General features: G+C 70.1%; 166 protein-coding genes, 2 tRNA genes and 1 pseudogene (1 of these 169 only partly in view). 87 read left to right on the top strand and 82 right to left on the bottom strand.

The window, feature by feature from the left end:
* The 5 genes from ACFQV6_RS03640 to ACFQV6_RS03660 all read right to left on the bottom strand — a co-directional run.
* Positions 1-332 carry the 5' end (the start) of a trypsin-like peptidase domain-containing protein gene (locus ACFQV6_RS03640; protein WP_378025868.1) on the bottom strand. It extends 1,369 nt beyond the left edge of the window, so only the first 332 of its 1,701 coding nucleotides appear in the window; its start codon is at positions 330-332; the stop codon falls past the left edge of the window.
* Positions 333-371: 39 nt separating this feature from the next.
* The gene (locus tag ACFQV6_RS03645; RefSeq protein WP_378025869.1) at positions 372-1,955 is read right to left on the bottom strand and encodes an ATP-binding protein; all 1,584 of its coding nucleotides are present in this window, start codon (positions 1,953-1,955) and stop codon (positions 372-374) included.
* A gap of 7 nt (positions 1,956-1,962) precedes the next feature.
* Complete coding sequence (locus ACFQV6_RS03650; protein ID WP_378025870.1) at positions 1,963-2,676, bottom strand: response regulator transcription factor; 714 nt, start codon at positions 2,674-2,676, stop codon at positions 1,963-1,965.
* A 64-nt stretch (positions 2,677-2,740) separates the two neighbouring features.
* Positions 2,741-3,412, bottom strand: a complete 672-nt coding sequence (locus ACFQV6_RS03655; protein ID WP_378025871.1) for a lysophospholipid acyltransferase family protein — start codon at positions 3,410-3,412, stop codon at positions 2,741-2,743.
* 86 nt (positions 3,413-3,498) lie between these two features.
* Positions 3,499-4,260 carry a GNAT family N-acetyltransferase gene (locus ACFQV6_RS03660; protein WP_378025872.1) on the bottom strand — a complete coding sequence of 254 codons (762 nt, stop codon included), beginning with the start codon at positions 4,258-4,260 and terminating at the stop codon, positions 3,499-3,501.
* Between the two features lie 93 nt (positions 4,261-4,353).
* Here ACFQV6_RS03660 and ACFQV6_RS03665 point away from each other — a divergent pair, with 93 nt between their 5' ends.
* From ACFQV6_RS03665 to ACFQV6_RS03685, 5 genes are all read left to right on the top strand, one after another.
* On the top strand, positions 4,354-5,025 hold the full coding sequence (locus tag ACFQV6_RS03665; RefSeq protein ID WP_378025873.1) for a hypothetical protein: 672 nt from the start codon (positions 4,354-4,356) through the stop codon (positions 5,023-5,025).
* 40 nt (positions 5,026-5,065) lie between these two features.
* Positions 5,066-5,962, top strand: a complete 897-nt coding sequence (locus ACFQV6_RS03670; protein ID WP_378025874.1) for an ABC transporter ATP-binding protein — start codon at positions 5,066-5,068, stop codon at positions 5,960-5,962.
* Complete coding sequence (locus ACFQV6_RS03675) at positions 5,959-6,729, top strand: ABC transporter permease (protein ID WP_378025875.1); 771 nt, start codon at positions 5,959-5,961, stop codon at positions 6,727-6,729. The genes ACFQV6_RS03670 and ACFQV6_RS03675 overlap by 4 nt, the downstream gene beginning before the upstream one ends.
* Before the next feature lie 176 nt (positions 6,730-6,905).
* Complete coding sequence (locus tag ACFQV6_RS03680; RefSeq protein WP_378026252.1) at positions 6,906-10,622, top strand: multifunctional oxoglutarate decarboxylase/oxoglutarate dehydrogenase thiamine pyrophosphate-binding subunit/dihydrolipoyllysine-residue succinyltransferase subunit; 3,717 nt, start codon at positions 6,906-6,908, stop codon at positions 10,620-10,622.
* A gap of 61 nt (positions 10,623-10,683) precedes the next feature.
* A complete protein-coding gene (locus ACFQV6_RS03685) occupies positions 10,684-10,863 on the top strand; it encodes a DUF6104 family protein (RefSeq protein WP_378025876.1) in 180 nt (59 codons plus the stop codon).
* A gap of 3 nt (positions 10,864-10,866) precedes the next feature.
* Here the strand turns inward: ACFQV6_RS03685 and ACFQV6_RS03690 are convergent, their stop codons facing one another.
* Complete coding sequence (locus ACFQV6_RS03690) at positions 10,867-11,274, bottom strand: hypothetical protein (RefSeq protein WP_378025877.1); 408 nt, start codon at positions 11,272-11,274, stop codon at positions 10,867-10,869.
* A 131-nt stretch (positions 11,275-11,405) separates the two neighbouring features.
* Between ACFQV6_RS03690 and pta the strand changes: the two genes are divergently transcribed.
* Positions 11,406-13,478 (top strand): phosphate acetyltransferase, encoded by a 2,073-nt coding sequence (gene pta / locus ACFQV6_RS03695; protein WP_378025878.1) that lies wholly within the window; start codon positions 11,406-11,408, stop codon positions 13,476-13,478.
* Positions 13,475-14,590 carry an acetate/propionate family kinase gene (locus ACFQV6_RS03700; protein WP_378025879.1) on the top strand — a complete coding sequence of 372 codons (1,116 nt, stop codon included), beginning with the start codon at positions 13,475-13,477 and terminating at the stop codon, positions 14,588-14,590. The genes pta and ACFQV6_RS03700 overlap by 4 nt, the downstream gene beginning before the upstream one ends.
* Here ACFQV6_RS03700 and ACFQV6_RS03705 read toward each other — a convergent pair.
* Positions 14,579-14,740 (bottom strand): hypothetical protein, encoded by a 162-nt coding sequence (locus ACFQV6_RS03705; RefSeq protein WP_378025880.1) that lies wholly within the window; start codon positions 14,738-14,740, stop codon positions 14,579-14,581. The genes ACFQV6_RS03700 and ACFQV6_RS03705 overlap by 12 nt on opposite strands.
* Positions 14,741-14,883: 143 nt before the next feature.
* Here ACFQV6_RS03705 and ACFQV6_RS03710 point away from each other — a divergent pair, with 143 nt between their 5' ends.
* Positions 14,884-15,738, top strand: a complete 855-nt coding sequence (locus ACFQV6_RS03710) for an alpha/beta hydrolase family protein (RefSeq protein WP_378025881.1) — start codon at positions 14,884-14,886, stop codon at positions 15,736-15,738.
* 18 nt (positions 15,739-15,756) lie between these two features.
* Here ACFQV6_RS03710 and ACFQV6_RS03715 read toward each other — a convergent pair whose 3' ends face one another.
* The 3 genes from ACFQV6_RS03715 to ACFQV6_RS03725 all read right to left on the bottom strand — a co-directional run bounded on the left by ACFQV6_RS03715 (position 15,757) and on the right by ACFQV6_RS03725 (position 18,472).
* A complete protein-coding gene (locus tag ACFQV6_RS03715) occupies positions 15,757-16,698 on the bottom strand; it encodes a zinc-binding dehydrogenase (protein ID WP_378025882.1) in 942 nt (313 codons plus the stop codon).
* Between the two features lie 111 nt (positions 16,699-16,809).
* Positions 16,810-17,991, bottom strand: a complete 1,182-nt coding sequence (locus ACFQV6_RS03720) for an NADP-dependent malic enzyme (protein WP_378026253.1) — start codon at positions 17,989-17,991, stop codon at positions 16,810-16,812.
* A gap of 217 nt (positions 17,992-18,208) precedes the next feature.
* On the bottom strand, positions 18,209-18,472 hold the full coding sequence (locus tag ACFQV6_RS03725; RefSeq protein ID WP_378025883.1) for a S26 family signal peptidase: 264 nt from the start codon (positions 18,470-18,472) through the stop codon (positions 18,209-18,211).
* A gap of 133 nt (positions 18,473-18,605) precedes the next feature.
* On the opposite strand from ACFQV6_RS03725, the gene sodN reads away from it, so the two are divergent.
* Both sodN and ACFQV6_RS03735 read left to right on the top strand, forming a co-directional pair.
* Positions 18,606-19,010: a superoxide dismutase, Ni gene (gene sodN / locus ACFQV6_RS03730; RefSeq protein WP_196413603.1), complete on the top strand. Its 405-nt coding sequence runs from the start codon at positions 18,606-18,608 to the stop codon at positions 19,008-19,010.
* Between the two features lie 137 nt (positions 19,011-19,147).
* Positions 19,148-19,543, top strand: a complete 396-nt coding sequence (locus ACFQV6_RS03735; protein WP_364222508.1) for an ATP-binding protein — start codon at positions 19,148-19,150, stop codon at positions 19,541-19,543.
* 295 nt (positions 19,544-19,838) lie between these two features.
* Here the strand turns inward: ACFQV6_RS03735 and ACFQV6_RS03740 are convergent, their stop codons facing one another.
* The gene (locus tag ACFQV6_RS03740) at positions 19,839-20,531 is read right to left on the bottom strand and encodes a FadR/GntR family transcriptional regulator (RefSeq protein ID WP_378025884.1); all 693 of its coding nucleotides are present in this window, start codon (positions 20,529-20,531) and stop codon (positions 19,839-19,841) included.
* Between the two features lie 38 nt (positions 20,532-20,569).
* Positions 20,570-20,965 (bottom strand): hypothetical protein, encoded by a 396-nt coding sequence (locus tag ACFQV6_RS03745; protein WP_378025885.1) that lies wholly within the window; start codon positions 20,963-20,965, stop codon positions 20,570-20,572.
* A gap of 52 nt (positions 20,966-21,017) precedes the next feature.
* On the opposite strand from ACFQV6_RS03745, the gene ACFQV6_RS03750 reads away from it, so the two are divergent.
* Both ACFQV6_RS03750 and ACFQV6_RS03755 read left to right on the top strand, forming a co-directional pair.
* Positions 21,018-21,968, top strand: a complete 951-nt coding sequence (locus tag ACFQV6_RS03750; protein WP_378025886.1) for a diacylglycerol/lipid kinase family protein — start codon at positions 21,018-21,020, stop codon at positions 21,966-21,968.
* Positions 21,969-22,380: 412 nt separating this feature from the next.
* Complete coding sequence (locus tag ACFQV6_RS03755) at positions 22,381-22,635, top strand: WhiB family transcriptional regulator (protein WP_364220501.1); 255 nt, start codon at positions 22,381-22,383, stop codon at positions 22,633-22,635.
* A gap of 567 nt (positions 22,636-23,202) precedes the next feature.
* On the opposite strand, the gene ACFQV6_RS03760 is transcribed toward ACFQV6_RS03755, so the two are convergent.
* The 3 genes from ACFQV6_RS03760 to ACFQV6_RS03770 form a co-directional block, all read right to left on the bottom strand.
* A complete protein-coding gene (locus ACFQV6_RS03760) occupies positions 23,203-23,997 on the bottom strand; it encodes a sirohydrochlorin chelatase (RefSeq protein WP_378025887.1) in 795 nt (264 codons plus the stop codon).
* Positions 23,979-24,749: a phosphoadenylyl-sulfate reductase gene (locus ACFQV6_RS03765; protein ID WP_378025888.1), complete on the bottom strand. Its 771-nt coding sequence runs from the start codon at positions 24,747-24,749 to the stop codon at positions 23,979-23,981. Before ACFQV6_RS03765 ends, ACFQV6_RS03760 begins: the two co-directional genes overlap by 19 nt.
* A gap of 151 nt (positions 24,750-24,900) precedes the next feature.
* Positions 24,901-26,595 carry a nitrite/sulfite reductase gene (locus ACFQV6_RS03770; RefSeq protein ID WP_378025889.1) on the bottom strand — a complete coding sequence of 565 codons (1,695 nt, stop codon included), beginning with the start codon at positions 26,593-26,595 and terminating at the stop codon, positions 24,901-24,903.
* A gap of 441 nt (positions 26,596-27,036) precedes the next feature.
* Between ACFQV6_RS03770 and ACFQV6_RS03775 the strand changes: the two genes are divergently transcribed.
* Positions 27,037-28,176 carry a glycosyltransferase family 39 protein gene (locus tag ACFQV6_RS03775; protein ID WP_378025890.1) on the top strand — a complete coding sequence of 380 codons (1,140 nt, stop codon included), beginning with the start codon at positions 27,037-27,039 and terminating at the stop codon, positions 28,174-28,176.
* Here ACFQV6_RS03775 and ACFQV6_RS03780 read toward each other — a convergent pair.
* Together ACFQV6_RS03780 and ACFQV6_RS03785 are read right to left on the bottom strand one after the other, a co-directional pair.
* The gene (locus ACFQV6_RS03780) at positions 28,173-29,720 is read right to left on the bottom strand and encodes a sensor histidine kinase (RefSeq protein ID WP_378025891.1); all 1,548 of its coding nucleotides are present in this window, start codon (positions 29,718-29,720) and stop codon (positions 28,173-28,175) included. The genes ACFQV6_RS03775 and ACFQV6_RS03780 overlap by 4 nt on opposite strands.
* Positions 29,721-29,735: 15 nt before the next feature.
* Positions 29,736-30,770 carry an SIS domain-containing protein gene (locus ACFQV6_RS03785; protein WP_378026254.1) on the bottom strand — a complete coding sequence of 345 codons (1,035 nt, stop codon included), beginning with the start codon at positions 30,768-30,770 and terminating at the stop codon, positions 29,736-29,738.
* Positions 30,771-30,900: 130 nt separating this feature from the next.
* Here ACFQV6_RS03785 and ACFQV6_RS03790 point away from each other — a divergent pair, with 130 nt between their 5' ends.
* A complete protein-coding gene (locus ACFQV6_RS03790) occupies positions 30,901-32,469 on the top strand; it encodes a tetratricopeptide repeat protein (RefSeq protein WP_378025892.1) in 1,569 nt (522 codons plus the stop codon).
* Between the two features lie 14 nt (positions 32,470-32,483).
* Here ACFQV6_RS03790 and ACFQV6_RS03795 read toward each other — a convergent pair whose 3' ends face one another.
* Positions 32,484-32,702 (bottom strand): biotin/lipoyl-binding carrier protein, encoded by a 219-nt coding sequence (locus tag ACFQV6_RS03795; RefSeq protein ID WP_378025893.1) that lies wholly within the window; start codon positions 32,700-32,702, stop codon positions 32,484-32,486.
* A gap of 134 nt (positions 32,703-32,836) precedes the next feature.
* Between ACFQV6_RS03795 and ACFQV6_RS03800 the strand changes: the two genes are divergently transcribed.
* Positions 32,837-32,911 (top strand): 50S ribosomal protein bL37, encoded by a 75-nt coding sequence (locus ACFQV6_RS03800; protein WP_369700219.1) that lies wholly within the window; start codon positions 32,837-32,839, stop codon positions 32,909-32,911.
* A 65-nt stretch (positions 32,912-32,976) separates the two neighbouring features.
* On the opposite strand, the gene rsrA is transcribed toward ACFQV6_RS03800, so the two are convergent.
* The 5 genes from rsrA to ACFQV6_RS03825 form a co-directional block, all read right to left on the bottom strand.
* A complete protein-coding gene (rsrA, locus tag ACFQV6_RS03805) occupies positions 32,977-33,255 on the bottom strand; it encodes a mycothiol system anti-sigma-R factor (RefSeq protein WP_378025894.1) in 279 nt (92 codons plus the stop codon).
* 5 nt (positions 33,256-33,260) lie between these two features.
* Positions 33,261-34,064, bottom strand: a complete 804-nt coding sequence (locus ACFQV6_RS03810; protein WP_378025895.1) for a sigma-70 family RNA polymerase sigma factor — start codon at positions 34,062-34,064, stop codon at positions 33,261-33,263.
* Between the two features lie 225 nt (positions 34,065-34,289).
* Positions 34,290-34,898 carry an alpha/beta family hydrolase gene (locus ACFQV6_RS03815; RefSeq protein WP_378025896.1) on the bottom strand — a complete coding sequence of 203 codons (609 nt, stop codon included), beginning with the start codon at positions 34,896-34,898 and terminating at the stop codon, positions 34,290-34,292.
* Positions 34,899-34,910: 12 nt separating this feature from the next.
* Complete coding sequence (locus tag ACFQV6_RS03820; RefSeq protein ID WP_378025897.1) at positions 34,911-35,306, bottom strand: WhiB family transcriptional regulator; 396 nt, start codon at positions 35,304-35,306, stop codon at positions 34,911-34,913.
* A 191-nt stretch (positions 35,307-35,497) separates the two neighbouring features.
* Positions 35,498-36,175 carry an SOS response-associated peptidase gene (locus ACFQV6_RS03825; protein WP_378026255.1) on the bottom strand — a complete coding sequence of 226 codons (678 nt, stop codon included), beginning with the start codon at positions 36,173-36,175 and terminating at the stop codon, positions 35,498-35,500.
* A 244-nt stretch (positions 36,176-36,419) separates the two neighbouring features.
* Here ACFQV6_RS03825 and aroA point away from each other — a divergent pair, with 244 nt between their 5' ends.
* The 7 genes from aroA (at position 36,420) to ACFQV6_RS03860 (ending at position 43,571) form a co-directional block, all read left to right on the top strand.
* Positions 36,420-37,745 carry a 3-phosphoshikimate 1-carboxyvinyltransferase gene (gene aroA, locus ACFQV6_RS03830; RefSeq protein ID WP_378025898.1) on the top strand — a complete coding sequence of 442 codons (1,326 nt, stop codon included), beginning with the start codon at positions 36,420-36,422 and terminating at the stop codon, positions 37,743-37,745.
* A 2-nt stretch (positions 37,746-37,747) separates the two neighbouring features.
* Positions 37,748-38,815 carry a ribosome small subunit-dependent GTPase A gene (rsgA, locus tag ACFQV6_RS03835; protein ID WP_378026256.1) on the top strand — a complete coding sequence of 356 codons (1,068 nt, stop codon included), beginning with the start codon at positions 37,748-37,750 and terminating at the stop codon, positions 38,813-38,815.
* A 144-nt stretch (positions 38,816-38,959) separates the two neighbouring features.
* Positions 38,960-39,760, top strand: coding sequence for a histidinol-phosphatase (gene hisN, locus ACFQV6_RS03840; RefSeq protein ID WP_378025899.1), 801 nt, complete (start codon positions 38,960-38,962; stop codon positions 39,758-39,760).
* 276 nt (positions 39,761-40,036) lie between these two features.
* Positions 40,037-40,819 (top strand): anti-anti-sigma factor, encoded by a 783-nt coding sequence (locus ACFQV6_RS03845; protein WP_378025900.1) that lies wholly within the window; start codon positions 40,037-40,039, stop codon positions 40,817-40,819.
* 9 nt (positions 40,820-40,828) lie between these two features.
* Positions 40,829-41,386, top strand: a complete 558-nt coding sequence (locus ACFQV6_RS03850; protein WP_378025901.1) for a DUF5709 domain-containing protein — start codon at positions 40,829-40,831, stop codon at positions 41,384-41,386.
* Between the two features lie 80 nt (positions 41,387-41,466).
* Positions 41,467-42,213, top strand: a complete 747-nt coding sequence (locus ACFQV6_RS03855; protein WP_378025902.1) for a carbohydrate-binding protein — start codon at positions 41,467-41,469, stop codon at positions 42,211-42,213.
* Positions 42,214-42,320: 107 nt separating this feature from the next.
* Positions 42,321-43,571, top strand: coding sequence for a family 16 glycosylhydrolase (locus ACFQV6_RS03860; protein WP_378025903.1), 1,251 nt, complete (start codon positions 42,321-42,323; stop codon positions 43,569-43,571).
* Positions 43,572-43,639: 68 nt separating this feature from the next.
* On the opposite strand, the gene ACFQV6_RS03865 is transcribed toward ACFQV6_RS03860, so the two are convergent.
* Entirely contained in the window at positions 43,640-44,872 is a 1,233-nt protein-coding gene (locus ACFQV6_RS03865; protein WP_378025904.1) for a chitosanase, read from the bottom strand.
* Between the two features lie 24 nt (positions 44,873-44,896).
* Positions 44,897-45,142 carry a hypothetical protein gene (locus ACFQV6_RS03870; RefSeq protein WP_378025905.1) on the bottom strand — a complete coding sequence of 82 codons (246 nt, stop codon included), beginning with the start codon at positions 45,140-45,142 and terminating at the stop codon, positions 44,897-44,899.
* Positions 45,143-45,206: 64 nt separating this feature from the next.
* Between ACFQV6_RS03870 and malQ the strand changes: the two genes are divergently transcribed.
* On the top strand, positions 45,207-47,339 hold the full coding sequence (gene malQ / locus ACFQV6_RS03875; RefSeq protein WP_378025906.1) for a 4-alpha-glucanotransferase: 2,133 nt from the start codon (positions 45,207-45,209) through the stop codon (positions 47,337-47,339).
* A gap of 3 nt (positions 47,340-47,342) precedes the next feature.
* On the opposite strand, the gene ACFQV6_RS03880 is transcribed toward malQ, so the two are convergent.
* The 3 genes from ACFQV6_RS03880 to ACFQV6_RS03890 all read right to left on the bottom strand — a co-directional run bounded on the left by ACFQV6_RS03880 (position 47,343) and on the right by ACFQV6_RS03890 (position 50,638).
* Positions 47,343-47,717 carry a hypothetical protein gene (locus tag ACFQV6_RS03880; protein WP_378025907.1) on the bottom strand — a complete coding sequence of 125 codons (375 nt, stop codon included), beginning with the start codon at positions 47,715-47,717 and terminating at the stop codon, positions 47,343-47,345.
* Between the two features lie 84 nt (positions 47,718-47,801).
* The gene (locus ACFQV6_RS03885; protein WP_378025908.1) at positions 47,802-49,070 is read right to left on the bottom strand and encodes a DUF1501 domain-containing protein; all 1,269 of its coding nucleotides are present in this window, start codon (positions 49,068-49,070) and stop codon (positions 47,802-47,804) included.
* 5 nt (positions 49,071-49,075) lie between these two features.
* A complete protein-coding gene (locus ACFQV6_RS03890) occupies positions 49,076-50,638 on the bottom strand; it encodes a DUF1800 domain-containing protein (RefSeq protein WP_378025909.1) in 1,563 nt (520 codons plus the stop codon).
* A gap of 82 nt (positions 50,639-50,720) precedes the next feature.
* On the opposite strand from ACFQV6_RS03890, the gene ACFQV6_RS03895 reads away from it, so the two are divergent.
* Positions 50,721-51,572 (top strand): spermidine synthase, encoded by an 852-nt coding sequence (locus ACFQV6_RS03895; RefSeq protein ID WP_378025910.1) that lies wholly within the window; start codon positions 50,721-50,723, stop codon positions 51,570-51,572.
* A gap of 159 nt (positions 51,573-51,731) precedes the next feature.
* Entirely contained in the window at positions 51,732-52,835 is a 1,104-nt protein-coding gene (locus ACFQV6_RS03900) for a translation initiation factor 2 (protein ID WP_378025911.1), read from the top strand.
* Between the two features lie 355 nt (positions 52,836-53,190).
* Here the strand turns inward: ACFQV6_RS03900 and ACFQV6_RS03905 are convergent.
* A pseudogene (locus ACFQV6_RS03905) lies at positions 53,191-54,177 on the bottom strand (TerC family protein); the annotation flags it as partial.
* Positions 54,178-54,186: 9 nt separating this feature from the next.
* Complete coding sequence (locus ACFQV6_RS03910) at positions 54,187-54,948, bottom strand: pentapeptide repeat-containing protein (protein ID WP_378025912.1); 762 nt, start codon at positions 54,946-54,948, stop codon at positions 54,187-54,189.
* 298 nt (positions 54,949-55,246) lie between these two features.
* On the opposite strand from ACFQV6_RS03910, the gene ACFQV6_RS03915 reads away from it, so the two are divergent.
* Positions 55,247-56,515, top strand: a complete 1,269-nt coding sequence (locus ACFQV6_RS03915) for a lamin tail domain-containing protein (protein ID WP_378025913.1) — start codon at positions 55,247-55,249, stop codon at positions 56,513-56,515.
* On the opposite strand, the gene ACFQV6_RS03920 is transcribed toward ACFQV6_RS03915, so the two are convergent.
* From ACFQV6_RS03920 to ACFQV6_RS03940, 5 genes are all read right to left on the bottom strand, one after another.
* Positions 56,500-57,897 carry an FxsB family cyclophane-forming radical SAM/SPASM peptide maturase gene (locus ACFQV6_RS03920; RefSeq protein WP_378026257.1) on the bottom strand — a complete coding sequence of 466 codons (1,398 nt, stop codon included), beginning with the start codon at positions 57,895-57,897 and terminating at the stop codon, positions 56,500-56,502. The two genes, ACFQV6_RS03915 and ACFQV6_RS03920, sit on opposite strands and share 16 nt — an antisense overlap.
* 191 nt (positions 57,898-58,088) lie before the next feature.
* A tRNA-Met gene (locus ACFQV6_RS03925) sits at positions 58,089-58,162 on the bottom strand.
* Positions 58,163-58,515: 353 nt separating this feature from the next.
* Positions 58,516-58,589, bottom strand: a tRNA-Met gene (locus ACFQV6_RS03930).
* A gap of 65 nt (positions 58,590-58,654) precedes the next feature.
* Entirely contained in the window at positions 58,655-61,627 is a 2,973-nt protein-coding gene (locus tag ACFQV6_RS03935) for a UPF0182 family protein (RefSeq protein ID WP_378025914.1), read from the bottom strand.
* Between the two features lie 126 nt (positions 61,628-61,753).
* The gene (locus ACFQV6_RS03940; RefSeq protein WP_378025915.1) at positions 61,754-62,782 is read right to left on the bottom strand and encodes a PDZ domain-containing protein; all 1,029 of its coding nucleotides are present in this window, start codon (positions 62,780-62,782) and stop codon (positions 61,754-61,756) included.
* Positions 62,783-62,872: 90 nt separating this feature from the next.
* On the opposite strand from ACFQV6_RS03940, the gene ACFQV6_RS03945 reads away from it, so the two are divergent.
* Entirely contained in the window at positions 62,873-64,108 is a 1,236-nt protein-coding gene (locus ACFQV6_RS03945) for a zinc-dependent metalloprotease (protein WP_378025916.1), read from the top strand.
* 54 nt (positions 64,109-64,162) lie between these two features.
* Here ACFQV6_RS03945 and ACFQV6_RS03950 read toward each other — a convergent pair whose 3' ends face one another.
* Together ACFQV6_RS03950 and ACFQV6_RS03955 are read right to left on the bottom strand one after the other, a co-directional pair.
* The gene (locus tag ACFQV6_RS03950) at positions 64,163-64,759 is read right to left on the bottom strand and encodes a hypothetical protein (RefSeq protein ID WP_378025917.1); all 597 of its coding nucleotides are present in this window, start codon (positions 64,757-64,759) and stop codon (positions 64,163-64,165) included.
* Between the two features lie 196 nt (positions 64,760-64,955).
* Positions 64,956-65,489, bottom strand: a complete 534-nt coding sequence (locus tag ACFQV6_RS03955; protein WP_378025918.1) for a M48 family metallopeptidase — start codon at positions 65,487-65,489, stop codon at positions 64,956-64,958.
* 472 nt (positions 65,490-65,961) lie between these two features.
* On the opposite strand from ACFQV6_RS03955, the gene ACFQV6_RS03960 reads away from it, so the two are divergent.
* The 4 genes from ACFQV6_RS03960 (at position 65,962) to ACFQV6_RS03975 (ending at position 69,180) form a co-directional block, all read left to right on the top strand.
* Positions 65,962-66,123, top strand: coding sequence for a DUF5679 domain-containing protein (locus tag ACFQV6_RS03960; protein WP_378025919.1), 162 nt, complete (start codon positions 65,962-65,964; stop codon positions 66,121-66,123).
* A gap of 209 nt (positions 66,124-66,332) precedes the next feature.
* On the top strand, positions 66,333-67,457 hold the full coding sequence (locus ACFQV6_RS03965) for a hypothetical protein (RefSeq protein ID WP_378025920.1): 1,125 nt from the start codon (positions 66,333-66,335) through the stop codon (positions 67,455-67,457).
* A gap of 39 nt (positions 67,458-67,496) precedes the next feature.
* On the top strand, positions 67,497-68,843 hold the full coding sequence (locus tag ACFQV6_RS03970) for an ABC1 kinase family protein (RefSeq protein WP_378025921.1): 1,347 nt from the start codon (positions 67,497-67,499) through the stop codon (positions 68,841-68,843).
* A 28-nt stretch (positions 68,844-68,871) separates the two neighbouring features.
* Positions 68,872-69,180 (top strand): alpha/beta fold hydrolase, encoded by a 309-nt coding sequence (locus ACFQV6_RS03975; protein ID WP_378025922.1) that lies wholly within the window; start codon positions 68,872-68,874, stop codon positions 69,178-69,180.
* 360 nt (positions 69,181-69,540) lie between these two features.
* Here the strand turns inward: ACFQV6_RS03975 and ACFQV6_RS03980 are convergent, their stop codons facing one another.
* The 3 genes from ACFQV6_RS03980 to ACFQV6_RS03990 all read right to left on the bottom strand — a co-directional run bounded on the left by ACFQV6_RS03980 (position 69,541) and on the right by ACFQV6_RS03990 (position 72,603).
* Positions 69,541-69,903, bottom strand: a complete 363-nt coding sequence (locus ACFQV6_RS03980) for a WhiB family transcriptional regulator (RefSeq protein WP_378025923.1) — start codon at positions 69,901-69,903, stop codon at positions 69,541-69,543.
* A 142-nt stretch (positions 69,904-70,045) separates the two neighbouring features.
* Positions 70,046-70,339, bottom strand: a complete 294-nt coding sequence (locus tag ACFQV6_RS03985; RefSeq protein WP_378026258.1) for a hypothetical protein — start codon at positions 70,337-70,339, stop codon at positions 70,046-70,048.
* 122 nt (positions 70,340-70,461) lie between these two features.
* Positions 70,462-72,603 (bottom strand): ATP-dependent DNA helicase UvrD2, encoded by a 2,142-nt coding sequence (locus ACFQV6_RS03990; RefSeq protein ID WP_378025924.1) that lies wholly within the window; start codon positions 72,601-72,603, stop codon positions 70,462-70,464.
* Positions 72,604-72,686: 83 nt separating this feature from the next.
* Between ACFQV6_RS03990 and ACFQV6_RS03995 the strand changes: the two genes are divergently transcribed.
* Positions 72,687-72,929: a mycoredoxin gene (locus ACFQV6_RS03995; RefSeq protein ID WP_378025925.1), complete on the top strand. Its 243-nt coding sequence runs from the start codon at positions 72,687-72,689 to the stop codon at positions 72,927-72,929.
* Positions 72,930-72,985: 56 nt separating this feature from the next.
* Here ACFQV6_RS03995 and ACFQV6_RS04000 read toward each other — a convergent pair whose 3' ends face one another.
* Genes ACFQV6_RS04000 through ACFQV6_RS04015 form a run of 4 tightly spaced genes read right to left on the bottom strand, consistent with a single transcriptional unit; the run spans position 72,986 to position 77,556 of the window.
* The gene (locus tag ACFQV6_RS04000) at positions 72,986-73,867 is read right to left on the bottom strand and encodes a phytanoyl-CoA dioxygenase family protein (RefSeq protein ID WP_378025926.1); all 882 of its coding nucleotides are present in this window, start codon (positions 73,865-73,867) and stop codon (positions 72,986-72,988) included.
* 58 nt (positions 73,868-73,925) lie between these two features.
* Positions 73,926-74,933 (bottom strand): NAD(+) diphosphatase, encoded by a 1,008-nt coding sequence (nudC, locus tag ACFQV6_RS04005; protein ID WP_378025927.1) that lies wholly within the window; start codon positions 74,931-74,933, stop codon positions 73,926-73,928.
* Positions 74,930-76,249: a M16 family metallopeptidase gene (locus ACFQV6_RS04010; RefSeq protein WP_378025928.1), complete on the bottom strand. Its 1,320-nt coding sequence runs from the start codon at positions 76,247-76,249 to the stop codon at positions 74,930-74,932. The genes nudC and ACFQV6_RS04010 overlap by 4 nt, the downstream gene beginning before the upstream one ends.
* On the bottom strand, positions 76,246-77,556 hold the full coding sequence (locus ACFQV6_RS04015; protein ID WP_378025929.1) for a M16 family metallopeptidase: 1,311 nt from the start codon (positions 77,554-77,556) through the stop codon (positions 76,246-76,248). Before ACFQV6_RS04015 ends, ACFQV6_RS04010 begins: the two co-directional genes overlap by 4 nt.
* Positions 77,557-77,810: 254 nt before the next feature.
* Between ACFQV6_RS04015 and ACFQV6_RS04020 the strand changes: the two genes are divergently transcribed.
* Genes ACFQV6_RS04020 through ACFQV6_RS04035 form a run of 4 tightly spaced genes read left to right on the top strand, consistent with a single transcriptional unit; the run spans position 77,811 to position 80,974 of the window.
* Positions 77,811-78,224 carry an RrF2 family transcriptional regulator gene (locus ACFQV6_RS04020; protein WP_378025930.1) on the top strand — a complete coding sequence of 138 codons (414 nt, stop codon included), beginning with the start codon at positions 77,811-77,813 and terminating at the stop codon, positions 78,222-78,224.
* A gap of 8 nt (positions 78,225-78,232) precedes the next feature.
* Positions 78,233-79,300 carry an ABC transporter substrate-binding protein gene (locus ACFQV6_RS04025; protein WP_378025931.1) on the top strand — a complete coding sequence of 356 codons (1,068 nt, stop codon included), beginning with the start codon at positions 78,233-78,235 and terminating at the stop codon, positions 79,298-79,300.
* Between the two features lie 5 nt (positions 79,301-79,305).
* A complete protein-coding gene (locus tag ACFQV6_RS04030) occupies positions 79,306-80,067 on the top strand; it encodes an ABC transporter ATP-binding protein (protein ID WP_378025932.1) in 762 nt (253 codons plus the stop codon).
* Positions 80,057-80,974, top strand: a complete 918-nt coding sequence (locus ACFQV6_RS04035) for an ABC transporter permease (RefSeq protein ID WP_378025933.1) — start codon at positions 80,057-80,059, stop codon at positions 80,972-80,974. Before ACFQV6_RS04030 ends, ACFQV6_RS04035 begins: the two co-directional genes overlap by 11 nt.
* Positions 80,975-80,995: 21 nt before the next feature.
* Here ACFQV6_RS04035 and ACFQV6_RS04040 read toward each other — a convergent pair whose 3' ends face one another.
* A complete protein-coding gene (locus ACFQV6_RS04040; protein ID WP_378025934.1) occupies positions 80,996-81,886 on the bottom strand; it encodes a hypothetical protein in 891 nt (296 codons plus the stop codon).
* 103 nt (positions 81,887-81,989) lie between these two features.
* Here ACFQV6_RS04040 and ACFQV6_RS04045 point away from each other — a divergent pair, with 103 nt between their 5' ends.
* Positions 81,990-82,706, top strand: coding sequence for a lysophospholipid acyltransferase family protein (locus ACFQV6_RS04045; RefSeq protein ID WP_378025935.1), 717 nt, complete (start codon positions 81,990-81,992; stop codon positions 82,704-82,706).
* A gap of 576 nt (positions 82,707-83,282) precedes the next feature.
* Here the strand turns inward: ACFQV6_RS04045 and ACFQV6_RS04050 are convergent.
* Positions 83,283-83,486 (bottom strand): cold-shock protein, encoded by a 204-nt coding sequence (locus tag ACFQV6_RS04050; protein WP_014447450.1) that lies wholly within the window; start codon positions 83,484-83,486, stop codon positions 83,283-83,285.
* 223 nt (positions 83,487-83,709) lie between these two features.
* Here ACFQV6_RS04050 and ACFQV6_RS04055 point away from each other — a divergent pair, with 223 nt between their 5' ends.
* On the top strand, positions 83,710-84,126 hold the full coding sequence (locus ACFQV6_RS04055; protein ID WP_378025936.1) for a pilus assembly protein CpaE: 417 nt from the start codon (positions 83,710-83,712) through the stop codon (positions 84,124-84,126).
* A gap of 115 nt (positions 84,127-84,241) precedes the next feature.
* Here ACFQV6_RS04055 and ACFQV6_RS04060 read toward each other — a convergent pair whose 3' ends face one another.
* From ACFQV6_RS04060 to ACFQV6_RS04075, 4 genes are all read right to left on the bottom strand, one after another.
* Positions 84,242-87,895 (bottom strand): ATP-dependent helicase, encoded by a 3,654-nt coding sequence (locus ACFQV6_RS04060; RefSeq protein ID WP_378025937.1) that lies wholly within the window; start codon positions 87,893-87,895, stop codon positions 84,242-84,244.
* 101 nt (positions 87,896-87,996) lie between these two features.
* Positions 87,997-91,908 (bottom strand): ATP-dependent helicase, encoded by a 3,912-nt coding sequence (locus ACFQV6_RS04065; protein ID WP_378025938.1) that lies wholly within the window; start codon positions 91,906-91,908, stop codon positions 87,997-87,999.
* Between the two features lie 29 nt (positions 91,909-91,937).
* The gene (locus ACFQV6_RS04070; RefSeq protein WP_378025939.1) at positions 91,938-92,489 is read right to left on the bottom strand and encodes a TIGR00730 family Rossman fold protein; all 552 of its coding nucleotides are present in this window, start codon (positions 92,487-92,489) and stop codon (positions 91,938-91,940) included.
* A gap of 1 nt (position 92,490) precedes the next feature.
* Positions 92,491-93,270, bottom strand: coding sequence for a TIGR00730 family Rossman fold protein (locus ACFQV6_RS04075; protein ID WP_378025940.1), 780 nt, complete (start codon positions 93,268-93,270; stop codon positions 92,491-92,493).
* Between the two features lie 174 nt (positions 93,271-93,444).
* Between ACFQV6_RS04075 and ACFQV6_RS04080 the strand changes: the two genes are divergently transcribed.
* Complete coding sequence (locus ACFQV6_RS04080; protein ID WP_378025941.1) at positions 93,445-93,672, top strand: hypothetical protein; 228 nt, start codon at positions 93,445-93,447, stop codon at positions 93,670-93,672.
* Between the two features lie 13 nt (positions 93,673-93,685).
* Here the strand turns inward: ACFQV6_RS04080 and dapE are convergent, their stop codons facing one another.
* Positions 93,686-94,759: a succinyl-diaminopimelate desuccinylase gene (gene dapE, locus ACFQV6_RS04085; RefSeq protein ID WP_378025942.1), complete on the bottom strand. Its 1,074-nt coding sequence runs from the start codon at positions 94,757-94,759 to the stop codon at positions 93,686-93,688.
* Between the two features lie 66 nt (positions 94,760-94,825).
* Here dapE and dapD point away from each other — a divergent pair, with 66 nt between their 5' ends.
* The gene (dapD, locus tag ACFQV6_RS04090) at positions 94,826-95,773 is read left to right on the top strand and encodes a 2,3,4,5-tetrahydropyridine-2,6-dicarboxylate N-succinyltransferase (protein ID WP_378025943.1); all 948 of its coding nucleotides are present in this window, start codon (positions 94,826-94,828) and stop codon (positions 95,771-95,773) included.
* Between the two features lie 360 nt (positions 95,774-96,133).
* Here the strand turns inward: dapD and ACFQV6_RS04095 are convergent, their stop codons facing one another.
* Positions 96,134-96,955: a LysR family transcriptional regulator ArgP gene (locus ACFQV6_RS04095; protein ID WP_378025944.1), complete on the bottom strand. Its 822-nt coding sequence runs from the start codon at positions 96,953-96,955 to the stop codon at positions 96,134-96,136.
* A gap of 71 nt (positions 96,956-97,026) precedes the next feature.
* On the opposite strand from ACFQV6_RS04095, the gene ACFQV6_RS04100 reads away from it, so the two are divergent.
* The 9 genes from ACFQV6_RS04100 (at position 97,027) to ACFQV6_RS04140 (ending at position 104,380) form a co-directional block, all read left to right on the top strand.
* On the top strand, positions 97,027-97,626 hold the full coding sequence (locus ACFQV6_RS04100; protein WP_378025945.1) for a LysE/ArgO family amino acid transporter: 600 nt from the start codon (positions 97,027-97,029) through the stop codon (positions 97,624-97,626).
* Positions 97,627-97,707: 81 nt separating this feature from the next.
* On the top strand, positions 97,708-98,751 hold the full coding sequence (locus tag ACFQV6_RS04105) for a MerR family transcriptional regulator (RefSeq protein ID WP_378026259.1): 1,044 nt from the start codon (positions 97,708-97,710) through the stop codon (positions 98,749-98,751).
* Between the two features lie 131 nt (positions 98,752-98,882).
* Positions 98,883-99,632, top strand: a complete 750-nt coding sequence (locus ACFQV6_RS04110) for a methyltransferase (RefSeq protein WP_378025946.1) — start codon at positions 98,883-98,885, stop codon at positions 99,630-99,632.
* Between the two features lie 491 nt (positions 99,633-100,123).
* Positions 100,124-100,615, top strand: coding sequence for a hypothetical protein (locus tag ACFQV6_RS04115; protein ID WP_378025947.1), 492 nt, complete (start codon positions 100,124-100,126; stop codon positions 100,613-100,615).
* 277 nt (positions 100,616-100,892) lie between these two features.
* Complete coding sequence (locus ACFQV6_RS04120; protein ID WP_378025948.1) at positions 100,893-101,177, top strand: hypothetical protein; 285 nt, start codon at positions 100,893-100,895, stop codon at positions 101,175-101,177.
* Positions 101,178-101,187: 10 nt separating this feature from the next.
* Entirely contained in the window at positions 101,188-101,628 is a 441-nt protein-coding gene (locus ACFQV6_RS04125) for a hypothetical protein (protein WP_378025949.1), read from the top strand.
* Positions 101,625-102,332, top strand: coding sequence for a hypothetical protein (locus tag ACFQV6_RS04130; protein WP_378025950.1), 708 nt, complete (start codon positions 101,625-101,627; stop codon positions 102,330-102,332). Before ACFQV6_RS04125 ends, ACFQV6_RS04130 begins: the two co-directional genes overlap by 4 nt.
* Positions 102,333-102,733: 401 nt before the next feature.
* Positions 102,734-103,339 (top strand): hypothetical protein, encoded by a 606-nt coding sequence (locus ACFQV6_RS04135; RefSeq protein ID WP_378025951.1) that lies wholly within the window; start codon positions 102,734-102,736, stop codon positions 103,337-103,339.
* Between the two features lie 36 nt (positions 103,340-103,375).
* A complete protein-coding gene (locus tag ACFQV6_RS04140; RefSeq protein WP_378025952.1) occupies positions 103,376-104,380 on the top strand; it encodes an SDR family oxidoreductase in 1,005 nt (334 codons plus the stop codon).
* Positions 104,381-104,540: 160 nt separating this feature from the next.
* Here the strand turns inward: ACFQV6_RS04140 and ACFQV6_RS04145 are convergent, their stop codons facing one another.
* From ACFQV6_RS04145 to fdxA, 4 genes are read right to left on the bottom strand one after another with little or no spacing between them, the layout of a single operon-like run.
* A complete protein-coding gene (locus tag ACFQV6_RS04145) occupies positions 104,541-105,788 on the bottom strand; it encodes a DUF4407 domain-containing protein (protein WP_378025953.1) in 1,248 nt (415 codons plus the stop codon).
* Positions 105,789-105,837: 49 nt separating this feature from the next.
* Entirely contained in the window at positions 105,838-106,506 is a 669-nt protein-coding gene (locus tag ACFQV6_RS04150) for an SIMPL domain-containing protein (protein WP_378025954.1), read from the bottom strand.
* A gap of 4 nt (positions 106,507-106,510) precedes the next feature.
* Complete coding sequence (dapC, locus tag ACFQV6_RS04155; RefSeq protein WP_378026260.1) at positions 106,511-107,617, bottom strand: succinyldiaminopimelate transaminase; 1,107 nt, start codon at positions 107,615-107,617, stop codon at positions 106,511-106,513.
* Positions 107,614-107,940, bottom strand: coding sequence for a ferredoxin (gene fdxA, locus ACFQV6_RS04160; RefSeq protein WP_378025955.1), 327 nt, complete (start codon positions 107,938-107,940; stop codon positions 107,614-107,616). Before fdxA ends, dapC begins: the two co-directional genes overlap by 4 nt.
* Positions 107,941-108,024: 84 nt before the next feature.
* Between fdxA and ACFQV6_RS04165 the strand changes: the two genes are divergently transcribed.
* Positions 108,025-108,987, top strand: coding sequence for a GNAT family N-acetyltransferase (locus tag ACFQV6_RS04165; protein WP_378025956.1), 963 nt, complete (start codon positions 108,025-108,027; stop codon positions 108,985-108,987).
* On the opposite strand, the gene ACFQV6_RS04170 is transcribed toward ACFQV6_RS04165, so the two are convergent.
* From ACFQV6_RS04170 to mshB, 3 genes are all read right to left on the bottom strand, one after another.
* The gene (locus ACFQV6_RS04170; protein WP_378025957.1) at positions 108,984-109,451 is read right to left on the bottom strand and encodes a hypothetical protein; all 468 of its coding nucleotides are present in this window, start codon (positions 109,449-109,451) and stop codon (positions 108,984-108,986) included. The two genes, ACFQV6_RS04165 and ACFQV6_RS04170, sit on opposite strands and share 4 nt — an antisense overlap.
* A 112-nt stretch (positions 109,452-109,563) precedes the next feature.
* Positions 109,564-110,154, bottom strand: a complete 591-nt coding sequence (locus ACFQV6_RS04175) for a hypothetical protein (RefSeq protein ID WP_378025958.1) — start codon at positions 110,152-110,154, stop codon at positions 109,564-109,566.
* The gene (mshB, locus tag ACFQV6_RS04180) at positions 110,151-111,059 is read right to left on the bottom strand and encodes an N-acetyl-1-D-myo-inositol-2-amino-2-deoxy-alpha-D-glucopyranoside deacetylase (RefSeq protein ID WP_378025959.1); all 909 of its coding nucleotides are present in this window, start codon (positions 111,057-111,059) and stop codon (positions 110,151-110,153) included. Before mshB ends, ACFQV6_RS04175 begins: the two co-directional genes overlap by 4 nt.
* An 82-nt stretch (positions 111,060-111,141) precedes the next feature.
* Between mshB and ACFQV6_RS04185 the strand changes: the two genes are divergently transcribed.
* From ACFQV6_RS04185 to ACFQV6_RS04215, 7 genes are all read left to right on the top strand, one after another.
* The gene (locus ACFQV6_RS04185; protein WP_378025960.1) at positions 111,142-112,962 is read left to right on the top strand and encodes a prolyl oligopeptidase family serine peptidase; all 1,821 of its coding nucleotides are present in this window, start codon (positions 111,142-111,144) and stop codon (positions 112,960-112,962) included.
* Between the two features lie 72 nt (positions 112,963-113,034).
* The gene (locus ACFQV6_RS04190; protein WP_378025961.1) at positions 113,035-113,589 is read left to right on the top strand and encodes a Uma2 family endonuclease; all 555 of its coding nucleotides are present in this window, start codon (positions 113,035-113,037) and stop codon (positions 113,587-113,589) included.
* A gap of 32 nt (positions 113,590-113,621) precedes the next feature.
* Positions 113,622-115,058, top strand: coding sequence for a TldD/PmbA family protein (locus ACFQV6_RS04195; RefSeq protein ID WP_378025962.1), 1,437 nt, complete (start codon positions 113,622-113,624; stop codon positions 115,056-115,058).
* A gap of 5 nt (positions 115,059-115,063) precedes the next feature.
* On the top strand, positions 115,064-116,764 hold the full coding sequence (locus tag ACFQV6_RS04200; RefSeq protein WP_378026261.1) for a TldD/PmbA family protein: 1,701 nt from the start codon (positions 115,064-115,066) through the stop codon (positions 116,762-116,764).
* A 325-nt stretch (positions 116,765-117,089) separates the two neighbouring features.
* Positions 117,090-117,890, top strand: a complete 801-nt coding sequence (locus ACFQV6_RS04205; RefSeq protein WP_378025963.1) for a hypothetical protein — start codon at positions 117,090-117,092, stop codon at positions 117,888-117,890.
* 10 nt (positions 117,891-117,900) lie between these two features.
* Positions 117,901-119,796, top strand: a complete 1,896-nt coding sequence (locus ACFQV6_RS04210; protein ID WP_378025964.1) for a fumarate reductase/succinate dehydrogenase flavoprotein subunit — start codon at positions 117,901-117,903, stop codon at positions 119,794-119,796.
* Positions 119,796-120,800, top strand: a complete 1,005-nt coding sequence (locus ACFQV6_RS04215) for a succinate dehydrogenase/fumarate reductase iron-sulfur subunit (protein ID WP_378025965.1) — start codon at positions 119,796-119,798, stop codon at positions 120,798-120,800. Before ACFQV6_RS04210 ends, ACFQV6_RS04215 begins: the two co-directional genes overlap by 1 nt.
* Before the next feature lie 118 nt (positions 120,801-120,918).
* Here the strand turns inward: ACFQV6_RS04215 and ACFQV6_RS04220 are convergent, their stop codons facing one another.
* On the bottom strand, positions 120,919-121,443 hold the full coding sequence (locus ACFQV6_RS04220) for a GNAT family N-acetyltransferase (protein ID WP_378025966.1): 525 nt from the start codon (positions 121,441-121,443) through the stop codon (positions 120,919-120,921).
* Between the two features lie 39 nt (positions 121,444-121,482).
* Here ACFQV6_RS04220 and ACFQV6_RS04225 point away from each other — a divergent pair, with 39 nt between their 5' ends.
* On the top strand, positions 121,483-122,046 hold the full coding sequence (locus ACFQV6_RS04225) for a helix-turn-helix domain-containing protein (protein WP_378025967.1): 564 nt from the start codon (positions 121,483-121,485) through the stop codon (positions 122,044-122,046).
* On the opposite strand, the gene ACFQV6_RS04230 is transcribed toward ACFQV6_RS04225, so the two are convergent.
* Together ACFQV6_RS04230 and ACFQV6_RS04235 are read right to left on the bottom strand one after the other, a co-directional pair.
* Positions 122,010-122,924, bottom strand: coding sequence for a MerR family transcriptional regulator (locus ACFQV6_RS04230; protein WP_378025968.1), 915 nt, complete (start codon positions 122,922-122,924; stop codon positions 122,010-122,012). The genes ACFQV6_RS04225 and ACFQV6_RS04230 overlap by 37 nt on opposite strands.
* Before the next feature lies 1 nt (position 122,925).
* Complete coding sequence (locus ACFQV6_RS04235) at positions 122,926-123,654, bottom strand: TetR/AcrR family transcriptional regulator C-terminal domain-containing protein (protein ID WP_378025969.1); 729 nt, start codon at positions 123,652-123,654, stop codon at positions 122,926-122,928.
* 101 nt (positions 123,655-123,755) lie between these two features.
* Between ACFQV6_RS04235 and ACFQV6_RS04240 the strand changes: the two genes are divergently transcribed.
* The 12 genes from ACFQV6_RS04240 to ACFQV6_RS04295 all read left to right on the top strand — a co-directional run bounded on the left by ACFQV6_RS04240 (position 123,756) and on the right by ACFQV6_RS04295 (position 135,225).
* Positions 123,756-125,261 carry an MFS transporter gene (locus ACFQV6_RS04240; protein ID WP_378025970.1) on the top strand — a complete coding sequence of 502 codons (1,506 nt, stop codon included), beginning with the start codon at positions 123,756-123,758 and terminating at the stop codon, positions 125,259-125,261.
* Positions 125,258-125,890, top strand: a complete 633-nt coding sequence (locus ACFQV6_RS04245) for an alpha-ketoglutarate-dependent dioxygenase AlkB (RefSeq protein ID WP_378025971.1) — start codon at positions 125,258-125,260, stop codon at positions 125,888-125,890. The genes ACFQV6_RS04240 and ACFQV6_RS04245 overlap by 4 nt, the downstream gene beginning before the upstream one ends.
* Positions 125,891-126,173: 283 nt before the next feature.
* On the top strand, positions 126,174-126,881 hold the full coding sequence (locus ACFQV6_RS04250; protein WP_378025972.1) for an ABC transporter ATP-binding protein: 708 nt from the start codon (positions 126,174-126,176) through the stop codon (positions 126,879-126,881).
* 128 nt (positions 126,882-127,009) lie between these two features.
* Positions 127,010-127,729 (top strand): ABC transporter ATP-binding protein, encoded by a 720-nt coding sequence (locus ACFQV6_RS04255; RefSeq protein ID WP_378025973.1) that lies wholly within the window; start codon positions 127,010-127,012, stop codon positions 127,727-127,729.
* A gap of 13 nt (positions 127,730-127,742) precedes the next feature.
* On the top strand, positions 127,743-128,621 hold the full coding sequence (locus ACFQV6_RS04260; RefSeq protein WP_378025974.1) for a branched-chain amino acid ABC transporter permease: 879 nt from the start codon (positions 127,743-127,745) through the stop codon (positions 128,619-128,621).
* A 50-nt stretch (positions 128,622-128,671) separates the two neighbouring features.
* Positions 128,672-129,646, top strand: coding sequence for a branched-chain amino acid ABC transporter permease (locus tag ACFQV6_RS04265; protein WP_378026262.1), 975 nt, complete (start codon positions 128,672-128,674; stop codon positions 129,644-129,646).
* The gene (locus tag ACFQV6_RS04270; RefSeq protein ID WP_378025975.1) at positions 129,643-130,908 is read left to right on the top strand and encodes an ABC transporter substrate-binding protein; all 1,266 of its coding nucleotides are present in this window, start codon (positions 129,643-129,645) and stop codon (positions 130,906-130,908) included. The genes ACFQV6_RS04265 and ACFQV6_RS04270 overlap by 4 nt, the downstream gene beginning before the upstream one ends.
* A 46-nt stretch (positions 130,909-130,954) precedes the next feature.
* A complete protein-coding gene (locus ACFQV6_RS04275) occupies positions 130,955-131,695 on the top strand; it encodes an SDR family oxidoreductase (RefSeq protein ID WP_378025976.1) in 741 nt (246 codons plus the stop codon).
* Positions 131,692-132,471, top strand: a complete 780-nt coding sequence (locus ACFQV6_RS04280; protein ID WP_378025977.1) for an SDR family oxidoreductase — start codon at positions 131,692-131,694, stop codon at positions 132,469-132,471. The genes ACFQV6_RS04275 and ACFQV6_RS04280 overlap by 4 nt, the downstream gene beginning before the upstream one ends.
* On the top strand, positions 132,468-133,448 hold the full coding sequence (locus ACFQV6_RS04285) for a phosphotransferase family protein (RefSeq protein WP_378025978.1): 981 nt from the start codon (positions 132,468-132,470) through the stop codon (positions 133,446-133,448). Before ACFQV6_RS04280 ends, ACFQV6_RS04285 begins: the two co-directional genes overlap by 4 nt.
* Positions 133,448-134,647, top strand: coding sequence for an acyl-CoA dehydrogenase family protein (locus tag ACFQV6_RS04290; protein ID WP_378025979.1), 1,200 nt, complete (start codon positions 133,448-133,450; stop codon positions 134,645-134,647). The genes ACFQV6_RS04285 and ACFQV6_RS04290 overlap by 1 nt, the downstream gene beginning before the upstream one ends.
* Entirely contained in the window at positions 134,644-135,225 is a 582-nt protein-coding gene (locus ACFQV6_RS04295) for a TetR/AcrR family transcriptional regulator (RefSeq protein ID WP_378025980.1), read from the top strand. The genes ACFQV6_RS04290 and ACFQV6_RS04295 overlap by 4 nt, the downstream gene beginning before the upstream one ends.
* Positions 135,226-135,262: 37 nt before the next feature.
* Here the strand turns inward: ACFQV6_RS04295 and ACFQV6_RS04300 are convergent, their stop codons facing one another.
* The 4 genes from ACFQV6_RS04300 to ACFQV6_RS04315 form a co-directional block, all read right to left on the bottom strand.
* Entirely contained in the window at positions 135,263-135,805 is a 543-nt protein-coding gene (locus ACFQV6_RS04300; protein WP_378025981.1) for a DUF6886 family protein, read from the bottom strand.
* A gap of 414 nt (positions 135,806-136,219) precedes the next feature.
* The gene (locus tag ACFQV6_RS04305) at positions 136,220-137,308 is read right to left on the bottom strand and encodes an alcohol dehydrogenase catalytic domain-containing protein (RefSeq protein WP_378025982.1); all 1,089 of its coding nucleotides are present in this window, start codon (positions 137,306-137,308) and stop codon (positions 136,220-136,222) included.
* Positions 137,305-138,714 carry an aldehyde dehydrogenase family protein gene (locus tag ACFQV6_RS04310; RefSeq protein WP_378025983.1) on the bottom strand — a complete coding sequence of 470 codons (1,410 nt, stop codon included), beginning with the start codon at positions 138,712-138,714 and terminating at the stop codon, positions 137,305-137,307. The genes ACFQV6_RS04305 and ACFQV6_RS04310 overlap by 4 nt, the downstream gene beginning before the upstream one ends.
* A complete protein-coding gene (locus ACFQV6_RS04315; protein ID WP_378025984.1) occupies positions 138,711-139,343 on the bottom strand; it encodes a TetR/AcrR family transcriptional regulator C-terminal domain-containing protein in 633 nt (210 codons plus the stop codon). The genes ACFQV6_RS04310 and ACFQV6_RS04315 overlap by 4 nt, the downstream gene beginning before the upstream one ends.
* 112 nt (positions 139,344-139,455) lie before the next feature.
* Here ACFQV6_RS04315 and ACFQV6_RS04320 point away from each other — a divergent pair, with 112 nt between their 5' ends.
* Positions 139,456-140,997: a long-chain fatty acid--CoA ligase gene (locus tag ACFQV6_RS04320; protein ID WP_378025985.1), complete on the top strand. Its 1,542-nt coding sequence runs from the start codon at positions 139,456-139,458 to the stop codon at positions 140,995-140,997.
* A 4-nt stretch (positions 140,998-141,001) separates the two neighbouring features.
* Here the strand turns inward: ACFQV6_RS04320 and ACFQV6_RS04325 are convergent, their stop codons facing one another.
* Positions 141,002-141,424 carry a (deoxy)nucleoside triphosphate pyrophosphohydrolase gene (locus ACFQV6_RS04325; RefSeq protein ID WP_378025986.1) on the bottom strand — a complete coding sequence of 141 codons (423 nt, stop codon included), beginning with the start codon at positions 141,422-141,424 and terminating at the stop codon, positions 141,002-141,004.
* 185 nt (positions 141,425-141,609) lie between these two features.
* Here ACFQV6_RS04325 and ACFQV6_RS04330 point away from each other — a divergent pair, with 185 nt between their 5' ends.
* Entirely contained in the window at positions 141,610-141,921 is a 312-nt protein-coding gene (locus ACFQV6_RS04330; protein WP_378026263.1) for a pterin dehydratase, read from the top strand.
* Between the two features lie 24 nt (positions 141,922-141,945).
* Complete coding sequence (locus tag ACFQV6_RS04335; protein WP_378025987.1) at positions 141,946-142,308, top strand: PH domain-containing protein; 363 nt, start codon at positions 141,946-141,948, stop codon at positions 142,306-142,308.
* A gap of 4 nt (positions 142,309-142,312) precedes the next feature.
* Here ACFQV6_RS04335 and ACFQV6_RS04340 read toward each other — a convergent pair whose 3' ends face one another.
* Positions 142,313-143,149 carry a hypothetical protein gene (locus ACFQV6_RS04340; RefSeq protein ID WP_378025988.1) on the bottom strand — a complete coding sequence of 279 codons (837 nt, stop codon included), beginning with the start codon at positions 143,147-143,149 and terminating at the stop codon, positions 142,313-142,315.
* 322 nt (positions 143,150-143,471) lie between these two features.
* Between ACFQV6_RS04340 and ACFQV6_RS04345 the strand changes: the two genes are divergently transcribed.
* Positions 143,472-143,654, top strand: a complete 183-nt coding sequence (locus ACFQV6_RS04345) for a hypothetical protein (RefSeq protein WP_378025989.1) — start codon at positions 143,472-143,474, stop codon at positions 143,652-143,654.
* 189 nt (positions 143,655-143,843) lie between these two features.
* Here ACFQV6_RS04345 and ACFQV6_RS04350 read toward each other — a convergent pair whose 3' ends face one another.
* Genes ACFQV6_RS04350 through ACFQV6_RS04360 form a run of 3 tightly spaced genes read right to left on the bottom strand, consistent with a single transcriptional unit; the run spans position 143,844 to position 146,411 of the window.
* The gene (locus tag ACFQV6_RS04350; protein ID WP_378025990.1) at positions 143,844-144,590 is read right to left on the bottom strand and encodes a Type 1 glutamine amidotransferase-like domain-containing protein; all 747 of its coding nucleotides are present in this window, start codon (positions 144,588-144,590) and stop codon (positions 143,844-143,846) included.
* Positions 144,587-145,420 (bottom strand): nucleotidyltransferase domain-containing protein, encoded by an 834-nt coding sequence (locus ACFQV6_RS04355; RefSeq protein WP_378025991.1) that lies wholly within the window; start codon positions 145,418-145,420, stop codon positions 144,587-144,589. The genes ACFQV6_RS04350 and ACFQV6_RS04355 overlap by 4 nt, the downstream gene beginning before the upstream one ends.
* Positions 145,421-145,469: 49 nt before the next feature.
* Positions 145,470-146,411: a G5 domain-containing protein gene (locus ACFQV6_RS04360; RefSeq protein WP_378025992.1), complete on the bottom strand. Its 942-nt coding sequence runs from the start codon at positions 146,409-146,411 to the stop codon at positions 145,470-145,472.
* Between the two features lie 199 nt (positions 146,412-146,610).
* Here ACFQV6_RS04360 and ACFQV6_RS04365 point away from each other — a divergent pair, with 199 nt between their 5' ends.
* Both ACFQV6_RS04365 and ACFQV6_RS04370 read left to right on the top strand, forming a co-directional pair.
* Positions 146,611-147,105, top strand: a complete 495-nt coding sequence (locus tag ACFQV6_RS04365) for a MarR family winged helix-turn-helix transcriptional regulator (RefSeq protein ID WP_378025993.1) — start codon at positions 146,611-146,613, stop codon at positions 147,103-147,105.
* A gap of 55 nt (positions 147,106-147,160) precedes the next feature.
* Positions 147,161-147,754, top strand: coding sequence for a phosphoesterase PA-phosphatase (locus tag ACFQV6_RS04370; protein WP_378025994.1), 594 nt, complete (start codon positions 147,161-147,163; stop codon positions 147,752-147,754).
* A 105-nt stretch (positions 147,755-147,859) separates the two neighbouring features.
* Here the strand turns inward: ACFQV6_RS04370 and ACFQV6_RS04375 are convergent, their stop codons facing one another.
* The 4 genes from ACFQV6_RS04375 to ACFQV6_RS04390 all read right to left on the bottom strand — a co-directional run bounded on the left by ACFQV6_RS04375 (position 147,860) and on the right by ACFQV6_RS04390 (position 150,961).
* Positions 147,860-148,303 carry a nucleoside 2-deoxyribosyltransferase domain-containing protein gene (locus ACFQV6_RS04375; protein ID WP_378025995.1) on the bottom strand — a complete coding sequence of 148 codons (444 nt, stop codon included), beginning with the start codon at positions 148,301-148,303 and terminating at the stop codon, positions 147,860-147,862.
* Positions 148,304-148,526: 223 nt separating this feature from the next.
* Entirely contained in the window at positions 148,527-149,030 is a 504-nt protein-coding gene (locus ACFQV6_RS04380) for a GNAT family N-acetyltransferase (RefSeq protein WP_378025996.1), read from the bottom strand.
* A gap of 17 nt (positions 149,031-149,047) precedes the next feature.
* Positions 149,048-150,133: a redox-regulated ATPase YchF gene (gene ychF / locus ACFQV6_RS04385; protein WP_378025997.1), complete on the bottom strand. Its 1,086-nt coding sequence runs from the start codon at positions 150,131-150,133 to the stop codon at positions 149,048-149,050.
* Between the two features lie 24 nt (positions 150,134-150,157).
* Positions 150,158-150,961: an alpha/beta fold hydrolase gene (locus tag ACFQV6_RS04390; protein ID WP_378025998.1), complete on the bottom strand. Its 804-nt coding sequence runs from the start codon at positions 150,959-150,961 to the stop codon at positions 150,158-150,160.
* Between the two features lie 117 nt (positions 150,962-151,078).
* Here ACFQV6_RS04390 and ACFQV6_RS04395 point away from each other — a divergent pair, with 117 nt between their 5' ends.
* The 5 genes from ACFQV6_RS04395 to ACFQV6_RS04415 all read left to right on the top strand — a co-directional run bounded on the left by ACFQV6_RS04395 (position 151,079) and on the right by ACFQV6_RS04415 (position 157,011).
* Positions 151,079-152,545 carry a DNA-3-methyladenine glycosylase 2 family protein gene (locus ACFQV6_RS04395; RefSeq protein ID WP_378025999.1) on the top strand — a complete coding sequence of 489 codons (1,467 nt, stop codon included), beginning with the start codon at positions 151,079-151,081 and terminating at the stop codon, positions 152,543-152,545.
* Positions 152,546-152,679: 134 nt separating this feature from the next.
* A complete protein-coding gene (locus tag ACFQV6_RS04400; protein WP_378026000.1) occupies positions 152,680-153,177 on the top strand; it encodes a methylated-DNA--[protein]-cysteine S-methyltransferase in 498 nt (165 codons plus the stop codon).
* Positions 153,178-153,478: 301 nt separating this feature from the next.
* Positions 153,479-153,652 (top strand): hypothetical protein, encoded by a 174-nt coding sequence (locus tag ACFQV6_RS04405; RefSeq protein WP_378026001.1) that lies wholly within the window; start codon positions 153,479-153,481, stop codon positions 153,650-153,652.
* Complete coding sequence (valS, locus tag ACFQV6_RS04410; protein WP_378026002.1) at positions 153,645-156,185, top strand: valine--tRNA ligase; 2,541 nt, start codon at positions 153,645-153,647, stop codon at positions 156,183-156,185. Before ACFQV6_RS04405 ends, valS begins: the two co-directional genes overlap by 8 nt.
* Before the next feature lie 265 nt (positions 156,186-156,450).
* Positions 156,451-157,011: a hypothetical protein gene (locus ACFQV6_RS04415; protein ID WP_378026003.1), complete on the top strand. Its 561-nt coding sequence runs from the start codon at positions 156,451-156,453 to the stop codon at positions 157,009-157,011.
* A gap of 170 nt (positions 157,012-157,181) precedes the next feature.
* Here ACFQV6_RS04415 and ACFQV6_RS04420 read toward each other — a convergent pair whose 3' ends face one another.
* Positions 157,182-157,919: a hypothetical protein gene (locus ACFQV6_RS04420; RefSeq protein WP_378026004.1), complete on the bottom strand. Its 738-nt coding sequence runs from the start codon at positions 157,917-157,919 to the stop codon at positions 157,182-157,184.
* Between the two features lie 53 nt (positions 157,920-157,972).
* Here ACFQV6_RS04420 and ACFQV6_RS04425 point away from each other — a divergent pair, with 53 nt between their 5' ends.
* On the top strand, positions 157,973-159,106 hold the full coding sequence (locus ACFQV6_RS04425; RefSeq protein ID WP_378026005.1) for a DNA recombination protein RmuC: 1,134 nt from the start codon (positions 157,973-157,975) through the stop codon (positions 159,104-159,106).
* On the opposite strand, the gene ACFQV6_RS04430 is transcribed toward ACFQV6_RS04425, so the two are convergent.
* A complete protein-coding gene (locus ACFQV6_RS04430) occupies positions 159,099-160,076 on the bottom strand; it encodes a 4-hydroxy-3-methylbut-2-enyl diphosphate reductase (RefSeq protein WP_378026006.1) in 978 nt (325 codons plus the stop codon). The genes ACFQV6_RS04425 and ACFQV6_RS04430 overlap by 8 nt on opposite strands.
* Positions 160,077-160,296: 220 nt before the next feature.
* Between ACFQV6_RS04430 and ACFQV6_RS04435 the strand changes: the two genes are divergently transcribed.
* The 3 genes from ACFQV6_RS04435 to ACFQV6_RS04445 are packed head-to-tail and all read left to right on the top strand — an operon-like array spanning position 160,297 to position 162,203.
* Entirely contained in the window at positions 160,297-160,779 is a 483-nt protein-coding gene (locus ACFQV6_RS04435; RefSeq protein WP_378026007.1) for a hypothetical protein, read from the top strand.
* 9 nt (positions 160,780-160,788) lie between these two features.
* Complete coding sequence (gene xseA / locus ACFQV6_RS04440; RefSeq protein WP_378026008.1) at positions 160,789-162,006, top strand: exodeoxyribonuclease VII large subunit; 1,218 nt, start codon at positions 160,789-160,791, stop codon at positions 162,004-162,006.
* On the top strand, positions 162,006-162,203 hold the full coding sequence (locus tag ACFQV6_RS04445; RefSeq protein ID WP_378026009.1) for an exodeoxyribonuclease VII small subunit: 198 nt from the start codon (positions 162,006-162,008) through the stop codon (positions 162,201-162,203). Before xseA ends, ACFQV6_RS04445 begins: the two co-directional genes overlap by 1 nt.
* 93 nt (positions 162,204-162,296) lie before the next feature.
* Here the strand turns inward: ACFQV6_RS04445 and ACFQV6_RS04450 are convergent, their stop codons facing one another.
* Positions 162,297-163,007: a DUF4245 family protein gene (locus ACFQV6_RS04450; RefSeq protein WP_378026010.1), complete on the bottom strand. Its 711-nt coding sequence runs from the start codon at positions 163,005-163,007 to the stop codon at positions 162,297-162,299.
* Positions 163,008-163,056: 49 nt separating this feature from the next.
* Between ACFQV6_RS04450 and glpX the strand changes: the two genes are divergently transcribed.
* On the top strand, positions 163,057-164,145 hold the full coding sequence (glpX, locus tag ACFQV6_RS04455; RefSeq protein ID WP_378026011.1) for a class II fructose-bisphosphatase: 1,089 nt from the start codon (positions 163,057-163,059) through the stop codon (positions 164,143-164,145).
* Between the two features lie 136 nt (positions 164,146-164,281).
* On the opposite strand, the gene ACFQV6_RS04460 is transcribed toward glpX, so the two are convergent.
* From ACFQV6_RS04460 to ACFQV6_RS04475, 4 genes are all read right to left on the bottom strand, one after another.
* Positions 164,282-164,914 carry a rhomboid family intramembrane serine protease gene (locus ACFQV6_RS04460; protein ID WP_378026012.1) on the bottom strand — a complete coding sequence of 211 codons (633 nt, stop codon included), beginning with the start codon at positions 164,912-164,914 and terminating at the stop codon, positions 164,282-164,284.
* A gap of 50 nt (positions 164,915-164,964) precedes the next feature.
* Positions 164,965-165,918, bottom strand: coding sequence for a S1 family serine peptidase (locus ACFQV6_RS04465; protein WP_378026013.1), 954 nt, complete (start codon positions 165,916-165,918; stop codon positions 164,965-164,967).
* Positions 165,919-166,051: 133 nt separating this feature from the next.
* Entirely contained in the window at positions 166,052-166,753 is a 702-nt protein-coding gene (locus tag ACFQV6_RS04470; RefSeq protein WP_378026014.1) for a transglycosylase SLT domain-containing protein, read from the bottom strand.
* Between the two features lie 269 nt (positions 166,754-167,022).
* Positions 167,023-168,435 carry a PhoH family protein gene (locus ACFQV6_RS04475; RefSeq protein WP_378026015.1) on the bottom strand — a complete coding sequence of 471 codons (1,413 nt, stop codon included), beginning with the start codon at positions 168,433-168,435 and terminating at the stop codon, positions 167,023-167,025.
* A gap of 283 nt (positions 168,436-168,718) precedes the next feature.
* Here ACFQV6_RS04475 and otsB point away from each other — a divergent pair, with 283 nt between their 5' ends.
* Positions 168,719-169,516: a trehalose-phosphatase gene (gene otsB, locus ACFQV6_RS04480; protein ID WP_378026016.1), complete on the top strand. Its 798-nt coding sequence runs from the start codon at positions 168,719-168,721 to the stop codon at positions 169,514-169,516.
* The last annotated feature ends 131 nt before the right edge of the window (positions 169,517-169,647 follow it).

The raw sequence follows: 169,647 nt of genomic DNA on the forward strand, positions 1-169,647 counted from the left end.
GAGACGGGGTATCCGGCGGCGGGCTGGCCGGATGCCGGATAGCCGGCGGGCTGACCGGCGCCCGGATGCCCGGCAGCGGGCGGGGCCGGCTGCTGCCAGGCCTGCTGGGACCAGGGGCTGTGCGGAGGCTGCGGCACCGGTGCCGGTGCGCCGGAAGCGGGATCGGCCGGGGAGCCGGCAGCGGGGGAATGCGGTGCCGCGGACTGGGGAGCATCTGACTGCGGGGCAACCGGCGGCTGCGCAAGCGTCGGCTGCTCAGACTCCACCCGCTCCGCGCTGGCGTTGTCAGCGGCGGCGTCCGCGGGCCGCGGGTTGGTCTCGTTCTCGTTCATGGTGGTAACTCTGCCCCGTTGTTCTCGTACCGAACTGTGTTACTGCTGGACGTTCTCTGTGAAGCCTTTTTCCGGACCAATGGTCGGCAGAGAGACGCGGAAGATCGCTCCCTGTCCCGGCTCGGAAACCACCTCGACCGAGCCCTCGTGTGCTCGCACGATAGCGGCCACGATGGCGAGACCCAGCCCGGTGCCGGTGGCCTCCCGGTCCGTGTTGCGGGTGCGCGCGCCGTCCGCCCGGTAGAACCGCTCGAAGACCCGGTCCGCCTGGTCGGGACTCAGTCCCGGCCCGGTGTCCGAGACCTCCACGACGGCCCGGTCGCCGCCCTCCGCATAAAGCCGGAGGCTGACCGACGCTCCCGGCGGGGTGTGCACCACCGCGTTCGTCATCAGGTTGCCGATCACCTGGCGCAGCCGGGCGTCGTCCCCGTTCGCCACCAGCTTCTCCGGCCCGTCCTCCACCTTCAGAGTGATCTCCCGGTCCGGTGCCGTGGCCTGCGCGGCCTGCACCGCGTCCATGGCGAGCACCGGCAGCTCCACCGGCGCCAGGGTCAGCGGCCGCTCCCGGTCGAGCCGGGCCAGCAGCAGCAGGTCCTCGACGAGCAGGCCCATCCGGGCGGCCTCGTCCTCGATCCGCCGGACCAGCCGGGCCACCGCCTCCGGGTCGGAGACGGCACCCTGGCGGTACAGCTCGGCGAACCCCCGGATGGTGGTCAGCGGGGTGCGCAGCTCGTGCGAGGCGTCCGCGACGAACTGCCGCATCTTCTCCTCGGATTTCAGCGCCCTCGACTCGGAGCTCTGCGCCGCGTCGGCCGCCTCCCGGGCCACGTGTTCCGCCGCCCGCGCCGCCTGCTCGGACTGGGCGCGCGCGATGAAGGCCGACTCGATCTGGGAGAGCATCGAGTTCAGGGCGATGGAGAGCCGGCCCAGCTCGGTCGACGGCTCGCCGCCGTCCTCCTCCGGGTCGGGCACGCGCTGGGTGAGATCACCGGCCGCGATGCGGGCAGCGGTGCGCTCGATCTGCATCAGCGGGACAAGGCTCTGCCGCACCAGGGCGGCGCCGACCGTGGCCAGGGCCACCAGGACGCCCGCACCGACCAGGAAGTCCACCCAGATCAGGCGGGCGATGACAGCGTCCACACCGGTCATCATCTGGGCGGCGTGCATCACCTCGCCGTTCTCCAGCCGGACGACCACCATCCGCCACACGTAGTGGCCGTCGGCGGAGCGGACCGTATACGGATCGCCGACGTGCGCCTCGATCTCGGCGACGCCGGTGAACAGCGGCGGGAGCTCCTCGGGCTTGAGCCGGTCGGCGTCATACCACCGGTCGCCGACCCCGGTCACCGAGGTCTGTGTCACGTAGTAGTCCGGCGGCAGGAAGACGTGGATGGGAGCGCCGAAGTTGAACACCTTCGCCATGTTCTTGGCGTAGGACTTCAGCTGGCTGTCCATCCGGTCCAGCATGAATTGGTTCAGCGCGTAGGTGCTTGTCGCACTGATCATGGCGAGCGCCGCGAAGACCAGCGCCAGCACCGACGCGACCAGCTTGGTCCGCAGCGAGATCTTGCGCAGGCTGGGCTGTCGCGGGAGCGATCCTCGAACCCGCTCGGTGAGGCTCATGACCGGCCTACACGGCGGGCTTGCGCAGCACGTAACCCACGCCGCGGAGGGTGTGGATCAGCCGGGGCTGCACGTTGTCCACCTTCCGGCGCAGGTAGGAGATGTACGACTCGACGATGTTGTCGTCACCGCGGAAGTCGTATTTCCACACGTGGTCGAGGATCTGTGCCTTGGAGAGCACCCGGTTGGCGTTGAGCATCAGATAGCGCAGGAGCTTGAACTCGGTCGGCGAGAGCTGCACCCGGTTGCCCGCCCGATAGACCTCGTGGGTCTCCTCGTCCAGCTCGAGGTCGGCGAAGACCAGGCGGGACGGTTGCTCGTCACCCGCGTTGGTGCGGCGCAGCACCGCCCGGATCCGGGCGGTGAGCTCCTCGAGGCTGAACGGCTTGGTCACGTAGTCGTCGCCGCCCAGGGTGAGGCCGCGGATCTTGTCGTCGGTGCCGTCCCGGGCGGTCAGGAAGACCACCGGGGTGCGCTGCCCGCCCTCGCGCATCAGGCGGATGACCTCGAAGCCGTCGAGGTCGGGCAGCATCACGTCGAGAACGACGAGGTCGGGGGTCGAACTGCGGGCCGCGCTGACGGCCGCACTGCCGCTGGTGGCTGTGGTGACGTCGAACCCGGCGAAGCGGAGGCTGGCGGAAAGCAGCTCCAAGATGTTCGCGTCGTCCTCGACGACGAGGAGCTTCGCCTCGCTCTGCTTGGTCTGGGTCTGGGCGGCCATGGCGCTATTGTGGTCCGCTCCGCTGCGCCGAGGCTGCACACTTGCTGAAAATTTTCTGTGAGCTTCACGCAGCCAGGTGATACCCGCCACCGCCGAGGCTGACCTGCGCCGCCCGGGCCAGTGCCCGGCGGTCGGCACCCGGCGCCGGCCGCAGCGCCGGAGCGGTCACCACCGTGACGGTCAGCCTACGGATCCGGGCCACCCGCAGGACAGAGCCCCAGAGGGTGTCGTCACCGATGAAGGCGGCCTCGGTCGAGTCGTACCCGATCGAGATCGGCACCACCGGCGCACCGGCGTCGACGGCCGCCTGGAACAGGGCCGGGCGGAACTGTCCGTACTCGGTCCCGCAGAACGTCGTACCCTCAGGAAAGACCGTGACCGAACGCCCCGCCCGCAGCGCCGCCGCGACCTCGCCCACGGTCTCCGGCAGGCTTCGCGGCCGGCTGCGATCGATGAAGATCGACCCGGCGCGGCCCGCCGTGGCACCGATGCCCGGCCAGGTCCGCACCTCGCTCTTGGCCACCAGCCGCATCGGCAGCACCGACGTGAGAGCGACGATGTCCAGCCAGGAGACGTGGTTGGCGACCAGCAGGCTGCCGGGCCGCGGCGCGGGACCGCGCCAGACCAGGCGGACACCCAGGGCCGCGAGAATCGCCCGGGACAGGCTCCGGAACGCGGTGCCACCCAGCAGGGACGCCGGCAGAAGACCACCCAGCAGTACGGTCCACAGCGCCACGACCCGCAGAAGTGCCTTTCCGGGAGCCGCCGTGGCATGGCTCGCGCCACGACAGCGATCACCGCAGCCGGAGGCCGGCTGCCACATCATCGGGTCGCGCCCAGGAAGTGCCGGCGGTACCGCGGGTCCAGCCGGTCCATCGAGAAGAGCACGTAGAAGTCGGCGCAGTCGAAGTCCGCGTCGTACGCCGGCTCACCGCAGACCCAGCTGCCCAGCCGCAGGTAGCCACGCAGCAGCGGCGGCACCGCGACCCTGGGGTCGGCGACCAGGTCGTCGGCGGGCACCCACGGGCGCCGCGGCCGCACCCGCAGGGCAGGCGGGGAGAGGTGCTTGGTGTTCAGGCGGGCGCGTACCCCGGCGGCGACGTGCCCGCCGTCGGCGAGCGGCACCGAGGCGCAGCCGCCGAGCCAGCGCAGGTTGTTGAGGTGCATGTAGCGGGCGATGCCGGCCCACATCAGGTTGACCACGGCACCGGAGCGATGGTCCGGGTGCACGCAGGAGCGGCCGATCTCGACCAGATGGTCACGCAGCGGGCGGAGTGCGCTCAGGTCGAACTCGGTGTCGGCATAGCGGCGGCCGGCCAGGTCGGCGGCGCGCGGCGGCAGCATCCGGTAGGTGCCCACGACGTCGCCGGTCGCGTCGTCGCGGACGATCAGGTGGTCGCAGTAGGTATCGAACTCGTCGGCGTCACGCCCGTCCACCGCACCGGGGAGACTGGCGCCGAGCTCGCCGGCGAAGACGTCGTGCCGCAGGCGCTGCGCGGCCTCGACGTGGCTCGCGTCGTCCGCGAGCAGAAGGCTGTAGCCGCTGGTCCCGGTGGGTGCGGCGGCGGTCATCAGAACTGCCATGAGATCTGTGTAAGGGCGACGTCTGCCGATGGCGTGTCATGTCAGGTGGCGATGTGTGGCCGGTGAGTGAACTACGTGTGCGAAGGTCGGGGAATGCTGATCCCGGAACGCTTCAACGGACCTCCCGGCACCGGCAACGGCGGCTGGTGCGCGGGCGTCTTCGCGGTGGCCGCCGGCGCCCGGGCGGGTGGGCCGCCGTACCAGGTCACGCTGCGGACGCCGCCCCCGCTGGAGACGGCGCTGGAGCTGCGCGACGGATCGGTGCTGGCCGGCGACACCCTGGTCGCGGAGGTCGGCGAGGCGACCGGCGCGGGTGCGGGCGCGGGAGTCCCCTCGGTCTCCTACGAGACGGCCGTGGAGGCATCCCGGAGCTATCCGGGCTTCACCACGCACCCGTTCCCGACCTGCTTCGTCTGCGGCCCGGAGCGGCCCGGCAAGGACGGTCTCGGCATCTTCCCCGGAGTGCTGCCGGACGGAGGCACCGCGGCGCCGTGGACCGTGCCGGACGAGGTCTCCGTGCCGTCGATGTGGGCCGCCCTGGACTGTCCCGGTGGCTGGGCGGCGATCGCCGCCGGGCAGGCGTACGTCCTGGGCCGGATCACCGCCTCGGTCGGCGCCCTGCCCGCTCCCGGAACCGACTGCGTGGTGACCGGTGCGGCGGTCGAGATCGCCGGGCGCAAGGCAATCGTGGAATCCACCGTGTACGGACCCGGCGGCGACCGGCTCGCCACGGCGCGGGCCACCTGGATTGCCGTGATCAAGTAGGTTGATCGCTTCCAGCCGCCGGGGAAGGGAAAACGCGACGATGATCGTCGTCGAGCACCTCACCAAGGTGTACAAGAATCTTCGCGCCGTCGACGATCTCTCGTTCACCGTGCGCGCCGGGCGGGTGACCGGATTCCTCGGCCCGAACGGCGCCGGCAAGACCACCACGCTGCGGATGCTGCTCGGCCTGGTGACACCGACCGCGGGTGAGGCCACCATCGGCGGCCGGCGCTACGTGGACCTGGCCGACCCGATCCGGCACGTCGGCGCGATCCTGGAGGCCTCCAGCGCGCACCGGGGCCGGACCGGGCGCGACCACCTCCGGGTGATCTGCCGGGCAGCCGGGCTGCCGGAGAGCCGTGCCGACGAGGTGCTCCAGATGGTCGGGCTCGAGCCCGCCGCCAAGCGCAAGTTCAAGGGCTACTCGCTGGGCATGCGCCAGCGACTCGGCATCGCCTCCGCGATGGTCGGTGACCCCGGGGTGCTGATCCTGGACGAGCCGGCCAACGGACTCGACCCGGAGGGCATCCGGTGGATGCGTGACCTCCTCAAGGGACTCGCCGCCGAGGGCCGGACGATCCTCGTCTCCAGCCACCTGCTGGCCGAGATGCAGCACCTCGCCGACGACGTGGTGATCCTGGCGGCCGGCCGCCTGGTCCAGCAGGGTCCGGTCACCGACGTGCTGGCCGGCGGCCAGTCCGCCCAGGTCCGGGTCCGCACGCCGGAGCCGGACCGGTTCGCCGCCGCGATCGCCGGGCTGAACCTGTCGGTACGTGCCGAGGCCGACGGATCGCTGCTCGTGGTCGGCGCGGAACCGGCGCGGATCGGCAACGCCGCGTTCCTGGCCGGCGTCGAGTTGCACGAGCTCGCCGGCGAGCGGGTGGACCTGGAGCAGGTGTTCCTCGACCTGACGGCCGGAAAGGCGGCGATCCGATGAACCTCGTACGCGCTGAGCTGCTGAAGGTCACGACGACCTCGCTCTGGTGGGGTTTCGGGCTCCTGCTCCTGCCGCTGTGGGTGGCGAGCCTGCTGTTCAACTGGGCCAACGCGACGAGCGAGCCGCCCGGCAACGAGGTCCAGGTGACCGGCGAGCTCGCCACCTCCGGCCAGTTCTTCGGGATCATGGTGGTGCTGCTGCTCGGCGCGATCATGGTGACCAACGAGTTCCATCACCTCACCGCGACGACGACCTTCCTCGTCACACCGCGCCGGGAGCGGGTGATCGCGGCGAAGTTCGCGGCGGCGATCGTGATCGGCCTGGTCGTCTGGGCGATCGTCACCGGCCTGAACCTGGTGGCCACCCCGATCGTGATGGCCGACCTGAACATGCCCCTGAAGCTCGGTGACACTGAGGTGTGGAAGGGCATCGCGCTCAACGCCGTGGCCTTCGCGCTCTGGGCGATCCTCGGCGTCGGCTGCGGCGTGCTGATCCGCAGTCAGCTCGGCGCGACGCTGATCCTCTCCACCCTCTACGTGCTCGGCACCACCGTGGTCACCACCCTCTTCTTCCTGCTCGGTGACTACGTCCCGGGCTTCGAGAAGCTGGACTTCCTGGTACCGACGGTGGCCTCGGATTTGATGATCTCCGGGCAGGACCTTCCGGACGGGCCCGGGCGTGCGACCGGCGCCGCGGTATTGGTCGCGTATGCGCTGGTCACCGGCGCTCTGGGCACCCTGATCGTGAAGCGGCGGGACATCACCTGACAACCGGCCGTGGGAGCGACGCCCGCGGGCCGCGTAGGTCACAGAGCGGACGTCTCAGCGGACAGCGCTCGCGCACGGCGTAGCCTGGACACCGATTCCTACCCGTCCCGCGTGACGGCAGTCACGTACGGGCCAGTCACGTGATGACAAACACGGTGAAAGAGGCGAACGCGGCAGTGTCGACGCAGCAGACTTCGCAAGACAATCCACTCGCGGACTTCGGTCCCAACGAGTGGATCGTCGATGAGATGTACCAGCGATACCTGTCCGACCCGACAAGTGTCGACCCTGCCTGGCACGATTTCTTCGCCGACTACAAGCCGGCGATGGCCACGGGCTCGATCGTGACGCCGGACGAGGCGAAGGCGGCGAACGCGACCGCCACCGCCGCGAAGGCCGGCACCGACGCGCCCGCGGCGGCCACCGTCGCACCGGCCAAGCAGGTGACCCCGTCCGCGCCCGCGAAGCAGCCGGAAGCGGCACCGCCCGCGGCGAAGCCCGCTGCCAAGCCCGCCCCGAACGGCGCGGCCGCACCGGCCGGCGCGAAGACGACCACCCTGCGCGGCGTCGCGGCCAAGATCGTGCAGAACATGGAGACCTCGCTCGAGGTGCCCACCGCCACGTCGGTGCGCGCGGTCCCGGCGAAGCTCATGGTCGACAACCGCATCGTCATCAACAACCATCTCTCCCGCGGGCGAGGCGGCAAGGTCAGCTTCACGCACCTGATCGGCTGGGCGCTCATCCGGGCGGTCGTCGACCACCCGGAGATGAACAACTCCTTCGCCGAGATCGACGGCAAGCCCGCGCTGGTCCAGCCGGAGCACATCAACCTCGGCATCGCCATCGACCTGGCCAAGAAGGACGGCTCCCGCACGCTCGTCGTGCCGTCCATCAAGCACTGCGAGAAGATGGACTTCCGGCAGTTCTGGCAGGCGTACGAGGACGTGGTCCGCCGCGCCCGGCGCAACGAGCTGACCATGGAGGACTACTCCGGCACCACGATCTCGCTGACCAACCCGGGCGGCATCGGCACGGTGCACTCCATCCCGCGCCTGATGAACGGCCAGAGCGCGATCATCGGTGTCGGCGCGATGGAGTACCCCGCCCCGTACTCCGGCATGAGCGACGAGACCCTCGCCGAGCACGGCGTGAGCAAGGTCACGACGCTGACGAGCACCTACGACCACCGGGTCATCCAGGGCGCCCAGTCCGGCGAGTTCCTCAAGGTGATGCACGAGCTGCTGCTCGGCGGGCACGGGTTCTACGACGACATCTTCACGTCACTGCGGATTCCGTACGAGCCGGTGCGCTGGGTGCGCGACGTGGCCCGGACCTCCGAGGGCCAGATCGACAAGGCCGCCCGGGTGGTGGAGCTGATCCACGCGTACCGGGTGCGCGGTCACCTGATGGCCGACACCGACCCGCTCGAGTTCACCATCCGCAAGCACCCCGACCTGGACGTGCTCCAGCACGGCCTGACCCTGTGGGACCTGGACCGCAGCTTCCCGGTCGGCGGCTTCGCCGGCAAGCAGAAGATGAAGCTGCGTGACGTCCTCGGCGTGCTGCGCGACAGCTACTGCCGCCGGGTCGGCATCGAGTACATGCACATCCAGGACCCGGAGGAGCGCCGCTGGATCCAGGAGCGCGTCGAGGTCAAGTACACGAAGCCGGACGCCGACGAGCAGAAGCACGTCCTGCACCGGCTCAACGCCGCCGAGGCGTTCGAGACCTTCCTCCAGACGAAGTACGTGGGTCAGAAGCGGTTCTCGCTGGAGGGCGGCGAGTCGCTGATCCCGCTGCTCGACGCGGTCCTGCAGTCGTCGGCCGAGGCCGGCCTCGACGAGATGGTGATCGGCATGGCCCACCGCGGCCGGCTGAACGTGCTCACCAACATCGTCGGCAAGCCGTACGAGAAGATCTTCAACGAATTCGAAGGGTGGATGGACCCGAAGTCGGCGCACGGCTCCGGTGACGTCAAGTACCACCTCGGCCAGACCGGCAAATACACGACGCCGGACGGCGAACACGCCACCACCGTCAGCGTGGTCGCCAACCCGTCGCACCTGGAGGCCGTGGACCCGGTGCTGGAAGGCATCGTCCGGGCCAAGCAGGACCGCCTCGACCTCGGCCTCCACGGTTACACGGTGCTGCCCCTGCTGGTGCACGGCGACGCCGCGTTCGCCGGTCAGGGCGTGGTCGCCGAGACGCTGAACCTGTCCCAGTTGCGCGGTTACCGCACCGGCGGCACGGTCCACGTCATCGTGAACAACCAGGTCGGCTTCACCACCGCCCCGGAGTACAGCCGCTCGTCGATGTACTCCACCGACGTGGCCCGGATGGTCGAGGCGCCGATCTTCCACGTCAACGGCGACGACCCGGAGACCGTCGTCCGGGTGGCGAAGCTGGCCTTCGAGTACCGGCAGGCGTTCAACAAGGACGTCGTGATCGACATGGTCTGCTACCGCCGCCGCGGTCACAACGAGGGCGACGACCCGTCGATGACCAACCCGCGGATGTACCAGATCATCGACACCAAGCGCAGCGTCCGGAAGCTCTACACCGAGGAGCTCATCGGCCGCGGTGACATCACCGTGCAGGAGGCCGAGGAGCAGCTGCGCGACTTCCAGGGCCGGCTCGAAGAGGTCTTCAAGGCCACCCGGAACTCGGCCGGCAGCCCGCCGCGTCCGCGCATCATCTCCGAGGAGAGCGAGCCGGAGGCGGAGACGGCGGTCTCGGCCGACGTGGTGCGGTCCGTCGGCCAGGCGCACATCGAGCTTCCCGAGGGCTTCACCCCGCACAAGCGGGTGCAGCAGCTCCTCGACCGGCGCGCCAAGATGTCCACCGACGGTGGCATCGACTGGGGCTTCGGTGAGCTGATCGCCTTCGGGTCGCTGCTCCACCAGGGCGTCACCGTCCGGCTCGCCGGGCAGGACTCGCGCCGCGGCACGTTCACCTCGCGGCACGCCGCGATCGTGGACTCGAAGACCGGCAAGGACTTCCTGCCGATCGGATCGCTCGCCACCGGCAGCGCCCGCTTCTTCGTCCACGACTCGCTGCTCTCCGAGTACGCGGCGATGGGCTTCGAGTACGGCTACTCGGTGGAGAACCCGGACGCCCTGGTGCTGTGGGAGGCCCAGTTCGGTGACTTCGTCAACGGCGCGCAGTCGATCGTGGACGAGTTCCTCTCCTCCGGCGAGGTCAAGTGGGGCCAGCAGTCGTCGCTGGTGCTGCTGCTCCCGCACGGCATGGAGGGCCAGGGACCGGACCACTCGTCCGGCCGCCCGGAGCGGTTCCTGCAGCTCTGCGCGCAGGACAACATGCGGGTGGCGAACCCGACCACCCCGGCGAACTACTTCCACCTGCTGCGCCGCCAGGGCCTGAGCAGCAAGCGCAAGCCGCTCGTGGTGTTCTCGCCGAAATCGCTGCTGCGCCACAAGCTGGCGGTGTCGGCGGTGAACGAGTTCACCGAGGGCACCTTCCGGCCGATCATCGGCGACGCCGGGGTCAAGGGCCAGCCGCTCGACGGCGCCTCGGTGAAGCGGGTGCTGCTCTGCTCCGGCAAGGTCTACTACGACCTGTTCCAGGCGCGGGCGGAACGCGGCATCACCGACACCGCGATCATCCGGATGGAGCAGATCTACCCGCTGCCCGTCGAGGAGCTGAAGGCCGAGCTGTCGAAGTACCCGAACGCCGAGGACTTCGCCTGGGTTCAGGAGGAGCCGGCCAACCAGGGTGCCTGGTCGTTCGTGGCGCTCAACCTCCTCGAGCACCTCGAGGGTGTGCGCCTGCGCCGGATCTCCCGCCCGGCGGCGGCGGCTCCGGCGGTCGGCTCGGCCAAGACCCACGAGGCCGAGCAGGCCGCGCTGGTGGAGGCGTCGCTGCCCCGCCCGTGATCTGGTGAACGTTTGAGGGGGCGCTCCGCTTCGGCGGGGCGCCCCCGCTTACTATCCGCACATGTACTTCACCGATCGTGGCATCGAGGAGCTGGTCGAGCGGCGCGGCGAGGAGTCCGTGACCCTGGAGTGGCTGGGCGAACAGCTGCGCACCTTCGTCGACCTGAACCCGGAGTTCGAAACCCCGATCGAGCGCTTCGCGACGTGGCTCGCCCGCGCCGACGAGGACGACGAGGAATAGCCCTCAGTTCGCTTCGGCCGCCGGCCGCAGGATGTCGAAGATCGCATCCAGCTTGCCGTTCACGGACTCCAGATTGAGTTCCATCCCATCCAATCTGGAGTCCGTGCGGTTCAACTTGACGTCCATGCTGGTCAGCCTGTTATCCATGCTGGTCAGCCTGGTGTCCATAGCGAGCAGCTTGCCGTCCATGGCGAGCAGCTTGCCGTCCATGGCGAGCAGCTTGCCGTCCATGGCGAGCAGCTTGCCGTCCATGTTGTTCAGCCTGGTGTCCACGGCATCCAGCCGGCGTCCTTGAGACTCGAAGTGCCGGTTCATCGCCTTCAACTCAGTGGTGATCGCTTCTTGCAGTCCTTCCTGCAACGTGACCCACTCCTCGATCGTCGCGACGCGTTCCTCAATCGACGTGCTCAACGTACTCCTCCCCAAGAGCATTTCGTACTTGCGTCAACCTGACGCGTGACTAGTTTGCACGTGACGGATGCTATTGGCAAGACGGGACTTTCGGCCCGGTGCGGGCACCCGCCTGCCGGTAGGTTGAAGTCGTGGCACGCAGCGTCTACGTAGCGGGCTTGGGCCCGTCCGTCGGTAAGGGGACAGTGGCTCTCGGCATCGTCGAGTTGCTGTCCCGGCAGGTCGCCCGAGTGGGGGTGTTCCGCCCGCTGGTCCGCGGCAACGGCCGGGACCCGCTGCTCACGCTGCTGCGCGAGCGCTACCCCGGCCCGGTTCCCTACGAGGAGTCCTTCGGCGTCACCATGGCCGAGGCGACGGCCCTGGTCGCCGACGGGCGCCGGGAGGAGCTGATCGGCCGGATCGTCGAGCGTTACCGGGCGGTCGAGCGGCAGAGCAGCTCCGTCGTCATCATCGGCAGCGACTTCACCGACAAGCCCGCCGAGGGCCGCGAGGAGCTGCCCCGCGAGCTGGCCTTCAACGCGCGGCTGGCAACCGAGTTCGGCAGCGTCGTGGTTCCGGTGGTCAGCGGCGAGGGGCGGTCCGCCGACTCTCTCGCGGCGGCCGCGCGTAGTGCGTACCACTCTCTTGCCGATCTGGGCGCGACGGTTGCCGCGGTGATCGCCAACCGGGTGCCCGGCACCCAGCCGGCGCCCGCGCCCGAAGGCCTCCCCGTCCCGTTCTGGGCGATTCCGGAGGTGCCGGCGATCGCCGCGCCGACAGTCGGCGAGGTGGCGGCATCGCTCGGCGCCACGGTCTTCGCCGGTTCGCCCGGCGCGCTGGAGCGCGACGTCCTCGACTACGTGGTGGGCGCCGCCCAGGTGCCGACCGTGCTGGAGCACCTGACCGAGGGCGCACTGCTGATCACTCCGGGCGACCGGGCCGACCTGCTGGTGGCGGCGAGCGCGGCGCACGCGGCGGGCACTGTCACGCTGGCCGGCCTGGTGCTCACGCTCGGCGAGCCGCCGGACCCGCGGGCCGTGGAGGTCATCGAGCGTCTCAACACCGGGCTGGCCATCCTGATCGCCAAGTCGGACAGCTACCACACCATCTCCGCGGCCGGCCGGATCGAGGCGCAGCTCGGTACGCCTCGCAAGGTCGACGCGGCTCTCGGGGTCTTCGAGGAGAACGTCGACACCGCGGCACTGTCCTCGCTGCTCGACGTGGCCCGGTCCAGCCGGGTCACCCCGCTGATGTTCGAGAACGACCTGATCGACCGGGCCCGCGCCAACCGGCGGCACCTCGTCCTGCCGGAGGGCACCGAGGAGCGCATCCTGCGGGCCACCGAGACCCTGCTCCGGCGTGGCGTCGCCGACCTCACCCTGCTCGGAGATCCGGCCGAGATCGCCCGGCGGGCCCGCGAGATCGGCGTGGAGATCGGCGGTGCGCGGCTCGTCGACCCGGGCTCCAGCGAGTGGCGGGACGACTTCGCCGCGCGGTACGCGGAGGTCCGCAAGCACCGGGGCGTGACCCTGGACCTGGCGTTCGACGTGGTCCGCGACGTCAACTACTTCGGCACCATGATGGTCGCGGCCGGACTCGCCGACGGCATGGTCTCCGGCGCCACCCACACCACCGCGGCCACCATCCGGCCGGCCTTCGAGATCATCAAAACGGTGCCCGGGGTGTCGGTGGCGTCGAGCGTGTTCTTCATGCTGCTCGCCGACCGGGTGCTGGTCTACGGCGACTGCGCGGTCAACCCGGACCCGGACGCCGCCCAGCTCGCCGACATCGCGCTGTCCTCGGCACAGACCGCCGCCGCATTCGGGATCGAACCGCGGGTCGCGATGCTCTCCTACTCGACCGGCAGCTCCGGCTCGGGCGCGGACGTGGACAAGGTCGCCGCGGCCACCGCGCTGGTCCGCGAGCGGCAGCCCGGCCTGCCGGTCGAGGGCCCGATCCAGTACGACGCGGCGATCGACCCGGCGGTGGCCGCCGCCAAGCTGCCCGGCAGCGACGTGGCCGGAAAGGCGACGGTCTTCGTGTTCCCCGACCTGAACACGGGCAACAACACCTACAAGGCGGTCCAGCGCTCGGCGAACGCGGTAGCCGTCGGCCCGGTCATGCAGGGCCTGCGGCAGCCGGTGAACGACCTGTCCCGCGGCGCGACGGTCAAGGACATCGTCAACACGGTCGCCATCACGGCGATCCAGGCGGGAGCGAGATGACTCGGGTACTGGTGCTCAACTGCGGCTCCTCCTCCCTGCGGTACCGACTCTTCGACGGCTCGGACGTGCTGACCAAGGGCCTGATCCAGCGGATCGGCGAGGCGGGTGGTGACGCCGCCGACCACCGGGAGGCGCTCCAGCGGCTGATGGACACCGTCGACCTGACCGGGCTCGCCGCGGTCGGGCACCGGGTGGTGCACGGCGGTGACCGGTTCACCAGCTCCACCGTCGTGACCGACGACGTGGTGGCCACCATCGAGGAACTGGTTCCGCTCGCGCCGCTGCACAACCCGGCCGCGCTGACCGGGCTGGAGGTGGCCCGCAAGCTGCTGCCGGAGGTGCCGCAGGTGGCGGTCTTCGACACCGCGTTCCATGCGACGATCCCGCCGGAGGGCGTGCGCTGGGCGATCGACCGGGAGGTGGCCGAGCGCTGGGGCATTCGGAGGTACGGGTTCCACGGGACCTCGCACGCGTACGTGTCGCGGGAGACCGGCCGGATGCTGGGCAAGCCGGTCGCCGAGACCAACGTCATCACGCTGCACCTGGGCAACGGTTCCAGCGCCACCGCGGTGCGGGGCGGTCGCAGCGTGGCGACGTCGATGGGCATGTCGCCGCTCAGCGGACTGGTGATGGGCACCCGATCGGGTGACATCGACCCGAGCGTGGTCTTCCACCTGCACCGGGAGGCGGGCCTGCCGATCGACGAGATCGAGGAACTGCTGACACGACGGTCCGGACTGCAAGGTCTTACAGGCGACAACGACATGCGTACGGTGCTGGAGCGCCGCGATCAGGGAGACTCGGAAGCCGCACTCGCGTTCGAGATCTACTGCCGGAGGCTTCGCGAGTACGTCGGGGCGTACCTGGCCGTCCTCGGCCGGGTGGACGCGATCACCTTCACCGCGGGAGTCGGCGAGAACTCGCCGGTCGTGCGGGAGGGTGCGCTCGGCGGGCTGGAGGCACTGGGCATCACTGTCGACCCGGACCGCAACGGGCGCAATGAGCTGATCATCTCGCCGGACGGTTCGCCGATCACGGTCTGCGTGGTGCCGACCGAGGAGGAGCTGGAGATCGCCGAGGAGGCCCGGCGAGCAATCGGCTCAGAGAGCTAACCAGGCCACCAGGGCGATCAGAACGACGGCGGCGACCACACCACCGATCACGATGGGTGTCTTGGACGGCGCCTTCGCCTCCGGCGTCGTACGGGTGAAGGCCCGGAACGCCTCGGTGTTGCCGCTCGGGTCGACGTGGTTGTCAGGCATGCGCCGACCCTAGCGAAAGCGGTCAACAATGGCGAAGCACAGCACCTGTTCGGCGGAACCCGGTGTGACGTCCGCGACGGTTCACAGCGTTCACACCGCTTCGTCACAGGTCAGATGATCAAGGCGCGGGCACAATGGGCCGGGTGCTTCGTCGTTCCGTGATCGCCCTCGCCCTGTCCTCCGTCGCAGCTCTGACCGGCTGTTCCTCCGGCTCGCCGGAGCCGTCTCCGCCCTCCACCCCCGCCGCCGGCGGCACTGCGCGGCAGCCGGGTGGACAGGCACAGACGCAGGAGCTCGAGTTCAACCGCGGCGGTGACCGCCCGTTGCCGACGAAGGTCTGGCTGCCCGCCGGAGAAGGTCCCCACCCGCTGATCTATTTCAGTCACGGGCTGACCTCGCAGCCGGACGACTACGCCGATCTGCTCAACGCCTGGGCCGAGGCCGGCTTCGCGGTCGCCGCCCCGAAATACCCGCGCACCTGGAACCAGGCGGCCGACTACGACGCCGACGACGTGGTCAACCAGCCCGCCGACGCGCAGTATGTGATCACCGAGGTGCTCAAGGCCCTCCCCGGCCGGATCGACCCGGAGCGGATCGCCGCGGCCGGGCACTCGGCCGGCGGCATCACCACCATCGGACTCTTCAGCGGCAGCCGCGACCCGCGCCTCAAGGCCGGGCTGATCATTGCGGGGCGGCAGATGCCGCAGCCCAAGCCGTTCTCCGGCACCGCGGCTCCGCTGCTGTTCGTACAGGGCAAGCTCGACGAGACGGTCACCTACGAGCAGGCGTACGGCGCGTACAACGAGGTGACCTGGCCGAAAGCGTTCATGGAGCTGCCGCGGGGCACCCACCTGCCGTACCAGGACGAGCCCGCCGTGGTGGCCACGACCACCACGGACTTCTGGCGATGGGCGCTGAGCGGCGACGAGGCGGCCAAGGCACGGCTGCCGCAGGACGCCTCGTCGACCGGAGCGGCGGGCTTCACCGGCACGCTCTGAGGCCCGCTCCGGGCCTGTCTAGAACTCGAGGACGACCTTGCCGAAGACCTCGCCCGACTCGAGCCTGGCGAACGCCTCCTCCGCCGAGCCGAACGGATAGGTCGAGTCGATCACCGGCTTCACCTTCCCCGACGCCACCAGCTCGAGGAGGGCGGCCAGCTCCGCCGGGGTGCCCATGCTGCTGCCGAGAATCTCCAGCTGCATGGCGAACACCCGGCGCAGGTCGACTTGCGCCTGGTGACCCGCGGTGGCGCCGCAGACCACGATCCGGGCGCCGGGAGCCGAGCATTTCATCGAGTGCTCGAAGGTGGGCGCGCCGACCGACTCGATCACCACGTCGACCCGCTCGGGGAGCCGCGCCCCGGGTTCCACCGCGATGGCCCCCAGCTCGGTGATCCGGTCCCGCTTCCAGGATTCACGGCTTGTCGCGTACACCCTCTTGCCGAGCGCGACGCCCAGCGCGACCGCCGCGGTGGCCACGCCCCCACCAGCGCCCTGGACCAGCACCGCCCCGGCCTCCGCGGCACGGCCGCGGGTCACCAGCATGTGGTACGCGGTGAGCCAAGCAGTCGGAAGGCAGGCCGCCTCCGCGAAGGACACCCCGGCCGGCTTGGGGATCAGGTTCTCCCGCGGCGCGGCCAGGCGCTCGGCCAGCGTGCCCGGGTGGCGCTCGGAGAAGATCGAGAAGCCCCGCGGGTCGGCCTTGTCCTCCACCACCGGGAACACCACGACCTCGTTGCCGTCCGGGTCGACACCGGCGGCGTCGCAGCCCAGGATCATCGGCAGCCGGTCGGCCGACAGACCCACCCCGCGCAGCGACCAGATGTCGTGGTGGTTGAGAGAGGCGGCCCGCACCTCGACCGGCACCCAGCCGTCCGGGGCGGAGAAGGGCAGTTCACCGACGGTCAGCCCGCGCAGCGGCGCGTCGGGCTGGAGCGAGGAGGCGTAAGCGGCGCGCATGATCCGACCTTAGTCCCCGTTAAAGCACCGCGCCTCCCCACCGGAGCGGGGAGGCGAGGCATCGCAATAGTCGGCGCGGCGCTGGCAAACCGCCGCAGTGACCGGATGTGATCAGGCAGGCAGCGGCGTCGGCGCCACGGTCGGAGCCGGTGTCGGATCCTGCTCCGGCAGCGTCGCACGCCGCGCGACCCCGTCCTCGATCGCCGCCGCGGCCACCGCCGCCGCCACCGCCGGCGCGACCCGCGGGTCCAGGGGTGACGGAACGATCGCTTCCGGACGCAGATCCTCCGCAACGATCGCGGCGATCGCGTCTGCCGCGGCCACCTTCATCCGGTCGGTGATCGTCCCGGCCCGGACGTCGAGCGCACCGCGGAAGATCCCCGGGAACGCGAGCACGTTGTTGATCTGGTTCGGAAAGTCGCTGCGGCCGGTGGCGACGATCGCCGCGTACCGGTGCGCCACCGCCGGCGCGACCTCCGGGGTGGGGTTGGCCAGCGCGAAGATGATCGCACCCGGCGCCATCCCGGCCAGCGCCTCCTCGGCGATGTTGCCGCCGGAGACGCCGACGAGCACGTCCGCCCCGATCAGCGCCTCCCCGATCCCCCCGGTACGCCCCGAGAAGTTCGTCATCGCCGCCAGCTCCGCCTTGACCGCGTTCAAACCGTCGCGATCGCCGTGGATGATCCCGCGCGAGTCGACCACGATCGTGTTGGCGCCCTGGACGCCCGCCGCGATCAGGGTCTTCGTGATCGCGACCCCGGCCGCGCCGGCACCACTGATCACCACCCGCAGGTCGGCGAACCGGCGGCCGAGCAGCTTCGCCGCGTTGCGCAGCGCGGCGAGCGTGACCACTGCCGTGCCGTGCTGGTCGTCGTGGAAGACCGGGATGTCGAGTTCGGCGTCGAGCCGGCGCTCGATCTCGAAGCAGCGCGGCGCGCTGATGTCCTCCAGGTTGATCCCGCCGAACGACGGCGCCATCGCCTTGACCGTCGCGATGATGCCCTCGACGTCCTGGGTGTCGAGCACGATCGGGATCGAGTCGACGCCCCCGAACTGTTTGAACAGGACCGACTTGCCCTCCATGACGGGCATCGCGGCCTTGGGGCCGATGTTGCCGAGGCCCAGGACGGCGGAACCGTCGGTGATCACGGCGACCGTGTTCGACGTCCAGGTGTAGTCGGGGTAGAGCGACTCGTCCTCGGCTATGGCCTCGCAGACCCGGGCCACACCCGGCGTGTAGGCGAGGGAGAGGTCGTCGCGGCTGGCCAGCGGGACCGTCGCGCTCATCGTCATCTTGCCTCGGCGGTGCAGGTCGAAGACGGGGTCGGCGGCCAGGGCTGGATCGAGTTCGAAACTGAAGAAAGACACGGTGAAACTCCACACTGCATCGACATTGATACGTGGCACCTGCGCGTCCTGGTCGCGAGTATGCGCCAGAAGGGGCGGTGCGATGCGGGGATCACCCGGTAACTCGACCACAGCGCGGGTGTGCGCTGGGGATCAGAGGACACTAACGTAACCGGAACGGTCTCGGGTAGTACCGAAATATCACACGCCCGATGACGTCGGCAACGCCGTGAGCACGGGAATCATCCTCCACGAACTCGTTGTCACCGACCAGCCACCACCCGCCGTCACGCTCTTCGACGGCCCTTTTGACAACGAGCAGACCGCGCCGTGATCGGAATTCCGCGACGACGATGTCACCAGCCCTTACCCGGCGCGCTCCCCGCCGCACCACAACGGCGTCGCCGGCGCGCAGCGTCGGCACCATCGAGGGCCCGCGGACGAGCGCGGCGAACAGTGGTAATTGCCACCTCAAGGCATCAAGCCTCCGTCGCGTTACGGCAAGGATGTAAGGGGTAGGGTCAATCTCGGATCATCGCAAACTCTATGGAGGAGTCCTGATGCGACTTCCGCGTTTCCTCACGCCGCGCACTGTGGTCAGCGCACACTGCGACCTGCCCTGCGGGGTCTACGACCCGGCCCAGGCCCGGATCGAAGCCGAGTCGATCAAGGCCATCGCCGAGAAGTACCAGGGGAACACCGACCCCGAGTTCCGCACCCGGGCGATCCTCATCAAGGAGCAGCGCGCGGAGCTGGTCAAGCACCACCTCTGGGTGCTCTGGACGGACTACTTCAAGGCGCCGCACTTCGAGAAGTACCCGAACCTGCACCAGCTCTTCAACGAGGCCACCAAGCTCGCGGGTGCCTCCGGCGCCAAGGGCTCGGTCGACCCCGCTGTCGCTGAGCAGCTGCTCGGCAAGATCGAGGAGATCTCGAAGATCTTCTGGGAGACCAAGCAGGCCTGATCTTCCGCGTCACGGTGGCCCCGGCTGGATGTCCGGCCGGGGCCGCGCTCGTTCCTATGGAGGCCCGCACTCCCCCGTTCGCATAACGACCGGCTAAAGTCTCCTCCATCGGGAGGAGGGCTCGGGTGACTCAGCTGATGGAGACGGAGCCTGACGTCGGAGACGACGTCGTTCTGCTGACTGTCCCTGCCGACGGGGGTTATCTGGGTGTCCTCCGGACAGCCACCGCCGGCCTTGCGGCGCGGCTGCACTTCGCCCTCGACGAGATCGAGGACCTGCGCATCGCCGTCGACGAGGCCTGCGCGATGCTGCTGGCGATCGCCACCCGCGGCGCCGAGCTGGAGTGCCGGTTCGCCGTCACCGACGACGCGCTCACGGTCGAGGTCACCGTTTCGACGGTGCGCGGCGCGCGGCTGCCGTCGGAGTCGTCCTTCGCGTGGAAGGTGCTCACCGCATTGACCACGTCCGCGTCGGCCGAGGCCAACGGGCGTTACGCGACGATTCGCCTGCTCACCCGCCGCACCGAGTTCTGACCCACGCCGCCCGAAAGCCGAGGCGACCGCGCGCCGTCCAGCTTTGAGCGCGCCGTCCAGCCTTGAGCGCGCCGCCCGAGAGTCGAGCCCGCCGCCCAGCCTTGAGCGCGCCGCCCAGCCTTGAGCGCGCCGCCCGAGAGCCGAGCCCGCCGGGCGCAGCAGGGCGTGCGCACCGCGGGCGGGCACGAAGTCATTCGCCGCACCGACTTTGAGCGCGCCGCCCGAAGCCCACCGCACCGCCGGCTCCGAGCGCACAATGACACCCGACCAGCGACACCCGACCAGCAACGCCCGATCAGCGCACCGTCTCCGCGATGAAATCGATGTGCTGCGCCGCAGACCGCGTCGCCCCTTCAGCATCCTGCTGAGCCAGACAGCTCAACAGCGTCCGGTGATCAGCGTCGATCCGATTCCAGTACCCCTCGGGCAGCCCACCGATCACCTCCTCACCGTAGGAAGCGTGATAAAGCGGCGTCCCCACCAGCTCGAACAGCGGATTCCCGGTAGCCTTCGCCACGGCCCGGTGGAAAACCGTGTGCGCCGCGAGCATCGTGTCGATGTCGTCGATCGCCGGATCGAAGAGCGCACCGCGCAACTCGATCAGGTGTGCGTCTGTCCGCCGCAGTGCGGCCAGCCCGGCCGCCGGCACCTCCAGGGCGCGCCGCAACTCCAGCAGGTCGGCGAGACCGACGTGCGCGGAGTGCGTGAGCAGCGCGAATCCGGTGGAGAGCCCGTCGGCCAGCTGCGTGGCATCCGGATGCGACACGAAGCTCCCGCCGGTGACACCGCGGGTCGTGACGATCAGATGCTGGCTGGCCAGCAGACGTAACGCCTCGCGCACCGTACTGCGACTGACGCCGATCTTGACACACAGCTCAGGCTCCGGTGGCAGACGCTCACCGGGCTGAAGCCGCCCTGACGTTATATCCGCCCGTAACTCGTCTGCGAGCTGCTGATATGCGGGCGGCCGCACCACTGAGCCGGTCACTCGTCCAGGTTATGCCCTGATCCGCTGTGAGGGACCTGTTAATCGACGCCCAACGCTCGACTGCTCGGCGGAACGAGGATCAGAACGGCGGTCACGATGGCCAGCACGAGCATCGACACGCCCACCGCTACGGAGCCGATCTGCAGCAGGAAGCCACCTGTCGCGAGCAGGAACAGCTGCACCACGACGGCCGGGCCCCGCGCGCGAACCCTGCGGCGCCCGAGGGCGCGGGCCACCGCGAAGACAGCGAACGCGGCCAGCGCGGCCATCACCGTGAGCGAGGCGGCCACCGCGACGTTCACCTCACCGCTGGTCAGATCAAGGACGATGAGGTACGCCGTGAGCACAGCGAGTCCCGCGCTCTGCAGGTAGAGCAGCCGCACGCCCCAATCGAGGGTCGAAGCGCCACTCGCCACGGATTTCTCACCTGTCACTGCTGCACCATACCGACAGCTGAACGGCCCTCAGCCGGGTACAGTGCCGCCCATGCGAGCGTTGCTGGTGGTCAACCCCCGGGCGACGACGACCAGTGAGCGCAGCCGCGATGTCCTGGTCCGGGCGTTGCGCAGCGCGGTGGACCTGGAAATGCGATATACGGAGCGCCGCGGTCACGCCACGAAGCTGGCCCGGGACGCCGCGGAAAACGGCGTCGACCTCGTCGTCACGCTGGGCGGCGACGGCACGGTGAACGAGGCCGTGAACGGCTTGATGACCGCTTCGACAGCACTGACCGAGTTGTCCGGCCCTTCGGCGTACCGCCTGCCGGCCCTCGCCGTGGTGCCCGGCGGCTCCACGAACGTCTTCGCCCGAGCGCTCGGCATGCCCCGGGACTGGGTCGACGGGACGAGTGTGATCCTCGACGGCATCCGTGACGGCCGCCACCGGGTGATCGGTCTCGGACGCGCCGACGATCGGTACTTCACCTTCACCGCCGGGCTCGGCTGGGACGCCGCGACGATCCGGCGGGTGGAGCAGTCGAGGCTGCGTGGGCGTACGTCGACTCCCGCCCTCTATGCACGATCGATGACCGGGCAGTTCTTCACCGCTATGGACCGGAAGAATCCGCCGCTCGTTCTGGAGCGCCCCGGTGAGGACGCGGAGGCCGGCCTCAGCACGGTCATCGTCCAGAACACCGCACCATGGACCTACTCCGGCGACCGGGCGGTCAACCCCAATCCCGACGCGTCGTTCGATCTTGGACTCGACGTGTTCGCCCTGCGCAAGCTGGACGTCCTTCGCACCGCGCGGACTATGACACAGCTCGCGTGGCGGTCCGATGATCTACGCGGTAAACAGGTGTTACGGCTTCATGACATCGCCGAGTTCACCGTGGTGGCCTCCCGGCCCCAGGCTTTCCAGCTGGACGGCGACTATCTGGGTGAGCGTCAGAAGATGCACTTCGTGTCCGTTCCATCAGCGCTGCGTGTGATCTGCTGACATCGGGGTACCTCTTCCGGAACGTTGCTCACGATCCGTTACAGAAACACGGTCAAAAGGTCGGCGAAACGGCCGGGACCGTACTACATTGATGGGAGCGTTCGTCAACCGGCTCTCGCGAGAGCGTCAGAACCGGACATAAGGGTACGTGAGCCAGCTCACCCGGCGGGAGAAACTTCCAGCGCTACCCTTGACATCGCGAGAGTTCGTGAAAGCATTCACAAGCGATAAGAAGTAACCGGTTGCTGCTTGTACGCGTTCCTAATCCAGAAGCGCGTAACAGCAACCAAACACCAAAAGCTTGCTGACGCTCCGGTGAGCGTACGGGTACAACCCGTCGGCACCACAGCGCATGCATATAGGTAAACAGCACTGTTTTCATTACCCCATCCGAAACAAGGAGTTTGCCGCCATGGACTGGCGTCACGATGCGATCTGCCGCGACGAGGACCCTGAGCTGTTCTTCCCGATCGGGACGTCCGGCCCGGCGCTCCTGCAGGTCGAGCAGGCCAAGGCCGTGTGCCGGCGGTGCCCGGTGACCGAGGAATGCCTCTCGTGGGCACTCGAGTCTGGACAGGACGCCGGCGTATGGGGCGGGATGAGCGAGGACGAGCGGCGCGCAGTCAAGCGTCGTGGCGGTCTCCGCATCAGTCCCGTCACCGCTTGAATCAATCCCCCACACAGCATTTGCGCCCCGGGCCTCACGGCACCGGGGCGTCTTGCTGTTTCGGGCCGCTCACACACCGTTTCTCATTCCACAGTGCGCTAATGCGATCACAGTACGTTTACCCGTACCCCCGAAATGATCTAGAAATGAAGATCGAGACGCATTGAGTCGCCACTCCGCCACACTCCGCAATGGACGATCAACATTGCCCCATCCCCCCACTTCCGTCGCCTAGCGCAGAGTAACCGTCGCCCTGAGTAACAACTCCCCTCTCCCACCCCACCTCTCAGAAAACTCACAGCCACCCCGCACCCGCCCCGCCCGCCAGCTGGCTCCCAGTGCCGTTCGAAAAGCGCTGAGACACCACTCACAACCAGCCGCGCTCAACCAGCTGGCTCCCAGAGCGGTTTCCGAGGCGCCCAGACGCCACTCACGGCCAGCCGCGTCCAACCAGCTGGCTCCCAGAGGGGTTTCCGAGGCGCCGAGACGCCACTCAGGACCAGCTGGGTTCAGGGAGTGGGGTTGAGAGGGCGCTGAGGGCCGGCAGAGCGCCCTACGGTCACTCGATCAGGCGACAGCGGCGAGCGAACCGTTCAGGACGCTCTCAGCCCGTGCGGCGACCAGCCGGACCAACTCTGGTGCATCACCGAGCGGCTCGGCGACGGCTACGGCACCTTCCTCAAGCGCCGAACGCACCGCCACGTCGTAGAGCAGTCCGGGCGCGAGGAAGTATGCGGCCATCCCCACCCGGCGGGCACCGGCCGCACGCAGAGCGGCGACTGCCTCACCCGCGGTCGGCCCGCTGCCGGAGGCGTAAGCGACCGCCGACGGCACCCCGAGCCGCCGGCCGAGTGCGGCTGCGGCGTCCGCCACAGTGGCACGCGCCACGGCATTCCGGGTTCCCGCGGACGCCAGCACCACCCCGTCGAGACAAGCACCATCCGACGACCCGGAGGGCGACCCCGCAAGCCGGGGGGAAAGACCAGGCAACCGCCGGCACAGCGCCGCAAGCAACAACGGCGATATCGGACCAAGCACCTCAGACGCCGTAACCCGGATCGGCAGGACCTCGGCGGCTTCACGAACGACAGCCGGCAGATCCACCCGCCCGTGATAGGCCGCCGTCAGCAGAAGCGGCACCAGCACCGCCCGCGAACCCGCCAGCGACCCCAGCACATCCAGCGGCCGAGGACCCGCGTGGTCGAGGTAGGACGCCCGCACCACCCACTCCGGCCGGGCCCGGCGGACTGCCCGAGCCAGAGCCTCGGTGGCCACAGCCGCCCGAGGATCGCGGCTGCCGTGAGCCACAAGAACCACGCCAGGCCGCGCCAACGGAGCCGGGTTCAGACGTGCAGGCCGCATTCGGTCTTCTCGAACATGGCCCACCGGCCGGCTCGCGGGTCCTCGCCGGCCTTGGTACGCCGGGTGCAGGGCCAGCAGCCGATCGAGCCGTACCCCTTCTTGAACAGCTCGTTGACCGGCACGTTCCACCGGCTGATGTACCGGTCCACATCAGCCTGCGTCCAGGCCGCGATCGGGTTCACCTTCACCTTGCCCTTGCGCGCGTCGAACGCCACGACCGGCGTGTTGGCGCGGGTCGGCGACTCGTCGCGGCGCAGGCCGGTGGCCCAGGCGTCGTAGTCGGAGAGGGCCCGCTCCAGCGGCTCCACCTTGCGCAGGAAGCAGCACTCGTCGGGGCTGCGGGCGAAGAGCCGGGGACCGTACTCGCCGTCCTGCTGGCCGACCGTCATCCGCGGGCGGATCGAGCGGACGTTGACGTTGAGCGTGCGGGCGACCGTGTCACGGACCTTGAGGGTCTCCGGGAAGTGCAGTCCGGTGTCGAGGAACACCACGTCCACGCCGGGCGAGACGCGGGAGAAGATGCTGGCCACCACGGCGTCGGCCATCGAGGAGGTGACGCAGAAGCGCGCGCCGAACGTGTCGGTCGCCCACTTGGCGATCTCCTCGGCAGAGCTGCCCTCCAGGTCGCGGGCTGCCTGCGTGGCAAGCTCCCGCAGCTCCTCGGGGGAGCGGCGGCCGGAGGTGGGTGAGGACGGGACGCTGGGCGCGCTGAGATCTATGAGGCCCAGACCGGAGGCGTTCAGGAGACTCATTCGGTAACTCCCTTGGAAAGAATGCCGACGAACTTGACCGTGAAAACCCGGGCGCAGGAGTGGCACTCCCAGGCACCGTGCGACGCTTCGTTGGGCCGGAGGTCCTCTTCACCGCAGTAGGGGCAGTAGAGCGGGGCGGATCGGGCGTCGCTCATTTGAGGAGCTCCTCTTCGGCCCGCATCACCCAGGTGGCGAACGTCTCACCCTCGGAGCGTCCGTCCAGGTAGTGCCGGGCAACGCGTTCCACGTACTCCGGAAGCTCTTCCGCCGTTGCCTTGAGCCCGCGCAGCTTGCGACCGAACCCGGCGGTCTCGCCCCGGGCCATGCCGAGGGCGCCGCCGAGGTGGATCTGGAAGCCTTCGACCTGCTCGCCGTGCTTGTTCAGAACGAGCTGGCCCTTGAGCCCGATGTCGGCGACCTGGGTGCGCGCGCAGGCGTTCGGGCAGCCGTTGATGTGCACCGAGATGTCCGCGTCGAAGTCCTTGAGCCGGTCCTCGAGGCGGGCCACCAGTTCCTCGCCGCGCGCCTTGGTCTCGACGATGGCGAGCTTGCAGTATTCGATGCCGGTGCAGGCCATCGTGCCTCGGCGCCAGGCCGAGGGACGGGCTTCCAGCCCGATCGCGCGCAGGCCCGCGATGATCGGTTCCACCTTGTCGTCGGAGATGTCGAGGACGAGGAGCTTCTGGTACGCCGTGAGCCGCACCCGCTCGGATCCGTGCTCCTCGACCAGGTCAGCGAGCCGGCTGAGCTGGGTTCCGGAGGTGCGGCCGACGACCGGCGCGGCACCGACGTAGTTGCGGCCGTCCTGCTGCTTGTGCACACCGATGTGGTCGATCGGCTTCTCCGGCAGCTCCGGCGCCGGTCCGTCGATCAGCGCCCGGCCGAGGTATTCCTTCTCGAGGACCTCGCGGAACTTCTCCACGCCCCAGTCGGCGAGCAGGAACTTCAGGCGGGCGCGGTGACGCAGGCGCCGGTACCCGTAGTCCCGGAAGATCCCGACGACGCCCTCCCAGACGTCCGGGATCTCGGCGAGCGGCACCCACACGCCGAGCCGCTCGGCCAGGCGCGGGTTGGTGGAGAGGCCGCCGCCGACCCAGAGGTCGAAGCCGGGGCCGTGGTCGGGGTGCTCGACGCCGACGAACGAGACGTCGTTGGCCTGGTAGGGGCCGTCCGCGAGCCAGGAGATCTGAGTCTTGAACTTGCGGGGCAGGTTCGAGTAGCGGGGATCGCCGACGTACCGCTTGACGATCTCGTCGATGGCGGGGGTGCCGTCGAGCACCTCGTCGACCGAGATGCCGGCGACCGGGCTGCCCAGCACGACGCGGGGGCAGTCGCCGCACGCCTCGGTGGTCTGCAGGCCGACCGCCTCGAGCCGCCGCCAGATCTCCGGCACGTCCTCGACCCGGATCCAGTGGAGCTGGATGTTCTGCCGGTCGGTGATGTCCGCGCTGTCGCGGCCGAACTCGGTGGAGATCTGCGCGATGGTGCGCAGCTGGGCCAGGTTCAGCGAGCCGCCGTCGCAGCGGACGCGCAGCATGAAGTACTCATCTTCGAGCTCTTCGGGCTCGAGGACGGCGGTGCGGCCGCCGTCGATTCCGGCCTTGCGCTGGGTGTAGAGGCCCCACCAGCGGAAACGGCCGCGCAGGTCGGCGGGGTCGATCGAGGAGAAGCCGCCGTGGGCGTAGATGTTCTCGATGCGGGCCCGCACGTTCAGCGGGTTGTCGTCCTTCTTGCTGCGTTCGTTCGGGTTGAGCGGCTCGCGGTGTCCGAGCGCCCACTGACCCTCGCCGCGCGCCTTGCGGGGGCGGGCGGTCGGCCGTGCAGCGGGAGTGTTGCTGGGCGCCATCTCGGCGTTCCTCCGGGTTTCGTGGGCGCACACTGCCGCTCACGGCCCTGAGGGCTCGTGACATCTGTGTCAGGAGTGGGCCCGGCGGTCGCGTGCCCGAAAAGAAAAAACGGGCGTCGTCAGGAACCCGGACACAACGCGCTGCGGACGCGGCCGTAATCCACGTGGCGGCGAGCCACGAAACGGCGGTCAACTGCAGCGGTCATGTGCGCAAGCCTCTCACGCCCGGCGAATCTGAGCCAGCACGGTCCAGATTTCGGGAGTGTGTCAGGTAACACAACGCCAACATCTTGTAACAGTTACGTCGTAGGGTGCGCCGCCGCGGCCACCAGGGAAGATCGACGTGGGAAACCGTGGCGGACATCGACGGGTGGCTGGGAGACTCGGCCCGGAGGCGCTCACGCCCGTCGATCAAGGCGGGTCCGTCCCGGGGAGCCGCGCATGCCCGCTCACATCGCCGACGACGACTCCCCGACCCGACCACTCTCCGGCTCGCGCCGCAGGAGCCCGCGGCGCGCGGCCGTCCTGTTCTGGGCCTGGTGTCCGTCCCTGGTGCCCGCCGGGCTCGCCACGGCCGTCGGCCTGATCGGTCTGGGCACCCCTGAGCCGGGCACGCGAGAAGTGGTCACCCGCGCGTCCGCCGCGCTCGGCCCGGCCGGGATCCTCGAGTTGGCCCGCCAGTCGGACGCCATGAACGCGCCCTATTACCTGCTCATGCACTACTGGACGGCGGCGGCCGGCGACTCGATCACCACCCTGCGGATCCCCTCGCTCGTCGCTGTCGTGCTCGCCACCGCCCTCACCGGGGAGCTGGGCCGGCGGATCCTCGGTCCCGGCATCGGGCTCTGCGCCGGCCTGATGCTGGCCGTGCTGCCGATCACCAGCAGGTACGCCCAGGACGCCACCCCGTACGCGCTCGCCCTCCTCTTCGCCACCGCCGCCACCCTGCTGCTCTACCGGACGCTGGACCGGCCGCGCTGGTGGGCCTGGACCGGGTACGGGCTCTTCGTCGCGCTCACCGGCCTGATGCACGTGCCGGCGCTGCTGATGCTGGCCGGGCACGCGTACACAGTGTCCTCCCGGTGGCGGTTGAGCAGGCAGCCGTCGCTCTTCTGGTGGTTGCCGGTGACCGTGCTGTCACTCGTACCCCCGGCGCCCTTGATCTCTCTGGGTGTGCGACAGCGGACCGCGAGCCTGACCTGGCGCCCGGCCACCGACTGGGATGCGGCGCTGTTGGCGCCCGGTGCACTCACCGGTTCCGCGGCGGCCGGCCTGCTCGTGATCGGCCTCGCGTTCGCCGCGCGGTGGCCGGACCGGGCCCTGATCCGCGAGCTGGGCGTGCTGGCCGCCGCGCCACCACTATTGCTGATCGGCGCCTCGTTCCTGACCGGACCGCTGTGGGCGCCGTTCCACGTCCTGTTCGTTCTACCGCCGATCACGCTCTGCGCGGCGGTCGCGCTCCGCGGCCTGCGCCTGCGCGCGGTGCTGGCGATCGCGCTGGTCGCCGCGCTCGGTGTGCCGCAGCAACGCGCGATCCGGCAGCCGGAGGGCCATCGCACCCCCGCGGCCACCGCGCCCTAACGCTTGCCGAGCGGCACCACCAGGACCGCCTCGGTGCCGGCGCCGGCCCGGTTGCGCAGCTCGATGCTGCCGCGCAGCTCACCTGTCGCCAGTGCCCGGACGATCTGCAGGCCGAGCCGGTTGCTGCCCTCGAACTTGAAGTCGCCGGGCAGCCCGCGGCCGTTGTCGGCGACCGTGACGTGCAGCTGCTTGCGGAATCGGTGCGCGGAGACCACCACCTCGCCGGCCGGCTCCGGGGGCGCCTGCTGCGGATCGTCGTCCTCGGACGCCGGGAAACCGTGCTCGACCGCGTTGATCAGCAGCTCGTTGAGCACCATGACCAGCGAGGTCGCGATCTCGGCCGGCAGAACGCCGAACGTGCCCTCGCGCCGCATCCGCACCGGGAAGCTGGTGGCGGCGACCTCGCTGGCGGCGGTGGACACCCGGTCCACGATGCCGTCGAAGTCGACCGCCTCGTCGCTGGACATCGACAGCGTCTCGTGGACCAGCGCGATCGAGGCGACCCGGCGTACCGATTCCTCCAGCGCCATCCGGGCCTCGGGCGCGTCCACCCGCCTCGCCTGCAGGCGCAGCAGCGCCGCCACGGTCTGCAGGTTGTTCTTCACCCGGTGGTGGATCTCCCGGATGGTGGCGTCCTTGGTCATCAGGGCCCGCTCCCGGCGGCGCACCTCGGTGACGTCGCGGACCAGCACCAGCGCGCCGATCGGCACCCCGGCCGGCAGCAGCGGCAGCGCGCGGGTGAGCACGGTGGCGCCGCGTGCCTCCACCTCCATCCGGGGCGGGAACTCGCCGCGCAGCGACGCCAGGATCCGCTCGGCCGCGTCGTTGCCCTCCAGCGGGTCGGCGGAGAGCCGGCTGGCCAGTTTCGCCAGTTCCTCGCCGACCAGGTGCGCGTTGAAGCCGAGCCGCCGGTACGCGGACTGCGCGTTCGGGCTCGCGTAGGTGACCTTGCCGGACGCGTCGAGCCGGATCAGCCCGTCACCGACCCGCGGTGCCGAGGTGGTCTCCCCCGGGTGCCGGCGCGGCGGGAAGGTGCCGTCGGCGACCATCTGGGCCAGGTCGTCGGCGGTGGTCAGGTAGTTGAGCTCCAGCTGGCTCGGTGTGCGCGCGGTGCTCAGGTTGGTGTCGCGGCCGATCACCGCGATCACCTCGCTGAACGCCTCCTCGAGGTCGGTCTCGTCACGCCGCCGGACCGGGATGGCCTCGTGGCGGGCGGGCGTGTCGCCGTACCAGACCGGGTCGCCCTCCCGCCAGATCCGCTCCTGGGTCAGCGCCACCTCCAGGTGCGCCACCTCCGGCCCGCCGACGATCTTGCCGACCTGGTCGTCCTGGTAGGCCGTGGGCGCGGTGACGGGTCGCACCTGCGCGACGCAGAGGAACTCCCGCGGCCGGAGCGGATCCCCCTTTATCGGCACCCACAGCAGCAGGTCGGCGAAGGAGAGGTCGGACAGCAACAACCAGTCACCGGCGAGCCGGTGCAGGTGGTCGATGTCGCCGGGACCGAGGGTGGTGTGTTCCTCGACGAGATCACGCAGGGTGGACACGGCCCCAGCTTATTTCTAAAGAGTGCTGGTGACCTTCTTGAGTCCCCGGGGCGCATCGGGATCTTCGCCACGTGCCAGCGCGAGCGACAGGGCGAGCTTCTGCAGCGGCAGGATGTCGAGCAGCGGGCTGTACCGCTCGTCGACAGCGGGCACGGCCAGGCGGGCGGAGGCTCCCGGCACGTCGGCGGCACCGATCGTCACCACGTCGGCGCGGCGCTCGCCGAGCCGCTCGACGACGTCCCGCATCGCCTGGCCGCCGGGGCCCTCGCCGACCACCGCGAGCACCGGAACGTCCGGGTCGGCCATCGCGAGCGGGCCGTGCAGCAGGTCGGCACCGGAGAACGCCAGCGCCGGCAGGTAGGAGGTCTCCATGAGCTTGAGGGCGGTCTCCCGCGCGGTCGGGTACGCGTATCCCCGCCCGGTGGTGACCAGGCTGGACGCGAACCGGTAGCGCTTGGCCAGCTCGTCGGCGGTCGTGTCGGCGAGCGTCTGCTCGGCGAGCCGCGGCAGCACGGAGAGCGCCTCCCGCTCCTCGGCCGGCAGCCGCCCGTCACCCGCGCGCACACCCTCCACCAGCAGCAACAGCGCGAAGAGCTCGGCCGTGTACGTCTTCGTGGCCGCGACCGCCCGCTCGTGGCCGGCCGCCACGTCGATCGAGAGCTCGGCGGCGCGGGCGAGCGTGGACTCCGGATTGTTGGTGACGGCCAGGGTCAGCGCGCCGTTCTCCCGGGCGACGCTGAGCACCCCGGTGAGGTCGGGCGAGCCGCCGCTCTGGCTGACGCCGATGACGAGGCTGCCGGTGAAGTCGGGACGGGCACCGTAGAGCGTGATCGCACTCGGCGAGGCGCTGGCCACCGGAAGCCCCAGCCGGATCTCCGAGAGGTACGCACCGTAGAGCGCCGCGTGGTCGGACGTCCCCCGGCCGACGAAGACCACGTTGCGCGGCCGGCGGCGGGCTACCTCGGCGGCGACGGCGGCGATGGCCTCGGCGTGCTCGTCCTCCAGGAGCCGGGCGAAACCCGCCGGTTGTTCCGCGATGTCCGCCGCCATACCCAGGCCTCGTTGTGTCACGTCTTCCTCCCCAAAGTTCGATTCCCGCTCATTTGCTGCGCAGTCTTGCAAGAAACAGCTTACTTGGTCAAGGTTTCGCGCACGAGTGCGCAAACATGAGGACTGACATATGGCGGCGGTTCCCCTAGGGTCTTTCCTCGTGGATTCCCCCTCCGCCCGTCGTGACCTCGCGCGTGCCCGGGCTGCCCTAGATGCCGGCGAACTGACCGACGCCGCCGGCCATCTGGCCACCGCGCTGGCCCACGCACCCACCCTGCCGGAGACCCACGAGCTGCTCAGCCGATTGGCGGCACGTGCCGGCGGCGCGCTCGACCTCTTCCCCCTCGAGCCGCACCCACCTGTCGGCCGCATCGTCGCGCGCGCCCACCTGCTCGCCGCGGCGGGCCGCCCGGAGGACGGGCTCCCCCTGCTCGTCGCCGCCAGCGGTCAGACCCCGGCGGCCGACTGGGCCGGGGTGCCGTGGGTGCAGGAGCCCGCCCTCGGCGCGCGGATCGAGCCGGGTCTGCTCGCCCGCACCGTGATGCGCCTGTGCACCACGGTCGGCGATCCGGCACCGGCGGAGTCGGTCAATGCGCTCCGGCCGTACCTCGCGGTGGTCCGGCACGCGGTCGCCGCGCACGGTGAGCACGCGATGCTGCTCGGTGCCGGCTCGGCGCTGGCGCGCCGGCTCGGCGAGGTTCGCCTGGCGGTGGACTGGGCCGCACGAGGCTCACGGTCGCAGCCGTCCAAGCTGGGTGAGATCTGGCTCGGGTACGCCTACCGCAGTGCCGGCCGGATGCCCGAGGCGCTCGCGGCACTGCGCCGGGCAGTCGCCTACGACCCCGACGACCTCTCGGTGTACGCGGACGTCGCCGCCACCCTCGCCGACCTCGGCCGCCTCGACGAGGCCCTGCGCTGGACCGAGCTGGCCCTGGAGCGCGACCCCGCCTTCGACTGTGTGGTGCACACCGCCCACCGCCTGCGGTACCGCGCCGACGGCGACGTGGCACACCTGGTCGCCCTCGCCGACTTCATCCGGGACCACCCCGACGACGCGCACGAGCACACCGACCTCGAGGAGTGCTGCCGCAACACGCCCTGGCTCGGTGGACTGCCCGCCGGCCCCTCGCCCGCCGCGGGCCGCGCACCCGTCAACGCGGAACCCTCCGCCGACGCGGTCCGGCGCCTGCTGCGGATCGCGAGCACCAGCTGGCCGCACCCGCCCGCCGCGTACGACCGGGCGCTCGGCCTGGTCCTCGTCGAACCGTGGGAACTGCTCGCCATGCTCGCCCACCCCGCGGTCGCCGAGACCGGTGAACCGGCCGGCATCGAGGTCTGGGCCTGCCTGGGCCTGCTCCACCACGGCACCGACGAACCCTGGCTGGACTCCAGCCGGCGGCGGCTCCTGCTCGGCCTGATCGAGGGCGACGTCGATCGGGTGACGCAGGCCGCGCTCTTCGCGCTGGTCACCTACGCCTGGGTGGACCCGGACGCTCGCGACGACGTGGCAGCGGTGGTCGCCGGCCGGCTCTCCGAGGTGGCCTCCGGCCCGCAGGCGAGAGCCGTCGCCGAACTCGCCCTCGCCGCACCCGGTCTGGACCGGCCCACCCGGGAGCTGGCCGCGGCCACCATCCGGGTCCCTGCCGTACCGCGCCAGCGCGGCCGCGGACGATCGCTGCTGCGCTGGCGCCGGGAGTAACCCGTTCTCCGGGGTCAGCCGTTGATGACGGCGATGAGGTCGCCCTCCTGGACCACGTCGCCCTCGTTGACGGCCAGCTGGGAGACCTGCCCGTCGGACTCGGCCAGCACCGGGATCTCCATCTTCATGGACTCGAGGATCACCAGCGTGTCGCCGTCAGCGACCGTGTCGCCGACCGAAGCCACGACCTTCCACACGTTGGCCACCATCTCGGCCCGGATCTCGTCCGCCATAAGCCGAATGCCTCCTCGTCGACGCGTTCGATGACCGTCATCAAATCACGGATCAGGTCCGGGCGAGTCCCGGGCGGCAGGACGCGCCCACTACCATCGGCAGCGAATCAAGCATCAGGAACAGGAGGCCGGCCATGGCCAAGAAGGCTCGTAAGAAGAAGGCTCGTAAGAAGAGCGGCGCCAACCACGGCAAGCGCCCCAACAGCTGAGTGGTGGGACAAGAAGGGCCCGGCAGCGTCGCTGCCGGGCCCTTGGCGTCTTCTCGTCTCTTCCCTCAGGGAAGGTATTCCCTGGTCTCGGTCTGCACCTCTAGCTGGTCGAGCTTGTTGCGCAGGCGGTCACGCAGCTCCATCGGGGCGCGCTCGTCGCCGCAGCAGCGGCCGACCAGGGCCTTCACGTCGTGCTCGATGCCGAACTCGCGCATGCACGTGGAGCACTCGTCCAGGTGCTTCTGGATCAGCCGCCGGCGGTCCTCGGAACACTCCAGGTCCAGGTAGAGGTAGACCTCGCTGAGGACAACGCTGCAATCCGTTTCGTGCTCGTCGCTCGTCATCCCGGTCACGCCCCCTGCGGCTCGGAAGTGGGCGTGCGGGTGATGCCGCGGTCGACCGCGTACTGCTCGAGCAGGTTGCGCAGGTTGCGCCGGCCGCGGTGCAGCCGGGACATGACGGTACCGATGGGCGTACCCATGATGTCGGCGATCTCCTTGTACGAGAAACCCTCGACATCAGCGAGGTAGACGGCGAGCCGGAAGTCCTCCGGCAGGGACTGCAACGCTTCCTTGATGTCACTGTCCGGAAGGCGGTCCAGCGCCTCGGTCTCCGCCGACCGCAGACCCTGCGACGTGTGCGACTCGCTCGACGCGAGCTGCCAGTCGCTGATCTCCTCGGTCGGCGCCTGCACCGGCTGCCGCTGCTTACGCCGGTACGAGTTGATGTAGGTGTTCGTGAGGATCCGGTACAGCCAGGCCTTGAGGTTCGTACCCTCTTGGAACTGGTGGAACGCGGAGAACGCCTTGAGGAACGTCTCCTGCACCAGGTCTTCGGCATCTGCCGGGTTACGGGTCATCCGCAGTCCGGCGGCATACAACTGATCCACGAACGGCAGCGCGTCGCGCTCGAACCGCTTGCGTCGCTCGTCGGTCCGTTCCTTTTGGGCCACCCTGGACTCTCCCCTCGACCGCCCCGCCGAGGATACGGGTAGTGCCCCTGATACGCCTTCGAAAACCGCCGGTGTGCTCACGCTCACCGAAGGTGGCATCGGCGGTGTCTGCGCCGCGGGCCACTCGGGAGAGCCCAGCAGGCTCAGCACCCGGGTCGCCTCCCGGCCGCCACGCTGGACGTACTCGGTTCCGGCACCCACTACAAACCCCTTCCGCTGACATGCTTCCGGGTGATGTAACGCCGAGAACCGCAACTTGCATTCCAGCCATCTGCCGGATCACACCGCCGTCCCGCGCACTCCCCCTCGCTCCCATCCAACTCCCCGCCCCCGGCTCAGACCACCCGCCCGCCAGCACTCCTCCACGCCACGCCGCCACCAGCTCGAACGTGTGCGGTGACGGGCAGAAGTCGGTGAGATGTGGGGTCAGAGAGCCCAGTAGTGGCTTCGGAGCCAGGAGACCGCCAGCTCCGCGGTCGTGGCGACGTCCTTGCGCAGGTCATGAACGGCACCCGGGCGGACGATCACCTCGACCGGCCCGGCGGGCTCCGGGACGCCGAAGGGATCACGGTCGCCGTTGAGCACCAGGGTGGGCACGGCAGCGGGCAGCTCCCCGGCCCGGCTCTTCTCCGGCTTACCGGGCGGGTGCAGCGGAAACGCCAGCGCGAGCACCCCCGCGGCGCCGAGCGCGGGCGCGGTGCGGCAGGCGACGCGCGCCCCGCTGGAGCGGCCACCGAGGATCAAGGGCGTTTCCGGTACGCGTAAAGCCTCCACGACCACGGCCCACGCCTCGTCGAGGTGCCCGGCCGGTGCAGGCGCACGCCGCCCGGCGACCCGGTACGGCTGGGTCACCAGGGCGACGCGCACACCGGCACCCACCGCCAGATCGTGCACCGCCACGAGGTCGGGTGCGTCGACGCCGCCGCCGGCACCGTGGCCGAGGACGAGCAGACTCAGCACCGGACCCACGGGGTCGGTGACACGAACGGCGGCGGGGCCGCGCGGAGTTTCAATTGTGCGGTCGGAGCTGGACACAGCTCCGTTTTATCAGCGACTGACTGGGATCAAGGTCAGCAACCGGCGATCGTCGTCGCCCGGCCCGTCCTCGACCAGCTCACCATCCGCCTGAACCCGTTCCCGCCAGGCCACCAGCATGGCTCGCCGCTCCCGTGGTGTGGTGCCGCCCCAGACGCCGTGACAGTCACCGACCTGAAGCGCCCACGCCAGGCAGGGCCCCTGCACGTCGCAGGTGCCGCAGAGCGCGACGGCTCCGCCGGACGGTTCGTTGGGTGCGGGAAAAAATGTTTCCGGATCGATACTCCGGCAGGCGCCCCTCGTACGCCAGGCCTCGTCGGTGCCTCGTTGCGCGATCGCCTCGAGCAGCCGCGGGTCGCGTCGCGCGATGGCTACCTCGTGCGGACGCGGCATGCGTGCTCGTGTCATCAGCCCACCTCCCCCGTGGGACCGGAAGTGCTGTGGCGGCCGAGACGCACCTTACGAACCGGCACCACTCCGGCGCTGGTTTCTACCGCACCGTACAAGATCAGAACAAGGGGTTGATCTATCTTGAAACGAAGTTGTCAATTTCAAATACGCGCATAAACCGACAAAGACCGTCGTTGATCTTCTTCTGTTCAGAAAAGCGTCACCTCTACGGCAGGTTCTAGTAGGGCAGGTCCGTTGTTCCGGACATTGCCGACATCGGGGCCCACCGCGCGCATCTCGACACCCGCCAGCTCACGCTCGGAGAGTGGCCGCAGGAGGCTCTCCGGATCGCCCCCGCCGGCCAGCCAATCGGGCCAGCGATCGGCCGGCAGGATCAGCGGCATCCGGTCGTGCACGCGGGCCAGGCCGCCGACCGCTGCCGTGGTCACCACGCTGCACGTGAGCACCGACTCGGGGCCCCACGCCGACCACAGCCCGGCGAACGCGAGCGGCGACCCGTCGCCCGGCGTCATGTAGTAGGCCTGCTTGCGCTTGCCGTCCCGCACCCACTCGAACCAGCCGTCGGCGGGCACCAGGCAGCGCCGCTTCTGGAACGACGACGCGAACGACCGCAGCGTGGCCACCGTTTCGGCACGAGCGTTGATCATGCGGGCACCGGCGCGCAGGTCAGGCGCCCAGGGCGGGACCAGCCCCCAGCGCGCGGTGTCGATCACCCGGGCGCCGTGGCTCTGCGACATCCGGACGAGGGGCACCGGATCGGTGGGAGCGACGTTCCAGCTCGGGCGCAACGGCTCGGCGACGTCGACCGCCTCGAAGAAGGTGCTGAGGTCGGCGTTGCTCCGGGTGGTCGCGTATCGGCCGCACATGCGAGGGACGGTACGCCCAGGGTCCGACACTCCGCTGCCGCCGCAGGCGAAGCCACCGGCGCAGGCGAAGCCACCGCCGCAGGCGAAGCCACCGCCGCAGGCGAAGCCACCGCCGCAGGCGAAGCCACCGCCGCAGGCGAAGCCACCGGCGCAGGAGGCACCGCCGCGGGGAACACCCGCCGCAAGTGAGCGAGCCACCGCGCCGACCGGGGGAATGCGTGACCGATCGTCCCGGGAGCCGGGAATGGCGCCGGGAATTGTCGGTGCCCGGCGGCAGAATGGCGTCGTGACTGCTGAACCTCGCCCCTGGCTCGCCCCCTCCGCCTCCGGCCCGGCGACCGCGACCGTGCGGCTGCCCGGCTCGAAGTCGATGACCGCCCGCGCACTGGTCCTCGCCGCACTCGCCGACGGCCCCTCGGTCATCGAGGCTCCGCTGCGGGCGCGTGACACCACGCTGATGTCCGCCGGCCTGCGCGCGCTCGGCGTCGGCGTCGACACCAGCGCTGACGATCGCTGGGTGGTGGAGCCGGGTCCGCTGCGCGGTCCCGCCCGGGTCGACGTGGGCCTGGCGGGCACGATCATGCGCTTCCTGCCGCCGGCCGCGGCGCTGGCCGAGGGCACTGTCGAGTTCGACGGCGACCCGCATGCCCGCAACCGGCCGCTGCGCCCGATCGTCGAGGCGCTGCGCTCGCTGGGCGTGGGCATCGAGGCGTCGCCGTCCGGCGGGCTGCCGCTCACCGTGCGCGGCGCCGGGCTGGTCGAGGGTGGTGAGGCGGTCATCGACGCGTCCGGGTCCAGCCAGTTCGTCTCGGGTCTGCTGCTCTCCGCCCCCCGCTTCACCAAGGGCCTGGTGCTGCGGCACGAGGGCCCGCCGGTGCCGTCCGCGCCGCACCTGCGGATGACCACGCACATGCTGCGGGCCGCCGGTGCCGTCGTGGACGAGAGCGTGCCCGACGTGTGGACGGTCGAGCCCGGGTCGCTGCACGGCCGCACCTGGACGATCGAGCCGGACCTCTCCGGAGCGGTCCCGTTCTTCGCGGCCGCCATGGTCACCGGCGGTTCGGTCACCCTGGCGGGCTGGCCGGCCGCGAGCTGGCAGCCGGTGGAGCGCCTCAGTGAGCTGCTCACCGAGCTGGGCGCCGAGGTCACCCGCACGGCGGACGGGCTCACCGTGCGGGGCACCGGCTCGCTGCACGGCATCACGGCAGACCTCTCCGAGGTCAGTGAGCTGACGCCGGTGCTGTCGGCGCTGGCGGCCCTCGCCGACGGGCCGTCCGAGCTGCGCGGCGTCGAGCACATCCGGGGCCACGAGACCGACCGGATCCGTGCGCTCGCCACCGAGCTGAGCAAGGCGGGCGCAGAGGTCACCGAGTTCCCCGACGGCCTGCGCATCGAGCCGCGGCCGCTGCACGGCACCACCTTCGAGACCTACGCGGATCATCGAATGGCACACGCCGCGGCGGTTATCGGCCTCACCGTGACGGGCATTCAGCTCTCCGACGTAAGTTGTACGTCGAAGACGTTGCCCGAGTTCCCCGAACTCTGGGCGGGACTCGTGGCGAGGAGCTGAACCTGCCAGGCCGTAAGCGGGAGTATGACGAGGACGACGTCCGGATCCGGCCGGGCCGATCGTCGCGCCCGCGTACCCGGTTGCGGCCCAGCCACAACGACGCCATCGACGCGCTGGTGATCACGGTGGACCGCGGGCGGTATGGGTGCGTGCGCGAGGACAGCGGCGGCATCGACGTGATCACCGCGATGCGCGCCCGGGAGCTGGGCCGCAAGTCGGTGGTGGTCGGTGACCGGGTGTCGCTCGTCGGCGACGTCACGGGAGCGCCCGGTGCGCTGGCCCGGATCGTCCGGATCAGCGAGCGCAGCTCCGTGCTGCGCCGCACCGCGGACGACGACGACACCACCCCCGAGGGCCGCCTGGAGCGGGTCGTGGTCGCCAACGCCGACCAGTTGGTGATCGTGAGCGCCCTCTCCGACCCGCCGCCGCGGACCGGTTTCATCGACAGGTGCCTGGTCGCGGCGTATGACGCGGACGTCGAACCGCTGCTCTGCCTGACGAAGGCCGACCTGGCGGGCCCGGAACAGGTCCTCGGCTACTACGCCGAGCTGGATCTGCCCTATGTGCTGGTGCGCCCGGGCAGCGACCTCGCCGAGGTGCGCGACCGGCTGGCCGGCCGGATCTCGGTGCTGGTCGGGCACTCCGGCGTCGGTAAGTCGACGCTGGTGAACCGGCTGGTCCCGGACGCGCTGCGTGCGGTCGGCGTGGTGAGCGCGGTCGGCAAGGGGCGGCACACCTCGACCAGCGCGGTGGCGTTGCGCCTGCCCGCGGTCGGCAAGTCCCGCAAGGACCCCGGGTGGATCGTCGACACGCCCGGCATCCGCAGTTTCGGGCTGGCCCACGTGAGTGCCGAGAGCCTGCTGCACGGCTTCCCCGACCTGGTCGAGGGCACTCTGGAGGACCAGCCGAACTGCGGGCACACCGCCGCCGACAGCGAGTGCCGCCTGGACGCCTGGGTGGCGGCGGGACACGCTGACGCACGCCGGCTCGCCTCGTACCGTCGCCTTTTGAGCTCGCGCGCCGGCGAGGGCGACTGGCACGACCAGCCCGCGGACGACGGCCCGGTCTGAGCGAGACCACGACAGCGACGCCTGGCATGAGCGAGACCACGACAGCGACGCCCGGCATGAGTGAGGCCGCGACAGCGGCCACCGATCGCCGGGACGCGCGGAACCCGCACGACCGCGGGGTGTCTCATGCATTAGCTTTTTGGCATGGCTGGTTACTCGGACGATCTCGCGCTTGCCCACCTGCTCGCCGACACGGCCGACGCCATCTCGACAGCACGGTTCCGGGCGCTCGATCTGGCGGTCGAGGCCAAGCCGGACCTGACGCCGGTCTCCGACGCGGACACCGCTGTGGAGAAGGCGATCCGCGCGACGCTGGCCAGGGCACGGCCGCGCGACGGGATGCTGGGTGAGGAGTTCGGCCGGACGGTTGCGGCCGCCGGGCCGGGCAGCCGGTACTGGGTGATCGACCCGATCGACGGCACCAAGAACTTCGTCCGCGGTGTGCCGATCTGGGCGACGCTCATCGCGCTGATGGAGGGTGACACCCCGGTGGTGGGGCTGGTATCCGCACCGGCTCTGGGCCGGCGCTGGTGGGCGGCGCGCGGGCAGGGTGCGTTCGCGGGCAAGCACCAGCACGCGGCGACCCGGATCAGCGTCTCGTCGGTGCGCAGGCTGACCGACGCGAGCTTCTGTTACGCCAGCCTGAACGGCTGGGCCGACAACGGCCGCCTCGACCAGATGGTCGACATCCTGCTGGGTGTGTGGCGGAGCCGGGCGTACGGCGACTTCTACGGCTACATGCTGCTGGCCGAGGGTGCTCTGGACGCGATGGTGGAGCCGGAGCTGTCGCTCTGGGACATGGCGGCGCTGATCCCGATCATCACCGAGGCGGGCGGCCGGATCACCGACCTGGACGGGCGGCCGACTGCCGACAAGAGCTCGGTGATCGGCACGAACGGGCTGCTGCACGAGGACGTACTGGCGGCGCTGGCCCGCCGGAACTGATCGGCCGGCGCCGCTCTGACCCGCCAGAACGGATCAGCCGGCGCGGCTCTGACCCGGCGGAACTGATCGGCCGGCGCGGCTCTGGCCCTCAGGGGCTGATCAGCCGGCGCGCGTACATCTGGCATGAGAACACTCGGGCGGGGTACTCCCTGACCATGCCCGGTGGCGGCGTATGACCCTTTCGACGGATTTATGCCTAGATCGCGGTGACCGCGGCACCGATCCTCAGCACTCCGAAATGCGAGGAGGGGACGCGTTATGCACAATGGAGCGATCATGCCGAGCGAGGTTCGTCACCTGGTGGACAGCGACCAGACCTATCCTCTGGTCCGGCTGATCGGTGTGCTGGACACCGACACCATCACGCCGATCCGTTCGGCCATCCTCGACATCCTGTCGACCCAGCCGGAGGCGGTCGTGGTCGACGTGACCGGCCTCCGGGTGGCCGAGTCGGACGCGCTCACGATGCTGCGCGAGGTCCTCGACGAGACGCGGGACTGGCCCGGCACCCATCTGACGCTGTGCGGCTCGATCGACAATGTGGCCTGGCAGCCCAGCGGATGGCCGTTGTGGCCGGACGCTGCGGGTGCCTTCGCCGCCCTGGGCGAACCGGAGACCGGCCGGCGGATCAGCCTCGACCTGGAGCCGGTGGTCGGCGCGGCCCGCCGCTCGCGTGAGCTCATCACCGAGGCGTGTGTCCGGTGGGAGCAGCCCGAGCTGGCCGGGAACGCCTGCATCGTGGCGACCGAGATGGTCAACAACGTGGTCGCGCACGCCGGTACACCGATGAACGTCCTGCTCTCGATGCACGGCAGCACGATGAGCGTGGCGGTCCGGGACTGGTCGGCCACGGTGCCGCGGTTCACCGGTCCCGTCGCACCCACGTCGTACGGCGGACGCGGCCTCCTCCTGATCGACACGGTCTCCTCCCGCTGGGGTCACCTGATCCTCGCCGACGGGAAGGTCGTGTGGGCGACGCTGGAGGCGGACTCCGCAATCACCCCCGCCGGGGCTCGTCAACGTGATGACGCGGGTATGACCGACCCCACCCGTGGGTAGATTGCGGTCATGCGAGACAACGACTACCCGACCGAGGTCAGTGACCCGGAGGCGTCGGGGCTGCCGGACACCGCCGACGACGATTCCACGGCGTACGACGAGGTGAACAGCCCGCGCTGGAGCGACGGACCCGACCCGGCCGCCCTGTCCGGGGTGGGACCCGGCGGTTCCAACCGGTTCGGCGACACCGCCGAGGAGCAGCGCCAGGGCGAGTCTTTCGAACGGCGCCTGCGCCAGGAGGAGCCGGATTTCGGCGCGCAGGACGCGTCGCCACCGCGGCGTGACGCGGTCGACGAGACCCTCGACGACTCGGAGCAGCGCAACTTCGACCGGGATGTGTGGGAGCAGAGCCCCACCTCCGACCCGAAATCGCAGATCTCGCTCTACGACGACGGCTCGCTGGACGAGGAGTCACCGCGCCCGGTCGGCCGCCTTGTCGCACCCGACAAGGGCTCCGGCTGGGACGAGGAGCCGGACAGCGTGGCGTATGACGCCGGCGCGGCCGGTGGCGGTGCGAGCGCCGAGGAATTGGCCATGCACGAGACCCGCGGACCGGATTACCGCTGAATTTTTCGCTTCACCTCTTGCCCTGACCCCCCTTCCTTGAGCACAGTGCATCGGCTGGGTTGATCGAGGTGGGGGTCAGGGTGAAGAGCACGGTCCTGCTGCGGTCGCTGCTCGCGATCGCGGTGCTGGTCTCCGGCATCGCGCCGGTGGCCCTGGCCGCCGGACGGGGCACTCCCGCCAGCGCGGCCGACACGATCAGCCGATCCGTGTTCGCCGACGAGTTCGACGGTGCCCGGGGCGGCCCGCCGGACGCCACGAAGTGGGTGGCCGGCGATTCCCGCGCGGGGCTCACCGGCGACGGCCAGCTGGTGCTGGCCACCCAACTGCACGTTCTCCAGCCCTTCACCCAGGCGAACGGGCGGGCCGAGGCCCGGATCCGGATGAGCCGCGCGGGCGGTGCCTGGCGTGCTCTGGGCGTGCTGGACGAGAGCGGCAACCTTCCCGCCGGACAGGTCGAGGTGCTCGGCGACGACCAGGTGAGCGGCGACGACTTCCACACGTACGTCATCGACTGGACGCCGGCCTCGCTCGTCTGGTCGATGGACGGGCGCAAGGTCCTGAAGTTCACGCCGGAGGTGCCGGGCCGTCCGCTGGTGCTGACCCTGAACCCCGGGGCCGGTGGTCGCCGCTCCGACTCGATGGTCGTGGATCACGTCCGTGTCTCGGTGCGGGTCACTGTCGAGGCGACGACGTGGAAGACCTACACCACCTACAAGCCGGGCAAATACGTGCGCTTCAAGGGCAACATCTATCGCGTACGGGAGCTGCACACCTCGCTGCCCGGATGGCAGCCCACCCTGGTACCCGGGCTCTTCCAGAAAATTTAACAATCCTTGTTATCCGGCGGTTCCGGAACCCGTCTCCATTGACCGATGACAGTCAACTTTAAAGACTGTTACGAGAAACGGCTTCCCTCTCCCCCGGAGGATCCCCCATGCGCAAACTCAGAGTCCTGTTCGGCGCGGCAGCGGTCGCGCTGACCCTCGCCGGATCCCTGGCGGTCGCCTCCCGCAGCGACACAGCTGATGCCGCGGTCGGGCCGGTGACCTGGTCCGACGAGTTCAACGGCGGCTCCGGCGCGGCGGTCGACGGCTCGAAGTGGAACTTCGACATCGGCGGCGGCGGCTACGGCAACAGCGAGCTGCAGTACTACACGAACTCCACGAACAACGTGCGGCAGGACGGTCAGGGCCACCTGGCGATCACCGCGCGCAAGGAGAACCCGTCCAACTTCCAGTGCTGGTACGGCACCTGCCAGTACACCTCCGGCCGGATCCTCACCTCGGGCAAGTTCACCCAGCGCTACGGCCGGTTCGAGGCCAGCATCAAGGTCCCCAAGGGCCAGGGCATCTGGCCGGCGTTCTGGATGCTCGGTGACAACCTGGGCAGCGTCGGCTGGCCGCAGTCCGGCGAGATCGACATCATGGAGAACGTCGGCAAGGAGCCGAACAAGCTCTACGGCACCGTCCACGGCCCCGGTTACTCCGGCGGCAGCGCGATCGGCGGCAACCGTACGCTCGGCGCCCCGCTCGGCGACGCCTTCCACCAGTACGCGGTGGAGTGGTCGCCCAACCTGATCATCTGGTACCTGGACGGCTCCGAGTACTTCCGCGTCACCCCGGCCTCGCTCGGCGGCCGGCAGTGGGTCTTCGACCACCCGTTCTACATGATCCTGAACGTCGCGGTCGGCGGTAACTGGCCGGGCAGCCCGGACGCGTCCACCTCGTTCCCGCAGACCATGCTGGTCGACTACGTCCGCGTCTCGGCCTGGAACGACTCGACCACCCCGCCGCCGTCGACCACCGGCAACGCGCTGAAGAGCAACTGGAACGGCCGCTGCATCGACATCCCGAACGCCAACAGCGCCGACGGGACCCGCCTGCAGATGTGGGACTGCAACGGCTCGGCCGCCCAGAAGTGGACGCTTCAGAGCGACGGCACCGTGCGCGCCCTGGGCAAGTGCATGGACCCGGCCGGTGGCGCGCTGACCAACGGCACCCCGATCCAGCTGGTCACCTGCAACGGCAACCCGGTGCAGCGATTCACCCTGTCGGCAGCCGGTGACCTGGTGAACGTCTCCGCCAACCGGTGCGTCGACATCGCCGAGTGGAACAACTCCAACGGCGCCCGGCTGCACCTCTGGGACTGCGTCGGTGGCGCCAACCAGAAGTGGACCAAGGCCTGATCCGATCATGGCCTGATCCTGATCGAGGTTTGATCAGGTACTGATCTGTACCGAACACGGGGATCGGTTCACCGGCTGACGGTGTACCGGTCCCCGTAGACGTGCCAGGTGAGTGGCGTGGCCAGATCCAGGTTGCTGCTCCGCAGGAAGGCGCGCTGCGCGGTGTCCACCCGGGTGGTGTCACTGTGCGCCTCCTCGGTACGCATCTCGGCCGCCCGGGCGTCGAGGAACGCCGTCAGGTAGCCGATCTCGTCACCGCCCCGCGCCGGCGTACGCCGCCCGGCCGCCGCCCGCCCGCGGATCTCCCGCAAACCGTCGACGCCGTGCATCACCGCCGCGTCGTAGTACGCGAACTGGCCCAGCGCCCGCAGCCCGTCGGCCTCGGCCAGCCGGACCGCCGGGGTGAAGTACATCCGGTCGCGGGCGTCGTCCTGCACCCTGCGGAAGACCGGGTCACCGGCGGCCGCACGCCACGCACCCGGGAAGCCCGGATCGAGCCCCCGGTGCGAGTCGGAGCCGTTCACCGAGCGCAGTGCCGGCAGATGGCGGGCCAGCCCGTTGCCCGGTTTGCGGCGGGCGTACTCGGTCACCACGGCCAGCATGTCGGAGGTGCCGGAGCAGAACCCGATGATGCCGCCGGTGTAACCCCTGCCGTCGCCGATGTCCTCGAGGTAGCCGTACTCACCGCGCCAGTCGAGCGTCGAGTTCTCCGCGCTGGAGACCAGCTTGAACGCGGTCTCCCGTTTCGCCGCGGCAATCAGGCCGGCGGCGATCGCGGGGACCTCGGCCGAGGGCGCGGGCGCCGACTCGGTCACCGGCGCGGCCGGCCCCGGACCGTACGCCCGGACCTCGCGCAGCGAGTAACCGCCCGCGGCACCCCGCCGGGTGGCCAGGATCCGCAGATAGCGCCCGGTGCCCAGGAGGTTCTTCACGTCGTCGACGCCCCCGTTGCCGGAGGCCGTGCGGTAGACGTCGGTCCACGCCGAACCGCTGTCGGAGAGTTGGATGCGGTACGCCTCGGCATACGACTCCGCCCACGTGAGCCGCACGCGGTGGACCTCCTGCGCCGTGCCCAGGTCGATCCGGACCCACTGGGTACCGGGGCCCGCCGCACTGGCCCACCGGCTGCCCGAGTCGCTGTCGTTGACCCCGGCCGCCGCCCACGCGACGCTCTCGGTGGACGAGGCCAGGACCGGGCGCCGCAGCGAGATCAGCCTGTCCGGGGTGGCGTTGGCGGCCACCGAGACGGCCAACGGCACCGCGGCCATCACCGCTATACCGGCACCGAGCGCGATCCGCATCCTCCTACGCTAGGAGCAGGATCGTCAGCGACGCTTACGGTTCCGGGAAATCAACACTATCGCCAATACGACGATGGCGATGACGCCCACACAGCAGAGCAGGCCGAACACCCCGAAGCCCATGCCCCGGGAGCGGCGGCGCGCTGCCTCCACCGCGATCTCACCGACACCGTTGCCGGCCGCCCACGCATGGGCCGGGATCACCAGGGTAAGCACCGCGCCGGTCAGCGCCGCGGTGAGCCGCGGCCACCACTTCATCACATCAGCCATGGGTTCCATGCTGACCCATGCGCGCAACGGGTAATAGTGGCGTTACCGAACGGAAGGGGCACGGATGGACCGCGAACTGGCGGAACTGGCCGAAGCACACGGAGTCGCCACGTGGTACGAGAACTGGCGCCGCAAACGCACCGAGATCTCGGCGGAGTCGGTGATCGGTGTGCTCGGTGTGCTCGGCGTGGACGCGAGCACACCGCAGGCGGTGAGCACAGCGCTGGCCGCGGTACGGGACCGTGATCGGGATCAGCGACTTCCCGGCACGGTGGTCGTCGTCGCCGGAAGCACCCGGCCGCTGCCCGCTCGCGGCGAGATCACGCTCGAGGACGGCGGCACCCGGCTGGTCGACGAGGTACCGGCGGACCTGCCGCTCGGATGGCACCGGCTCCGGATCCAGGACACCGGGCAGGACGTCACGCTCGTGGTGGTTCCGGCCCGCCTTCCGGAGGCTCCGGAGACCTGGGGCTGGATGCTTCAGCTCTACACGCTGCACTCGGCGGACTCGTGGGGCATGGGCGATCTCGGCGATCTGCGGACGTTCGTGACGGACTCCGGCGGCGCGGGCCTGATCCTGCTGAACCCGTTGCACGCGATCACGCCGACCCGGCCGCCGCCGGCCTCGCCGTACTCGCCGTCGAGCCGGCGGTTCGCCAATCCGCTCTACCTGAGGGTGGCGGACGTGCCGGCGTACCGGAAGGCCGATCCGGATCTGCGGGCCCGGGTGGACGCGCTGCGACCGGAGCCACCGGCCGACGGCCTGATCGACTACGACGCGGTCCTGGGCGCCAAGCTGGCCGCCCTGGAGCTGCTCTGGCCGCTGGCCGGCGAGGTGGACCTGGACAGCGACCCGGGGCTGACGGACTTCGCCCGGTTCTGCGCGCTCGCCGAGGAGCACGGCCCGAACTGGCAGGAGTGGCCGGCCGAGCTGCGCCGGCCGGACGCCCCCGAGGTGCTCGCCTGGCACAGCGACCGGATCGCCTTCCACGCCTGGATCCAGCACCTGCTGGAGGAGCAGCTGGCGGCCACCAACGCAGCCGCCGGCGACATGCCCGTCGGCGTCGTGCACGACCTCGCTGTCGGTATCGACCCGGGCGGCGCGGACGGGTGGCTGTTGCAGGACGTACTGGCCCCCGGCGTACGGGCCGGCGCGCCACCGGACGCCTTCAACCAGCTGGGCCAGGACTGGGGACTGGCGGCATGGCGGCCGGACCGGCTGATCGAGACCGGGTACGCGGCGTACCGCGACATGCTGCGCCGGATCTTCCGGCACGCCGGTGGACTGCGCGTCGACCACGTCGCCGGGCTCTGGCGGCTGTGGTGGGTGCCGCCGGGCATGGACGGCGCCCAGGGCACCTACGTGCACTACGACCCGGAGGCGATGCTCGGCATCCTGGCGCTGGAGGCGTACCGGGCCGGAGCCGTGGTGATCGGCGAGGATCTGGGCACGGTCCTGCCCGAGATGACCGAGGGCCTTGCCCGCCGGAACATGCTCGGGTCGGCAGTGCTCTGGTTCACCCGCGACTACGACGGCGACGGCGACTACCGGCCCGCCGCCGACTATCCCCGCAACGCGCTCGCCAGCATCTCCACCCACGACCTGCCGACCGCGTCCGGTTTTCTCGCCGGTGAGCAGGTCGAGGTCCGGGCCGAGCTGGGCCAGCTGGCCGCCCCGGTGGAAGAGGAGCGAGCCACCTGGGCCAAGGACCGGGACCAGCTGCTCGAGCGACTGCGGGCCGAGGGCCTGCTCGAGCCGGACGCGACGGCCGAGGAGTCGATCGTCGCCATGCACCGGTTCCTGGCCCGGACGCCCTGCCGCCTGGTCACCGCGTCCCTGCACGACGTGCTGCTGGAACGCCGGCAGCCGAACCTGCCGGGCACCTTCGACGAGTACCCGAACTGGCGTATCCCGCTGGGTCCGGACCTCGCCGCGATCACGTCCGACCAGCTGTTCCGCAAGGTGGCCGGAATTCTGGGTAATCGTGAGGCGCAGCGACCGCAGCTAGCCGAGAAGGGGACGGCGATGGGCTTCCTGGACAAGGCCAAGGAACTGATCGACAAGCACGAGGACAAGGTCGACACGGCCGTGGAGAAGATCGGCGACGAGGTGGACCGGCGGACCGGGCACAAGCACACGAGCCAGATCGACCGTGGCGTGGACGAGATCCGCAAGCGCACCGGCGGCAAGCCCTAGGGCCTAGGTCGTGAGCGGTTCGGGCGGCGGGTCGTCGTCCACCGCGTACAGCATGGGGTGCAGTGGCATGTAGGTCTCGGGCTGACGGCAGCGAGCCGGCCGCAACAGCGACGACGGGTGCTCGGGGTGTTCCCGGCAGTGCCGCAGGGCACGGCCGACGGCGTCCTCGTGGTGCCGGCCGCCGCCGTACTCACCGCAGCCTTCGCAGTCCCAGCGCCAGAACGGTGCGCCCTCGTCGGAGGTGTGCCGCCGGATCCGCAACGGCGGTCCGGCGGCCCTCCACGCCGCCGCGAGTATGGCGGGCATCTCCAAGGCGGGTGGCGGCCCCAGCGGCCGCCGCTGTCCGCCGATGATCTCCGCAAGCACGTTGCTCGACACCGGTCACCTCCGCGCTCCTGTGGTGGGATCAGTGTGGAACGCGCTTCATGAACCGGATGGCTGTTTTGCCCAAAATAGCCACGTTTAGCGAGCGTTGACGATTCCCAGCCCCGATGCCGTGATCCCGGGGAAGACGCCGGCCAGGTCGGCGACGCCGCACCGCGCGCGGAGGATCTCCCCGATCACCGCCCGGTAGTCGGTGGTCACCGCCAGGTCGCCGTCCCGCAGCTGAGCAGTGGTCAGGCCGGGCCACCGGCCGTACACCTTGCCGCCCCGGACGTTGCCGCCCAGCACGAACATGACGTTGCCGTAGCCGTGGTCCAGGCCGCCCGAACCGTTCTGCACCACCCGGCGCCCGAACTCGCTGATCGTGAGCAGCGTGACCCGGCGCATGCCCTCGGTCCCGAGGTCCGCCGCGAACGCCGCAAGCGCGGCAGAAAGCGCCTTGAGCTGGTCGAACATCCGTCGGCCGGCCACCGCCGGACCGAGGTTCTCGTGCATGTCCCAGTCGCCGGAGTCGACGGTCGCGCTTCTCAGCCCGACCCCGGACTTGATCAGCCGGGCCACGTCCCGCAGTGCCGCGCCGAGATCGGTCTGCGGGTAGGCCGCGCCGTTGGCGGGGGTGTAACCCGCCGCGCGCAGCTGAGCCCCGCGGGTCAGTGCCTCGGCCAGCCGGCCGGCGGTCCGCGCGAGCGCCGGCGGAGCGCCGTCGTAGAGGGCGGACATCGTGGCGGCGATCGGCCGGTCGGCCTGGGCGCCGGTGAGCTGGAGGGCGTCGACAGTGGTCACGCTCAGGTTCGGCGCCGGGCCACCGAGCACCCGGGCCGGCCTCGCAGTGCCCATCGCCACCGCGTTGAACGCGTCGTCCGAGCCGACCGTGCCGATCATCCGGTTCAGCCAGCCGGTCCGCTCCGACGTGCCCGGCGCGGCCCGCTCCAGCTCCTCCATGGCGGAGAAGTGCGACCGGTTCGGCGCCGGCTGCCCGACCGCCTGCACCGCGGCCAGCTTCCCCGAGGTCCAGTACGGCAGCAGCGGCGCCATCGCCGGGTTCAGCCCGAAAAACGCGTCACCGCCGATGAGCTGCGACTTCTGCACACCGATCGTCGGCCGGGCGGTGTAGTAGGCCGGGTCGCCGGCGGGCACCACCGCGGAGAGGCCGTCGAAGCCGCCACGCAGCGAGAGCAGCACCAGCACGTCACCGGCGTACGCCGGGTCGGCGGCGAACGCCAGGCTGGTGTCCAGCTGCGCCCCGGCCAGGCCGGCGAAGGCACCGGCGGCACCGGTGGCGAGCAGGCGGCGCCGGGAGAGCGTCGCCCGGCGGGAGTCGTCGCATTCGCAGGTACTGGTGGTCATGGCGGTCACCTCAGCGCGAAGGACGGGGAGTTCAGCAGCATCCCCATCAGGTACGGGAACATCCAGCCCACGGCCGGATCGGTGGACTTCAGTGCCGACGCCGGTGTCTTGCCGTAGAACCCGGCGAGCGCCGCGATCTGCTTGGCCGACGGCGGGATCCCCAGCAGGCGGATGCTCACCGCCTCGATCAGCGCGCCGTAGGTGGCCGGCAGCGTCCCGACCATCCCGGTCGCCAGGGCGGCCGGCTTGACGAGCGTGTCCGGCCACCAGCCGGCCGCGATCGAGATGTGAAAGTTCCAGCGGACCAGCAGCCCGGACGGCGAGTCCCAGGCCGCGGCCACGTCCGGGTAGCCGTTCGGCGGCCCCCAGAACAGCGGTGCCTGACCCGCGTCGCGGGCCATCCAGTACAGGCTCTCCAGGAACTTGGTGCCGCTGGTCGCGGGACCGTAGCCGAGCGTGCGCACGGTGGCCGCCAGGTCCTCGAGCGGCGTCCGGGTCTTGGCACCCCTTGAGGCCGCGAACTCCGCTGACGTGAACAGGGCCCGCAGCACCGGAGCGATCGCTGTCTTGTTGTCCAGGTAGACCTTGACCAGTGCGGTGATCAGGGCGGGTGGCGGCTCGTCGGCGACGAACCGGACGCAGAGCTTGGTGACGATCCGGCGAGCCGTTACCGGGTGCAGCGCCAGGTAGTCGAGCAGCGCCAGGGACGCGGCCTCGCCCCCGGTGGTGCTGGCGTTGGCGTGCTGGAAGGAGAGCACGCGTACGGCGCCGACGGCGTGGAGGTTTCCGTCGTACCGATATCCGCCTGTGGTGTTGTCCACGGTCAGTCCGGTGAGCAGCCGGGCGGCGTTGGTCACGTCCGCCTCGGTGTAAGCCAGCCCGACAGTGTGCAGCTCGAGCAGCTCACGCCCGTAGTTCTCGTTCGGCGCGGCCTTGGAGGAGAAGCGGTTGTCCAGGTAGGTGAGCATCGCCGGGTGCCGCGCCGACGCCTTGAGCAGGTCGGAGAACTTGCCGAGGGCGTACTTGCGAATCACTGTGGTGTCGTAGTCGATGCGGCTGTCCCAGACGTCGCCCGACGGGCAGGTGACGTTGAGGTGGTTGCCCCAGAAGTCGGCCATCACCTCGAACAGCTGCCGCTCGCTCCAGACGGCGCGGGCCACCGCGGCGAAGCCGAGCTGCCACATCGGGTCCCAGCTGTACTGCTTCAGCTTGCCGGTGGACACCTGCGAACGGATCTGGGCGGTGGTGAGCCGGCACAGCGGCAGCCGGTCGAGCAGGCCGTCGACGACCTTGTCCGCAACGGCGGACGGGTTCAGCTGGCGGTCGAGCCAGGCCGAGGCGCCCAGCTTGCGGATCTCGGCGATCGACGCCGGGCTCGGGCCGAAGGTGGCCCGGCGCAGCAGGTGCAGCAGCGGGTCCGCGGGCAGGAACGAGGCCGGGTTCGCCGAGACGGGGGTGGAGGGGGCCGCGGCGGCGGGCGAGCCGGTGGTCATGACGGCCGCCGCACCGGCGGCCGCCACCCCACCGGCGACGGCACGCCGCGTCAACGTCTGGTCGAGTGCACTCACGGCGGGATCGGTCGGAGGTTTTCCCGGTGATCTCTGGGTTCCCTGCGGCGCGCTACCCAACTGCTCCCTGGATACTGGCCCGATGGCACAGCGCAGGACGGCACGGCGGCGGGTGGAGACGGTCGCCTCGGGCACTGCCGAGCTGGTTCCCGACCCCGATCGGGACACCGCCTGGACGCTGATGCTCGACGGGGCGCCGCAGTCGCACGTCGACCTCGCCGATCCGGGCTACCTCCAGTTCGAGTACGTGCGCCGGATGGCGGCGACGCTCGACCTGGCAGCGCCGGCCGGGCGGCCGCTGCGCGCCCTCCACCTGGGCGGCGGTGCGCTGACGCTGCCGCGCTATCTCGCGACCACCCGGCCGGGCTCACCGCAGCGGGTGGTCGAGATCGACGGGCCGCTCGTCGAGCTGGTGCGGGAGGCACTCCCGCTGCCGGCGAACGCCAACATCCGGGTACGCGTGGCCGACGCCCGTGCCGCCGTCGAGGGAATGCGGGACTCCGGGTACGACGTGGTGATCCTGGACGTCTTCGCCGGCGCCCGCACCCCGGCTCACCTGGCCTCGGCCGAATTCATGCATGAGGTGGCCCGGGTCCTGGACCCCGGCGGATGGCTGATCGCCAACGTGGCCGACGGGCCGCCCCTGAAGTACGCGCGCAGCCAGGTCGCCACCATCCGCGCCGCGCTGCCGGAGGCCTGCCTGATCGCCGACGCCGGGGTGCTGCGAGGGCGCCGCTTCGGAAACCTCGTCGTGGTCGCCGGTCGCACCCCGCCGCCCGTCACGGAACTGACCCGCCGGGCGGCCGGCGACTGGTTCCCGGGCCGGGTGGAGACCGACCTGGACCGCTTCACCGGTGGGACCCCGCCGATGCCGGACGCCACAGCGGTCGCCTCCCCGCCGCCACCCGAAGGTCTCTTCAGTAACCGTAAGTAACGACGGGATCGGCCGATGGTGCAGCCAGGGTTACCGCCGAATGTCGATTTCCAAAGTTAGAGTGTGATTCGCGACAGGTGACTGGCGACGCCGTCCGCGCCGGGCTGTAATCGTTGCGGCCGCGTTGACGAATCGTGGCGACCACGGGGGAAGGCAACCATGTTCCACCAGCACTTCCTATCCGCATCGAGCACCGATCTCGGACCGCTCGACGACGGCGAGCGAGTGCTCTGGCAAGGCCACTGCGCCGTCGCCGAGTACGGGTTCGACGAAGCGTCCTCGCTGCCGCGCTGGACGCTGCCGGAGGCGACCGGCGTTCTCGTCACGGACCGCAGGATTCGCTATACGTATGCCGACGCAACAACCCAGAGTAGTGGCGAGATGTTCTGGCTCTGGCCGCAGCACCTGCGCGTGCAGCCGGGCAACCGCGAAACCGGGCGCAACGCGACGGTCACCCAGATCCAGTTGGTCTGCAACGGCCCGGACGGCAGCTTCCCGGCACTGGTCTTCGCCGGTGGCGACCTGGGCACGGTGGCCGACGCGGATCGCCTCGCCAACGTGATGCGGCAGGCCATCGCCCGGTTCCGGGTGGAGTATGCCGACGAGATCGGGGTGCCGGCTCCGCAGGCGCGCATGCTGTCCCGGCTGGCGATCGGGCCGGAGTTCAACAACTACCAGGGCGGCCAGGGTCAGACGGTGACGATGCTCGGTGCCGTGCCGGTGCCGGCTCCCGAGGTCCCGGAGCCGCAGCCGGCGTATGCCGAGGTGGCCACCAGCGAGCAGCCGGCCTACCAGCAGCCGACGTACGAGCAACCGGCTTACCAGCAGCCCGTCCATGAACAGCCGGCCTACGAGCAGCCCGCCTACGAGCAGCCCGCCTACGAACAACCGGCATATCGGCAGCCCGCGTACGAACAGCCCGCCTACGACCAACCCGCGTATCAGCAGCCCGCGTATCAGCAGCCGATGTACGCGGAGCCGGTCTACGCCGAGCCGGTGTCGGCCATGCCCACGTCGGGAAGCCAGGATTACGCGCTCCGCCCCGGGCTGGACGACGACGCCATCCGCGCCGAACAGGCCGTCCGCGCCGAACAGGACTCCCGGTACGCGCAACCCGACCTGGCCTCCCGCGCGGCCAGCCTGGCGGCCCGGGTGGCGAGCCTCGTCTCGGGCAACCCGGACGAGAACGACCAGGGCCGGACCACCAACCTCTCCGCCTACCTGTCACCGCGACCGGACGCCGACCCCGGCCGCCAGCACTGACCGGCAGCGCGGCTGATCAGTGAGCCTTTTTCAACGCGGCGAGGGCCTCGGTCGCTGGTGCCGGACAACGGTCCGGCAGCCTCAGGCCCGATGCCAGGTTGAAAATTGCTCAGTGGGTCGCCGGCCCGGTCGCCGACGGCGAGAAACAACGCCCGTCGGCGACCCGTTCGTCGTGCACCCGGTGCGCCCGCCGCAGCAGCTCCAGCAGTTCGGACTCCTGACGGCGGATCCGGGCCCGGTACCGCTCCGGCAGGTTCTTGAGGTTCTCCTCCTCGATCAGCAGCCGGTGGTAGATCTCGTCGCAGTACGCCGGGTCGGTCTCGACGTCGAGGAACTCGTTCGCGTGCCGCCGCGCGGCGGAGACCGCCGTCCGCGAGCGGCCCTTCGGGCTGAGCAGCGACGCCGCCACCGTGACCACCAGCACCCCGATGATGATGGCCAGCGAGAGCACGGTCGGGATCTCGGTCACGTGGATCGACTCGCCGTCGTTGATGAACGGCACGTTGTTCTCGTGCAGAGCGTGCAGGATCAGCTTCACGCCGATCAGCGCGAGGATCGCGGCCAGCCCGTAGGACAGGTAGACCAGGCGGTCCAGCAGGCCGTCGATCAGGAAGTAGAGCTGCCGGAGCCCGAGCAGCGAGAACGCCGTCGCAGTGAAGACCAGGTACACGTTCTGGGTCAGCCCGAAGATCGCCGGGATCGAGTCCAGCGCGAACAGGATGTCGGTGCCGCCGATCGCCACCATCACCAGGAGCATCGGGGTCAGGACCCGGCGACCGTCCTGATAGGTGAACAGCTTGTCCCCGTCGTAGGTGTCCGAGGTGCGCAGGAACCGCCGGGCCAGCTTGATGATGAAGTTGTCCGGCGCCGCGCTCTCGTCCTCACCCTTGTCCTTCAGCAGGTTGCCCGCGGTGATCAGCAGGATCAGCCCGAAGATGTAGAAGATCCAGGCGAACGAGTTGATCAGAGCGGCGCCGACCACGATGAACCCGGTCCGTGCCAGCAGCGACACCACGATGCCGAAGAGCAGCACCTTCTGCTGGTCCGCGCGCGGCACCTTGAAGCTGCCCAGCAGCAGCAGGAAGACGAAGAGGTTGTCGACCGAGAGCGCCTCCTCGGTCACATACCCGGCGAAATACTCGGCGCCCATGGTGGAGCCGCCGAACACCCAGACGCCCACTCCGAACAGGATCGCGATCGAGACGTAGATCGACGTCCAGAGAGCCGCCTCGCGCAGGGTCGGTATGTGTGCCCGCCGCACGTGGAAGAAGAAGTCGAAAAGCAGGAGTCCGACGATGAACGTGATGGTCAGGACCCACACCAAGCCGGAAACCTGCTGCATGCGTACATCTTAGGGGTGATCGGCGTCCGTCACTGCGGAGCGCAACTGTGACGCTGTGAGGAACAGCGCACCCGCCAGGTTCGCACCCCGCAGATCGGCGCCGCGGAGGTCCGCCCCGGTGAAATCGGCCCGCCGCAGGTCCGCGCCGCGCAGGTCGGCACCGATCAGCACCGCGCCCCGGAAGCTGGCACCGCGCAGGTCTGCCCCGCGCAGGCGGCCGCCGATCAGCTGGGCCCCGCTGTGGTCCGGCCGGCGGCCACCGGCACCGGAGCGGGCCATCTCGCTCGCGCGCCGCAGGAGCGGGTTCACCTTCCCGCGGTACGCGTTCACGTCGAGCTTCCGCAGCTCCTCCGGGCTACCGCCGGCCAGCGCGTCGGTCTCGTCCAGGGCCGCGCTCAGCTTCGGGTGCAGCCGCCGCGCCTCGTCGAGCCGGAGCGCCTCGGTCAGGAACCACATCAGCTCGTGCAGCTGCCGCATCACCGGCAGGGCGGCGAACATGTCACCGGCCAGTTCGGGGGCCGACCGCCAGTCCCGCCCGCCGAAGGTCTCCTGGGTGATCCGCTGGCCGGCGCCGAAGCAGTCGAAGACCACGCATCCGGGGAACCCGCGCTGCGGCAGCACGTCATGGATGTCACACCGGAAATCGTCGTTCAAATTCCGGCAGGGACGCCCGGCGGGCTTGTTCACGGCGAAATCGGAGGACTTGGCGAAAGCCGGGGCGACACAACAGAGCGCGGCACAGCGGGTGCAATCGGCGGCCAGGCGGGTCATTTCTTCCTTTTTCTATTCTCCCGATGCCCACGTCGCGTGGGTATGGTCAATTACGGGACGGCTGACCGAAATCATAGATATCGTCGGGCGGCGGCCTGTCAGTCACCTTACCCACTCGTCCGGGCGGCCAGTTTGACCTGCGGTTTCGACCACTTCTCCGCTGGCCGGGCCACGGAACCGCACCGGCGGGTAAGGTGCCGATCTTGTGAGCGACGACCGCGATAGCAATTTCCGGCAGCGTCTTCGTTCAATTCTGGAGCGGGCACCGTCAGGGTCGCCCCATGACGGAGGACCACTAATGCAGAGACGACCGAAAACCATTTTCGGCGTAAGTACCGCCTTCGGTGTGCTGGTTGCCGGCACGAGCCTTTTCGCGGCGGCGCCCGCGTTCGCGGCGGGCGAGCCGACGCTGAACACCCCGGAGGTCCGGGTCGGCTGGGGCAACATCACGCTCAGCGGCACCGCCACTCCGGGTTCCACGGTTTATCTGCGTGAGCGGGCGTACATCTTCGGTAAGGACGTGACCGAGGCGTCCGGCCTCGAACGGGCCGTGTCGTGGGACTACCCGGCCAGCGACGTGGCGGCGCAGGGCACCGGCCGCTGGGAGATCGTCCGCACGATGGACTCGGGCTTCGTCTTCGCCGTCGAGGCCGACGGCAAGTTCTCGCCGATCGTGGACGCGCCCCTGCGGGTGGGCGCCACGCTGTCGGCGACCTCGGGCAGCGCCGGCACCGTCAACTTCACGGTGCGCGCCTCGCCCGACCAGCCCGGCATTCCGGTGAGCATCCAGCGGTACACCAGCGGTGGCTGGGTCGAGGTCGCGAACGGCGTCACCGACGAGACCTCCGGTGGCGACGAGGCGTCCGAGGTCGTCACCTCGGCCTCCGGCCAGCCGGCGGGCCAGCACAGCTACCGCGCCTACCTGTCGGAGGCCGCGAACCCCGCCTACGCCTCGGCGGCCAACCTGCTGCTCAGCAACTACACGGCACAGAGCCGCATTGCTGTGGCCGGGTCCGGCGGTACCGACGGACCGGTTCCGGGAGCGAACCCGACGAACCCGACACCGACGCCGACCACCACCCGGACGAGCTCGCCGACACCGGCTCCCACGAGCACCCGGCCGACCACGCCGACGACCAAGCCGACAACGCCGAAGCCCACCACGCCGGCCCCGACGAACCCGCCGGCACCGTCGGCCGGCTCGGTCCAGTTCACCCGGATCCAGTACAACGCTCCGGGCTCGGACACCAACCGCAACAGCAGCATCGTGGGCGAGTACTTCAAGCTCACCAACAAGACCAAGAAGACGATCAACGTCAAGGGCTGGACGGTACGGGACAGGGCCGGCAACCTCTACCGGTTCACCAGCAACCACTACCTGGGCGCGGGCAAGAGCGTGATCGTCCGTACGGGTAAGGGCAACAACACGGCCGCCACCCGCTACTGGGGCAAGACGAAGCACGTGTGGAACAACGGTGGCGACGCCGCGACCCTGCGCACCGGCGCCAACAAGACGATCGACAGCTGCAAGTGGAGCAAGGCGGGTAAGGGTTACACCACCTGCTGATCGTCCTCGTACAGCTCTCCGGGAGTCGCTCCCGGAGAGCTGTCGCGTATGCGGCGCACGTCGGCGGTGACCCGCTCGTGCACGTGCTGGACGAAGATCCGCAGGTCCGCGCAGTACACCGAGGGCGCCCGGAAGCCGACACCACGCCGGTACCGGTGGGCGTAGTGGCCGCCTCCGCAGAACGCGACAGCCGGACAGCTCAGGCATTCGGCGGAGAGCGCCGCGCGCCCGATCTGCCGGGCCACCACACCCGGGTCGTCGAGGGCCGCGTCCAGGTCGTCGCCGAAGACGTCGAGTCCGGTCGCGCAGGCGCCCGGATAGGTGCTCTTCAGCGCGTCCACCTGCTCGATCGCGCCGTCCGACTCGACGACCACCACACCTGACGGGCTGAGCCCCAGCTGCTCACCACGGCTGGCCCCGCCCAGCACGAGGCTGATCGCGTCGTCGAACAGGCGGATCCGAGGTGGCGCGGTCTCGGCGTACCACTCGTCGAAGACCGCGATGAGCCACGCCGCGTAGGCGTTGGCGTGGGCATTGGCGTTGGCATTGAGGTCGGCGTTTGCGTTTGCGTTACCCAGGCCACCGGGCCGCCAGGGCGGCACCTCCCAGTTCGCGTGCGGCAGCAGCAGGTCGATCATCGGCGGCTCGAACCGGGCCAACTGCCGGTAACAGCTGATCGGATCGGTGCCGGCCGAAATCGTGCAGAGCAACCCGGCGTACGACCGGACGTTCTCCCTCTTCCGCAGGATCGCCAGCCCGCGCTCCACCGCCGCGAAGCTGCCCCGCCCATCAGGCAACCGCCGGTGCCGATCGTGCTCCACCGCCACACCGTCGACGCTGACACCCACCTTGATGTCACATTCGACGAGCATCGACACGGTCGCTTCATCAAGCAGCACCCCGTTGGTCTGCATGCCGATCTCCACGGCGCACCCCGCCGGAAACGCCGCTCTGGCCCGGCCGGCAAGCTCCGCCAGCCGCTCCCGCCCATAAAGCAGCGGCTCCCCACCGTGCAGTACCACACGGACCCGCTTCAGCCCGTGCCGCCGCGCATGCTCCGCGAACCGCCCCAGCGCCGCATCCCGTACCGCGTCGGACATGACCCGCGGCCGGTCCCGCCAACTCTGATCAGCGTGCTCGTAGACATAGCAGTAGTCACAGGCCAGATTGCACCGCTGATGCACCTTCAACACCATTTCGCGGAACGGCACCCCGAGCCGCCCAGCCCGGCGCAACCCGGCAACGTCCAGCTCCCCATAGGGCCATGGAGCCGCCCGAACCTGCGCCCTCCTGACCCGGGCAACCTCCGCCGGGCTCACGCCCCGCCCCCGCCCTCCACCATGCCCCGCACGCCCTCTCCGCCGCGCCGGGCCTGGCCACATCGCCACCCGAGCCGCATCCCCGCTCAAGCTAGTTTCCCCACGCTCACCCGCAACCCACCCCCTCTGTGTCCTCCTACACACCCCACCCCCACCCCAGCCCCCACAGACCGGGCAAACCGGCACCCCAAGCGCACAAAAAAGAGGCCCCCCGCTCGCATTTCTGCGAACAGAGGACCTCTCCAACTCACTCGTAGCGGGGACAGGATTTGAACCTGCGACCTCTGGGTTATGAGCCCAGCGAGCTACCGAGCTGCTCCACCCCGCGTCGGTAGTTAAAGCTTAGCCCCTCCCCAACCCACACACCAACCCGCCCCCCACCCCACCCCCCGCAACCGTCTGACCAGCACCGAAGCACAACAATCAAGAGAATCACCGCCGACAGACAGCCCACGGCCGGTAACTACGGACCGAGCATCACCCGTACCCAAAAACGCCTTTGACCGGCTCGAAGCGCAACCAAAGCGCCGAACGCCACCACCGCACCGCGGCTAGAAGCGCAACCAAAGCGCCGAGCGCAACCACCGCACCGCGGGGTGTCCGGGGGCTCGGCCCCCGGAGCAGACATGCGAAGAGGCCCCCGGTCCGCGCGTTCCGCGAACAGAGGGCCCCTAGGACTCGTAGCGGGGACAGGATTTGAACCTGCGACCTCTGGGTTATGAGCCCAGCGAGCTACCGAGCTGCTCCACCCCGCGTCGGCTTGTTAAGACTAGCGCACGGGTTCCGGGACCCGCAAAACGGGTCCCGGAACCGTCGCGTCTCAGCCTCCCGGGCTGGCTGCCGGGCTCACCGATGCTGCTGGAGCGCTCGGCTGGGTGGTGCCGGGTGCGTTCTGGGCGTTCTGGAAGCGCGTCATGGCTTCGTCGAGCGCTTTGAGCGCCTCGCCCTGCTTGGCGAAGTCACCGGCCTGCTGAGCGGCCCTGAGGTCTTCGATGGCCTTGTCGACGTCGGCGGCCGCCTGTGCCAGGGTGCCGGGCAGGGTGCTCGGCGGTGCGGTCGCCGGCGGCGTGGCGCCGGTGTTCCCCGGGGTTGTCGGTGTGGTGCCCGGGGTTCCGGTGTTGCCCGGGTTGGGCGTGCCGCCTGTCTTGCCGAGCTCGGCGAGTGCTTTGAGGCCTTCGGTGAGGTTTTCCTCGAGCACCACGTAGGTGCCGCCGTCGCCGTAGGACATCAGCACCTGTTGCAGCAGTGGTGCGGCGCCGGCCTGGCTGCTCTTCACGTAGACGGGTTCCACGTAGAGGATGTCGTCCTTGAGCGGCAGCGAGATGAGGTTGCCGTAGAGGACGGAGGCTTGGCCGCCTCGGGTGAGCAGTGCCAGCTGCTGCGAGATGTTGTAGTTGTTGACCATCCGTTGATGGACCTGGACGGGGCCGGGTACCACCGTGTCGTCGGGTAGTTCCAGCACTTCGAGCTTGGGCTGGCTGTCCACGTACGAGGCGGAGATCAGCGCGGACATGTTCTCGCGGTTGGCCGGTGTCACGCCCGAGGTGAGCTGGAAGCGGTTCTCCTGCTGTTCGGGCAGCTTGACGTTCAGGTAGAACGGCGGCTGCTTGACACCGTTCTGCGGTGCGTCCGGAGCGTTGGGCACCTGCCAGAAGTCGTCGCCGGAGAAGAACGTCCGCGGGTCGGTGACGTGGAACTTGGTCAGCAGGTTGCGCTGGACCTTGAACAGGTCGGCCGGGTAGCGGAAGTGCGCCGCGAGCTCGGCGGGAATCTCGTCCTTGGGCACCACGAGGTCGCCGCCGAACGCCTTGTTCCACGCCTTGAGGACCGGGTCCTTCTCGTCGAACTCGTAGAGCTTGACCGTGCCGTCGTAGGCGTCGACGGTCGCCTTCACCGAGTTGCGCATGTAGTTGACGTCGTCGCGGGCCAGCGCGAACGAGCCCTGCCCGGTCAGTTCGTCCCTGGTCTCGGTGGCCAGGTTGATCTTCTGGGAGTACGGGTACGTCTGCGCGGTCGTGTAACCGTCGAGGATCCAGGTGATCCGCCCGTTGACGACGGCCGGGTACGGGTCGCCGTCGATGGTGAGGAACGGCGCCACCGTCTCCACCCGCTCGCGCGGGGTGCGGTTGTACATCAGCCGCGACTCGTCGTTGACGGCGTCGGAGAGCAGGAAGTTGCTCTCGGTGTTGTGGATCGCGAAGACCAGCCGGCGGAAGAACGAGCCGATCGGTACGCCACCCTCGCCCTCGTACGTGTACAGCACGGAGGCATCGGTGTTCTGCTCCTGCGGCCGGTCGAACTCGACGTTCTTCTCCGGGTCGCTCTGGCCGACGATCGCGTACTCCGAGGACTGCTCGCCGAAGTAGATCCGCGGCTGCTCGGCCTTGATCATGTCGTTGGACGCGGTGCAGTTGTTGCCCGCCCGTGCCTCGGCGCCGAGGAAGCCGGAGACGAAGTACGGCAGGCCGGTGCCGCACACCTGGTTGGCCGGCGCCGCCACCAGGCCGTAGCCGTGGGTGTAGACGGTGTGCCGGTTGAGCCAGTTGCGCTGCTGGGCGGTGAGTTTCTCGTCGGCGATCTCACGGGCGCCGACCACGTAGTCCTGGGTCTTGCCGTCGATCGTGTACCTGTCGACGTCGAGCTTCTCACCGAAGTCGTAGAAGCCACGGGACTGCTGGGACTGCGTGAACGCCTGGGAGACCAGTTGCGGGTCGATCAGCCGTACGTTCTGCGCGCTGGTGTCGCCGGCCAGGCCCGCCGGTGGTCTGCCACTGCTCGCCTGATATTGGCTGACCTCGGTATTGGCCAGCCCGAACGCGTCCCGGGTGGCCTCGATGGACCGCGCGATGTAGTCCTGTTCCTTGTCGAACAGGCTCGGCTTGACCTGGAAGTTCTGGACGGCCAGCGGGTAGATGCCGCCGATCGCCACCGCGGAGACGGCCAGCAGCGCCACCGAGATCCCCGGCCAGACCAGGTTGCGGATGACCGCGTTGGAGAAGACCACGATCGCGATCGCCACCACCACGGAGATGTAGGCGAGGATCTCCTTGGCCGGCAGCAGAGCGTTCACGTCGGTGTAGCCGGCGCCGTACAGGCCCGGGGAGACGTGCTGCTCGAGCAGCAGGGCACGGCGATCCAGCACGTACGCCACGGCCTTGAGCAGCACGAAGACCGCGACCAGCGAGGTCAGGTGCGCCCGGGCGGCGGTGGTCATCCGGTCGCCGACGCCCTGCAGGCGCACACCGCCGAAGATGTAGTGCACGGCGAGCGAGCCGAGCACCGACAGCACCACAGCGGTGAAGCCGACGCCGAGCAGGTAGCGCCAGAGCGGGAACTCGAAGATGTAGAACGAGACATCCACGTTGAACTCTGGGTCCGGGACGCCGAAGCTTCCGCCGTTGCGGAAGAGCATCCAGTCGCTCCAGCGGTTCTGCGCGGAGAGCCCGGCGAAGAATCCGATGATGAGGCTGACCACGGCGATCCACGTCCCCAGGCGGGGGGCGAGGATCATCCGGTAGCGCTCCAGGGTGGCCTGTTCCGCCGAGTGCGGGCGCAGCAGCGGCCGCATCCGGTAGGCCAGGTAAAGGTTGCCCGCCACGACGAGCGTCATCAGCGCACCGATGACCAGGAACAGCGTCAGCTTGGTGAGCAGAACTCCGGTGAAGACATTGGTGAATTCGACCTCGGAGAACCACAGATAGTCGGTGTAGGCGTCGATGCCCCAACCGAGCAGGGTGAAAAGAAGGAATACCCCGACCAGGACGCCGACCGTGACGCGACCGCGCCGGCTCATCCTCGGTAGAGGAGTGTTACGCATAACCAACGTTGGCTCCACACTTCGTCTGGCCGGTGAGTCACCTTACGATGTCGCATCCGACTTCTGTACGCGGCCGAACTGTCTCGTTACGACCGGCACGGATCACGCCGCCGTGCAGGGTTTCGGGTCCCTGTCGGCGGTGAATGTGGCGAGCGCGGTGAGTGCGTCGTCCACGGTGGCCACCTCGGCCATCGTGAGTCCGGGCACCGCGTTTCGCAGCGCTTCCGCGCAGTTGTCCTTGGGAACCAGGAACAGCTCGGCACCGGCTTCCTTGGCACCCACCAGTTTCTGCGGGATGCCGCCGATCGCGCCCACGTTACCGTCGTCGTCGATGGTGCCGGTGCCTGCGATCACCTTGCCGCCGGTCAAATCCTCCGGCTTGAGTTTGTCGATGATGCCGAGCGTGAACATCAAACCGGCGCTGGGTCCGCCGATCTTGTCGAGGTCGATCTCGATGTCGAACGGGTTGGGCTGTTTGGTAGCGATCTCGATACCGATCCGGGGCGTCTCGTCGTCCCCGGAGGCTTTGCTGGCGACCTGCACCGATCCGGGCTTGCCGCCGCGGTCGTAGCCGACGATCAGCGTGCTTCCGGCGGGCCGCGCGCGGATCAGGTCGGTGACCTGGGCCGGCCGGGTGATCTGAGTGCCGTCGATGCTGGTGATCACGTCGTCGGCCTGGAGCTGCCCGTCGGCCGCGCCGTCCTTGGTGACCTTGCGCACGTAGGTGAGGACCGGGTAGCCCAGCTCCCGCAGGGCGACGGTCTCGGCGCTGGTCTGCGACTGCTTCCACTCCTGCGCGTTCTGCTCCTGGACCTGTTTCTCGCTCTGGTCCGGCGGGTAGATCAGCTCGCGCGGGACGACCGCGTCCTCCCCGCTCAGCCAGCCGCGGATGGCCCACACCAGCTCGACCTGCGACTGCACGTTGACCGTGGTGAGACGGAGCTGGCCCTGAGACGTCGAGGTGGTGCCCTTCTTGACCTGGATAACCTCGGTGCCGTTGTCCGAACCGAGGGTGTTGACCGTCGGCCCGGGCTTGAGCACCACGTAGGGCAGGGGTGCGACCATGACACCCGCTGCCAGCAGAGCGGTGATCAGGGCGCCGAGGATGACCGTGACACCGCGACGTCTCATGCGCGTGAGCGTACCCACCCAGTCTGAGTTCTCTCTGAGCTGATACCTCCCTCAGTCCGCGACGAGCATTTCGCGCGTACGGTTGGGGACGTGCCTGATATCCCGTTCGGCTTCTCCCTGCCGGGCGCTCAGCCGCCCGATCCCTCCGACCCGCAGCAGATGCAGCAGTTCATGGCGCAGCTGCAGCAGATGTTCGCCGCACCCGGCAGTGGCCCGGTCAACTGGGACCTGGCCCGGCAGGTTGCTGCCAGCCAGCTCTCCGCGACCGGCGACCCGGCGGTGAACATGCTGGAACGCCACCAGGTCGAGGAGGCTCTGCGGCTCGCCGACCTCTGGCTCGACCCGGTGACCGCTCTCCCGAGCGGCATAAACAAGGCCGTGGCGTGGAACCGCAACGAGTGGATCTACAACACGCTCGACGTCTGGAAGAAGCTGTGCGAGCCGATCGCCGGCCGCATGGTGGGCGCCATGGGCGACCTGGTGCCCGAGGAGGCCCGCGCCCAGCTCGGCCCGATGCAGTCGATGGTCGCCACGCTCGGTGGCGCGCTCTTCGGCGGTCAGCTCGGCCAGGCCTTCGGGCAGCTCGCCGCCGAGGTGCTCTCCGCGGGCGACATCGGGCTTCCGCTGGGACCGGCGGGCACGGCTGCGCTCGTCCCGGCCAACATCAAGGCGTACGGGTCGGGGCTCGAACTTCCCGAGGACCAGGTCCGCCTCTACGTGGCGCTGCGCGAAGCCGCACACCAGCGGCTGTTCGGGCACGTCCCGTGGCTGCGGGCACACGTGCTGAGCGCCGTCGAGACCTATGCGAACGGCATCACGGTCAACCGTGAGGCGATCGAGGAGGCGATGAGCCGGGTCGACCCGAGCGATCCCGAGTCGATGCAGGCGATGGCGCTCGAGGGCATCTTCACGCCCGAGGACACCCCACAGCAGAAAGCCAGCCTGGCCCGCCTCGAGACTGCGCTCGCCCTCATCGAGGGCTGGGTCGGTCACGTCGTGGACGAGGCGGCCGGCGACCGGTTGCCGTCGGTGTCCGCACTCGGTGAGGCGTTCCGGCGCCGCCGGGCCGCGGGCGGGCCCGCGGAGCAGACGTTCGCCGCCCTGGTCGGCCTGGAACTGCGGCCGCGCCGGTTGCGTGAGGCCGGAGCGCTGTGGGTGGCCGTCACCGAGCAGCGCGGCATCGCCGGGCGCGACGGTCTCTGGGACCACCCGGACCTGCTGCCCACCGACGACGACTTCGCCGAGCCGGAGGCGTTCGCCCGGAACCGTTCGGACTGGGACATCAGCGAGCTCGACGGGCTCGAGGAGGGCCCGAAAGAGGACTGACGGCTTTTGCTCCTGGGGCGCGTTTCACTCTTGAGACGCGCCCTCAGCCGGTCCTCAGCCGCCCAGCAGGGCTCGGGTGTTCTCCCAGCCCTCCAGGGCGACGTCCAGCGTCGCCAGGTCGGCCGGCCCGCGCAGACGGCGCCACTGCGGTGTCGAGGTGACGTCGCCCGGCGCGGGTGCCGTCCGGCGCAGCAGCTGGGCGGATCCGCTGTCCAGGTCGTGGTCGGCGAGCCAGCCGGGTGCGGGCAGGCTGGTGGCAACGCCGAAAAGGCCGCCACCGGGCCCGCTGGGCGCCACCGCGACCGCTTTGCTCTCCAGGGGCCGGAGAAGCTTGCCCAGGGTCATACCGGGCACATCAGGCGCGTCCGCGGCGATCACCGCGGCCTGGTCGAACCCGTCCGCCGCGGCGGCCGTCAGCACCGGCAGCACGGTCGGCTCGGGAATCTCGTAGATCCGGGTCCCCGGCCAGGCGATCTCCTCGGCCAGATCGCGGTCGGCCGGCACGGCGGCGATCGCCGCTTCGGCCTGTGCCAGGCGGGCGAGCAGATCCACCACGTCCTCGGCCATGGCGGCCCGCCAGGCCCGCGGGTCCACGCCGGGGGGACTCCACGGAACCGGCACCAGCAACACCACAACGACCCGCCGAGTCACGGTGCCGAGCCTACTGGGCTTACTGGCCGGCGCTTACCGGGTCCGCGCTTGCTCGTCCGCGCTCACCGCGGTCCGCGCTCAACGGTCCGCGCTCACCGCGGTCCGCGCTCAACGGTCCGCGCTCAACGGTCCGCGCTCACCGCGGTCCGCGCTCAACGATCCGCGCTCACCGCGGTCCGCGCTCAACGGTCCGCGCTTACTGGTCCGCCATCATCGGGCTTCCGGCGGCGGAGACGCCCTCCAGGTAGCCCCGGGCGCGCTCGGCCTTGGGGAACCGGTTCACCAGGTCCCAGAAGCGGGCGTTGTGACTCGGCACGATCAGATGGGCCAGCTCGTGCAGCAGCACGTAGTCGATGACCCAGTCGGGCATCTCCTGGATCCGGTGCGAGATCCGGATGGTGCCGTCGTCGGGTGTGCAGGAGCCCCAGCGGCCGTTCTGGTTGGTCACCCAGCGGACGCTCGCCGGAGCCACCCGCTCGGCGTGATCGGCCAGGTAGCGCGCTGTCAGACGTCTGGCGCGGGTGAGCAACTCGGCGTCGGTGCATCGGAGCCGCTCCTCGCGGGCGGCGAGCCGGGCGAGCATCCGCTCGACCCACTCGGTCTCCTCGGCGCGCGAGAACCGGTCGGGGATGAGCACGACCACGCGCTCCCCGTCGCGATACGCGGACACCGTCCGTCGCCGGCGCTGGCTGCGCCGCACTTCCACGACAGGCTTGCGCACGCGGGCCATTACCGGCTCGCGCGGCCCAGATTCGGGTTCACGTTGAGACGCTAATCCGCCGGACCCTGGTCCCCGCAAGAGTACGGCCAATGAGAGTCACCGAAAATGTGCACTTCGGCCGCATATACCCGAAAAAAATTTCCTCAGCGGCAACATCGGAGACATCCGTCAACCTAGACCATCGTCGACTCAGGCGACCACCGGCCTCCGTGTCTGTTTTATGCCTTTCTGAAGGTATTCGTCGGCGTGTCCCGGCAAAATGGATGAAAAGGGTAGTTCGTACCGGCACACTCACGACGTCGGCGACACCGCCGGCGCTGCTTTGACATGGAACCGGGCTGACCTGGGTAAGTGACCGCCCCGGACGGGTGGCCACATCCGCGTGGCCGCGAGCGGTCCAACGCCGCGGACAGGTATTCGCGCCCGCCGCCGCCGAAAGGCAACGGGCCCGAGCGGCCGATTGACACGACGAGGAGGAACCGTGGCCGACACCACATACAACGGCTACTGCGTCAAGTGCAAGGAGAAGCGTGACTTCCAGGGCGACGTGGCAGTCTCGAAGACCGGCATGAACATGGCCAAGGGCAAGTGCCCGGTCTGCGGGACGACGATGAACCGAATCCTGGGCAAGGCCAAGGCGTGAGTGCGCCTCCGGGGAGGCCGGTTCGCCGGTCTCCCCGGAACTTTTCCACCACCGCCGTAACCGTGTTCACCCAGACACGTTGAGTTAGTTGAGCCTCCGCCTCAGCCTGTGGATAACTCGCCTCAAGCTGTGGACAACACGGAGCCAGGGCCCCGAGGCCCTGTGGATAACCACACCGCTCCGCAGCGCCTCGGTGACACCCTGTCGATATGAACCGGACACCCTTACCCAGGCCCACCCTGATCCCCGGGTTGCCCCGCGTCTGGCGGGGCCCCGGCGAGCTGCAGATCGGCCTCGATCCGGCGCACGCCGTGCTCCTTCATCTCCCCGATCCCCGGACCGCCCAGGTGCTGGACCTGCTGGACGGCAACCGCCCGGAGCGGATCGTCCTGCTCCGCGCCGCGGAGCTCGGCATCCCGCCGGAGGAGGCACGCGCTCTTCTGGACCTCCTGCACTCCGCCGGCCTCGTGGTTCCCTCGACCGCGCTTCTTCCGTCCACGCTGCCCGCCGCCACCCGGCACCGGCTGGCGGGCGAGGCAGCCGCGCTGGCGCTGGACTCCGCCGCACGCCGGCAGCTCTCGGCCGACCGGCGGCCAGTCCCGTCACCGGCCCGCATCCTGCGCCGGCGTCGCGCCGCACGCGTGGTGGTCAGCGGCCGCGGCCGGCTCGGCGCCACCATCGCGGTGGCGCTGGCCGAGGCGGGTGTCGGTCACGTGCACCCCGACCTGGCTGGCATGGTCGGGCCGGACGAGCTCACCGGCGCGCCACTCGGGCCCGCGGATGTGGGGAGCCCGCGGCGGTCCGCGGTCACCAGCGCGATCCTGCGCATCGCACCCGGCACCGACGTCACGGGCGTGCGCCGCATGCCCGCCTCCCTGGTCGTCCAGCTGGCCCACGACGAGCCGACCGCCCTGATCGCCGCCGGGCACGCCGGCCGACGCCAGCCGCACCTCGTGGTGGCCATCCGGGACGGCGTCGCGGTGATCGGCCCGCTGGTGCCGGCCGACGGCGCACCGTGTCTGAGCTGCGTCGACCTGCACCGGCGCGAGAGGGACGCCGGCTGGCCGGGTGCGCTCACGCCGCCCAGCCCGGACGCGACCGAGCCCTGCGCCGTGGCCACCCTGCTCGCCGCCACCGCCTACGCGACGGCCGAGGCGCTCGCCTTCCTGGACGGCCGCACCCCGGAGACTCTCGGCGCCGCGGTGGAGATCTCCGCCCCCGGCCGGTTCCGGCGCAGAACGTGGCCGCCGCACGCGCATTGCGACTGCCATCGGGGCCGACGGGGCCGAACCTTCACAGGACCTTCACCGCATAAGCACCAAACCACCAGCTGACGGGCAGAGTAAGCACCCATCGTCGGTCACAATGATCTGGTGACGGACATACCGCGCCGAGCGGCTTCCCGGACCGCCAAGCTGGCCGCCCTGCCCCTCGGCTTCGCCGGGCGGACCGCCCTGGGCCTGGGCAAGCGTGCCGTCGGGATCGCCTCCGACGTCATTTCCGCGGACATCCAACAGCGCACCGCCGAGCAGTTGTTCAGCGTTCTGGGGCAGCTCAAGGGCGGTGCGATGAAATTCGGCCAGGCCCTGTCGGTCTTCGAGGCGGCGATGCCCGACGAGATGGCCGGGCCGTATAGGCAGGCGCTGACGAAGCTTCAGGAAGCGGCGCCACCGATGCCGGTGGCCAACGTGCACAAGGCACTCGCCGAGCAGCTCGGGCCGGACTGGCGGGACATGTTCGCCGAGTTCGACGACAGCCCGGCGGCCGCGGCGAGCATCGGCCAGGTGCACCGGGCGGTGTGGAAACTGCCCCCGGCCCGCCGCAACGCGAAACCGAAGACGCTGCGGGTCGCCGTGAAGGTGCAGTACCCGGGAGCCGGCGAAGCCCTGCTGGCCGACCTCAAACAGCTCTCCCGGCTGGCCGGCATGTTCAAGATCATTCAGCCCGGGATGGACGTTAAGCCGCTCCTCGCCGAGCTGCGGGAGCGGATCACCGAGGAACTCGACTACGAGATGGAGGCCGAGACCCAGCGAGCCTTCGCCGCGGCGTATCACGACGATCCGGAGATCTTCGTTCCCCGCGTCGTCGCCTCGGCGCCCCGGGTCCTGGTCACCGAGTGGGTCGACGGCGACCCGCTGGCCCGCGTGATCGCCGACGGCACGCCGGAGGAGCGCAACGAGGCCGGCCGGCTCATGGCGGTCCTGCACTTCTCCGCTCCCGGCCGGGCCGGGCTGCTGCACGCCGACCCGCACCCGGGCAACTTCCGGATCCTCCCCGACGGCCGCCTCGGAGTGATCGATTTCGGCGCGGTGGCCCGTCTTCCCGACGGTCACCCCGAGCCGATCGGCCGGCTGGTCCGCCTCGCCCTCGCCGGTGAGGCCGAGGCCGTGGTCGACGGACTGCGCGAGGAGAAGTTCATAAAGCCGGACGACGAGATCGACGCGGAGGCGGTTCTCGCGTTCCTGCTCCCGATGATCGAGCCGGTCGCGGTGGAGCGGTTCCGCTTCAGCCGGGCCTGGCTGAGGTCCGAGGCGACCCGGCTGGCGAGCCCGAAATCCCCCGCGTACCAGCTCAGCCGCAAGCTCAACCTGCCCCCGTCGTACCTGTTGATTCACCGGGTGACGCTGGGGTCGATCGGGGTGTTGTGCCAGCTGGAAGCCGAGGCGGCCTACCGGGAGATCCTCGAGAGGTGGCTGCCCGGTTTCGCACCGGTCCCGTGACCTCCCACGTTCCGGTGCCGGGGATCGGGTGATCCTTATCGGTCATTCCTCCGGCGGCATCGTCGCCTGGCGAACCGCCCTCGCCCACCCCGGCAGGGTCGCCGCGCTCATCCTCGAAGAGACGCCGCCGGTGCCGCACCGGATGGCGAATTCGTCACGGTGGGCGGCGGGCACGGCATCCACGCCGCGCATCCGGAGGCGTTCACGGCTGAGATCCGGGCTTTCCTGGAGCGAGTCCCGGCCGCCTGAAGAGCGAGTCCCGGCCGGACGAAGAGCGATATCCGGCCGGATCAAGAGCGATATCCGGCCGGGTGAGGAGCGATATCCGGCCGGGTGAGGAGCGATTACAGGCCCGTGAGGCCAAGGCTTTCCTGGCGCGCACAGCCCGGCTCACCAGCGCGTTGAGCTGCGAAAAGGGCCCATCCGCATCGGCGGATGGGCCCTTCTTCATTTCCCAGGTAGCGGGTTCAGGAATGCGTTTGATCAGACGCCGAGTTCGCGGGCGGCCCGGTGCCGGGCTTCCATGGCGATCTGACGGGCGGAACGGTAAGCCTCAGGTGCACGATCACTCTGAGGCCGACGCATTCGGGCCCTGGACAACGCCTCTTGGATGAGTCTCACCTTGTTCGCTCCATTCGTGGTCATTTCGGTACTCGGCTTTCGGGTCTCGGTTACGTGCGTGGGGAGGGTTGTCATCTCAGGCCGCCAGGCGGACGGAGTTGCGCGAGTCGAGACCGTTCGCGGCGAGCCGCTCCTCGACCTCGACGGCCAGCTCGGCGTCGCGGGCGACGTCGGCCTTACGCGGACGTCCACGGGGCCGCTTGCGCGGAACCACGGCGCCACGCTCGAAGATCTCTCCACCCCAGACACCCCAGGGCTCGCTCCGCTCGACCGCACCGGCGAGGCACTCGACGCGCAGCGGGCAGTCCCCGCAGAGCGACTTGGCCAGCTCCAGCTGGGCCGGGGAGTCGGAGAACCACAGGTCCGGGTCGAACTTCCGACAGGGCAGGTTTGCCTCGACCTCGACGCTCACGTCGATCGGGGCCAGCGCCAGACTCATAAAGCCCGGTCACCTCTCTCTTCTTCTCGATCTTCTGGATCGCAGTACGGGCTGTGCACCGACCTGTAAGTCGGCAAAAAGTTAGGCCGCGGATCCCGGTTATCGGGTTCCGCGGCCTCGAGGTGAGCCGGAGGTCTGTTTGTCAGACCGGCCTTCCTCGAGGCGGGACACCGCTGCCACCATCCGTGTAGCGCTTGGCGTTGCCCTTGAACCCAGTGGTCCCCTTGTTTCCATCGACGAGGTTGCCGTCGACGAGCACCAGAACCGATTTGCCCAGCTCGGACTGGACCTGGATCAGAACCTGGTGCACCCGCGGGGCCCACGGCCGCTCAACAGCCAGCGGTGCCACCGGAGCGGCGGTCGCGGGCAGCGAAACGGGCAGAGTGCACACAGCAGTCGGCAGCATCGACGGACGCATCAGTGTGTTCAGCTTCATCGTTGCCACCTCCTCCAATAAACGTGCACTCGTGGTGTTGATCTAAGCGAGTCCAACCCGCTCGCTAAGACGTGTTCTGAGGCTATGCCTGCCCTACAGGAGAGGGCAAACGAATTAACGGACTAACTTTCAAAGTTTTTCGGGGCAAGATCATCAGGGCTCGCGCCGGCCACCAGAGCGAAGACCGCCTCGCCGTACTGACCGAGTTTGCGGGGCCCGATCCCGGCGATCGCGACCAGCTGCGCGGGACCGGTCGGGCGGCGTTCCGCGACGGCCACCAGGGTGGCATCGGTGAACACCACGTATGCAGGAACTTTCAGCTCCGCGGCGGTGCTGGCACGCCAGGCCAGCAAACGCTCGTACAGGTCCTCGTCGAGGTCCGAGGGACAGGTGGGACAGCGCCCCAGTTTGCGGTCGGCACCGGCGAGCAGGGTGGCGCCGCAGATCCGGCAGGAGGACACCTGCGGGCGGCGCCGGTCGGGTTTCCGACTCCGATCAGCGGGGCCTCGCTCCGGGGAGCCGCCCGAGCGATCCAGCTGCGGCAGGAAACGGCAGGGGCGGCGGGGGCGGCCACCGGGGGCGCGCGATTGACCCAGCGACAGCCAGAGCACCTGCCGGGCGCGGGTCACACCGACGTAGAGGAGGCGGCGCTCCTCCTCGATCTGGTCGGGGGATTTCGCGTACGTCGTCGGCAGTGTCCCGTCGGCGAGCCCCACCAGGAAGACCGCGTCCCACTCGAGGCCCTTGGCCGAGTGCAACGAGGCAAGGGTGACGCCCGCGACCGTCGGCGCGTGCTGCTGCTCGGCGCGCCGGGCCAGCTCGTTGTTGAAGGCGGCGAGCGACACGTCCCGCTGGACCCGCCCGGCCTCCCCGATCGGCAGGATCTCAGGCGCGGCCGCAAATTCCTCGGCGAGGGTGACGAGCGCCGCGAGCGCCTCCCACTGCTCGCGTGCCGCACCGCCCGGCGGAGGCTGGTGCCGGTTCCAGCCGGTGGCGGAGAGCGCCTCGACGACGGCCTCGACCAGCGGGGTCTCGCCCGGGATCGACCGCACGGCGGCTCGCAGCGCGACCATCGCCTTGCGCACCTCGGCGCGCTCGAAGAACCGCTCGGCGCCCCGGACCAGGTAGGGCACCTCGGCCTCGGCGAGCGCCTCCTCGTACGCCTCGGACTGCGCGTTGGTGCGGAAGAGCACCGCGATCTCGCTCGCCGGCGTGCCGGTGGCGATCAGCTCCCGGCACCGCCGGGCGACCGCCGCCGCCTCGCCCGGCTCGTCCGGGAAGATCTTGAGTTCGGGCTCCGGACCGGAGTCACGCTGGCCGACCAGTTCCAGGCGCAGTTTCGCCTCGGTGCCGCGGGCCTGCCGGATGACCGCGTTGGCGAGCCCGACCACCTGCGGTGTCGACCGGTAGTCGCGGACCAGGCGGACCACCACCGCGTTGCGCCGCTGCCGCGGAAAATCGATCAGGTACGCCGACGTGGCCCCGGTGAACGAGTAAATCGTCTGGCTGGCGTCGCCGACCACGGTGAGGTCGTCGCGGCCGCCCAGCCAAGCCTCGAGGAGCCGCTGCTGCAGCGGGTTGACGTCCTGGTACTCGTCGACGACGAAGTGCCTGTACTGCGCGCGGATCTGCTCGGCGACGTCCGCGTGCTCCTCGATGCCCCAGACCGCCGCCCGCAGCAGGTCCTCGAAGTCGATCACGCCCTGGCGCCGTTTCAGCGACTCGTACGCCGCGAACACCTCGGCCACCCGGGCCGGCTCGAACGGCGGCTCCCGAAGCGCCTTGGCGGCGGCAACCGGGTACTCCCCCGGCTCGACGAGCGAGGACTTGGCCCACTCGATCTCGCCGGCCAGATCACGGGCGGCGGCACGGTCGGCACGGACGTTCGCCCGGGCGGCCGCCAGGCCGACCATCCTCGCCTTGCTCTCCATCAGCTCGGGCATCGCCCGGCCCTCCAGCAGCCGGGGTGCGAAGTAGCGCACCTGCCGCAGGGCCGCCGCGTGGAAGGTGCGGGCCTGAACACCGCCGGCACCCAGCGCGGTCAGGCGGGCCCGCATCTCGGCGGCCGCCCGGGCGGTGAAGGTGACAGCGAGCACATGCCGCGGGCTGATCTCACCGTTCGAGGTCCGCCACGCGATCCGGTGCGTGATGGCACGGGTCTTGCCGGTCCCGGCGCCGGCCAGGATGCAGACCGGGCCCGCGGGAGCCGTCACCGCCGTCCGCTGGTCCGGGTCGAGCCCGGCCAGCACCCCATCAGTCCGCACGGTAGGGAATCATGACACCCCCGCCGGACGTTGTGCGGGATGGTGTAGTGCCGTGTGACTCATTTCTGAAGGAGCCCTGACCGATGCTGACCATGTACTCGACGTCCTGGTGTGGGTACTGCCACCGCCTGAAGTCGCAGCTCGACCGGGAGGGCATCGCTTACGACGTCGTGGACATCGAGCAGGACGAGGCCTCCGCCTCGTTCGTGCGCAGCGTGAACGGTGGCAACCAGACCGTGCCGACGCTGAAGTTCGCCGACGGGTCGGCGCTGACCAATCCCTCGATCGTGCAGGTCAAGCAGCACCTGGCGACGATCGCGGCCTAGGTTTCCCGCTGTGACGAAGAGGGCCGCCCCCGCGGGGCGGCCCTCTTTCGCATGTCTTACGGGATCAGCGCCGGGATGCTCGAGTCGAGCAGGCCACGCTCCTTGAGCGCACCGTAGAGCGGCGTGCTCTCCGGGTAGTGACCCCACTGGTGGTCACCGTCACCCTTGCCGAAGCCACCGAGCAGCTGCTTCTGAACCTCGTTGAGGTTGTCCCAAGCCGGAGAGTTCGGCAGGTCGGCGACCTCGTCGCGGATGGCGATCCAGCGCGGGGTGTAGCCGAAGAACGCGCCGACGCGCGTGATGTCGGAGTAGTTGTCCGACCGGGCGTGCCAGATGCGCCGGTCGAAGACGACCAGGTCACCGGGGTTCGCGGTGATCTGGGTCGCGCCCTCCGGCTGCGGCCACGGCACGCCGCGGCTCGGCGGGCCGGGCAGCCAGTTGGTCTTGTGGCTGCCGGGGAGGACGGTGAAGTTGCCGCGCCCGGTCTCGCTCACGTCGGAGAACCAGTAGGCCAGCTTCACCGACAGCATCGGGCGGGGATCGGTCTCGATCTCCCGGTTCTGCCGGCCGCCGTCCTGGTGCCAGTGCCACCAGTCCTTCTGCTTCTCGTGGATCTGCGGGTGCACGTCGATGTGTGAGTGGTAGACGTGGATGTTCCAGCCCAGCAGCGACCAGATGTATTTGAACGCCTTCGGGTGGTCGAGCAGGAACGCCAGCTCCGGAACCCCGGTGATCGGGGAGAGTTGGTGCAGAGCCCCCGTCGGCCCGAGCTTCCCGTCGCGCTTGCCCTTCTCATACGCCCCGAGAATCGCGGCCCGGCCGGCCTCGACCTCGCTCTCACTCAGCACCGACGGCACGACGATGTAGCCGTCGCGGTCGAACGCCTCCCGCTCCTCAGCGGACATCGGCGTCCACGCCGGGGCTTCCACCTGGGTCATCGGTTCCCCTCTCGGTCTTTGTAACCAAGACGCGATGAACCCTCGGATTGGTTGCCAGCTAACCGGAGATTTTTTCTTTTTCTTGATCACGGCCGGGCGAGCCGGTGAGCAGCCACTTCTCGACGAGATAGAAGGCGATCGAGGAAGCCATCGGCAGGCTCATCGGCACTCCTGAATCCGGGTCGACGTAGCCACCGGCGATCATCTTGGCGATCGCCTCCCTGGTGAACCAGTGCGCCTCGTCGATCTCCTCAGGGTCGAGGACCAGCGGCTGGGCGGGGTCCGCGACGGCCTGGAAGCCGAGCATGAGCGAACCCGGATAGGGCCAGGACTGGCTGCCCTCGTAGCGCAGGGAGGCGATCCGGATGCCGACCTCCTCGCCGACCTCACGCACGACAGCGGCCTCGGCCGACTCCCCCGGCTCGACGTAACCGGCGAGGCAGGAGAACCGCCGCATCCCGTCCGGTCCGCTCGGCCAAGCCGAGTTGTGACCGAGCAGGCAGCGCCCGCCCGGACCGGCCACCCCGTCGTGCACCAGGACGATCATCGCCGGGTCGGTGCGCGGCCACATGAGTTTGCCGTCCTCGTCGGCGCGCGCCCAGCCGGCCTCGACGGCCTCGGTGGGCTTACCGGTGCGCGGCGAGAACCGGTGACTCGCGTGCCAGTTCGCGAGCGCCGCGGCGGCGGTGAACAGCCCGGCGTCCCGGTCGTCGAGCAGGTGACCGATCTCGCGCAGGGTCACCGCGCGCGTGTCGCCGGAAGCGGTGATCGGTGCGTCCATGGTCCAGACCGGGGTGCCGTCGAGGTCGACGCCGAGGAACCAGCGCTCGGCCCGCGGTGCGTCGGCTGACGGCACGAGGACGAGTGCGGCGCTGCCGTCAGCACGGTCGCCGACCAGCGCCCGGCCGCCCGTGGAGAGGTCGACCACGAGCACCTGGCCGCGGTCCCACGCCGCGGCCAGCCACTCGTCGTCCTTGCGCCGGACCGCGGCCCGGTCGAGCGTGGTCCGGGCCAGCGGCGGGGTGCCGGGCTGCTCACCCAGATCAGGTTGTTCTGGTTCGGTCACTCTGTGCTTCGCTCCACGACAGTCAGGGCGGACAACTGCGATTCGATCTTGTCAGCGTCGCCCAGGACCACGGTCACCGCACGGGACGGGGCCAGGTACTTGGCCGCGGCGGCGGCGACCTCGTCGCGGGTGGCGGCGGAGAGGGCGGCCGAGTGCTCGCGCAGGTGGCCCAGGCGCAGGCCGAAGCCCGCGTACATGCTGGCCAGCCCGGCGAGCCCGGCCTGGGTGGACATGCCGAGGCGGAGGGTGCCGAGCGCGTACCGGCGGGCCTGCTCGAGCTCCTCCTCGCCGGGCGGGAGGCTGGCGATGCGACCGAGCTCGTAGACCGTCTCGAGCAGCGAGGGGCCGGTCACCTCGGTGGCCACCTCCGCGGCGGCGAGCAGGGTGGAGCCGGCGACGAAGTGCTCGATCACCGAGTGCGACCCGTACGTGTAGCCCTTGTCCTCCCGGATGTTCTCCACCCAGCGTGAGGAGAAGTATCCGCCGAAGACGAAGTTCGCCAGGCTCAGCGCCGCGTAGTCGGGGTGGGTGCGGGTGATGCCGGGCAGCGCCATCCGCAGCGAGGACTGCACCGATCCGGGCCGGTCGACAAGCAGCAGAGGCCCGGTCTCGATGGCCGGGGGCGGCGCGATCGAGCCGTCCGGCGCCGAGCCGGTCCAGCCGCCGAGGATCTTCTCCGTCGTGTCGATGGCCAGGTCCGGGTCGATGTCGCCGACCAGCACCAGGACCGCGCCCTGTGGCCGCAGCCGCGCGGCGTGCAGGTCGCGCAGCGCGGCGTTGCCGACGGCGCGGACGTCTTCCGGTCCCGGGGTCTGCACCGCGTACGGATGGGTGTCGTAGATCCGCTTGAGCAGGGCGACCCGGGCGAGGTGGGCCGGCTGGCTCAGGGCGACCTGGATGTGGTCGCTCAGACGCTCCCGCTCGGTCGCCACCTCGTCGGTCGGGTAGGTGGCGTCGGTGAGCACCGAGGCGAGCAGCTCCAGCGTCCGGTCGAGACCGTCGGCGAGGGCGTTGCCGCTGATCAGCAACCGGTCCGGATCGAGGCCGGCGGCGAGGCTGCCACCCACCGCCTGCAACTCGGCGGCCAGGTCGATGCTCGACATCGTGCTCGTACCGGTGAACAGCGCCTGGGAGAGGAGCGTCGCCGGTGCCAGCGGGGCCCGGCCGAACGGGATGCGCAGCCGCACCTCGACCAGGGGCACCGCCGAGCGCCGGATGGCGATCACGGTCAGCCCGTTGGGCAGGGTGCGCTCGGCCTCGCGTGGCAGGTTGAGCTCGGCGTCCGGAACCAGATCCGGCAGGGTCTTGGTCGTCATGCTCCAGCTCCTCCGGGGATCACTTCGACGGAGGCACGGCGCTCCGGCCGCAGCGTGGCCGCCGCGGCGACGATCTGCTCGTCGTTGATCTCGCTGATCAGTTTCGGCAGCTCGTTGAGCAACTCGGGCCGGCCGCGCTGCAGTTCCAGCACCGCCATCGGCAGGGCCCGGCCGAGCACCGCGTCGGTCTCGTGCAGCAGGCGGGTGGCCATCCGGGCCTGGGTCCGGGCCAGCTCGCCCTCCTTGAGGCCGTCGGCGGTCAGCCGGTCGAGCTCCTCGTCGATGGTTCGCAGCGCCTTGTCGGCGTCGCCGCCGGGCGGCAGGTGTGCCTGGAGCAGTAGGGCGGTCGGGTTGCGCACCTGGTACTCGTCGCCCATGAAGCCGAGGTAGCCGCCGATCGTGGTGGCCGCGCGGTCGCGCTGGACCAGGCGCTCGACGAGCCGGGAGGCGTCGCCGTCGGTGAGCACCTCGGCGAGCACGGAGAACGGCAGGTACTGCTCGAAGGCGCCGATCGGGTCCGGCACCCGCCAGCCGGCCGCGACGGCGGGCAGCGGGGCGATCCGGTCGGTGTACGACTCGCGCCTCTCCTCGGCCACGTCGGGCTCGGCGAAGTCGGGCAGCGACGGCGCCGGACGGGCCGGCACGTCGCTGAAGTGGCGCTCGATCATCGCGGTCGCCTCAGCCACGTCGAAGTCACCGGAGACCGAGAGCACCGCGTTGCCGCAGGCGTAGTAACGGTCGAAGAAGCCCTGTGCGTCCTCGACCGTCGCGCTCTCCAGGTCTTCGAACGACCCGTATCCGTCGTGGGCGTTGGGGAACGTCTCGAACATCACCGGTGGCAGTTTCAGCCAGGGAAAGCCGCCGTACGGCCGGTTCAGCACGTTGACCCGGATCTCCTCCTTCACCACGTCGACCTGGTTGCGCAGGTTCTCCTCGGTGAGCCGGGGGCCGCGCATGCGGTCGGCCTCGAGGAAGAGCGCACGCTCGAGACCGCCGGATGGCAGCACCTCGAAGTAGTCGGTGTAGTCGAGGTGGGTGGATCCGTTGAAGCTGCCGCCGGCACCCTGGACGTGCCGGAAGTGGGCGAGCTTCTCCAGGTTCGCCGAGCCCTGGAACATCAGATGCTCGAAGAGATGGGCGAATCCGGTACGGCCTTCCGGTTCACTGCGGATGCCGACGTCGTAGACGACGGCCACTCCGACGACCGGGGCGCTGCGATCCGGTGACAGGACCACGCGCAGACCATTGCCGAGGGTGAACCGCTCGACCGGATATTTCGTCGCGGGGATCTTGATTCTGGGCGCCACGGTACGAATCTAGCGTGTCGGCGTCGATCCGCGCCGTAGTCGCCCCGCTCACGCATCAGTGACCACGCGATGACGTGGCGTAAATACGTCGATATCCCGATCAGCCGGTCGATGCGTGGCCCCGAGGTGACCGCCGTCACCTCACCCTTGCGTGTTACGGGAGTGGCTGCCCTTGACGCAGTAAACCTACCTAGTCCATTATTCCCATCCAACAGATAGGTAAAGCGAGGTATCCACGGGAAGGGGAGCGCGTCGTGTACGTCTCGGCCCGCACGGACTACGCCGTACGCGCGATGCTGGCGGTCACCGCCGAACACCCCCGCCTGGTCAAGGCCGCCGGGCTGGCTGCCGTTCAGGACATTCCGCTGAGCTTCCTGCAAGGAATCCTGCTGGACCTGCGCCGCGCCGGGCTGCTGCACAGCCACCGCGGCGTGGACGGCGGGTACGCCCTGGCCCGCCCGGCCGAGGAGATCACCGTCGGCGACGTGGTACGCGCCGTCGGGGGTGCCCTCACCACAGTCCGCGGGCTCCCCACGTCCACGGCGGTCTACCACGGTGCGGCGACGGCGCTGCACGACGTGTGGATCGCCGTCGAGGCGGCCATCGAGGGTGTGGTCGACCACAAGACCCTGGCCGAACTCTCCACCATCTCCGTGAAACGAAATTAGGAGTGAGCATGAGCTCCCGCACCGCACGTGCGCTCGCCCTTGCCACGGCCGCCCTGGTCGCCTCGACCGCACTGGCCGCCTGCGGTTCCGACTCCGGTGAGGCGACGGCCTCCGCCGACGCCGAGGCGCAGACCCTGCGCCTCGGATACTTCCCGAACATCACCCATGCCCCGGCCCTGGTCGGCGTCAACAAGAAGTTCTTCGAAGAGGCTCTGGGCACCGGCACCAAGCTCGACCCGAAGACCTTCAACGCCGGTCCGGCAGCCATCGAGGCGCTGTTCTCCGGCGCGATCGACGCCACCTACATCGGCCCCAACCCGGCGATCAACGGCTGGGCCCAGTCCAAGGGCTCCGCACTGAAGATCATCGCGGGCAGCACCTCCGGCGGCGCCGGCCTGGTGGTCAAGGAGGGCATCAACACCCCCGCCGACCTCAAGGGCAAGAAGATCGCCACCCCGCAGCTGGGCAACACCCAGGACGTCGCGCTGCGCGCCTGGCTGAAGCAGAACGGCCTGAACGCCGATCAGCAGGGCGGCGGCGACGTCTCGATCCAGCCGCAGGACAACGCGACGGCACTCCAGGCCTTCGCCCAGGGCGCGATCGACGGCGCGTGGGTGCCCGAGCCCAACCTGAGCCGCCTGCAGCTCGAGTCCAAGGGCAAGCTGCTCGTCGACGAGAAGACGCTCTGGCCGAACGGCGAGTTCGTCACCACCCACCTGATCGTGAGCCAGGAGTTCCTGAAGAAGTACCCGGGCACGGTCAAGAAGCTGATCCAGGGCCACGTCAAGTCGGTCAAGTACATCGAGACCGACAACGCCGGGGCGCAGAAGGCCGCCAACGACCAGATCGCCGCGCTCTCCGGCAAGCCGCTGAAGGACGAGATCCTCCAGGCCGCCTTCAAGAACCTGAAGTTCACCCACGACCCGATCGCCTCGTCGCTCTACACCAGCGCCAAGAACGCCGAGGACGTCGGCCTGCTCAAGCCGGTCGATCTGAAGGGCATCTACGACCTGACCCTGCTCAACGAGGTCCTCAAGGCTGACGGCCAGCCTGAGGTCAGCGACGCAGCGGCCTGACGACGATGAGCCTCGCGACCGAAACCGCTGTGGTACGCCTCGACGGCGTCTCCAAGCAGTACGGATCCGGCAGCCACGCGCTGCTGGCACTCGACCACGTCTCGCTGACCGTCGGCAAGGGCGAGTTCGTCTGCCTGCTCGGCGCATCCGGCTGCGGCAAGAGCACGCTGCTCTCGCTGGTGGCGGGGCTCGACAAGATCAGCGGCGGCACCCTGGACATCGCCGGCGAGCGCGTCTCGCTGATGTTCCAGGAGGCCGCCCTCTTCCCCTGGCTCTCGGTGTCCGGCAACGTCGAGCTGGCACTGCGCCTGCAGGGCGTGGGCCGGGCCGAGCGCCGGGAACGCGCCCAGGAACTGCTGGAGATCGTCCGGCTGGGCGGCTTCGGCGCCAAGCGCCCGCACGAGCTCTCCGGCGGCATGCGCCAGCGGGTGGCCCTGGCCCGCGCGCTCGCCCAGAACGCCGACATCCTGCTGATGGACGAACCGTTCGGCGCCCTCGACGCGATGACCCGCGACATCCTCCACGACGAGCTGGAACGGATCTGGCGCGAGCAGGAGCTGACCGTTCTCTTCGTGACGCACAACGTCCGCGAGGCGGTGCGGCTCGGCGACCGGGTCGTCCTGCTGAGCAGCCGCCCCGGCCGGGTGATCGAGGACTTCGCGATCGACCACCCGCGCCCGCGGCGCATCGACTCGACCGAGGTGGCCGGCCGGGCCGCTGAGATCACCGACCGGCTCCGCGAGGAGGTCGCCCGACATGCCAACTGACCTGACACCCGCCGAGGCCGACCTGGAAGCCCCGCGGCCGGATGAGGCGCCCGCCGGCAACTCGGCCGCCGACCGGGTCAGCGGGCTGGACGCCCTCGAACTCGGGCCCAAGAAGGAGAAGGGCAACCTCGGCCCGCGCATCTGGCGCAACACCTGGCCCAAGCTGCTCGCCGTCGTGATCGTCATCGCGGCCTGGCAGGCGGTGGTGCTGTCCGAGTGGAAGCCGGCCTACGTGCTGCCCGGCCCGGAGACGGTCTTCACCGACCTCGCCGGCCTGATCACCACGGCCTCGTTCTGGGACGGCATCCAGCTGACTTTGACCCGGGCACTCACCGGCTTCCTGTTCGCGGTGATCCTCGGCACCGTGATCGGTGCGGCGGTCGCCCGGTTCGCGCCGCTGCGGGCCGCGATCGGCTCGCTGATCACCGGCCTGCAGACCATGCCGTCGATCATGTGGTTCCCGCTCGCCATCCTGCTCTTCCAGATCAGCGAGAGCGCCATCATGTTCGTGGTGATCATCGGTGCGACGCCCTCGGTGGCGAACGGGCTGATCAGCGGCATCGACTACGTGCCGCGGACCTGGCTGCGGGTGGGCCAGGTGCTGGGCATGAAGGGCCTGGCGAAATACCGGCACCTGATCCTGCCGGCGTCGCTGCCGTCGTTCATCTCCGGGCTGAAGCAGGGCTGGGCGTTCTCCTGGCGCAGCCTGATGGCCGGTGAACTGCTGGTCATCGTGCCGGGCGCGCTCTCCATCGGCGTACGCATGCAACAGGCCCGTGAACTCAACGAAGCCTCGCTGGTCATCTGCTACATCATCGTCGTCCTGGTCATCGGCATCCTGATCGACGTGCTCTTCAACGCCGCCGACAACGCGCTGCGCAAGCGCTGGGGCCTGACCGGCGATTAGGGGCACTTCGAAAGCAAGGGGCTAGAGCGGGCGTACCGAACTCAGCACGTCCTCGACGACGTAGTCGAACTGCTGGTGCGTACCGGGGACCGACACGTACAGAATGGCCGCCGTCGGCTTGCCGACGTCGATGACCGCCACCGCGGACAATTCCTCGGTGGCGGTCAGGCCCGGCGCCTGGAACCGCAACCGGAACTCGCTCACCCAGGCCGGCAACCCGCCCAGCGTCGTCACCTCGTCGCGGAGCGGCTCCATCGTGTTCGGCTGCGGGTAGTACTCGGCGCGGACGTCCGCCGCGACCTGCCGCCCGACACACTCCAGATCCAGCGACACCGCGTCGTTGTCCGCCGCCGGCACCGCCGCGGAGAGAATCGACGCGTGGTACTCCCCGCCGCTGTACACCTCGGTCACGAAGTGCTGGCCCACCCGGTAGGGCACGTTGAGCGTCCCGGCGCGCCACACATCGGTCCACGCCACCCACGGCGCGCCATACCGGCGGTAGGAGATGCCGGCCTCGTCGTCCTCGGTCCGCTCCCCGGTGGCCGGCGGCACCGTGCCGGGCTTGCGGGTCGGCGCCGCGCTCGGTGACCCGGTCGGCGCCGGGCAGGCCTGAGCGAGCGGCGGCCGCACATCAACCGGACCCGACGCACGGTCGCCGAACGGATCACCGTCACCACTGAGCAGCACCACCAGCAGGACCGCGAGACCCACCGCGAGGATCGCACCGGCCACCCCACCGAAGATCATCAACTGCCGCCGGCGTCGCTGTGGTCCATCCGGCACGAGCGCTTCCGGCGCCGCGGATGGTCGCTCAGAACCATCAGGGGGTACGCCCAAAGCTGTCACCGCACCCGAAGACCACATCCCGCTCGGGCGGCCCGCGCCGGTGGTGTACGGGTTCGGTTCGGACATGCTCTCCAGTGAACACCACCACGGGTCCCACAAGCCGGTACGCGTGCCGGTATTGTCCCGCCCGGCTCGGGCAGTTCCCAGAAACTTCTAGTACCGTGCTGCCATGGAACTGGTGTATCCCCCGGTCGTCGCCCTGGCCAAGACGATGTTCCGCGTTCTCGACAACAAGATCCAGGTCGACGGCGCCGAGCACATCCCGGCAACCGGTGGCGCGGTGCTCGCCAGCAACCACTCCAGCTACCTCGACTTCATCTACTGCGGCCTCGGCGCTCAGCCGGCCAAGCGGCTGGTGCGGTTCATGGCGAAGAAGCAGGTCTTCGACCACAAGGTCAGCGGCCCGCTGATGCGCGGCATGCGGCACATCCCGGTCGACCGCAAGGCCGGCCTCGGCGCCTTCCGCGAGGCCACCGACGCCCTGCGCCGAGGCGAGATCGTCGGCGTCTTCCCGGAAGCCACGATCAGCGAGTCCTTCACCATCAAGGGCCTGAAATCCGGCGCCGCCCGGATGGCGCAGGACGCCGGCGTCCCGTTGATCCCGATGGCCGTCTGGGGCCCGCACCGGCTCTGGACCAAGGGCCGCAAGAAAGAGCTCACCAAACGCCACGTGCCGGTCCTCATCAAGATCGGCGAAGCGGTGCCGATGCCGGAGGGCGCCACCCCGGAGGCCGTCACGGCCCTGCTCAAGGAGCGACTCACCGTCCTGCTGGACAGCGTGCAGCGCGCCTACCCGGACCAGCCCGCCGGCCCGGACGACCGCTGGTGGCTTCCCGCCCATCTGGGAGGCACCGCTCCTCTGCCGCCGGCGGCGGCCGCGGTCTGACCCTCTGACGTCCAGCTCCCCAAGCCCTCAAGCCCGCAAGCCGCGGCGCCTCGCGTGAGGCGACCGGGTCGGCGGCCCACGCGAGGCGGCGGCGCGTGCGAAGCGGCGCGAGACGGCCCTGTGCGAGACGGCGCTGTGCGAGACGGCGCGAAGTGGCCCTGTGCGAGGCGGCGCGGGGCGGGGCGGCCCGGCGCGCATGGAGCGGAACGCGGCAGGGCGGCGCCCGAGGCGGAACGGGGTGGGGCGCAGGCGGGGTAAGCGCACACGTTGAGGTTGTGTGCGTGTTTACCCACGTCATAAGCCTCGCCAGCACACGAAACCCCAATGTGTGCAGCTACAACGCCTGGCACGGGTGTTCAGGCGCGGCGCACACGGCGCAAGGCGCCCGGGGCACGACTCGCAATGCGTCGGCGCGCGGGACGAACGCGGACAGCGCCAACACGCGGCGCACGGGACGAACGCAGGCGACGCCGACATACGGGGCGCGATGCGGACGGCGCCGTACCCGGAGCAGGATACGGCGCCGCGGTCTTGCGCTGGCAGCCGCAGATGGCGGCTACTCGTCAGATGTGGGTATCAGACGGAGCGGATGTTCGCGGCCTGCGGGCCCTTCTGGCCCTGCGTCACCTCGAACTCGACCCGCTGGTTCTCCTCCAGGCTGCGGTAGCCCGACATCTGAATAGCGGAGAAGTGGGCGAAGACGTCGGCACCGCCGTCGTCGGGGGTGATGAACCCGAAGCCCTTGTCCGCGTTGAACCACTTCACAACGCCGGTAACCATGTCGTCTCCTCGACGGTCGATCGTTCCCGACCATTATGGACGGGAACGAGGTGGTAAGGCCCGCATTCTGCGGGGCTCGTGTCGCCGTACTGATCGCCCGTACCGGAGAAACCCGGGTTACGACAAAGAGCGCCTAGGGCAGACTTCACCACAGGCGCTCCTGAGTACTTGGGAACCAAACTGACAACGCTGGCGAGCCTAGCATGGCGAAGGAGGCCCGGAAGTGCTCGGCGTACAACTTGCGGCGCAGCTCAAAGCGGCCGGATTGACCTGGAAACCGCAGCTCGGAGACCGGTTCGCGATCCCCGATCGGGACCTCGACGACGAGGTGTTCGTGCTGAGCAACATGACGATCCAGGTGCACGACCGTCCGGAAGGGCGGATCATCGGTTTCAACGGGACCACCGAGTGGGCCCTCGACGACGTCGAGGTGGAGGAGACCATCTGGTTGCCGCGCGAGGACCAGCTGCGGGAGCTGCTGGGCGCGACCTTTCGCGAGCTGCGCCAGGAGAACAACACCTTTTCCGTACGGGTAGAGCTCCTCGGCGACAACCACGTCTTCACGGCCCCGAGCGCCGAATCCGGTTACGCCGCCGCCCTGCTCCACCTCCTCGCCGCCGCCGACGCGGGCGCCCGCTGACCCAGACAGCCGCAGACCCAGACAGCCGCTGACGCGGGCCACCGGCGACCCGGAAAATGTCGCACCACAGTGCTCCCGAACCTCGGCGCAGACGGCCGTCGAACAGCACCTCCGGTCAGGGGGACTCGGCCGGAATCTCCTCGATCAGCGCCGCCAGCGAGGCGGCGTCCATCAGGTCGAGCGGCCGGACAGTGACCTGCTCACGAACGTAGTGAAACCCCGCCCGGACCCGGCTCACCGGCACACCGGCGAGCGACGCCCAGGCGATCCGGTAGGCGGAGAGCTGCACCGCCGCCGCCTCAGCCTCCGCACCCGACGGCCGACGCCCGGTCTTCCAGTCGATGACGTCGAACCGGTTGTCCGCATCGGCGTACACCGCGTCCATCCGCCCGCGGACCACCACACCGGCGACGGTCGTCGCGAACGGCACCTCCACTTCGATCGGGTTCCGATCGGCCCACTCGCCGGTCAGGAACGCCTCCTGGAGCGCGGCGAGCTCCTCGTCACCGGCCGCACCGTCGTCCGCCGCACCGGGCAGCTCGTCGATGTCGATCAGCCGTGCCGAACCGAACCTCTGCTCCAGCCAGGCGTGGAAAGCGGTGCCTCGCCGGGCCTGCGGTGCGGGCCGGTACGGAAGTGGGCGGCGCAGCGACCGGGCCAGGGCCTGCGGATCGCGGCGCAGCACCACGAGCTGGGAGACGGACAGATGCGGTGGAAGGGCCACCTCGATCGGACCGTCGTGACGGGTCCGCTCCTCCCGCTCGGCCAGCAGCAGCTGAGCCTCCTGCCGCCACCGGACGATGTCCGGATCCGCAGCCTCCGCGACCCGGTCCGCCTCCTCCACCGCCGCCACCAGCCCCTCGCGATCCGGCGCCACCAGCCCCTCGCGATCCGGCGCCACCAGCCCCTCGCGATCCGGCGCCACCAGCCCCTCGCGATCCGGCGCCCCGCCACCCTCGGAGTCCTCCGAAGACGTGCCGGGGTCGTGGGGGATGTCGTCCGGGCGTACCCCTGCATGGGTTTGATCTTGATTTTGAGGAGTGGGCAACTGATCGGCCGGTGACCGTTTTCGGTCGACCTGGTGCGGGATCATGCCTGGACCGGCGAGACCGGCCAGGTCGGCGGCGAGGCCCGCGCGGGCCGCCACCTCGGGATCGGTGGCGGCCAGATCGGCGAAGGCCTCGGCGGCGGACGCGTCCGGGTTCTCGATCATGCGGCGGATCAGGTCGGCTGCGGCGGCCATCGCCGGGCGGCGCAGACCGAGCGGGTCGGCGGGCCACTCGGCGTTGGTGACCACGCGCTCGCTGGGGTTGGACTCGTCGGGGGCCGGCTCCGGGGTCCAGACGTCGACGATTCCGGCACCGTCGGCGCAGGTCGCGCGGATCTCGTCGAGGAAGACCGACGGGCCGCGGGGGCGCTTCACGCTCTCGCCCCACCAGTAGCCGGAGCAGAGCAGGAGCCGGCGGGGGCGGGTGACAGCGACGTACGCCAGACGCCGCTCCTCCCGCTCGTCGTGCTCCCGCCACGTCCGGCCGAAAGCGGTCACCGCCGCCGCGACGTCCTTCTGCTCGACCGCGTCGGAGAGGTCCAGCTCGGGAAGGCCGGACGAGTCACCCCGCAGCGGGAAGGGCAGCACGCCGATGCCACCGAGATAGTGGTCGGAGCTGCGGGAAAGCCCCGGCCAGACGCCTCGGCAGAGGCCCGCCACGGAGACCACGTCCCACTCGAGGCCCTTCGCGGCGTGTGCGGTGAGGATCTGCACCGCGCCCTCGACGACGTCGACCTGGCCGGGCTCGAGACCTCGTTCCTCCTCCTCGGCGGCGGCCAGGAAAGCCAGGAACCCGGCGAGGGTGCCGCTCTCGTTCTCGCTGCCGTAGCGGGTCGCCGCCTCGCCGAGCGCGTCCAGATGACCACGGGCCAGGCCGGCGTCACCGGCGGCCCAGCCCCGGACCGCGACCTCGACGTCCAGGCCCATGGTGCGCTCGATGTCGGCGAGCAGATCGGGCAGTGGCTGGTCCAGGCGCTGCCGCAGGGCGCTCAACTCCCTGCTGTACGCCCGGAGCCGCGCATATCCCTCGTCCGAATACTGCCGGGGCAGCCCGAGGTCGGCCATCGCCTCGACCAGGGTGGCGTCGTCGAGACGGTCCGACATGACACCCTCCGGCTCCTCACCGGCCTCGCCCGGTGCCTGCCGGGCGGCGGCGACGGCGCGCGCCCGCCGGTGCAGGGCGACCAGGTCACGCGGCCCGATCCGCCAGCGGGCGCCGGTGAGCAGGCGCAGCAGCGAGGCGCCGTCGGTCGGGTCGGCGAGCACGCGCAGGGTGCACACCACGTCCCGGACCTCGGGCGTGTCCAGCAGGCCGCCCAGTCCGACCACCTCGACCGGCAGGCCCCGGGCCCGCAGCGCCTCCTCGATCACCGGGATCTGGCTGCGGACGCGGACCAGCACGGCACTGGTCGGGCGCTGCTCCAGCGGGATCTCCTCGGGCAGCGCGGCCGGCGTCCCGGCGACAAGGCGCCAGGCGGTCAGCATCGAGTCGGCGATCCAGTTGGCCTCGTCCGCGTACGACGGGAGCAGCGCACACGTCACCGTGCGCCCGCCGACCGCCTCGGCCACCCGGTCGGCCGCCTTCAGCACACCGACCCGGGCGTTCAGCGGGGCGGCGAGGGTGTTCGCCACCCGCAGGATCTCGGGCCGGTTGCGCCAGCTCCGGGTCAGGCTCCGCACCCAGGCGGGATGGCCGCCGCGGTCGGTGAACTCGTTCGGGAACCGCTCCAGCGTCCCGGCGGAGGCACCCCGCCAGCCGTAGATCGACTGACACGGGTCGCCGACAGCGGTGACCGGGTGCCCGCCGCCGAACAGGTTGTTCAGCATGGTGACCTGGGCGTGGCTGGTGTCCTGGTACTCGTCGAGCAGCACGATCCGGAAGCGCCCGCGCTCGATCTCGCCGACCTCGGGATGATCCCGCGCCACCAGGGCGGCCCGGGCCATCTGATCGCCGAAGTCCATCGCCTCCACGTCGAGCTTGCGCTGCTCGTAGAGGCGGACCAGGGGCAGCAGGGTGAGCCGGTGCTGCTGGCGGCGCAGCACCTCGGAGACGTCCTTGTAGACCCGGCCCGGATATTCCTGCAGCTCGGCGAAGAACCGGCCGGTCCAGGCGGCCAGGTCACCGGGGGTGACGAGGTGCTCGGCCAGCTCGCCGGAGAGCGCGAGCACGTCGTCGGTCACCGTGCCCGGCGCGCGGTTCAGGCCGGTCATCTCACCGGTGTACGACCGGACGAGCGAGTCGACGATCTGCCAGCGGGCGGCCTCGGTGAGCAGCCGGGCGGACGGCTCGTAACCGGCGCGCAGGCCGTGCTCGGTGACGACGCGGGCGGCGTACGCGTGATAGGTCGAGATGGTCGCCTCACCGGCGAACGCGTCGTCCCGGCCGAGACGGCGGATCAGCTGGCCCAGGCGGGTACGGACGCGGTGCGCCAGCTCGCCGGCGGCCTTGCGGGTGAAGGTCAGGCCGAGGATCTCGCCGGGGTGGGCGTACCCGTTCGCGACCAGCCAGACCACCCGCGACGCCATCGTCTCGGTCTTGCCGGAACCGGCACCGGCGACCACCAGCAGCGGCTCGATCGGGGCCGCGATGATGGCTTCCTGCTCCGGGGTGGGCGGAGGCAGGCGCAGCATCCGGGCGAGCTCCCGCGGCGTGTAGCGGGGACCCGCGTCGGCCCGGCGGCGCGGCCGGGGCTGGTCGGAGAAGAGGGTCGGCTGGGTCATCGGCGTCCGCCCGGTCGCGGCTTCGGCTCGTTCATGGGTTCTCGTCCGGTCGCGGCTTCGGCTTGTTCATGGGCCCTCGTCCGGTCGCGGCTTCGGCTTGTTCATGGGCCCTCGTCCGGTCGCGGTGGGCCCGGCTCGACGACCTGGCGGCCCTTGCCGGAGATCGGGCAGCTGGTGCGGACCGGGCAGACCCGGCATCGGCTGTTCGCCACCGCCGAGAACGTCGACGCGGCCATGGTGTCGGCGGTGCGGCGGACCATCGCGTACGCCCATTGCGGGTCGGTCGCGTCGGCCAGCGGCACCTGCATCTGCTCGCGGGCCTCCTTCCCCGGTCCGAGTTGCACCAGGGCGGCACCGCCGCTGTCCTGCCCGTAGTCGCCGAAAGCACCCGCGTCGACGGCCGCCTGATAACCCGCGAGCTGCGGATTCTCGGCCACGTCAGCCGATGAGACGGCGGTCGTCTTGCCGGTCTTCAAATCGATGACCACCAGCCGGCCCTCGTCGTCGATCTCGAGCCGGTCCACCCGGCCGGTCAGCTGGATCGGGCGCTGCTCGTTCTCCAGCCGCACGGTGAACTCGTGCTCGATCGCCAGCAGCCGCCGCGGATTCACCGCCAGCCAGCGCAACAACTTGTCGACCATGCCCTGGGCCCGCTCGTGCTCCGGACCGGCCAGCCAGCGCGCCGCCAGCTCGATCGAGTCGAAGCGGGCGGACACATACTCCACCAGCTTCTCCCGGTCCACGTTCGCGTCCTCGGCCAGCATCGCCGCGGCGTGCACCAGGTTGCCGATGCCCTGCGCCGGTCCGGCCGGTGCCGCGCCGCCGTGCCGTTCCAGCAGCCAGCGCAGGCTGCAGCGCAGCGCACTCTCCATCGACGAGGGCGTGACCTTGACCGGTTCACCCTCGTCGACCAGGGGGCGGTCGTCGGAGAGCGGGCGCAGTCCCCACCACTCATCCGGGTGCGCGCCGGGAACGCCCGCGGCGGCCAGGCGGGCGAGCTCGGCCGCGGCGGCGCGCCGCCGGCTGGGCGTTTCGTCAGAAGCCACCACGACTGTACGCAGCTCAGCCACCAGCGACGCGAGAGTGAGTGCCCGGGGCGCCCGCCCGACGGGAAGATCCTCCTCGTCGCCGGAGGTGTCGCCCTCGAACTCGTCGTCTGCCAGGCCGTCGTCCTCCGGCTCGCCGTCCTGAGGCTCGCCGTCCTCTGCCAGGCGGTCGTCATCGGCCGCCGGGCCGTCGTCGTCCGCCGGGCCGTCGTCGTCCGCCGGGCCGTCGTCGTCCGCCGGGCCGTCGTCGTCCGCCGGGCCGTCGTCCTCTGCTGGGCCACGGTCGTCGTCTGCGTCGTCCGGCATGGCGGGATCGGTCGCGGAACCGCCGGGCGAGCCGGCCGCGGGACCGGGCCCAGGGCCGTCGGGCGCGGGACCGCCGGGCGGGCCGGTGTCCCACGGGTCCGGATCCGGTGGTTCGTCAGGCGGGGGCGCGTCCGGCCCCGGTCCGGCATCGGGGCGGATGACGGGCGTCGCCAGTTCGGTGAGGAACCGGCTGGGCTGCTCCTCGCCCACGGAGCCACCGGCGCTCGCCGAAGCGACTGCGGTCGCCACCAGCCGCTTGCGGGCGCGGGTGATCGCCACGTAGAAGAGGCGCCGCTCCTCGTCGAGCAGCGCCGACGTCTCGGCGACGATGGCCGCGGCGCCCGACGCGGGGCGGCCGGCGAGCACGTCGACAAGGCGTTCCGAGCCGAGCAGGCTGCCGCGCAACCGCAGGTCCGGCCAGATGCCCTCCTGGACGCCGGCCAGGACCACGACGTCCCACTCCAGGCCCTTGGCCGCGTGCACGGTGAGCAGCCGGACCGCCTCGCCCCGGTCGGCACTCGGCGCGATCGAGTCGGCGGGCAGGTCCTGGCCGAGCACGTGGTCGAGGAACACCTCGGTGCGGGCGCCGGGCAGCCGGTCGACGAACCGGGCGGCCGCGTCGAAGAGGACCACCATCGCGTCGAGGTCGCGGTCGGCGGCCTCGGCACGCCACTGCCGGGCCCGGCCCACCTCTCTCTGGTCGGGCATGGGGGCGTTGCGGGTGCTCATCGCGTACCACCGGTCGGCGAGATTGCTGGCCCGCCACACGGCCCAGAGCACGTCCTCGGCGGTGGCGCCCGGCTCGGCGGCCGCCTCCCGGACGACGGTGAGCAGCCGGGCGATGGTCTGCGCCGGGCGGGCCCAGCGCCGCTCGACCATGTCCAGCCCGGCCGGATCGCGGACCGCGTCGACAAGCAGCTCACCCGAGGGGCGCCGGTCACCGGCGGCGAGAGCGAGCGCCCTGAGCCCCTGGCGCAGCCGCCGCTCGGCGAGCGGGTCGGCGCCGCCGAGCGGAGAGTGCAACAACGCGACCGCTGCCTCCTCGTCGAGCACCTGAGGCTCGAGCCCGCAGCGCAGGAGCAGCAGGAACGGCGCGACCGCCGGCTGCAGGTGCAGCGGCAGATCCTCCGCGTGGGTGACGGTGGGCACGCCGGCGGCGGCGAGCGCCCGCTGCACGGACGGCTGCTGAAGGGCGGTCGAGCGCATCAGCACCGCCATCCGCGACCAGGGAACGCCGTGCAGCAGGTGCGCCTCGCGCAGGGCGTGCGCGATGAAGGCGGTCTCAGCGGCCGGCGACCGAAATGTCCGCACCACCGCCTCCGGCCGCACCCCGAACAGATCCGTTCCGCCCGAATCAGCAGCCCCAGCCGCCCCGGAAGAGGCCGCCCCCGAAGAGACAGCCCCGGGAGCGGCCGATCCGGAAGCCGCCGGGTCAGACGAAGCCGGCGACGCGGGCTGGGCCTCAGGCAACGCGGGCTGGGCCTCAGGCAACACGGGCTGGGCCTCAGGCGACGCGGGCTGGGCCTCAGGCAACGCGGGCTGAGATGCGGGCAGCGCGGGCTGGGGCGGAAACATCGGCCGATGCCCCATGGCACCGCGCATCCGCCGGGCCACCCGCCCGGTGGCCGAGAGCAGCTGGGGAGCCGTCCGATAGTTCGTGTGCAGGACCACCGTCTCGGCCGGGGCGCCCGCCGCCGACCGGAACAGTTCCGGGAAGGTCGCGACCACCGCGGGATCGGCGCCGCGGAATCCGTAGACCGAGGAGTCCGGATCGGCGAACGCCACGAGTGGCTTTCCGCCGCCGGCCACCTGGGACAGCAGCTCGATCTGGGCGGGGTCGGTCTCGGCCAGCTCGTCGACGAAGACGAACTCGAGGCGGCGGCGCTCGGCGGCCAGCAGGTCGGGCTCGTCGTCGAGCAGGCCGGAGGCGGCGCGGACCAGCTCGGCCGGGTCGTATGCGGTGGAGCCGCGGGTGGTGACGTCGCGCAGGGCGAGGACCGCGACATATTCCCGGAGGAAGCGTGCCGCGGCGGGCCAGTCGTCGCGGCCCAGCCGCTCGCCCAGGCGGGCCAGCTCGACCGGGCCGACGCCCCGCTCGGCGGCGCGCTGCATGAGGTCGCGCAGCTGCTGGGCGAAGGCCCGGGTGGGCAGGGCCGACCGCAGTGCCTCGGGCCAGCCGATCTCGTCGTGCATTTCCGGGTCGCCGATGACGGAGAGCAGCTCCCGGATGATCAGGTCTTGCTCGGGGCCGGTGAGCAGCCGTGGTGACGGCTCGCCCCGCTCGGCCGCGGCGCGGCGGAGGAGGCCGAACGCATAGGCGTGGAAGGTCCTGACCAGCGGCTCGTGGACGATGCGCCCGGGGGTGTCGGCGATCCGCGCCTCGATGCGGTCGCGCAGCGCGGCGGCACCGCGGCGGCCGAAGGTGAGCACCAGGAGCCGCTCCGGGTCGACGCCCTCGGCGATGCGCGCCGCGACGGCCTCGACCAGGACTGTCGTCTTGCCGGTGCCGGGGCCGCCGATGACCAGCAGGGGGCCGCCGGTGTGCCCGGTCACCCGGCGTTGTGTCTCGTCCGCCGGGAGCTCGGGCACCACCGTGCGGGAGCGCCGAACCAGGCGATAGGCCGGCCGGCGCACCGGAGTCGGGGGGGCCGGCGTGCTCACGGCATCTATGAGAGCACGCCGGTACGACGTTATTCCGCGCCGAGGGTGTCCTCGATGAGGTCGAGCGCCTCCGGAACCGTGCGGGCGATCTGGATCATCTCCATCGCCGAGGGCCTGACGAACTTCTGATCGACGAGCCCGCCGAGCCAGCGCAGCAGGCCGTCGTAGAAGCCGTCCGGGTCGAGCAGGACGAGCGGCTTGCGGTGGACGTCGAGCGTGGCGGTGGTCCACACCTCGAAGAGCTCGTCCAGGGTGCCGAGGCCGCCGGGCAGGGTGAGGAAGGCGTCCGAGCGGTCGATCATCACGTTCTTCCGCTCACCCATGTCGGTGGTGATCAGGAGCTCGTCCGAGGCGACGTCGGCGACCTCGAGGTCGACCAGGCACTGCGGGATGATCCCGAGGGTGTGCCCGCCGGCCGTGCGGGCACCGTCGGCGACGCTGCCCATCATGCCGACGCAGCCGCCGCCGGAGACCAGGACGTGGCCACGCTCGGCGAGGACCCGGCCGGTTTCCGTGGCGAGGTCGAGCCAGCGTTGTTCGAGGGTGGTCGAGGAGGCGCAGAAGACGCAGACGGCAGCCACGTCACCGCGTCCCGTTCGACCCGGCGAGGGCCGCGTCGGCGTCCACGATGATGCGAACCGCCTCGTCGACGTCGTCGGTGATCTGGATGAGGTCGAGGTCCGCGGAACTGATCTTGCCTTCGTCGAGCATCCGGCCCTTCATCCAGTCGACGAGCCCGCTCCAGTAATCGGCGCCCATCAGGATCACCGGGAACCGGGTCACCTTCTTCGTCTGGACCAGCGTGATCGCCTCGAACAGCTCGTCGAGCGTGCCGAAGCCGCCCGGCAGCACCACGAAGGCCTGGGCATATTTCACGAACATGGTCTTGCGTACGAAGAAGTAGCGGAAATCGATCCCGATATCGACCCAGTCGTTGAGTCCCTGTTCGAAGGGAAGCTCGATGCCTAGCCCGACCGACATCCCGCCCGCGTCGGTGGCGCCCCGGTTCGCCGCCTCCATCACCCCCGGACCGCCGCCGGTGATCACCGCGTATCCCGCCTCGGCGAGGGCCGCACCGAGGCTCTCGGCGAGCCGGCACTCGTAGCTGTCCGGGCTGCTGCGGGCGGACCCGAAGACGCTCACCGCGGGAGGCAGGTCGGCCAGGGTGTCGAAGCCCTCCACGAACTCGGAGAGGATCCGCAGCGCCCGCCAGGCGTCCTTGGTCTTCCACTCACCGCGGTTGTGGGAGTCGAGCAGTTTCTGGTCGGCTGTACTCGGTGGGATGGAGTCACGCCGCAACGTGACCGCACCGCGATGACGTTCCGGCCCGGGTTGTGGTCGCCCGTTGGTGCTCTCCGTCATGCCACCAAGGTAGTGCGGACGGTCAGTACCTGGTGAATAACCGGCTGCGTTTCGGTAAGAGGATTGCGACGCGCAGACCTTTTTGCCAGATTGAAGCAACCGACAGTAGCTCCGGCACGTCTGTACTGTTACCGACCTTGGCATCACCTGGCTCCCGGCGAAGGAGCAGCGACTGTGACGAACCGATACGAGCGCATCAAGATGCAGCGCCGCATGCAACGCCGGATCCGCCTGGTGGTGGAGGAACGGCGGGTTGCCTTCGCGGCGGGTGACGTCGCGCCGGCCGTCGATCCGGAGGCGACGATGGAGATACCGCCGCAGGATCTGCCCCACGATCTGCCCGCCGCGATGGCGGTGGTGCCGCAGCGGGCGATCGGGCGTGTCACCGTACCCCTGATTTGAAGATCTTGAAGGTCTAGTCCGTTGCCAGCCAGCGGTAGAGCGTGGCGGAACCGTCGCGGATCTTGCCGATTTCGACGTGCTCGTCCGGCGCGTGCGCCAGCGCCGGGTCACCGGGGCCGTAATTGAGGGCCGGGATGCCGAGCGCGGCGAAGCGCGAGACGTCGGTCCAGCCGAGCTTGCCGGCCGGCTCGATGCCGACCGCCGCGAGGAACTCCCTGGCCGGCGCCGCGCTCAGGCCGGGCATCGCACCCGGCGCCGAGTCGGTGACCTCCAGCTCATAACCCTCGAAGACCTCGTGCAGGTGCGCGAGGGCCTGTTTCTCCGAACGGTCCGGGGCGAAGCGCAGGTTGACGTCGATCGAGCACTCGTCCGGCACGACGTTGCCCGCGATGCCACCGGCGATGCCGACCGCGCTCAAACCCTCCCGATAGGTGCAGCCGTCGATCGTCACGGCCCGTGGGTGATAGTCGGCGAGGCGCCGCAGCACCTCGCCCGCCGCATGGATCGCATTCTCCCCGCGCCAGGCCCGGGCGGTGTGCGCCCGCCGCCCACGGGTGTGCACCCGCGCCTGCATCGTCCCCTGACAACCCGCCTCGACCAGCCCGAACGTCGGCTCGAGGAGCACGGCGAAGTCGGCCCTCAGCCATTTCGGATGTGCCTCGGCCACCAGGTTGAGCCCGTTGAACTCCGACTCGATCTCCTCCGCCTCGTAGAAGAGGTAGGTGAGGTCGTAACGCGGGTCGGGCAGGGTGACCGCCAGGTGCAGGGCGAGCGCGACACCGGATTTCATGTCCGCCGTGCCGCAGCCGTAGATCAGGTCGTCGACGACGGTGGACGGCCAGTTGCCGTTGATCGGCACCGTGTCGAGGTGGCCGGCCAGGATGACCCGCTGCGCGTGGCCCAGTTTGGTCTTGGCCATCACCGTGTTGCCCAGCCGGCGAACGGTCAGGTGAGCGACCTGGCGGAGAACCTCCTCGACGCAGTCGGCGATCGCCTTCTCGTCGCGGGAGACGGACTCGATGTCAACCAGCGCGCGGGTCAGCACGACCGGGTCGAGCAGCACATCCGGGGTGAGCGGGTTGGCCATGTGCGCACCATACCGGGGGCATGTGACACCCCCGAGGCCTCATCCGAGGTCTAGTAGGGTGCGTGCGTGGAAACCGCGCTCTCGACTTCGCCCGCGTGGGGCATCGGCCTCGCCACCGTCACCGCCGAGGGGCAGGTTCTGGACACCTGGTTCCCCGCCGGGTTCCTGGGCCTGGGTGAGGAGCCCGCCGGCGCGCCCTCGCTCCCGGCCGGGCAGACCGGCCCCAAGCTGCTCCCCGGCCTCAGCACCGTCGAGGTCCGCGTCACGATCAAGTCGCTGGTCGACCCGATCGCCGACGCCTCCGACGCCTACCTCCGGCTGCACCTGCTCTCCCACCGCCTGGTCCAGCCGAACGCGCTGAACCTGGACGGCGTCTTCGGCAAACTGGCGAACGTGGCCTGGACCTCGGCCGGCCCGTGCCCGCCGGAGCGGGTCGACGAGCTGCGCTTCCTGGAGCGCGCCGCCGGCCGTCAGCTCGCCGTCTACGGCGTCGACAAGTTCCCGCGGATGAGCGATTACGTGGTCCCGTCCGGCGTCCGGATCGCCGACGCCGACCGGGTCCGCCTCGGCGCCCACCTGGCCTCCGGCACCACTGTCATGCACGAGGGCTTCGTCAACTTCAACGCTGGCACGCTGGGCACCTCGATGGTCGAGGGCCGCATCGTGCAGGGCGTGGTGGTCGGCGACGGCTCCGACATCGGCGGCGGATCGTCGATCATGGGCACGCTCTCCGGCGGCGGCAAGACGAAGATCCGCATCGGTGAGCGCAGCCTGCTCGGCGCGAACGCCGGTGTCGGCATCTCACTCGGTGACGACTGCGTCGTCGAGGCGGGCGTCTACATCACCGCCGCGTCGAAGATCTCCCTGCCGGACGGGCGTGTGGTGAAGGCCATCGAGCTGTCCGGAGTGAACAACCTTCTCTTCTGGCGCAACTCGATCTCGGGTGCGCTGGAGGCCCGCCCGCGTAAGGGCACCGGCATCGAGCTGAATACCGCGCTCCACACGAACGACTAGACGCCTTCCGGGGTCGAGGTCCGCCCGCGCCACCACTCGGTGACGCGGGCTCTCCCTTTCCCCGGCTGTCCCGGCTGGCGCTCAGTGGCACCTTTCCAGCCGAAACACCCCGCTGACACCCAGCTGGCCGTCCCGGCTGGCGCTCAGTGGCCCCTTTCCAGCCGGAACACCCCGCTGACAGCCAGCTGGCTGTCCCGGCTGGCGCGCAGTGGCCCTTTTCGGGCCGGAACACCCCGCTGACAGCCAGCTGGCCGACCCGGCTGGCGCACAGTGGCCCTTTTCGAGCCGAAACACCCCGCTGACAGCCAGCTGGCCGTCCCGGCTGGCGCTCGGTGGGGCCGACCCTCCGCTGTGAAAGGGCTAAACGCGCAGGGATGAGACGGCCGCCGCCCGTACGGCGGCCGTCAGCGTGTTCAAGGTCTCCGACTCGATGCGCCAGTACTGCCAGTAGAGCGGGACGTCGAGGTGCTCCCCGGGGCGGATGTTGACGTAGCGCCCGCTCTCCAGGTCCGGGCGGGCGTTCTGCTCCGGGACCATGCCCCAGCCGAGGCCGAGCCGAACGGCCTCGTTGAAGCCCGCCGCGCTCGGGACGTAGTGGATCCGCGGTTCCGGCCGGTCACCCAGGAACCGGTGCTGCAGGCGGTCCTTGCGGTTGTAGAGGAGCATCGGCGCCCGGCTCAGGTCGCTCGCGTCGAAGCCGGGAGCCGCGACCGGCAGGTACCGCATGGCACCGAGCAGCTCCACCCGGCATCCCTGGACGGCCACGTGGTCGGAGGTCACCGCGGCCATCACGGTGCCGGCTCTCAGCAGCTCGGCGGTGTGGTCCTGGTCGTCGGTGTGAACCTCGAAGGTCACTTCCGGCACCCTGGTGAGCACCGGCAGGAACCAGCTGTTCAATGAGTCCGCGTTCACCACGATCGAGAGCCGGGTGTCACCCCGGGCCTGGACGAGTGCTTCCCGTTCGAGGAGGGCCACCTGCCCGGCGAACCGGACCAGTGCCTGCCCGGCGGTGGTCGCCACGCACGGTTTGGCACGGCGCACCAGCACCTGCCCGACGGACTGCTCCAGCGCCTTGATCCGCTGGCTGACCGCTGAGGGTGTGACGTGCAGCGCACGCGCCGCCGCCTCGAAGCTGCCCAACTCGACCACGGCCTGGAACGTCTCCAGTTGAACCTGGTCCATGTTTAGCAATACTAATCCATCGTCAGAATGATTAGCTGGAGTGTGGGGAAGTCCGCCCGTAGCGTCGAGCCATGTTCGCCTCCGCTTTAGCCGGTTTTGCCGCGTCCGCCGTGCTGATCATCGCCATCGGGGCACAGAACGCCTTCGTCCTGCGCCAAGGATTGCGCCGGGAGCACGTACTCCCCGTGGTCTTGACCTGTGCTCTTTCCGATCTGGCCCTGATCTCCGCCGGCATCGCCGGCCTCGGCGCCGTCCTGACCGCTCAGCCCGGGCTGGTCGCCGCGATCCGGTGGGTGGGTGCCGTGTTCCTGTTCGGCTATGCCGCGCTCGCCGCGCGGAGGGCGCTGCGACCGCGGGCGCTCGACCCGGTCGGCAAGGCGCCGGCCACGCTGCGCGCCACGCTGTTGACCTGCCTCGCCCTCACCTACCTCAATCCGCACGTCTATCTCGACACCGTGTTGCTTCTCGGCTCGGTCGCGCAGCAGCACGCGCACCGCTGGATGTTCGGCGTGGGCGCTGCCGCCGCGAGCCTGATCTGGTTCACCGCGCTGGGCACCGGCGCACATCGCCTGGCCCCGCTGCTTGCCCGGCCCTCCGCCTGGCGCGTGCTGGATGCCCTGATCGCCGTGGTCATGTTCGGAATCGGCGTCACACTTGTCGTCCAGGCTTGACCGCCGGACCGGGTCGGCTCACCGGCGGGGCTTGACTCTCACCTTGGGGCAGAGTTCAGAGTGGGGCGAGTGATGAGCGAGATGCGAGGCATCGGCGAGGTTGCCCGAGCCAGTGGCCTGAGCGTCAGCGCGCTGCGGTTCTACGACGGTGCGGGCGTCCTGGTCCCGGCCGTCGTGGACCGGGCCACCGGCTATCGCCGATACACCGCGGATCAGATCAGAGCGGCGCGGCTCATCGCCGGGCTGCGGCGGGTGGGCATGCCGGTCGCCGAGATCGCCCAGGCGGTTCAAGACCTGCACAACCCCCCTTCTGTACGGGTGAAGCTCGACCGCCATCTGGATCGTCTCGAGTCCGGTCTGGCCGATGCCCGGCGTGAGCTCGTCCGCCTCCACTCACTGCTCGACCTTGAGGAGAAGCTGATGACCCGCGTCACCCTGACCGCTGCCGACCTGTCCGCCGCCCTCGACGCCGTTCGTTTCGCCGCGGCCGTCGCCGACAGCGAGATCCCGGCCGGTGTGCTGTTCGAGATCGTCGACGACGAGGTGACGCTCGTCGCCACCGACCGCTTCCGCCTTGCCGTCGCCACCGCTCCGGCCCAGGTCGAGGGTCCACCGGCCCGCCAGTTCCTCCCGCTGTCGTTCACCGACGAGCTGCGTTCGCTGCCGTCCGGCCCGGTCGTCCTGGACCTCGCCGCCGACCGGGTGTGCGCCCGGGCCGGCGACCGGACCGTCGACGACAAGCCGATCGACATGGACTTCCCCGACTACCGCCGCCTGCTGACCCCCGCCGGGCCGGCCACCCGTCAGGTGCCGGTGAGCGCCGCCGGCCTGCGCGAGCAGCTTGCCGCGGCGCCGGTGGTGGCCCGTGAGCACGAGGGCATGGCATATCCGGTGTCGATCCTCGGCCTCGATCCCGCGGGCGGCCTGCGCCTGGTCGCCGAGGGTGACTGGCAGGCGGACGGTGACGCCCACGTGGCCGTCAACCGCGAGTTTCTGCTCCAGGCGCTGGACGCCGGCGGCTCGGGGCAGCTGGTGCTGGAGCTCGACGGACCGGTCCGGCCGCTGGCGGTGCGCGTCCCCGGTGACGAGTCCCGATTCTCGATCCTCATGCCGGTCCGGCAATGATGCGGTTCGGACCGTTTTCGGGTGACACCGGAGGGCCGCTGGTAACCGTTCAGCCACAGTCCGGCACCGGTCCCGCATGGGACCTGGGATGGAGTCGCAGCTCGGGCCGAGGCCCGGCTACTTTTCCCCGTGTGCGCAGCAACCGGCAGGGGGACGAACTCAACGCCGCGGCTACCGGCGCCTCCATGACCGGGTGGGAATTCGCCTGGCTGGACGGCCTGGCCGTGGCGTCCGAGCCGTCCTGGTCGTACCCGGAGATGGCCCGCCCCCTGCTGCGCCGGGCGTTCAGCCTCCTCGACCTCGACACCGGCGGCGGTGAGCTGCTCGCCGAGCTGAGCCCGCTCCCACCGCACACGGTGGCGGTGGAGAGCTGGTCGCGCAACACTCCCGCCGCCCGCGAGCGGCTCACCCCGTTCGGCGTCTCCGTGCTGACCGAGCTGCCCGCCGGCGAGAACGAGTTCGACCTCGTCCTCAGCCGGCACGGCCGACTGCCTGCGCCGGACATCGCCCGGCTTCTGAAGCCCGGCGGCACCCTGCTCACCCAGCAGGTCGGCAGCGACGACCTCGCCGACCTGAACTCCGCACTCGGCGCACCACCCCCGCACCCGCGCCGCTGGGACGCCGAGGTCGCCGTCAGGGCACTGGAAGCGGCCGGCCTCCGGGTGACCGACGTGCGCGAGGAGCACCCGGCCGCCGTCTTCCGCGACATCTCCTCCGTGGTCCATCAACTGCGCACAGTGCCCTGGCAGGTCCGGGACTTCACCCCGCAGCGGTACGAACGGGCCCTCGCCCGCCTCTCGGCCACCATCCGGGCCCGCGGCGAGTTCACCGCGCGAGCACACCGGTTCCTCGTCCAGGCCCAGCGACCGACAGAGGCGTAAGGCGCAAGCCTCTTTCAGGGGATCCGCCGTTAATCCTTTGGTGTTTGCTACCCGGAAAATGTTACCCGGTCATTTGTTCCGGACCTTTGGTTTCACATTAAAGCTTCACGTTTCAAGTGTCTTCAGCGGCATTTCCGCCGACCTGAGACGGGCTCGGGCTTGCACCCTTCCGGTCGATCTGCCTGGCTTCCATTCACGCAGGTGGAAGCGTGTTCGGATGATCCGCTTCGGAGGGTGCTGAGCGCGGGTGGGCGGAGCCCGTCACGCCTGCGGGGTAACCGGAACGTCCCGGTGTCGCCACCGTCTCGCCTGCAACAGGTCGGCGATAAGAACGATCGCGGGGAATGCGCGATTCAGCCATCTTTGTCGCAGCGCCGGGACGCCTTGTGAGGCTCCCGGGACAACCGATTAACGACGCGCACCCCGTTCCGGTCGCTCTTGACCGAGCGGGAGTGAGCGCAAAGCTGACCCGTTCCAGGAGGAACATTCCCATGCGTAAGTTCACCAAGCGTTCCGCTGCCCTCATCACCGCCGGCGTCGTGGCTGTCGGCGGCGCCGGTGCGGCCTACGCTGCCTGGCTGCTGTCCGGGACCGGCACGGCATCGGCATCGGCAAGCGAGGTGCAGCAGCTGCAGGTCAGCGCCATCTCGGTGACCCCGGCGTTCTTCCCCGGCAGCACGAACAACCTGGTCTTCACGGTTACGAACCCCAACCCGTTCCCCGTCGAAGTCACCAGCATCACCGTGCCCGGCATTGCGAGCACCGTCGAGGACTCGGAGTGCGCCGATAACAACGTCACCTACGACCCGGCCCCGGCGGCAGCCGTCGATGTTCCGAATCTCGGGCCGGCGGGATCGGGGACGGCCGCGCAGACGGTCACGCTCACGGGTGCACTCGGCATGATCGACGACGCCCAGGACGGGTGCCAGGGCGTCGCGTTCGACTACAGCGTCACCGTCAGTGGGCAGAGCGCCGCTTCCTGATCATCAACTGCGGAGGGCGCCTCTACGGCGCCCTCCGTTCGCTCTTCACACAGACAGGAACGGCGACGTGCGCAGAACAACGCTGCGGGCTCGGCCCGTGTTCGCAGTAGTGGTTGCCACGGTGCTGGCCGCCACCGGCGGGGCCGCCTGGGCCATCTGGCGGACTGTCGGGTCAGAGGCCTCGACCACATTGGTGGACTCCACGATCGAGCTGCGACTCACCGCCCTCCCCCGCCCCAACGCTCCGTTGTATCCGGGTGCCAGGTCCGACCTTCGCGTGACCGTTCGGAACGACAATCCTTTCCCGGTCCGAATCGGTAGCGTCCGGCCCGGCAACGGCACGACCATGGTGGACGAGACCCATCGCAATGCCGGCTGCATCGTTACCGGCGTCTCCCTCACGGCGACCGGGTTCTCGGTCATCTGGAGGATTCCCGCCAAGGCGAGCAAGGAATTTCTGCTGGTGAACGCCATCCGGATGACCAACAACTCGGATTCCGCATGTCAGGGCGCTACTTTCAGCGTTCCCCTCATCGCGAGCGGGAGAAGCGATGCAAGCTGACCTTCGCCGGATGCGCGGATTACGGCGGCTGGTGGCCGGCGGAACGGCCGTGGCCTGCGTGTGGGTCGCGGCCGGTACGCGTACCACTGAAGTGGGTTTCGCCAACCGCTCGGCCTATACGTTCGGCGTCACCTCGACGCCGATGAAAGAACTTCATCCCGGCGCCGTCAGGCGCTCGAAGCTGACCGTCTCGAACCCCTACCCGTTCGCGATCGAAATTCGATCGATCACCGTCCGGCTCGCCTCGACGTCGAAGCGCAAGTGCAAGCCGACGTCGGCGAATCTCCGAGTCGGATCGCACCGGGGACGTCTGCCCATCACCGTGCCCGTGCGTGGCCGGAAGGCTGCTGGAGAGTTCGAGGTCACCATGCCGAACACGGCGGCCGACGCGTGCCAAAAGACCACATTTCGGATGGCGATCACCGCTACCGCTACACGGGCCAAGCGATGAAGCGGCGGACGGCGGCGACGATCGTCGTGGTCGGTGCGGCGGGGGCGCTTGCGGTGGGTGGTGGGCTCGCCGCCTGGGCTACCTGGTCGGTCGGCACCACCAACGGGCAGGCGGTGCTTGGAGCGGACACCCTGCCGACCGTGAAGAAACCGGACGCCGAGCTGAAGAACGAGGTCCCGCACATCTCCTGGGCCACGGCGAAGTTTCCCTCCGGGACGGCGGTCGGTGGCTACCTGGTGATCCGTCATGAAGGTGACCTCCGTACGGAAGCCTGCCGCACCAATGCCACGACGCTGACCTGCGCGGACCCGGCAGCCCAGCCGGAGCGCCCGCTGACCTACACCGTGCATGCGATCGCCGGGGACCTGTGGACCGGACCGGCGAGCCCGCCCAGCAACAAGATCACCCGACCGCCCGGCGCGGAGGTGCTTGTCGCCACGACGCCCGGACAGGCCGCGCTGTCCGCGTCGGCTCCGAGCGTCACCGCGCCGACGGCGTCCGCTTCGCCGTCTCCCACCTCGGTCTCACCCCAGGATCCGATGCCTCCGACGTCGACGGTCTCGAAGACGTCACCGGCCACCAAGACATCGCCGGCCACCGAGGACTCGAAGACTTCCGAGAGTTCGCCGACCGCGCAGACCGAGAGCACCCCCGCACCGGCGGACCCCAGCAGCGCCTACCCGGCAGCCGATCCCGCCGAATAGGCCCCGCGCGGCGCCCGAGAAAGCGCGGCGGACGTGTGGCCTGCTGGCGTCGGCCGGCCGATGCACGCCCTCACCTCGACTGTCACGGATTTGGGTGATGGGGGTGGTGGGCGCTAGGCGGGCGTCACGGCAGGGCTAACCGGTTACAGGTGTTCACCATGGTGGACGGGAGGTAGCGGCTATGTCCGATTCCGTCACTCGGCAGAGGTCGGCCGGATGGGCATACCTGTCCGATTTATGCGCTGGAAGGGCGGACGGAAAACCGATCACATCGGACATCTCTATCGGGGAACGTTGTATGAGCGCCGAACAGGCATCATTTTCGCCGGCCTTCGAGGAGGAGCGAGCCGCATGACCGACCTGAGCTTTCCAGCCGCGGCCGCCGCTGTGGAGACCATCTCGTGAATCGGCGTGACGTGCTGACCAGTCAGCGTGACAAGGTTCCCGACCTGCACATCGAGCTCGAGACCGCGGATCACGAGGAGCCGACCTGGGAGGTCTACCGGCCGGGGACGCCTCGGCGCCGGTTCGACCGCCGGGCTCGGATGATTCTTACCGTGGCGGCGGTCGCGGCGCTGCTGGCGAACGCGGGGGCCGCCTGGGCGTACTGGCGGTTCAACGGGCCGGGCGAGCCGGCGCAGGCTGCCGGTGCCGTCTTCGAGCTGGCGATGCACGGCAGCTCGGGCGCCGAGCACCGGCTGCGGGCCGGCGAGACCGGTGATCTCACGCTGACCGTTACGAATCAGCATGCGGTACCGATCCGGGTCACCTCGATCAGGCGGGGGGCGGGGCCGGTGGTCGTGGACGAGGCGCACCGGGACGCGGGTTGTGTGAGGCCCGCGGTGGAGATCACCCGGTCGAGTTTCCCGGTCTCGTGGGAGGTCCCGAAGAACACGATCGGGGCGTTCGTCCTGCCTGGCGCGCTGACGATGCGGGCTGCTGGACCGGCTGCGTGCCGCGGGGCGACCTTCACCGTGCCGATTCAGGCCAGGGCGGAGCGTTCCTGAGGTTTCCGGGCCGCGGGACCGGTCAATCACATCGGCATGAGCAGGATCTCGGTGGTGACCGGCGCGAGCGCCGGAATCGGGCGGGCGGTCGCCCGCCGGCTGGCGGCCAGGGGCGACGCGGTGGCGTTGCTCGCCCGCGGCGAGGAGGGTCTCGAGAAGGCGGCAGAGGATGTACGCCGAGCCGGTGGCACCGCTCTCCCCATCTCGGTGGATGTCGCCGACTACGCCGCGGTGGACGACGCCGCGGCCCGGGTCGAGAAGGAACTCGGCCCGATCGACCTCTGGGTCAACGACGCGTTCTCCAGCGTCTTCGCCCCGTTCGAGCAGATCACGATGGACGAGTTCGCCCGCACCACCGAGGTGAGTTACCTCGGTTACGTGTACGGCACCCGCGCGGCCCTGACCCGGATGCGCCCTCGCGACCGCGGCGCGATCGTCCAGGTCGGATCCGCCCTGGCGTACCGCGGTATCCCGCTGCAAAGTGCCTACTGCGGTGCGAAGCACGCGGTGCAGGGCTTCACGGAGTCGCTTCGTGTGGAGCTGCTCCACGAGAAGAGCAACGTGCACGTCACGATGGTGCAGATGCCGGCGGTGAACACACCGCAGTTCCGGTGGGTGCTGTCCCGCCTGCCCCGCGAGGCACAGCCGGTACCGCCGATCTACCAGCCGGAGATCGCCGCGAAGGCTGTCCTGTACGCGGCCGACCACCCGAAACGCCGTGAGTACTGGGTCGGCGGCTCGACCGCCCTGACCCTCGCGGCCAACGCTGTCGCCCCGGGGCTGCTGGACCGTTATCTGGCTCGGCAGGGCTACGACAGCCAGCAGACCGGCGACTCCCGGGATCCTCGGGAGCCGGCGAACCTCTGGTCGCCCGCCGACGGCAAGGACGGTTCGGACGCGGGGGCGCACGGCGAGTTCGACGACCAGGCCAAGAGCCGCAGTGCCCAGCTGTGGGCCTCGCAGCACCACGGTCTGCTGGCCTCCGTCGCCGGCGGCCTCCTCGTCACCGCCGGCGCCGCCTGGGCCGCCACCCGCCGCTGACCCGAGTCCCCACTGGGCGGTCAGCCCAGCTGGGCCTCAGCGGGGCCTCCTGCCCGATTTGTGACCGCTGAGCGCCAGCCGGTCAGCCAGCCGGCCCAGCTGGCGCCCAGCGGGGCCCCGCGCCCGAAATGTGACCTCTCAGAGCCAGCCGGTTTAGCTGTCAGGCGTTGATGCGGTGGCGGGGGATCGGGCGTTCGATGGTGGCAGGGTCGACCACGACCGCGTTGGTCAGCACCGTGCGGGCGCGCTCGGTCGCCGTACGGGTCAGCCGCCCGTCATGACTGGCCGCCTCGATCCCGTCCGCGATCACCTTCGCCGTGGCATCGCCGTAGGTACGGGCATCGTGGATCTCCCGCTCGTGCATGAGGTACGCCTCGTGCTCCCGCAACCGGGCACCCCGCGCCTCCGCCCGCTCGTACGCGTTGCCCCGGGACACGAACTTCAGCCCGATGGCCGCGCAGTCCAGAGCCACCAGCAGCAGGGCGATGCCGAGGTAGAACAGCCCGATGCCCCAGAAGTCCGCGGTGACCAGGTGCCACATGGCCGCTGTACGGGCACCGAATCCGGCGTCCGCCCGTACCACAGCGGCGTTTTCCTCCCGCGCCGAGCTGATCTGCTCACCCAGCCTGGCCTGCTCCTGTGCCCGGGCTGCGCGAAGCGCGCCCTGCTCCTGCCGCAGCACGGCGGCCTGTTCGTCCAGTGACGCGGCCTCGCCGTCCAGCGTCCGGGACCGGCGCACCAGGTTGTCGCAGTAGCCGCCACGAGGACACCCCGGGCTGTGCGTGACACCGGAGCCCCGCGAGTCGGCGAGGGCCTGCCGGTAGAGCAACCGGGCGTCGTCCCGCTTCTCGGACGCGCGGTCGCTCAGCGAGCGCACCGCGGCGTCGTCACCCGAGGTCTCCTTGCGCAGCTCGGCGAGGCGAGCCGTGTAGGCCGCCACCGCGCCGGCGGAGTCCAGCCGGTCGAGCTGGGCGCTCTGCACCGTGGCGAGCCGCGCGTCGATCTCGCCGCGGTACCGGGCCAGCATCAGCGGTTCGGTGATCACCACGGCGAAGAGCAGGGCCAGGCCGAGCCGGCCGAGATAGAGCCCGAGCGTAGGAGGGCGCAGCAGGTGCCGCGGGTCCGCCGAGTCGAGTTGTTCGTAGCTGATCGCCACCCGGCCGACCACCGCCCGGTCGTAGGCGACGACACCGATCGCCACCAGCGGCCCGACGAGCCACTGGTACCAGGGATGTGCGTAGCCGGTGCTGGCGTCGATGAACGCCGCACCGCCCACCGTCGCGTAGACGAAGTAGAGGAGGACGAAAACGCCTATTGATCGATATAGAACGCGATCGGAGTGCGTGGTCACACTTGCCGGATTCACGTTCGCCACCCGCAGCAGCAGGTGCCCCAGGCCCTTGCGCATGCTGCGAGTCTTGCCGACCAGCCACCCGCCCGTTCACAAAATGGGCGGATCAGGCAGGTGCGCCACGTCCCAGGACGGTCGGCTCGGTGATGGTGACCCGCAGCAGGACCCGCGCCTCCACGGTCTGCTGCTGCGGGAACAGATCAAAACCGGTCGCGGCGTCGGCAGCCTCGGCCGCACCGAACGCACCGAACGCACCGCGCATCATCGGGTGCGCGCCACCCGCCTCGGCGTCGGCGATCTCCACGATCCGGTCGATCTCGCTGCCGACGGCGGCCGCGTACTCCCGGGCACGGTCGAGGGCGTCGGCGACCGCCTCGCGGCGCACATCGGCGCCCGCACGGCTGCCCCGGCGCAGCTGCCACCAGGGCCCGGAGACCGAGGCCGACTCGCGGGCGGCGATGTCGGCCAGGAGCATCCCGAGCGCGGCGAAATCGGTCGCCGTCACCGTCGTGGCGACACTTCCGGCGTACGACGTGACGCGCTCTCCCCCTCGTTTGAACTCGGGGTAGACCTGAACGCCGGCGGTCTCGCGGCGTTCGATGGCGGGACCGTACCGATCCAGGATCGTGCCGATCTCGGCGGCCCGCTGCGAGAGCCGGGACAGCACCACCGCCCGATCGCGGTCGGCGGCGGACACCACGACCGAGAAGACCGCCTGCTCGGGCGGCACCTCCCGGTGCGCTTCACCGTGGACGACCACGATCGGACCGGTCACGGCGTCAGTCCGCGAACGGCTCGGCGAGCCGGTCGGCGGCCGCGGCCACCCGCTCGTCGGTCGCGGTCAGGGCGATCCGCACGTGGCGTTGCGCCGCCGGGCCGTAGAACGCGCCCGGAGCGGCCAGGATGCCGCGCTTGGCGAGCCGGTCCACGGTGGCCCAGCAGTCCTCGTTCCGGGTGGCCCACAGGTAGAGGCCCGCCTCCGAGTGGCTGATGTCGAAACCGGACTTGACCAGGGCTGACCGCAGGGTGTCGCGGCGTGCCGCATACCGCGCGCGCTGCTCGGCCACATGGGTCTCGTCGCCGAGCGCCGCAACCATGGCCGCCTGCACCGGTGCCGGGACGATCATCCCGGCGTGTTTGCGTACGGCGAGCACCTCACGAACCAGGGCCGGATCGCCGCCCAGGAACCCGGCGCGGTAACCGGCCAGGTTGGACCGTTTGGAGAGCGAGTGGACAGCCAGTACACCGGTGTAGTCGCCGCCGGTCACCTGGTCGTCGAGCACCGAGACCGGCGTGGACTCCCAGCCGAGTGAGACGTAGCACTCGTCGCTGACCACGATCACGCCGCGCTCCCGCGCCCAGGAAACCACCTTGCGCAGGTGCTCGACGGGAAGGACCCGGCCGGTCGGATTGGACGGTGAGTTGATCCAGATCAGCTTCACCCGGCGGTCGGGGCCGAGCGCGGTGAGCGAATCGGACCGGATCACCTCGGCGCCGGCGAGACGGGCACCCACCTCGTACGTCGGGTAGCAGACGGCCGGAATGACCACCACGTCGCCGGGACCGACCCCGAGCAGCGTCGGCAGCCAGGCGACCAGCTCCTTCGAGCCGATCGTGGGCAGCACGCCGAGCTCACCGGAGGCGCGGCACTCCCGTGCCAGCCAGCCGGCGATGGCGGCGCGCAGCTGCGGCGTGCCGGCCGTCAGCGGGTAACCGGGTGCGTCCGAGGCATCAGCGAGGGCCTGCCGGATCACCTGCGGAACCGAGTCGACGGGTGTGCCGACCGAGAGGTCGACGATGCCGTCCGCGTGTGCGGCGGCGATCGCTTTCGCCGGCTCCAGCAGGTCCCAGGGGAAGTCCGGCAGGGCCGACGACCGAGCGTTCAGTGCCCTTCCCCACGCGGAGGCTGACCGACGATGAACGGGGTGTCCTTGTCGATCTTGCCAACCTTGGACGCTCCACCGGGCGAACCGAGATCCTCGAAGAACTCGTAGTTCGCGTTGGTGTAGTCCTTCCACTGGTCCGGGACGTCGTCCTCGTAGAAGATCGCCTCGACGGGGCAGACCGGCTCGCAGGCCCCGCAGTCGACGCACTCATCGGGGTGGATGTAGAGCATCCGGTTGCCCTCATAGATGCAGTCGACAGGGCATTCCTCGATGCACGCCTTGTCGAGAACATCGACGCAGGGCTCAGCGATGATGTAAGTCACGGGTCTTTCCCTTCAAAGCCACGCCGCGGGGACCGCGCACGACAAATTGCAGAGCCTAGTATTCCCCGCCTAAGGAGGTAATGCGTGCTCCGACAGCAGGATGTGGGACACCGGGTGGTGGTACGGCGAATTGTAGGCGTAACCGGGGAGCGCACGCTCTTCGCGGATGCGCTCGGCGAGCTTGTCGACCTCACCGAGACCGATCTCACACTCGCCACCGCCAAGGGGACCCTGCGCGTACCGCTCACAGAGGTGCACCGGGCCAAGCGGGTTCCGCCCGCCCGTCGCGCCCGGGCCGCCGAAGTGACGGCGCTCGAACTCGCGGCCGACGAGGCCTGGCCCGCACCGGTCCGCTCCCGGCTCGGTGGCTGGATTCTGCGGGCGGCGGACAACTGGACCGGCCGGGCCAACTCCGCGCTCGCCGTGGGCGATCCGGACCGTCCGCTGGAGGCCGCCATCGACGCGGTCGTCCGCTGGTACGGCGAGCGCGGTCAGCAACCCCTGATCAACGCGCCGATGCCGCTCGCCGCACCGGTAAACGCCGCTCTCGACGAGCGGGGCTGGACCGCCCGGCCGCTGACCCTCGTGCAGACCTCGATGCTGGCACCGCTGCTGGCCGCTCCGGCACGCACCGACCTCCCGCCGGTCGACCTGGCCGACTCACCCACCGACGCGTGGTACGCCATGGTCGCCGAGCACAAGGGCACCCTGCCCGGAACCGCACTGCGCATCCTCAACGGCGTACCGGAGAAGGTCTTCGCGGCCGTGCGCGACGCGGACGGTGACCTGCTCGCGGTGGCTCGCGGTGCGGTGACCGGGCCGGACCGCTGGCTGGGCCTGTCGCTGGTGCAGACCGCGCCGGCCGCGCGGCGCCGCGGCCTGGCGCAACACGTCGCCCGGGCGGTTGCCGGCTGGGCGGCGCAACGTGGCGCCACCCGCGCCTATCTACAGGTGGAGGAGCGCAACACGGCCGCTGTCACGCTGTACGGCCGGATGGGCTTCACCACCCACCACACCTATCTGACCCGGGAAGCGCCCGGCTCTTAACGCCGGACCACGCGGCGCGGGCGGGTGACCCTGGCCTGCGTGTACGCCTTGAGGGACTTCGAGCGGTAGTCGCGGCCCAGCATCACGGCGGTCCAGAAGCCGAGGAGCGTACCGAGGAGCGCGCAGCCGGTGTAGAGCCAGATCTGCGCGAAGAAGTCGCCGGCACCGTTCGTGAACGGGCCGTTGCCGCTGACGAACGGACCGACCAGAACGGTCAGCAGCATGCCGGCGAGCGCGCCGAAGCCGACGTCGGGCAGCCAGTCACCCGGTTTCTGCTGCTGGCACCGAAGGAACGTGAGGACGCCGAGCACGAGCGCCACCAGCGCGAACATGATGATGGTCGCCCAGTTCTGCGCGGAGTCGGCATCGTCGAAACCGATCCGGACCACCAGCCGGGCCACCGCGTTGATCGCGAAAAGTGCGATCGCCAGCACCGTGATCCGGAACCAGCGCTGTTGCCTCATCCAGTCCTCCCGCTGTTGTCATCCCCGTGCGAATGTGGCCGGGATCGTAACGCCTCACGCACGCGTGGTGCTCGATCTCCCGGCCATCTTCGCGGATGGCGCGCGGCGATTCCTAGATGCTGCCTGAGAGTCGGCTGTCAGTCCGTCTCGGCGGCGCGGATTTCAGGATCATCCGGTACGAGTAGACGGCGAACGTCAGGCTCCCCACCAGGATCATCACGACGGCCACCCAGTTCTTCCCGCCGATCAGGTAGTCCCCCTCGGCGGTCCGGGTGCCGGCGGCGGCGAGCATCAGCAGCGTCCAGAGTGCCCACGGCGGGCCGAGCGCCCATCGCCGGCCCGTGGTGGTGACCGCGAACCAGGAGATCAGGAGGTTCGCTCCGACCGCCACCAGGATCGCCAGCGGCACCGCGGCGCCGCTGCCGGTCCACGGCGAGCGCCCGGCGAACAGCTCGGCGAACCCGCCGACACGCAGGGCGCTGAGCTCGATCTCGATGAGAGCGGTGACCACGGTGGCCACGATCGCGACCGTGACACCGGCGACGCGCACGACGACGTCCCAGCCGGCCCACGGCTCGCGCCGCACGACCTCCTCGGTCGCGGGCTCGGGTGTCGCGGGCTCGGGTGTCGCGGGCTCGGGTGTCGCGGGCTCGGGTGTCGCGGGCTCGGCCATCGGCTTGGTCTCGGTCTGCTGCTCGGTCATCGGCTCGCGGCGTCCGCGGTCACTGACTCACCTATCTCCAGGCCGCTGAAGAGGTCGTCCTCCCAGCGGTACGGTCCCGAGCCGGGACCGCGCTCACCCTTGACCAACGTGTAGTACTCCACGCCCATGAACTCGCCGCCGAAGTCGCCGGCGATCCCGTAGAGCCAGGAGTTGTCCGGGATCTGGGAGGCGTGGGCGCGCATGGCAGCCGTCTTCTTCGCAGAGTGGTCGGTGCCGTCGATGCGCGCGGCGATCTGGTCGTCCGGCGTGCCGAACGGCAGGTCCTCCGGGGTCTGCACCTCGGCGAACGGGTTGCCCTCGGACTCCCGGAAGGCCTCCATGCCGTCGTGCAGCACGCTCAGCGGCGTCGCCGTCCAGTAGATCTTGGCGGGACCGTCCGGGCCGGCCAGCTCGGCGGCGCGCATCGCGACCCGGTGGGCCTGGATGTGGTCCGGGTGGCCGTAGAAGCCGTTCTCGTCATACGTGATCATGACCTGCGGCCGCACCTCGCGGATGATCTCCAGCAGGTGGGCGGCGGCCTCGTCCAGGTCGGCCCGCCAGAACGCCCGCGGGTGCTCGTTGGTCGGCAGGCCCATCATGCCGGAGTCGCGATAGCGGCCGGGGCCGCCGAGCATCCGGTGATCAGTCACGCCGAGCGCGGCACAGGCCCGCTCCCACTCGACCAGCCGGTAGCCACCGAGCTGGTCGGCCTGCCCGGCGGCGAGCTGCGCGAGCTCCGGCACGTGGATCTCGCCCTCCTCACCCAGGGTGCAGGTCACCAGCGTCACGTGGGCGCCGGACGAGACGTAGTGCGCCATGGTGGCGCCGGTCCCGATCACCTCGTCGTCGGGGTGGGCGTGCACCAACAGCAGTCGGCGGGAAGGCAGCTCTTCGCTAGCGGTCACGGCCGATACTGTACGCGCGACCACCGACGAGTTCGCTCGACGAGCCCACGGTTTGCCCCGCGCGAGGCGGTCTTGATCAGCGATGCTGAGAGGCGTGGAGTACCCCGGACCCGGGCACGGCGGCCCGCACACCGTGACGATCGGCGCCGACGGCGCGCGGATCCTGTTCCTGCGTTCCAGCGGACCCGCCGACCCGGACGACTCGCTGTGGCACCTCGACCCGGCCGCCGGGACGGAACACCTGGTCGCGGCGGGGCCGATCCGGTCGTACGCGGCCGATCGTGAGGCGCGGACGGTGGCGTTCGCCCGCGACGGCCGGCTGTTCCGGGCCGATCTGATCGAGGGCACGGTCACCGAGGTACCGACCGCCGGGCCGGTGCACGACCCGCGCCCGGACCCGGACGGCCACGCCATCGGCTACGTCATCGACCAGGGCGGCTCGGCGGCGCTGCGGGTGGCCGGGCCGGACGGCGACCGGCTGCTCGCCGGCGAACCGGGCAACGCCTGGCGGGAGCACTGCGGCACGATCTCCTGGGGCGTGGCCGGGGCGGGATCGGCCGAGTTCGGGCGTACGCGCGGCTGGTGGTGGGCGCCGGTCGGGCGGCAGATCCTCGCCGTGCGTACGGCCAAGGCGTCCAGCCTGCACCTGCTCGACCTGGACGACGGCTGGGTCGACGTGCACTGGGACCGGGAGACGTACCCGTACCTGGCCCAGGTGCACTGGCAGGGCGGCGGGCCACTGATCACCGTGTTGCGCCGCATGCAGCAGCACGGCCTGGTGCTCTCGGTCGACCCGCGCACCGGCGAGACCCAGGTGCACGCCGAACTGGCCGACGCCCGATGGGTGGAGCCGGTACCGGGAACTCCGCTGCACCTTCCGGACGGCCGGGTGCTCGTCGGCGGCGAACTCGCCCACGACGGCTTCGACGCCCGCTGCCTCTTCGCCGACGGCAGCCTGCTCACGCCGCCCGGCCTCTACGTGCGCAGGGTGGCGGGGACACTGCCCCGCGAGGGCGGACCGGCCGGCGCGCCCGATCTGATCGTCGAGGGCAGCCTGGGCGACCCGGCGACCCGCGAGGTCTTCCGGGTGCGCACCTCGCTGGGCGGCGGCGGGCCCGAGATCACCCGTCTCCCGATCCGATGCGCGCCGGAGGGCGTCACCGTCGGCGCCGACCTGATGGTGGCCGGGGAACAGGTCTGGCGCGGGGAGAACCGGGTGGCGACTCTGCGGACGTTCGCGGCGGCGTTGCCGTACCGCCCGGAACCGATCCTGCAGCGAGTCACCGATCGCCGGCTGCCCGCCGCCGTGCTCTATCCCTCCGGCTACGTCGCCGGCACCCGCCTCCCGGTCCTGGTCACCCTCGGTGAGGGACCAGGCAACCAGCAGGTGTGGACTCAGGCTTCAGCCTGGCAGGAACGCCAGTGGTGGGCCGACGCCGGCTTCGCCGTCGTGAGCATCGATTCTCGGGGTACGCCTGGCGTGGCGCCCAGTTTCGAGAAAGCGGTGCACCGGCGCCTCGCCGACCTGGTCCTCGCCGACCAGGCCGAGGCACTGACCGCGCTGGTCGGCAAACACCTGGACCTGGACCTGACCCGCGTCGCGGTCCGCGGGCACGGTTTGGGCGGCTGGCTGGCGGCGCTCGCGGTGCTGCGGATGCCGGAGGTCTTCCACCGCGCTGTCGCCCGCGAACCGGTGATCGACTGGACCGCCCTGCCCGCGCCGCTGGCCGAGCGCTACCTCGGCGACCGGACCGACTCGCCCGAGGTCTACGACCACCACAGCCTCGCCGAGGCGGGCTCGTCCCCGGACGTCCTGCTGGTCGGCGCGGAACTCCCCGGCTTCCCGTCGGTCCCCTCGGCCTCCCCCACCGACGAGCTGTCCTTCCTCCGAGGCAACGCTTGATACCTAGTCGCTGGGAAGCTTGCTCAGCGCCCAGTCGGCATGCGACAGTCGGGCGAACCGACGGGAGCTGCCATGACGATCGTCCTCGTCCTCGACAACAGGCCCCTCACCGAGGCGGAGTTCCTGGCCATCTGCGAAACGCCCGAACGCATCGAGCTTTTCGACGGGAGCCTCTACATAACCGCCGATCCAGCACCACTCCACCAGCATTTCTCCGCGATGCTGGCGATGGCGCTACGGCCCGCCGCCGAGAGGGCCGGGCTGCACGTCCTCCGGGGAGCCAACGTCCGTCTCCGCCCGAACCGCGTCCCGATCCCCGACCTGGTTCTGACCGCGGCCATCGACTTCGGCGAGCCCGTCGTCGACGGATCGGCAGTGCGTCTGGTGTGCGAGGTTCTGTCGCCGCACAATGCAGCCATCGACAGGGTGCTCAAGATGCACTACTACGCGGCCGCCGGAATCCCTTGGTACCTGCTTGTGGACCCGAACACCGGGACACTGCAGCTGTTCGAGCTCGTCGGCGAGATCTACAAGGAGCACTCGGCCGGCACCCCCGGCGTGCCGCTGCGGCTCAGTGATCCCGTGGTTGTCTCGATCGATCCGGCGGAGTTGCTTCCGCCTTCCTGAAGTTGTCGCACCCGGCGCTTAGGGTCGTGGGCATGAGCCACTTCGATGAGGCGGGGGCGGCGGTGCAGGCCGCGCTCGAGGCCGGTGCGCGCTATGCGGACGCGCGTGTCATGGTGCGGCGCACCGAGGCGATGTCGGCACGTGACGGTGACGTCGAGGACCTGGGGTTCGACGAGAGTGCCGGCCTGGGTGTGCGGGCGCTGGTCGGTTCGAGTTGGGGCTTCTACGCCGTACCCGATCTCTCTGAACCGTCCGCACGCGCGGCCGGGCGCCGGGCCGCTCAGATCGCCGCCGCCAGTGCCACCGTGCCCGGCCGCCCGATCGACCTGGTCCCGGCGCAGGCCGGGGTCGCGAGCTGGGCGAGCGACTGCGTGATCGACCCGCTCGGTGTCCCGCTCTCCGCCAAGGGTGACCTGCTGGTCCGGGCCACCGTCGCGGCCAAGGAGGCGGGCGCCGACCAGGCCGAGGCCAACTACGCGATCTGGGACACCCGCAAGTGGTTCGTCTCCAGCGAGGGACACCGCGTCGACCAGCACATCCGCGAGTGCGGCGCGGGCGTCACCGCGATCGCGGTCGGCGACGGGGAGATCCAGCGGCGGTCCTGGCCGTCGCACCGGGGGCAGTTCGGCACCCGCGGGTGGGAGCTCGTCGAGGAGCTGGACCTGGTGGGCAACGCACCGCGGATGGCCGAGGAGGCGCGTGCACTGCTAACCGCACCGCTCTGCCCCTCCGGGGAGACCGACCTGGTGCTCGGCGGCGAGCAGCTGGCCCTGCAGATCCACGAGTCGGTCGGCCACGCCATCGAGCTCGACCGGATCCTCGGTTGGGAGGCCGCGTTCGCCGGTACCAGCTGGCTCGACCTGAGCCGGCTCGGTTCCCTGCGCTACGGATCCGAGCTGATGAACATCACCATCGACCCGACGTTTCCCGGCGGGCTGGGCAGCTTCGGCTTCGACGACGAGGGCACGCCGGCGGCCAAACGGCACGCGGTCCGGGACGGGATCTGGGTGGGCGTGCTGGCCGGGCGTGACTCGGCGGCGATGGCCGGCCTGGACTACGCGGGCAGCGTCCGGTCCGACGGGTGGTCCCGGCTGCCGATGGTCCGGATGACGAACGTCGGCCTGGAGCCCGGGCCGCACACCCTCGACGAGATCATCGCGGCCACCGACGACGGTGTCTTCATGGACGTCAACCGCTCCTGGTCGATCGACGACCGGCGGCTCAACTTCCAGTTCGGCTGCGAGATCGGCTACGAGATCAAGAAGGGGAAGCTGGGCCGGATGCTGCGGAACCCGACCTACACCGGGATCGGGCCGAAATTCTGGCAGTCGATGGACATGCTCTCCAGCGAGACCATCGCGTGGGGCACACCGAACTGCGGCAAGGGCCAGCCCGGCCAGATCGGGCACACCGGGCACCCGGCAGCGCCGGCCCGGTTCACCGGGGTGCGAGTGGGGGTGCGCGGATGAGCGGCATGTCGAGCGGCCGGGCCGGGACCGAGTTGGAGCTCGCGGCGCGGGTCGTGCAGCTGGTCCGGGAGGTGGCCGGGCCGTCGGCCGAGGCGGAGGTCGTGGTGCGGCACGACGCCGAGGCGCTGACCCGGTTCGCCAACTCGATGATCCACCAGAACGTGGCAGCGGCGACCACCGGCGTGCGGCTGCGGCTCCACCTGGACGGGCGGACGGCGGGCGGGTCCACCACGGTGACCGGCGCCGACGGGTTGCGCGCCCTGGTGGAGCGGACCGTCGCGGCGGCCCGGCTCAGCCCGGCCGACCCCGCCTGGGCGGGCCTGACGCGCCCGGCGGCGCTGCACGTCTCGGCCGGCCATCCCGGGTCCGGTGACCGGTCCGGCCTGGCGTTCGGCTTCGACGAGGCCACCGCGCGGGCCAACCCGGCCGACCGGGCCGAGCGTGTGCGCGACTTCGTGCAGGCGGCCGAGGGCCTGGAGACAGCCGGTTACTGCCGGACCGTCTACGTCTCGGCGGCCTTCGCGAACACCGCTGGGCAGGCCGTGGAGGGGCGCACCGCCGAGGCGGCGATGGACGGCATCGCACGGGCCGGTGGAGCCGACGGCGGCCCAGGGGCTGGGGGCGGTGGCCTGCGGGCTGGGGGCGGTGGCCTGCGGGCCGGGAGCGGCGGCAGCGGCGCTGACGGTTTCGACGGTGGTCTGCGGGCAGACGGTGTTGCGCGGCTGGCCGCGGCACGTCTGAGCGGGCTGGACGGCGCGGTGCTGGGGGCTCGGGCCGCGGCCAAGGCGCGGGCGGCACGGCAGCCGATCGAGTTGCCGCCGGGTGAGTACGAGGTGGTCCTCGAGCCGGACGCGGTCAAGGACCTGATGGAGAACTTCGCGACCTTCGGCTTCAACGGCAAGTCCTGGGTGCAGCGGCAGTCGTTCGCCAAGATCGGTGCGCAGCAGTTCGACCCGTCGATCACCATCGTGGACGATCCGCTCGGCAGCCGCGGTGAGCCGGCGCCGGGCCTGCCGTTCGACGACGAGGGCACGCCTCGGCGGTCGCTGGTGCTGGTCCGGGAGGGTGTGACCAGCGCAGTCGCCCACGATCGGACCTCCGCCGCGCAGGCCGGGACGGAGTCGACCGGGCACGCATCCGCCTACTCCCGGTCGTGGGGTCCGCAAACCGGTCACCTGCGCCTGGAGGCGGCCGAGGTGCCGGCCACCGGGGTCATCGGCGTCAGGGACGGCGGCGCCGGAAGCGGCGGGGCCAGCGGCGGTGGGGGCCTTGGTGGCGGCGGCCTTGGCGGCAGCGTTGGTGGCGGCGGCACTGGCGGCAGCGTTGGTGGCGGCGGCAGCGGTGTTGGGGGCGGAGCTGGGGATGGCGGCGGGGCAATTGCGGAGTCGGCGCGGCCGCTGGTGGGGCGGATGCGGCGGGGGTTGCTGGTTACCGACCTCTGGTACACGCGGGTGCTCGACCCGAAGAGCCTCGTGGTGACCGGTCTGACCCGCAACGGTGTGTGGCTCGTGGAGGACGGCGAGATTGTCGCGGCGGTGGGGAACCTGCGGTTCACCCAGTCCTATCCGCAGGCGCTCGGGCCGGGGCGGGTGCTCGGTGTCGGGTCCGAATCGGTGTTGCTTCCGGAGTCCTGGGGGCGGGCGCGGTATGCGGCCCCGGCACTACACCTGGCCTCGTGGAACATTACCGGGAACGCGTCCGGTTAGGGTCCGCCTGACCTATACATGAAGATCCACTAGCCCATCGGTGGTGATCTACGTAGGCCGGGATGATGATTTTGTGACGCGCTGGGCATCCCGGCCCGCAAAGCGTCGGACATTCGGCGTAACGTGTGCCCCACATCACTGTCGCTCGACGACTATGACCCGGGGCACCACTGTGTCCTGAGCCAGGCGGCGGCGCGTCGGTGATAGCACTGCGACTGTGACGACACTGCGGCTGTGACGACGGCACGCGTCGGTGACGACATGCGGCCGTGACAGCCACGCGGCTGTGACGGCACGGCCAGGACGGCACGATCAGGGAGATGGAATGACGACGGCAATGAGGCCGGGCGCCGGCCGAGCGCGTGCGGCCATCGCGGCGAAAACGCTGCGGACCGACCGGTGGTGGCTTGCTCCCCTGGTCACCTTCGTCGGGCTGGCGGCCTGGGTCACCTACGCCACCGTCCGCGTGTTCATGCACGACTATTTCTTCGTCGAGCAGTACCACTACTTGACGCCGTTCTACTCGCCCTGCCTCACCGACCTGTGCGGTCCGGCGGCGATGTTCGGGACTCCGCTCCCCAGCTTCTTCCTGCTCCCCGAAGCGGCGCTCACGCTGCCGTTCCTGCTGCTCTTCCGGCTGACCTGCTATTACTACCGCAAGGCGTACTACCGCGCGTTCTGGCTGTCACCGCCGGCCTGCGCGGTGCCGGACGGGCACGAGAAGTACTCGGGTGAGACCCGCTTCCCGCTGATCTTCCAGAACGCTCACCGGTATGCGTTCTACGCGGCGGGGATCATCTCGATCATCAACACCTGGGACGCGATCATCGCCTTCCGCAGCGGTGACGAGTTCGGATTCGGCCTCGGCAACGTGATCCTGGTGGTCAACGTGGTGATGCTCTGGGCGTACACGTTGTCCTGCCACTCCTGCCGGCACATCGCCGGTGGCCGGTTGAAGCACTTCTCCCGCCACCCCGTGCGATACCGCTTCTGGACGTTCGTCTCCAAGCTCAACACCCGGCACATGCAGCTCGCCTGGATCACGCTCGGCACGCTGGCCCTGACCGACTTCTACATCATGGGCCTTGAAATCGGCTGGTTCTCCGACCTGCGCTTCATCAACTGAGGGGCCCACGATGACCACCACGATCGAACGACACCAGTACGACGTCGTCGTGATCGGGGCCGGCGGCGCCGGCCTGCGTGCGGCGATCGAGGCCCGGATGGCCGGCAAGCGTACGGCGATCATCTCGAAGTCACTGTTCGGCAAGGCGCACACGGTGATGGCCGAGGGTGGCGCCGCCGCGGCGATGGGGAACGTGAACAGCCGCGACAACTGGATGGTGCACTTCCGGGACACCATGCGGGGCGGCAAGTTCCTGAACAACTTCCGGATGGCGGAGCTGCATGCCAAGGAGGCGCCGGAGCGGATCTGGGAGCTGGAGACGTACGGCGCTCTCTTCGACCGGACCAAGGACGGCAAGATCTCGCAGCGCAACTTCGGCGGCCACGAGTACCCGCGCCTCGCCCACGTCGGCGACCGCACCGGCCTGGAGCTGATCCGAACCCTGCAGCAGAAGATCGTCTCGTTGCAGCAGGACGACCTGCGGGAGTTCGGCAGCTACGACTCCCGGATCAAGGTGTTCCAGGAGACCACCGTCACCGAGCTGCTGCTCGACGGTGACCGGGTGGCCGGCGCGTTCGGCTACTACCGCGAGACCGGCGAGTTCCTGCTCTTCGAGGCACCGGCCGTGGTGCTGGCCACCGGCGGGGTCGGCCGCAGCTACAAGGTCACCTCGAACTCCTGGGAGTACACCGGTGACGGCCACGCGCTCGCCCTGCGCGCCGGGGCCACCCTGATCAACATGGAGTTCCTCCAGTTCCACCCGACCGGCATGGTCTGGCCGCCCAGCGTGAAGGGCATCCTGGTCACCGAGTCGGTCCGGGGCGACGGCGGCGTGCTGCGCAACTCCGACGGCAAGCGGTTCATGTTCGACTACGTCCCCGACGTCTTCCGCAAGCAGTACGCGGAGACCGAGGAGGAGGCCGACCGGTGGTACACGGACGCCGACAACAACCGCCGCCCTCCCGAGCTCCTGCCCCGTGACGAGGTGGCCCGGGCCATCAACAGCGAGGTCAAGGCGGGTCGCGGCAGCCCGGCGGGCGGCGTGTTCCTGGACGTGTCCACCCGGATGCCGGCCGAGACCATCATCCGGCGGCTGCCGTCGATGCATCACCAGTTCAAGGAGCTGGCCGACGTCGACATCACCAAGGAGCCGATGGAGGTCGGCCCGACCTGCCACTACGTGATGGGTGGCGTCGAGGTGGAGCCGGACACCGGCGCGGCGATGGGCAGCGTGCAGGGGCTGTTCGCCGCGGGTGAGGTGTCCGGCGGCATGCACGGGTCGAACCGGCTCGGCGGCAACTCCCTCTCCGACCTGCTCGTCTTCGGCAAGCGGGCCGGTGAGCACGCCGCGGCGTACGTGGAGGCGCTCGGCGGCCGGCCGAAGGTCTCCAAGGTGGATGTCGCCGCGGCGGCCGAGGTCGCTTTGGCACCGCTCGTGCGGGAGGGCGGGGAGAACCCGTACACGTTGCAACAAGATCTTCAGGCGGTGATGGGTGACCTTGTCGGCATCATCCGCCGGGAGGGCGAACTGACCGACGCGCTCAAGCGCCTGAGCGAGCTCCGGGTGCGGGTGGCGAACGTGTCCGCCGAGGGTGGCCGCCGCTACAACCCGGGCTGGCACCTCGCGATCGACCTGCGCAACATGCTCGTCGTCTCGGAGTGCACGGCCAAGGCGGCGCTGGAGCGGGAGGAGTCGCGTGGCGGGCACACCCGGGAGGACTTCCCGAAGATGAGCCCGCAGTGGCGCCAGGTCAACCTGGTCTGCTCCGTCGACGAGAGCGGCGACGTGCACCTGGAACGCAAGCCGGTGCCGAAGATGCGCGACGAGCTGATCAACCTGTTCGAGCACAGCGAACTTTCGAAATACATGACAGACGAGGAACTGGCCCAGGTGGAGGCGGACTGATGGGCACCAAACGGCGTTTCCGGGTCTGGCGAGGCGATGCCGACGGCGGCGATCTGCGTGACTTCGACGTCGAGGTGAACGAGGGCGAGGTCGTCCTCGACATCATCCACCGCCTCCAGGCGACCGAGGCACCCGATCTGGCCTGCCGGTGGAACTGCAAGGCGGGCAAATGCGGCTCCTGCTCCATGGAGATCAACGGCAAGCCGCGGCTGGGCTGCATGACGCGGATGTCGACCTTCACCGAGGACGAGACCGTCACGATCACCCCGCTGCGGACCTTCCCGGTGATCCGGGACCTGGTCACCGACGTCTCGTTCAACTACGAGAAGGCGCGGGAGACCCCGGCGTTCGCCCCGCCGCCCGGCGTGGCGCCCGGGCAGTACCGGATGCAGCAGATCGATGTGGAGCGCAGCCAGGAGTTCCGCAAGTGCATCGAGTGCTTCCTCTGCCAGAACACCTGCCACGTGGTCCGCGACCACGAGGAGAACAAGGAGGCGTTCGCCGGCCCGCGCTACTTCATCCGCGCCGCCGAGCTGGACATGCACCCGCTCGACGACCGGCACGACCGCAAGGAGTACGCGCAGGCGGAGCAGGGCCTCGGCTTCTGCAACATCACCAAGTGCTGCACCGAGGTCTGCCCGGAACACATCAAGATCACCGACAACGCGATCATTCCGATGAAGGAACGCGTGGTGGACCGCCGTTACGACCCGGTGGTCTGGCTCGGCCGCAAGATCTTCCGTCGTGACGAGCTGGGCGCCGACGGCAACCCGTCGAACCGCGCCCGCCGCCCCGCGCCCGGCAGCCCGAACGTCACCCCGGCACCCCCTGGCTCCCGCCTCCCGGAGAACGCACCGGTCGGGCCGGACGGGCATCTGGACGTCGCCGAGCTTCTGGCACCCAATCAGGGCGGCCCGTCTCCGTTCGGTGACGACACGCCGTTCCCGCTGCCGCCGGAGCAGGTCACCTACCACCACCCCGACCCGAACAGGGATATTCACTGACGGTCGGCATCACTCAGGCAGTACAGCGGGCGGAACTCCATGCGGGAGTTCCGCCCGCTTTCGCATGCACTGCCGGGGAAGTGCGCGGGATCGCGCGGAACCGGGTGGCGGGGCAGGGTCAGTGAGGTTCGGCCGGGGGTGTGGGGGCGGCGGTGAGCTGGAGCTGCGTGATGGCCACGTCGTGCCAGGTGCCGTGCTTGTAGCCGATGCGGGGGTGTACGCCGACGGGCTGGAACCCGAGAGCGGCGTGCAACCCCATGCTCGCCACGTTCGGCTGGGTGGTCTTGGCCACGGCGACCAGGAAGCCGCGCTCCACGAGGCGGGGCAGCAACGCCTGGTAGAGCGCCCGCCCCGCCCCGGTACGGCGGCGACCCGTCTCCAGATAGACGCTGACCTCGCACGACCAGCGATAGGCGGGGCGGGCGGCGAAGGGGCCCGCGTAGGCGTACCCGATGATCTGGTCCTGAAGAACGGCCACCAGCCAGGCGTGGGTCCGGCTCGCAGCGATGATCCGCGACGACATCTCGGCAGCGGTTGGCGGGTCGGTCTCGAAGGTGATCGCGGTGTCCAGCACGTAGGGCCGGTAGATCGCGGCACACGCGGCGGCGTCCTCGGGTGTTGCGTCCCTGATGCTCAGCGGCATGTCACGATAGTAAACAGATGCCGCACTATAGTGACAGGCATGGCGGACCAACTCACACGAGACCTGGCAGCGACGTTGCGCTCCGCGCGCATCGAGACGGGGCTGAGCGTCAACGCCCTGGCCGACCACTCCGGAGTCTCGCGGGCGATGATCGCCAAGATCGAGCGGGGCGAGGCGCAGCCGACCGCTGCCCTGCTCGGGCGACTTGCCGGCGCGCTGGGGCTGACCCTGTCGGAGCTGTTCGCGCGCACCGAGGGTGAGTCGCCGCGGCTGGCGCGCCTGGCCGACCAGACCGTCTGGGTGGATCCGGAGACCGGATATCGGCGGCGGTCGGTCTCGCCCGCCGGTGGGCCGGTGCAGCTGGTGGAGGTGGAGTTGCCCGCCGGAGCGAAGGTGTCCTATCCGGCGGATTCCTACGCGGTGGCGCATCACCAGATCTATGTGCTGGACGGCAGGCTGCGCTTCCACGAGGGCGACCTGCGGCACGATCTCGGCGCCGGCGACTGTCTCGAACTGGGGGCGCCGGTGCCGTGCGCGTATGAGAATCCGGCCGGCCGGGCCTGCCGCTACCTGGTGGTGCTGAGCCCGCGCCGGGCGCGCTGAGAGAGCCAGCGCATGACCTCCTGCGCGTGCATCGCCGGCGCCGCGATCGGGTGGAACACGTGCTCCACCAGGCCGTCGCTGATGATCAGCGTGAGTCGCCGATAAAGAACCATGCCGCCGGCACCGAACGTGGGCAGGCCGAGTGCCGCGGCCAGGCTCATCCGGGGGTCGGGCAGGAGGGGGTACGGCAGACGAAGGCGATGTACGAGCTCCCGCTGATAACCGGTGGACTGTGCGGAGAGCCCGAAGACCCGTTCGGCGCCCGCCGTCAGCAGCTCGGCGTGATGGTCGCGGAACCACGACGCCTGCTCGGTGGAACCGCGGGCGCCGGGAATGTTGAGCAGGCTGTCGGGCAGGTCGACGCCGGGACGGCCGGTGAGCGGATAGACGAAAACGACACTGCGCCCGGGGCCGAGCGCGCCGAGATCCACCGGACGGCCGTCGGTGGCGTAGAACTCGCAGGCCGGTACGCGTACGCCGACCAGCTCCGCCGGATCCGCACTGGCCCGCCCGGAAAGCGGCGGTCGCACCCGGCCGGCTGCCGAGTCGAGGCGCTCGTGCAGGCCCTCGCGCTGGGCGGTGAGCCTGCCGATCCGCTCCTGGAGGGCGTCGATCGCGCTGCGATAGGTGGCGACCGCGGCGGCGCACACGTCGGCGTCACGCCCGTCGGCCAGGCTCTCCACGAACGGCCTGGTCTCCTCGACGCTGAGCCCCAGAGCGGTCAGCTCCCGGATCTGCTGGACGAGGCGTACGGCGAGCGGGTCGTACTCCCGGTAACCGTTGCCGAGCCGGCGTGGCACGACGAGTCCCGCCGCCTCGTAGTACCGCAGCGCCCGCACGGTCGTACCGGTACGCCGCGCGAGCTCACCCACCCACATCTCAAGCCTTCCGGGTGCCGAGCCACAGCTCGAGGCCGTCGAGGATCCGCTCCAGGCCGAACGCGAAACCCTCCTGGAAGACCACATAGGGGTTCTGATTGGCCTGGTCGACCTCCCGCCGCCACCTGTCGTAGTCGGGGTTGTCGGCCGCTGTCCGGTCCAGGTAGGGCTCGAGACGCCGAGCCACGTCGACGGGGTCAACACCGGTGCGCTGGAGCGACGCGGCGATCGCGGCCTCCGTCGTCGCCGCTCCGATGGCGTGCGACTGCAGCAGCGCGCAGGCGTGCGAGAGCTCCAGCCCGGTGAACCCGGCGGCGGTGAACAGGGCGACCATGCGGTTGCCCATCCGCATCGCGTTCGGCCCGATGGTGGGACGCGTGCCCAGCAGGCCGATCACCCACGCATGCCGCAGCAGCGCACTCCTCATCCCGTTGGCCAGCACCGAGGCGCCGATCCGCCAGCTGGTGTCGCCCGGCTCGGGCACGTAGATCTCACCGAGCACCTCGTCGACGGCCAGCTCCAGCAGCTCGTCCTTGTGCGCGACGTGCCAGTAGAGAGAGGTCGCGCCGGAACCGAGCCGGGTGCCCAGCCGGCGCATGCTCAGGCCCACCGCCCCTTCCGCGTCGAGCAGCTCGATCGCCGTCCGGACGATCTGCTCGCGGGTGAGGGACGGCTGGTCACCCCGGGTGCGTGGCGGGCGGGTCCACACCGAGTCGGTGAAGTCGGGCATGGTGTCATCCTATCGACACTCGAACAGTGTACGAGTTAGGTGTACGGTGTGCGAGTCAATCGAACACCGTACGATTCCTTCGCTACCAGAGAGGGCCATCGATGGCCGAACGGAACCCTCGTCGCTGGTTGATCCTGGGCGTGCTGTGCCTGAGCCTGCTCGTGGTCGTCGTCGACAACATGGTGCTCAACATCGCCATCCCGTCGCTGATCCTCGATCTCGGCGCGAGCAGCGCGGACATTCAATGGATCATCGACGCGTACATCCTGGTCTTCGCGGGCCTGCTGCTGACCGCCGGCAGCCTCTCCGACCGGCACGGACGCCGGCTCGGCCTGGTCTTCGGCCTGATCGTGTTCGGCGGCGCCTCGGTGCTGGCGACGATGTGCGAGACGCCGGGTCAGCTGATCGCCGTGCGCGGCCTGATGGGCGCCGGAGCCGCCTTCCTGATGCCCGGCACCCTCTCGATCCTCACCACGGTCTTCGACGAGGACGAGCGCAAGAAGGCCATCGCGATCTGGAGCTCGGTGCTGATGCTCGGCGCCCTCGGCGCACCGACGCTCGGCGGGCTGCTGCTCGAACACTTCTGGTGGGGCTCGGTCTTCCTGCTGAACATCCCGATCGCGATCCTCGGCATCGTCGCCGCGCTGCTGATCATCCCGGAGTCCAAGGGCCCGGCGAGCCGGCCCGACCTGGTCGGGGCGGTCACCTCGATGCTCGGCATGACCGCCCTGATCTGGGGCATCATCAACGCGCCGGAGCACGGCTGGAACTCGGCGCGGACCCTGGGCGGGTTCGCCGTCGCCGCGGTCGCGCTCACCGCGTTCGGCCTGTGGGAACGCCGTACGGCCGAGCCGATGCTGCCGCTCGGGCTGTTCCGGGATCGCAACTTCACCGGCGCCAGCTTCTCCATCGTGCTGCTCGCCTTCTCCACCGGCGGCGTCGTGCTCGCCATCACCCAGTACCTCCAGTTCGTCCTCGGATACGAGCCGCTGAAGGCCGGCACCGCGTTCATCCCGATGCTCGTCACCGCGATGATCTTCAACGGCATCGGTGTCGTGGTGGACAAGCGGTTCGGCGCCCGGGTCGCACTCTCGGCCGGGCTGCTGCTGATGGCCGCGGGCTTCGGTGTGCTCGCGTCACTCAGCCCCGAGGACGGCTACCTGAAGCTCGCCGTCGCGCTCGTGGTGATCGGCATGGGCAGCGGAACCGCCGGACCGGCCGCATACGGAACGCTGCTCGGCGCGTTGCCGCCGGAACGGGCCGGGGTCGGCTCCGCCGTCAACGACACGGTGCAGCAGGTCGGCACCGCTCTGAGCGTGGCCGTGCTGGGTGCGGTGCTGACGAGCGCGTACCGCTCCGGCCTCCCGGACGGCATCGAGGGCCCGGCCCGCGAATCCATCGGCGACGCCCTCGGTGCCGCGATGACAACCGGCGACGGCACGCTCGCCCGGCTCGCTCAGGACGCGTTCGTCGGCGCCATCTCGACCACCGCGCTCGTCGGGGTGGCCGGCGGGATCCTCGCGTCGATCGTCGCCGCCTCACTGTTGCGACCCAAGCCGCCGGCGGTCACCCCGGAGTCGAACGTGAGTACTAAAGTGGGTGCATGAGCCAGAGCTATCAGCCGTCGATCCTCGACTCCATGACGGGGCCGGTCAGCGCGCTCGAGCCGCTGACCGGCCTGGTTCGGCACCGGCTCACCGCGGGCGCCTGGGTCGACCACCTTCCCGGGTGGATGCACGGCTCCGACTCGGTCTTCGAGACGCTGCTCGGCATCGACTGGCGTGCCGAGCGGCGGAAGATGTATGACGGCGTCGTCGACGTGCCCCGCCTGCTGCGCTGGTTCGGCGGCACCGAGACCCTGCCCCATCCCGCGCTGATCGCGGCCAAGGCCGCGCTGAACAGCCACTACGCCGAGGAGCTCGGGGAGCAGTTCGTCACGGCCGGCATGTGCCTCTACCGCGATGGCCGCGACAGCGTCGCCTGGCACGGCGACACCCACGGCCGCTCGGCGAAACACGACACGATGGTCGCGATCGTCTCCTTCGGATCACCGCGCAACCTTCTGCTCCGGCCGCGCGCCGGGGGCCACGAGACGTTGCGCTTTCCCCTCGGTCACGGCGACCTGATCGTCATGGGCGGCTCCTGCCAGCGCACCTGGGAACACGCCGTTCCCAAAACCGCCAAACCGGTCGGCCCGCGCGTCAGCGTGCAATTCCGCCCCGCGGGCGTCGCGTAACCAGCTCGCCCGGCTGGCGCTCAGAGGGCCGGATGACCTGCGTGGATGCCAGCCGGCGGGCGGCGCATTCAGGGGCCGGGCTGCGGCTGGGGGGTCTGGGCGTTGCGGGGAAACGGCCAGGTGGGGGGTGGGTGGGACAAAGCGATGAGCTGCGACGAAATCTCGAGGTAACAGGGGCATTGCAAGTGGTTGACGCGCCCGCCGAGAAAGTTACACTCCAAGTGTAAATAGTTGACCTTCATGCTCCACACAGGACTCCCATCGGTCCTCGCCCGAGGTGGCCATGTCAACAGATCCCCAGCTCAAGGAGCTTGCGCTCCACAACATAACCGTTCGCTTCGGCGGCCTGACAGCTCTCGACGACGTGTCCCTGCGCGTGGCGCCGGGCCGGATCGTCGGGATCATCGGGCCGAACGGGGCGGGCAAGACGACGCTCTTCAACGTGATCTGCGGCTTCGTGCCACCGTCCTCGGGGAGTCTCACCCTGGACGACCGGCCGTGGCGGCCGCGCCCGCACCAGTTGAACCGGCTCGGCATCGCCCGGACGTTGCAGGGCGTCGGCCAGTTCGGCGGCATGTCGGTGCTGGAGAACGTGATGGTCGGTGCCCGTGGCCGGCGCGCCGAGCAGGAGGCGATGGCCGCTCTGACCAGGTGCGGCGTCGACCGCTATGCCGAAGCGCGGCCCGGCGCCCTGCCATACGCGATCCGCAAGCGCATCGAGCTCGCCCGGGCGCTCGTCGCCAAGCCACGGGTCCTGATGCTCGACGAGCCCGCCGGCGGCCTGGACGCCGACGAGATCGACTGGCTGGCCACCCTGATCAAGGAGGCCGGCACCACGGTCCTGCTGGTCGAACACCACATGGACCTCGTCATGTCGGTCTGCGACGAGATCCTCGTCCTGGACTTCGGCAAACCGATCGCCCTCGGCACCCCTGAGGAGATCAGCAACAACTCCAAGGTCACGGACGCCTATCTCGGCGCCCCCGCCTGATCTCTTTCTGACATCGCGTCGAGCCGGACCACCCGGCTCCAATTTCCATACCTGAAAAACGCAACGACGGTCCTTAGAGGAGGAACGCCGATGACCACGCGTACCCCGGCAACGGCAGGAGACACCGCATGAGCAGCGCGCTGCTGGAGGTCGAGGGCCTCACCGCCGGGTACGGTGCGGCACCCGTTCTGCACGACGTCAACCTGACTGTCCAGCCCGGAGAGATCGTCGCGGTGCTCGGTGCGAACGGGGCGGGCAAGACGACGCTTCTGCGTACGCTCTCCGGCCTGGTTCGCAGCAGTGGTGGCCGGGTGGTCTTCGACGGTCAGGACCTGCGCGGCACCAAGGTGGAGCAGATGGTGCGGCGTGGCATCGGGCACGTTCCGGAGGGGCGCGGCGTGGTCACCGAGCTGACCGTCGACGAGAACCTGCGACTCGGTGGGCTCTGGCGCAAGGACCGGGCCGAGGCCAAGAAGGCGCTCGACGAGGTCTACGAGCTGTTCCCGCCGCTGGCGCAGCGTCGCGCCTTCGCCGGGCATCAGCTCTCCGGCGGGGAACGGCAGATGCTGGCGCTCGGGAGGGCGCTGGTCGGCCGGCCCAGGCTGCTGCTGCTCGACGAGCCGTCGCTGGGCCTCGCGCCGAAGGTGACCGGCCAGATCATGGCGCTGCTGCGGGACCTGCGGGAACGCACCGGTCTCGCGGTCCTGCTGGTCGAGCAGAACGTCCGCAGTGCGCTCTCCATCGCCGACGTCGGCGTGGTGCTCGCCCTCGGCCGGGTGGTGGTCCGCAACAAGGCGGCGACGCTGCGCGACGACGACGACCTCCGCCACGCCTACCTGGGCTTCTGAGAAGAGCGGGCTGATGAACGAATTCGTCTATCTGACCTTCGACGGGCTGAGCCGGGGCGCGGTCTACGCCGCGTTCGCGCTGGCCCTCGTGCTGATCTGGCGGGCCGCCCGGATCGTGAACTTCGCGCAGGGCGCGATGGCGGTCGCGGCGGTCTACGTGGCGTACTCGGTGACCAGCGCGACCGGGTCGTACTGGCTCGGGTTCGCGGTGGCGATCCTGGCCGGGCTGGTGCTCGGTGTGACCGTCGAGCGGGTGGTGATGCGGTTCGTCGACCACTCGTCGCCGCTCAACGGCGTGGTGGTGGCGCTCGGGCTGGTGCTGGTGATCCAGGGCGTGCTCGGGATCCTCTACGGCAACGAGTTCCGGCCGGTCGAGACGCCGTTCAGCCGGGACGCGTTCGAGGTGGGCGGCGTCGCGCTGCTCTCCCGCTACGACATCTTCGTGTTCGTCGCGGTGGGCGCGGTGGTCGGGGCACTCACGCTGCTGTTCACGCGTACGGCGATCGGACTGCGGATGCGCGCGGCGGCCTTCGCCCCGGACGTGTCCCGGCTGCTCGGGGTGTCGGTGGGCGGGATGCTGACGCTCGGCTGGGCGCTCGCGGCGGCGGTCGGCTCGCTGGCCGGGATGCTCGTGGTGCCCACCGAACTGGGCCTGCATCCGACCGCGATGGACGTCGTCTTCATCTCGGCGTTCACGGCGGCGGTGGTCGGCGGGCTGGACAGCCCGATCGGCGCGGTCGTCGGAGGGCTCGTCGTCGGGCTGCTGCTCTCCTACGTCAGCGGATATGTCGAGCCCACGGTCGCCCCGATGGCCGTCCTGCTCCTGCTCGTGGTGGTTCTCCTCGGTAGGCCGGGCGGGCTGTTCTCCAGCTCGAAAGCGAGGGTGGCGTGACCGACATCAAGCAAAAAGCGAGCAGTTCGGCCGTACCAGAAAAAGATCTTGTGAAACGGGGGCGCAAGCGCCGGATCCCGCCGCTGGTGATCATCCTGGCCGGGGCCGCGATCGTGATCGCGCTGACCTACACGCTGCCGCCGTTCCGGAACTACCAGCTCGCGACCGTCGGCGCCTATCTCTGTGTCACCGCCGGCCTGACCGTCCTGACCGGACTCAACGGGCAGCTCTCGCTGGGGCACGGCGCGCTGATGGCGACCGGCGCTTACACCCTGGCGCTGGCCCAGAACAAATGGCTCAACCTGCCCCTCAGCCTCCTGCTGGCGATCGTGGTGACCACCGCCGCCGGTGCGGTGATCGGCCTGGCCGCCGCCCGGTTACGCGGACCCTACCTGGCCGGTCTGACACTCGCCGTTGCGATCGTCGTGCCGTCGGTGACCAGCACGTTCGACGAGACGTTCAACAGTGACCAGGGCCTGTCGGTGGTGCTGGACCCGCCGCCGGGAACCATCCCGATGGAACGCTGGCAGGCCTGGCTCTGCTGGGCGGGCGCGCTGATCACCGTGCTCGTTCTGGCGACGCTGGTGCGCGGCCGGTTCGGGCGGGACCTGCGTGCCGTACGGGACGACGAGACCGCTGCCAAGCTGGCCGGGATCAACATCGCCCGTACCCAAGTCCTTGCCTTTGTGGTGAGCGCGGCCTGCGCCGGCCTGGCCGGTGCCCTCTTCGCCTTCCTCGCGCAAAGCGTCTCCCCCGGCGCCTTCCCCCTGACCCTGTCGCTCTTCCTGGTCATGGCGATCGTGATCGGCGGCCTGGGCAGCCTGTTCGGTGCCCTCTGGGGTGCGGTGCTGCTGGTGGCACTGCCGACCCTGTCCCAGTCGATCGCCGAACAGACCGGTTCGCAACGGCTCGAGGGCAACCTCGCGCTCGTGGTCTTCGGCGTCGTGCTCGTAGTCGTCATGCTCGCCGCTCCCGGCGGCATCGCTTCGATTCGCATTCCACGATTCCTCAGGAGGACACGATGAAACGAACCGCGACGGCGCTGCTCGCAGCTGTCGTGTTGCTGGCCGCCGGTTGCAGTGACGACGGGGGTGGTGGCACAGGTAGCAGTGCCGACGTCCCGGGCGTGACGGACTCGGAAGTCGTCGTCGGCACGCACATGCCGATGACCGGCCCGGCAGCAGCCGGCTATTCCAAGATCTCGCCGGCCACCAAGGCGTACTTCGACTTCGTCAACGCCAACGGCGGCATCCACGGCCGCAAGATCACCTACAAGGTGAAGGATGACGGCTACAACCCGGCGAACACCCAGACCGTGGTGCGTGAGCTGGTCCTGCAGGACAAGGTCTTCGCGATCCTGAACGGCCTCGGCACGCCGACGCACACCGGTGTCCTGGACTTCCTCAAGACCAACCGGGTGCCGGACCTCTTCGTGGCCAGCGGCAGCCGCAGCTGGAACCAGCCGGACAAGTACCCGGGCACCTTCGGCTTCAACCCGGACTACACGGTGGAGGGCAAGATCCTCGCCACCTACGTCAAGGAGAACCACGCCGGCAAGAAGGTCTGCTTCCTCGGGCAGGACGACGACTTCGGCCGGGACAGTCTGGCCGGCATCGAGAAGATCCTCGGCGCGGTCGTGGCCAAGGAGAGCTACGTGACCAGCAACCCGAACGTCGGGCCGCAGATGGGCAACCTCAAGAGCGCCGGGTGCGAGGTCGTCATGCTGGCCACGGTGCCCGGTTTCACCGCTCTCTCGATCGGTACGGCCGCGAAGATCGCCTTCAAACCGCAGTTCGTGGTGAGTAACGTGGGCTCCGACCCGACCACCGTCGGCAAGGCTCTCGGCGCCGCCGCACCGCTGCTGGAAGGCGTGGTCGCGGCCAACTACCTGCCGCTGACGACCGACGAGGCCAACCCGTGGATCCAGCTCTACAAGAAGGTCAACACGGAGTACAACGGCAACGCCGAGTTCGACAACAACATCGTCTACGGCATGTCGGTGGCGTACCTCTTCGTCCAGGCGCTGCAGAGCGCGGGCAAGGACCTGACCCGCGACGGGATCATCCAGGCGGTGCAGAAGAACGGCTTCCAGGGACCCGGCCTGGTTCCGCTGCGCTTCTCCGCGACCGACCACTCGGGGTACGGCGGACAGCAGCTCACCAAGGTCGAGGGCGGTAAGGCGGTGTTCTTCGGTACGCCGTACACCACCGACGACGGGGACGGTCCGGTCGCGCCGCACCAGCCCCAGGCCGTGACACCGCCGCAGAACGGCGTGCCGGCCGCGTAATATTCGCACTCTCCATGCACAAAGACGACTCAAGGGGGTTGCCGCGATGGCGGACCAGGTAGCGATCGTGACCGGAGCCAGCCGGGGAATCGGGTTCGCCATCGCGCAACGCTTCGTCGCCCAGGGTTACCGGGTGGCCATCACCGGCCGCGACGCCGACGCGCTCGCGGGCGCGGTGAAGGAACTCGGTGACTCGGCCGTCTTCGTGGCGGGCAAGGGTGACGACGCCTCGCACCGGGCGGCTGTGGTCGACACGGTCCAGGAGAGGTTCGGGCCGATCACCACGCTCGTCAACAACATCGGGATCAACCCGGCCTACGGGCCGCTGGCGACCCTCGATCTGAACGCCGCCCGCAAGATGGCCGAGGTGAACCTGATCGGGACGCTCGGCTGGGTGCAGGAGGCCCTGCGCGGCGGCCTGGGTGCGGCCGGCGGCTCGATCGTCAACATCTCATCGGTCTCCGGGGTACGCCCGGCGCCCGGCATCGCCTTCTACGGGACGACGAAGGCCGCGCTGATCCACCTAACCGAGGAGCTGGCCGTCGAGCTGGCCCCGAAGATCCGGGTCAACGCTGTCGCACCCGCGGTGGTGAAGACCCGGTTCGCCTCCGCCCTGTTCGAGGGGCGGGAGGAGGCGGTCGCGAACACGTATCCGTTGAAGCGGCTCGGCGTACCGGAGGACGTGGCCGGCACGGTCGCCTTCCTCTGCTCGCCGGAGGCCGCGTGGATCACCGGCCAGACCATCGTGATCGACGGCGGCGTCACCCTCACCGGGGCCGTCCAGTGAAGCGGGTCGTGGTCACCGGCGCCGGCGGCGGGATCGGGGCGGCGCTGGCCCGCCGGTTCGCCGCGGACGGCGCCCGGGTCGTGGTCAACGACCTGAACGGGGACGCCGCCCGCTCGGTCGCGGGCGAGATCGGCGGGGTCGCGGTGCCCGGCGACGCGGCCCGTGAGGACGACGTCCGGACGCTGGTGGACACCGCCTGGTCGGAGCTGGGCGGGATCGACCTGTTCTGCTCCAACGCCGGTGTGCTCTCGGCCGGCGACGAGAACACGCCGGACGAGCAGTGGCAGCGCGACTTCGGGGTCAACGTGATGTCCCACGTCTATGTGACCCGGGCCCTGCTGCCGCGGTGGCTGGACAGTGGCGAACCGAAGCGGCTGCTGATGACGGTCAGCGCGGCCGGGCTGCTGACCCTGCTCGGAAGTGCGACCTACTCCGTCACCAAGCACGCCGCTCTGGCGTACGCCGAATGGTTGCGCGCCACCTATGCCCACCGCGGCCTGACCGTGCAGGCGCTCTGCCCGCAGGGCGTGCGCACCGACATGCTGACCCGCGGCAACGCCCGCGGCAGCGGCAGTGCTGCCCTGCTCGCCGACGGCGCGCTCGAGCCCGCGGCGGTCGCCGACCTGGTCGCCGACTCGCTCGACGGCGGCCAGTTCCTGATCCTGCCGCACGCCGAAGTCGCGGATTACTACCGCTTGCGCGCGAGCGATCCGGACCGTTGGCTTGGCGGCATGAACAAGTTGCAGCGTGGCTTCGAGGGTGGCAGTTCGTCATGAAGGGCCTGGATCTGGAGAAGCTCCAGGCCTATCTGGACAGTCCGCCACTGACCGGGACGATGTTCGCGGGCGGCCGGTCGAACCTGACATATGCGGTCACCGACGGCACCAACCGATGGGTGCTGCGCCGGCCGCCGCTGGGGCACGTGCTGCCGACGGCGCACGACATGGTCCGCGAGCACCGGGTGCTGGACGCCCTCTCCCGGACCGGTTTCCCGGTGCCCCACCCGGTTCGGCTCTGTACCGACACCGACGTGATCGGGGCACCGTTCTATCTGATGGAGCACGTCGACGGGACGATCTACCGCGATGCCGCTTCGCTGGAGAAGGTTGATCTCCACGCTCTGACGCTCACCCTGGTCGACACCCTCGCCGACCTGCACGCGCTGGACCCGGAGGCCATCGGGCTGGGCGATTTCGGCCGCCCGGAGGGCTTCAACGAGCGCCAGGTGCGCCGCTGGAAGAAGCAGCTCGACGCCTCCCGCAGCCGTGAGCTGGCCGGGATCGAGGAGCTGCACGCACGGCTCGCCGTCGACATCCCGGCCGGTGGACCGGGCGCGGTGGTGCACGGCGACTTCCGGATCGACAACGTCCTGATCGGATCGGACCTGTCGGTCAACGCCGTCCTGGACTGGGAGATGTCGACCCTCGGCGACCCGCTCAGCGACCTCGCCCTGATGCTCGTCTACGCCGGCCGCCCCCTGCTGTTCCGCGACGGCCGGCCGGTCGCCCCGATCGACCTGCCCGGCCATCCCAGCCTCGCCGAGATGGCCGCCCGGTACGCCGAACGCAGCAAACGCGACGTCGGCGACCTGCACTGGTACGTGGCGTTCGCCGCGTTCAAGCTCGCCGTCATCCTCGAGGGCGTGCACTACCGCTACACCAAGGGCCAGACGGTCGGATCCGGCTTCGACACGGTGGGCGCGATGGTGCCCGCCCTCGTCGAACAGGGCCACCGCGCACTGGAGGGACACTGATGGACTTCGAGTTCGACGCGAAGACCGAGGACTATCGCAAGCGGTTGCTCGCCTTCATGGACGAGCACGTCTACCCGGCGGAACCCTCGTTCCACACCGACGGCTGGGAGCCGCCCGCCGCCCTCAAAGGTTTGCAGGCCGCCGCCAAGGAGGCCGGCCTGTGGAACCTCTTCCTGCCCGGCGAGCACGGCGCGGGCCTGACCAACCTGCAGTACGCCCCGCTCGCCGAGATCACCGGCCGCAGCCCGGGTATCGCACCCGCCGCGCTGAACTGTGCCGCCCCGGACACCGGGAACATGGAGGTGCTGGCCGAGTTCGGCACACCGGAACAGCAGCGGCGATGGCTGGAGCCGCTGCTCGCCGGTGAGATCCGGTCCGCCTTCGCGATGACCGAGCCGCAGGTCGCATCGTCCGACGCCACGAACATCGGCACACGGATCGAACGGGACGGCGACGACTACGTCATCAACGGGCGCAAGTTCTACATCACCGGCGCGATGAACCCGAACTGCAAGATCTTCATCGTGATGGGCAAGACCGATCCGGACGCGGCCCGCCACGTGCAGCAGAGCCAGATCCTGGTGCCGCGCGACACCCCCGGCGTGACTGTCGAGCGGGGCATGACGGTCTTCGGCTACACCGACGGGGACCACGGTGGGCACGCCGAGGTGATCTTCGAGAACGTACGCGTACCGGCGACCAACCTGATCGGCGTCGAGGGCGGCGGTTTCGCCATCTCCCAGGCCCGCCTCGGCCCGGGGCGCATCCACCACTGCATGCGGCTGATCGGCATGGCCGAACGCGCCCTGGAGCTGATGTGCAGGCGGGCGCTGGTGCGCACCCCGTTCGGCAGGCCGCTCGCCGAGCAGGGTGTCGTGCAGGACTGGATCGCCGAGTCCCGGGTGCGTATCGAGCAGGCCCGGCTCCTCGTGCTCAAGGCCGCCTGGCTGATGGACACGGTCGGCAACAAGGGCGCGCACACCGAGATCCAGGCCATCAAGATCGTGGTGCCGTCGACAGTCGAGTGGATCCTCGACAAGGCGATCCAGGCGCACGGCGCGGCGGGTGTAAGCCAGGACACACCGCTTGCCGCGTTGTGGGCCGGTGCGCGTACGCTGCGCCTCGCCGACGGCCCCGACGAGGTGCACAAGCGATCCCTGGCCCACCGTGAACTCAAGCGCTACCGGAGCGGTTCGTGACCACACCACCACGTGTCGACGGTCGTACCGCGCGGTCCGAACGGACCCGCAACGCGATCGTCGACGCCCACCTCCAACTGATCGGCGAAGGCGACATGCGTCCCACCGCGGACCGTGTCGCCAAGCTGGCCGGGGTGTCGCTGCGCGCGCTCTGGAGCCACTTCGCCGACATGGAGGCGCTGATGACGGCGAGCGGCCAGCGCGTCCTGGAGAAACGGGACGCGTCGTACCAGCCGATCCCGTCGGACCTGCCGCTGCCCGAGCGCATCGACGCCTTCTGCAGTCAGCGCGCACGGCTGCTGGAGGAGATCGGCCCGGCGGCTCGGGCGTCGGCGCTGAAGGAGCCGTTCTCGGTCGGGCTGCAGCGGTATCGCAAGCTGCACGTCGCCCGCGTCCGTGAGGAGCTGACGACGACGTTTGCCGGTGAGATCGGCAGCGACGAGAACCTGCTGAACGCTCTGACCGCGGCCAGTCTGTGGCCCACCTGGTCGACCTGGCGCGAGGCCATGGATCTGCCGGTGGAGGGGGCGCAGGCGGCTCTCGCGCGTACGGTGAGTGCGCTGATCGGCCCCGCCTGAGTCAGGCGCGGCGCGTTGGTCAGGCGCGGCGGGCGGGTCACGCCGGTCGGGGCTGGGCGTTGCGCAGGCGGATGCCGCTGAAGCCGGCCGTGCTCGTGATGACCTCGTCCCAGAACGGCCAGAGGTTGCCGAGCACCCGCAGCTGAATCCCGGCGGCGGCGTGACACTCGATCAGGTCGCCAACCGGCTCCGGCTCGCCCAGTGGCTCCACCGGTTCGGTGGCGACATGCGCGTGCGGGTTCGGCTCCCCTCCGAACGGCTGGAACCGGGCGGCGGGGAGCCGGTAGGCGTACAGGACGGTGGTGCGCATGGCATCGAGCCAGGCGTACTCGATCGCATGGACCCGCTCCCCGCACCCGGCGCCGATGATCCGCGCCCGGTCGTCGGTGGTGGTCTCCGGGCGCATCCAGGCCATGGCGCGCGGGCACTGCCGCGGGAACCAGTAGTCGGGGGCGCGGTCGTGGCCGACCGCCCAGACGTACGCCTCGGGCTGCTGAGCGGTGGCCGCGACGTGCGGCACGAAGCGCTCGATCGTCGGGTCCTCGGAGAAGTGCAGCACCTGGCCGGCCTCTGGCCGCATGAGGAATGCCCCTTTCGAGCCGCACGTGGGCAGCGCTCCTGGTTCAGGATTCACCGCGGTCCGTGAAGTGAACAATCACCTCACCGAGGACTGATGGCACCGGAATACCGGAGAGCTGGAGACCTTCCGGGGTGAAGGTCTGACGTGCGTCCCCGTTCAACGTCGGTCTGCCCGGCAACCAGCGCCCGGCGGTCGCACTCAACGACAGCTGGCTCGCACGCACCCCGACCGTGCGCTTCTACCCACGCCGGGGCAACAACCAGCTCTCGCATAACCTCACCGTGCGCGCCTGCTGCTCCAGGCAGCGGCAAGGCGGGCGACTCGCTCATCCCAGCGTCCCCCGAGACGGGTGCGCATAGGTAGCTCACGCATACGCGGGTTCCGGGCCGCCGGAACGGCCCGGAACCTCGCCGGTCAGAGGATGACGACCGAGCGGGCGCCCTCGCCCCGCGACATCCGCTCGAATGCCGCCGGCACATCGGCCAGCCCGATCCGGTCGGTGATCAGGTGGTCCAGCGACAGTTTGCCGTCCAGGACGTCGCGGGCCAGGGCGGGCACTTCCAGGTCCGTGTCCGCCTGCCCGTACACCGAGGCCCGCAGGATGCGCGCCGAGCTGAAGATGTCCAGGGCGCCCAGCTGGAGCATGTCATCGGCCGCGCCCATGCCGACCACTGTGACCTGGCCGCCGCGGCGGGTGGCGCGCCAGGCGGCGCGGATCGTCGCGGCGCGGCCGACGCATTCGATGGCGTGGTCGGCGCCGAGTTTGTTGGTGCGGGACCGGATGTCCTTGGACAGGGTGTCGGAGGAGACCACGAAGTCGGTCGCGCCGGCGGCCTCGGCCAGGCCTTTCTTCGCCTCGCTGACGTCGACCGCGATCACCTGGGCGGCGCCGGCGGCGCGGGCCGCGGCGACGACCGAGAGGCCGACGCCGCCGAGGCCGATGACCAGGACGGATTCGCCGGGCCGCACCTGGGCGGTGTTGCGGACGGCGCCGGTTCCGGTGAGGACCGCGCAGCCGAGGAGCGCGGCACGATCAAATTCAAGCTCCTTGGGTACGCGTATGACGGCGTTCTCCGGTACCACCACCTGCTCCGCGAACGCACCCACGCCGAGTGTCACGTGCACCGGGGCGTCGTCGAGCGTCATCCCGTTCTCCAGGGCGGCGACCCCGGAGGACGTGCTGCACAGCCACGGCTGGCCGTTCTCGCAGAACCAGCAGCTGCGGCAGGCCGGCTGCCAGTTGAGGATCACGTGGTCGCCGGCCGCGGCGCGGGTGACGCGCTCTCCCGCTTCGAGGACCTCGCCGGCCGCCTCGTGACCGAGCACCAGCGGGTGCGGCGGGCGGAGCGTGCCGTTGACCATGGACAGGTCGGAGTGGCAGACACCGGCCGCCCGGATCCGGACGCGTACCTGGCCCGGCCCGATCTCGGGCAGCCGCAGCTCGACGACCTCGGCCGGTACGCCCTCGGAGCGGACCACCAGCCCGGACATGTAGTGGCTCATCGCTGAATCGCCTTCACCTGCTGGAACTCGGCCAGGCCGTACGCGCCCAGCTCCCGGCCGATGCCGGACTGCTTGTAGCCGCCGAACGGCGCGAACGGGTTGAACGCGCCGCCGTTGACGTCGACGGCCCCGGTGCGCAGCCGCCGCGCCACCGCGAGGGCCCGCTCGTCGGAGCCCCACACCGCGCCGGCCAGGCCGTACTTCGAGTTGTTGGCGATGGCCACCGCCTCGTCGTCCGAGTCGAACGCGATGATCGACAGCACCGGGCCGAAGATCTCCTCCTGGGCGAGCTCGCTCTCCGGGTCGACGTCGGCGAAGACCGTCGGTGCGACGAAGTGGCCGGTGGACGGCACCGGGGCGTCGAGGCCGCCGGCGACGAGCCGGGCGGAGGCGCGCTCGATGAAGCCGCGGACCCGCTCCCGCTGCGCCGCGGAGACCAGCGGCCCGAGCCGGGTGCCGGCGTCGAACGGGTCGCCCACTGTGTAACCGGACGCGGTCTTGGCGGCCAGTTCCACCGCCTCGTCGTAGTGGCTGCGGTGCACCAGCATCCGGGTCCACGCGGTGCAGGTCTGCCCGGAGTTGAGGAAGGCGTTGCCGACGCCGACCTTCACCGCTTTGACCAGGTCGGCGTCTTCCAGGATGACGTTCGCCGACTTGCCGCCGAGCTCCAGGGAGACCCGGGCGATGCGGTCGGCGGCGGCGTGCGAGATGGCGCGGCCGGTGGTGGTGGAGCCGGTGAACGACACCAGGTCGATGTCGGGGTGCCCGGCGATGGCCGCGCCGACCACCGGGCCGGTGCCGGTGACCAGGTTGAGCACGCCGCCCGGCAGGCCCGACTCGTCGGCGGCGTCGGCGAGCAGGTAGGCGACCAGCGGGGTCAGCTCGCTGGGCTTGAGCACCACTGTGCACCCGGCTGCCAGGGCCGCTCCGACTTTCGCCACCACCTGGTGCAGCGGGTAGTTCCACGGGGTGATCGCACCGACCACACCGGCCGGTTCGTGGACGACGAGCGAGTTGCCGATCGTCTCCTCCGACTCGGGGCGGGCGGCCAGTTCGGCGTACCCGGCGAGGACGGTGAGCGGCAGTCCTGCCTGGACCGCTTTCGCGATCTTGACCGGCGTGCCCAGTTCGAGCCCGACGGTCCGGGCGATCTCCTCGGACCGGGCCGTCAGGGCCTGGTGCAGGCGGCCGAGGGCCGCACCGCGTTCGGCGGCCGGCGTGGCCGCCCAGCCCTCGAAGGCCTGGCGTGCGGCGGAGACGGCTAGGTTGACGTCCTCGGCGGTACCGGCCGGTACGTGGCCGAAAACTTCTTCGGTGTACGGATTCTCCACTCCGATGCGCTCGCTCGAGTCGGGCGGCACCCAGGCGCCTCCGATGTAGAGCTTGTCGCGGAAGACCGACGTCATCGGCGTACCCCCTGGTCATAGCGGTCGGACAGGCCGGCGATCAACACTTCCAGCCCGAGTTCGAAGGCGCCCTCGTCGACCGCGTGGCGGTGCGCGGCGAGTTCGTGGGCGCGGTGCAGGTGCGGATAGCGGTCGTCGTACAGGGCCGGGTCGGCCTCGAAGCCGAGCGCGAACGAGCCGATCGCCGACCCGGTGATCAGGTAGCGCATCAGCGCGCCGATGTGGGTGGCCCGCGCTCGCGACCAGCCGGCGTCGATCAGCGCGCCGTAGACGGCCTCGGCCATCGCCAGCCCGGCCGGGCGCCGCCCGGGGCCGGTGGCGAGCACCGGCACGATGTTCGGGTGGGCGGCCAGGACACCGTGGTACGACTTCGCCCAGCGCCGCAGCGCCTCGCGCCAGTCCCGGTCGAGGAAGACCGAGAAGTCGACCTGCGCGATCACCGCCTCGGCGACCGCGTCGACGATCTCCGCCTTGGTGGCGAAGTGGTTGTAGAGCGACGGGCCCTGCACTCCCAGCTCGGTGGCGAGCCGCCGCATCGAGAGCGCGTCGAGGCCCTCCGCGTCGATCAGAGCGGAGGCCGCGTCGACGATCCGCTCACGGGTGAGCAGTGCCTGCCGGGGCCGGGCCATACCGAGAACTCCCTGTGAACAAGAAATCAGCACTGGACGCGCAAAAACTTACGCCGCTAGTTTAAGCACAGCTGCGACGTACATCACTCCAAGCTCACGAAGGAGGCTCCGCATGACGACGCTGTCTTTGGCAACCGTCCTCGCCGAGGCCGCGCGCCGATACCCGGACAAGGTGGCGGTGGTCGACGAGGCCGGTGGCCGCATCACCTATGCGGAACTCTGGGCGCAGACCCGGTCGTACGCCGCGGGCCTGCGCGAACTCGGCATCAAGCGGGGCGACACGATCGGCGTGATGATCCCGAACGTGGCCGACTTCCCGCGGGTCTACTTCGCCGGCCTGGCGCTGGGCGCCCGGATCGTGCCGATCTCCCTGTTGCTCACCGCCGAGGAGGTGGGCTACGTCCTCACCGACAGCGGCGCCGACCTGCTCGTCACCCACTCGGCCTTCCTCGCGGCCGGTGCCGCCGCCGCGCAGGCGACCGGTACGAAGCTGGTCAACGTGGGCCCGCTGCCGCAGGACCTGCCGAACCCGCCGGCCCGGCTGGAGCAGGTGTCCGCGGGGCTCGAGCCGCTGCGGACGTACGTGACGACCGAGGCCGAGGACGTCGCGGTGATCCTCTACACCAGCGGCACCACCGGCAAGCCGAAGGGCGCCCTGCTCACCCACCTCAACCTGGTGATGAACGCGGCCGTCAACGTCTTCGACGTGCACCCGCTGACCGGCGACGACGTGGTGCTCGGCTGCCTGCCGCTGTTCCACACGTTCGGGCAGACGGTCGGCATGAACGCGACGTTCCGGCTCGGCGGGACCCTGGTCCTGCTGCCCCGGTTCTCCGGCGAGGCGGCCATCGAGCTGATGCTCAAGGAGAACGTCACGATCTTCCACGGCGTGCCGACCATGTACATCGGACTGCTGGAGGCCGCCGGCAAGGCCGAGAAGCTGCCGAACCTCAAGCTCTGCGTCTCCGGTGGCGCGTCGCTGCCGGTCGCGGTGCTGGAGAAGTTCGCCGGCGCGTTCGGCTCGACGATCTGGGAGGGGTACGGGCTGTCCGAGACCTCACCGACGGCCACCACCAACCAGCCGGCCTTCGGCGCCAAGCCGGGTACGGTCGGCCACCCGATCTGGGGTGTCGAGGTGGAGATCGCCCGCCCGGAGGTCCCGGAGAGCATCGAGTTCCTGCCCGACGGCGAGCTGGGCGAGATCGTGATCCGCGGGCACAACGTCTTCGCCGGCTACCTGAACCGGCCGGAGGCGACCGCCGAGGCGCTGGTGGACGGCTGGTTCCGCACCGGCGACCTGGGTGTCAAGGACGATCAGGGCTTCATCAGCATCGTCGACCGCACCAAGGACCTGATCATCCGCGGCGGGTTCAACGTCTACCCGCGGGAGGTCGAGGAGGTGATCGCCCGGCACCCCGCGGTCCAGCAGGTCGCGGTGATCGGCGTGGCCGATGAGGTGCAGGGCGAGGAGATCTGCGCGGTGGTGGTGCTCGAGGACCGGGGCCTCACCGAGCAGGAGCTGATCGACTGGTCGCGGGAGCGGCTGGGCAAGCACAAGTACCCGCGTCAGGTCCGGTTCTCCGAGGCGCTGCCGCTGGGCCCGAGCATGAAGGTGCTCAAGCGGGAGCTGCGGGCGCAGTACTCAGGGAAGTAGGGCCTCAGGAAAGCAGGGCCGGCAACTCGGCCACGATCGGTTTGTCGGCGGGCAGCCACGGGACGCTGCCCAGCTGGTCCACGGTCAGCCAGCGCATGGACGTGTGTTCCAGCGCCGCCGGGACGCCGCCGTCGAGCAGGGTGACGGCGTAGACCCGGAGCACGGCCCGGCCGTGGGCCAGCGGTACGTCGGGGCCGACCCGGTCACCGACGTGCACGCGGACGCCCAGCTCTTCGACGCACTCCCGGGCGAGCGCCTCCTGCTCGGTCTCGCCCGGTTCCACCTTGCCGCCGGGGAACTCCCACTTGCCGGCGGCCTCGGGCGGCGCGCTGCGCTGACACGCGAGAACCCGGCCGGAAGTGATGATCACTGCCGCCACGATGACCCTGGGTGACGACGTGGCCTTGACGTACTGTTCCGACGGCATGGATTCAAAGATCCCACAAAAGTTCACCGATCAGGTTGCCCGTTGCTGCCCCGATCGTCACGCAAACACGGATATGTGGGCGTGGACACGGGTGTCCGGACGGACGAAACTGTGGGGCACCGACCATGACGACTCGGCGACAGTTCGGCCACAAGCCGGCAACGGCGCTAAGGGGGGTGCGGCAATTGCGGGCCAGAAGACGCCGGAGCACCGGCACCGATTATCTGAGCGATGCCCTCGCGCTGCTGGGCGGGTGGACCCGTGACGGTGTTCAGCTCCGCCGCGATCTCGCCTGCGACGACAGTCAGCACGCGGCGCTGACCGAACGTATCAAAGTAGCGGCGGACACACTTCACATACGGCCTAGTATCCGGCGGGTCGACGGTCACACTCAGATCTGTCTGGGCCAGCAGGACGGCACCGCCATCACTGATGGTGAGGTGACCCTCGCGGCCCGGATCGAGGATTTCTACCGCACCGTCGTCGAACGGCCGTAGCCCGCCGGGACTACGCTGCGCCGCATGACTGACGTGGTGTATGACAACAAGGGCCAGCTGGAGCAGATCCGCAGCGGCCTGCTCGACGGGGAAGAGATCATCGCGGTCTACGACGCGATCGGCGCGGGCACCGGTTTCATCGGGCTCACCAGCCGGCGGATCATCATCCAGGATCAGTCCTACGTCGGTAAGCGGTTCGCGATCACCAGCATCCCGTACACCAAGGTGAGCAGCGTCAGCGTGATCAGCAACAAGAGCTGGGCCGGTCAGTTCTTCTCCTCGGGCACCATCGCGATCACCGTCGGCACCCACGTGTACGAGATCGAGTTCCGCGGTTCGGACAAGGCGCACCACGTGCACAACCTGATCCTGAGCCGCGCGAGCTGACGGCTCACGAGCCGAACGCCTGGGTGAGGTCCCAGACGTAACGGCGGCCGGCCGGCTCCTCGTCCCGCCACACCACCTCCCACCGCCCGCGCGGATCACGCTGCGGCTCGCTGATCCGGCCGTGCCCCTGGCGCTCCTTCACACTCGGCGGCTGGTCGCTGTCCGGGAAGCTGAAGGTCACCACGAAGCGGGTGAACGCCGAGGGCGTACCGCCGGCGGCGGGCAGGCGGTCGTCCCAGACCAGCTGGTCCCAGCCCCGCTCACGCAGCGGCCGCCACAGGCCCCGGGGCCGGTATTCCACCTGCCACTCGGTCGGCGAGGTCATCGCCGGGTCGAAGATCAGCCACAGCCGCAGGAGGCGGGTCTGCTCCAGCGGCAGTGCGGTGATGGTGCCGGCGACCGGGCGCAGTGCCTTGAACGAGATCTCGTCGAGCCGCACGAGGCGGTCGGTGTCGGTGGGCACGATCGGCCGCATGGTCCGGTGGGTGACCAGCGGCTCCGGGGTGGTCATCCGCTTCTCGACGATGCGGTCGCTCTCGTCGTCGTCGCCGACCGTGACGAGAACCTCGAGGGTCTCCGAGAAGAGCGGCTTCTCCCGGTCGCTCATCCGCTGGATGGCGTCCAGGTAGTGCTGGTGGCCGGCCCGCTGCAAGGCGAGCGCCTTGGTGGCCTCGAGCAGGTCGGCCTTGAGCTGGCGGATCTTGACGACGAAGGCGAGCTGCCAGAGGCGTACGACGAAGTAGAGCAGGCAGGCGAGGAAGACGGCGGTCAGGAACCGCTGGGCGGTGCGGGTGGGTATGCCGCCCAGCTGGGCGACGCCCGATGCCAGGCCGATGAGCACGATCGCAACGTTCAGGGTGCCCCTGAATAAGGTGTGATACTTCGACGGCGTCTCCGGCATCATTCCTCATGATGACGAATACCTCGTTACCGACAAATAGCTATATAGAGTGACCAGCCACGCCACGGGACGCCCGTTCGTACGATGACCACGCACCGATCAGCGGACCGGGCATGCCAGACCGGCCCACCCGCGACGGTTACCGGCGAGTAACCATTGCTCCGGGATTTCGGGTCGCCGCATGCTACCGGGGATCGATGCAGGCAGTTCGATCCTCGACCCCCGGAGGCGATCACCGGTGCTGACCCATTTACAGCGACCGTTGACCCGCAGATACAGCGCCGACATCCTCGGATACGGCTTCGGTCCGGCCCCGGCCGGGACTCCGGGCGAGGGCGGTCAGCCACGCCGGCTCAGCGCCGCCCTCGGCGCCAACGCCATCTTCGCCTTCGCGTTCCTGCTGTCAGCGGTGCTGGTGGGCCTCGCCACGCTCGCCCTGCACTGAGCTCCGGCGAAATCCCACCGAGGGCGAAATCCCACTGAGCTCCGGCGAGAACCCGCTGGCGAGACCCCCGCGAGGTCAGCGGTAACTTCCGCCCTCACCGCCAGGCATGACAGCCATGGTTCTCCCTCTCCGCACGGATCGAATCCCAAGCTTCCAACGGATCGATTCCAGCCTAGTGACGCCGGGGGCTCAGATCCCGGGAACGGCGAGCACCCGGGTGGGCAGGGCGGTCTCCATCACTGATCCGTCGGCGGCGCGCTTCACCTCGTACGCCGAAGGCCCGTCCCGGTCTGACACCGCCTCCTCCAGAACGGTGCCGCGATAGACCAGCCCGGCCCCGTCGTCGGTCGCGTAGCCGTCGGGCAGCGTGCCGTCGCCGATCAGCTCGTGCATCTTCGGCCTGCGCCGTTCCTCGGCGTCGTAGTGCACCCCGTTGCTGTAGGGCAGCCAGCCCAGCCCATCGGTGAAGCCGCGCAGCTCAGGCCCGTAGCTGTCGGTGCTGCCGCCGGCGTGCCAGCAGATCGAGCCGGCCGACACGCCGCTCATCACCACACCGGCCTGCCACGCCTCGTGCAGGATCTCGTCGACGCCGTGCACCCGCCAGACCGCGCAGAGGTTGGCCACGCTGCCGCCGTCCACCCAGATGACGTCCTGGGCGAGCAGGTGCGAGCGGATGTCGTCGACGTTCGGCATCGGGAAAAGCTGTAGGTGCGACATGGTGAACTCGGTGCCGGCGAACCCCGCGTAGAAGGCGCCGATCCGTGCCTCCGCGTCGCCGGTGGCCTGCGCCAGCACACAGATCTTCGGAGCGCTCCGGGCGTTGGCCAGCTCCGCGGCGAAATAGTGGATCGCACCCGGGCGCAGGTCGAACGGGCCGCGCCCGCCTCGCCGGAAGAACGCGCTGGTGGCCAGGATGGTGGGAACGTCAGCCGTCACCGCAACATCATCGCGCACGCGTCGGTCGTCTCCAGCACGAGATCCGCGGCGATGTCGATGGCCAGGGTGAGATGCATCGGGTCGTTGTTGACCGCGGCGAACGCGGCGTCCACCCGGCTGCGGAACCCGTCCGGCGCACCCGGCAGGGCACCGGCCGCGGCCACCGCGCCCTTCTCGTTGATCAGCCACTGGCGGGCCGCGCCGTGCAGGGCGTGCGCGCAGACACCGGCCAGCCGGAACAGGCACCCCGCGATGTAGGCGCTGTCGCCGCGGGTCACCGCCTTGCGGGCCAGGCCGATCAGGAAATCGGCCTCCCAGAGGCCGGCGACCAGGGCGTCCGCGAGCGGCCGCGGAAAGATCCGCACGCGGCGCTGGAGGGTGGCGAGCTCACCGGTCGGGTCGGCCAGGATGCGGCCCACTGCCAGTTCTCCGGGGTACGAGAAATCCGGCACCCCCAGCGGATGGCCGGCTTGGACGTGGAACGCGTACACGCCCTTCTCCGCGTCCGACCAGCACCGCTGCACCCGCGCGACATCCCGGTAGATCCAGTCGACGGCGTTGTCGCTGACGTTGAGCCAGCCGCCGCCGTCCACCCACGGGCCCCAGCCGCCGGGCTCGGTCACCCGGCTGCCCGGCCCACCGGCCTCCACGGCCAGTTCGCCCAGCCTCACCGTGTCCAGCGGGGCCCGGTAGTAGAGGCCGAGGTCGGTGTCCGAATCCGGGGTGTGTGTCCGCCGTGCCCGGCTGCCGCCGAGGACGACCCCGATCACGCCGGGCACCGTGATCAGACGTCCGGCCAGTGCGGTCAGGTCGGCATCGCTCAGCGCCATGCCTTTACGGTGATCTCCTGTGCCGGGCGGCGCAATCACCGGGTGGCCTTCAACACAGTGTCGCGGGTTCCAGGCGTACGTCATCGAGGGTCTCCGGGGTGACCAGTTCGAGGTCCTGCTCCTCGACCAGCACCGAGCCGCCCAGCTGGACGGCGGTGTTCTCCTCCCGTGCCTGCGGCTTGTTCCGCGGCTTGTTTTTCGCGTGGCCGGTGGCGGCCTTTCCGCCGGCATCCTCGGGGCAGACCGCGGAGCGGCCGAGTGGCACGCAGACCGGGACCCGCTCGCATCCCCTGTCCCGGTACCTGTCGAACTTGCGGCGGGCGCCGAACGCCACGACGCGCGGTTCCGGCTGCCGGGTGACGGTGGTGTCGACGAGCCGCCGGTTGGCGGGCTTGCCGTCGATCACCGTGACCAGGTAGCGCAGGGTCTCCGCGCCCGGCGCGCCCGGCGCGTCGACGCGGCGGGCGCCGCGCGGCAGTGAGGGGTCGCGGATCAGTTGGGTCTGGAACGGGATGGGCCTGGTCTCGACGTCGGTGCGGGTCGTGACGACCGGCTGTGCGGGTGGCGCGGGCGGCGCCGGAGGCAGGGCGGGCACCGGCGCGTCGCGCTCCGCGGATTTTTCACCAGCAGCGGTACGAACGGCGCGCGGCCCGGTCCGGTCGGCCGGGTCGTCGACCGCCCGGGCACGGCTGAGCTGGTCCGTCGCCGGCGCGGCGGTGGTCACGTGCGTGGGCGCGGCCGTGTGCCGCTGGGGCAGGGGCTCGGCCGCGGCGGCCGCACGGCTCACCACCTCCGGGTCCTCGTCCAGCATCGGGGCGCCGAGGTCGACCTCGGCGACGGCACCGCCGGCCGCGGCCGTGGTACTCGGATCATCGCCGGTCAGGGCTGCCACGCCGACCGCTCCCCCACCGATCAGGACGAGGAGAGCCCCGGTGCCGGCGGCCATCCGGAGGCCGAACGGCAGCCGGGCCCACCAAGACTTTCGTGGCATTTCGAGCAGATGCTGCCAAGAGTCACTAGTTGTCTGGTTTTGCACCAAAGCATTGTGACTCCCCACGAGCCGGACGCAAGCCACTCCGGGTCACCCGAAATGATTACCGCCGCGCCCCGCGACCGGCCTGCCGCGTTACCCCGTCGAGGTGAAAAGTCGGCGGAAGACCGGCGTGCGCGCCCGCCGTACGATCGGAGCCATGTCCGCCACCACGTCGCAGAGCCCCGGCGACGGCAGCGCCGCACCGGCGGAGCTCAGTCCGCTTACACCGCAGGAAGAGGCGGTGATGCGCGCCCTCGGCCGGTTCCTGCTGGTCATGCCCCGCGCGCTGGACGCCGACCTGACCCACGAGCAGCGCATGTCCCTCAGCGAGTACTCGGTGCTGCGCCACCTCTCCGAGACACCCGGTCAGCTGATGCGGATGAGCGAACTCGCCACCGCGTGCGACATGTCACTGAGCGGCATGACACGACTCGCCGCCAAACTCGAATCCCTCGGCTACCTGCGCCGCATCCGCTGCCAGGAGGACGCCCGCGGCGCCAACGCCGTGCTGACCGAGAAAGGCCTCGAACGACTCCGGGAGGCCTGGCCCAGCCACCTCGCCAGCGTCCGCCGGCACATCTTCGACCACCTCAGCGAGCTGGACCTGGCCAAGCTCGCAGCCGCCTTCTCCGCCATGGCCGCCGACACCTGATCACTTCCCCGTGCCGCTCCCGGGCGCGAGCCGTACCAATTGCGACAATGTGCTCGTGCTCACCACTGGTACGGGCGACCGGATAGCCCGCATCGTCTCCGAAGTGCTCGCCCCCGCCGTCCTGGTCGCGGCACTCCTGCTGACCGTCGGCTGGCACGCCGGCGACACACCAGGCGTCTCCCGCTGGTGGGGCCTGCCCGGCGCCCTCTTCGCCGCCGTCATCCCCCTCGGCTACGTCCTCAACGGCGTCCGCACCGGCCGCTTCACCGACCACCACATCCCCGACCGCGCCGACCGCCGCATCCCGCTGATCTTCGGCACCGGGTCGCTGGTGGCCGGGCTGATCCTCCTCCTCGCACTGGGTGCGCCCCGCGAGGTTCTCGCCCTGCTGGCGGCGGGCGGGGTGGGGCTGGGGGTGTTCGCGCTGGTGACGCACTGGTGGAAGATGTCGATCCACGCGGGGGTCGCTGCGGGGACGGTGGCGGCTTTGACTGCTGTTTACGGGCCGGTCGCTCTGGTCGGGGTTCCGCTGGTCGTGCTGGGTGGGTGGGCTCGGGTGCGGCTCACTGCCCATACGCCTGCTCAGGTCGTGGTGGGAGCCCTGGCCGGCGCCGTCATCGCCGCCACGATCTTTCCCGCTCTCCGCTGAGCCCTTCCGCTTTCCCGCTGGCTCTTCCCCCTCCGCGCTGACCAGTCCCCGGGCGTCGTTCGGCCGCTGAGACCCCTTCACCCTCGCCGCGTGTCAAGGTCCAGTTCAGGCGAGGGCGTTGGCGGCGGCGCAGGTGGAGGCGAGGTCGGTGTGAACGGGTAGGCCGGGGCGGATCAGGGCCAACTGTTCGACGACGTCGAAGCGGCGCTGGTAGGCGGGGTGCGCGCCGACGGCGAGGGGCTTGGAGGAGCTTGACCAGCGGCCGAGTTCGAAGAGGACTATCGGCTGGGTGGTCTCGTGGGAGAACCAGAACAGGATGGCGTCGGCGAGGGTCAGGTGCTCGAACTCCCAGCGGATCTGGCGGGCACCCTCGGCCGGGTCGCCCATCGGGAACCCGGCGCGGCGCGGGTTGTAGATGGTGGGCCAGGCCGGAGCCAGGTGCTCGATCGCCCGCTGCTGCCAGTCGCCGACGCCACTGATCCCACCCGCCAGGAAGATGGCCGGCCGCGGTGACGTTTCCGCGCGCTCCGGCGCGACGATGACGGTCATGCGGCTCAGTCAATCCGGCGGGCGGGGCGAGTCAAGGGTGACCCACCACTTCAGCCCGGCGGGCGCGCTGCGGCCTTGCCTCGCATGCCCGTCGCGCTGACCCTCGAGAGCTCTTCGTCCATCGTACAAAATAGGTTTTTTGGATGTTGCCCTGGCTTTGCGAGCCAGATTTGGCGCCTGGCTCTCCGCTGGGCAGGCGTTCGCGGTGGGTTGCTGATCAGCGTCACGGTGGGGTGGAGTCGCTCAGGTTCAGGAACATCAGGTGCAGCCCCACCAGGCCGTGGTCGGGGTGGTCGAATGCCTCCGGGACGGTGGCGAGCACCTTGAAGCCCAGCGAGCGCCACAGATGCACCGCCGCCTCGTTGGTCTCCACCACCGCGTTGAACTGGATGCTCCGATAACCGGTGGCACGCGCCCAGCCGACAACATGCTCACCGAGAGCGCGACCGACCCCGCGGCCGGAATGCCGTGGATCGACCATGAAGCTGGCCGTTGCCACATGTGCGCCCCGGCCGGGCCGATTGGGTCCCATCTTCGCGCTTCCGAGAACGGTCGTCCCGTCCACCGCGACGACGGTCCGGCCCGGAGGGGATTCCATCCACCACCCACGAGCCTGCTCCAGAGACAGACTCTCGGGGAACGCATACGAGTGGCCCTGCGCGACGATCTCCCTGAAGAACGGGTAGATCGCCGGCCAGTCACCGTCCTCGGCGTCGCGGATCGTCATTGGAGGGTGGACCGCAACTACACGTTGAACCTGAATTCGACGACGTCGCCGTCCTTCATGATGTAGTCCTTGCCCTCCATGCGGACCTTGCCGGCGGCCTTGGCCGCGGACATCGAACCCGCCGTCATCAGGTCGTCGAAGCTGACGATCTCGGCCTTGATGAAGCCGCGCTGGAAGTCGGAGTGGATGACTCCGGCGGCTTCCGGTGCGGTGGCGCCGACCGGGATCACCCAGGCGCGGGCCTCTTTCGGGCCGGCCGTGAGGTAGGTCTGCAGGCCGAGGGTCTCGAAGCCGACGCTGATCAGCCGGTTGAGGCCGGGCTCGTTCTGGCCGGTGGACTGGAGCAGTTCGAGGGCCTCGTCGTCGTCCAGCTCGATCAGCTCGGACTCGATCTTCGCGTCCATGAAGACGGCCTCGGCGGGCGCGACGAGCGCGCGCAGCTCGTCGAGGAACGCCGCGTTGCCGAGTTCGGCCTCGTCGACGTTGAAGACGTAGAGGAACGGCTTCGTGGTGAGCAGGTGAAGCTCAGCCAGCAGCTCCAGCTCGATGTCGGCGGCCTTCGCGCCCTGGTAGAGCGTGACACCGTCGTTGAGCAGCTTGAACGCGGCCTCGGCGGCTGCCACCGTTGCGGCCTTCTCCTTCTTGAGCTTGGCCTCCTTCTGCAGACGGGGCAGCGCCTTCTCGACCGTCTGGAGGTCGGCCAGGATCAGCTCGGTGTTGATCGTCTCGATGTCGTCGGCCGGCGAGACCTTGCCGTCGACGTGCAGCACGTTCGGGTCGGAGAAGGCCCGGACCACCTGGCAGATCGCGGAGGCGTCGCGGATGTTCGCGAGGAACGCGTTGCCGCGGCCCTGACCCTTGGAGGCGCCGCGGACCAGGCCGGCGATGTCGACGAAGCTCACCGGCGCCGGCAGGATCTTCTCACTGCCGTGCAGCTCGGCCAGCTTCCCCAGCCGCTCGTCGGGCAGACCGACCACGCCGACGTTGGGCTCGATCGTCGCGAACGGGTAGTTCGCGGCGAGCACGTCGTTCTTGGTCAGGGCATTGAACAGGGTGCTCTTGCCGACGTTGGGCAGGCCGACGATTCCGATGGTGAGGCTCACGGAACGCCAGTCTACGGGTTCTGCCTAACTGAAGAACCGCCGCAGTTCGGCAGCGACCCGGGCGGGTTTGCCGCTGTTGTCGGCGGCGGTATGGCCGACGCCGCTCAGGGTCACCCGGCGCACCCGCGGCAGGACCGGTTCCAGGCCGCTCAAGACCATCTTGAGGTACGCCGCGGAGCGCTCGCCGCCCAGCAGAAGCGTCTCGGCCGTCACCGCCGCGTAGGTGTCCAGCGGGCCGGCCGCGTCGTTGACCACCGCCGCGTCGAGGCGCATCGTCGGGATCAGCTCGCCGATGGCCCTGCCCTCGCCGCTGCGGATCGCGAGGCCGAACAGCGGGATCAGCGCCACCCGGGGCACGAACCGCAGGTCACCGGTGCCCTTGACGACGGTGGCGAAGGCGGCGGCACGACGGCCCTTGGCGAGCTCCTTCTCGTAGCGGGGCAGCCAGCCGACCGGGTCGTAGGAGCCGTCGAGCTTCAGCGGCGGCTCGTAGAGCGCGAGACGGTCGATGGGCAGCTCGAGCGCGGCGTTGAGGGCGATCACCGCGCCGGAACTGAGACCGAAGACGTTGCGGGCGCCGGTCTCGTCGAGCAGCACCCTCAAGTCGTCGATCTCAGCCCGGAGGCCGTGATCGGGGCCGGCCGGACCGCTCTCGCCGCGGCCACGGCGGTCGGGAACATAGACGGTGAAATTCTCGGCCAGGTCGCGGGCGAGCGTCGTGAAATTCGCCGAGGCCATCATGCCGCCGTGCAGGAGCACGACCTTGGAGCTGCCGCCGTTGCCGAAGGCGCGCCATCGGATGCCGGTACGCGTTGCTGTCATCGCCATGACGTCAACGTTAGTTGACAGATACCAGGTCGTCAACTTTGGTTGACACGAGTTGGAAGCACGGTCATGTCCGAAACCCGCCAGCTTCGGCGGGGTGGGCGGGAGCATGCTCAAGGCATGGAACTGGACTTCGAACGCTGCTACCGCGCCGTCGACAGCCGCGACCAGCGGTTCGACGGCTGGTTCTACACGGCCGTCCGGACCACCGGGATCTACTGCCGGCCGTCCTGCCCCGCCGTCACGCCGAAACGGGAAAACGTCACGTTCCACCCGAGCGCGGCCGCCGCACAGCGCGCCGGCTACCGGGCGTGCCGGCGATGCCGGCCCGACGCGGCACCCGGCTCCCCCGAATGGGACCTGCGAGCAGACGTCGTCGGGCGGGCGATGCGGCTGATCGGCGACGGCGTCGTCGACCGCGAAGGAGTGGCCGGGCTGGCCGGGCGGCTCGGATACACGGAACGGCACCTCAACCGGATGCTCACCGCGGAACTCGGCGCCGGGCCGCTGGCACTCGCCCGGGCCCAGCGGGCGCAGACAGCCCGCATCCTCATCGAAACGACCGATCTGGGGCTCGCGGAGATCGCGTTCGCGGCCGGCTTCGGCAGTGTGCGGCAGTTCAACGACACGATCCTTGAGGTGTACGCGCAGCCGCCCAGCGGGTTGCGGGAGAAACGGCCCGCGGTTCCCGGCGGAGGGGAGGCGGGGAGCATCCACTTGCGACTCGCGTACCGGCCGCCGCTGCATGCGGGTGCGCTGCTGGAATTTCTCGGAGCCCGGACCCTGCCCGGGGTTGATGAGCTGGACGGGGAGACGTACCGGCGAGGGTTGTTGCTGCCGCACGGGAACGCGGCGGTGGCGTTGAGGCCGGCGGAACGGTGGGTGCACGCGACCCTGCGGCTCGGAGATGTGCGGGATCTGGCGCCGGCGGTGGCGCGGTGCCGGAGGCTGCTCGACCTGGACGCGGATCCGGTGGCGGTGGACGGGGTGCTGGGAGAGGATGCGGCGCTTCGGGAAGTGGTGGAGAAGGAGCCCGGGGTGCGGGTGCCGCGCAGTGTTGACGGGTTCGAGATGGCGGTTCGGGCTGTGGTGGGGCAGCAGGTGAGTGTGGCGGGGGCTCGGACGACTGTGGGCCGGCTCGTGCGGGCCGCTGTTGCTCTTCGCGGGGGGCCCTCCCCCTCTCCCCTGACCACCACCGGAGGCGAGCCACTCACCGGTTTCCCGGCAGCGAGCACCGTCGCCGAACTCCCCGACTCGGCCTTCGGCATGCCGGCAGCACGCCGCACCACCATCCGCGCCCTGGCCCAGTCCGTGGCCGACGGCACCCTCGACCTCGAACCCGGCGCCGACCGCACCGAAGCCGTGGCCCGCCTCACCAAACTCCCCGGCATCGGCCCGTGGACCGCCGGTTACGTCGCCATGCGCGCCATCGGCGACCCCGACGCCTTCCTCGAAACCGACCTCGCCGCACGCCGGGGTGCTGCAGCACTCGATCTCCCCGACACCGCCAAGTCCTTGGCAGCCCACGCCGAACGCTGGCGTCCCTGGCGCTCCTACGCACTGATCCGTCTCTGGCGGGCCGCCTGAGAACCGGGCTGCCTCGAAACCTACGCCGACCGCAACCCACCCGGCCGGTTATCCACATTCCTCCGCTGTCCACAGGCCCCCGCGCAAGATCTCGCGCGTTGGGCAACGCTGAACCCTCCTGTGAGGAGAAGACAATGCTTCGTCATGCGACATTCGACACCCCGGCCGGCCCGTTCACCGTGGTCGCCACGTCCGCCGGCGCGGTCCGCGCCGCCGGTTTCACCACCGACGTCCCCGAGCTGATGCGGCTGGTGCACCCCGCTCTGGCCGCCCCGGTCGTGGCCGACGACGACGTCGGTCCGGCGGCCGCGGCGGTCCGCGACTATCTGGACGGTGACCTGACCGCTCTCGACGGCGTCGTGGTCGAGCAGCACAGCGGCGGCGAGTTCCTGCGCCACGCATGGGAGGTGATGCGGCAGATCAAGCCGGGCGCCCCCGTGACGTACACCCGCTATGCCGAGCTGGCCGGCCGCCCGGCAGCGGTCCGCGGCGCGGCGTCGGCCTGCGCACGTAACGCGGTCGCGCTCTTCCTGCCTTGTCACCGCGTGCTGCGCACGGACGGATCCCTCGGCGGCTATCGGTGGGGTTTGCCGGTCAAGGAATGGCTGCTGAAGCACGAGGCCGGCGACTGACGGTTCCGCTCCTTTTTTCGTACGAGACAAGTGCACCGCGCCGTGATCACGGGGTACTGCCTTCGCAGCGCGATCCAGCTGCCGGGTCACGGCCGCAGCGCGCCCGCCGGGCTGAAGCGGTGGGTCACGCCGCTACCGTTCCGCCCCACAACGGTTCCCTGCACGGCACCGTCCCTCATCCCGCTCATCCAATGCCCCGGCGACGGCCGTGGGCGCCGAGCCGAGCGTAGGTAGCTGCACACATTGGGGTTACGTGCGCGTCCACAAGGCCCCCGACGTGTGTTCAGTCCCGTCTCGTGGGGTGGCCCTGGAGATGCTGACCCTCGCTGTCCATCTCACGGTGCTCGCGCCACTGCTGATCGGCATCGACCGGCTCGCCGACGGCCGCTGCGACCAGCGCGGACGTGTTGTCCACAGGCGCCTAAAAAGTATCGCGGGCGCCGGGGAGGGCGCCTACGCTGACCGGCATGACTGATACGGGAACCGGGCGCCCCGGCCTCCCCGAGCGGCCGTCGCTGGACGGGCTCGAGGAGAAGTGGGCGTCGCGCTGGCAGGGGGAGGAAACGTACGCGTTCGACCGTTCCAAGGAGCGGGCGGACGTGTTCTCGATCGACACACCCCCGCCGACCGTATCGGGCTCGTTGCACGTCGGGCACGTCTTCTCCTACACGCACACCGACACTGTCGCGCGGTTCCAGCGGATGCGCGGCAAGACCGTTTTCTATCCGATGGGCTGGGACGACAACGGGCTGCCCACCGAGCGCCGCGTGCAGAACCTGTTCGGGGTTCGCTGCGATCCGACGCTGCCCTACGACCCGGATTGGCAGCCCGCGGCGGAGCGGCCGAAGGACCCCGTGTCGATCTCGCGGCGCAACTTCGTCGAGCTGTGCAGCCGGCTTACCGTCGAGGACGAGAAGGCGTTCGAGGAGTTGTGGCGGCGGCTCGGGCTGTCCGTCGACTGGGGACTGACCTATACGACGATCGGGGAGAAGTCGCGGGCCGTCTCGCAGCGGGCGTTTCTGGCGAATCTGGCGCGGGGTGAGGCGTACACGGCCGAGGCTCCGACGCTGTGGGATGTCGGTTTCCGGACCGCTGTCGCGCAGGCCGAGCTCGAGGATCGGGAGCGCCCGGGTGCATACCACAAGTTGCGCTTCCACGGCCCGGACGGGCAGCCGGTCGAGGTCGACACGACGCGGCCCGAGTTGCTGCCGGCCTGCGTCGCGCTGGTTCATCATCCGGGCGATCCCCGGTTCGCGGGTCTCACCTCGGTCCGCACGCCGTTCTTCGACGTCGAGGTCCCGGTCCGGGAGCATCCGCTGGCCGCGGCCGACAAGGGTACGGGCATCGCGATGGTCTGCACGTTCGGTGACCTGGCCGACGTCACGTGGTGGCGCGACCTGGATCTGGAGACGCGCGTCGTCCTGGGCCGCGACGGGCGGTTCCTGCCGGACCGGCCGGCCGGCGTCTCGTCGGCCGGATATCAGGGTTTCGCCGGTCTGACGGTCGCGGCCGCCCGGCGGGAGATCGTCCGGCTGTTGCGGGAGTCGGGCGACCTGATCGGGGAGCCTCGGCCGATCAGGCATCCGGTCAAGTACTACGAGAAGGGCGACTCGCCGCTGGAGATCGTCACCAGCCGGCAGTGGTTCATCCGTAACGGCGGGCGTGACCCGAAGCTGCGGGATCGCCTGCTGGCGCGGGGCCGGGAGCTCGAGTGGGTTCCGGAGGCCATGCGCCACCGATATGAACACTGGGTCACCGGCCTGACCGGGGACTGGCTGATCAGCCGTCAGCGGTTCTTCGGCGTGCCGATCCCGATCTGGTACCGGCTCGACGACGCTGGCGAGCCGGACTACAGCCAGCTTCTCATACCGGACGATTCGGCACTGCCAGTCGACCCTTCGTCGGAATGTCCGCCCGGTTTCTCCGAGGAGCAGCGCGACGTCCCCGGCGGCTTCGCAGCGGATCCGGATGTGATGGACACGTGGGCGACGTCGTCGCTCAGCCCGCAGATCGTCACCGGCTGGAGCACCGACGAGGACCTGCACCGCCGGGTCTTCCCGATGGACCTCCGGCCGCAGGGGCACGACATCATCCGCACCTGGCTGTTCTCCTCGGTGCTGCGCGGCGACCAGCTGGCCGATGTCCTGCCGTGGCGGCGAGCGGTCCTGTCCGGCTGGATCCTCGACCCCGACCACAAGAAGATCTCCAAATCGCAGGGCAACTCGGCCGTCACGCCGGTCGCGCTGCTGGAGCAGTACGGGTCCGATGCCGTGCGGTACTGGGCGTCGAGCGGCCGCCCCGGCGCCGACCTGGCGTTCGAGCCCGCCCAGCTCAAGGTCGGGCGGCGGCTCGCGACGAAGCTGCTCAACGCGTCGCGGTTCGCACTCGGTCTGGGCGCGGCACAGGCACTGCGGGAGCCGGTCACCGAGCCGCTCGACCGGGCCATGCTCGGCCGGTTGGCGGCGGTGCTGTCCGACGCCACCGGCGCGTTCGACAAATATCAGCACACCGACGCGCTGCAGACGGCCGAGACGTTCTTCTGGACGTTCTGCGACGACTACATCGAGCTGGTCAAGGACCGGGCGTACGGGTCGGGGCCGGGTGCCGACTCGGCCAGGGCCGCGCTCGCCGCTGGGCTGTCGGTGCAGCTGCGGTTGTTCGCGCCGTTCCTGCCCTACGTCACCGAGGAGATCTGGTCCTGGTGGCGGTACGGGTCGGTGCACCGTGCCACCTGGCCGACGACGTATGAGCTGACCCGGGTGGCTCCGGAGAGCGACCCGTCGCTGCTGGACCTGGCCGGTGAGGCGCTCCGGCAGGTCCGGCGGGCGAAGTCCGACCGCAAGGTCTCCATGAAGACGGAGGTGCCCCTCGCCGAGGCACTCGGGCCGGCCGCCCTGCTCGACCAGTTGGAGCTGATCGACGGCGACTTCCGGGCCGCCGGGCGGATCACAAAACTGGACCTGCTCCGGGACCGCACCACGGAACTCGTCATCGCCTGCGCGTTCTGACCCACCCCGGCCGCCGGAGCAACCGCCCCGGCGTCCGGGAGCCTCAACCCGCCCCACCACCTCGGCGGCCGGGGAGCGTCGCTCGCCCAGCCCACCGGCGGCCGGGGCTCCACCGCCCCGCGGGATAACAGGGCGGCGGGTGCGAGCTTCGGCCCGCCCAGCCGGGGTGGCGGGGCGGCGGGCGGGACGGTGGGCGGGACGGTGGGCGGGACGGGACCTGGGCAAACGGCAGTGGGCGGGCGGCGGTTGGTCCACCATAGGAGGCATGTCGATCGCACCGGAGGAGGTCGAGGCTCCGGCCCGGGACGCGGTGCTTTTCCGGTCGTCGCCGGTACGGACGTTTGTCACGGTGTTCGTGGTGCTGATGGTCGCGTACCTGGCGGTCTCGCCGGTCGTGGCGATGATCGCGCCGGACACTGGTGATCCCTGGTGGGTCACCGCCGCACAAGCGGTAGTCGTCGGCGTGACGGTGTCGGGGGCCTACGCGTTGTCGGCGCGGGCCGCGCTGACTACTTGGGTACGTGTGTCGGCGGGCGGGGTGGAACTCGCCGCGCAGGACAGCGACCCCGTTCTGCTGGACTGGCCGGACATCGCCGCCGTGGTGATCCGGCGGGACGGGCTGCGCACGATTCTCGAGGTGGTGCCCGCCGATTTGGACAGCGTGCATCCGGTGCAGGACACCCGTACCGGGGGGCCGGCGATGGTCGACACTCCGCGTGGGCCGGCCTTCACCGCGGACCTGACGCAGATTTGGCCCAGCCCGCGCGCGCTACGCCTGGAACTTTCACGCCGCATGCACCAAGCCGCCGACCGCGACAACGGATAGCCGCACACGTTGGGGTTGGGTGCGCGTTTACCCACGTCATAGGCGTAGCCATCGCACACGCAACCCCAACGTGTGCAGTTACCTCGGTCGGGCTCAGCGAGCGGCGAGCAGCGAGCAGCGAGCAGCGCTGAACGGCGAGCCGCGGCGGTGAACGGCGGCGCTGGGTGGCGTTAGAAGTCGCCGCCGAAGTCGCCGCCGCCCCAGTCGCCGCCGGCGAAGTCGCCGCCCGTGTCGCCCATGTCGCCGCCGCCCATGTCGCCGCCCATGTCGCCGCCGCCCATGTCGTTGTCGTAGCCGAAGTCGCCGAAGCCGGGTGAGAAGAGGGCGTCGAAGATGAGCATTCCGCCGAGCACGCCGGCGCCCGCGCCCAGGGCTGTCTTCCAGACCGGGGTCGAGTACCAGCCGGCCGGAACGGGGCGGCCCTGGACCCGGCCGCCCGGGTAGTAGTAGGGCGTGTCGGCACCTGGGCGGGGTCCCGCCTTGTAGGCGTGGCCCTCGACCGTGACCTCACGCTCCTGGGTGAGGTGGCCGGTGCCCGCGGAACCGGTGAGCTGGGGCAGGTCGGGGCCGGGGTCGAGGCCCATCGCGGTGCGGGCGGCCCGCACGTAGGTGAGGCCCTCCAGCGCCGACTCGCGGGCCAGTTCGAACTGGCGGACCGTGTTGGCCTGCTGAAGCTGGCCGCCGGCGGCGTTGTAGCGCTCGCCCGCGTCGGCGAGGGCCTGCCGGGCCGCCGGGTCCTCGGAGCTCAGGTTCATCACCTGGCCGCCGAGCCGTTCATACCAGCGCTGTGCCTCGGCCCGGGCGTCCTCCAGCTGGGTCTGCCGGCGGGCCTGGCCACTGCGTTGTGTCGCGGCGATCACGAGCATGACCACTGCCACGATGGCCAGGATCAGCAACACGCTCTTCATGTTTCCACGGTACCCCCGCAGGTCACGTCCGACCTTTCTGGCAATCTGCGGTGGTGACCTTCTCGACACTGGGTGTGATTCTCGTCTGTCTGGCGGCCGGAGCCGCTCTGGGCTGGCTGGCCGCGCGGGCTCGCGCGGCCACCGACATAGCGCGGCTGGAGGCGACAGTGACGGCCGCGCGCGACGGTGAGCAGCGTCTTGAGCAGTCGCTTCGGGCACTGTCCTATGAGGCGACCGCGCAGTCGCAGGAGGCGGTCGCCCGGGCGGTGGCGCCGTTGCACGAGACGCTGCGGCGGTACGAGGACCGGGTCGGGCAGCTCGAGCACGACCGGGTTGACGCGTACGCGGAGCTGCGGGAGCAGGTACGGGCCATGGGTGTGGTCTCCGGTGAGTTGCGGACGGAGACCAAGCAGCTGGTGGCCGCGCTGCGTACCCCGCAGGTGCGGGGCCGCTGGGGTGAGCACCAGCTGCGGCGGATCGTGGAGGCGGCCGGCCTGCTGGAGCATTGCGACTTCGCCGAGCAGGTCACTGCGACGACCGACGATCAGGGGGTACGCCCGGACCTGGTGGTGAAACTGCACGGCGGCCGGATGGTCGTGGTGGACGCGAAGGCGCCGCTGGAGGCCTATCTGTCGGCGATGGAGGCCCGTGACGAGCGGGAGCGTGACGCCTGCCTGGACCAGCACGCGCGGCATCTGAGGGCGCATGTGGACGCGCTCTCCGGCAAGCGGTACTGGACGGCGTTCGACTCCACGCCGGACTTCGTCGTGCTGTTCGTGCCGGCCGACCCGTTCCTGGACGCGGCACTGCAGCGTGATCCGACGCTGATGGAGTACGCGTTCCGCCGCAACCTGGTGCTGGCCACCCCGGCGACGCTGATCGCGATGCTGCGGACGGTCGCCTACTCGTGGCGGCAGGAGGCGCTGACCCGTAATGCCGCGGCCGTGCACGGGCTGGCCCGCGAGCTGTACGGGCGGCTGTCCACGCTGGGCGACCATGTGGACAAGCTGGGTACGTCGCTGGCGGGGGCGGTCACCGCCTACAACCGGGCGGTGGGTTCGCTGGAGTCGCGGGTGCTGGTGAGCGCCCGCAAGCTGGCCGAGATGGGAGTATCGGATGAGGATCTGCTCCCACCCGTACAGGTGGAGTTGACTCCCCGGCAGCCGCAGGCGCCCGAATTCAGCTGACCGCCCGCGCTGCCGCGGCTGCCTTCATGTCCCTGCGCAGCTCCTGCGGCAGGGAGAAGGTGAGCCGTTCCTCGGCCGTGGTGAACTCCGTGACCTCGCCGAAGCCGCGGTCGGCGAGGTGCGCGAGCACCTCCATGACCAGGTCGTCGGGGACGCTCGCGCCGGAGGAGACGCCGACCGTGGTGGCACCCGCCAGCCACTCGTCCTGGATCTCGCTCGCGTAGTCGACCAGGTGGCCGGCCCTCGCGCCGGCGCCGAGGGCGACCTCGACCAGCCGCACCGAATTGGACGAGTTGGTGGAACCGACGACGATGACCACGTCGCACTCCGGGGCGATCTCCTTGATCACGTGCTGGCGGTTGGAGGTCGCGTAGCAGATGTCGTCGCTGGGCGGCGACTGCAGCAGCGGCAGCCGGGTCTTGAGCCGGGCCACGGTCTCCATCGTCTCGTCGACCGAGAGCGTGGTCTGCGACAGCCAGACGACCTTGGACGGGTCGCGGACGACGACGTTCTCCACGTCGTCGGGGCCGTCGACGAGCTGGATGTGGGCGGGAGCCTCACCGGCGGTGCCGATGACCTCCTCGTGGCCCTCGTGACCGATCAGCAGGATGTCGTAGTCGTCGGCGGCGAACCGCTTGGCCTCGTGGTGCACCTTCGTCACCAGCGGGCAGGTCGCGTCGATCGCCTTGAGGTTGCGCTCGCGGGCCTGGTCGTGCACCTCGGGGGCCACCCCGTGCGCGGAGAAGACCACTGTCGAGCCCTCGGGCACCTCGTAGTTCTCCTCGACGAAGATCGCGCCGCGCGCTTCGAGGGTGCTCACCACGTGCTTGTTGTGCACGATCTGCTTGCGCACGTAGACCGGGGCGCCGTAGAGCTTCAGCGCCTCCTCGACGGTCTGCACGGCGCGGTCGACACCGGCGCAGTAGCCACGCGGCTTGGCGAGCAACACCCGCTTACGAGGTTCAGTCACGCCGTAATGGTACGTGGCCCGCTCCGCTGCCCGCCGTCCTGCGATCAGCGCCACAACGCCGCACCGAGGGTCGGGAACTGTCGTCCGGGCGTACCGAAGCTGGGGTTGTCCGGTGGGAAGGAGCGCGACGCGCGGATGGTGGAGTGAGATCCGACGGCAGCGCGCACCCTACTTGGGCAATTCGCCCTGAAACGACCGGATAAGGCGGGATACTTAAGGAATGAGGGGCGAGGACGCGCGCGGCGCCGGCCTGTGGCCCTCGATCCCCGCGGTGCTACGGGTGATGATCGGCTGGTTCTTCACCGGCATCGGGATACTGAACCTGGCCGTCGAGCTCGACGGCGGGCTGACCCCGCGCTATCTGGTGTTCCACGTGGTGCTGCTGTGCGGTGGGCTGGTGCTGCTCACCAGGCAGCGGCTGAAGCCGGGCCGGGCCGGATGGCTCGTCGCCGGCGTGGTCGTGGTGGCCGGGACGGCTTCCGGACGGCCCTATCCGCACGGCTCTGCCCAACACCTGGTCATCAACCTGATCTTCTGGGGCTGTGCCGGGCTGCTGCTGCTGACCGTGGTCGGTGTGGCCGAGCGGCGGCTGCCGGAGCGGCGTACGCCGGTGGACCTGAGCGGGTTCGCCGGCCACGCCGAACCGCAAGCCGTGAGCGCCACCCCGGATCGCAGCGGCGAGAATGTCGGTGGGCTTACGTAATCTGGCCGGGTGACTCAGCCAGAGAAGAGCAGCGCCGACGAGCCCTGGCCGGTTCGCGTGGTCAGTCAGAAGGTCGGCGCCTGGATCTCCAAGCTGGGCTGGGTGTGGGTCGACGGCCAGGTGGCCCAGATCAGCCGGCGGCCCGGTTCCGGCGTGGTCTTCCTGACGCTGCGCGACCCGTCCGCCGACCTCAGCCTCACCGTGACCGCGCACCGCGACGTGCTCGACGCCGGCGCCCCCGAGCTGGCCGAGGGTGCCCGGGTGACGCTGCACGCCAAGCCGGAGTTCTATCCCGCGCGGGGCACGCTGAGCCTGCGCGCCGACGAGATCCGCCAGGTCGGGCTCGGTGAGCTGCTGGCCCGGCTGGAGAAGCTGAAGAAGCTCCTCGGCGCCGAGGGCCTGTTCGCCCGCGAGCGCAAGCGCCGGCTGCCGTTCCTGCCCGGCCGGATCGGCCTGATCACCGGGCGGGCCAGCGCCGCCGAGCGCGACGTGCTGATGAACACCCGTCGCCGCTGGCCGTCCGTCGACTTCCGGGTGGTCAACGTGCCGGTGCAGGGTCCGACCGCGGTCCCGCAGATCATCGACGCGCTCAAGGTGCTGGACAACGACGACTCGATCGACGTGATCGTGATCGCGCGGGGCGGTGGCAGCGTCGAGGACCTGCTCCCCTTCTCCGACGAGGCGCTGTGCCGGGCGGTGTTCGCGGCCCGGACACCGGTGGTCAGCGCGATCGGCCACGAGACCGACGCGCCGCTGCTCGACTACGTCGCCGACCTGAGAGCGTCGACACCCACCGACGCGGCCAAGCGGATCGTGCCTGACCTGGCCGACGAGCGGCGCCTCATCGAGCACGCCCGATCCCGCCTCGACCGGGCGGTGCTCGGCCTGATCGACCGGGAAACCCACCGGATCGAGGCGTGGCGGTCGCGGCCGGTGCTGGCCCGGCCGGAGTCGCTCCTCGACCAGCGGGCCACCGAGGTGACCGCGCTGCGGGACCGGGCCGGGCGCAACCTCGACCACCGGCTGCGCCGCGCCGACGACGACCTGCGGCACACCGTCGCCCGGCTGCGCGCGCTGTCACCCGCGGCGACGATGCAGCGTGGCTACGCGATCGTGCAACGCGCTGACGGCCACGTGGTCAGAAACGCGGCCGAGGTGGCCGCGGACGACCTTCTTCGGATCCGGCTCGCCGAGGGCGAGCTTCACGCAGCTGTACGGGAGAGTTGATGAGCGACGAGAACCTGAGTTATGAGCAGGCCCGCACCGAGCTGGCCTCGGTGGTGGAGCGGTTGGAGCAGGGTGGGGGCAGCTTGGAGGAGTCGCTGGCGCTGTGGGAGCGCGGTGAGAAGCTGGCCGATGTCTGTCAGCGGTGGCTGGATGGTGCCCGGGAGCGGATCGAGTCGGCGCGGGCCGCCCGCGATTAGCGCTCGCCGGACCGGTCAGCGCCCGTCCCGTGATCAGCGCCCGTCCCGTGATCAGCGCCCGTTCCGTGATCAGCGCGTCCCGCGAGACGCGGGTCAGGACAGGGAGCCGGCGAGGGTTTCCAGGTTCTTCTGGTCGGTGCGGCCGAGGATGATGATCGTGCGGTTCTGCTCGGCGGCGATCAGCGCGGTCTCGCCCGGCCGCCCGGTGTAGACCATCCAGGTTCGGGCGTCGTCGCGGAACGTGCCGGCTCGCTCGCCCTCCTTGCCGACCTCGTCGGGCACCAGGGTGGCGGACGGCACCGTGCTCTGCACCAGCATGATCGGGTCGTCGTCCGGGTCGACGTACCCCATCCGCAGGGTGGCCCCGGCGTCCTCGCGCCGGAAGTTGGCCGACGCCACGTGCCAGTCGTCGCTGAGCCCGGTGGGCCGGGCGACGGTGAACTCCTTGGACGCCTGCTGGATCGCCGGGACCGGGTCGACCGTGATCGGGGCGTCGCCGTTGAGGACGACCCGGTAGAAGGTCAGCAGCAGCGCGATCGGGACGAGCAGGGCCAGGAGGGAGAGGACCATGTCACGTGGACGCCGGGCCTCCCTCGACTCGAGCCGGGGGTTCGCCTGTTCCTGACCGGTGGGCGGAGCTTCACCGGCGGCCGGCGCCTCGGTGACGGCCGGCTCGGGACTGGTGGCCGGCGCAGAGCCGGTAGTCGGCTCCGAGCTGCCGGCCGACGCCGAGCTGCCGGCCGACGCCGAAGTGGCGGCCGGCTCCGGGGCGGTGGTGGGTTGCGAGGGCGATGCGGGATCCACCAGCCCATTGTTAACCATGTCGCTGAACCGAGACTTGGCACGTCCTCCAATGCCAGGATCAGAGGACCTGACAGCCCCGCAACGTCGCGAGGAGGCCGCCGTGCCCGCCCGAGTCCCGCAGGACCTCGACCGCAACATCGCCCTCGACCTGGTTCGCGTGACCGAAGCCGCCGCGATGGCGGCCGGCCGCTGGGTCGGCCGTGGTGACAAGAACGGCGGTGACGGCGCGGCCGTCGACGCCATGCGCAAGCTCATCAACTCCATCCAGATGCGTGGGGTCGTCGTCATCGGCGAGGGCGAGAAGGACGAGGCCCCGATGCTCTTCAACGGGGAGCAGGTCGGTGACGGCACCGGCCCCGAGGTGGACGTGGCGGTCGACCCGGTCGACGGGACGACGCTGATGAGCAAGGGCATGCCGGGCGCGGTGGCGGTGCTCGCGGTCGCCGAGCGCGGTGCCATGTTCGACCCGAGCGCGGTGTTCTACATGGACAAGATCGCTGTCGGGCCGGACTGCGCGGACGTGATCGACATCGACGCCGGCGTGAAGGAGAACCTGCGCCGCATCGCGAAGGCGAAGAGGTCGAGCGTCTCCGACGTGACGGTGTGCATCCTCGACCGGCCCCGGCACACCAAACTGGTCGAGGAGGTGCGGCAGGCCGGCGCGAACATCAAGTTCATCTCGGACGGTGACATCGCCGGAGCCATCTCGGCGGCCCGCCTCGAGTCCGACGTCGACGTGCTGATGGGCGTCGGCGGCACACCGGAGGGCATCACCGCGGCCTGCGCGCTGAAATGCCTGGGCGGCATGATCCAGGCGAAGCTGTGGCCGCTGGACGACTCGGAGCGGGAGAAGGCGATCGCCGGCGGGCACGATCTGGACCGGGTGCTCACCACGGACGACCTGGTCACCGGCGACAACTGTTTCTTCGTGGCCACCGGGGTGACCTCGGGTGACCTGCTCAAGGGCGTCCGCTACCGGGCCGGAGGGGCGCACACCCAGTCGATCGTGATGCGGTCGAAGAGCGGCACGATCCGGGTGATCGACTCGTACCACCGGCTGGAGAAGCTGGCCCTCTACTCAGCGGTCGACTTCGACGGGCACCTCCCGACGGTGCCGATCGGCGACCCGCTGCTCTGAAGGAACGCCCGGCGGTCTGCTGACGGGCCGCCGGGCAGAACCAAAGGCTGAGGGGTCAGGCATTCCACAGCGAGCACGCCGGACGCGGTCAGGAAGCCGAGGGAGGCCGGCGCCCGTACGCCTGCATCGTCTTTCTTCAGAAGGCCGGCTTGGGCCGCCGCCGCCGGAAGATGACCGCGGCCAGCACCCCGCCGACCAGGCCGAGCAGATGCCCCTGCCAGGAAACCCCGGGGTCGGTGGGCAGGATGCCGTAGAGCTGGTACCAGTACAGCAGGCCGATGAACGCCGCGACCCCGAAGTTCCACCAGCTGCGCTCCACCACGCCGCGCGTGATCAGCACCCCCAGATAGCCGAAGATCACGCCGCTGGCGCCGACCACGACACTGCTCGGATCGCCGACGAACCAGACGCCGATCCCGGTCACCATCATGATCAGGAAAGTCGACCAGATGAACCGTTTCGCGCCGCCGGCCAGCACGAACGTGCCCAGCAGGATCAGTGGCACCGCGTTGCCGTAGAGATGATCCCACCCGGAGTGCAGGAACGGGCTGAACAGCACACCGTCCAGGCCCTCGATACGGTGCGGGATGATGCCGCCGGCCACGTCGAGCGTGCCCTGACCGAGGCCGACGTCGATGGCCTCCACCAGGAACAGGCCCGGGACCACGGCACACATGGTCACGAACGCGCGTCCGAGCGACGAGTAGAACGCTTCCGTACCGAATCGCGTCGCCTCGTCCTCGCGCGCGTCCGTCCACCCGTACCCCATGCACCGATGGTGGCAGGGCGATGCACCCACGGCCACTCGGAAAGGTGGCCTCAGGCCACCGGCGTCGCGCTCAGCTTGCGGATCGCGGCCCGGATCGCCGGCCGGAACTTCGAGATCTGCGTATAAACACCGAAATAGCCATCGCGCGCGCAGCCGAGCCCCCAGCTCACGATGCCGACCTGCACCCAACGACCGTCGGCCTCCCGCCGGACCATCGGCCCGCCGGAATCACCCTGGCACGTGTCAACACCATGCTTACCGGCACAGATCGATTCATCACGAACCAAATCAACACCAGCTTTCTTGTACGCCTTTGCGCAGTCCTCGTCAGGGATGGTCGGCACGCTGGCGTAGTGCAGCCTGCGCTCCTGCTGGAGGTCGGTCTCCCGGGTCTGCCCCCAGCCCATCACGGTGAACGTGCCGTCATCACCGCCGCCGTCCGGGACCACGTCGATCGTGGGCAGGTTCAGGGCACGTTCCAGCTTGACCACCGCCCAGTCGTCGCCGCGGGTCTCGGTGATGAAACCGGAGGCGCGGATCACCTCGACGGACTTCACCGTGACGGCGGTCTTCGCATCGAGGTCGGGCGTGCCGGCGGTGACCTCGATCCGGTTGTTCTTCCCGGTCGCGCCGACGCAGTGGCCGGCGGTGAGCACCACCCGCGGCGCGGTCAGCGTGCCGCCGCAGCCCATCGAGAGCCGCACCACCCAGGGGAACCTGCCGGGCTCGGCGATCTTCCCGCCGACCACCTCCCGGATCTGCCGGTCCCCGCCGTCGGCATGAGCGGGACGAAGCCGCCGGTCCCCGCCGTCGGCATGAGCGAGACGGAGCGGCCGGTCCTCGCCGTCGGCATGAGCGGGACGGAGCGGCCGGTCCTCGGCTGCGGCTTGGGCTACACGGATCGGCCGGTCGCGGGCGGCGGCCAGGGCCGGGGCGCTCGCCGCCGCTCCCAGCAGCGTCACGAGGCCGGCCGCCAGGACTGCCGAAGCCGCATTTCGGACCATGCAGACATTTGATCACAGCAAAACGGGGCCGCGCGGCGTGCCGCGCAGCCCCGTCCCATGCTTCGTCAGTACCAGCCCGAGTTCTGGTCAGTACCAGCCCAGAGCTCCGGTCAGTACCAGCCCAAAAGTTCGGTCAGTACCAGCCGACGTTCTGGGAGTGGCTCCAGGCGCCGCAGGGCGTGTTGTAGCGGCCCTTGATGTAGCCCAGGCCCCACTTGATCTGGGTGGCCGGGTTGGTCTTCCAGTCCGAGCCGGCCGAGGCCATCTTGGTGCCCGGCAGCGCCTGCGGGATCCCGTACGCCCCGGAGCTGCGGTTGGTGGCCTTGTAGTTCCAGCCACTCTCCTTCTTCCACAGCTTGTCCAGGCACGGGAACTGGTCGAGGCCGAAGCCCTTGTCCAGCATCACGGCGCACCCGACCTTGCGGCTGCCGCTGTACTCGTCGCAGGAGGCGGGGATGTCACCGGTGAACGGCACGGGGCCGCCGGACTCCTCGGCCTTCTTCGCCGCCTCGGCCTGCTTCTCGGCCTTCTCCTCGGCGATCGCCTTCTTCTCCAGGGTGCGCGCCTTACCGGCGGCGACCTTGGCCTCGGAGGCGGCCTTGGCCGCCGCGGCGTCCTCCGCCTGGCTCCGGTAGGCCCGGGCCGCGGCGTGGTCGGCAGCGCGTGCCTTCAGCAGCTGAATCTCGTCCGCTTCCGCCTGGAACACCAGCCGCGACTGGGCGCTCTGCTCCTGGATGTCCTGATTCTGACCGAGGTAGACACCACCGACCAGACCGGCCAGGAGGAGGGTGACGGATGCCGCACGAACTCCGAGCCGGCTCCAGAGCCGCTTCACGAAGATTCCCTTCGTCGGGGGCAATGACGCGGCGCGTTCCCACCGTTACTCTCGGTGGACCGCGCCGCGAGCACCGCGACCCTTCGGCCGCCTTCCCGCACCTGCGAGAGGGTGGCTGACGCCGGTCTTCGACGGGGTAGCCACTCGATGGCGCTCGCCGAACACCATGGCGCAACGTGAAGTGGATGTGAAATGCCAGCGCGGTGTTGTGACTTTAGTCACCACTTTTTGTGCACCATTTCGGTGCAAAACACCGCGCTGGCGTCATCTCATAGGGGGATCTCCTCCAGCAGGTCGGTGACCACCTCGGCGATCGGGGACCGTTCCGAACGGGTGAGCGTCACGTGGGCGAAGATCGGGTGCCCCTTCAGCGCCTCGATCACCGCCGTCACACCGTCGTGCCGGCCGACCCGCAGATTGTCACGCTGTGCCACGTCGTGGGTGAGCACCACCCGCGAGCCCTGGCCGATGCGGGACAGTACGGTCAGCAACACGTTGCGTTCCAGCGACTGGGCCTCGTCGACGATCACGAAGGCGTCGTGCAGGCTCCGGCCGCGGATGTGGGTCAGCGGCAGCACCTCGAGCATGCCGCGGGCCAGCACCTCCTCGACCACGTTCGCGTGGACCACGGCGCCGAGGGTGTCGAAGACCGCCTGGGCCCAGGGCGACATCTTCTCCGACTCGCTGCCGGGCAGGTAGCCGAGTTCCTGGCCACCGACCGCGTAGAGCGGGCGGAAGACGATGACCTTCTTGTGGCGGTTGCGCTCCATCGTCGCCTCGAGCCCCGCGCACAGCGCCAGCGCCGACTTGCCGGTACCGGCCCGGCCGCCCAGCGAGACGATCCCGACCGACTCGTCGAGCAGGATGTCCAGGGCGACCCGCTGCTCGGCGGAGCGGCCCCGCAGGCCGAACGCGTCCCGGTCGCCGCGGACCAGCTTGACGGTCTTGTCCGGGTTCACCCGGCCCAGCGCGGAGCCCCGCGGCGAGTGGATCACCAGGCCGGTGTGCACCGGCAGCGCGTCGGCCTCGTCCAGCTCCAGCTCGTCACCGGAGTAGAGCGAGCCCACCTGCTCCTCGGTGAGCTGCAGGTCGGCCATGCCGGTCCAGGTGGGGTCGCTGGCCTGACCGTGCCGGTACTCGTCGGCGGTGAGGCCGACCGAGGCCGCCTTGACCCGCAGCGGCATGTCCTTGCTGACCAGCGTGACGTCGCGGCCCTCCGCGGCCAGCCCGAGCGCCACCGACAGGATCCGGGTGTCGTTCGAGTCGTTGCGAAAGCCCTGCGGCAGCACACTCTGGTCGGCATGGTTCAGCTCGACCCGCAGCGAGCCGCCCTCGTCGTTGCAGAGCACCGGCTGGTCCAGCCGCCCGTGCTTGATGCGCAGCTCGTCCAGCATGCGCAGCGCCTGCCGCGCGAACCAGCCGAGTTCAGGGTGGTGACGTTTGCCCTCCAGCTCGGAGATGACCACGAGCGGGACGACCACCTCATGGTCGGTGAACCGGCGGAACGCCGCCGGGTCGGACAGCAGGACCGATGTGTCCAGGACGAAGACCCGGCCGGCCGGGGCGGGTTCCGCGTCGGCGTGCCGGTCCCGGGCCTTACGGCGCCCGGTCGTGGCACGGCTGCTGGAGGCTTTTTCGGCCGGGTTCGTGTCGACCCCGGCATCGGTACGGCGAGATGTCACAGGCCTGCTCCAGCGGGCGTGCAACCCGGTCCGCCCGCGGTCCGCCACCTCCGGCCGCCGGCCATCTGCACGGAGTCGGATTGCGGTCCCCGTGGCGAAGTTGTCGCAGGTCCGGGCCGACCGGCTGGCTCGGGATGACCCCGTGCCATGACTCAGACGCTAGCGGTCAACAGCGTCCTGCGGTAGAGCGCAAATTCGGGCACGTGAGGGTGACGCTCGACGCAACCGAAATCGGACGCTTAAAAGGTGAGCATCCGCGGGTAGTCTGGCTGGCGTGGCAGAGATGACACGTCCGACACACCCGCTGAGCACCGACGAGGCGTGGTCGTTCACCGCCGAGCGCGCATCTGCGACCACCTTCTTCTTCGACTTCGACGGCGTCCTGTCCCCCGTGACCGACGACCCCGACGCCTCCCAGCCCGTCCCCGGCGTGCCGGGCGTGCTGGAGCGGCTGGCCTCCGTCGTCTCCCGGGTGGCGATCGTCTCCGCCCGGCCGGTCAGCTTCCTGCGGTCACGCTTCGAGACCCTCGAGCACGTCGACCTTTACGGGCTCTACGGGCTCGAGGTTTGGCACGACGGCGAGGTCGTCACCGAGCCGGCCGCCCTGGAGTTCGTGCCCGCCATGGCGAAACTGGCCGAGCAGGCCCGCACCGAGCTCCCCGGCGAGATCCTCGTCGAATACAAGCGGCTCTCCGTCGCCCTGCACTACCGGGTGGCCCCCGAGCTGGCCCAGACCGTCGAGCGCTGGGCCCACGAGCAGGCCGAGGCACACGGGTTGCGCATCCAGCGCGGCCGCATGGTCGCCGAGCTCAAGCCGCCGGTCGACCAGGACAAGGGCATGGTCATCACCGAGAGCGTCCGCAACTCCGGCTGCGCGTGGTATTTCGGTGACGACATGTCCGACATCAAGGCCTTCGACGCCCTGCGCGCCCGCGAAGCCGTCGACCCGGACTTCTTCGGCATGGCCGTCGCCGTCGCGAACCCGGAGACCGGCGCCGAGGTCTCCAGCGCCGCCGACCTCACCCTCGACTCCCCGGACGCCGTCGCCGCCTTCCTGACCGACGGCCTCCGCCGCTTCTGAGAGGCCTCCAGCACTTCCTCCCGCCCGCACCCCCGGCCCACCCGCGATCTTGTGGAGTTCCGGCCCAACGGGGCGCGGGAAAGCCACAAGATCGCGAAAGCAGCACGCGGCCGCCCGCGAGCAGCAGCGCG

Source organism: Actinoplanes sp. GCM10030250 (genome assembly GCF_042666575.1).
GTDB lineage: Bacteria > Actinomycetota > Actinomycetes > Mycobacteriales > Micromonosporaceae > Actinoplanes.

Excerpts from the sequence above, each read along its gene's own strand:
- ACFQV6_RS03645 (WP_378025869.1), bottom strand. The coding sequence starts at position 1,955 with ATGAGCCTCACCGAGCGGGTTCGAGGATCGCTCCCGCGACAGCCCAGC.
- ACFQV6_RS03650 (WP_378025870.1), bottom strand. The coding sequence starts at position 2,676 with ATGGCCGCCCAGACCCAGACCAAGCAGAGCGAGGCGAAGCTCCTCGTC.
- ACFQV6_RS03660 (WP_378025872.1), bottom strand. The coding sequence starts at position 4,260 with ATGGCAGTTCTGATGACCGCCGCCGCACCCACCGGGACCAGCGGCTAC.
- ACFQV6_RS03665 (WP_378025873.1), top strand. The coding sequence starts at position 4,354 with ATGCTGATCCCGGAACGCTTCAACGGACCTCCCGGCACCGGCAACGGC.
- ACFQV6_RS03670 (WP_378025874.1), top strand. The coding sequence starts at position 5,066 with ATGATCGTCGTCGAGCACCTCACCAAGGTGTACAAGAATCTTCGCGCC.
- ACFQV6_RS03675 (WP_378025875.1), top strand. The coding sequence starts at position 5,959 with ATGAACCTCGTACGCGCTGAGCTGCTGAAGGTCACGACGACCTCGCTC.
- ACFQV6_RS03685 (WP_378025876.1), top strand. The coding sequence starts at position 10,684 with ATGTACTTCACCGATCGTGGCATCGAGGAGCTGGTCGAGCGGCGCGGC.
- ACFQV6_RS03700 (WP_378025879.1), top strand. The coding sequence starts at position 13,475 with ATGACTCGGGTACTGGTGCTCAACTGCGGCTCCTCCTCCCTGCGGTAC.
- ACFQV6_RS03705 (WP_378025880.1), bottom strand. The coding sequence starts at position 14,740 with ATGCCTGACAACCACGTCGACCCGAGCGGCAACACCGAGGCGTTCCGG.
- ACFQV6_RS03715 (WP_378025882.1), bottom strand. The coding sequence starts at position 16,698 with ATGCGCGCCGCTTACGCCTCCTCGCTCCAGCCCGACGCGCCGCTGCGC.
- ACFQV6_RS03720 (WP_378026253.1), bottom strand. The coding sequence starts at position 17,991 with ATGACGATGAGCGCGACGGTCCCGCTGGCCAGCCGCGACGACCTCTCC.
- ACFQV6_RS03725 (WP_378025883.1), bottom strand. The coding sequence starts at position 18,472 with ATGGTGCCGACGCTGCGCGCCGGCGACGCCGTTGTGGTGCGGCGGGGA.
- sodN (WP_196413603.1), top strand. The coding sequence starts at position 18,606 with ATGCGACTTCCGCGTTTCCTCACGCCGCGCACTGTGGTCAGCGCACAC.
- ACFQV6_RS03735 (WP_364222508.1), top strand. The coding sequence starts at position 19,148 with ATGGAGACGGAGCCTGACGTCGGAGACGACGTCGTTCTGCTGACTGTC.
- ACFQV6_RS03750 (WP_378025886.1), top strand. The coding sequence starts at position 21,018 with ATGCGAGCGTTGCTGGTGGTCAACCCCCGGGCGACGACGACCAGTGAG.
- ACFQV6_RS03755 (WP_364220501.1), top strand. The coding sequence starts at position 22,381 with ATGGACTGGCGTCACGATGCGATCTGCCGCGACGAGGACCCTGAGCTG.
- ACFQV6_RS03760 (WP_378025887.1), bottom strand. The coding sequence starts at position 23,997 with ATGCGGCCTGCACGTCTGAACCCGGCTCCGTTGGCGCGGCCTGGCGTG.
- ACFQV6_RS03765 (WP_378025888.1), bottom strand. The coding sequence starts at position 24,749 with ATGAGTCTCCTGAACGCCTCCGGTCTGGGCCTCATAGATCTCAGCGCG.
- ACFQV6_RS03770 (WP_378025889.1), bottom strand. The coding sequence starts at position 26,595 with ATGGCGCCCAGCAACACTCCCGCTGCACGGCCGACCGCCCGCCCCCGC.
- ACFQV6_RS03775 (WP_378025890.1), top strand. The coding sequence starts at position 27,037 with ATGCCCGCTCACATCGCCGACGACGACTCCCCGACCCGACCACTCTCC.
- ACFQV6_RS03785 (WP_378026254.1), bottom strand. The coding sequence starts at position 30,770 with ATGGCGGCGGACATCGCGGAACAACCGGCGGGTTTCGCCCGGCTCCTG.
- ACFQV6_RS03790 (WP_378025892.1), top strand. The coding sequence starts at position 30,901 with ATGGCGGCGGTTCCCCTAGGGTCTTTCCTCGTGGATTCCCCCTCCGCC.
- ACFQV6_RS03795 (WP_378025893.1), bottom strand. The coding sequence starts at position 32,702 with ATGGCGGACGAGATCCGGGCCGAGATGGTGGCCAACGTGTGGAAGGTC.
- rsrA (WP_378025894.1), bottom strand. The coding sequence starts at position 33,255 with ATGACGAGCGACGAGCACGAAACGGATTGCAGCGTTGTCCTCAGCGAG.
- ACFQV6_RS03820 (WP_378025897.1), bottom strand. The coding sequence starts at position 35,306 with ATGACACGAGCACGCATGCCGCGTCCGCACGAGGTAGCCATCGCGCGA.
- ACFQV6_RS03825 (WP_378026255.1), bottom strand. The coding sequence starts at position 36,175 with ATGTGCGGCCGATACGCGACCACCCGGAGCAACGCCGACCTCAGCACC.
- aroA (WP_378025898.1), top strand. The coding sequence starts at position 36,420 with ATGGCGCCGGGAATTGTCGGTGCCCGGCGGCAGAATGGCGTCGTGACT.
- hisN (WP_378025899.1), top strand. The coding sequence starts at position 38,960 with ATGGCTGGTTACTCGGACGATCTCGCGCTTGCCCACCTGCTCGCCGAC.
- ACFQV6_RS03845 (WP_378025900.1), top strand. The coding sequence starts at position 40,037 with ATGCCGAGCGAGGTTCGTCACCTGGTGGACAGCGACCAGACCTATCCT.
- ACFQV6_RS03850 (WP_378025901.1), top strand. The coding sequence starts at position 40,829 with ATGCGAGACAACGACTACCCGACCGAGGTCAGTGACCCGGAGGCGTCG.
- ACFQV6_RS03860 (WP_378025903.1), top strand. The coding sequence starts at position 42,321 with ATGCGCAAACTCAGAGTCCTGTTCGGCGCGGCAGCGGTCGCGCTGACC.
- ACFQV6_RS03865 (WP_378025904.1), bottom strand. The coding sequence starts at position 44,872 with ATGCGGATCGCGCTCGGTGCCGGTATAGCGGTGATGGCCGCGGTGCCG.
- ACFQV6_RS03870 (WP_378025905.1), bottom strand. The coding sequence starts at position 45,142 with ATGGCTGATGTGATGAAGTGGTGGCCGCGGCTCACCGCGGCGCTGACC.
- malQ (WP_378025906.1), top strand. The coding sequence starts at position 45,207 with ATGGACCGCGAACTGGCGGAACTGGCCGAAGCACACGGAGTCGCCACG.
- ACFQV6_RS03885 (WP_378025908.1), bottom strand. The coding sequence starts at position 49,070 with ATGACCACCAGTACCTGCGAATGCGACGACTCCCGCCGGGCGACGCTC.
- ACFQV6_RS03895 (WP_378025910.1), top strand. The coding sequence starts at position 50,721 with ATGGCACAGCGCAGGACGGCACGGCGGCGGGTGGAGACGGTCGCCTCG.
- ACFQV6_RS03900 (WP_378025911.1), top strand. The coding sequence starts at position 51,732 with ATGTTCCACCAGCACTTCCTATCCGCATCGAGCACCGATCTCGGACCG.
- ACFQV6_RS03910 (WP_378025912.1), bottom strand. The coding sequence starts at position 54,948 with ATGACCCGCCTGGCCGCCGATTGCACCCGCTGTGCCGCGCTCTGTTGT.
- ACFQV6_RS03915 (WP_378025913.1), top strand. The coding sequence starts at position 55,247 with ATGCAGAGACGACCGAAAACCATTTTCGGCGTAAGTACCGCCTTCGGT.
- ACFQV6_RS03920 (WP_378026257.1), bottom strand. The coding sequence starts at position 57,897 with ATGTGGCCAGGCCCGGCGCGGCGGAGAGGGCGTGCGGGGCATGGTGGA.
- ACFQV6_RS03935 (WP_378025914.1), bottom strand. The coding sequence starts at position 61,627 with ATGAGCCGGCGCGGTCGCGTCACGGTCGGCGTCCTGGTCGGGGTATTC.
- ACFQV6_RS03940 (WP_378025915.1), bottom strand. The coding sequence starts at position 62,782 with ATGAGACGTCGCGGTGTCACGGTCATCCTCGGCGCCCTGATCACCGCT.
- ACFQV6_RS03955 (WP_378025918.1), bottom strand. The coding sequence starts at position 65,489 with ATGGCCCGCGTGCGCAAGCCTGTCGTGGAAGTGCGGCGCAGCCAGCGC.
- ACFQV6_RS03965 (WP_378025920.1), top strand. The coding sequence starts at position 66,333 with ATGAACCGGACACCCTTACCCAGGCCCACCCTGATCCCCGGGTTGCCC.
- ACFQV6_RS03980 (WP_378025923.1), bottom strand. The coding sequence starts at position 69,903 with ATGAGTCTGGCGCTGGCCCCGATCGACGTGAGCGTCGAGGTCGAGGCA.
- ACFQV6_RS03985 (WP_378026258.1), bottom strand. The coding sequence starts at position 70,339 with ATGAAGCTGAACACACTGATGCGTCCGTCGATGCTGCCGACTGCTGTG.
- ACFQV6_RS03995 (WP_378025925.1), top strand. The coding sequence starts at position 72,687 with ATGCTGACCATGTACTCGACGTCCTGGTGTGGGTACTGCCACCGCCTG.
- ACFQV6_RS04000 (WP_378025926.1), bottom strand. The coding sequence starts at position 73,867 with ATGACCCAGGTGGAAGCCCCGGCGTGGACGCCGATGTCCGCTGAGGAG.
- ACFQV6_RS04010 (WP_378025928.1), bottom strand. The coding sequence starts at position 76,249 with ATGACGACCAAGACCCTGCCGGATCTGGTTCCGGACGCCGAGCTCAAC.
- ACFQV6_RS04025 (WP_378025931.1), top strand. The coding sequence starts at position 78,233 with ATGAGCTCCCGCACCGCACGTGCGCTCGCCCTTGCCACGGCCGCCCTG.
- ACFQV6_RS04030 (WP_378025932.1), top strand. The coding sequence starts at position 79,306 with ATGAGCCTCGCGACCGAAACCGCTGTGGTACGCCTCGACGGCGTCTCC.
- ACFQV6_RS04035 (WP_378025933.1), top strand. The coding sequence starts at position 80,057 with ATGCCAACTGACCTGACACCCGCCGAGGCCGACCTGGAAGCCCCGCGG.
- ACFQV6_RS04040 (WP_378025934.1), bottom strand. The coding sequence starts at position 81,886 with ATGTCCGAACCGAACCCGTACACCACCGGCGCGGGCCGCCCGAGCGGG.
- ACFQV6_RS04045 (WP_378025935.1), top strand. The coding sequence starts at position 81,990 with ATGGAACTGGTGTATCCCCCGGTCGTCGCCCTGGCCAAGACGATGTTC.
- ACFQV6_RS04050 (WP_014447450.1), bottom strand. The coding sequence starts at position 83,486 with ATGGTTACCGGCGTTGTGAAGTGGTTCAACGCGGACAAGGGCTTCGGG.
- ACFQV6_RS04060 (WP_378025937.1), bottom strand. The coding sequence starts at position 87,895 with ATGACCCAGCCGACCCTCTTCTCCGACCAGCCCCGGCCGCGCCGCCGG.
- ACFQV6_RS04075 (WP_378025940.1), bottom strand. The coding sequence starts at position 93,270 with ATGACGGAGAGCACCAACGGGCGACCACAACCCGGGCCGGAACGTCAT.
- dapE (WP_378025942.1), bottom strand. The coding sequence starts at position 94,759 with ATGGCCAACCCGCTCACCCCGGATGTGCTGCTCGACCCGGTCGTGCTG.
- ACFQV6_RS04095 (WP_378025944.1), bottom strand. The coding sequence starts at position 96,955 with ATGGACCAGGTTCAACTGGAGACGTTCCAGGCCGTGGTCGAGTTGGGC.
- ACFQV6_RS04100 (WP_378025945.1), top strand. The coding sequence starts at position 97,027 with ATGTTCGCCTCCGCTTTAGCCGGTTTTGCCGCGTCCGCCGTGCTGATC.
- ACFQV6_RS04105 (WP_378026259.1), top strand. The coding sequence starts at position 97,708 with ATGCGAGGCATCGGCGAGGTTGCCCGAGCCAGTGGCCTGAGCGTCAGC.
- ACFQV6_RS04115 (WP_378025947.1), top strand. The coding sequence starts at position 100,124 with ATGCGTAAGTTCACCAAGCGTTCCGCTGCCCTCATCACCGCCGGCGTC.
- ACFQV6_RS04125 (WP_378025949.1), top strand. The coding sequence starts at position 101,188 with ATGCGCGGATTACGGCGGCTGGTGGCCGGCGGAACGGCCGTGGCCTGC.
- ACFQV6_RS04130 (WP_378025950.1), top strand. The coding sequence starts at position 101,625 with ATGAAGCGGCGGACGGCGGCGACGATCGTCGTGGTCGGTGCGGCGGGG.
- ACFQV6_RS04140 (WP_378025952.1), top strand. The coding sequence starts at position 103,376 with ATGAGCAGGATCTCGGTGGTGACCGGCGCGAGCGCCGGAATCGGGCGG.
- ACFQV6_RS04145 (WP_378025953.1), bottom strand. The coding sequence starts at position 105,788 with ATGCGCAAGGGCCTGGGGCACCTGCTGCTGCGGGTGGCGAACGTGAAT.
- ACFQV6_RS04170 (WP_378025957.1), bottom strand. The coding sequence starts at position 109,451 with ATGAGGCAACAGCGCTGGTTCCGGATCACGGTGCTGGCGATCGCACTT.
- ACFQV6_RS04175 (WP_378025958.1), bottom strand. The coding sequence starts at position 110,154 with ATGACCGAGCAGCAGACCGAGACCAAGCCGATGGCCGAGCCCGCGACA.
- ACFQV6_RS04185 (WP_378025960.1), top strand. The coding sequence starts at position 111,142 with ATGCTGAGAGGCGTGGAGTACCCCGGACCCGGGCACGGCGGCCCGCAC.
- ACFQV6_RS04190 (WP_378025961.1), top strand. The coding sequence starts at position 113,035 with ATGACGATCGTCCTCGTCCTCGACAACAGGCCCCTCACCGAGGCGGAG.
- ACFQV6_RS04195 (WP_378025962.1), top strand. The coding sequence starts at position 113,622 with ATGAGCCACTTCGATGAGGCGGGGGCGGCGGTGCAGGCCGCGCTCGAG.
- ACFQV6_RS04200 (WP_378026261.1), top strand. The coding sequence starts at position 115,064 with ATGTCGAGCGGCCGGGCCGGGACCGAGTTGGAGCTCGCGGCGCGGGTC.
- ACFQV6_RS04205 (WP_378025963.1), top strand. The coding sequence starts at position 117,090 with ATGACGACGGCAATGAGGCCGGGCGCCGGCCGAGCGCGTGCGGCCATC.
- ACFQV6_RS04210 (WP_378025964.1), top strand. The coding sequence starts at position 117,901 with ATGACCACCACGATCGAACGACACCAGTACGACGTCGTCGTGATCGGG.
- ACFQV6_RS04215 (WP_378025965.1), top strand. The coding sequence starts at position 119,796 with ATGGGCACCAAACGGCGTTTCCGGGTCTGGCGAGGCGATGCCGACGGC.
- ACFQV6_RS04220 (WP_378025966.1), bottom strand. The coding sequence starts at position 121,443 with ATGCCGCTGAGCATCAGGGACGCAACACCCGAGGACGCCGCCGCGTGT.
- ACFQV6_RS04225 (WP_378025967.1), top strand. The coding sequence starts at position 121,483 with ATGGCGGACCAACTCACACGAGACCTGGCAGCGACGTTGCGCTCCGCG.
- ACFQV6_RS04230 (WP_378025968.1), bottom strand. The coding sequence starts at position 122,924 with ATGTGGGTGGGTGAGCTCGCGCGGCGTACCGGTACGACCGTGCGGGCG.
- ACFQV6_RS04235 (WP_378025969.1), bottom strand. The coding sequence starts at position 123,654 with ATGCCCGACTTCACCGACTCGGTGTGGACCCGCCCGCCACGCACCCGG.
- ACFQV6_RS04240 (WP_378025970.1), top strand. The coding sequence starts at position 123,756 with ATGGCCGAACGGAACCCTCGTCGCTGGTTGATCCTGGGCGTGCTGTGC.
- ACFQV6_RS04245 (WP_378025971.1), top strand. The coding sequence starts at position 125,258 with ATGAGCCAGAGCTATCAGCCGTCGATCCTCGACTCCATGACGGGGCCG.
- ACFQV6_RS04250 (WP_378025972.1), top strand. The coding sequence starts at position 126,174 with ATGTCAACAGATCCCCAGCTCAAGGAGCTTGCGCTCCACAACATAACC.
- ACFQV6_RS04255 (WP_378025973.1), top strand. The coding sequence starts at position 127,010 with ATGAGCAGCGCGCTGCTGGAGGTCGAGGGCCTCACCGCCGGGTACGGT.
- ACFQV6_RS04260 (WP_378025974.1), top strand. The coding sequence starts at position 127,743 with ATGAACGAATTCGTCTATCTGACCTTCGACGGGCTGAGCCGGGGCGCG.
- ACFQV6_RS04270 (WP_378025975.1), top strand. The coding sequence starts at position 129,643 with ATGAAACGAACCGCGACGGCGCTGCTCGCAGCTGTCGTGTTGCTGGCC.
- ACFQV6_RS04275 (WP_378025976.1), top strand. The coding sequence starts at position 130,955 with ATGGCGGACCAGGTAGCGATCGTGACCGGAGCCAGCCGGGGAATCGGG.
- ACFQV6_RS04285 (WP_378025978.1), top strand. The coding sequence starts at position 132,468 with ATGAAGGGCCTGGATCTGGAGAAGCTCCAGGCCTATCTGGACAGTCCG.
- ACFQV6_RS04290 (WP_378025979.1), top strand. The coding sequence starts at position 133,448 with ATGGACTTCGAGTTCGACGCGAAGACCGAGGACTATCGCAAGCGGTTG.
- ACFQV6_RS04300 (WP_378025981.1), bottom strand. The coding sequence starts at position 135,805 with ATGCGGCCAGAGGCCGGCCAGGTGCTGCACTTCTCCGAGGACCCGACG.
- ACFQV6_RS04305 (WP_378025982.1), bottom strand. The coding sequence starts at position 137,308 with ATGAGCCACTACATGTCCGGGCTGGTGGTCCGCTCCGAGGGCGTACCG.
- ACFQV6_RS04310 (WP_378025983.1), bottom strand. The coding sequence starts at position 138,714 with ATGACGTCGGTCTTCCGCGACAAGCTCTACATCGGAGGCGCCTGGGTG.
- ACFQV6_RS04315 (WP_378025984.1), bottom strand. The coding sequence starts at position 139,343 with ATGGCCCGGCCCCGGCAGGCACTGCTCACCCGTGAGCGGATCGTCGAC.
- ACFQV6_RS04320 (WP_378025985.1), top strand. The coding sequence starts at position 139,456 with ATGACGACGCTGTCTTTGGCAACCGTCCTCGCCGAGGCCGCGCGCCGA.
- ACFQV6_RS04325 (WP_378025986.1), bottom strand. The coding sequence starts at position 141,424 with ATGCCGTCGGAACAGTACGTCAAGGCCACGTCGTCACCCAGGGTCATC.
- ACFQV6_RS04335 (WP_378025987.1), top strand. The coding sequence starts at position 141,946 with ATGACTGACGTGGTGTATGACAACAAGGGCCAGCTGGAGCAGATCCGC.
- ACFQV6_RS04355 (WP_378025991.1), bottom strand. The coding sequence starts at position 145,420 with ATGGCGCTGAGCGATGCCGACCTGACCGCACTGGCCGGACGTCTGATC.
- ACFQV6_RS04360 (WP_378025992.1), bottom strand. The coding sequence starts at position 146,411 with ATGCCACGAAAGTCTTGGTGGGCCCGGCTGCCGTTCGGCCTCCGGATG.
- ACFQV6_RS04365 (WP_378025993.1), top strand. The coding sequence starts at position 146,611 with ATGTCCGCCACCACGTCGCAGAGCCCCGGCGACGGCAGCGCCGCACCG.
- ACFQV6_RS04375 (WP_378025995.1), bottom strand. The coding sequence starts at position 148,303 with ATGACCGTCATCGTCGCGCCGGAGCGCGCGGAAACGTCACCGCGGCCG.
- ACFQV6_RS04380 (WP_378025996.1), bottom strand. The coding sequence starts at position 149,030 with ATGACGATCCGCGACGCCGAGGACGGTGACTGGCCGGCGATCTACCCG.
- ACFQV6_RS04390 (WP_378025998.1), bottom strand. The coding sequence starts at position 150,961 with ATGGCGATGACAGCAACGCGTACCGGCATCCGATGGCGCGCCTTCGGC.
- ACFQV6_RS04395 (WP_378025999.1), top strand. The coding sequence starts at position 151,079 with ATGGAACTGGACTTCGAACGCTGCTACCGCGCCGTCGACAGCCGCGAC.
- ACFQV6_RS04400 (WP_378026000.1), top strand. The coding sequence starts at position 152,680 with ATGCTTCGTCATGCGACATTCGACACCCCGGCCGGCCCGTTCACCGTG.
- valS (WP_378026002.1), top strand. The coding sequence starts at position 153,645 with ATGACTGATACGGGAACCGGGCGCCCCGGCCTCCCCGAGCGGCCGTCG.
- ACFQV6_RS04415 (WP_378026003.1), top strand. The coding sequence starts at position 156,451 with ATGTCGATCGCACCGGAGGAGGTCGAGGCTCCGGCCCGGGACGCGGTG.
- ACFQV6_RS04420 (WP_378026004.1), bottom strand. The coding sequence starts at position 157,919 with ATGAAGAGCGTGTTGCTGATCCTGGCCATCGTGGCAGTGGTCATGCTC.
- ACFQV6_RS04435 (WP_378026007.1), top strand. The coding sequence starts at position 160,297 with ATGAGGGGCGAGGACGCGCGCGGCGCCGGCCTGTGGCCCTCGATCCCC.
- ACFQV6_RS04445 (WP_378026009.1), top strand. The coding sequence starts at position 162,006 with ATGAGCGACGAGAACCTGAGTTATGAGCAGGCCCGCACCGAGCTGGCC.
- glpX (WP_378026011.1), top strand. The coding sequence starts at position 163,057 with ATGCCAGGATCAGAGGACCTGACAGCCCCGCAACGTCGCGAGGAGGCC.
- ACFQV6_RS04460 (WP_378026012.1), bottom strand. The coding sequence starts at position 164,914 with ATGGGGTACGGGTGGACGGACGCGCGCGAGGACGAGGCGACGCGATTC.
- ACFQV6_RS04465 (WP_378026013.1), bottom strand. The coding sequence starts at position 165,918 with ATGGTCCGAAATGCGGCTTCGGCAGTCCTGGCGGCCGGCCTCGTGACG.
- otsB (WP_378026016.1), top strand. The coding sequence starts at position 168,719 with ATGACACGTCCGACACACCCGCTGAGCACCGACGAGGCGTGGTCGTTC.